Here is a 230,686-nt window from a genome sequence, read left to right as displayed (position 1 = left end):
GTTCCTCCCGAATCAATTACAAGATATTCCATGGATTCCCCTCCACATTCGACAGCTTACGGAGCAGATAAGCAGGGGTACAGCTCCATGCATGGCAATAACTGTTTACTGCTGACGAGCCATAAGGGGATTCCTGAGGGTTGTCCGGATTATACAATTCCCAAAATGTATCCGCTCCCTGTTCAAGCATATCTCCCCAATAATATTTCATGTAATCCATCGCCTTTTCTTTCTCTCCGCAGAGGATTAAAGCCTCTACAAAATGATGATTCATGTAGGGAGTTACCATTCCCATCTCTGGTTGCAGCTCCACAATACGATCCATCAGCATTTTTGCTTCTTTTCCTGTTTTTACACCAGCAAGAACCATCCACACCTGGCTTGCATAAGAAATCTGACGGTTCTCTCCGCTGACAAATACCCCTTGTTTCCCATCCCAAAAATAAGTAAGGGCTGCACTGACACACCGTTTCCGTTCTTCCTCCAGTTCCACCACAAGAGATACCTGATTTAAGATCCCGGCCAGATAAATTGCGTCATTCAGTGCATATATATAGATTGCCTGCGCACTGGCCTGCTTATTCAGTCCTTCTTTCCAGTCAACAAAGCACCAGTTATTGTCCCCCTCCTGAATCACGTTTCTCTTATCAAAACGCATTCTGGATAATTCCACCTGACGGTATGCGGACGGCCAGAGTTCTTCTAACGTATCTTTATCCCTGGTAGCCTCATAATAGTCTTTTAAGGCGGAAAGGAAAAACAGAGAATAATCAAACAGGAACGTATCATCCACCAGATACTCCGGCTCTGTAAAAAGGCAGGCTCCTATCGCCCCGTCGTCTCTCGTTAGTCCGGCAAATAAATACATGCACCGTTTTACCAGGTCATAATTTTTAAATGTCGCATAATTTGCCAGAGCCTGAAGCCTTAAATCTCCCAGCCAAAGTCTCCGGTCACGCTTGGGTCCATCCTCAAATACGGATTGCATACAATTCTGAAGCGTCCTCAGACTGACTCTGTCCATTCGCTGTAGAACCGGTTCTGCTTCAGAAATGGGCTCTACCACTTCCATATCTACCGCCGAAACCGCCCTGCAGACTGCCTCTTCCACCACGACCTGAAACTTTAAAGAAGTATCAACTGCATAAATCTCTATATAACGGAATGCATATCTCCTTGGCAAATGCAGACAAGCTGGCAGCACGTCCAAATGAATGTACTCTTCCTGAATCCAGCTGCTGCTGATCCAGCCATCATATTCCTCCGAATTCTCCCTTATTTCTTTTGATACCTCACCAAATTTAAACCTCAGATAAGCCGGTGCATCCTGAGGACTTCCTACGGACTTCAATTGAAAGCTGACATACCCTACCTGGTGATCACCAAAATCAAGAACGATTGATTCTCCTTTCTTTAAGGCAATGTGCCCCATATCACCAATGTCCGCCCGTGGGACTGCTTTCCCGGTTTCATCAATAGACACAATTTTTACCGGTTTCACCTGCTTTTCCATCAACTTTGGTTCTAGTTTTTTTGCCTTTTCCACAAATCTATCGTTGGTGATTCTCTTCATATCTAAATCAATACTGATTGCTGCCATAATAATCCCTTTCTGTTCACTTTCCTGCTTTTCTTGCTTCTAATTCTTTGTTGATCTCCGGTAGCTTCTTATCCAGATCATAGAATAAAAACGTTACGATTGTTAATACATTTGTTGCGATTGGAATCCAGATATACATTGCGCTGATTGCATGTAACGCAGAAGCCTGCTGCACCGGAGCATTGGCTACATAGCCGCTTGCGGCCAGCATTGCAGCTGCAACAGAGCTTGCCACTGCCATTCCCACCTTACCGATAAAGCCATTTACAGCAGATAAGGTTCCTGAGATATTGACCCCGGACTTCCATTCCCCATAATCAACAGGATCCGGCTGAATGGCAAAATGCATACTTCCCTTTAACCCATAGCCAAGAGCTCCAATTACCACTCCAACGAGTACAAGAGGAACGAAACTGCCGCCGATAAAGATGATGATCAGCCCGGCTCCGTGTAATACAGACCCTGCAATCATTAGATTTCTCTTTGTGGTCAGTCGTGATAAAAATGGAACACAAAGATTTGTCACTACGGGAATCAAAGTTGTGATCGTCGCCGCAACACTGGAAAGCTCCTTATTGTTCAAATTATAGGTAAAATAGAAAATGATTGCTCCCGCCTGTATTACATATCCGCCGAAAAACCAGATAATGTTTGCCGCAAACAGCAGCCACGGTTTATTATGAATTAGACAGTTTAAACTCGCTTTTATACTCACTTTCTCTTCATTGATCCGCACCCTTTCTTTTGTATTAAAAAAGCAGAAAAAGAATACCAGACAGCCTAATGCGCCGAAAATCATCATTACGATACGAAATCCTACCGCTTCATTTCCTCCTCCCAATTGGTCCACCAATTTAAGGGCAAATGCGGACACAACGGTTGAACCTATGTATGAAAAAAAGACACGGCTGGTCGCCAAGTTGGTTCTTTCCCTGGAATCTGCTGTCAAAGCCGGCAAGATAGATGCCATGGGAATATTCACTACCGTATAGGCCAAAGACAGCAGCATGTAGGTGACATAAGCATAAATCAACATTCCTTTTTGGGATATATCGGGTACACTGAATGCCAAAACCGCAGTAATCGCAAACGGAATGGCGCCTGCGAATATCCAGGGTCTTGACTTTCCCCACTTCGTGTTTGTTCTGTCAATCAGAAATCCCACAGCCAAATCTGTAAAACCGTCAAAAACTTTTGTCACTAAAAACATTACGCTTACCGCTGCGGCATTTAAATGCATGACATCTGTGTAAAAATACAGCAGGTATAAAGAAATGACCTGCCAAATCAAATTGCATGCAAAGTCGGAGGAACCGTATCCGATCCGCTGGCGCCATAGACTTTTTTTCATATCTTTTTCTATTGTATTCATTATATAAAACCCCTCTCCTTTATCTGATACAGACATCATATCATTCCGAATTTCTTTTTCCTATTGACTATTTTAAGAGATTGACTTGATATTTTTAAAGATGGTATAATCCTGATAATGAAAAAAGATACCGGGGGATTTTTATGAAAATAGATAAAGACAGATTTAACAACTTTATACATTCTTATACGAAAGATGAGCTTTTTTACCGCAGCCTTTACAACGCGGAACGCGAACATCCGGAAACTTTCTCTCAATATGTTGATACCCTGGACCGTAATTTTATTGAGCAGCATCAGCTCTACGTACCAAGTCTTCATGACTCATGGTTTCCCTATATATCTGAAAATGAATTCTTCCAAACATACTCTCAGAACATTTACATTGCAAAACACAACCGTTATTCACCAGAATATCTCCACAAGCATGAATTTTACGAGTTTTTTTACGTCTATTCAGGCACCTGCATAAATACGATTCAGGGCAAAAAACAGACCTGCCGGGCTGGTGATCTGTGTATCATTCCGCCGGAAACCAAACACAGCATTGCTGTATTTGATGACAGTGTTATCATCAATGTCATGATTAAATCCAGCACCTTTCATGGAACCTTTTTTGAGCTGTTCACAAATAACAATGCGCTGTCCCATTTTTTCTCTCATACCTTATATGAAAAAACGGAAAACAACTATCTGCTGTTTCATACACAGTCAGACACTGTAATCCGTTCTCTTATTGAAGATATTTATATTGAATATTACGGTCATAAAAAATACTCGGATTCTCTGCTTGACAGTTATCTTATGACCTTTTGGGTCATACTCCTGCGGCATCATGAAAACCATCTGGAGAGTTTCCTTAACACGACTCACCAAAACCTGGCATTACCGGATATCTTAAATTATTTCCAGGCGAACTTTATGGATATCACTCTTTCCTCTGCCGCTGAACATTTTGGATTTTCCGTCCCTCATTTCAGTAAACTTGTTAAGGATCATACAGGAAAGACCTTTGTCCAGATCATCCGGAATATCCGGTTGGAGAAAGCATGCCGTGCCCTTAAAACAACGAATTTAAGCATTTCCTCTATCTGTGAAATCATCGGTTATTTAAATCCGGAACATTTTAACCGTATTTTCAAAGAAACCTTTCATATGACTCCAAGTGAATACCGAAAAAAGCATACAAACCTTTAGTTCTTATTGGAATCCCTGGGAAAATGGAATACTTACGGTAAAACAGCTTCCCTCTTCCTTTGAACTTTCTGCTGTTACCGTCCCTCCATGAGCTTCAACAATGGATTTTACGATGGCCAGACCAATGCCTGCGCCGCCGGTTCTCCGGTCTCTGGATTTATCTGACCGGTAAAAGCGTTCAAAGATAAGGGGCAGTTCTCTTTCCGGAATCCCGATTCCGTTATCCGTCACTTTTATGATGCCGTATTTGGAAGTCTCAGAAACCAGAACTTTTATGCTTCCCCCTTCCGGTGTGTATTTAACTGCGTTGGAAAGCAGGTTTGCAAGGACCTGACTGATCCGGTCCTTATCCGCTTCCACAAACACCGGTTTCCCTTCCATCTGAAAGGACTGGTTTTTCTTTTTGATCTCCCCGTTCATCGTTTCTGATACGACCTTAACAAGGCTGAACAGATCGATCCGGGATTTCTTTAATGTCAGATTTTCACTTTCCATCCTTGCAAGCTGCTCTAAGTCTGCAACCAGCGTTCCCAACCGCTTCACCTCTTCAAAGCAGCTGTAAAGTCGCTCTGGCGTCGGGTCCCATAATCCTTCCATCATGGCTTCCAGATGGGAGCTCAGTGAGGTAAGGGGGGTCCGCAGTTCATGAGCCACATCTGCCGTCAGCCGTCTTCTTAAGTTTTCCTGTTTGCCCAGAGCATCGGAAAGCTGGTTGATGGCAGCCGCAAGGTCGTCAAGCTCTTTGATTCTGGTTCCCGGTTCAAACCGAATGTTATAATTGCCTTCTGAAATCTGTTTGGCAATGTAAGCGGTCTTCGTAACCGGACGGGATATTCTTCGGGCAAGAAGGCATCCCACTGCCACAGAGCAAATGCCGGAGAGAACTCCAATGAAAATAAGGACCTTATTCATGACATTGATAAAATCAAAATCCGCCTCATTCATAAAGAACGGGCCGTAGTATTTGATGGATACGCTTCCTGTCTTTTTTCCATTCTGGGTAAGCTCATAGGTATTATCCACAAAACCGCCCTTTGACCCTCTCTCTTCCATGCGGACTGAGATTTCATCCATAATCTGCCCGCAAAGGCTCATGTCATGGTTTTCTGCATCCCAGACCATATTTCCGCCGATGTCATAAAGTTTTATGATATAGCCGTCGTATAAGGCATTCATACCGATGGCGTGAACGTAATCAAGCTTCCAGTTTCGTTTGAGACTATCATACTGGTGGCTTAATTCTTCCACCACGTTTTCTCTTCTCTCGATTCCAAGCTGGGTCATGTACTTTTCAAATTCCCGGTTAATAAACCAGTTGGAAAGAATGCCAATGAGAAATACAGTCAGTAACAGCACCAGAAAAATGGATAAGGACAGCTGTTTTTTTAAACTATTCATTCCGGTCACCCTCCGAATTTGTATCCAATTCCTGGAACCGTAAGGATGTATACCGGAGATTTCGGATCGTCCTCCAGCTTTTTCCTTATATTCTTGATATGGCTGTCAATGGCTCTGTCATATCCGGCAAACCCTTTATCAAGCGCTGCCTCAATCAATTCCTCTCTGGTAAATACTTTTCCCGGATATTTAATGAAGGCAGACAGAATATCCCGCTCCCTTTTAGTCAGCGTTACCACCTCACCTTTTTTCCGCACCTCATGTTTTTCAAAATCCACCACCAGATCTCCGTCTCTAAAGGAATTACGTCTGGTCAGCGGCACCAGATCCCTTTCTGTCCGGCGGAGCACCGCCTCAATGCGGGCAGACAGTTCTTTTAATCCAAAAGGCTTGATGACATAATCATCGGCTCCCAGTCCAAATCCCTCCACCACATCATTTTCTTCCACCTTGGCCGTTAGCATAATCACCGGAACACGGGATTTTTTGCGGATGGCAGTACACACCTCTTCTCCGGAAAGGTCCGGGAGCATAAGATCCAAAAGTACAAGAGAAATATTTTCTGTATCAAACAGTTCCAAAGCCTTTTTACCGTTTTCAGCGGGCAGCGGGCGGTAGCCTTTGCTCTCCAAGAGACGGCAGACTACCTCCAGTATCTTGGGTTCGTCATCAACGATCAGTACATTCTTTAAATTCTTTCCCATCCACACACCTCGATTTCATCAAAATAAACAGGAAAAGGGAACTGCTGTAAGCAGTTCCCGGCTTCTTTATTCCACTACGTCGTAGCCCTGATCTTCAATTTCAAATTTTAATTTATCCACAGGAGCTTTCTCCGGGTCATGATCAACAGCTACGGTCCCTGCTGCAAGATCCACAGACACTCCGGACACTCCTTCTACCGCTCCTACTGCATTAGTAATTGCTTTGACGCAATGTTCACAGGACATACCTTCCACTTTAATAATTGTCTTTGACATTTGTATTACCTCCATTATAATCGTTTATTTTAAATCAAACGGTTTTAGAAATTTGTATACCTCTAAATTTTTTCCGTTTTCTTCTACAGGAACAGCTGCATATACCCAGCCCTCCACTTTGTCAGGATCGACTCCCGCCGCCAGCAGGGGGTCCGGATTCAGAACGAAGACGATGTCTTTATCCTGATTTTCATTGGAGACTGTATTGGTTTCCATATTTTTTGCCCATTCAAACAGGTTGCCATCCCCCAGCTTTACGCCGTAATGGTCCATGGCAGTATGGTAATTGATAGCACTGCGGTAGTGCTTCACGATCTGCCGGTAAGCCAGAAGAGGGGCAGACTCCCCTTTATCAGTCCGTTGGTCCTTTCCGAACCTGGTTCCAACCGTAATCTTTCCATCATGAAATGCATAATGATCCGGCAGCTTTTCTGAATCAAGCCCTGCCTTTACAAAAGGAGCTGCATCAAATTCCAGCATGACATCATAAAGAGGGCTTTTGCTGTAATCTTCACTCCAGATAAACCGGACTTCTCCGTCTGGTGCACGCAAAGACCAGCCTGCATTGGCTTCATCCTTCGTCACCTGGCCGGGAAGCGCATTTAGAACAGCTTCAAAGGATTTTACAGAATCCTTTCCAACTACGTCAAGGTCTCCGCCTGCTGTCTTTATGGCTGCTGCTGCGATTGCCGCCACTACGATTACGGCTCCGCCAATCGCTGCAATTAATTTTCCATTCTTATTCATGCGGGTTTACCTCTTTCCTGTCACTGGTTTGAATCTCTTTAGCCGCAGCGCATTGGTCAGTACGGATACAGAGCTTAAGCTCATGGCTGCCGCTGCGAAAATCGGATTTAATAACGGGCCGTTAAAGAGCAGATGCAAAAGGCCTGCTGCAATGGGGATTCCAATTACATTGTAACCGAAGGCCCAGAAAAGATTCTGTTTGATGTTTCTGATGGTCTGCTTACTTAAATGAATGGCTGTCGGCACATCCATCAAATCAGACCGCATAAGAACAATATCTGCCGATTCCATGGCAACGTCTGTTCCTGAGCCGATGGCGATTCCGATATCCGCCTGAGCCAGGGCAGGTGCGTCATTGATACCGTCTCCTACCATAGCAACTTTTTTTCCTTCGCTCTGCAGCTTCTTTACCTCACTGGATTTATCCTGTGGAAGCACTTCTGAGAGAACCCGGTCAATGCCTACCTGTTTTGCAATGGCTGCTGCGGTTTTCTTATTATCCCCTGTGATCATAGCCACTTCCAGCCCCATCTTATGAAGGCTTTCAATGGCCGCACGGCTGGATTCCTTCACGACATCGGCAACTGCCACGATCCCTGCCAGCTGTCCGTTTAAAGCCACATACATGGGTGTCTTTCCTTCTTCCGCCAAACGGTCAGAGCTTTCTTCCATTCCAGCTAAGGAAATGTTTCTCTCCTCCATCAGCTTCCGGTTTCCGGCAAGAACATCTTCTCCATTGATTCTGGCTTCAATGCCAAGTCCCGTTAAAGACTTAAACTGCCCGGCAGGAAGAATTTCAAGCCCTGCTTCTCCTGCCCCGCGGACAATGGCCTGACCCAGAGGGTGCTCGGAGCCTTTTTCTGCAGAAGCAGTAAGCTGCAGCAGATGTTCTTTGGAGATTCCATCGGCCGCCAGCACATCGGTCACCGTTGGCTTTCCTTCGGTAATGGTACCGGTTTTATCAAATACAATGGTCGTGATCTTATGGGCCGTTTCAAGCGCTTCTCCTCCTTTAATGAGGATTCCATTCTCCGCGCCCTTTCCGGTTCCCACCATGATTGCGGTAGGGGTTGCAAGCCCTAGTGCACATGGGCAGGCAATCACCAGTACGGAAATAAATATGGTAAGAGCAAACTTCAGATCCCCACCGGTTCCAAAGTACCAGGCAATCCCGGATAGCAGTGCAATGGTACAGACCACCGGAACGAAGTATCCGGAAACAATATCCGCCATCTGGGCGATGGGGGCCTTGGACCCCTGAGCGTCCTCTACCAGCTTGATGATCTGAGCCAGCGCGGTGTCGCTGCCTATCTTTTCTGCTTTGAACTGCAAAGCTCCCGTGGTATTTAAGGAAGCCGCGTATACCGGATCTCCTTCTTTTTTATCCACCGGCATACTCTCACCGGTAAGCATGGATTCGTCAATGGCTGTATGACCGCTTATGACCGTACCATCCACCGGAATCTTCTCACCTGGCTTTACTAAAATTATATCTCCGATTTCCACTTCGTCAATAGGAATCTCTTTTTCAACGCCATCCACCAGTATGGTAGCTGTCTTTGGTGCCAGACCCATAAGCTTTTTAATCGCTTCGCTGGTCCTTCCCTTGGAAACCGCTTCTAAGGATTTTCCAAGTAAAATAAGGGTAATGATAACACCCGCTGTCTCAAAATACAGGGATTCCACCGCCATAAAGTGTCCGGCCGCAATCTGGAAGGTATTATAAATACTGTAAAGAACTGCTGCCGTAGTTCCCACGGCAATGAGGGAATCCATATTAGGGCTTCTCTGAATCAGGGCCTTAAATCCAATGGTATAGAATTTATATCCCACTCCGATAACCGGTACTACTAAAAACAGCTCTGCCAGTGCGTAGATCAAAGGAAACTGCATGGGATCGATTCCTGCCGGAAACGGCAGGCGAACGATCTTTATCATAGGCACCATGGCTATATAAAGAAGAGGAATGGAAAATACAGCAGAAACAATGAACTTCGTCCATAAAGTCTTTATCTCCCGCTGCTTTCTTGCACGGTCCTCATCTGCTGCATCCGCCTTATTCACTTCCAAAGCCTGATAACCGGCTTTTTCAATAGCTCCCCGGATTGCGGAAAGCCTTACGGTCTGGGGGGCGTAAGTAACCATTGCTTTTTCTGTGGCGAAATTCACCGAAGTTTCTTCTACGCCTTCCAGCTTTCCAATGGCTTTTTCCACCCTTCTTGCACAAGCAGCGCAGGTCATGCCCCCAATTGGAATGGTCACACGGGCATTGGGCGATTTTTCTGCAACTTCATAGCCGATTTTTGTTACTGCCGCTTTAATGGCGGAAAGATCCAGATTTTCATCGTCATATTCAACAAACAGCTTTTCACTTGCCAGATTCACCGTAGCCTGATTGATTCCGGATAGCTTTCGCACAGTCTTTTCAATTCGCTGCGCACAGGCAGCACATGTCATGCCCCTTATATTTAACATTTCACTTGTCATCTTAATCCACCTCACCTTTTTTAATATCTGTCTTGAAGTTTCCTTTTACTCATGATATTATTATGACAGTTATTGCGATATTTGCAAGTATGTACTTTATTGTAATATAGTATCCAAAAAGATACTAAGGGAGGTTTTTATTTATGGATTGCAATTGCACTGGTTATCATTGCCCGGTTGACACCACTTTAAATATGATCGGCGGAAAATATAAAGCACTTATCTTATGGCACTTAATCGATAATACATTACGGTTTGGAGAACTGCGCAAGCTTATTCCTCAAGCCACCCCTAAAATGATGACCCAGCAGCTTCGGGAACTGGAAGAGGATCATCTGATCACAAGGACCGTATACCCTGTGGTTCCTCCAAAGGTAGAGTATTCTCTATCCGAATTAGGAGCGAGCATTCGTCCGATTCTGGAAGCAATGTATGCCTGGGGCACAGACTATCTGGCTCAGAACGGAATGAAAGCAAGCTGCTCGATGAAGTTTCCTATTTAAAATTTTTCCCATGTATATGGCACACAAAAAGAGTCTGCTTTGTTCCTGGGAAAGGATTTTTTTATCACTTATCTGTAATGGTTCTGTTCTGCAAAGCATGTTTGACAACCGCATCATACAGCTTGCTTAATTGTTCACTAATTACAGGTTCATTCACATTTTCTGTTTCTGAAAGTAACTCCGACCACCATGTAATAATAATTTGCTGCAATTCTACTACTATCTGCTCACCGCGATCCGTTAAATAAACTTGATTTACTCTATTATCAATTGGCGACGATTGTCTCCTGACATATTTTTCTTCAATTAATCTTTGTAGATCACGTCCAACCAAGCTTGGATCCAGCACCATAAGAGCGGCTATTTTTTTTTGCGATAAGCCTGGATTATCATGAAGAAACAGCAAGATATCTCCTTCCGTTGCCCGAAGACCAAGATATTGGAATTTTTGATTAATTTCAATTTTCGATTGTCGATAAATTCCAGCAATATATTTACTCAAATAAAGAACCATAAACTTTCCTCCTCTAAAATCCACAACTATTTATCAATAACTCTTGACAAGCTCATCAGGCTGTGGAATGCTTCTGACCCTTCTCACAAAATTTATCTGCCTTTTTATTTAATCCCAAACGTATGATTCCCCATATTGATTACTCCACACCTGATTATTGTAAATCATAACAGTAACAATGTCTATTTCTTACTTCATTTTTGGATAATTTTATTTTAAACTGCACCACCCCGGCATATCTTTCATAATCATTCAAAATTCCGAAAGATTATATAATTGACATGTCTAGTGAAAAGGAATATAATAGCACACATCAGCAATTAATAGACAAGTCTATTATATTAATTATAAAAAGGGATGGTAATATGACACTTAGCAGTCTTGCAAGTCAAATTGTTTTAATGTTTTTATTAATGTTGGTAGGTTTTTCCGTAAACAAACTTAATTTTATGCATGAACAAACCTCGAATGACCTTACAAATATTTTACTTTTAATCATTGGACCTTGTTTAATTATTAAGGCTTTTGAACAACCGTTTTCTCTCAATCGCTTTCATGAATTTTTGTTTGTCGGAATTGGCGTTATTGTTACTTATATTATCCAAATTGTAATTTCACACTTTCTATTTAAATTTTCATCAGATGTTAATTTGCGTAAAATTGCTGAATACAGCAGCGTTTACCCGAATGTCGGTTTTCTTGGAATTCCATTGGCAGGCTCATTATTTGGGTCTGACGGTATTTTTTTTGCTGTCGTTTCATTAGCAGTATTTAATATTTTTAACTGGTCTCATGGTGTTGCTCTTTTCCGGGAAAAACAGGAAAAACAAAATCATCTGGCGACTTTAAAACAAATACTTATTAATCCTAATATTATTGCAATTATTATAGGACTTATTATTTTTATTTTTTCCTTCCATTTGCCGGGAATACTTGATCAGGCAATTACTTACATAGGAAATGCGAATACACCACTTTCAATGATTATTGTGGGAAATAGTTTGGCTAAGCTTCATTTTAACCGAAAGGCAATTAATCTGCCTATTATCAGCTGTTTAATATTACGCAACCTTATATTTCCAGTAATCTCCTTTTTCCTACTTTCATTTATTGGCATACGTGGAACCGCACTTTCAGTAAGTCTGCTGTTAGCCGCATGTCCGATAGCCAGTTTAGGAGTTCTATTTACCTTACAGGCACATCGCGATGCCAGTCCTGCAATTAGTTTAATGAGTTTATCTACAGTATTAAGTTTAATCACCATTCCAATTGTTTTTACCATATGCGGCTTATAAACTTGTTTCTATACTGAATGTTGGGGTGTGCTTGAAAAGCACACTTCCAACATTCTTTTTTTTTGTAATAAAATACATCTATAAGAAGCCTCCCAAATTTATTATCCCGAAAAAAGTTAAATGTTGACGGAGGTGACTCCTTATAGATGTATTTAATAATAGCAAGGCTTTACCAGGTTACCTGGGTCTCAGATGCTGATTCTGATACGTTATAAGAAACTTAAGGATAAGAAAACAGACCTGTGACTTAATGCTCCGCGACAGCCATATCCTGCGGCTGGCCCATATGATAAAAGAATGGGGTGGGATTCAAAGAATCCCACCCCAACTGCTGACAAAGAGCCAGTTAAACTATTTCCCAGACACAAGTTCCGTTTTCCATAAAGGAAATCAGGGCTTCCAATGAATGATCAACCATATCCTTCACCGCCTGGTCCGTATAAAAGGAAGCATGCGGTGTAACTAAAACATTAGGAAAGGCCCTTAAAATAGATAAAGAGTGATTATTCAGTATATCTAAGCGATGATCAGTTTGGAAAATTTTTCTTTCACCTTCAAGTACATCCAGACCAGCTGCCCCTATTTTCCCAGATTCAATTCCGGCAATCAGCGCATCTGTATCAATCAGCTCTCCCCTGGAACAGTTAATCAGACAAACACCGTCTTTCATTTTGTCAATTGCTTCAGCATTAATCATATGATAATTATTTTCAAATAATGGTACATGAATGGTAATAACATCACTATTTGCCAATAATTCTTCCAGTGAAACATAGCTGAGAATATCCTGCAAATTTTCATTATGATATACATCATAAGCAATAATTTTACATTTAAAGCCGGTAAGATCGCGGGCAACTGCTGCTCCGATCTTTCCTGTACCAATTATTCCTACTGTCAAATTTTTTAATTCTCTGCCTTGTAATCCATTAAGAGTATAATCCTGAACGTCATTCCGATTGATAATCTGCTTTACTTTACGCAAACTCATTAACATCAGCATCACAGTAAAATCAGCAACACTGTTTACAGAGTATGAAACATTGGCAAGCCGTATACCGCAATTTTTAAGAGCCGTGCGGTCTATAAGATTATACCCTGCACTCCGGACACTCAAATATTTAATTCCTGACTGACCCAACTTTTCAATCACTTCCTGCGGCACTGCATTACTTCCTGGTACCGAAACAGCCATAGATCCGGCCGCTGCTTCAACTGTATGCTGATCAAGCGCTTCCTTAATACAATTGACAACTATTTTTGTTCCCTTTGCATAATTCTGAAAATAGGGGAGTTCATCTGTACGAACTCCAAAAGCTGTTATTTTCCCCAAAATAATCACTCCTTCTTTTAAATAAATAAAGGTAACAGTAAACTGATAAGAACGACTACCAATGCCCCACCAATTCGATTTGAAATAATAGCGAAAGGCATCAATTCCATTCTTTCCGAAGTTGTCAATGTTGAAATAGCTCCGCTGCCTCCCACAGTTCCCATATTGGCGCCAATTCCAATCATGGCATCAATGGGGTAAAAGTTAAAGAATTTACTGCTGATCAATGATCCGATAACCGATCCTAACACGCCCAATAAAATAATAAGAAAGTTACTGATGGTAAAGTAAGAAACAAGCTGCTTAAGATCCAAAGAAGCAATCCCGACTCCGGTAATAAGCGTAAACAAAAAGTTACCAATTACAAATTGCTGCCAATAATCACTGCATCTGCAGACATCTTCATTAAAGAAACCGGAAACTTTCACCAGAATGACCAAAATTGCAGCCCATGCGATAAAATTCAGTTGAGGAACAAATTTCTGCAAAATATTTCCAACAATAAGAAAAATCAATGAAACAGCAAAACCGATTCCTAACTTTTTCAAATTCTTGTCCATTGGATGAACTTCTTTTTCAACCTTTTTTACCTGCTTCTCGGACCCTTTCATCAATATACCATAGCCGGTCAATTCCGGGTGTTTTTTACCATAACGATTTAATAGTCCAGAAAATATAATACAGATTAAGTTTGAAATATTCATAAATACAATGAATTTTCCGGCATACTCGCCCACTTGCTGATGAAAGATGCCGCTAAAAATGGTCGGAACCACGACTAATGCTCCCGATGAGCCTCCGGTATAGTTGGGTAGTCCAACATTAAAAAGTCCCTCTAAAATTGTCTTTCCTGTAATTAAAGTTCCGAGATACATAAAGACAACTGCAAAAAATAAAGAAATGAGAATGCAAGGCAGCAGACGTACCGTTACAGAAATCAGCATTTCTCTATCCATGCTTAAAATGGAGCCAACAACAATTGCGGCAATAAAAACATTTACCGCACCAGAGGACATAATACCTGCAATACTTTCAGCCAGGAAATTCGGAACAAGATGAAAATATACCAGCGCCGAACCTCCAAATAACGGGAGTAAAACAGCTCCTCCCATATAGCTTCCAAAAATCGGAATACTACCACCGATAAAAGCAAACAAGCCTCCGAAAAGGAACAAAAACAGCATACCGCCAACAACATCGTGATTTAATGTACCCGTATATGTAGCGAGTAATAAAATCAGAAACATTGGGCAGAAATACTTAAATGGCAACCCACAAATTTTAATTTTTTCCATTGGTCCTCACCTCAATCTTCTTATGATTCTAATTCTCTTGGATCTGAAATCACACCATTCAGCGCAGAAGCAGCTGCAACAGCCGGAGAACCCAGATAAATCAGTGATTTCTTTGTTCCCATTCTACCAATGAAATTACGATTTGCGGTGCTTAAAATAGCTTCGTCATCAGCTAATAATCCATAAGGCATACCACAGCAAAGAGCACATGCAGGATGAGAAATCACACCACCTGCTTCAATAAATGTTTGAATATAGCCGGCTTTAATGGACTCTTTGAACACTTTATTTGTTGCTGGGACAACAATGAATTTAAGATAAGGTGCAACCTTTTTCCCCTTCAAAATCTCTGCAGCAATTTTCATATCTTCTAAGCTTCCATTTGTACAGGAACCCAAATAAACCTCATGGATTTTTTTACCGACCACTTCCTTGATGGAATGAACATTATCAACTCCCTGAGGACATGATAAACTTGGTTCCAGCTCCCCTAAATCATAGATCAGGGTTCTTTCATATTCGGCATCGTCATCAGGCTGAATCCAGCTGATGTCTTCAAGCTTCATGTCATAATAATCTGCAGTTTGTTCATCAGCAATAAATAAAGCACATTTTGCTCCAGCTTCCAGTCCCATGTTGGCAACCGTAAAGCGGGCAGACATACTCAATTCTTTTACACCTTCACCAACAAATTCAATGGATTTATACTGAGCGCCATCAGAACGAATATCACCAAGAATTGTTTCAATCAGATCTTTGGCATAAACGCCTTTTTTGAACTTTCCTTTTAATATTACTTTAATTGCGGACGGAACTTTAAACCACAGCTCCCCAGTAGTCAATGCCGCAGCCATTTCAGTTGTACCAATTCCTGTACAAAAACAGCCGGCTCCACCGTAAGTTGTAGTATGGCTATCTGTAGCGGTTACAACGGTTCCTGGTTTGGCATAACGGTATTCATGCATTAATGTATGACAAATTCCTTCACCAATATGTAATTTGGAAATGCCAAACTTCTCGCCCAGTTCAATTCCCGCACGGTAATGATAAGAATCATTATCAGGAACAGCCGTTGGCATACAGTGATCAAACATAATGGTCACCTTTTCCGGATCATCTAATTCTTCTGTTTCCATCTCTTTAAGCGCATCCAGTAAATAGGGTGTATAGATGTCATGTATCATGAACATATCAGGTTTCGCAATTACAATATCACCTACATTCACATGGCCGCTTTTAGAATTTTTCATTAAGATTTTTTCTACCATTGTGTATCCCATGATTATTTCACTCCTCTGTTTTTCTTTGCATGATTTCCCTTTTTAACGCTTTCCACAAGACCGCCATCTTCTACAATTTTAAATAAATTTTCCGGTATGGTCTTTATTGGAAATTCTTTGCCATTAAAACGAACACACTTATTCAATTCAACTTCCAGAGTATCGCCATCCTGACATACATCTTGAATTCCATCGCATTCAATTAAAATAAGACCTTTATTAAAGCCATTCCGAAAAAAAATACGGGCAAAAGATTTAGCAATTACAATTTTCACCCCATTGACGCCAATTACAGCAGGAGCCTGTTCACGGGAAGAACCGCAACCGAAATTTTTACCTCCCACAATAATATCTCCAGGCTTTGATTCAGCAGCAAATTCAGGCCGCAGCAATTCAAAAGCATACTTACCCATTTCTTCTAATGTTGGTATTGTTCCTCTTCTGCCGGGAATGATGGTATCGGTATCAATATCATCTCCCATCTTCCATATTCTTCCTTTATATATTTTGTCCATAATCATTCTCCTCTATTCTAAATTTGCTGAAACTGACTGTTTACGCAAAGCTGCCGCAACCACACTGGCGACTGAGCCAATATAAACCAACGCATCTTCAGAGCCAAGACAACCGGAAAAATTATAACTGCCTGTCGTCAGTACCTTTTCTTTTGGACCTGCAACTCCTGCGCCTTGTAACACGATATTGTGATCACCAGGTGCCAAAATCTGAGCGCCAAAATCAATAAAGGTTTCTATCAGGCCTTCTTTAAGCGCCTGCAAATAGACGTTACTGGAAACCGGACAAACATTTAAACGAAAACCTAAATCAAGATGTTTTCCCTTCATTAAATCTGCTGCAACACGTAAATCTTCTATATATCCGCCAGTATAACCACCAATAAAACCAGCATCAAATTCCTGATCCTTTAATACTGAAAGTCTCTCAAAAGTAAATTCTCCTTTCAGATTGGCTTCTTTACTGACTGGTAATGCTACTGATGCACTGACTGTATCTAATTGAAAAGCAATTGTTTGGTCATAATTATCTTTTTCCTGAGCACTTTCGTTGACCAATGCCGTTACTGCACCTGTACGGGTCGCCATGCTGCACAAAACTACTCTTGCATGTTTTGATAAGTTCTTTAGGCCTTCCCCTGTAAATTCAATTACTTTACCAACCAGTTTATCTGCATCAACGGTACCTAATAAAGTAATCCATAAATCAATTGCTGAGGAGCCTTCGGCCAGTTTTCCTTTTAAATCAATCTGCACGGTCTCAGGAATGGTAAAGGAATAAGTATCTTCTGTAAATAACTTTGCCAGTGTTTTTACGTCCACCTGAAGACCCAAAGCTCCTGCTGCACCGTAGATAGAATTGTGCGCCGAGCAAGATAAAACGATATTTCCGGGTTTCACAAAAGTATCCATCATTACCGCATAGGCAGCACCTTTTGCCTGAATAAACGGAACCTCGTATTTTTTTGAAAAATCAACCAGCTTTTCAAAAATAGCAGAACTATCCGAATTTCCAGCCGGAACATCATGGTCAATTACAATGACACCCTTCCCATGATTCTTTAATTTTTCGGTATGAATATCTTCCACCACTTCAAAGCCGGATCCATCAGTAATCACAAGATAATCCGGTTTTACTGCTATGGTCTCACCAGTCTTTCCACCAAGTAATTCTTCTATCATTGTCATTCCAATCACTCCTATTCTTTAAATAATTTCATTATTTCTTCTTCAACTAAGGTACCCATTTCCTTTGTACCGACTAAATTTGCCCCGTCTGTGTAAATATCTTTTGTTACGTATTTTGCCTGCAAGACCTGTTGAACCGCTTTTTCAATTATCTGTGCTTCTTTTTCCAATTTAAACGTATGCCGAAACATCAATGCAACGGATAAAATCAGGCCCAGAGGATCGGCAATGTTTTTCCCAATAATTTCATAATTCGTATTATGCAACTGATTTGGCTCATACATTCCTTTCCCGTTTGAGCAGATTGTGCAAGACGGCAGCGTTTCAATCGCTCCAACAATTCCGGCAAGTTCATCTGAAATAATATCACCAAATAAATTAGGCGCAACGATAACATCATAATCAGACGCATGCGCAAGCACATCCAGAGCACAATTATCAATAAATTTATGCTCTAAAGTCAAATCAGGATAGTTTTTTGCTTCTTCACTCATTACAGTCCGCCATAAGACGGAACTGATCAGACCATTTGCCTTATCCAGACTCGTTACCTTGCCTCTTCGCTTTTGAGCTGTTTCAAATGCCCAGCGTGCTGTCTCACGAACAATCTTTTCATTGTAATATTCTTTATCAAAGGCTTCTCGTCCAAAAGCTCCATCGCCCTGATATTTTTCGGAAGGCAATGATCCGCCTGTCACATCACGAATCACTACAATATCCAATCCCTTGGCTAATCCCTGTTCTTTCAAGGGTGAAAGAACCTTCAGTTCCTCCTGGATAAAAACAGGTCTGATATTGACACTCAAACCCAGTTCTCCTCTCAGTCTGAACAGGACTCTTTCCGGCCTTTTTTCAATTGGTGCACTTTTCCATTTTGATCCGCCAATATTACCAAGTAAAATAGCATCGCTTTCTTTACAAATCTGAAAATTATCCTCGGTTAAAGGTTCTCCAAAACGTTCAATGGACACTCCCCCTGCACAACAGGGCAGTAAGGTGAAACTGTGACCAAATAACTGTTCAACTTTTTTCAGAACTTTGATCGCTTCTGCAGTAATTTCCGGTCCTATACCATCTCCCGAAATTACCGCAATTTTTTTCTTCAAAATCAACCACTTCCTTCATCAAATGAGTATTTTTAAGTTTAGTACAACGCTGTACCAATGCAGCTAGATTGTAAATCTAAAAAAGTAGAATGTCAATAATATTCTATTTTTTATTTTTAAACATAACGAAAAAGTTACCCTGATTTTGGTGACCGGTAAAATAATCTACACCAAAAAGCTGGTTGTATGGTATCATAGAGATGCAACTTCTTTCAGACGGAGGGTTGAATCAATCATCGCAATCATGCGGGTTCAGACGCTTTACAAACGGCTGAATCAGAATAAATTATGAAAGGGGAAATTCTATGGTTACATTAAAGGATGTAGCTGCTTTAGCCAATGTATCTTTATCAACAGTTTCTATTATTGTTAATGGAAAAGCGAAAGAACGAAATATATCGTTGGCTACACAAGAAAGAGTTAACCATGCGATCATGCAGCTTGGATATCAGCCGAATGCTGCCGCCAGAAGACTCCGTTATTCTTTAGAAAACAGACCAAGGATTTTATTGTTCTGGCCTTTTGATATTCGTACAAGTATGATTTATTCTTTACTGACAGGTATCAATCAACAATTGGAAAAAATCCAATTTGATTGTGAATTAGTTATTCAAACATACAAAAATGATCATATTGAGCAAAGTTCAAAAGATTTATTAACGAATACTTACAATGGCATTCTTGTGGGCGGTGCCACAACTACAGACATCGAATTCCTGGAAAATCTGAATACGCAGATTCCAATTGTATTAATTAACCGAAATTCAAAAAAATTATCAACTGTTTGTGTCGAAGCGGTTGAAATTGCGAAAGAGGCCGTTTCTCTGCTGCTTCATGAAAATGTTAAGCAAGTCACTATTGTCAGTTCAAAAAGCCACTTTTCTGCTTCTAATCAAAGAACAAAAGAATTTGTCCGCCAATGTAAGGCAGAAAAGATACGCATTTTGCCGGAGAATTTATTAACAGCCCCTAATAGCTACGAAGGGGGTATGGCAGTTGCAGAAGAATATATAAAACTGGAAAATAAAGCAGATACCATCTTTTGTGAATCTGATGTTATTGCTTTAGGTATGATCTATTATTTTAATTTAAAAGGAATCCAGGTTCCTAAGGAGGTTCGGCTGATCTCAATCGGAACCTTAGATGCAGAACAAACACAGTACTGTACTCCATCCATTACTGTCATTAGTGTTCCTTCTGAAAAAATAGCTGGTGCTGCAATTGATATCCTTTCTGAAAAGATATGCTCAAAAAATTCATTGCAGGCAATCCAGAAAATTGTTACACCCGAAATATATATCCGTTCTTCCTTTCCAGTGAAAAGCAACTAGAGAGCAGGGAAAGCGTTCACTTTCACGGCTGAAAGCATATTGACATCAGCCGGTATACAAAGGTATACTATTCCATATAAGAATACGAGGTAACTATCATGATCCTATGCATTGGCTCCGCTCCGTGTAAGGCCTGAAACGGACGAAACTACACGGAGCAGCAAAAGATTCGTCCGCTGGGCTTTGCACATCTTAAATCAATTAAATATGTATTTAAGGAGCAAAGTCATGTTAAAAAACTTAATAAAGACCATCCGAGAACTTCGTTTTTTTCTCATATTATGGATCACACAGTCCTTTTCTTCTCTTGGAAGTGCCGCCACTAATTTTGCACTGGTGATCTGGACCTATGAACAACAGGGATCTGCAGTCACTACTGCTTTATTAGCCATCTGTTCCTACGCGCCCTATGTCCTTTTCAGCGTTTTTGCCGGGACATTAATCGACCGTATAAACAAGAAGGCTGCTATGCTGGTCAGTGACAGTTTTGCCGCGCTTTGCACGATTTGCGTGCTTATCTTATTAACTGCCGGCAGATTAGAGATATGGCATTTATACATCATCAATGCCTTAAACGGGCTTATGAATACAGTACAGCGGCCGGCATCAGAGGTGGCCATCAGCCTGTTGACGCCCCAGAAATACTATCAAAGAGTGAGTGGACTTCGGTACTTTTCCAATTCTTTAAATACCGTTCTTACCCCTGTATTAGCTTCCATCCTTTTGTCTCTGGCCGGTTTAAGAATTGTAATTTTATTCGATCTGTTCTCATTTTTTACGGCATTTTGTGTATTGTTATGTTTTATAAAAATACCAGAAGTAAAACCATCAGAAGGAAGTGAGAATGAGACTATTTTTCAGTCCTCCAAAAGAGGTTTACAGTATCTGAAAGATAATCGGGGAATCCTGGATTTGATCCTTTTTTTGGCTGTCATTAATTTTACTGCTTCCATTTATAATGCCGCATTACCGGCCATGCTGCTATCGCGAATCGAAGGAGGCCGTCTGGCACTTGGCATGGTTAATACAGTTACAGGAATTGCAACCCTTTTTGGAAGCATTCTGGTGACTCTTCTCCCGGAACCAAAGAGCCGGGTAAGGATGATCTGCAACTGCCTTCTCTTTTCCATGAGTGCCGAAAACTTTATTCTTGCTTTTGGCAGGAGTATACCGGTATGGTGTCTGGGGGCTGCTCTTGGCTGGATATTTATTCCGGTTATGGGAGCCAATATGGAAGCTCTCTTACGTTTAACAATACCGGTAAACATACAGGGCCGGGTCTATTCTGTCAGAAATACTCTTCAGTTTTTCACCATCCCCCTTGGCTATTTGTGCGGCGGCCTTTTGGTGGACCGGATTTTTGAACCGTTTATGAAATTTCAGAAGCAGGGAAGTCTGCTGGCCGGCCTTTTCGGGTCGGGAAAAGGGTCGGGGGCTGCATTGCTTTTCTTTGTGATTGGAGTTTTTGGAATCTTATCCTGCCTGCCGTTTCGAATGGATCGTCATATTTGGGCTTTGGAAGAAGGAGATCAGCATTCCTGATTTCCATGTAAAAAGATCAGGTATCCCATATTTACGGGACCTGATCTTTTGGTTCATTTATACATCTCTGATTCTATTTTATCTTTAATTATCTTATTGTTCCACCACCCCGAAATCATCCACATAAACATATGCTGGACCTGACGCTTTGTAAGCATATACCGTGGCACTGGTGCCTTCAGTTCCCGTAGTAAAAGGAACACTTACCATGGTCCATTCTTCACGGTCAGATGTTACGGATACCTCCTCTCCTCCAAAACCACTCACACCAATTTTAATCTGCTCTCCCGGGTCTGCCTTGACCCAGGCAGTACATGTATAGCCGATATCAGGACTCAGGCCTGTAATTACCTGCCTGATACCATCTTCTCCGGTTCCCAGTCTGACACTCTTGGAACAGCTTCTTGATACGGATACGCTTGCAGCAGTACCAGAATGTGTTGGCACCCAGGGGGAAATTACTCCTTTTTCAAAATCAGACTGCCTTACCTTATTCATATACGGTACACTTATTTCCTCAAAAAGGGGATCCGGAGGAGAAGTAAAATTATGCCCTGGAATCCAGTCGGTACCACCGTACTCATACGCACCCATATCCGGTGCCGAACCTACATAGCCACTGGTGATTCCAGATAGTTCAACTCCTGCATTAACAGCCGGAGAACCGGCCTGCAGCCTGAAATTATTTTCTGCTGGATTCACAAACAGGGGATCTACACCTGAAATAATGTTATTTCCTTCTATCGAAGTACCAGGAAGAGAAAAGGCTGTGGTAAAAATATTATTAAAAATTCTGTCCCCATACATATCTGACCGAAAAGCATTTCCCCAATATCCAATAGTTCCGTTACTGAAGGTGGTATTATTATAAATCAGATTAAAATTACTGGGCGTATTTAATCTGATCCCGGTATAATTCCCCCATATCACATTGTGATGTACAATATAGCCCTTGCTTCCATTATCCAGGTAGACGCCGGTACCGGAATAATTCTTTGCCAGATTATCATGGATGTAATTGTGATGAATGACCGTCCCCTGTCCATCCCAGGCAAATTCATAAAGGATTCCGCAGTCTTTTGTCAGCTTTCCTGCATGGTAAAGGTCATTATACTGTATCCGGCTATTTTGAGCTGGCATAAAGATTAAATGACGTCCAGCGTTATATACCGTATTATGACTGATCAGATGGTCTGCTCCCAGCAGATAGATTGCCGGAATGTCCGCCCCAGAATAATCGGCCTCATGGATCAGATTATTAATCACCTTATTCCCGGTTCCCTGTATACTGACCAGATTGCCGGAACTGTAGGTCAAAGTACTGTTTCTAAGCTCATTATTGGTTCCTGACATAAAAATCCCAGTGCTGTATTGTTTGGTAACATCTGAATCATGACTGATATATTCCGCAGTCATTTCAGAAACCTTGCAGAAATTGGAACCGGACATTTTTATGCTGGAGGCAAAGATATTAATTCCGGTAATATTTATGTAAGAACGGGAACTTAAATCAAATGCATACATCCGCTTCTTTGCTTCTACTGTCACTGTATTGGGATTCACACTACCGGGAGCCCATAAATAGAGCCTGCCTGCACCGCTGTCATAATGCCATTCCCCTGCACGGTCAAGCTCCCTTAAGTCACCGGTGATATAATAGCTGTTACCGGCTGATGCTGCAATTCCAATCGGATCAAAGGTTATGGCTCCGGGATTTGAGCCGGTAATAGTACTTTTAAAAGATTTATAGCCTGTTCCTGATACACACCAGACGGACTTGCCGACCCAGTATCCCGGTGCCTGAGTCAGATTCCCGTCTTTTATGGTTGTTGCGGAGCCGGAATCAACGGTTGCAAATGTTGCATTCATGGGGTCAAGTACTTCTGAATTGGGCCATCTTGCTTCCAATTGCATTTGCTTATTTACAAATATCTGATTTTTTGTTCCAAGGGAATCTTCCATAGCTGCATAATAGATGGACCCGGAGTCTTTTACCCAGTCAGTCACCGGATCGGCACCGGATACTGTTACGGTCTCTCCGGTATAAGCCTGAAAGCTTATTGGATTAGCAGAAGTTCCTGATGTATTAAGTGTTACCGTTTCCCGGTATGTACCACCCCGTATGATACACGTATCTCCGGCTGTCATGATATCTGCTGCCTTTTGAATGGTTCTCCATGGATTCGACAGCGTCCCTTTTCCGGTAATGTCATTACCTGTTACAGAAACATAATACACGGCAGCTGCCTTTACCGTTTTTACATCTGCATATAAAACCAATAAATTAATCAACATAATTACAACCAGTAACACACTTACGTTTCGATTTTTCACACGTTTCTCCCTATCATAATACCTTTTTTAGACTGGATTTTTTTTGGGGATTCCAGCACGGTTACTTTATCGGCATGTTTCCGGTTATAATTTAATATTTTATTACCGAATAAGGTTAATTTATCACTTTTTTAACATTTTTTTGTATCACCAATCGCCGCTTACAAAGATACTGGTTTTCCTGTGGCATGACTGCTGCGCCTGTTCCATTGTCTTCTTCGTAATCACAATTTTCCGTATATTGCTAAAAAAAGATCCAGCCATACACTTTCTTAAACGCCATAAAAGACAGGAAAATACGCCTTGACACAGGCTTATAGAGCCACGAATCAAGGCGTATTTCTTTCAATCATTTATAGTAAGACTATTTTGAAAATCTTGTTCAGCCCTTTCTATTTACATCTGGCATACCTTGTGAGGATTTAAAATATTCTTTGGATCAAATGCCCGTTTGATGCCTCTCATGATCTCAACGGTGGCAGGGTCTAAGGATTCCATTAAGTAGGATTTTTTTGCATATCCGATCCCGTGTTCTCCCGATACCTGTCCGTTTAATTCTCTTGCTTTTCCATAGATCTTATCCATGGCCGCTTTCATTTTTTCCTCCCATTCTTTTTCGTTTAAATCATCTTTCAGAATGTATGCATGCAGATTGCCGTCTCCTGCATGGCCAAAGCTTTTAATTCTGATGTCCACTTCTTTATGAAGTCCGTGGATATACTCCACCATCTCATTGACAGAGCTTCTTGGAACAACCACATCAACCTCATCCATATAGGTTGTGGAACCTTTGATCGCCTCTAAGAATGCTCCCCTGGCCTTCCAGATGGATTCTTCTCTCTCGCTGGTATCTGAAATCAAAATATCTACCGCACCCTGCTCCAGACAGATACGGGCTACGCTTTCATAATCCCGTTCTATCTCTTCTGTAGAATTTCCATCAAATTTAAGCAGCAGATAGGCGTCTGCACTGTTGTCAGGAAACTTTTTCCCCAGGTATTTTTCCGCATCAATAATGACTTCCCTTTGCATGAATTCAATGGCAGTTGGTATTGCTCTTGATTTGATGATCAGGGGAACCGTGCCAATGGCCTTTTCCAAGGTCGGAAAGGGAACCAAAAGGCTGATGGCTTTTTTCGGCAGCGGCAGTATCTTTAAAGTGGCTTTTGTAATAATGCCAAGTGTACCTTCCGAACCTATCATCAGGTCCTTCATGGCATAACCCGTACTGTTCTTTACTACCTTACCGCCAAACTCCACCACTTTGCCGTCAGGCAGAACCACTTCCAGACCTCTTACATAGTCTCTGGTAACGCCATACTTTACTGCACGCATTCCCCCGGCATTGGTGCTGATATTGCCTCCGATGGTGGCAGACTTCTCTCCCGGATCCGGAGGATAGAATAATCCCCGTTCCTCTACGTAAGCTGCCAGCTCCATCAACAGCACTCCAGGTTCAACGGTTATGGTCAGATTATCCTCATCAAGCTCCAGGAAACGGTTCATCAAGCTGGTATCCAGCAGAATCCCGTGTTCCATGGCTACGGACGCTCCCACAAGACCGGTTCCGGCTCCTCTTGGAGTTACCGGTATGTTTTTTTCATATGCATATTTCATAATGCCGGAAACTTCTTCCGTGGAAATCGCTTTTACCACCACATCCGGATAACTGGCTGTGTCGCTCAATTCATCATGGCTGTATTCTTCGTTGATTTCAGTTCCATATAAAATCCGTTCTTTCTCCTTAATTACGCTCTGTATGTATTTGATATCCTCTGTGTCAAGTCTTTTATATCCCATATTAACTCCTGTCTGCGTGCCTTCGCCCACTCATTCATCTAATTCCACTCCATTTGCAACAAATATTCAAGAGATATTTATGTCTCTTAAGCACTTACCGGCTTTCCTTGCCTGATCTGGCTGATCAGACCGGGAATGATATCATACAAATCCCCCACCAGACAATAATGGGCAGTTTTGAATATGGGCGCAGATTCATCCTTATTAATGGCAATAATCTGGTCAGAATGGTCCATGCCTGCCGTGAACTGGACAGACCCGGATACGCCGCAGGTAATGATAAGCTTTGGTCTAACGGTCCTGCCGCTTAATCCTACCTGGCATCTGGCATCCAGCCAGCCAGCTTCCACCAGGGGTCTGGTGCAGGCAAGCTGTCCTCCTAATAAATCGGCAAGTTCTTTTAACATAGCCATATCTTCCTCTTTCTTCACACCTCTTCCTGCTACCACTAAAACCTCTGCTCCTTCGATAGACTGTTCCTTTTCCTTGGGAATGATATCAAGTACAGATACCTGGCTCTTTAATCTCTCCAGGCCGAGCTTACAGGAGACAACCTCCCCATGAATTTTTTCTGATCTTTCCGGTGCATCCATGACCTTATAGCGGACGGTTGCCATCTGCGGTCTGTGATTGGGGGTTAGTATCTGAGCCATAATATTTCCGCCGAATGCGGGCCTGATCTGTACCAGATCGGTATTTTCATTGATATCCAGAATGGTACAGTCTGCAGTCAGTCCGGTCTTTAATCTGGCTGCCAGTCTGGGCGCCAGCTGTCTGCCCACAGGAGTGGCTCCAATTAAAATTGCAGAGGGCTTTAGTTTCTGGACAAAATCCTCAAAGGCATTGGTATAGGGTTCCATCTTAAAACGGTCCAGCTCCGGTGCATCATAGGAGAATACCTTATCCACGGGATAGTGGAGAAGCTCCTCACACCGGGACTTAATATTATGGCCCATCATGACCGCGTAGACGGGATGATGAATCTTTTCTGCCAGCTCTCTTGCCTTTCCAAGGAGTTCAAAGGTGACCGGATGGATCACCCCGTCGATATGGTCCACATACACGGCAATTCCTTTCCACTGGCTCTTATCTATGGATTGAACCGCTTCTTCTATGTACTCTACCGCTCCCTTTGGCCCCTTTTTCACGCACAGCTTGCACATTCTGCAGGCTGCATTGATTTGCAGAAGATTGTCCTTTTCCTCCAAGGCCCCAAACGGACATATTCCGATGAGCTCTTTGATATTGCCTACTTTTTCCTGATTGATGACCAATTTCCCCATTTTTTCTACCTCCTCAGGCGAATTTTAATTCTTTCAGTTTATGATACAGCTGGTCGGTCAGCTCTTTTCCATCTCCGCTCCAGGTCTCCCTCCGGGTATTGGACTGAGGAGGAAATATCTTTTGTACCTGAGTTGGGGAACCATTTAAACCGTAATGCTTTTCCTCCCGGTCTTCCATATCTTCCAGAGAAAGGACTTTGATTTCCCGGTCTTTTGTCTCCTGTTTTTTTATGTAAGAAGGGAGTCTGGGAACAAAAATATCTTTATCTACCGCCAGCAGACAGGGATATTTAATTTCTGCAACTTCAAGGTCATGAGTCATATCCATTTCAACAACAAGGGAATGGGCTTTCATTTCTATGATCTTAGATACGTTGGACAGACTGGGAAGTTTCAGCCATTCAGCGACTTCCGGTCCTACCTGGGCAGTATCGCCATCCGTTGTCTGCTTCCCGCAGAGAATCAAATCGAATTCTCCTGACTTTTTAATTCCCTGAGAAATCGTATAGCTGGTTGCAAGGACATCGGCACCTCCGAACTTCCGGTCAGATATTAGAACTCCATGGTCTGCGCCCATGGCAAAAGCTTCCCGGATGACTCCTGCTGCCTGGCCGGGACCCATGGTCAAAGCTGTAATGGTTCCTCCGCATTTCTCTCTGATTCGCAGTGCTGTTTCAAGAGCAAACAAATCATATGGATTCATCTTGGATTCCACACCATTCCTCTTTAATACTCCTGTGACCGGATCCACTTCTACCTTATTGCTGTCCGGCACCTGCTTCAAGCATACTAAAATATTCATGTGATGACTCCCTTTCTTTCCTGTTCAGGATAACGGTATGAATGTCATACCTGTTTGTTTTATGAAACTTTCTTCATAATTGGTAGTACCACTTTAAGCAAAATAATTGCTGCAAAATCCAGTTTCACAGCTTTTTTTACCATTGGGATAAAATGGTAGTACCACTTTTGACTCCATTATAATCCTGCTTATCTCATAAGTCAATAAATGTCTTTTTTTTAACAGCACCTTTGTATGTTTTTACTCATTTTGTATGCTTAATCATTCGTTATCTCTTTACTTCTCAGCTTTTCATCAATAATATCAAAATGTTTGTTAATGGCCTCATATGCCAGTTTCTTATCTCTGGCCATTAAACTTTTAATCATCTCGTTGTGCGCCTCCATCAAGCCTTTTCTGCTGTCTTCCTGACTTAAGATCTCCCGTCTTAAATCAACGATAAACCGGTCAAGAACCTCAGAAAGCGCTTGAAGAATACTGACGATCAACGTATTTTTCGATGCCAGAGCTATGGTATAATGCAGCTTTTTATCCAGAATCACATTATGTTCTTCCGTTTCCTTTTCCAGCTGGGACAGCATACGGTTCAGAGAATGAATCTCTTCGTCACTGATATTGTCAATGGCCAGCAGCAATGCTTCCAGCTCCAAAGCCCTTCGCAGCTGGCTGATCTGGTTATAGTCAATCTGGTTAAGCAGAAACAGCATGGAAAGTGATTCTTCCAGGCTGCTCTCAAATTTCCCAGTCAGGAAATTACCGGCTCCATGCTGGCTTTCAATGATTCCCATATTATCCAGGGTACGGATCGCTTCTCTTACGGAATTCCGGCTGATGCCCAGTATCTCTGATAATTCCCGTTCTGCCGGAAGCTTTCCGCCTATGCTTAATTCCCCATGGCTGATCTGCATTTTAATATAATTTATGACTTTCATATAAGACTTTTCCTGATTTCCAGACTCTTCCATGATTCCCTCCACATGTTTGATGGTCAATGAAATCATTGACTTATGGCTTTTTGGTATCCATATAAAATTTAACAAAACCTTCTATTGTAAAATCATGAAGCTGAGAGGTATCATCATCAATCAGATGAAAAAAACACCCGGGAATCTCTCCCTTATTCAAGTTTTTACGGATACAGGGATCACATCCCAAATCATGATTGCATGGATTTAATTGGCAGGTAGTTTCGGTGCAGGTACAAAAATGTTTTTGATTCGTCATAGCTTTTATTTTCCTCCAATGCTGCCCGGCAGCTTATGTAAGTATGGTTCTGTAACGGATATTATAACAGGCTTATGAAGTTAAGTAAATCAGGGAATGATTGTTCCAGATATTTCCTTTGCTTTTCCGAACATTAGTTCGTATAATGAATTAAGGAGGTGCGTCAATGATGGAAACATGCGGACTTGATCCGGAATTAAACAAATGCCAATACTTTATTAAAGAAAAAAAAGGCTGCAGCCTCAGCAGTCCGGGGTGTGGATTTTTTGAATTATCAGAAAAGAAAGAAAAACCGTTAAACATAAGAGAACCAAAATGGTTTGAAAAGTATTATAAATAAACCGGCATTTTGCTGCAAACCGGAAGATCATAAATATAACGGGCGGGGTAATACTCAAATCCCCGCCTGAAAATTATCTGTTTAATTTTATAACATAATAATATCTTGTGGTATGTTTCTCCCGGGGATTTAATAATTCTTAATCTCTTTATAGTTTTTTTCATCGGCTTGCAATAGCACAAAATTTATGATCTCCGGCGGCAGGAACACAGAGCATCATAGCGCCCCCGCTCATATCCTGTTCTGTAAATCTGCCTGAAAAGATACCAGATCAGATTATTCAAATCATCGTAGTTACTATTCTGCAAAAGACTTTCCAGATTCCTGTATTCTTCCATATTATTATACTCTTCTACATTATTATATTCTTCTGCCTCATTGTACTCTTCTGCATTATTGTATCCTTCATAATCATTATATGAATCGTAACTGTCATATGGATCATAGCTGTCATATGGATCAGTACCATTGTATTCTTCTTCATAGTTTTCATATTCATAACAAGAAGAACCCCAGTTATATTCATCCATTTTCCACACCTCCCTTATATTTATAACTTATTATATGGGGCATAAAGACAAGATGTGATTTTCATGAAGGGGCTGTCATTTTATGTGTCACGGCAGGTTTTTCATCAGGTTTCTTTCCTGTAATGGAAAGGGAAAAAGAAAATACTGAAGCCTGATTTTGAATGGCAGAAACACTCTTTGGTTTCAAGTTTGATTTCAACAGAAAAGGAACTGTTCTAAAGAATGATCACATCTTAAAAACAGTTCCTCCGGTCCTATTTAATAAGCCGTTTTCCAATTTGCAAATATCTGCCTGGACTCTTTAAAGAAATCTGATGGAATGGTAATGGATTCGTCTGTCACCGTCTTATCTTCGTCAAAAATGGGCCATGGATTGCATCCGCCTGATTCCACTTCTACCAAATCCATGGAAAAACGGTTGCCGCAGTTTTGACATACCAGCTGGTCCCCTTCCTGCTTATAAAACCCTCTTCCTGATCCATAACAGATCTGGCAGGTGTTAAAAGCCGTACGGATGGTTCCATCGGGAGCTTTTACTGCAAGCACCTCCATCTGAGTCCCGTCCACGCTTACCGGATAAAACTTTGCTTTTTCACTGATTTCGCTGACCGGAATCACCAGATCTCCGTCTGCATTCTGTGCCTGGCTGACCGGACCGCCGGATTTGGAATCTGCCTTTTCCTTTGGGGAACAGGCCGTAAGCGCTGCCGCTGCAAACATCATGATTAATGCTGTCCGAAGGAAAGCCCCAGTTGTTTTCTTTATTTTCCAATTCATTTTAAAATCCTCCTGATTATAGACCTTACTTTTCACTTTTTGACTTATCCCGCATAAAAAACATGGCTGCCCCAATAAAAAGAACCGGGAGAATACAATGCCAGTGGCTTAATAAAAGTTCCATCAATCAAACTCCTTTCCTGCCGGTTGCCCTGTGTCTTACGGTTACTGACAGCAGGAACCGCCCCCTCCCTGAAATGTAGCATCAGGCCATATCATGGTTTTAAAGTTTTTTATTTCTTCCTTGATTGCATTGATATCCATGGTTTTCATATCATCTACAATCTTTATATAGCCGTAAAAGGCGTTGTCACCTGTGGAAAAATCAAAACTTCCGGCGGGTGTAAAATACAGCAGATTCTCTCCTTTTTCAAGCGGAACCTGTGTTGCAAAATCCGGTACGAGCAAGTTGGTTCCATAATTGTTTTCGGTGGTGCTGTCAATGATATTCCATTCCACATCCACTCCGGATTTCACGACAGCCGCCGCAGGCAAAAATCCATTATCCGTAAGTTCCATGGTGATTTTCTGGATAGGATTCCCATACTCATCCACAGACTCCTCTGCAATGGCAATCTCATCAACAGGTATGGAATAACCGGCAGGTACCGGTTTGTCTGCCGGATCTTTTAAGATACCATCAGAACCGGAATCCGAAGCCTCTCCCTCAATGGGTTCGTCAGTGATGGAAATCGTTCCGCGAATCATTCCCATCCAGCAGGTATAAGACACCTTTCCCGTTTTCTCCGGGTTAAATTCGATGATATTTTCTCCCGTCTGAAAGGTGTGCTCAATGCCAAAATCACGAACAATCATACGGTTGTTGCAGCCGTTAATACTTCCCTGGGGCGCATCGATGATCCATTTGACCGGAATCCCGGCCTGTACTTTGATGTTGGGGTATCTTCCCGGTGACAGGGTGCTCCTTATTACCTGTACGCCATCCTCAATCTTCCAGTCCGCCGTATTGGCCTGCTTCTCCCCACTGCCTGTGCTTCCGTAAGAAACCAGGTTTGGAACAGAAACACCGGAAAGACTAAGTCCCTGAGATACCATGGACATGCCAAGAACCACTACTAAAACCGCTCCTGCCGTCATGATCCTTCCGGCAAACTTCTTTCCAAGAACCGTGGACAGCGCACCAAGGCCAAACATGAGGGGGACTGTACCAAGACTGAATATAAACATGGAAAGTGCTCCGGAAAACGGATTGCCGGTTGACAACGCATAGATCTGCATGGCCTGCAAGGGACCGCAGGGCATAAAACCGTTTAACAGTCCCACGATGAACGGACTGCTGCTTTTTGACTTTTCTTTATGGACTCTTCTGGCAATAAACGCCGGCATTCTTGGATTCAGCCTGCGAAGCCAGGGAAAGATTCCAAGCATGTTGATTCCCATAATGACCATAAAAAAACCGGCAGCAAGCTTAAGTACTCCCTGAAGCGAGGTGGAAAAGGTAAAGGCAGAACCCAGGGCTCCTACGAAAAACCCTACCGCGGTATAGGACACAACCCGTCCCAGGTTATATAGGAACGTCGGTCTTAAAGAAGAAAAACGTCCTCCTTTTAAGGTCTCTTCCCGGTTTACCGGAATACACTGGGATAAATTGATTCCTCCGCACATTGCCACACAATGAACCGAGGTGATCAGTCCAATGACAAAGAGCATCCCATAGCTCATGGATTCATCAGCCAGCTGCCCGGGAGAGAGCAGATTCAAAAGTCCGGTCTGCTGGATCAGCATATACAAAGCCACAATGATAAGCAGTATGCCTGTCACACGGCTTCCATCCATTCCCTGTTTCTCCTGATCCGTAAGGACCTTATAATCCAGGTGTTCAATAATTCCGGCAATGCTCTGATAAGAAATAATATCCGTATCATAGGTTACGCTGGAGGTTCCTTCGTTATAGCTTACTTCTGCGCTTACAATGCCAGCCGTATTCCGCAGTTTTTTTTCAATTTTATTCTGGCAGCTGATACACGTCATGCCGCCGATACGCAATACCTTGGTTTTCACCGTAGATCCCATCACGCATCCTCCTTTACTGTTTCTGTAGAGAACAATAGCAGAACCATTTGTAGAAGTTGTGTAGATGAGAATTTTTTACCGGTTGATTTGTGAATTTTCAGTGTCCCAGTTTATCATTTGAAATAAAAAAAGACTGCCTGGAACGCAGCCTTCTTTTCAAGGAATATTTAATTAACAGGTATTTATCGTTCCAGCCGGATAAGTGCTTTCAGCAGTTCCTCACAGATCTGTTCCACACTCTTATGATCGGTTTCTATCATCACATCCGCAGCCTTCCGGTAAAGCTCTGCACGCTTTTCCATCAGCTCTTTGATGAATGCCACGTTCATATTGCCATTTAAAATAGGGCGTTCATCACTGCCCTTTACCCGTTCCAGGACGGTCTCCGGAGAAGCCGTTAAAAGGACGATGCAGCTGGTCTTCTTTAGGTTTGCAACATTCTCCTCACGAACTACCGCTCCGCCCCCACAGGAAATAATGGTCTGACGGAGGCTTTGGAGTTTAATAATTGCCTTGCTTTCACAGTCTCTGAAATACTCTTCCCCAAACTGGGCAAAGATGTCCTTAATGGGCATGTTCTGATCCTTGACAATCACAGAATCCACATCCACTTCATCCATGGCCAGTTTATGCTTTAAGTACCTGGATACCGTGCTTTTTCCCGCACCCATAAAGCCAATTAAGGCAATATTAAAATCAAAAAGGTTCCTGCTCTTCACCCGTTTTCCAGCCATCTCGATCTGTTGAAACACGCTTTGAAGCTCTTCCCCGTAAGGGTTATCACCAATGGCTGAAACCAGCTTTTTAAACCCCACCTTATCCTGTTCCGGCTGAAGGACCGGCAGATCAAAGGCTTTTATATTCTCTGTAAGTTCTTCCACATAACCAAAACGCTTCTTTAAAAGTTTCAAAATCTCCTGGTCACAAAGCTCCAGATCTTTATTTATCTCACTTCTTTCTCTCATGTTGTTTCTCCGTCTATGTATTTGCCTGTATTTTTATTTTTCACAAACTCCAGATAATCGTTGCCCCATTCACCAAGCGCTGTGATCACGGACTCAAATTTCTTACCGATCTCACTTAAAGAATACTCCACCTTTGGAGGAATCTGAGAATACTCACGTCTGATAATCAGGCCTTCCTCCTCCAGTGTCTTTAACTGCCTGGATAAGGTTGTATGGGTAATATCCTCAGGCATCTTACGCTGTAATTCGTTAAACCTTACGGGCCCTTCCTGTAACAGGTACAGCAGATAAATGGACCATTTACCGGAGAGAACCTTTTGAGAGGTAACATAAGGACATATACCAAACAAATCTCTTTTTGCCATATCAGTATCCTCCTTGATACCAGGTATCATAAAATATCGTAGTTTACAAATAGTATCTATGCTATATAATAATCTCATGGGCATTATAACATAAAAAAAAGAGAGGAGCAACAATAATGAAAGAAGTTCTGGATTACTTAAAAGCATGCGGTACGTTTTATTTAGCAACCAACGAAGGGGACCAGCCACGGGTACGTCCTTTTGGTGCAGTCTGCGAATTTGAAGGAAAACTTTATATCACTACCAATAACAAAAAGAATGTGTTCGCTCAGATGAAGAAAAATCCTAAAGTGGAAATCTCCGCAATGAACAAAGGCACCTGGATCCGGCTGGAGGCAGAAGCGGTACATGATGACCGCAGAGAAGCCCGTGAAGCCATGATGGAAGATAACAAAGCCGTTCTCAGCAAAATGTATTCTGTTGATGATGGAATCTTCGAGGTCCTCTACCTTAAGAATGCGACAGCAACGATCTGCTCGTTTACCGGTGAACCAAAAGTCATCAAGTTTTAATTCTCTGACTGGCAGAAGCCAAAGATTCCTTTCTGTCAGTTAAAAACATATGAAAAAACGGCCGGAGCATATTTACTCACGGCCGAAAGTTTACCATATCTCTGGTTCTTATTCTGATAACAGACGTTTTTCTCCTGTAATTTCCTGAATGGCTTTAATGTCCTGCGTCACCTCTAACACGCCAAGATACTCTCCCGCTTCGCTTCTTACGGCAAAATATCGGATCAAAATATATTTTCCAGGCATCTTGATCCAGAAATCCTCATGGTCTTTCACACCATTTTTAAAATCTTCCACAATCTTTTCGACAACATGAACGCTTGCCGGCGGATGACAATTCGATACATTTCTACCAAGAATGGTTCTGGTCCTTTTAAATGCCCGTTCTTTTCCTTCGGAAAAATATTTCACCACATCATCCTTATTTACAAAGGTGATATCAAAGGGAAGGGTATTGAGCATAGCAGTCAGTTCTTCTGCACTCCATTCTCCCGATGGAACGGTGATCATTCCTTCCTGGTTCTTCTTCTCAGACAGTACCGGTTCTTCCCTTTTTTCCGAAAGGTCCGGATTCCAGAGGGGAACATGGTCGATCATAAATCCGATCTCCCGGCTTTCCTCTGCAATGGTTTTCCATTCTTCCTGGGTAAGCTGTTCCAAAAGCATGGGGATCATGATATTTTCTTCTTTGAAGATCATTTCCCCGATCTTATCCAGCACTTCTTCTGTCTTCTCTACCAGAAGTTCATTCTTCTCTGCCCGTTCAAGAAGCATGGCCCTTACTTCTTTTACCTGGTCTCTGATCTCATCATCCACTCCCCACATGACCTTTGGAGGGGCTGTAATTCCGTATTTCTCCATATAGGGAAACAGCAGATTCTCTTTTTTCTGGTAATGAATGGCTAAATCCTTTAACTTGTCCATTCCCTCCATAAGTTTTTTAAATTCTTCCTGATCATCTAGCTTTGTCAATGACAGGAAGGGGCGGATCTCTCGATCTATAATATGGGAGATTTTTTTATTCTCTCTGACCAGGACATTCACCGGATGCCCGGGAATCAGAGATGGGTCTGCGGGCTGATGGATCTCCTCGATAGAGCCTTTAAATACAGCAGCATGGACATCGCAGAGCTTTTGTACCTCTTCCACCGGAAGGCCGTCTGCAATCAGTGCTGATTCTGCTGCAGAGATTTCAGAAGCGGAAACGCCCTGAAATGCTTCCTCAAACTGAGCCTTTACTTCCTCTACCGTTTTTCCTTCGTGAAGCTTTTTAATGATCTCTTTTATGGTCTTTTGTCTCATTTCACGATTGTTAATAAATTCGCTCATATAATTCCTCCTTTTTTGCATATTCCTGCAGCAAACCAACCCTTTTCCGGCAAAAACGCCTCTTTCTGCTTGCATTGTTCATTCAGAAAGAGGCGCTGGTGTCTTATTCTACTGTAATTACTGCAACAGGACAGCCATCCTGTGCTTCCACTGCTGATTCCTCGGCAGAAGCTGGTACCTCATCTACATATGCTTCCGCCGGTCCGTCATCTCCCATACGGAAAACTTCCGGACAAGTGGAGGCACACAATCCGCATTCAATACATCCATCTCTATCTACCGTTGCTTTCATATCAATAACTCCTTTCTCATGTTCGGGGACAAAGAATCGTCTTACATTCCCGTGACCCAGTATCCTTTTTTATTGTCGGTAATTTATTGACAATTTATCCATATATTTTTAATTAAGCGTTCATAAAATAAGCAATATCATCTTCTACGGTTCCAATGCCTGCAATACCGAAGGTATCTACAAGGACTTTTGCCACATTCGGAGATAAAAATCCTGGCAGCGTAGGTCCTAAGTGGATGTTCTTCACACCTAAGTAAAGAAGTGCAAGAAGTACGATGACCGCCTTCTGCTCATACCATGCGATGTTGTAAGCGATGGGAAGTTTATTGATATCGTCAAGACCAAATACTTCCTTTAACTTTAAAGCAATAACTGCCAGGGAATAGGAATCGTTGCACTGTCCGGCATCAAGGACTCTTGGGATTCCGCCGATATCACCAAGCTCCAGCTTGTTGTATCTGTACTTTGCACAGCCGGCAGTTAATATAATGGTATCCTTTGGGATCTGCTTTGCAAATTCTGTATAATAATTTCTGGAATTCATTCTGCCGTCACAGCCAGCCATTACAAAGAACTTTTTAATGGCACCGGATTTCACTCCTTCCACCACTTTGTCAGCCAGTGCGATTACCTGATTATGGGCAAAACCGCCTACAATGCTGCCTGTCTCAATTTCCTCCGGAGCCGGAAGTTTCTTTGCAAGCTCAATGATGGCGGAAAAGTCTTTCTTACCATTTTCATCTGCAGAAATATGGGGACAATCCGGAAATCCTGCCGCACCGGTAGTAAAGATTCTGTCTGCCACCTCAGGAGTCTTTGGAGGAACGATACAGTTTGTGGTAAAGAGGATCGGTCCGTGGAAGGATTCAAACTCTCCCACCTGCATCCACCAGGAGTTTCCATAGTTTCCTACAAAATGGCTGTATTTCTTAAACGCCGGATAATAGTGCGCAGGAAGCATTTCGCCGTGAGTATAAACATCCACACCGGTTCCTTTCGTCTGCTCCAAAAGCTGCTCCATATCCGCAAGATCATGGCCGGAAATTAAAATCGCTGGATTCTTTCTGACTCCGATATTAACCGAGGTGATCTCCGGATTGCCGTAACGGGATGTATTGGCTTCATCGAGAAGTGCCATGGCAGTTACGCCCAGTTCTCCTGTCTTTAAAGTCAAAGCCACAAGATCATCTGCAGTTAAATGGTCATCAAGAGTAGATGCCAATCCTTCATATATGAAAGAATAGATGGAAGTATCTTCTTTTCCAAGGTTTAAAGCATGCTCCGTATATGCAGCCATTCCCTTGATTCCGTAGATAATAAGCTCTCTTAAGGAACGGACATCTTCATTATCCGTGGAAAGAACTCCTACCATGGATGCCTTCTGCAGCATGGAACTTCTGGAATCCACTGTAAATACTGCTGCATCCTCCACGCCCTCATAACCGGTTTTCTTTGCAAGCTCATCTCTGATAACAAGCATTTTCCGGATCTGCTTTTCGATGGCATCTGCATCAAAATTCGCATTAGTGATGGTAATAAACAAACTTGTCAATACTTCATGATTCACTTCTTCAATTTCTGCCGCATTTACTTTTGTCTTTACCACAATTTCGGAAATCCCCTTTGTTATGTAAACAAGGAGATCCTGAAGTTTTGCAACTTCTTCATTCTTGCCGCAAACTCCCTTGACCGTACAGCCTGTGTTCTTTGCTGTCTCCTGACACTGATAACAAAACATGCTCATATTCTATTCCTCCTGTAAAAAATGGTTTTTACTTCTTTTTTTAGAATATCATGGAAGAAGCCAGAAGTATGTTGTTATAACAACGTGATCCAGGAAACAGCCGTCTCCAGCTATGATTTTTCTGCTACCTCCTTCATCCCTGCTTCCAGCCTGTTGACACAGTCTGAGAAAGAGATATACTCAGGGCAAATATCATCACACCGACCGCATCCCACACACATATGGTACCCGGCCCGTTTTTTAAAAGTCAAAAACTTATGAAGCACCCGAACTCTCATACGGTCCCCATTCTTCCGGCTGCCTTTGCCTCCGGTAGCCTGTGTATCCCCTTCCACCATACAGGAGGACCAGATCCTTCTTCGTTCCCCCGCCTTGTCATTATCACTGTATTTAATATCCTGCATGGTAAAACAGGTACAGGTGGGACATACAAAATTGCAGCTTCCGCAGCCAATGCAGCGGCTGTCATACTCTCTCCACAGGCTGCTGCCTGAAATTCTCTGGTCAATTCCTTCCGGAATCTTTACTCTCACAGAAGTTTCCGTTACATAGGCGGGAACTACCTCTTTTTCTTTTACACAAAGCCTGCAAAGAAGGCCATCCCAGGCTTCATTTTTACAATCCACCCGATAAACATCTCCTGCAGAATCTACGCTTAAATCATAATCCTTACAGACATTGGTGCCTGTGTCCACGCAGAAGCCATTGGAACACGGTTCTTCACAGCCCATAAGAACGAACTTCACCCGATTTCTGATCTTTCGGTAAAAAGAATCTGCAGGACCGTTATGCAGAAACATCTCATCCAGCCGCTTTACTCCATGCAGGTCGCAGCTCCTTAAAAAGATCATTGCTCCCTTCTTCGGCCCAGCTGCTTCTTTTACGGAATCCTCAGTATAGTAAGATAAAACTTCCGAAATGGGCACCAGCACTTCCTTAAAGGAAAATTCAGACTTCTGATCGAACACAATCTCATCAACTTCCGTCACTTCACCGTACCGGATACAATCCGTATCAGAGAACCTTCCTCCGTTTATGAAACGTCTGGGACCATAGATGGCATAATCCTTTGCCCATTCCTCCATGGCCTCGTTTAACCCCCTGCCAGTCAGCTCATAACCCATTTTTCCACCTCTTTCTTTTGGTAAGACAACATACCGCACCAGTATACTAAAAAAAGCAATTCTCTAATGTTGCAGCCGCAACATAAAGAATTGCTTTTTTCCTGATTCTATTTGGAAAATGGTTTTAAGATTTTAAACGTATTCTTATCAAAATCAATCAGCCCCTCTGACTTCATCAGATTCAGTTCTCTGGTCAGGGCACTCCGGTCCGCACACAGGTATTCAGACAATTCCACCCTTCCCATGGTAATGGTAAAGTACCTGCTGTTATTCCTCTGCGCCTCAATGGTCAAAAAGCAGATGATCTTTTCCCGAAGGGTCTTTTTCGTAATAATCTCCAGCTTTTCCATGAGCTTCACACTTTTATCTGCAATTAATGTCACCATGTTCTCGATCAGTCTGTGATGGAACAAGCAGGAATTGCTGCAGGAGTGCATCACACGTTCAAAAGGCAGATACAGTATCTTTGCGTCTTTTCCGGCTACAAAGGTTACCGTTGCCGCCATGGTATTGCCGCAAGCAAACAGTTCGCCAAACAGGGCCTTTTCTTCCATGAGCGCAAGAAGAGTTTTATTGCCCCATAAATCTTCCTTTATCATCTTTACGGAACCTTTCAGGATTACACCCACACACTTTACGGTTTCCTCCGATAAAACGATAATTTCGCCTTTTTTATAGGTTTTGATATAACTCCCCAGGCATTGGAACACGGAGAGCAGATCTTCACTGCTGATTCCTGCAAACAGAGGGATTTGACTGTATTCCTTCCAATGGTCTTTTATTAAATCATTCATATCTCATATCCCTCTTTTTACGAATCTATCTCTGGTTTAAGTATTCCTGTCCCAGAACATCAGCGGTAATCAGGGCATCGTATAACTGCTTTGGAGTCACATCACCGATCATGTTATGGATACTTTCGCCTTCGGCGCATGCATTCTCAGCTGCGATCCGGACTCTTTCTTTATCTGTAACACCGATTTCCTTTAAGGTCACCGGCAGTCCCACACTGGCGCAGAATTCCAGCACCTGATAGAATTCTTCCTTTGGTGCATCCTCGAGCACCAGCTGGGCAATGGTGCCAAAAGCTACTACAGAACCATGCATGGTATCTTCACACTCTTTCAGAGAAGTAAATCCATTGTAAACGGAATGGGAAACAGCAAGTCCGCCGTTATCGGCTCCAACACCGCTCAAATATGTATTGGCCTCAATGATGGCTTCCAGTGCAGGCGTCACCACTTTGTTCTCACAGGCTTTCAATGCCTTGTATCCGTCCTCCAGCAAAGTCTCATAGCACAATCTGCATAATGCCATGGCAGATTTTGTTATTCCGCCGTTTTCAAGGCTTGGTGCCTTGGCTTTTTCACAGGCCCTGGCTTCAAAGTAAGTACCAAGGGCATCTCCCATGCCTGCCACCAGGAATTTTACCGGTGCATTGGCAATAATATCTGAATCCACAATCACTGCATCCGGATTCTTCGGATAGAATATATAATTAGAAAAGCTTCCGTCATTGTTATAAATAACGGATAATCCGGTACAAGGCGCATCGGTCGCAACAACCGTAGGAATCACAACAACCGGAAGGTTCTCATAATGAGCCGTTGCCTTTGCTGTATCAATGGCGGAACCGCCGCCAACTGCAGCCACACAGTCAATGCCGTGTTCCTTTACCATTGCCCGCATTCGTTCCACTTCACCGATGGAACTGATTCCGCCGAAGATTTCAAAGCGGAGGATAGCATCTGACCCTTCAAAGCTTTTTTCAATTTTTTCATGACAGCTTTTATAACCGCTGTTGCTGCAGATAAACAAAAAAGATTTCCCCAGATTTTTTATTTCTTCATAGACGTGAAGCAGTGCCCCCTGACCCTGAACATATTTAAGCGGTGTTCTCATTAGTTTTAACATAACAGACTCCTCTCTCCATTTGATAAATTTTTTCTATTTCCTAAGACAAATATACTCTTTCCTTATAGAAATGTCAATAATTTAACAAAGTATAAAATCCGGTACAAATGCACCCGGACCCACCACCGGATCCCGGACGGAGAGAGACGGTTATTCTGACTTTATGCCCTGGCCTTTCCGGTCATATGATCTATTTTGATTTTATAGACTTTTGTTTTATCGGCAGCATTTTGAATATATAGCCTTCCCTTTTCCAGAAATTCAGGGGAGTATTTTAACAGTATTTCCATAAGGATTTCTTCTTTTTCTTCTCCGTCTGTTTCTAAAGCTTCCCCGAATGCCACAACGCTTTCATAGTTAGTGGTGAACTTGTCCGGCAGCACGCAGGTCTGCCCCACCACACAAAAAGACACCCTGGGATTTTCCCGAAGGTTCTCCAGTTTATGGCCTTCCGTTGCGCAATGAAAATAAATGGCTCCTTTTGTATATACATAGCTTAAAGGCACTCCATAAGGCTGTCCGCCTGCATCTGCAGTTGATAAAACGCCGTAAGCCTGGTCCTTCAGCACTTTGATCATCTTTTCTTCTTCCATTATTCTGTCTTTTCTTCTGATTTCCCGAATCATATTCTCTCTCCTGTTCTTTATTATCCGTGGTTTCTGTTTTGCTTATATTTTTTCCATCATACACGTTAAGAAGTAAATTATCAACCAGAGATTGCTTTTTAAATTAAAACATATTAATATTAATCTATACATCTATTGTCGAAGGAGGTACCATGACTCTTGATATTGTCACACTGTCAATTGCACTTTTCTTTATCAGCTCCATTCAGGCAATCGTTATGCTGTTCCTATTCCGGATCATTCAAAATTATCCTGGCATGTATTATCTGCTGGCCAGTTGTTTATTTTCTGCACTCAGCGGACTGATTTTTGCGGTTTGCACTTCCCTGATGTACAAAGATCTGGCAATCCTGGGTTCCAACATTTTTTCCTTTCTGGCTGTGACTGCACTGAATATAGGATTTACAAAATTTCTCGGCCTGCAGATGAAAAAAAGAAAACTATTTATACTGATTGTACTTTTACTTACCGGATTATCTGCATTCTCTCTGGAACATGACAATATCAGCTGCCGGATCATCCTATATTCAGTGCTGATTGCCACACTTTCCTTTCTGAATACTGATATATTATTCCATCATAAGGTCGATTCGGTCCGTCCGGCCACCCGCATGGTGGCTTTTATTCATATGCTCTTTGGCCTGTTTTTTGCCCTACGCGCTCTGTTTACTCTTTTCTGCCAAACAACTGCCTTAATGATTCCCATCCTGTTTCAGCTTATGGCATTTTTTATATCCATTGCCGGAATCCTTATATGGTCCTGCTGCTTTATCATCATGGCAGTGCAAAGAGAACGCTCTGAAAAGGAACAGGCCAATGAAAGGTTCCGCCAGATCTTTGAAACCATACCGGATACTGTGTTCATATCCAGCATGGAAACCGGAGAAATCCTGGAAGTCAATGAAAAATATACGGAAGAAACCGGCTATACCAGAGAAGAGACCATCGGCAAAACTCCTTTAGAATTAAAGCTTTGGAGTAATACCAAAGAACGGGAGCGGTTCGTTGACTTAATCCGGAAACAGGGATTTTGTAAAAATACAGAAATCCGCGTCGTTGCAAAAAACGGCAGAAAGATCTCTGCCCTTATTTCCTCCAGCCTTATGAAAATGAACCATAATACCTATATTATCAGCGTTATACGCAATATTTCCCATAACAAAGAGCTGGCTAAAAAGTTAAATACCAGTGAAGAGACCTTTAAGGCCATCATGGAACAAAGTCCGGTTTCTTTTATGCTGACCGATATCAACGGCAATATTGAATACGTCAACCAGAAATTCTTAGAGCTCACCGGCTACAGGGAAGAGGAGGTCATCGGGCAAAATCCAAGAATATTAAAATCAGGATTCCAGACCAAAAGATTCTATCAGACACTTTGGGCAACCATTACTTCCGGGAGACAATGGACCGGAGACATCCGTAACAAAAAGAAGAACGGCGAAATCATGTGGGAGCACATCTGCCTTACCCCCATACTTGATGAAGATGGTTCCATTATGAGGTTTCTTGCCGTTCAGGAGGATATTTCCCGCCGGAAGCTCATGGAGGATGAATTGAGAATTCAGGCCAGAACGGACATGCTGACCGGAGTGATGAACCGGAGATACTTCATGGAGAATGCAGAAAAAAGGCTTTTAAAAACCAGAACAGACCACGAGATTGCAGCATTTTTAATGATCGATATTGACCGGTTTAAGGATATCAATGACTCTTTCGGCCACAATATGGGAGACAAGGCCATTCGAATCGTAGCTTCCCAATGCCAGAAGATGCTTAAAAAGGGAGATTTGTTCGGACGAATCGGCGGTGAAGAATTCGGAGCCCTGATCTTTAGCAGCGATCAGGAGGATTATTATCAGATTGCCGACACCATCCGCTATGGTGTGGAAATCATTGACTTTCTCTATGAACAGGAGGAGAAAATCCCCTTGCGGATCAGCATCGGCCTGACGGTTTACCGGCCGGGCGAGGATACTTTGGAGACATTGATGCACCGGGCGGACGTTGCCCTTTACCAGGCAAAAAAAGATGGCCGTAACCGGGTTGTCCTGATCTAAACAGCCACAGCCGCAGACTGACATTTCAAGCTGCCAGTCTGCGGCTGTTTCTTATTTCAGGACTTCTCCGTTGGTTTCGATTACACGCTTATACCATTCAAAGGATTTTTTCCTGCTGCGTTTTAACGTTCCATTGCCTGCATCATCCTTATCCACGTAGATGAAGCCATACCGCTTACTCATTTCACCGGTAGAAGCACTTACCAGGTCAATGCAGCCCCAGGGCGTATAACCTAATAAATCCACACCGTCTACATCCACAGCGTACATCATTGCTTTTATATGTTCTTTTAGATATTCGATACGGTAATCATCGGAAACACTACCGTCTTCTGCCACCCGGTCAATAGCTCCCAGACCGTTTTCCACAATAAACAGCGGTTTCTGGTATCTGTCATAAAGGGTGTTCATTGTGATACGAAGCCCGAGAGGATCGATCTGCCAGCCCCATTCCGACGCCTTTAAATATGGGTTCTTTATGGTTGGCATGGCATTTCCGGCCGTAGACTTACGAAGTAAGTCTTTATCTGTACTGGCGCACCGGGATGAATAATAGCTGAAAGAAATAAAATCCACCGTATGTTCTTTTAATACTGTGTAATCTTCCTCTTCTGTCTCAAGAACAATGCCTTCCCGTTCAAACATCTTTTTGGCATAAGCCGGATATTCCCCTCTCGCCTGAACATCGATAAAGAAATAATTTTCCCGGTCTTTATTTAAAGCCTCAAAAACATCTTCCGGTTTGCAGCTGTAAGGATAATAATTTCCGGCTGCAAGCATACAGCCAATTTTAAAATCCGGATTGATCTGATGGGCCAGCCTGGTTGCCTTTGCGGAAGCCACCAGCTCATTATGGGCTGCCTGGTATTTTACCTGGATCTTATTTTCCCCTTCCTGAAACCGGATCCCTGCTCCCATAAACGGAAGATGGAGAAGCATGTTGATTTCATTAAAGGTGAGCCAGTATTTTACCTTATCTTTAAAGCGGCGGAAAATGGCATCACAATATTTCAAATAACAGTCGATCAGCCTGCGGTTCTTCCATGAGCCGTACTTCTCCACCAATGCCAGAGGAACGTCAAAGTGGCAGATGGTGATGACTGGTTCTATGTTATATTTTAACAGCTCGTCAATGAAGTCTTCATAGAACTTTAACCCTTCTTCATTGGGGGTCTCTTCTTCTCCGGTTGGGAAGATTCTGGACCAGGAAAAAGAGAAACGGTAACACTTAAAGCCCATCTCCGCAAAAAGAGCAATATCTTCCTTATAGCGATGATACATGTCGATGGCTTCTCTGGAAGGATAATAGGAATCCTCCGGAAGCTGGCGGTAATCCATATCTCCAAGCATCACCGGGAAACGGTTTTCCCCCCACGGAATCACATCTACACTGCCCATTCCCCGGTTTCCTTCTTTGAATCCGCCTTCACACTGGTTGGCAGCCGTAGCCCCTCCCCATAAAAAATCTTTTCTCATGTTATCATTCCTTTCTTTCATAATTATAGGTATTTTTACCGCTCCCTGCAGTCACAGAACCCATTCTCCTTATTTATCTCACACCGATCAGCTGAAAAACAGCTCTTTTACTTCCTGTACCGGCATCTCCTGGCCGGTGTAGAGTTTAAATGCTGCTGCTCCCTGCCATAAAAGCATTCCCTGTCCATTAATACAGATACAGCCAGCTTCCTTTGATTCTTTTAACATCCGGGTTTCCTTTGGATTGTACACTGCATCCACAACCACTAATCCCGGATGGTACATGGCGGTATCCTTGACTACGGTTTCACCCTCCATCGGCTTCATGCCTACGATGGTGGCATTGGCAAAAATATCACTGTCATCCATTTCTCTTTTCATAGTTTCAAGGTCTGCAATATCATAGACATTGACCACGCAATCCGGCTTTTCCTGTTTGATCTTTTCTGCGGTTTCTACGGTTCTTTCAAAGAACCCATCCTTTATGTTGAAAATCGATATTTCTCTTGCTCCTTCCAGCGCACACTGCACCTGGATTGCCGTAGCAGCCCCGCCTCCGCCGCAGACGGTTATTTTTTTTCCTGCAATTAAAACCCCATGGTCTTTCAGACTGTCTACAAATCCCTGTCCGTCCGTAATATGTCCGATCAGTTTTCCGTCTTCATTTACAATGGTATTCACGGCTCCGATGATCCGGGCTGCAGGGGATAATTCATCCATGTATCTGGCTGCTTCGGTCTTGCATGGCATGGTTACGTTGCAGCCTCTCATTCTCAATGTCTTTATGGCTTCAACCGCCTTTTCCACTTCATCTACTTTGATGTCAAAAGCAAGATATGCATAATCAAGCCCCAATTTTTCAAAACTGTAATTATACATCGCTGGTGAGCCAGAATGTCCTACCGGTGAGCCGATGAGTCCCATGAGTCCTGTTTTCCCTGTAATTCTTCTTTCCATCGCTTTTTCTCCTCTTTCATCAGATGTTATCTGCCGCTTCGTGGGCTTTTTTCTTTACTTCGTCACGGATAACATACACTTCTTTTGACGGCTTGTCAACAATTTCTCCTTACAGACCGGCTGGGTTTCCAGGATTCTGAGGATTTTAATTGAAGCATCCGGTTTATAATAAGAAGAAAAAAACAGAGGTGAACCATTATGACTTATATCATCATTGCTCTTCGGATCATTTCCGCTATGGCATTGCTCCTGATTTTAACTTTAAAAACCGGCAGGCGTAAGATCGGGGAACTTCCGGTCTATGATTTTCTATCCATCATCGTTCTTGGAAGCGTTATCGGTGCGGATATTGCAGACACAAAACTTCCACACCTCCCTACCTTGTATTCCGTTGTCCTTATCGTAGGCCTGCAATACCTGGTCAGCTGCATTCTGATCAATAATAAAAAAATTGCGAAAAAAATCACCTTTGGCCCAACAGTCGTCATAAAAAACGGCCAGTTCTTAAAAGATAATATGGAACGTCTGAAATATTCCACAGAAAATGTCCGTATGGCATTGCGGGAAAAGGATATCTTCGATTTAAACGAAGTGGAGTATGCGATTGTAGAAGGAAGCGGAAATATAAGCATCTTAAAGAAATCCCGGTACCTTCCTCTGACTCCCTCGGATATGAATGCAAATCCCCAGGAAAAAAGCCTGTTTGCGCCGCTCATCATCGATGGAATTGTCCATGAGGACAATTTAAAAGCCCTGAACCATGACAGGAACTGGCTCACCGCACAGTTAAAAAAATCCGGAATCTCCAGCGCCAGCGAAGTGTTCTACGCCGAATGCGACAAAAGCGGAAACATGTACGTCTCAAAAAAGATTCCGGCTCAGAAGGCGGACAGTGACCCTGCCTTATAAAACAACTTTTGCCACCGCCTGATGTCAGACTGTTCAGCTTTTTTAAAATATGTTATGATAACATAAAATAAGCGGAAAGAGGCGAGTCTTATCAATCATGGAAAAATAATCAAAAGCATAAAAATCGCTTTGGCTGCCGTACTGGCAATCACCATCGCCGCAGAACTTGACCTGAAATTTTCTGCCACTGCCGGAATCATAACCGTATTAAGCATTCAAAACACCAAACGGGAAACTTTGAAAAGTGCTGTAAACCGGACCTTTGCCTTTCTCGGTGCCCTTCTCTTATCGGCAGCAGTGTTTTACTTTTCAGGCTTTACCCTTTTCGGCTTTGCCCTGTACCTGCTTTTATTTGCTCTTTTGTGCTTATACGCAGGCTGGGGAGAAGCCATTGCCATGGATTCTGTTCTAATCACCCACTTTCTCACCGAGAAATCCATGTCTCTTTCTCTCATCGGAAATGAGATCGCCCTGTTTCTGATCGGAACCACGGTAGGCGTTATCGTCAATATGCATCTTCGGAAACGGGGAGATGAATTTCAAAAGCTGGCCGATGAAGTGGATGTAAAAATAAAAGAAACCATGAACCATTTGTCGCAGCTTTTACTGGCGGAAGATAAACACAGGCTTGACATGGACAATTTCCATCAGCTGAAAGAAAGCATTGAACGGGCCAGAACCTGTGCCTTTAACAATTATAACAATGCAATCTGGAAAAAGGACACCTATGAAATCGATTACATCCAGATGCGCCAGGAGCAAACCATTGTTCTCCAGGAAATCGGCGAGAACATCAAAAGCATCACCCGCCTGCCAAAACAGGCACATCAGGTAGCTGAATTACTGAAGAATATTGAACAGAATTACCACAGGAGCAATCCTGCAGAAGAGCTTTTAAAAGAGCTGGAAACCTTGCTCTCTGATTTCAAAAGCCATGAACTGCCTTTCAGCCGGGAAGAATTTGAAGCAAGAGCCATTCTCTTTTACATCTTGAAACAGTTAAAACGGCTGCTGATGCTCAAACGTGCCTTTGCCCTTTCACACAGGGAATGAGCTTGTGAAACCCTGTATCAGAATCATACTAAAAAATGCCTCCGTTTTAAATACCATGGGCCTATTTGGTGACAAACCGGACGCAACAGGCATTTGTACCACAAAAAAAACAGGGTGTTTCATCCCTGTTTTTTCTGTATGGTAAGCCTTGCCAAAGACTCCACAATATACACCGCCGGTATCTGAGAGGTGATATCTACCTTCATCCTCTCAACGGCTTTTAATTCTCTTTGAATGTAATAAGAAATATTGTAATCTGAGATTTTTGCCAGTGTGCTGTTTTTGCTGTTGGTAATGGATATTACCGTACTGCTGCTCTCCTTTAAATTGAAAGAATTCTCAATGAGAACATCGGTCTCCCCTTCTACGGACAGAATGATAATGACACACTCTTCGGGAAATTCCAGATTGATTGGAAACATGGGGGTATTGATGCCAGTAGAAAATATACCCATATCGCAGAAGTAACGGCTGGCATACTCTGCGATGATACCGGAATTTCCGGTTCCCAGAAATATGATCTGCTTTTTCTCAGCAATCACATCTGCAATGGCCTGAAGCTGCTTTTGGAAGTTTTCTGTTTCCACCCGCTGAAAAAAATCCAGGACTGAACTATGGTCAAACGGTTTGTCTCTTACGGTTTTCTTTTCCTTTTCCAGTTTAAAACGGACTTTAAATTCGGAAAAACCGGTGCACTTCACCTTCCTGCAAAACCGCGAGATGGTAGTGGTAGAAACATGAGCTTCCCTGGCAACCTCACGTATGGTCATATAAGGAATCTTTTCACTGTTTTTCAATATATAATTATACACTTCATAATCCAGTTCGCCAAACTGGTCCAAAACCTGATTGGAAAATAGAGCCATATTTGTTCCCCTTATCTTAGGTGTTATACTGTTTTCTTTATTGTATCACGAAAGCCATGAAGAAGTCTATGCAACAAAAATGCCCTTTTTTGAAGGATCAGGCAAAGCCAAAATACCTCATAATTCCCAAATAGATCCCATAAGCAAACTGATACTGGTCGTTTCTTAATTTTTCTGCATCGGAGTAATTGCTTAGATAACCCAGTTCTACCAGATTGGCGGGCATGTTTGCATTTCTTAACACATACAGAGACGGGTTTTCTCTGATTCCGTTATTTCTTGTACCGACCATTTGTGTAATTCCAGTCATAATCTGTTCTGCCAGCCATTGGGCCTGCGTGTAATACTGGTAGATGTATACCTCTGTGCCATTGATCGCAGGGTTTGGATTTATATTGCAATGGATGCTGATAAAATAATCTGCCGGCCAGTTATTGGCAAGGGCCACCCTTTGAGCCAGGCTGGTCGTATTATTGGTTCCCAGGATTGTGTCAGGTTCCGGCCTTGATACGCGGGCTTCAAACCTTGGATCACTGTTCAGCAGATTCTGCAGATACAGCCCGACCTGAAAATTAATCTCTGATTCATTAAGACCGTTGGCTTCCGCACCGCTGTTAAAGTACCCGCTTGGATTATGACCCTGATCAATAAATATTTTAATAGCCATGTAAGCATTTCCTTTCCTACTCAACTATAATAAATATATTCCTTTTCACAGACAAATGATACATGATTTCGTGAATTTATCTGTTTTTATCACAACGGATTCTCATTTCTTAATAATTCTTAATTCCCTCTAAACCACGTTGCCATTCTTCCCGTAAGTGCTATAATCTTTCATATTCCAAGCACCAAAAGGAGGCAGAAAGACTATGGAGGCAGCACAGCAGATATTAATCGTTGATGACGATACGGATATCCGGGAAGTCCTGCGCATTCATCTGGAAAATAAAGGCTATTCCGTATGGGAAGCAGAAAACGGCAAAGAGGCAGTGTCTGCAGTTTTAAATAATGCGAATATTGATTTGATCATACTGGATATTATGATGCCAGGCTTATCAGGGATCGATGCCTGCAGACAGATCCGGGAGACCTCCTCTGCCCCCATACTGTTTCTCACTGCCAAATCAAAAGAAAGCGACAAAACGGAGGCCTACGAAAATGGCGGTGACGATTATCTGGTAAAGCCGTTTTCCCAGTCCGAACTTCTTATGAAGGTTCATTCTCTTTTGAGAAGATATGTGGTCTACAAAGGGAAAACAGATTCCGGAACCGGCAATAACGAAATCCGGCTGCAGGATATTATCATCAATACTCAAACCCATACGGTCCGCCGGGAAAACCAGAAAATCGATCTTACAGACACCGAATTCCAGGTGCTCATGTATCTGGTGAAGAATAAGGGAACCGCCAAAGACGCACAGGCCATTTATGAAGGTGTATGGAATGATAAATTTCTTCCCTCCTCCACCAATACCATTATGGTCCACATATTAAAGCTGAGAAAAAAACTGGAGCTGGACTTTAACAACCCGGTCATCATACGTACCATCTGGGGAAAGGGCTATCAAATCGATGAAATTTAACAGCAGCACCTCTCTTCGGTATAAACAGATCTATGTTTTGATTCTCGGCGTTTTGGTCAGCTTTTTGATGTATTTCATCACCCAGGCTTTTGGAAATTATCTGGTTTCCCAGAATCATCTGAATGAAGAGGTATCCCGGAAACGGTTGGAGGGATACCAGAATTCCATAGAAAATTACGTCAAAAAAAATAAGCTTTCCGTCAAAGACGTCAGAGCAATTTCCAAATGGGTAAAGAATCACAAATACACCTATCTGACCATTTACAGCGGGAATGAGATTCTGTATGAATCAGGATTTTGGAATGATGCTTATTCCACCTATGAATCAACGGGCACTTTTTTAGAAAGCAGCCAGCAGGCCACACGGAATATCGCATTTACCGATGGCATTTATTCCGTATCTATCATTGATTCTTCTGAGATCAAATGGTATGATCTGGTATTTTATATTTCCCTTGGAATCTTTTTTCTGTTTTTATTCGGGATTCTTATTGTTTATAACCACCAAATCATCGCCCGGATCATGCTCTTATCCAAAGAGGTTTCCCTTATTGAACAGGGGAATTTAGAGCAGCCCATCTATCACAAGGGAACGGATGAAATTGCTCTTTTGGCCATCAACGCAGACAATATGCGCAATTCCATCATTACACGGTATAAAAGCGAGAAGGAGGCATGGGAAGCAAACAGCGAACTGATCACTTCCATGTCTCACGACATCCGGACACCTTTGACTTCTCTCATCGGATATTTGGAGATTCTGGAATCCAAAGGCTACCATTCCGAAGAGCAGCTTATCCGCTACATCAAAAGCTGTAAAGAGAAATCCATTCAACTAAAGGATTTATCCGATAAACTGTTCCAGTATTTTCTTGTCTTCGGAAAAGAAACCATCTTAATGAAGGAGGAGACCTTTGATGCCAGAATTCTTCTGGAACAGTTAATCAGTGAGCACGTATTCGGATTGAGCAGCCAGGGGTTTGACGTAAGAACCGGATTTATGGAACAGTCCTGCCAGATCACCGCTGATATCCAGTACTTAAAGCGGCTGTTCGACAATCTGTTTTCCAATGTCCGCAAATATGCCGCTGTCACCGGCCCGGTTCTGGTCCAAGGGGATTGTGACGGCAGTCATCTGATCATCAGCATAAGCAATGATATCCGGAAAGACCGCACCTTTATGGAAAGCACCGGAATCGGCCTTAAGACCTGCAGGAAAATAACGGAACAGATGAACGGAACCTTTGAAACCAGAAAAAACCAGACCCGGTTCGAGGCAATCGCCTCCTTTCCGATCATCCGCCCAGAAAGGATATAAGAACAAATGAAAAATGTTTTAGAATACCTGGAACGCTCTGCCATGGCCTGTCCAGAGAAACCGGCGGTCATAGATGCAGAAAAATCCATGTCCTACAAAGAACTTCTCCACCATGCAAAATCCATCGGCAGCTTTTTATTAAGACAGGAAGCTCCGGGCAGTCCTGTGGCTGTTTTCATGGATAAAAGCGTGGAAGCACTGACTGCATTTATGGGAATCGTATATGCCGGCTGTTTCTACATTTCCATTCGTACAGACCTTCCTCCATTCCGCATTCAAAAGATTTTGGAAACCTCCGGTGCAGGCTGCGTCATACGTTTAAAAAGGGACGATTCCATACTGAAAGAGGCCGGATATCAGGGAAGGTGCTTTGATTACCATGACATGATAAAACAGGAGATTTCAGAAGACCGGCTTCTTGGCATCCGGGAAAGTTCTTTGGATACGGACCCTCTTTACTGCAACTTTACTTCCGGTTCCACCGGAATACCAAAAGGAGTTCTTATAAGCCACCGGTCGGTCATTGACTTTATGGAATATTTTCCAGGGCTGTTCCACATTACGGGGGAAGATGTGATTGGAAACCAGGCTCCCTTTGATTTTGATGTGTCTGTAAAGGATATATATTCCACACTTTGTACAGGAGCTACCATGGTCATCCTTCCAAAGAAGCTGTTTTCCATGCCCGCAAGGCTTTTGGATACCCTTTGCGAGCATAAGGTAACGACTCTTATCTGGGCCGTATCCGCCCTCTGCCTGGTCTCCCAGTTAAAGGGATTCACCTATAAGGTTCCTTCCCTTGTGAAAAAAGTGCTGTTCAGCGGAGAAGCCATGCCGGTAAAGCAGTTAAACATCTGGAGAAAATACTTACCCAATGCCCGCTATGTAAACCTATACGGTCCTACGGAGATCACCTGCAACTGCACCTACTATGAGATCGACCGGGAGTTTGCAGATCATGAGAAAATTCCCATTGGAAAACCATTTCCCAATGAAAAGGTCTTTCTTCTCGATGAGAATGACAACCTGGTCACAAAAAGCGGAATCACGGGAGAAATCTGTGTGGCCGGAACTGCTCTGGCACTTGGGTATTACCGCAATCCTGAGCAGACAAAGAAGGTGTTTGTCCAGAACCCCGGAAACCCTTACTATCCGGAGCTGATTTACCGGACCGGGGATCTTGCCTTTTATAATGAAACCCATGAGCTTTGCTTTGCAGGGCGGAAAGACTTTCAGATCAAACACATGGGGCACCGGATCGAGCTGGAGGAAATAGAGCTGGTCTTAAACAGCTATTCTCTTATTGAGCGCGCATGCTGTGTTTTTGATGCGCAAAAAAGCAGGATCACGGCATTTTATGTGGGCCCCATGGAAGGAAAGGAGATTTCCGTAAAAATGCGGGAAACCCTTCCGGTCTACATGATCCCTTCTGTTTTTCGTTCCCTGCCTGAGCTTCCCATCACTGCCAACGGAAAGGTTGACAGAAAAAAATTACTGGAGATGTGTAAATGAAAGAGACCTTCCATCATGCAGCCATTGCATTTGCTGCACGCAATTACCAAACCCCATTTTATGTTTTTGACACGGACATTCTTGCCGGACAGATCAAAAAAATCAGAAGCGTATTAGGAAATGATGTAGAGCTTTGCTATGCCATGAAAGCCAACCCTTTTCTGATAAAAAGCCTGGAAGAACTTGTTGATTCCTTTGAAGTCTGCTCCCCCGGTGAATTCATCATCTGTGAGCAGGCAAACATTCCCATGAAGAAAATCGTTATGTCCGGTGTACATAAAAATCCCGGCGACGTGGAACGCGCCGTAAAAGAGTACGGGAACAATATTCTCTATACCGTTGAGTCCCTCTCCCACTGGCAGACCTTAATGGCTCTCGCTGAAAAATACCGGTTTCCGGTGCGTGTCCTCCTCCGCCTGACAAGCGGCAACCAGTTCGGTATGGATGAAAGCCTGATTCGGACAATCATTGATAACGGCCCTTATGAGTCCATTACCATAGAAGGAATCCAGTACTTTTCCGGAACCCAGAAAAAATCAGCTTCCAGGCTTTCCAAGGAACTTTCCATGCTGGATGCCCTTTGCAGAGACTTAGAAGACCAATACGGTTTTACCGTTTCAAAAATCGAGTACGGACCTGGCCTTCCCGTCTGCTATTTTGAAGATGAGCAAGATGAAGAAGATCACATGCTGGAAAGTCTTTCCAAAGCCATTAAGGAATTGACCTTCAAAGGAAAAATAACCCTGGAGATGGGACGCCTGATTGCCGCCTCCTGCGGCTCTTATGTAACACGGGTCGTAGACATGAAAACAAACAAAGACCAGAATTACTGCATCGTTGACGGCGGCATCCACCAGTTGAATTATTACGGACAAATGCTTGCCATGAAAAGACCTTTCATTGTCCATCTCGGGAAAAAGGGCGGGGAACGAAAGGAATGGACTGTTTGCGGTTCCCTTTGCACGGTAAATGACGTGCTTTTAAAGCAGTATCCATTCTATCATCTGGCGTATGGGGATGCCCTTGTTTTTCAAAAGACAGGCGCTTATTCGGTCACAGAGGGCATGTCCCTGTTCTTAAGCCGGGATTTGCCTCTTGTCCTGCTCTATTCGGAGAAACAGCAGTTTTGCAGGGCAAGACCATCTCTGCCCACAGATCAACTAAATTATGTACAGCCATAAAGGAGAAAAAACATGAAACAATTATTGGAAATATTAAACGCAATCAACCCTGGCATTGACTATGAAACAGAAAAAAGGCTTATTGACGACGGACTTTTGGATTCCTTTTCCATTCTCTCTCTCATACCGGAACTAGAGGATGCCTTTGATATCGAGATCACTCCGGCCGATATGGTGCCTGAAAATTTCAATTCTGCAACTGCACTATGGAGCATGATCAACCGGCTGCAAGAGGGATAAACGATGACTTACACCTCACTTCTCTACCTGTTTGTCTTTTTGCCCGGGGTGCTGGCGGCTTACCACCTTGCCCCCCGGCACCACCGTCCAAAAGTTTTGTTGGCTGCAAGCTATCTGTTCTTTCTCTCTTTAAGCGGGAAACTGCTGGTATACCTGCTTTTTTCCACCCTTTCCCTCCATCATATGGGACTGTGGCTTGGCTGTCTAAACGCAGAGGTGGAGTCAAAGCTTCTTACCGCAGAAGACAAAAAGGCCGTAAAAACCCTTTATGGAGCCAAACGCCGCAAGATCCTCTGGTTTGGGATCGGACTGCAGCTTGGTATTTTACTGGTGCTGAAATACTCTGACTTTTTTATCTCTAACATCAACCGGGCAATGAACCTTCTAACCTTTCAGGACCTTCTTCCTTCTGTAAGGTTCGCCCTTCCCATTGGAATCTCCTTTTATACCCTGCAGGCTGTTTCCTATCTGGTTGATGTTTATTATGAGAAAATAAAACCAGATGACAATCTTTTGCGGCTGGCTCTTTATCTTGCATTTTTCCCCTCCCTCATGGAAGGCCCTGTATGCCGTTATAATCAGACTGCAAATTCCCTATATGAGGGAGCTTCTTTAAGCTATAAAAATCTCACCTTTGGCATGCAGAGAATCCTCTGGGGACTGTTTAAAAAGCTGGTGATTGCAGACCGGCTCAATCTTCTTGTGGAAACCATTTTTAACAATCCCGGCAATTACAGCGGGATCACAGTGATCATAGGAGCCGTTTTATATACCTTTCAGCTTTACGCCGATTTTTCAGGCTGCATCGACATGACCATCGGTACCGGAGAACTGTTTGGCATCACCATTCCGGAAAATTTCCGTCAGCCCTTCTTTTCAAAAACTGCGTCCGAATTCTGGAGACGCTGGCACATCACACTTGGTACCTGGCTAAAGGATTATATCTTTTATCCCATTTCTTTAACGAAAGTTGTAAAGAAGCTGGGCAAGAAATACCGGAGCAAATTTGGAAAACATGTGGGGCAGATTCTGGCTTCCTCTCCCGCCTTGTTTGGCGTATGGCTGGCAAATGGCTTCTGGCACGGCACTGGATGGAATTATATCTTTTTTGGCATGTATTATTTTGTCCTCATTCTAATTGGAAATTTACTGGAGCCTGTCATAAAAAAGACAACAGACGCCCTCAAAATCAACCAAAACAGCATTCCATACCGTGTGCTGCAAAGCGGAAAACTTCTTATCATAGTGTTTACCGGAGAATTGTTTTTTAAAGCAAAGGACCTTACGACGGGAGTTCATATGTTTTTTTCCATCTTCACCGGATTTCACTGGTCCGTACTGACGGATGGTTCTCTGCTTCAATTAGGATTGTCCATTCCGGATTATTTTGCCCTTTTCCTTGGGTTTGCGGCTGTTGTTACTGTTGGTGTGATCCATGAGCGGGGCATCTTAATACGCGAGAAAATCGCCGGCTGGAATATGCCTGCCAGGTTTGGTTTTCTTTATGCCGCCATTTTTCTTGTTCTGATCTTTGGGGCATACGGAGACGGATATTTACCGGCAAAACTGATCTATGCCGGATTTTAAGAGGTGATGAAATGAATATCAACCATAGAACCAGAGCACTGCTTTTTTTAACCGGGCTTTTACTCTTGCTGTTCCTGGTATCCTGTCTCATGCTTCCTTATAACAGCATAGAGGATGGCCTGTACAAAAAAGCAAACGGTATTTTAAAGGAACCGGATCATACCATTGATTACATCGTGATCGGAGACAGTGAAGCCAGCGCAAGCATCTCTCCCATGGAAATCTGGAATGATTACGGCTATGCAGGGTATAACTGCGGCGTTCCTGCACAACGGCTTCAGGACACATACTATCTTCTGGAACGCCTGCTGAAAAAACAGTCTCCAAAGGTCATTTTGCTGGAGACCAACGCTTTTTACCGGAATTTTAAATACGTCAATGCACTGGAGAATACAGTGGATGAGACAGCAAAGGAACTGTTTCCTGTCTACAAATACCACAACAACTGGAAATACTTTCATTTATACATGCTGAACAATCTCCATAAAAAGTCTGATCAGGCACCTGTGACCGTATACAAAGGCTTTCCGTACAATACTGCTGTAAAGCCTTATAAAGGCGGCCCTTATGCCAAAGAGACCGACCAGGTATTCCCAATCGGCGGCCAGCCCATGGAGTACATGGATAAGATTGTGGAGCTGTGCAGGGAACAGGGGATTGAACTGATTTTGTATTCTTCTCCTTCCCCCAAATGCTGGACTTACAAAAAACATAATGCAGCACTCGCCTTTGCAAAAGAAAAACAGCTTACCTATATAGATTTTAACTTAATGACAGGGGAACTTGGCATCGACTGGACAAAGGATACCAGAGACGAAGGGGACCACTTGAACTACTATGGCGGGAAAAAGGTATCTGATTATATGGGCGCTTATTTATCAAAAAAAAGCGGTCTGACAGACCACCGGACGGAAACAGACTATTCTGCCTGGAACGAAGAACTGAAGTCCTATAAGGCATTGACAAAGATACACTAACAACGTATAATGATATCAATAACTGTAATTATTATAGTTACATTTATATTTGACCGTTGGAATGTTTATATAGAGAGGAGTTTTTCCTATGAAAATTGAAGTATGGTTTGATTTTGTATGCCCCTTCTGCTATCTCGGGGAACGAAAGCTGGAACTGGCACTGAAAGAATTTGAACACCGTGATGACGTGGAACTTGTCTTTAAAAGTTTTGAACTTCAGATGGCATCCGAATCTGCAAAAGATAAAGATATTAACCAGATCCTATCCGATAAATACCACATCAGCTATGCCCAGGCAAAGGCGAATAATGATAGCATTGCAGAAGCCGCCCGTCAAGTGGGTCTGGATTTCCGGTTTGATTTATTTAAGGTGAGAAATACAGGTCTTGCCCATGAGATGGTTCATTATGCTGAAAAGTACGGCAAGAGCCATGCACTTGTCAGACGGATTTTTAAGGGAGTTTTTACGGAAGGGATTGATCTTTCTGAGGAAGAGGCTTTCCTAAAGCTGGCGGAAGAAACCGGACTGGATTTAAAGAATTTTAAGGAGCTGCAAAGCAGCGGAGCCTTAAAAGAACAGGTTCAAAGGGATGAGGAGGCGGCGGCGAAGCTTGGAATCAACAGCATTCCTCACTTTATCATAAATGGGAACTATGTGGTCTCCGGCGCTCAAAGCCCGGAATACTTTTTAGAAACGTTAAACAAGGCCTATCATCAATAGAGCACCTTTCTTACCGGGAATCATGTGTACCGGACCGACAGAAGTCTTATCTTTTGCCGGTCCGGTTTTCAGCATCCTACCTTTCAGCCAATCCTGCTTTTCGGCAAGAGCCATGCAGAGCAAAGAGCAAAAACAAGCATCAGAACTGCAAATGCCAGATAGGGTACATTGATCCCCCATAAATCAAAGAGCATTCCTCCCAAAACCGGGCCTATGATATGGCCGAGACTTGAACCAAAGCTGTACTTTCCATAATAATCACCGATCAGTCCTTCATCCATGCCTTCAACAAACATGGCGTCCAAAGAATAATTCAGGGCTGAGACGGACATTACATAAACCGTCCACAGAACCTGAAATGCAGACAGCTCGTGAAATACAATAATTGCCACCGCCATAGCAGCCGCAAGAATGGAACCGAGCACAATTACTTTTCGGTATCCAAAGTTGTCGCCGATACGCCCCAGATGGGGTCCCAGTAGTGAAGAGGCTATCATTGGCAGAAAAAATACAGTTGCAAGCTCCATCATATCCAGATCAAAGGACGCTTTTAAAAACGGGATTAACAGGACTTTAATCATGCTGGGAAACAGACAGAGAAACAGATTAAAAATCCATATTCTTTGTTTTTCTTTTGTAAAAGCAACGGGTTGCGGACGGTAAGAGGGCTTTTTTACGGCAGGCCCCACCTTCCAGATACAATAAAATAATCCCAAGACCGCCGCCCCGGCAGAACACAAAAAGAATAACTTCCAGCCACTCAAAAGATCATGATTCATAAATACCAGAAATGCTGCACCAACACCGATCATGCCGCCAAAATTCCGGTTGCTGTCAAACCTTCCCATGCCTTGCGCAAAGTGGTCATTGCCGTCCAGGATAAGTCCAACAGCAGATATGCTTAATAATATACCTGCTGCTCCCTGTATGAAACGAGCCGCCATTAGCTGAGGCATGGTCACTGCTCCGGCTAAGACCAGATAGGCCGTTCCATAGGCAGACAGTGACAAAAGTAGAAGCATCCGGCGGCTGAACCGGTCAGACATGGAACCGATTATCAGTCTCATGATCAGTCCGGACAGTGCATATACAGAAAAAAGCAGTGTCATTTCAAATGTGGTGAAATTCAATTGTTCTGTATATAAAGGCAGCAGACCTTCAAAAATAATGCAGGGCAGAGAAACTAAAATGACCGGAGCTGCGATTTGTTTATACCTCATAAGGCACCTCTTTCTACTTTTATAAAAAGCCACGTAATCTTTTTAATCAAAAGACACAAATATGGAAATATTATACATCTGCGCGTACTCCGGTGCAAGTTATTAATCCTTTTGTTTGTAATAAGTAAGAAAATCTGACAGCTTTTCACATGCTGCCTTTAACTGATTCAGTTCCGGGAGATATACCACACGGAAATGATCCGGTTTTTCCCAGTGGAAGCCGCCGCCATGAGTCAAAAGGATCTTTTTATCCTTTAAAAAGTCCAGAACAAACTTTTCATCATCACGAATGTTGAACCTTTCCGTATCGATTTTGGGAAACATATAAAACGCAGCTTTCGGCTTCACTACCGAAATTCCCGGTATTTCATTCAATGCCTGGTATATGTATTCCCGCTGCTCGTAGATTCTGCCTCCCGGCACCAGAAGCTGTTTTGTCTCCTCTCCCATTTCCAGCGCCATACTTATGACCGATTGAGCCGGAACATTGGAGCAGAGTCTCATGGAGGACAGTAAATTGATTCCTTCCACATACCCCTTTGCAAAGGATTTATCCCCGCACAGGCTCATCCAGCCGCACCGGTATCCGGCAATCAGATGGGATTTGGAAAGTCCGTTAAAAGTAACCGTTAAAAGATCTGGGGCCAAAGATGCAATGGAAACATGCTCAAGACCATCAAGAACCAGTCTGTCATATATTTCATCAGCAAAAATAATAAGTCCATATTCCCTGGCAAGTTCAACAATTTCTTTCAGAATTTCTTTTGGATATAAGGCTCCTGTGGGATTGTTGGGATTGATCACAACGATTCCTTTGGTGCGTTCTGTGATCTTGCGCTTCATATCCTGGATATCCGGATACCACTGTGCCTGTTCGTCACATACATAATGTACGGCGGTTCCTCCTGCAAGCGTGACCGAAGCGGTCCATAAAGGATAATCAGGGGAAGGAACCAGTATCTCGTCTCCATGGTTTAAAAGGCCCTGCATGGATAATGTGATCAGCTCACTGACCCCGTTTCCTGTATATACATCGTCAGCGGTAACTTGTTCAATTCCTTTCTTTTTGTTGTATTCCACAATGGCTTTTCTTGCGGATAAAAGTCCTTTGGAATCGGAATATCCTTCCGTGGTTGACAGGTTATCATTCATGATCCGAAGCAGTTGTTCTGGCGCACAAAAACCAAAGGGAGCCGGATTTCCGATATTTAATTTCAAGATGTCGATTCCCTGGTCAATCATACGGTTGGCTTCATCCATGACCGGTCCCCTGATGTCGTAGCACACATGATCTAACTTTGCTGATTTTTCAAAATTTCTCATAATTTTATCCTTCTTTCTCAAAAATTAAATGTGTGAAAATACAAAAAGGCCCTAAGCGTCGAAACGCTTAGGGCGAATATACAATCCGTGTTACCACCTAAATTCAGAGAAATCTCTGCACTCTCTACGGTACTGACATACCGTGTCCCTGTAACGTGGGAATACGTTGAAGCCTACTAAATCATCTTCCGGTCCGGAAGAATCTTCGTTCGGTCCAAAGCTCCGAGACTGCTTCGATATCTTGGAATAAAGATTTTCACCAACCATCTTTTCTCTGAAATTCCGCGTATATGTACTATTTCTCTTCATTGCCTTTTCACTATTTCCGCAATCATAGCACAGGCATTTGGAAATGTCAATGCTGATTTTTATACGATCCTGCTTAATGCTCCCGTAACAGAATCAATTACCAGACCGTAAACTTTTACCTCTTCCGGTACCAGGGGATGATTGCGTATCAGCTCCACTGATTTGCGAATGGATAAATCCAGGTCAAAAAAGCCTCCCAGCCAGGAATCAAAGTCAATCCCGTAATACTTCATCAAGTCTATATTTTTCTGGGTGACTCCCCGGGCCTTCATCTTCTGAATCATGCTGTGACTGTCTGTACATCTGGCTCCGCAGTCAGTATGTCCAATAACAAGAATTTCCTCCACGCCCAATTCATAAATCCCGATCAGGAGACTGCGCATGACGCTGCCAAAGGGATGAGAGATCACTCCCCCTGCATTTTTTATAATCTTTGCATCCCCATTCTTCATGCCCAAAGCTGCCGGAAGCAATTCGGTCAGCCTGGTATCCATACAGGATACAATGGCCGTTTTTTTATTGGGATATTTGTTAGTAATATAATTTTCATAGCCTTTATTTTTTACAAATTCCTGATTAAACTGCAGTATCTCTTCTAACATATTCAATTATCTCCTGTTTATATGGACTCAGACGTCCGGTATACCCTCCATATGACACCTGTGTTAGGAAAAAAAGCAGACGGGTCTCCATCAATGTTATACCCCATATCCACAATATACATTGCCCCATCTGGCCCGAAGAGCAGATGCGTGAGTCTTTCAAATCCGCCTCCTCTGGAGATTGAGGAGGGAAAACCGTTTTTATTGATTGCAAACGTGCTGATCGTCCTTGATCTCATATCAATTTTTGAGACTCTGTGGCCTGCTCCTGTATAGGAAAAGCCCGTTCCCATTCCACCATCAATGGTGCTCCCGAATTCCGTTACATACACATCCCCATAAGGGCCAAATTGCTCATTATAATTAAATTCAAACCCTTTCAGTGTGGAATTGGGCGGAAATCTCACATATGGCCTTGGCGGTACATTTGGCTGATTTTTAAAGATCAAAGTAGGCTGCACACCTCCCGAAGGAGTAAAACGGGGAGAATCCACAGCCTCTCCACCTGAAAAATCCGGCCAACCATACCACAGGTCCGGTGTTATATAATAAAAATCGTCTCCGGCATTTTCTATGGGCCTGCTCCCCACCGGATTATATCCGTTGTTCACTGCATAGAGCCGGCCGCTGATGTCGAATTTCAGAAAAGCGGGATCACGGAACCCCCATGCCACCTGTTCCAGATTCGACCCATCCAGATCGGCTCTTAGAATGCTCCCGGAAGACTTGATATATTTCTTTCTGATTTCAAATTCAATATTTGGAATCCCATAGGGAGAAAAGGCACCGGTATATGCCGGATCATCGGTCACTGCTTCTGTCAAAATATTATCCGTCCTGAAATTCTGTCCGTGAAGCATCACATAATCTCCGGTATAATCGCATAACAATGGAGAAATCGTGACCCACTTATTATCATTTCCCACAACTCCGCTGTTGGTAACGGTACCCTGTCCAAAGTACAGTTTATTATCCGGGGAAAAAGCAACCGGACTATTTACATGGTCCCCATTGCTTGGAAGACCCATGATGATATTCTGTCTTGTACCATCTTTAAATATTCTGGTAACAAATCCTCTGTGTGATACGTAGAGTACCCCATTGAAATAGTTGATTCCTGATATGGGAATGACAAAATCCTCCGCAATGGTTTCAAACTGCCCGTCAACCATTTTAAGAATACGGGGATTTCCTGTTGCCAGTCCGGAATCAGCAATAAAAATATTTCCGTCTTCATCAAAAATCATGCTGGAAGGTGCATTCAAATTGCTTAAAAAGACTTCGATTCCATAACCTCTGACAATATAAATATCAGATGGGTCCAAAAACCTTTCCAAAATAATTTCATCATCATTACAAGAATGAATCCGGTTTTCATTTCTGCCTTGAACCATTCGCTTCACCTGGAAATATTTTATTACATTATATTCTGATCTCTATGATTTATACAAACTTAAAATAATATCAGGTATTCTCCATACCCTTCCTTTTCCATATCCTCCTTTGCAATAAATCTTAAAGAGGCGCTGTTGATACAGTAGCGGAGTCCGCCCATTTCTAAGGGCCCGTCTTCAAATACATGGCCTAAGTGGGAATCTCCATGACTGCTTCTCACTTCGGTTCTGCTTCTTCCCAGACTATGATCGGCAGCTTCTTTTAAAACCTCTTTGCTGATTGGCTTTGAAAAGCTGGGCCAGCCGCAGCCGGAATCAAATTTATCATAAGACATAAAAAGCGGTTCTCCGGTGGTAATATCCACATAGATACCTTCACGGAATTCATTGTAATACTGATTTTTAAATGGAGGCTCTGTTGCACTGTTCTGAGTCACTTCAAACTGCTCTCCCGTCAGACTCTTCTTTAACTCTTCCACTGACTTTTTTGCATATTTTTGGCTTAAATCCACGGCTTTTTTTGCCTTTTCAAATTTATCAGCCCCAATATGGCAGTAGCCGCCCGGGTTCTTATCCAGATATTTCTGATGATATTCTTCTGCTTTATAATAATTTCTTAAAGGAACTCTTTCAATTGCGATTGTTTCCTTATACTGCTTCTGAAGCTTTTCAATGGATTCCTCGATGACCGGTGCATCCTGATCTTTTGTATAATAAATGCCTGTCCGGTACTGGGAGCCCACATCACCGCCCTGGCGGTTTACGCTTACGGGATTGATTACGTCATAATATAATTCCAGAATATAGGGCAGACCTATGACTTCATCGTCATATTCCACTTTGACGGTCTCCGCATGACCGGTATTATGATTGCACACTTCCTCATAAGTTGGATTTTCAGTATTTCCGTTGGCATAGCCAACCTCCGTTGACACAATTCCCGGTATATTCTGCAGATACTTTTCTGTTCCCCAGAAACATCCGCCTGCCAGATAAATTTCTTTTTTCATAGAAACCACCTCTCTATCGATTATTGTTTTCTTATTATGCTTCCACAGGAGACTTTATAAACCGTATCTATATGCTCCCTATGTCGATGATATCAGATGAAAGGGTTGAAAACAAGCAGAATCTTCCTGTTTGATTTCTTGAATACTTATGATTTTACAGGCATAAGATTCAATAATTGAGTAATATCAGGAGCAATATGCATGATAACAACAGAAATGTACGTCCAATGGTCCTTGCAGTATCATCTGTTCTGGCTTCGCATCCTGAAAGAGCACGCCATATTTATCGAGGCAACCATGCCTCCTCCCGGCAAATCCCTGGCTCTTGCCGCAGATGCCTACAAGCAAAATTATGACCTGTTTTTAATTACGGCAATCGGTCTGGCAAACGGAGTGATTCCTAACGAAGTTCTTCAGTCGGGACAGTATTATACCCAATTTACAGAAGTGGCGGAGCAAATAGCCCAACAATACACCGGCATCAACATCAACACCGAGATAACCATATCGGAATATGACATTGAACCCCTTTCTGCTCCTTTTAACGTGACAAGCAATATGGAGCAGGAAATCTCCCTGTTAAATCAGAACATCTTATCTCTGACCGGCTCCTTTGTACAGTTTCAGTCACAGCTTTTAAATAACCGTTCCTCCTGCGGCATCTTTACTTTGATGTATACCGGAGATATCCTTCACATTCTCCTTGAAGCAAAGAGATATCAGATGATACTCTCCGCTCTGGAAGATAAGGACGAGGAGGCAATCGAAAATTACAAAACCTTCTGGACTCACAATATGGCCGATCATGCCAAGGTCATGCGTGGACAGTTTGACCCTACGGAAACTGCATATTTTAACAGAGCAAACATGTTTTCCAATTTATTTGACACTCTATACGGGGAAGAGATGGATCCCGCCACCTACCCCTCTGATGCAACACTGTTAAAAAGTACCAGCGACATCCGTGATTTTAAAGCGGATACCACCGAGGCCATCATCCAATGTGACGTCCAGTCCATCATGCTGCCTCTTTATACGGATCATCTCTTGCGGGAGGCAAATCATTTTATTTTCCTGATGCAGTAAATAATGAAAAATGAAAATGCACAGCAAAAAGACGTGAACTCCAATTCACGTCTTTTTGCTGTGCATTCTCTATGGATTTTCCGTGACAGCGGCAAAATATTTTGCAGCGATTTTTTCAGCTGTTCTCGTTGCCAGTGCCTGGCTGGTAAGGGTTGGATTGGGACCTCCCAGTGCATTGCACAATACGCTGTTATCTGCAATATACAGCCGTTTGACCTGCTTTGCTTCACACTCCGTATCCGTCACGTAACCGATTCGCATGGTACTCATTATATGGCCCATCACATCCGGGGGCCAATTGGCGCGGGAAACTGTCTTTGCTCCTGCACTTCTTAGGAGCTCACAGGCAAGACTGGCCAGCTGATCCCGTCTTGCAGCATCTTCTTCACTCAGTTCATAGGAAATGACCGGAATATATCCGTTCTCATCTCTTTGTACCGGATCCAGAGTCACGCTGTTACTCTGATGAACATCGTCATCCCCGAAAATAATGATACTTAGTGTTCTGGGGTATTCTCTCATAAATTCCTTTAAAAGTTCTCCTGCGACCATTCCCTCTCTATCCCAGGGAGCATCATTGCTGTTCTGATTCTCAAAGTAATAGCCCTTCTGGCTGATTCCGTAAATCATGGTAGCATTGATTCCCGGACTGGTTCCAAAGACCTCAAAAGCACCAAGGCCGGGATAATCAAACCTGGAGGCTGCATTCTGCCCCATATAAGGCTTTATGTCTGACAGACCAAGAACGTTCATTAATTGCTCTTCTTCAAAGATACCGGAAACACAGTCAGGCATATGGTTCGTAAGTCCCCTTCCTACCCAGCCATTATCAGGCAGACCGGAATTGAGCCACAGTCTGGGGCTTTCAATGGAACCGGCAGACATAACAATAACTTTTGCCTTAAATTCACTGATATCACCTGTCCATGTATTTCTTGCAGTAACACTTTGGGCATACAATCCCTGTTCGCTGTCCTCACCGGTATTGACTTTGATAACAAAGGAATTCGGCATGATTTCCACATTCCCTGTCTGAAGTGCAAGCGGTATGTAGCTGACCAGTGTAGACCGTTTGGCTACGGTATCCACACTTGGTCCTATGCAGCACCCGTTAATACAGTGCCCTCTTAATGTACAGCCTACAGACTGATTGTTCTGTATGTCAAAATCCGGATTGTTAAGCATGGGGTTGACCTGCAAAATAGCATTGGGCTGGGGCCTGTAACCAGGTTCTGTGATATCCTTTGATTCTATGCGGTTCCACCCCATCTTCCTGGCTCCGTAATAAAATAAATCCTCTTTGGCAGTACCTGTCGCCTCATGGACCGGAAGGGTTCTTTCTACTTTTTCATAATACGGAATCATTTCTTCATAGGAAATCGGCCAATCCCTGTTAAATACTTCCGGGTATGCACGGGGGGAATTTGCAAAATACAGAAGCGTAGTTCCTCCCACTCCGGCGCTTTCCCAGGCAAAGCCTCCTTTTGGTACGATTCTGGGCCAAGGACTGTTATCCCGGTTTGCCATTCCCCACCGGAATTTGCCGGAGATCGTATCGTTCATATCATTTTCCAGATCGGTAAAGGTAGCTTTCAGCAGGTTAATATCAAGATCCGTTACATTTTTGCTGCTTCTTGCTCCGGCTTCTTCATTGGGCCTTGGCCATTTGGTGTTGCCGTACCAGGGTCCGGCTTCAAGGACAAGCACCTTGATTCCTTTTTCCCCGAGTTCCTTGGCAATCACCGGGCCTCCGCCTCCGGCGCCTATTACAATTACATCTGCATCATATCCGTTACTCATGCGTTCCTCCAATTCATGGTTTGTTCTTTTTATGTGTAGACATAAGACCTTGCCACCCGATAGCCCAAAGAAGGTCCGGGATACCCTATCTGCTCCCAGCTTCCCGGAAAGTATTCAAGCACCCGCTGATTGGGAGGCAGATCTCTGGTAGTCCCATATCCCCACCATTCGGAATAATACCCCATATAGGTCAGCTGGTTCATCGCCGGGAAAACAGAGGCGATTTCATTGAGTCCTGCATGTTCCTGAATCGGAAAAAAATTCATTCTATCCGGCCCGGATAACATAGACAGGGCTGCAAAACGCTCATCCGGAGTCAGCCTTAAAAAATATTTTCCATCGGCGGAAGCATCTTCATTTCTCTCATCCCCGTTTCCGTACAGAAACTGTCTTGCTGCTGCATTTAACAATTCTGCGGCAGCATAGGTCATGGGAGGGGATAAACTGTCAAGGGACATTATAAGATAATCCTCCGTATCGAAATCCAGTGCTCCATAATACTGGATGGCTCCGTACATTTCTGCCAGGTCCTCAGACCTTGGGATCATGGTATCTACAAATGCTTTGAAGGTATCCGTTACATATCCGTTTTCATCAGCTTCCAATGTGCTCATGTCTAAAACACGATTTGTCCTGTCCAATCAACCACCTGCTTTTATTTCTTCTATATTTCATATTATCCTATGACAGAACCCCTCCTTCTAGTACCGCCATATATGAATAATTATAGACATTCGCTTTTTTTCCGGACTTTTCGGAAATAAAAAACCGGCAGCAAGAATACCAGACCGTCAGAGATCCGCTTCTTGCTACCAGTTTTTATTCGTGATATAATGCTGTTATTAAAAATAAGGGGGTAATCCTATGAATTTTACCTATAATCCAAATCAGATCGCATACTATCATTCTGATCATAATCTTTTGGCCGAGGTGACTTTCCCGGACGTAGATGAGAACACCGTCAACATTGACCATACCTTTGTGGATAATTCTTTAAGAGGACAGGGAGTCGCCGGTAAACTTATGGAAGCCTTAGCCATTCATCTGCGTTCCGAAAAGAAAAAAGCTGTTCTTACCTGTTCATACGCCATCAGCTGGTTTGAAAAGCATCCGGAATATCAGGATATTATCGTAGAGCCGTTGCAAAATAAGTAAGCGATCACTTATGGAGCAATGGCTCCTTAAGCTTTATAAACAGTACCATTTGATCCAATTGGCAGCTAAAGCACGCAGTTCCTCACATCTTTCACCCATTCCTTGGGGTAACACACAAGTAGTTCTTCATGTAATAAGTCATGTTCCATAATATGTGGATTTGAAAAATGCTTCAGATATCTTTTTTTATATTTATCTCCCATTTTAGCGGCAAAAAAGCAATGTATGCTGGTATCCTTCACTTCCATATGATTTCTAAGCACTGTTATAAGATCAGAATAATACTGATTTTTCATGCTTCTTTTGCTGACAAAGGACATGTCAACGCCACCGATTCCCATCATACGGAGTCCATGTTTTACATATTCTTCCCCACATCGTTTCACCATTCTATTTCTGATAAAACCAGGTATTTTTCCTGAATGCAGCATTTTATAAAAAAGGGGTACGATGAGCATCGTTTGTAATTTTGCTTTTCCTATGGAAACCTCATCTAAATCCGAACTTCCAATAATCCCATGGTTCATATGTATCTTTTCCCGCTGTAAAAGTAATCCTACAAAAGAACCGCCTAAGGAGCAGCCGTATACGGCATGGATCGCTCCCTGAAACTGTTTATTGATATATGACTCTATTTTCTCTGTTTCCCTTTGCATATCTAAAAACTCTGATTCTTCAGTATCATCAAAGCCGTCATAGGATGCACAGACAACATAAAAATCCTTTTTCAATAGATCAATGACATGTGAAAAATTGTTTTTCCAATGGCAGCAGGTTCCAGGTATAAGCATGATTACAGGATTTTCTTTTTGCCCAAATTCATAGAATTTCATTGTTTCCCTCCTCGCATAGCTATCTACGTGTTGTCTGATATAACATCTATTAGTTACTTAACTTTCCCAGCAAATATTTTAAATAAATTTTGAATATTTTTATTCAAGCGTTTTCATCAGCTATGCTGGCGAAAAAGTCAAGTTAGCATTAATTAACTGTGTATTTAAAAAAAAGTGATATCTGACAATCTTTATTATAGCACTCTTTTTTCTGAAATCAACAACCAATTTACCTGCTGAATTTTCTTTATTTTGTACTGAACTATATCTATAAATTACACACTGTGTCTTTTCTATTTCCCCATTACACCGGCCTGTCAATTGGATAAGAATTCTGGTTGAAAGCCTTGTATGAAAAGAAACAAAAAAACAAAAACCGGGTAGAACTCCCATTGTAAGGATTTCTACCCGGTTTTTGACTGTGAAAGGGAAGTTACCGCTTTAATAATTATTTCATTTCTTCAACAGCCGTCTTACCTGCAATTCGTCCAAAAGTAAAGATATCCGTCAAAGCATTGCCGCCAAGACGGTTGCCTGCATGAATGCCTCCAGTAACTTCACCTGCGGCATAAAGGTGCTTAATTGGCTGGTCATTGCTGTCCAATACACGGGCTTTTGTGTCTATCTTAAGCCCGCCCATGGTATGATGAACGGCCGGCTTTCTTGGAGTTGCATAAAACGGTGCTTTTTCCACTTTTAAGCTGAATGTATCCTTATGGAATTCCGGGTCAAAGCCTGCATCTACATAGGAATTATATTTGTCAATCGTATCCTTAAGGATCTCCGGCTTCATACCGATTTTTACTGCAAGTTCTTCGATGGTATCGGCTTTGAAAAGTGTACCGGCTTCTACCTGACGGTCGATTTTTTCCTGACTTGTGTTCGCTGCTGTTTTCTTTATCTCATCATCAGCGATCAGGTAGAATAATCCGCCCTGATCAATCGCTGCTTTCGTTAATACATCCCGTCCCGAGAATTCATTAATAAACCGTTTTCCTTCTTTATTAACAATTACAAAGTTTTCCGGCGGAACCTGCAGCCCGCTGAACAGCTCACCCGTTTCCGGATCGGCTACAGGCATCATCTGAGTGAATCCCATTCCAGTAAGTGCCGCTCCTGCCGATTTCCCAAGCAATATTCCATCACCAGTCATCGCGTAGGAATTGGTGGTTCTTATATCGTCATCAATATGGCTCCAGTAGGTGTTATATTCCTTTAACATCTTTGTATTTGCACCAAAACCACCGCTTGCAAGCACAACCGCTTTTGCACGGACGGTTATCTTCTGACCATTGACACCGGTTGCTATTACGCCTTTTATTTCCCCATGTTCCATTAAGAATTCCTTTACAGGGCTGTCCGTAATAATCTTCCCGGAGTGTTCCTCTACATATTTGGAAAGAGACAGGATAAATGCAGAGCCATAGCTTTTTACCGGCTTATGGCCACGGCGCCAAAGGGCCCCAACCGGAGCAAATACAATACTTTTATCAAACTCAACCCCTATCTCCTCCAGCCATTTTACACTCTCTAAGGCTCTGTCTGTCAGAATCTTTACCAGATCGTACTGTCCGTATATGGTGTTGCCGTTAAGGTCTGTTCTCTTCCCGCCAAAATATGTCTGCATTCTGTGAAGAAGGGGAGAGTCAAATAAATGGCCCTTTTGTGTTCCGAATTTTTCCTGGTAAGCCGCGAATTCTTTTTTCAGCGCCCGGAAATCCTCCAGATATTCGGAATGGATCTGGCTTTCATCAGTATCCAGCAATGACTCTATGGTATGTCTTTCTCCCGGATTTTCATCAAACTGGCGCTGCCACTCCGGGTCTGCCGCATTGACAGGACCGCCGGAACGTATGGTATTCCCTCCCACTGCCGGATATTTTTCAAGTACAATGGCGCTGAAACCACGCTGCAGAGCAGTAGCTGCAGCACTTAGTCCGGCACCGCCTCCGCCTACAACAACTACATCACAGGAATATTCTTCGTCATCTCTGACCAGACTGCTGGCAGGCTTTGGACGCCTCTTAAGAATATCAGGGTTGACTCCGGCAAGCTTTACGGCTTTTGCCACACCGTCGATAACCGCATTACTGGTCTCAGAGGCACCAGAGAGCGCATCCACATTCAGAGTCTGTCCTTCAATGATTTTATCTGGTATTCTCACAAAAACCACATCGGCAATTCCTTCTGTCTCACCTTTTGTATCCACATCTATACGTTCGATCCGGGTCTCACTAAAGGAAACCTTCATGGGAAGACTTCCGCTGTGACCAATTGCATTCACCTCATAGACACCTGGTTTAAAGGTAAATTCCTCTTCTTCGTTGAGCTGGTTTGCAATTTTGGCAAAACGCAGAAAGCGCAGAAAACAGATCTCAAGAAAATCTACGGTCCCTTCATTTTTAAGATTGCCGTCCTCATCAAATGCCTTATCTGCGTTGCCAAGGAGAAACTCGTATCCTGGCATGACATTGGCCTCTACCCCTGGTGCATCAAGGATTTGACGAAGATGCAGCTGTGCACGGGAGGAACCCTGAGTCCCAAGTGAAACACCAACGATCATTACCGGTTTGCCTTTAAGGGGATGGAGATCAAAGCTCAGCCACTCGATCAGGCTTTTAAGGGATGAGGGGATGGAATGATTATATTCAGGAGTCGCCATAATAACACCATCACTTGCATTGATCTTATCATTGAACCTCTGGATCACTTCACTGAAGGACTGATTGTCTGACTGGTTAAACATGGGAACATCTGTAATTTCAAGTATTTCTATTTCTGCCTTTGACTCAAAGTATTTTTTCATAAACTGAAGGAGTTTACGGTTATATGATTTTTTTGCATTCGTTCCAACAATTGCTATGAATTTCATTGCTGTTAATCCTCCTGTTCCTGCCAAGTGAATTTTTTTCCTTTTTTATTTAACGCTTTATGTTCCAGAAGTTTTGATGTAATATCCGTAAATAAAACAAACTCCCTGAAAATTTCTTCAAGCTCTGATACCTTGTCCGGGTAAATAAGATTGCCTGACCCATCAAATGCTGCCTGTGATTTTCCTAAAAGGAACTCACTGCTGGGCATGATTCTGGCAGCAAGCTCAGGGGAATCCAGGATTTGCTTTAGATGTGCCTGTGCCCTGGAAGAACCAAGGGTACCGTGAGAAGCCCCAACGATTAGAACAGGTTTATCGGTCAATGCCTGGCTGGTGTAACTAATCCATTCAAGAGCACTCTTTAAAACCGCTGGGATGGCATGGTCATACTCCGGGGTTGCTATAATGACCCCATCGGCTTTTAAAATTTTATCAGATAGCTCTGCTACCTTTTCAGGGACATGAGAATCCTCTGGCTCCATAAAAGCAGGTAAATCCTTGATTTCATATAATTCAATCTCCGCCTGACCGGAAAAATGCTTCTTCATAAATTGAAGCAGCATGCGATTTGTCGACACCTCTGAATTTGTGCCTGCGATTGCTAAATATTTCATAGTAATCCCCTTCCTGTAATTTAAGCTTTCACAAATGTAACATCGTGCTTGATATAATTTTAACACACCCTGCACATGATAGCTAATAGTTATTTATTGAAGTTTGATAACAGATTTGTTATAATGAAACACAAATCCGAAAAAGTTAATTGTTTAACAAAGAAAGGTTGAAAATGTCAAAACTTTACTCTCAGGATATTTTATATTATATTGATGCCATTTTAAAATACAGCAATTATGGGAAAGCTGCCAAGTCCCTTTATATCTCCCAGCCATATCTGACACAGGTGATCAAAAGGGTGGAAAATCAGCTGAATTGTGAACTGATCACCCGCAGCAAGCTGCCATACCGGTTGACCGAACAGGGAAAGATCTACTACCAGTATTTAACCTCACTGGAAAACAACTACGCAAAGCTTCTTAAGGAACTGGCAGATGTATCGGATATCGGCAGCAAGGTCATAAAAATCGGAGTGCTTCCCAGCCTCGGAACCTACCTTTTACCTCTTTTTTTACCAAAATTTATGGAGATGCATATAAACAGCCGGATCGAGTTATCAGAGGCTTTGCCAGAAAAGAATGAGAAGCTCATCCAAAACAATGAACTGGATTTTTGGATCGGTCAGAATTCAAGAAATATTTCTCCAAACTTAAACTCGGTCAGCTGGGGCAGGCACAGATACCGGGCAATTATCCCCCGCAGCTGTGATCTGTATCAAAAGGATGAGGCAATTCTTCCAGAAGGAACCATAGATATAAGTAAACTCTTATGTCAAAAGCTGATACTGACTTCTAAAGGTTCTGCTATAAGAAAACAGATCGACCAGCTGTTAAGCATTTATAAGATAGAACCCAGGATTGTAATGGAAAGCAACGAGATACATACGGTGCTTCAGCTTTCCATGTGTAATATGGGAGTGACCTTTATCCCGGAAAGCATTTACGTAAAAGAATGCCCGTCTGACTACAATATATACCCAATTCCCTTTGATGAGCTGAATCTGGATTATTTTATCGCTTACCAGAAGGAACGAACCTTAAGCAGTATGGAACACGACCTGATCGACTGCTTTCTTATTCAGGGGCAGAACCACTCAAATATAGGAGACGGAAATGGCTGAATGTACAAAGATTATATATCTCATGGGAACAAAAATCTCTCTTTATATCAAGGGAGAAGATGCTGAAAAACTGGCAGAAGAAGCTGAGGATATGCTGATTCATTATGAAGATGTCTTCAGCGCCAACAGTGACACTTCCCAGCTTGCAATTCTGAAAAAATCCGCCGGAGTAAGTCCCCAAAAGGTGGACGGGGAGCTTTATGAGCTGATAAAAACAGGAAAAAAGCATAGTCTGTGTAAGGATTCTTTTTTAAATATCGCAATAGGTCCCCTCATCAAGCTATGGAAAATCGGCTTTACGGGAGCACACGTACCGGAAAAAGAATCCATCGAAAAGGTGCTGGAACTTTTAAAACCTGAAAATATACATCTGGACGATGAAAGAAAAACCGTCTATTTAATAAAAAAGGGAATGGAGATAGACCTTGGAGCCATCGCCAAGGGATATTTTGCTGATAAGGTTATGGAATTCTTTAAAAAGCACGGAGCGGTCTCAGCGATGGTAGATATGGGAGGCAATGTTCTTGTTTTCGGAGATTCTCCCTCTGGAAGCGGCAGCTGGACCGTAGGAATACAAAATCCGTTTCTGCCAAGAGGTAACGCGGCAGTACTCGTCAAAATAAGAGATCAATCCGTTGTCACGTCAGGAATATACGAAAGAAGACTTGAAAAGGAAGGCTGTAAATACCACCACATCTTTGACAGCAAAACAGGCTACCCCATGGAAAGCAACGTCGCTTCTTTGACTATAATTGCCGACAGGTCGCTGGACTGCGACATCTATACCACCAAATTGTTCGGCCTTGATGCTGCTTCCATTATCCATCAAGTGGACGAAATGAAGGAAATGGGTGCTGTTGTAATAACTATAGATGGCAAGCTGGCCTGTACGGCGAATCTCAAAGAAAAAATCACCCTTTATCCCCAGCCTAGAACTTCTTGATGTTTCCAAACGGTTCCTATTCCCGCAAAATCCACCTCTGTCTCCTTTGTTTTTTATTATTTTTAATGCCGTATCACATCCCACAGGTATATTCAACCAGGTATTGTGCAAATTGATAATAGCAAATCTAAACAAAGGAGACAGAATATGAACTACGAAAAACTATTTACCCCCTTTAAAATCGGAAAAATGGAAGTAAAAAACCGGATTGTCATGTCACCTATGGGTCTTAACGCAGGCCACATGGATGGGACTATTGACAAAGCAGAGATCGACTACTGGGAGGAACGGGCAAAAGGCGGCACCGGTATGATCATCACAGGCTGTCTGTTTCTTACCAGGGAACTGGCTCAGGGCTCCTTAGAGGGATATTTAGACCAGACCTATGTGATTCCTCCTCTTACCACCTTATGCGAATCCGTACAGCGGTACGGTACTAAAATCTGCGCCCAGATCAGCTGCGGCACTGGTAAAAATGCATTTGCCAACATGTTCGGAGATCCTCCGGTTTCCGCTTCTGCCATTCCTTCCATGTTTAATCCTGACATTATCTGCCATGCGCTGACCATCGATGAGATCAAACAGATCATGAAAGAATTTGCTTTCTCTGCCAAATTATTAAAGGATGCCGGTTTTGATGCAATTGAAGTGCACGCCCACGCAGGATACCTTGTGGATCAGTTTATGTCAGCGGTATGGAACAAGCGGGACGATGAATACGGCGGAACACTGGAAAAACGTATGCGTTTTCCGGTTGAAATCGTAGAAGCCATCCGGGGGGCTGTCGGCCCGGATATGCCAATTTTGTTCCGTATCGCCTGTAAGCATCATTTCAAAGGCGGACGCACCATAGAAGAAACCATGCCAATGTTAAAGATTCTGGAAGAGGCCGGAGTGGATGCCCTTGATGTTGACAGTGGAAGCTATGAAAATATTGATTACATCTTCCCTCCTGCATACCTTGGCGATGCCTGCATGCAGGACGTCTGTGAGGACGCAAGAAAAGCAGTTTCCATTCCGATTTTAAACTCCGGCAATCATACTCCGGAAACGGCTGTAAGGCTTTTGGAATCCGGGAATGCTGACTTTATCATGATGGGACGCCCCCTCATCGCTGAACCCCATATGGCAAATAAGCTTATGGCCGGCAAACGGGAGGAGATCCGTCCATGTATCCGGTGCAATGAAGACTGCATCGGCAGAATATTGACCAGACTGACAAAGATCAGCTGCTCTGTCAATCCGGCGGTTGGCTTTGAGGACCGTTTTTTCATAAAAAAAACTGCAGACCCTCAGAATGTCGTTGTCATCGGCGGAGGCCCCGGAGGTATGGAAGCAGCCAGAACAGCCTCTTGCATGGGACATAAGGTGACTCTGTTTGAAAAAGACAGCGAACTGGGCGGACAGCTGAAAAGCGCGGCTACACCACCTTTTAAGAGTCAGCTGCGTCAGCTTGTTGTCTGGTATAAGCATCAGATGGAGCTTCTAAATGTTACGGTTCACTTAAACACGGAACTTACCGTGGATTCCCCGGAATTAAAAAATGCGGACCGTATTATTGTTGCAACCGGAGCCGTTCCCGTAACTCCAAAGATACCCGGAATTGAAAATACCATTGACATTCTGACCGCACACACCGACCCGCAGAAACTAAAGGGCGGGAAAATCATATTCTGCGGCGGCGGACTTTCCGCATGCGACAGTGCTCTTGAAACAGCAATGAACGGAAAGAAAGTGGCTATCATCGAGATGCTTGATGAAGTGGCCGTCAATGACCATTTTATTAATAAGGCTTCCCTGATTCCAATGCTTTTGCAAAACGGTGTGGAACTCTATACCGGTCATAAAGTTCTAAAAATCCAGGCGGATGGAGTGATAACCCTGAAAAAAGACGGTACGGAAGAATTTATTCCCGGAGACACCATTGTATCTGCTTTTGGTATGGCACCCAACAACGCTTTTGCAAAAGCCGTTGATGCCAAATATCATTTAAAAACACGTATCATCGGTGACAGTTTAAAAGTCGGAAAGGTGGGCGGTGCCGTTCGCCAGGGTATGTATGCAGCGTTATCCATGGAATAGGAACCGCTTGAAATCATAAGAAATTTTTGACTTTGTAAAACCAAAAACCTGGTATAGATTCAGACTATATCAGGTTATATGTTATTCGTATTTTTTTACCTCCTCCCACTCTGCTATAATAGAAAGCATAAATATCTGGCGATTGCTTTATCGAGCGGAGTATTTAAGGAAGATCAGGGAGGATATATTGTTATGGAGCTTCAAGTAATCATCAGTTTTTTCGTGTATTCCATGATCAGCGCTTTCACGCCGGGTCCCGGAAACCTTCTTGCTTTAAACACCATGGTACGTTTTGGCTGGAAAAAGGGGAAAAATCTTTTATTCGGTATCTTTACCGGCTATTATGCCGTACAGTTTCTCTGTTCCCTGTTGGTATATGGAATGGAAAGTTTATTAAATCCGGTGATGCTTATTATGAAATATATGGGTGCTGCCTATATTCTATGGCTGGCCATTCATATACTCATCAGCAAGCCAGACTTAAACGGAACCAGCAGAAGGCCCTCTTTCTGGACCGGCTTCATTCTGCAGTTTGTCAATGTAAAAATCTATTTATTCGGCATTACTGCACTTACCGGTTATGTGCTGCCTTATCACTCCTTTTACGGCACATTGCTGTTCTTTGAACTTATCATTGCCACATTGGGTACAGCCGCCACTTTGACCTGGGCGATCTTAGGCGGAGCATTTCAAAAAGCATATATCAGGCATTACCGGGTGGTCAATGTCATACTGGCTCTGGCTCTGCTTGAATGCGCAGCCAGCATGCTGTTTTAAAATACAAACTGCACCAAAACCATATATACAACCGTTCCTGCTGCAATGGAAAGAAGCATCTGTTTCTTCCAGAAATGAAGTACTGCTACAGTAATCACTCCGATCAGTTCCGGAATTCCCCGGCTTCCGGTAAAGATGCTGACATCCTTCAGGCTATAGACCACAAGCAGTCCGAGTACCGCCGCAGGAAGGACCTTTCCCAAATACTGTATATACTTTGGTGCAGGCCTATCCCCGGGAAACAGGATGAACGGAAGAAACCTGGTGATCATTGTCCCCAATACCACCGCTGCAATCGTCAGAATCTGTTGACCGACGCTCATTGTCATCTGTTTTTCTCCTTTCTTTCAACGGTCTCCTAAACAAAGAGAGACTGAAAAGAATCAATGCCATGGAAGGAATGATAAAATTACTTCCGCCAAATAAGATCAGGCATAACACGGAAATTCCTAAACCAGTCAAAGAACTGTAATGCGTCGTTTCTTTCAACCACTGTTCCAGAAAAATCACTACAAAAAGCGCTGTCATAACAAATTCCAGTCCTTCTGTGTTAAACTGAATCAAACCTCCAAATATGCCTCCAAGGGCAGCCCCTGCCACCCAGTAGCAGTGGTTTAAGAACGTGACAAAAAACAGGAACCAGCCTTTATCCACATCCTCCGGGATATGGGCTGTATAGTTTATGGAAAAAGATTCATCACACATACCGAAGATAAGATAAAACCTTTTAAAGCCAGGAACTCTGTACTTTTCCAGCATGGAGATACCATAAAATAAGTGACGCGCATTGATCATAAGTGTCAGCAGCAGCGCTTTCAAAGGATCAAAGGGAGCAAGCAGCAATCCCACTGCCACGAATTCCACAGAACCTGCAAAGATGGTCAGCCCCATGAGCATGGGATACAGAAAGCTGAACCCGGAAGCATTCATATAGATCCCATAAGCCATTCCCAAAAATAAGAAACCGGCAAAAATTGGAATGGTGTTTGGAAAGGCAGCTTTAAAAGCCTTTTTTATCGTCTGTTTTTTCGTCTCCAATTTTACATTGTTCCTTTCTTATAAATCTGCTTAATCCTGATAACAGAACCTGCATTGTCCATTTTATCATTGAAAATGCATACAATCAATGCTATAATTGTATGCATTATAATTTTACCGGAGGTGGGCCATGCCTGTAAATTCATTTATTGATTATCCTATGTCCTGGAAACCGGACAGACTGTCCATCAAACGTCCGGTTTATCAATCGCTTGCCCACCTTCTGGAACATGATATTGTGACCGGCTTACTGGCTCCGGGCACAAAACTTCCGCCCCAGCGGGAGCTTGCCGATTACCTGGATGTGAACTTTACTACAGTCACACGTGCATACAAAATCTGTGAGCTGAAAGGCTTCATCTATGGAGTGACCGGAAGCGGCACCTTTGTCTCAACTCATGCTGCAGGCTCCATTACCATCTCCCTGGATAATGCTCCCGGCGAATCCATTGAACTGGGATTTGTATCCTCCTTTGAGCAATGCAACCAGATGATAACAGCCACCGCAAAAAAAGTGACAGAAAAGCCTTATCTGGAACAGTTTTTCACTTACGACGATCCCACGGGACTGCCTCATCAGAAAATGGCGGGACTTAATTGGATGCAGTCTTTTGGCATTCAGTCGGCACCGGAAAATATGGCCATTGCATCCGGAACCCAGAATGCCCTGGCCATTACCATGTTTGCCTTATTCCAGCCGGGAAACCGGATAGCTGTTGATCGCTATACCTTTTCCAATTTTATCGAACTGGCAAAAACATTCCATATTCAGCTGATCCCCATTGCGGGTGATGACAGCGGAATGCTGCCGGACGAACTGGAAAGCCAGTGCCGCCTTACCGGAATCCAGGGAATCTTTTTAATGCCCTCCTGTGCCAATCCAACTACTGTCATGATATCGGAAAAGCGTAAACAGGAGCTGGCTGCTGTAATCAGAAAATACAATCTCATTTTGATCGAAGACGATATTCATGCATTCTTAACTGCCGGAATCATAAAGGATTATGATGGTTCCATGTACCGGTTGCTGCCGGACCAGACCGTCTATATCTGCGGTACCACCAAATCTCTTTGCTCTGGACTTCGGGTTGCTTATATGGTTTTTGCTCCTGAATTCCGGGAACAGATCCGGAAAGCCATTTTCAATATCAACGTAAAGACATCCTCTCTGGACAGTGAAATCATCACCGAGCTCATTCTCTCCGGTAAGGCAAATGAGATGGTTGCCGTAAAAAAGGATCTGGCCCAACAGGCCAATGAGCTGTATCACAGTTATTTTCCAGAGGTATCCAAAGCAGGTCACCCGTTCAGCTTTTACCGCTGGCACCCCATATCCGGAAACGTAAGCGCACAGGAACTGGTCAACGGGCTTCAAAGCAAAGGGGTACGGGTGTATCATTCAAACCGTTTTTTGGTAGGCTCCGGCACCCGGGAACAATTTCTTCGCGTGGCCCTTGCCTCTGCACGCTCTTTTCAGGAACTGGAAAAGGGTCTGGGCATTCTAAAACAGTATTTCAGCCAATAAAGCCTTCCAAAGGCCATATGCTCTGGAAGGCTTTTTCCGGTTATTTATTTTATCCCTGACAGGTCAACTTTCTTTATTCTCATCTGCATGTCTCAATTGCAGATCTTAAAATCTCCAGTCCTCTCTCAATCTGGGCATCTGAGACTACCAGCGGACATAGAAAGCGGATCACATTGGATGAAGCACCTGCGCTTTCGACAAGAAGTCCGTGCTGCGCACAATAGGTAACAATATCCGATACCAATGGTCCATTGGGCTTTTTGCTTTCCTGATCTTCCACAAACTCAATGCCCATCATGCAGCCAATGCCTCTCACATCTCCTACTTCCTTTAATTCCTCCTTCCACAGCAGAAATTCCCTGCGGCACCTTTCGGCTATTTCCAGAGAACGGGAACACAGATCCTCTCTTTCTATGATCTCAATGACCTTAAGGGCTGATGCGCAGGCAAGGGCATTTCCGCCAAAGGTACCTCCGAGGATGCCGCTTTTTACACCATCAAAAATTTCTTTTGATGCGGTGACAGCGCTTAACGGGATGCCTCCTGCGATAGACTTGGCACTTACCAGAATATCGGGAGCACAGCCTGCCTCTTTCCAGTAATCCGACACAAACATTCTTCCGGACCGGGCAAAGCCAGTCTGCACCTCATCGGCTACCAGCAGGATTCCATGTAGATCACAAACCTTTCTGATGGCTTTCACCCATTCCATAGGAGCCGGAATGAACCCTCCTTCTCCCTGAACGGGCTCCACCACAACAGCCGCCACATATTCTGCGGGAGAGGCTTCCTCAAAGACCTTGTTAAGCCTTTCCATGTAATAATCCATGGCTTCATCTTCACTGTATCCTTCGGGCTTTCTATAGAGATAGGGGAATTCTGCCCGGTAGATGCCATCCGGAAAAGGGCCCAGGCCAGAAGCATAGGATTTCTTTGCCGTCATGGCTGCCGTCAGAAGAGTTCTGCCGTGAAAGGCACCGGAAAACACAATAATGTTTGGCCTTCCGGTAAAGGATCTTGCCGCTTTTACCGCATTTTCAATGGCCTCTGCGCCGGAATTGGCAAACATGGTCTTTTTCTCTTCCGATTTTAAGGGAACGATCTGATTCATTTTTTCTGCCAGCTTTATATAGCCTTCGTGAGTCACAATGTTCATCATGGCATGAAAATATTTTTCCGATTGTTCTTTCACCGCTTCAATCAGTTCCGGATGGCTGTATCCGATGTTCAGCACGCCTACGCCTCCGACCCAGTCCAGAAACCGGTTGCCATCCACGTCTTCTATCATTGCCCCTTCTCCTCTGCGGATCACGCATGGATACACGGATTTGATGGCGCCCGGCATGGCCTCCTCTCTTCTTTTTAATATGGCACTGGCCTTTGGTCCCGGCAATGGGGTAATTATTTCAGGTAATGAATCCTTTAGCATCATTTCCTCCATTTCTGCGCTGTTTTGACGCTTATTTATTTTTTATGTTCTGAACCTGTTAAATGGCTTTCCGGTAAATTTCCGTTATTTCCCCGGGTTCAAACACAACGGGGTGGTTTTTCATACTTGCGGCAGATACCTTCCTGCAGTTATCTGTCAGCCAGTCCAGATCCGTTTCCTTGATTCCCATATCCCCAAGAGTTTCTGTTAATCCAAGGGCTGCTGTCAAATCCCGGATTCTATCTGTAAAGTCCAGTTCATTCGTTCCTCCAAGAAGTCTGGAAAGTGTGGAAAATTTATAGGGTGCTCCTTTGACAGAAGCCTCATAGACATAAGGGGCCAGGGCAGCAAGGCCTCTGCCGTGAACTGCATTTTTCAAACCGCTGACGGGATGCTCCATTCCATGAAGGGCTGTGACCCCCGCCGTATTGATGACCATTCCCCCCAGAGTACTTGCCAGGCACAGCTTCTCCCAGCTATCCAGATCCTTCCGGTCCTCATACAGCTTCTCTAGGCTTTCCGCAGCAAGTCTTACGCCCTCTAAGGCCATAATATCTGTCAAAGGCTGGGATATGGAAGAAATATAGCCGTCTATATTATGACATAATGCGTCAAATCCTACAGAGGCAAGAATCGTTTGGGGCATGGTCGTCATCAGCAGGGGATCAATGATGGAACAGGCGGGAACAATGGCGCTGCAGCGGAGAGATTTTTTATCCATAGTTTCAGGATTTGTCATAACCGCAAATCCATTTCCTTCGCTACCTGTCCCGCAGGTGGTCGGAACTGCCAGGACAGGCAAAGCGCGGTCACTGGTCTTCTTTCCATAAATATAATCATTGATATCTCCCCCATTAAGGGTCTGAAAAGCAATTGCTTTTCCTGCGTCAATACTGCTTCCGCCTCCTAAAGCAATGACATGGTCGCAGCCCTCTGCGGCAGCTGTTTTGGCTCCCTCATAAACCGTGGTCGTAAGAGGATTGGATTCCACCTTATCAAAAAGAACACCGGTAACACCATTCTCTTTTAGCAACTCCATTGTCTTTGCAAGCAAACCGGATTCCTTGGTACTTCTTCCTCCCGTTACCACAAGCGCCCGCTTTCCAATCAATGCCGCCTTTTCACCGATCAGCTCTGATTTGCCTCTGCCAAATATCAGATTTACCGGCAGGTAATATTGAAATTCCATAATAAACCTTCTTTCCTGTTTCCTCATAAATCTTCTGTTTTACTTAACTCTCATAGCCGCTGGCCGTTATTTGACGTTGGTGGTTTTCCCTTCTTCCACTCCGACAAAATAATCCTCGGTCAATCCGTAATCCTTTAATATGTTCATCAGCGTACCGTCTTCTTTCATTTCGTTTAAGCACTTGTTCACTTCGTTTAAGAATTCCTTGTCTTCAAACCGCAGGGCGGCGCCAATCTGTCCGCTTGCCTCTGCTTCGTATGGGGAAAGAAGCTTTAAGTTAAGGGAACTGTCGGAAGATAAGGTATAGCCAGCCACGATTCCATCCGTTACAACCGCCTCCACCTTTCCGGTATCGACTGCGGTCATCAGTGTGGCCTGATTGTCGTAAGCCTCCAGGCTTCCGATCCTGCCTTCCTCAAGCCATTTTTGCGCGGTCTCATAGAAGGTGGTCCCCGGCTGTGCCCCTACCTTTTTCCCTTTTAAATCTTCTTTGCTTTTTATCTGGGAGTCTTTTGGAATTACGACTGCTTCCCCCTCCTGATACCATTTATCTGTAAATGCAGCTACCTGCAGTCTCTCATCCTTTACATACATGGCATCGGCAACCATATCGATATTCTTATTGTTCAGTTCCACCAAAAGATTGGAAAAATCAATGACCTTCATCTGAATATCCTTGATCCCCAAACGCTTGCATATTTCTTTTAAGATCTCAATATCCACACCTTTTAATTCTCCGGTTTCCACATCGGTGTAGGAAAACGGTGCGTCATTGGAAGATCCAATGAGGATATACCCTTTTTCCTTTATCTTTGTAAGCATTTCTGATTCTCCTGATACTGCCGCAGAGTTTTCCGCTTTGGTGGCGCCGGCTTTTTTCAGCCCGCATCCGGTCACCGCAGATAACACCAGGAACGACATGAGGATATATGCCATCCCCCTTTTCCGATTTACTTTTTTCATAAGCTCATTCCTTTCTATACAATGTTTGAATCGTTTCCAGTTTTCAGGCACTTTGATCGCTATGGGGTCCTTTTCAGCCTGCGTTCCACCACTGCGCTAAGCTGGGAAAGGGGAATGCTGAGCATCAGATACACAAGTGCCAGAATGGTATATGCCTCAACCGTTAAAAATGTCTGGGACGCGTAGGTCTTGGTCCGAAGCAGAAGCTCCTGTACGGATATCATGGCCAGCAAAGACGTATCCTTTATCAGCATGACCAGATAATTGCCGAATACAGGTACGGAGTTTCTCAGAGCCGGAGGGATGATAAAGTGAAACAAGACCTTTCGTTCACTGAATCCCAGAGCCAGGCCTGCTTCCCGCTGACCGGGGTCTACGGCCAATATGGCTGACCGGATGACTTCTGACATGTAGCAGCCGTAATTAACCGCAAATCCGATGATTCCGCAGGTTGATGCTTTTAACTGCATGTTGGCTTCATACCCCAAAGCGGTCAGGATTCCGTTGATCACGGCAGGCACCACATAATAAATATAAAACAGCTGAACAAGCAGAGGGGTTCCCCGGACCAGTTCTATAATGATGGCCAGGAAACGGCTGAGCACCTTATTCTTTGACAGCCTTCCAATTGCGATCAGCAATGCCGCAATCAGTGCAAACGCAAAGCCTGCAAGAGTAATATACAAGACGATTCCGATGCCTCCCAACAAACTGGGTCCCAATGTACCAAATGCTTTTCTGAAATTTAATTCCAAGATATCACCTCCTTATAACACTCTGGACAGGAATGCTTTCGTTCTTTCATTCTGGGGTCTCGTAAAGATGTCACCGGGCGCTCCCTCTTCCACCACATAACCGCCATCCATAAAGATCACCCGGTCCGCCACATCTTTAGCAAATCCCATCTCATGGGTCACTACGATCATGGTCATTCCTTCTCCTGCAAGCTGTTTCATTACTTCTAACACATCTCCCACCAGCTCCGGGTCCAGGGCTGAAGTCGGTTCATCAAATAACAGGATCTCCGGATTCATGGCCAGTGCTCTTGCAATAGCCACCCGTTGCTGCTGCCCACCGGAAAGGGCTGAGGGGTAGGTCTCTGCCTTGTGCTCAAGCCCCACCTTACGAAGAAGTTCCATTGCCTGTTCCTTCGCCTCTTTGACCGGTATACGGTTTAACTTCACCGGGGCATACATCACATTTTCCAAAGCGGTTTTTAAAGGGAACAAATGAAACCGCTGAAACACCATTCCAACCTGCTTCCGGTAATCCGTCACTTTTTTTCCAAGCTGGATAATATTTTCTCCAAGATAGAGGATCTCACCGTCTGTAGGCTTCTCCAGCAGATTGATACAGCGTAAAAATGTGCTTTTTCCCGAACCGGAAGGACCGATGATCACCACCACCTCTCCCTTTTTTACGGTCAGGTTTACATCCCGCAGCACTTCTAAATCCTCAAAGCATTTGGACAGATTATTTATTTGCAGCATCTTCCATATCCTCCTTTCACTCCGCCTTTCCTTAAGTTTCTCCAATAAAAAAGAGCAATGTCTTTTTTAAAAAGCTCCATTGCCCGGGGGGATCTGATATTTATTTGTTTGCTTTACTAAGAGACCAGATGTGGGAATTTCTTCCGGATGATATCCGTGAGTATCTCACAGGTTCCTTCCACGCCTAAAAGACTGGAGTCCACCATCACATGTTTGTAGTCCTTATCCGACATAAGATAGCCGCAATAATGTCTGTGGTAGGATTCTCTTGCCTTATCCACCGATGCGATCATCTTTTTAGCTTCATCCGGCCTCATATTCAGTCTTTCAATACAATTGGACAGCCTTGCTTCGTAAGGTGCATAGATAAAGATATTGATGATGTTTTTATGATCTCTTAAAATATGGTCCGCACATCTGCCAACAATGATGCAGGACTCCCGTTCTGCCAGATCAACAATTATTTTCCTCTGAACGGCAAAGATGGAATCCTGAATGGCGGTAGTTCCCATTCCCAGAGGATAATTCATATTGAAAAATGCCGACTTTGCGCTTTCCTCCACATCACTGACAGCAGATACCGGAAGATTCAAGTCCTTGGAAGCCATCTCCACAATATCCCGGTCGTAGTATTCGACACCCAGCCGCTCGCTGACCAGCCGGGCAATGGGTCTGCCAAGACTTCCGAATTGTCTTGTAATGGTAACAACGAATTTTTCCTTCAAACAGAACACCTCTTTCCTCGGATCTATCATTTATTTTGCTAATTATACTCCCTCCTCCTCCTGGCTGCAATGTCCGCTGACTCCAATTTTTTATTCAGTTATTGTACTTTGAGTACAAATCATGATATACTCAACCTAATTCTTACGGAGGTATGTATATGAGGACACAGATATCCGATCTCTTTCACACGACAAAAGATAAATACAGTCTTACGCTTCACACGGAAGACAACGGCCTGACCAATTCTGTCTCCTGGGTCTACCTGGCAGAAGATTTTCAGAATATGCCTTTTTTAAAAGGCGGGGAACTGGTCATCACCACAGGACTGTTTACCAGAAGCGGTATTACTCTTTCTGAATTTATCTGCGCTCTGGTGACCCGCAGCTGCAGCGGAATCATCATCAATGTAGGACAATACATTGAGCCGGAAGACTTATCTGGAGAAATTATGGAATTTTGCAAAAACAGCAGCTTCCCTTTAATTACCATGCCATGGAAAATCCATCTGGTGGACATTATGCAGGACTACTGCCGTATTTTACTGCAAAGCACCCAAAGCATGGACGTGTTGACGGCTGCCTTTCAGGGAGCCATCTTTCAGACTCCTCTTTATGAAAATACCCTTCTCACCTTAAATCAGAACGGTTTCTCCACAGAGGACCAATACCAGATTATCATTCTGCAAAACCTGCAAAATACCACAAGAGTGACATTCTCTCTCAATCACCGTCAGTTGAAATACCATATTTTCGAGCATGACCACCAGCAGATATTGATTTACCACTCCTCCCAGATCTCCACCCATGACATACTGGACATACTTTTATTCTGTGACAGTATCACTCTTGGTATCAGCAATCACTTCCATTCCCTGAAAGAATTCAGTCTGTGTTATAAACGTGCCAGATTCGCCCTTGCAGCAGCAACCTTCTGGAACATACCTTTCATGAATTTTGATGAGATGGGAATCTTCCAGATTCTTTTTTCCTCCTCTGACCCTGAAATGCTGAAAAACATCTATCAAAAGAATCTGGGAAAACTGGAAGACTTTGATGCCGCCCACGATACGGACTACATGGATACCTTACGGACCTATCTGCTTTCCGACTGCAATCTGCTGGAAACAGCCGATAAAATGCACACCCACCGGAATACCGTAATCTATCGGTTGAAAAAGATCAAAGACATTCTGGATACGGAATTGAACAACTCTAAAATCAAATTTGATCTTTTGATGGCTTTTTACATACGGGAGTATTTTCTGATATAGAAACGATTTAAAACAATGATTTTTTAAAGGAGGTAAACACTGTGACCCCAAAAAAACAAAAACAGGAATCCAAAAGCATGCTATATCTTCTTATATTATTTATAATACCCATTGGCGCTGCAGGCGGCTACTACATCGGACAATACACCGAACGGTTTATGGATGGCAAAAAATCAATGTCTGACATCCTGTTCTCTGTCATTGGCATGTTCCTTATGATCTATATTTCCCTTTTCCTGCAAATTATTGTTCATGAAGGCGGTCATTGGTTATTTGGACTTATGACCGGTTACCGTTTTTCCTCTTTCCGTATAGGCAGCTTTATGTGGATAAAGCAGGAGGGCTCCATCCAGTTCCGGAGGTTTTCACTGACAGGAACCGGAGGGCAATGCCTGATGGCACCTCCTGAGATGAAAGATGGAAGATTTCCTTATGTTCTCTATAATATGGGAGGTTCCATTGCAAACTTTTTTGTTTCTTTACTATTTGTATGGATCTCATATTTCACCAAAGGGACGGGGATTGTGTCCTCTTTCTTTTTTATCGCTGCTATAACAGGGTTTGTTTCTTCACTTATCAATGCCGTTCCACTAAAGCTTGATATGATAAGCAATGACGGCTATAACGCTTTATCCCTTGGCAAAGACCCTGAAAGTCTGCGTTCCTTCTGGATTCAGTTAAAATTTGCTGATCTTAGCTTAAAGGGGGTACCAGTCAAAGAGATGCCCCGGGAATGGTTTGTAATACCGTCACCGGAAGCCATGAAAAACAGTATGACAGCTTTTTTAAGTACCATTGCATGCAGCAGACTGATGGAGGAAAAAAGATTTCACGAGGCGGCTGAGACCATACGCGGACTGCTTTTGATGGATACCGCAATCATCGGACTGCATCGCAGACTGATGACAACCGACTTCATTTACTGTGAATTGGTTGGCGGAAAGAAGACGGAGGCCCTCATGGAACTGTCAGACCGAAAACAGAAAAAATTTATGAAGGTCATGAAAAACTATCCTTCCGTACAGCGGACAGAATATGCCTGGGCCTTGCTTTTTGATAAGGATGAACAAAAAGCACGGAAGATCCGGCAGGCCTTTGAAAAAAAGATAATCCGTTATCCGTATCCGGGCGAAGCCGCCACAGAAAGGGAACTGATGGAATATGCAGAGCGCAGAAGCCGGGAGACAGCAACGTTGTAATCTTTATAAAAAACGCATACAATTACTGTAATAAATCTCAAAAAAATCAAAGGAGAATGGATATGAACTTATTTGAACGAACACACATTGGAAATATGGAAGTTAAAAATCACTTTATACGTTCTGCCACCTATGAAGGCAAAGCAACCGAAGATGGTTATCCCACAGATGTGGTCAAGTCCATCTACCGGGAATTAGCAAAAGGCGGTGTTGGCACGATTATCACCAGTTATACTTACATTACAGACTACGAGCAGCCTGCAAAATACCAGCTGGGAATCTACAATGACAGCTTTATTGAGGCCTACCGGGATTTAGCAGAGACTGTCCATGCTTATAACGCAAAGATCGTAATGCAGATCGTACACGGCTCTTCCTTAAGCCAGGGATATGAGGAAAAGGCTAAAATCCTTGGTCCCTCTCCGGTAAAAAATCCGGTTTCCGGCATAACCCCAAAGGAAATGACAAAGGAGGATATCCAGACGGTCATTCAAGCCTTCGCCAATGCTGCCGGACGGGTGAAAGCTGCCGGTTTTGATGGGGTACAGATCCATTGTGCCCATGGCTATTTATTGTCACAGTTTATTTCCCCCTTATTCAACCACCGGACCGACGAATATGGGGGTTCTGTGCCAAACCGTTTCCGCATCGTTTTGGAAGTTTATGAGGCCATTCGCAGAAAGGTCGGAAAAGACTATCCAATCTGGATCAAAATCAATTCTTCCGATGAAACGCCACAGGGACTGACCGTAGAAGAATTTCTGGAAATGGGATGCCTCCTTGCAAAGGCAGGCATTGATGCCATTGAAATCAGCGGCAATCAATGGATCAAATACAAAGCCAATGAACGGCTTTATTATAAAACAGCCGCAATCAAGCTATCAAAACTGGTTGATACGCCAGTGATACTAACCGGCGGCATCCGTACCCTCTCCGATATGAAACAGGTCTGTGAATCCAGCAAAGTCAATTTATTTGGGTTTTCCAGACCATTGCTGAAAGATCCGGCCTTTATTCAAACCCTGGCGGAAACGGATAACCGATTCCTGCCGTAAAAAGGATTACTTTTCCGGTTCCTTTTTCGGCATCAGGTTCTTTAAGGTTTCTTTTGCCTCTTTTGAAAGTGAATCCATCAGATAATTGCGGTTCCCCGGCTGTTTTCCTTCAAAATCCTCCAGCTGCTTCTTCCCTGCCGCTTCCATCTCCTCTTTCAAATCTCTGGCAGACAGAAGGCCGCATCCGGCTCCTCTTACGATGATCTGCTGCAGTCCGTCTGAGGTGGCTACTGTTATACGGTAATTGCTTTTGTTTGCCTGTGCAAATTTTTCAATATACTGGTCTGCAGTCTGGGCTTCCTTTGTATAGACCACCCGAATGTTATGATACTTAATCACTTCTTCCGGATGCTCTTTCAAACGGTAGGCATCAAAAACAACAATGACCGTTCCTCCTCTTATGCCCTGATAATTGCTCAGCTGGTCCATGAGTGAAAGCCTGGCACTGTCTAAATTCTGCTCTGCCAGCGCCTTTAGTTCCGGCCAGGCAAAGATGATATTGTAGCCATCAACAAGGAGATACTCCTCCCTTGTTTCTCTGGGTGGGGTGGACTTCCTGTAATAAGCAGGGTCCATATCTCCAGCCCTATGGGATCTTGTTATGCCGGATTTCTTCCCGCGATTGGCAGAATAAGTGCCTTCAATGATCCGTTCAATCTCTTCCAGGCTCATGAGAGGCTCCTCCTGACGAACAGACCTGTTTTTCGCAATTCCTTCTTCCCCGGCAGTATCCTGTTTCTTTAAAAAACTTTCCACATGCATATGATCCTTCACCTGATCCCACGGAACCAGATATCCGGTTCCATGGGCACAGAAAACCGATCCTGTGGGATTTTCTGTATCCCGCTCCGAATCATAGCCGATGGCTGCAATCACTTCATCTGCATTATGGCATGGCTCATAACCTTTCAAGGTCAAATGAAGCCTTCCAAGCCCTTTTGAATAAGCCGCCACCTCTTTCTGGTAATTTCTTACCGTGGCGACCGGAGCACTTCCCGTAAGTTCAGCCATCTCTCCGTCAGAATGAGACAATTCACAGATTCCCCCCATCCGTTCCATATCCGTCATCGCCCGCCCTACCATAGATTTTGGAAGTGTCAGTGTAAAGGAATGCCACGGTTCCAGCAGGATAGATTCTGCCTGTTTTAATCCCTGGCGGACTGCCCGGTAGGTCGCCTCCCGGAAATCTCCTCCCTCGGTATGTTTCGTATGCGCCCGCCCCGACACCAGAGTAATTTTCATATCTGTGATCGCGGAACCGGTCAAAACTCCACGGAATGTCTTTTCCTCAAGATGGGTCAGAACCAGCCGCTGCCAGTTCTTGGCCAGAACATCCTCACTGCATTTGCTTGAAAATACCAGTCCGCTTCCAGGTTCCCCGGGTTCTAAAAGAAGATGGACCTCTGCATAATGGCGAAGGGGTTCAAAATGCCCCACGCCTTCCACCGTATTTTTAATGGTTTCTTTATATACAATCCTTCCCTCGTCAAAGGCAATATCCACTCCAAACCGGCTTTTGATTATGCTGGTCAGAATTTCCATCTGAATCTCTCCCATGATCTGCACCTGAATCTCCTGCAGTTCCTCATTCCAGACCACATGAAGCTCCGGATTCTCCTCCTCCAGAAGGCGGAACTTAGGAAGCATCTGTCTGGAATCATAGCCTGCCGGCAGCTGGATCCGGTAAAACAGCACCGGTTCTAACAGCGGCTCCTGATGAAACGTCTCAAAGCCCAGTCCCTCCCCAGGCCTTGACTCACTTAAGCCGGTTACCGCACAGACAGTTCCTGCATCTGCGTTCGGGACCGTCTCATACCGGTTCCCGGAATATATGCGGATCTGGCTGACCTTTTCCTCCCATGTGCTGCCGGAAAGGGTTGTCCGTACTGACAGCGAACCTCCTGTCACCTTTAAATGAGTCAGACGGTTGCCCTGATCATCTCTCGTGACCTTAAAGATCCTGGCCCCCCATACTTGAGGATATTCCGGCAAAAGTACATAATCCTTTAACCCGGCAAGAAAGAAACCGATTCCCTGGTTCTTCAATGCAGAACCAAAATAACAGGGAAATACCTTGCGCTCCATGATGGCATCCCGGATCATGTCATCTTCTATTTTCCCCTGTTCCAGATAAGTCTCCATCATGTCTTCCCTGCACATGGACAGTTCTTCATAAAAATACTCTGCATCTTCTCCGGAAAAATCCACACAGCTGTCACTGAGCTGTTTTTTCAGTTCCTGGAGCAGTTTCTCCTTCCGGGTCCCCGGCTGATCCATTTTATTGACAAACACAAATACAGGTATCTTGTACATGGACAGCAGCCGCCATAACGTATGGGTATGTCCCTGGACACCATCCGCTCCGTTTATGACCAGAATGGCATAGTCCAGAACCCGCAGGGTCCGTTCCATCTCCGCACCGAAATCCACATGTCCCGGTGTATCCAAAAGCGTGACCGTCATATCTCCCAGAGGAAATACTGCCTGCTTGGAAAAGATGGTGATTCCACGTTCCTTTTCCAGTTCGTAGGTATCCAGATACGTATCTTTTTTATCCACACGTCCAGGCTTTCCGATTTTACCGCTATGATAAAGAATGCTTTCTGACAGGGTTGTCTTTCCCGCATCCACGTGAGCTAAAATTCCAATGGTCAATGGTTTCATATTGTTTCAATCCTTTTGTCGTTCGTTAATGTATGCTTCTGTATCTATGATACCAATAAATCAGATATTTGTACATGACTTAAAAAGTGTGTCCTATTTTCAGACCGCGGATTATTTAAAAAACCAGATACACAGATACTTCCGGACATATATAAAACTTGATAAAAATATGCATTTTCTATTATTAATATTGTGCACTTATATAATCCATGTAAAAATTATACAAATATATGCAAATTTTGGCACTTAACATGTATAATTTTTGCACTTGAGTTGAAATACGCCTGGACAGGGTATATGCTAAAAGTATCTGTAAACGCACCGCAGAAAGGGGTGATTCCATTGGTTCCTTTGTCACTGTTCGGGTAGGATACTAATAATTCTTATGGAGGGGTAGCAAATATCATGAAAAAATGGAGAACAATATCTAAAAAACTTTTTGTATTTTCACTGTTGTTTATTCTGGTATCCGGTACATTTTCCCTGCCTGCATTTGCAGAGAGTATAACACTGACAGAAAGCGGGGGCTGGTCTGAAAGTGCTTATATTAAATGGAAGCCCGTTGACAATGCCGTTTCTTACAATGTTTATGTCAAGCCTGCAAGTGCAGGAGATTCATCTTATACACAAATTGATGATATGCTGATAAGAGAATACCCATCATATTGGAGAGCAGATGCTGTAGGTCTTACGGCCGGACAATATATCATGAAAGTGGAAGCCATCCTGTCCAACGGCTCAAAGGAAAGTGCTGCATCCGACGCTCTTTTTGTAAGTGCCCACGACAGAACCGGTTTTGCTTTTTCAAGCGATTCCACCTTTGGCTCCGGCTCCGGCGCTTATGAGGAAAACGGAACCTTAAAGGATGGGGCACAGGTTATTTACATAACCCCTGACACAGCAAAAACTGTAACTTTAGACGTTATCGTAAACAAATCCGGAAAATTGCAGACAGCTACCGGAATCGGGGAAATACTTTCGTTACGTCAAAAAGGTTACGACGAAACTCCGCTTGCTATCCGTTTTATCGGACAAACCTCAAAAAATGATATGTCCGGACAGCTAAACAGCAACGGATATCTTCAGGTAAAAGGAAAATCTTCCTATGCGGAAATGAATATGACATTAGAAGGCATTGGGGAAGATGCTACTGCTTATGGCTGGGGCATCCTGGTCAGAAATTGCGGAAATGTTGAAATCCGTAACTTAGGCATCATGCTGTTTCCTGACGACGGCATCTCACTTGACACCAATAACTGCAACGTCTGGATACATAACAATGATATCTTTTACGGAACAGCAGGGTCCGATGCCGATCAGGCAAAAGGGGACGGTTCCGCTGATATTAAAAAATCATCCACTTATGTAACATTCTCCTATAACCACTTCTGGGATTCCGGAAAAAGTTCCCTTTGCGGTCTGAGTGAAACGAAAGATTTTTTTGTTACTTACCATCACAACTGGTTTGATCATTCAGATTCCCGTCATCCGCGTATCAGACTGGGTTCCATACATATCTACAATAACTACTATGACGGCAATGCAAAATACGGAGTCGGTATTACGAGCGGAGGGTCGGCATTTGTAGAATCAAATTATTTCAGAAGCTGCAAATATCCGATGATGAGTTCTTTACAGGGAACGGATGCTTTGGGCAAGGGCACGTTCTCAGGAGAAGACGGTGGAATCATCAAGGCATTTGATAATAAAATTGAAAATGCAGCAAGCCTGATCTATGCAAATTCAGATAATGGAACAACCGATGGCGATCCAACTTCTTTTGACGCATATTTAGCTTCTAAAAGAAACGAAACCGTACCCGGTTCTTATAAGACATTATCAGGTAATACGGTTTATAATAACTTTGATACGTTAAAAGATATCGGCGTCAGCGCATCAGACGTTGATGATGTGGACGCAGTTGTTCAGGTGGTTACCTCTCGTTCCGGACGTATGAACAAGGGGGACTTCACATGGGAATTTGATAACTCTGTTGATGATACTTCCTATAGTGTAAACAGTGCACTGATGGCTAAAATTAAAAGCTATAAATCAGAGCTTGTATCCATTGGCAGTTCTAATACTCTGACAAAGGATCTCTCCATCCGGGAGTAATACTTCCCCAGGTATGAAAGGGTCAGGCATCCGCACAGCACTGGTTTAAAAGTAAAAATGTCTGCCGGTTCAAGATTGAACCGGCAGACATTTTTAAACATATTCAAATGAAACATCAGTGAAATGCTTTTAAAATATAATCCACATCTTCCTTAATTCCGTCTTCATCATCAGCCACTTCCCTGCTGTACTCCACCACGATATCCGCCTCAGGCGTAAACCTTCTGTAGTCAGAAATAAATTTATCAAAATCCAGGGTCCCATCCATAATCCGATTGTGGTCATCATGAATACCGTCATTATTATGGATATGATAAGCCTTAATCTGGTCTTTTAACGCCTCCATGGTATCACTGAGATTCCAGCCGTTTGCATGTGCGTGTCCGATATCAATGAGCACTCTGTATTTTTCATTTTTACACAAAGCAATAAACTCTTCCTGGTTAAAAAGCATATTTCCCCGGTCCATCACCCCTGCATTTTCCACATAAACTGGGATTTGGGCTTCTCCAAACAGTTCTTCTATTTCCCGGTAGTTCTCACAGGAATTTCTGATCATTTCTTCCCTGTGCTCTTTTTTTACCTTGCAGTTGTTGTGATGGAATACCATATATTTGCTGTTCAGCTTTTTGGAATATTCCAGTGTCTTTCGGACATAATCCATAGTTCTCACATACTCCTCGCTTCCTTTGAAAGCACTGTGTTCCGCGCGGTAATAAGGCCCATGAAAGCTTGAAGGGATGGTTTCCAGTACCTTCATACAATTTATCAATTCATCTTCATATCCTGCATCCTGGAATAACGGAAACACCTCAACACCAATTCTCCCCTTAAACTCCAAAAGATACTTCAGCACCCTCTTAAGCATCCCCTTGTCATACATATTGGTACTTAATAAAATATCCATCATCTGCTTCCTTTCTCAGAATCCTTGCCAATGAGCTCAGCAGAAAAATCCAACTTCTCATTGAGTTTTTTAATCTCCTCCGGATATCCTAGTGATTTTTCACTCTTTCCGTCAAAGAAATGCAGTTTATTGAAATCAATGGCAATAGAAACGCTCTCACCGGGACGGGGCACATGATCACTGCAGATCGCAATCAGCTCGTCTTCGCCACCATCCACATCGATATATACACCGTACCGGTTGCCATAGTCTTCCACATAGATAACCGTTCCTTTCAGAGAACGGTCATTACTTTCTCCATTTAAAACCACATGCTCCGGACGGATTCCAATGCGGTATTCTCCTGATGGATTCCTGTCAGCAATTTTACTCCACATATCAGGAAGCTTTACCGTCTGACTTCCTATGACCAGCATCCCCTTTTCATACTCTGCCTTAATAATATTCATAGAAGGAGAACCGATAAATCTGGCACAAAATATACTTGCAGGCATATGATAAACACGGCTTGGAGTATCCAGCATCTCCATGTTTCCCTCATACATAATAGCGATCCGGTTTCCCACTGTCATGGCCTCAATCTGGTCATGTGTCACATAAACCATGGTAGGCTGATACAGCTCATGAATCTTAACAAGCTCTTTTCTGGCCCTGAGGCGGAGCTGTGCATCCAGGTTAGAAAGAGGCTCATCAAGCAGAAAATACTCCGCCCGCTTTACAACGGCTCTGGCAAGAGCCACTCTCTGCCTCTGTCCGCCGGAAAGATCCTTTGGCTTTCTGTCTTCAAGGCCTTTCAGCTCCAGTATTTCCAAAACCTCCTGAAGCCTTTTCCTGATTTCAGCAGGATCCATCTTATGAGCCTTAAGGCCGTAAATAATATTTTCTTTTACAGTCATGTGAGGGTAAAGCGCGTAGTTCTGGAAAACCATGGCCACTTCCCTCTCTCCGCTGGGGATATCATTGATTACCTTGCCATGCATATAGATCCTGCCTGACGTAATATCTTCCAGACCGGCTATCATCCGCAGGGTGGTAGATTTTCCACAGCCTGACGGCCCAAGCAGGATCAGCCTTTCCCCTTCTTTTATTTCCATATTCAAATTTTTCACAATTACATTTTTCCCGTAGGATTTCATTACATTTTCAAATACTATATTTTTCATTCTTGTGCTTATCCTCCTGAAATATCTCCATTACCCTTTCACACCGGATGCTGCAAAGGTGTTTATAATGAAACGCTGGAAAATGATGTACAAAATCAAAGGGATGATCATGGTTATTACCGATACTGCCATGGCAATGGTAAATTCCGTGCCGCCTTCTGAACTGATATACATCTGGAGCGCCAGAGAAAGGGTATAATTTTCCTTTGATTTAAGAATCAATACCGGCCATACATATTCGTTCCATGAATTGATGAAGAATATGATTCCCGTTGTCAGAATCGACGGGCGGACCAAAGGCAGTATAATGTCCTTCATGATTTTAAAGTTCCCTACGTTTTCCATTCTGGCAGCTTCCACCAGAGCCTTTGGAATTCCCCTCATGGCCTGGCGAAGCAGGAAGATACCAAGTACATCAGCAAATTGAGGAAGCGCCACCCCCCAGATACAGTCTCTAAGGCCCATTCTGGAAACCATAAGGTAGTTGGGAATCATGGTGACTGTAAAAGGGATAAACATGGTGCTCAACATAATAAAGTAAAGAACTGTTTTCCCCCTGAAATCAAAATACACAAAGGAGTAAGCAGCAAATAAACTTGTTACGGTCTTAAAAATGGTTACACTTGACGCAATCAAAAATGTATTCATTGTTATTTTGGCAAAGGGCAGCTTCTGAAAAACGTGTACATAATTTTCAAGAGTCGGATTGGCGGGAATGATTTCAAATATAGTGTTAAATGCATCCTGCAGTGTTTTAAATGAGTTTGAAACAGCAAATAAAATGGGAATCAGCAATACAAACACCACGGCCAGTAAAAGCGTATGCCACCCAACCTGCATTTTTTTAATTTTCATAATATACTCCCTTCTCTACGAACTTAAATTCCAGAAACAGAAGTATGACAAACAGAACCATGGTCATAACAGAAACCGCAGAAGAGGTTCCTGTTTTAAAAAGTGTAAACGCCTCATGATAGGATGCATAAATAAGGTTTGAACTGGCGTAATTTGGTCCGCCCTGTGTGATGACCTTAATCGGCGTGAATACATATTGAAGCCCCTGTACAATGGTTGTTATAAAAACATAAATACCTGTAGCCGAGCTCATAGGAATGACAATGTCGGCAAAAATCTTCCATGTGGGAACATTATCCAGACGGGCCGCCTCAATCACCTCTGTGGAAACACCGGAAACGCCGGCCAGAATGTTTATAAAGTTATAGCCAAAGGTTTTCCATGAGGTGACGATACATAAAACTGCGATGACCCATCCCTCTGTCTTGGACCAGAAGGGCATGGTAATACCGAATCTGCCCAGTATCATTGCCACCGGCCCGGAAATCGGATTCAAGATCCATATGTAAAGAATAGAGCCTACAACAAGTGAGATGACACTGGGCAGGAAAAATACCGCTTTATAAAAACCTTTGCCCTTTTTAATCACTGCGGAAAGAATAAAGGAAAGAATATAAGGCATAACAAAGTTAAGGACAAGAAGTACAGCAATATAAACAAGGGTATTCCCCATAATTTTCCATGTATTTGGATCTCTTAATAGTACTGCATAGTTCGCAAAACCAACAAATTTCTTTACAGGCTTTACCATATTCCAATCAAAAAAGCTAAGATATAAGGTATAAAAAAGTGGATAAAACATAAAAACTGCAAAGACCACAAGGGAAGGAATAAGAAATAAATATCCCAAAATGGTTTGTTTTTTAGCTTCCCGGTTCAATGTCTTGACCTCCTAAATAATAATACAGGTACTTCCGAACCATGACGAAAGTACCTGCTGTCAGTTCCAATCAATTTTACTGTAAAAGCTGGTTAATGGCATCCTGAGTCGTTGTCATGCCCTCTTTTGCGGAAACCTGGCCGCCGAAAATCTGGTCCCTCATATCAAGAAGCATCTGCTCCGCCTGCATACCTGCATCTCCAGGAAATGCTGTCCAGGATACGACACCGTTCATCTGGTCCACGGCTGCTTTCATCAGTTCATTTTCTGCAAGGAAATCTTTCAGACCGTTTTCTGCATCCGCTACGTCTTTTCTGGGCGGAACATAGCCTGTACCAATGGTCCACGCAGCCATAGACTCGACGCTGTATAAGTATTTTTGAAATTCCCATGCTGCCGCCTTCTGCTCATCTCCCTGTGCCGTAATCGCAAGGAAGCATCCGCCTGCCGGAACCCTTCGCTCTTTGCTGCCCCAAGTCGGAGACTTCACGGTTGCCACATCAAACTGTGCGCCCTTTTGAACAGCTGCACGTCTTGCAATGGTTGTGTAAAGCATTCCGCAGTTGCCGTCGATAAAGCTCTGAACCCCTTCTTCCCATGACAGGTGAAGGCCTGCGTCATCATTAATCAAATCTGCCATCATCTGCATAGCCTCTACTCCTTCTTCGGAAGCAAAGGAAGCCTGTGTTTTACCGTCAGCTGTTTTTGTGAGCATGGAAGCACCATTGGATTCGATCATCCCCTGCTGTGCCCAGAAGTCTGCTGGCTCCTGCATATAAAAACCGTATTTTCCTGTCTTTTCCTTAATGGCTCTTGCAAACTCGTCAACCTCTTCCCATGTCTGAGGACCATTTTCTGAAAGGCCCGCTTCTCTGAGAATATCTTTGTTTATGTAAAGAACTGGTGTGCTGAGAGAATAAGGAATGCCAACCTGTTCCCCGCTGCTGTTTACAGCAAGTTCAAGAATATTGGGAAGAAAGTTGTCCTGAAGAAAGGTTTTATCCTCAGGGGAAAACTGGTCTATAATATTCTGAGGTGACGTATATTCAAAGTTCGATGAAAAATAATCCAGAAACGCCCATCCAATCTGAACAACTGCAGGACTGTTTCCTGTAGCCACCTCAGCCTGAAGATTCTGCATAAGGCCCTTATACATATCCGGATTGTATTTTGCCACTACTTCAATATGGTCATTGGTTTCGTTGAATTTATTAACAAGCTCCTCTACGGCAAGTCCCCCCTGAGTCTCTGCGTTGCAATGCCAGTATTCAATGACAGTTTTTCCTTTTGCTGCCGTGGAAGCTTCTGCTCCGCCGGTTGTTGAAGTAGATGCTGTTTGTGTGGCTGAAGAACCGCAGCCTGCAAGGGTAAACATAGTTCCTGCAAGAACAGCAGCCATTACGCTCTTGAATCTCTTTTTCATCATTGATCTTTCTCCTCGAAAATTTAATCGTAATAAATTACTTACGGATAACATAATAAACTAAATTCAGCAGATAATATATCATATTTCCGTAAATTATTTGTAAAATCAATATGATATCCTTAAAAAAACAGCCCAATTTCCTAAAATTTCCAAAAATCACAAAGGAATTTGGCAAAAAAATAAGTGCCAGGACAAATGTCCTGACACAAATCACATTCTCAATTACTATTTCACAAGATGTTCTTCCAGATTATCATACTGGGAACTTAAAACAATGATATCAATCCGCCTGTTTTGCGACCTTCCTTCCTCAGTATTATTATCACCCACAGGCTTATACTCTCCATAGCCTACAGCCATAAGTTTATCCGGAGGAAAATTACACTCATCTACAAAATACATGACCACATTGACCGCTCTTGCAGTAGATAATTCCCAGTTGGAAGAATAGGAACTCCGGCTGATGGGGACGTTATCCGTGTGTCCTTCGATCCTTATGTAATTATCTGTGGTATTAAGAACTTTTGCCACTTCACTTAAGGTATCCGCATGCTTATTAATCTTTGCACTTCCCGAATCAAAAAGTACGGCATTATTCAGCCGGATCACCAGGCCACGCATATCAATCATGGTTGATACGGACTGGTCCATATTGCCATCGTGGAGTTTTGTATCTATTTCGGTTTTTAACGTTTCCAGCTTTCTAAGCTCGTATTCACCGAAAAAGCTTTCCAGCTCACTTTGTGTTTCAATATTCAAGGGGCCGCCGGAACCGCCGGAAGAAGCTGCGGCATTATAGCTTTTATCCATCATGGTTTTGGAGAACTCTTCGGACATCTGCTGTGCTTTTTTAGCATCAATCTTACTGACGGCAAAAAGTACAATGAAAACCGCCAACAGCAGGGTCATCAAATCCGAATAGGGCAGAAGCCATGCTTCTCCGGCTTCCTCTTCCTGATGTGCGTGCTTTCTTTTTTTAGACATACATGTTCACCTTAATCCTTTTTGTCTTGTTCAATGATTTTCTTCTGCTTGGATTTAGGAAGAGAGGCAATTAATTTTTCCTTAAGTATAAAGGGGGAATCACCATTCTGCATGGATAAAACACCAATTATAATCATCTCTTTTGCCATTACTTCCTGCTGGCTCTTTACTTTCAGCTTCTTTGCGAAAGGATTCCATAATACATAACCGGTAAAGATACCGAGGATTGTAGCAATAAACGCTGCGGAAATCGCTTCCGCCATCTGATCCGTGTCATTAATATGGGACATGGCAGCAATCAGACCGAATACCGCACCCAAAACGCCCAGGGTCGGAGCATAGGCACCTGCAGAGGAAAAGATGCTTGCATTGATTTCATGCCGCTTTTCCATGGCAGCAATCTCCGTTTCCAGGATTTCTTCAATCAAATCAGCTCCGGTACCGTCAACAAGCAAACGAACACCCTTTTTTAAAAAAGGATCTTTAAGCTCTTCTACTTTGGCTTCCAGGGATAAAAGTCCTTCCGAACGTGCCTGCTTTGCCAAATTATAAATCAAATCAATCATCTCAGCTTCTGTAGGTTCTTTAGGTTTTGTAAAAAGAATCTTAAACAAAGATCCAATAGCTTTCATGTTCTTACCAGGGAATGAATTTAATATGGTGGCAACGGTTCCCACAATAATAACAAAAAAGGCTGCCGGATTTATAAGGACAGAAAAATCAATGTGCTTAAAAATCATGGCGCCAATTACAGCGACAAAGCCGACTATAACGCCTAGGATGGTAGTTAGTTCCATAGTTTCTCCTTTGTGTTTTCAGGTTAGTAGTTATGCATAAGGCTGAACTCGGTACTGTCAGAGATTTTTCGCAAATTCACTTTAACGATCTGGTTGCCAAAACATTATCATTCCATAGGGACAAAAACAATCACACACCAACGTAAGAACTGACTGGCCACCGGGAAGATTTCACTTTCTCTTATGACTCCATCTCTTATAGATCAAGTCTCAATCAGCTAATTCTTTTTATTATTCCCGGCCAGTTTCATACCCTCATATCCCCCGTGAACCCTACTGTGCCTCATCCTCACCTGGGGCAGTTCTTAAATTTAGAGAAATCAAGGGATTCACTTAAGCTTTGGTATAATAAGTATCACCTCACCAAATGTAGTAATTTTATTCCTTTGATCATGTGCAGATATATGTAACTCTCTCCGGAACACTCGTCTTCTCAGCACCAGTCCGCCAGAAGCTCCCACCACATGGGTGTGTACGTAATCATTTTAATTATTTGATTAATTCGTCATATAGTTAGATAACGTTTCAAGACATGATAGTATAGCTTCCCTTGTCAGGTTTCGAGTGGCAGCTTTATTCTACCAAACAGCTATTAACCATGTCTATCTTTATTGAATCGAATTTGCGAAATTAATTATATGCGATCCTGAACTCAGCAATACCAATGTGCTTAACAGTTATAGTATAATATATTTGTTCGTACTGTTGTGTTAAATAGTTGTTAAATGTTGTCGGTTTTTAACCTTTTCTGTCGAGTTCTTCTTTTTTACGTGTCCTTCTTTATTTTCCGCTGCCATTGCAGCCTTAATTTTGCCGGGTTGCCGGGCTGCTTAAAAATAAAATCGTCTTCTTTGAGGAAACGGTAAGCCCGCAGGTTTCAGCAGGAACCTGCGGGCTTACCGTTTCTTAAATAGAATTTGCATCTAATCTAAATAAAATCATTCAATCATAAGGTTCTCTACCCCGACATTTTTTAAGATAAGAATTGGTTTGCAGCGGAATGTCTTGCAGCTGCTTTCAGACAGTCTTACCTTTAATACGTAGCAGCCTTCATAGGGAACTTCAAATTCAAAGCAGCCGTAACTGTTAATCCGTACACAAAACAGCAGAGTATCAACACCGTTAAACCGGTTGTATAATTTTACATCCCACTCGTGATTATTATAGCAGCGGCATCCGCAGATACAGCCTCTGAGGAAACATGGCTCCACCAGACAGCACTCACAGACCGGGCAGGCTTCCGGTTCCGGGCAGACCGGACAGGTTGGACATGTAGGGCAGACCGGACATTCCGGACAGGGCTTTGGCTCCGGACATGCGGGACAGGCAGGGCATGTGGGACATGGCTCTGGCGTCGGACATGTGGGACATGTGGGGCACGGCTCCGGCGTCGGGCATGTGGGGCACGTGGGGCATGGCTCTGGCGTCGGGCATGTGGGGCACGTGGGGCATGGCTCTGGCGTCGGACATGTGGGACATGTGGGGCACGTGGGACACGGCTCCGGCGTCGGACATGTGGGACATGTGGGGCATGGCTCCGGCGTCGGACACGTAGGACATGGCTCTGGCGTCGGGCATGTGGGACATGTAGGACATGGCTCTGGGGCCGGACATTGGACAGGTTCCGGGCACGCAGGACACGGTTCCGGCGTCGGACAGGGAGCGGGCTGCGGATATACAGGGGCTGGCTGCTCCTCAGGGGACGGAACCACAGGAGCTGGCTCTACAGGGGCCGGTTCTACAGTCTGGCACATTACACTTCCGGCAAAAGGAAAATAGTGAAACTCAAAGCCGCTGGCCGCATTAACCGCAAAGGCACCTAAAGCAGCAGTGCCGCTCACATGGCCGCCGGTTGGATGTGCGTGGAACATGGCTTGGGGTGCCAGAATACTTCCCCAGAAATCGGAAGACTTTTCCATATAAATATTGGTTGCATCCTCAAATACATACAGAGTCTGACTGGCTTTGTCTCTTTCTCCATACAAACCATATTGCAAATGAGCATTCGCTCCTGTTCTCAGCCTTACGATAACAGTACTTCCTTGTGGTACCTCCGCACGAATGCCTTTATTTATCAATCCGTTTGGTCTTACATCAATAAGGAATACATTCTGTACAGGATCATTCCCCCTTAAAATCCATTCGTAATTATTATCCACTACACTTCCATTTGGTGTCAGCGCTTCGATACAGTTTTTAAAGTATTGGATACTTTGCCTTGCATTATTAAAAAATTCCGGTATGTTCGCTTCTATCCTGCTTGCAGGTATATATCTGGGTACATCGTAACTGGGAACCACAAAATGATCGCCTTTATCCGTTGGTGTCCAGTATTGACTTCCCCCATTGGCTTGGTACAGATATTTTAGTTCCTGCAGTTGATCCGCTGTACCATCTTTTCCTATTAAGTAGGTGCTTCCCTTGGCTACCCGAAATCCCCCGCCTCCAACCACGTGTCCGACCACAACCAGAGGGCCGTTGGTTGATACATTTCCCCCTACCAAAAAACGAACCATATCAGGGGAGTAACCGATGTCTCTATAGCCGCTGTCTCTGGCAAAGCCAACACTCATGCCTCTGGGGGTATAAAAGCTTCCGCCAATTGCAACCGGGCCTTCCACATCAATGATGTTATTGGCATCGTTGAATACAATAAGATTGAATCCGGAGGCAGAACCAAAGGGCTGCCCATCAATATTGTACCAGTTTATATCATCATAAGGTAATCCAGCACTTGCTACTGCTCCATTACTATAACTGATATTATCCATACAAACTCCTGTAAACCGCTTGAATTACAACGTAATTTCATTCTCAATTCAGTTTATTCGGATAAAAATAGTTCTGTGCAGGTTTCTATGCAAATGGACGGAACTTTATGATTACTTTTTTCGTTTGGTTATTGCTTATTCTTATGTAATCCTTTGCTGCAAGGCGATGAAAGGGATCTGTCCCTGACGATTACAGAAACTCCATCAGGGATGACAGTGATTCTCCCATCTGCCTTTAAAAGATAATGATCTGCCATGGAAATCGCCTCTTCTACCGTGTCTGCATAATCCATCTGCATGTTAAGGACCATTTCTCTGGGTGCCTGTGTCACCATGATTACCTTATGTTGTAAAAGAATCCTGCAAAGAATCTGCGCTTCCCACTGATCGGGTACGGTTTTATCCCGTGGTGTGTCAAGAAACCGTTTCATAATCAGGTTCTTATCTTCTCCCCCTGCAAAGGTATCATAAAGGGACTGCCCTCCATGGCCGTCGCTGCAGCTCGATACCATAATAATGACACCTCCCGGATTGCAGGTTGCCTCTGCTGCTGTCATGCCTTTCACTGACTGGTAAATATTCTGATCCAGGGGATATCCGCCGTTGGTGGAGATCACGATATCGGCCGGAATGGCATCCACTCCGGAAAGCTGGTCCACAAACCGGCAGCCTTCCTTATGGGCTTCATTAAAATGCCCGGCATAAGCCTTTATGACTTTCTTATTTTCGTCAAGCACCACATTGACGATAAACGCCAGTTTTGCCTTTTCCGCAGCATAGATCATATCCTTTTGTATCGGATTTCCTTCCAGGATACCGGTTCTTGCATAAGGACTGTCAATAAATTCGGAACAGTGATTGGCCATGACCGTCACTCCGCTTGATACGCCCGGCAGCACACTTTTTCTTCCGCCGGAAAATCCGGCAAAAAAGTGAGGTTCGATAAAGCCTTCCGAAATAAGAAGATCCGCCTCTGCAGCCACCCGGTTGATCAAAAGCTTTCCTCCAGAGGGCAGAGTGTCAATAAAAACCATATCCTCTTCCTTCTGGCTTTCATGGATCACGAAGCGGATATCCGGCCGGTCAACGATTTCCCAGCCGAATTTATCAATCAATTCTTCCCTGGTGGTGGACCTGTGAAAGCCTGTGGCAATAAGGATTGTCAGCTTTGCCTGTGGATTTCCTTCTTTGATTTCCTCAATGATTGCCGGTGCGATCACCCGGCTTGGAACCGGTCTGGTATGGTCGCTTGCAATCATAACAATATTGTTCTTTCCCTTCACCAGTTCTTTAAGCCTTGGGGATTGAATGGGATGCTCCATGGCCTTTTTGACCAGTTCCTCCTCCTCTCCATCTGCCTGATAGCTGTTGGCGCCTGACATAAGAAGCCCGTTTAACCGGGTGTCAGGAATGTTTACACTGATTTTTTCCCTTCCAAAGGGAAGTTTTACAACTGCCATTTTTATTTCCTCCTTCTTTGACGATCCTTTTGCCACTCTTAGTCAAGACATTTGGTATTTTATAACAACTAAGAAAGCTTTTAATTGCTTCCTATATTTTACCACAGAAAAAGGGACCTGCCTATATGCTGACAGATCCCTTGAGTTTATGCTGTTTGGCATAGCAGGGTGTTTATAAAAAGACTGCCCTGCAAACAAATGCCGCCATATCCGGCGGCATAAAAAGTTTAATATTATAAATCCAGTGCCTTTGTCATGAGATTCTCAAAGGCTTCCTTAAATCTTTTGTCTGCAGTACTCTCACTTTTAATGGTGCGGCCTGTCAGAACTTTTTAGCCTTCACAGAGAATTTGTTATAATTCCGTTTCTCTTTCAGAGTTCCGTCTGCAGTCATTCGAAACTTTTTTTCCGGTGATGAAGTACCCCCTCTTTTTTGAGATGCCCCTGATTTCTGTGAATTGGACCGGGTTGTATTTTTCGGCCCTTCTCTTCTCGGCTGAACCACCTTTATGGTGGGGAAGTTATTCATTAATGGATAGGGATGATCCTTTCTTTCTGTCAATCTCTTGCCAATTAGCCGTTCGATGTCATCAAGCTGTCCCTTTTCATCAAAATCACAGAAGGAGATTGCAGTTCCTTCAAGTCCTGCCCTTCCTGTACGTCCGATCCGGTGTACATAAGTCTCCGGTGTATCCGGCAGATCATAATTAAATACATGAGTCAGCTCATCGATATCGATTCCCCTTGCTGCAATGTCCGTTGCTATCAATATCCGCAATGTTTTATTCTTAAAATTATTTAAAGCATTCTGGCGGGCTCCCTGTGATTTATCCCCATGGATTGCCTGGGCCGTTATATTACTTTTTGATAATTGCTTAATGAGCCGGTCCGCCCCGTGCTTGGTGCGTGTAAACACCAGAGCTGACTCTATATTCTTATCTTTCAGGATGTGCAAGAGCAATTCCTTTTTATTGCCTTTATCTACAAAATACAGATACTGCTTTATAGTATCCACGGTTGATGATACTGGTGTGATTTCTATTTTAGCAGGATTCTTTAAAATCGTACTTGAAAGCCTGGCAATGTCCGGCGGCATGGTAGCGGAAAAAAGCAGAGTCTGCTTTTTTAAAGGTGTTTTGGCAATGATCCGTTTCACATCATGGATAAATCCCATATCCAGCATACGGTCCGCTTCGTCCAGAATAAATATTTTGATATGTTCTATATGAATGATCTTCTGATCGATTAAGGCCAGCAATCTTCCAGGTGTTGCCACAAGGATATCTACCTTTTGCTTTAATTTTTCCTCCTGGGGCTTTTGAGAGACTCCTCCAAAGACGACGCAGCAATTTAAATCAGTGAATTTCCCATAAGCATTAAAGCTTTCATAAATCTGCAAAGCAAGCTCCCTGGTCGGCGTTACGATCAATGCTCTTATGGTTTGCTTTGACTGAGAAGTCACTTTTTCTTCGCTGAGAAGCTGAATCGTGGGTATGGCAAATGCAGCTGTTTTTCCGGTCCCTGTCTGCGCACAGCCAAGCAAATCCCTGCCGCTTAATATCACAGGGATTGCCTCTTCCTGTATGGGAGTAGGAATATCGTAGTTTTCCTTCTCCAATGCCTTTATGATATCAGGCATAATATTTAATTCTTTAAATTGCATAAATTCTCCTTTTAATCTCCATGAATTAAATTTATCTCTATCTGACCCCTGACCCGGACCTTCTGTTACCACGGATAAATTTCGGCAGCACATGTTATATGTGCTGATTCTGTCATTCGGTTTCCTGTAAAACACAGCCGGGACCTGGCGAAAGCCCTATGGTCTGCGCTTCATTTTGCAAAGCCTTACATTCACCTACAAAAGTATAGCACAGCTAAGGGTAGTTTGAAAAGGTTAGATTATTCCTTTAAGCTGTCTTTGCTGTCGAAAAGCATAACTATAACCTTCATCAAATATATGATATAATTAAGCGGATAAAATCTTTCCAAGTATCAGAGGATCGGATTATTCACCGTTTTATACAGCTCCTATAAAAAACAAATCACGTTAAGGAGGCCTTTGGAATGTCACAGATCACAAAGCGGGCTCTGGAAAACTCGCTTAAAAATCTTTTATTACAGAAACCACTACATAAGATCACCATTGCAGACATTGCGAATGACTGCGGTATCAGTCGAATGACCTTTTATTATCATTTCAAAGATATTTATGATTTAATCGAATGGATTTGCAATGAGGAAACGGCAAGAGCTATTCAGGGAAATAAAACGTATGAAACCTGGCAGCAAGGGTTTTTACAGACATTTCAAATGGTTCTTGATAATAAACCATTTATTTTAAATGTTTACCGTTCGATCAGAAAAGAAATTATCGAAGACTATTTTTATACAATCACCTTTGACTTGCTGATGGGTGTTGTGGAGGAAAAAGCGGTTGGCATGTCTGTTACGGAATCAGACAAAAAGTTCATCGCAAACTTTTATTCCTTTGCTTTTGTGGGCTTACTTCTGGATTGGATCAAAAGGGACATGCGGGATGACCCGAAAGTAATCATTGATCAGGTCAGCACCTTGATTCACGGAGATATATCAAGAGCCTTAACCCAGTATCAGCATAACGGTTTTAATCAAATCACTAAAAATGATTAAAAACTATACAATATTGCCTGCATGATGGGATTCTTAACAAAACAGCCTTATTGATGATTGTATTAATCTCAATAAATACTATACTTGTGATGTTGAGACAATCTAATGATCATGGAGGTAATTGGAATGTATTATTCAAAAGGAAATTATGAATCACTGGCCCGTCCAGAGAAACCCAAAGGGGTCGAAAGCAAATCAGCGTATCTCATTGGTTCAGGTCTTGCCTCGCTTGCTGCTGCGGCTTTTCTTGTTCGTGACGGACAGATGGAGGGGAAGAGAATCCATATTTTAGAAAAGGATTCTATTGCCGGCGGTGCCTGCGATGGTTACAGATATGACGACGTTGGATTTGTAATTCGCGGCGGACGTGAAGTCGATAACCGATATGAGTGCTTATGGGACTTATTCCATTCCGTTCCGTCACTGGAAAAGGAAGGCGCCAGTGTACTCGACGAGTTCTATTGGCTCAATAAGCATGACCCGAACAGTTCTCTTATGCGTGCTACCGTCAACCGCGGCGAAGATGCCCACACGGACGGCAAGTTTGCCTTATCAGACAAAGGCATGCAGGAGATCATGAGACTGTTCTTTACCCCAGACGAAGCCCTGTATAACCGGCGTATTTCTGAATTCTTCAGCGACGAGGTTTTAAACTCGAATTTCTGGCTGTACTGGCGCACCATGTTCGCTTTTGAAAACTGGCACAGCGCACTGGAAATGAAATTATATATCAAACGATTCATTCATCATATTGGTGGTATGCCTGATTTCACAGCCGTTCGGTTCACAAAGTATAACCAGTATGAATCCATGATTCTGCCGTTAGTCAAATATCTGGAAGCCCATGACGTACAGTTCCATTTCGGCACAAAGGTAGATAATATATTGTTCGATATCCAGAAAGATAAAAAAACTGCAACTTGCATTGAAGTTACCCAAAACAATTCGAAAGAGCATATTGATCTGACGGAAAATGATCTGGTATTTATCACCAACGGCGGTTGTGTTGAAAATGCCTCCATCGGCAGCCAGGATTCCCCTGCAGCTTTCAATTATGAAATCAAGCAGGGCGGAGGCTGGGATATGTGGCGCAAAATCGCGGCTCAGGATCCGTCCTTCGGCCACCCGGATAAATTCTGCTATGATGCAGAGCAAAGCAACTGGATGTCTGCAACTGTAACGACGCTTGATAACAAAATTCCTCCATACATCCAGAAGATCTGCAAACGTGATCCATTTAGCGGCAAGGTGGTCACCGGAGGCATTGTAACTGCTAAGGATTCCAACTGGCTGCTCAGCTGGACCTTTAACCGTCAGCCTCACTTCCGTAATCAGCCCAAGGATCAGCTGGTCGGCTGGATATACGGCTTATTTACTGATAAACCAGGCAATTATATCAAAAAACCCATGCGTGAATGCACGGGCAGGGAAATCTGTATGGAGTGGCTGTATCACATTGGCGTTCCGGAAAATGAAATTGAGGATATGGCCAGCAACAGTGCGAATACAGTCCCTTGCATGATGCCTTATATTACCGCATTCTTTATGCCAAGGGAAGCGGGTGACCGTCCTGACGTTATTCCAGAAGGCAGTGTAAACTTTGCTTTCCTTGGACAATTTGCTGAGACAACACGTGATACGATTTTTACAATCGAATACTCTGTCCGTACTGCTATGGAGAGTGTATATACACTTTTGGATATTGACCGGGGCGTACCTGAAGTCTGGGGAAGCACGTATGATATTCGGGATCTGCTTCATGCCACATCAAAACTGGGAGACGGGAAAAGAATTACAGATTTAGAACTGGACCCCAAAATAAAAGCCGTATTGAATGAAGCTATGAAGAAACTTGCGGGTACTGATATAGAAAAGCTGCTTAAAGAATATCACTTGATTTAGGAATATGGCAACTGCAGAACCAGAACAGTCAAACAATGGGATGCCGCAAAAATATGCGGCATCCCTCTTTTTTATACAATAGCACCGCCGCCATCTACAATTATGAACTGGCCCTGAACATAACTGGAACTATCGCTGGAAAGATAAAGAACCGTACCATTTAATTCCCCTCTTCTTCCCGGACGCCCTGACGGGTTCATCGTATTATAATTATTCAGAAATTTGTCTGACTTAAATAAAGTTTCACTGGTCATCTCACTTTCAAAAAGAGCCGGTCCGATGGCATTTACAGTGATGCCATACTTTGCATAGGAAGCTGCCATACCTCTTGTCAGACCAACCACTGCAGCTTTGGAGGAATTATAGGAATGTCTGATAAATGCATCAAACTTATCTGCGACCACCGCGTTTACGGAGGCGATATTGACGATTTTACCGTAACCTCTTTCCTTCATCTGCGGAAGTACATACTTGCTTGCCAAAAAGATTCCCTTTACATTCGTATCAAAGGCTTTATCCCAATCCTCCACAGACATGCTGTCTACCCCGCCGCCAACAGCAACTCCTGCATTATTTAACAGAATATCAATGTGGCCGAAGGTATTAAGTACGGTTTTCATTGCTGTTTTTACACTTTCTTCCTTTGTAACATCACATGCAGCTGCAATTACATTCCTGCCTGTTTTCTCAATTTCTGCTTTTACTTTGTTCAACTTTTCAATACGTCTTGCCAGCAATGCAACATCCGCTCCTGCTTTTGCATAGGCCAGTGCCGCATCAGCACCAAGTCCTGAACTTGCTCCTGTTACTACCGCTGTTTTTCCGGTTAAATCAAAATAATTTTCCATATCTATATGCTTCCTTTCTTTTTATCAATCAAGACTACATATACTATTCCCAAAAATCCAGTTAAATACGGCCGGTTTCCATAAATGCGGTCCGGTCATAGCGTCCGGTCAGCAAATATGGAAGGATATCATCGGCTTCTATTTTTTCTACAAAATTAAGTTTATGTACCAACAGACTGTTCTTTGAATAAGCACCGCCGATTACGGTATGAACAGGAAGTTCTGCCCATGGGTCATCAATACTTGAATTCAAATTGAGAGAAACCATTCCCGGCTCCCATGACTGATAATTATATTCGCATTGATTCATAAGCAATGCACCGTTCAGGAAATGAGAAATACCGCTTTCATCCGGCATCCGGTCAAAGTGGTAATAGAACCCGCCTCCAAATGTCCGCTTTCCTGCTTCCGGGAACTGATAGAGCGCCCCGGTCAGAGGACTATTATACTCCCCTAATTTCATGGTTGCCTCTACAAGCTGGGTTCCTCTTCTCGTTACTCCTGCGGTTACCGTGTCACCATTTCTTCTGATGACAAATTCTCCTCCCAGTTTCTTTGGAATACTTCCATTCTCACGGCCGCACTGTACCGCCATTTCAGCGCCTGAGCCTCCAAGAACCAGACCCAGGGGATATAAGCCAGGTGTTTTACCGTAGACTGCATAAATCCCCAAAATAGCTTCGTAGTAGTCGTCGGCAAACGTTGGATTATTCACATGGCAGACGGATAAGGTGACTACCGGCATGGAAAATGGCTTTAACGGCGGCGGTAGTATCTGCGCAATTGCTGCCGGGTCCGTCAGATAGCTGATATAGAGTCCCTCCTGGTGATCCATTCGGGATATTCTGCCGAAGTTCTGCATATCATCTTTGGAAACCCGAAAGCTGGGAACTTTTTGCTTTTCCCTGAATAATTCACATCCAGCTTCATAACCAGTACGTACCGCTGGTGCAATCGCTCCGTCCTTTATGGCACTTCCTATTACTCTTATCACCGCACCCTTTGCTTCTAACTCTGAAACCAGGGACTGATCCGGTCTGAACCCAAGTGAAAGCACGACTGCATCGGCAGTCACCGTTACCTCTTTATGATCTTCCAGTCTCTCCAGTACAATTTCATTTTTTCTTATCTCTTTTAAGGAATGTCCCAGCATATAAACGGCACCTGATTCAGCAAGTCTCCCACAGACATCAGCCACATTGGTATGGTTTGCATTAGGAGCAGGCTTATCAAGCATATCAATAATTGTAACCTGATTTCCCTTCTCAAAAAGATATTCTGCTGTTTCAAGGCCTGTAAGCCCTGCACCGGCCACAGCTACCTTTTTTCCTTTTAATTCGGAATCCCCTGACAGCACAGATTCTACCGTAAATACATTATCCCCCAGTATTCCGGAGATTTTTTCAGGAATAACAGACACAGAGCCGGTGGCCAGAATGACTGCATCCGGTTTATATCCCATGATCATATCTGCGGTTGCTTCCGTATTTAATTTTACCTCTACTCCAAGGCGCTCAAATTCTGCGCTGTAGTAATCGGCGACCCACTGCATCCGTTCCTTTAACGGCGGTTTCCTGGCCAGATTGACGGTTCCTCCAAGTTCCCTTTGACGGTCCAGCAACGTCACCTTGACTCCGCGAAGGGCAAGGGTCTGTGCCGCACACATTCCGGCAGGCCCGCCTCCAACAACGATTGCAGTATGTCCTTTGGTATCGTGAACCAGATTCCCATATTTCCGTTCTCTTGCATACCTGGGATTTAAGGCACATTCGGCAGGCAAACCGGCAGCATTATTTTCATTCAGACTTTCAAAGCAGCGCAGACAGGAGATGCATTTGCGAAGCTCCTTTTCTCTCCCTTCCAGTACTTTTTTCCCCCACTCTTCCTCGGCAATCCAGGTACGTCCCATGGAAATAAAATCTACCACCCCTTCTTCCAGGAACCGTTCCGCTACGGCAGGTTCCCGAAAGACCGATACACCGATTACAGGGATTTTAACATGACTTTTTACTGCCAAAAGCATGTCATGCCTCCAGCCCTGCGGGAAAGAAACAGGCTCTACACAGGTCATGCCTGTTTCATATAAGCCACAGCTGACATCTATAAAATCAATTCCTGCCTGTTCTAAGGCCATGGCAATTTTTACACCATCCTGGATATGGATATACGCTTCTGTCACACCTGTTTTATCCAGGAATTCTTCTACGCTTAACCGGACACCGACCGGGAAATCCGGGCCGCATTCTTTCCGTATTCCATGGATGATTTCAACAATCATTCTTAGACGGTTCTCAAAACTTCCGCCGTATTCGTCTTCTCTTTTATTTGTATAGGGAGATAAAAACTGATGCAGCAGATATCCATGTGCTGCGTGTAATTCCACACCGTCACACCCTGCCTTCTGAACTCTGGCGGCACCCTCAATAAACTGCATGATTAACTGCTTTATTTCATCTTTAGTCAGCCCACGTGTCTCCTGCTTTACCAATTTACAGGGAATGGGAGACGGTGCAACGACCGGCTGCCCTCCAATGAGCGCGGATACCGTTTCACGTCCCGGATGATGCAGCTGTATCAATATTCTGCTGCCATGTTTATGTACTGCCTGGGCAAGCTCCGACAGCGGTCCGATATGCCTGTCTTTTGTGACTGATAACTGTCTCAGAAGCCCTGCCCCATGCGTATCATTGATACGGGTAATCTCTGGTATGATGATTCCTGCGCCGCCTGCCGCTCTTGCTTCATAAAAAGCGATCATATCTTCAGACGGTGTTCCATCTAAGTTGGCAAGCCCGCACCCCATGGGAGCCATGACCAAACGATTCTTTACTTTTACCGTTCCAATTCTTCCCGTTTCAAATAACCTGTTATACATTTTCCCCTCCTGCTCTATTTTTATAATACAACAAGAATATGATACCATCCGCAATTTAACAATGTGTATCATAAATGATAAAAATTTGACAATTTGTTCATGGTGCACTATAGTGAAACTATATTTGAAACAGATCATTTCTAAAACGGAGGGAGCTATGAAATTTAGAAAGTTTATAGAAAAAATCTCAGAAGAATATTCCGTTCATATCCTGTCACTGGGAGAAGATTTGGAAATAAAGGATGTTGCTTTGATTGATAACAGGCATGATCCCATGGTCAAAAATACCCTTTACTTTGGTTATGATAAACAACTGGATAACGCAGCATCGATTCCAGTCCAATGCATCCTTGCACATACGGATTTTAAAGCATCTCCTCTTCCGGCTGCTGGAGCTAATATGGCTTTGGTTCCAGAAAGTTCTCTATTTCCCCTATTTAACGATGCCAAAAATTTGATTGAAGCAAGTTTCAGAGGAATTTTTGAGGAGCTTACTGCTATCGCGGATAAAACCCGCAGCATCGAAGCCGTCATTGATGCCGCTTCTGTAAGACTTGGAAATTCTTTGCTTTTCTGTGATATGAATTTCAAAATCATTTCCAGCGCTTCATCCGTCCCCATTCTCGATCCTCTTTGGCTGGAAAATACCAGGAAGGGATACTGCTGTTACGATTTTATTAATGAAGTAAAAGAATTAAAATCCATACGCAGCGCCTCACAGACCACAGCTGCCATAGAAGTTACCTGCAGCAAATCCCCGTTCCGCAAGTTAAGCAGTAAAGTCTTTCATAATCAGACCCAGATTGGATTTTTGTTGATGATTGAAGGAGAGAACCACTTTCTTCCTTCCCATTTTGAAATGTTAAGTACCATAAGCCATGTGATCAGCTACACCATTTCCTACTATAAATTGGACTTATTTGAAAAAAACAGCGTTTACCATGAAGTATTATATGACATGCTGATCGGAACGCCATCAAAGGAAACTATGCCAAGGCTGGCAGCGCTTCAATTTCCTTCCATGATGCGGGTTTTGTTCCTTCGCTCTTTAAAATATCCCGGACAATCCTACTTAAAAAACTTTGTATGCAAGGATTTAAAAAAGCAGATTCCCGGTACCCATATCACTTATCATAATAACGGAATTGTTGCGGTCATCCCACAAGAAGAAGATACAAAAGCAGAATTGAGATTACTTGAAATGTTAAAAGGCTTTTCTAAAAAGGAATACATACAAATGGGAATCAGTAACGCCTTTTCCTGTATGGAATCCTTCGTAACTCACTATGAACAGGCATATGCAGCCTTAGAGTCGGGCAATAAGATAGACCCGGAAGAATTGGCTTACCTCTTTAAAGATTATCAGATTTTTAATTTATTTTCAGAAGTAAAGAAACCGGAAAAATTAGAGTGGTTCTGCCATCCTTCTCTGGCAGTCCTCAACCGTTATGACCAGGAAAACGGTTCCCAGCTGTATAAGACCTTATATGTCTACATAGAGATGGGCGGTAACATCAAAGCAGCTTCTGAAAGCCTGTATATCCACAGGAACTCTCTTGTCTACCGTTTAAACCGGATCACGGACTTATGCAAGGTGGATCTTACAGACGTTCATACCCGTTTTCTGCTTCGGCTTTCTTTTTTCATTGACCGGTATAATGGACGGATCCTTTAGCAGCTAAGTGTTATCCAACGGAGTATGGATCAGTTCCATACTCCGTACTTTGAAATATCTATGCTTCCGTCTTCAGATACTTCTACTCCTTCGGAAATAAGAAGTTCTCTTTGAACAGCTGCATGGCTTTTATCGGTTATGGATATTTTACCTTTTGAGTTAATGATCCGATGCCACGGGAGGTTGTACTTTTCAGACATTGAATGAAGGATCCTGGCGACCTGCCTGGCACCTCTGGGATTTCCTGCAAGCCTGGCGACCTGTCCATAGCTCATAACTCTGCCATATGGGATTCCCTGAATGATGATAAGTATTTCCTCAGTAAACTGTGTCACAATAGTAATTCTCCTTGTTTAATATAAATGATACCAGCTCCGGCGGTACAGATTAAAGAAAAGGATGAATTTATTTTAACAAATGCTGCTTTTTTCTCTCAATAAAACCTTATGCTAATTTAAATTTTGAAACCAGTGCATTCAATGCTTCTGCCTGTGCGGAAAGTTCCTCGCTGGAAGCGGAGCTTTCTTCTGCAGTGGCAGCATTGGTCTGTATGACACCGGAGATCTGATTGATTCCCAAGTTGATTTGTTCAATGGAACTGGCCTGTGCTTCTGAAGCAGACGAGATCTTTTTTATCAGTGTATTTACTGATTCCGCTCTGACCGCTATTTGATTTAAGAATTTTTCTGTTTCAATTACCATGTCATTCCCGTTATTGATGGCAGTAAGAGTATTCTGTATAAGTACCGTCGTATCCTTTGCTGCTTTGGCACTTTTGCTTGCCAGATTTCTTACTTCATCAGCAACAACCGCAAATCCTTTGCCGGCTTCCCCTGCTCTGGCGGCCTCTACTGCCGCATTAAGAGAAAGGATATTGGTCTGGAATGCAATGTCTTCGATGGTCTTAATGATTTTTTCGATTTCACTGGAAGTATCTTCAATCCCACTCATGGCTTCTACCAATTTTTTCATTTGCGCGTCGCCATGCTCTATTTCCAGTGTTGTTTCATCCATATTTGTACTTGCCTGTATGGCATTATCCGCATTCTGTTTGATCTTATCAGACACTTCGCTGATGGAAGCCGCAAGTTCTTCCGCAGAGCTTGCCTGTTCGGTAGCCCCCTGAGACAGTGCCTGTGCTCCGGAAGTCATCTGTTCTGAGCTTGCAGCTACCTGTTGGGAAGCAATGCTGATATCTGAAAGAGTTCCATTAAGTGAAGATATGATCTCCTCCAATGACTTTTTAATGGGTGCAAAATCATTCTGATAATCCGTATCTACCGTTACAGTCATATTACCGTTTGAAATCTCGCTGGTCACGTATGCAATATTCTGTATGTAATTTTTGAATTCAGCAACCATTGTACGCATGCTTTCCGCCAGTCTTCCAAATTCATCTTTCGAGGTATAGCTTACTTCCACATCAAGAACACCGGTGGAAAGCTTTCTCATCGCACCTTCGATTTCCTGTACCGGTTTTGTAATACTTCTAATATTATAAAGGTTCAGCAGGGCGACACAGAAAAGAATCATGATGGTAAAAACGAGAATAGCCACATACGCTTTAATCTCCGATTGCCCTGCATTATTATAAAACTGGTCTGCAACCTCTTTTGCCGAAACATTAATGGCATCAGAAAGATCCCTTGACGATTGGGCAGAGGCCATATAATCGGAAAAGTACAATTTTATGGCCTCATCCTTTTTTCCGCTTTTGTACAGACCAAGCATTTTCTGGTTCAATGCCTGTCCTTCGGAACCGTTTTTAACCAATTGATTGATATTATCCTTATTCGCTTGCTGCGTTAAATGCTCTTTTAAATATGCAATGTTTTTATCTATGTTCTCAGCGTTTGCAGTAAATTCCTTTTCAAATTCTGCTGCTTTGCCTGCATCATTCGTTGTAATCATCATGAGCATATATTTTTCCAGGGAGTTCAGGGATTGGTTCAATTCCTCCGTTTGGGAAACCACCTGATAAGGCCCCGAATAGAAACCTTTAAAATAACCGGAGACAGTTCCCATTCCTAATGTAATTACAAAAGCAAGGAGAATTACAAACAATAATACTATCATGGCAAAGCTGGCAGACATCTTTTTTGCAATAGAAAAATCTTTCATTTTATACCTTGTATGATAATTAGGAAGTTAATTATCACACGTTCCTTTCTTTTTAATATCGTGGTTATAATACATTCAGATACTGTGGACTTTTGATTTTTTCCTGTAGCTTTGACTACTCAACTGGAGTGTATTGCCGCTACCTTTATCTGAATTGTTTATATGCTGGATGTACCGGAGCACTTTGTTCCAATGAGTACTTATTTCAATCAAGTCTACGATGATAATCGCTGGTGGATATCACGGTATCAGATCTTACGAAAGGGAGGTACAACCTCATGATTTACGTTGGTATTGATATTGCCAAACTTAACCATTTCGCCGCTGCCGTTTCTTCGGAGGGCGAGATACTCATTGAGCCGTTCAAATTCACTAATGACGCTGATGGCTTCCAACTGCTGATTTCCAAAATCGAATCATTCGATAAGGACAGCACCATCATCGGTCTTGAGTCCACGGCACACTACGGTGACAACCTTGTTCGATACCTTGTTGCCAATCTTTACAAAGTGTGTGTTCTCAACCCTATTAAGACGTCTCAGATGCGAAAGAACAACATTCGCAAAACTAAGACAGATAAGGTCGACACTTACGTTATTGCTAAAACTCTAATGATGCAGGATTCCTTACGGTTCGTCAGCTTCTATGATCTTGATCTGATGGACTTAAAAGCTCTTGGACGCTTTCGCCAGAAAACGATAAAACAGCGAACCCGCCTTAAAATCCAACTGACAACCTATGTTGATCAGGTCTTCCCGGAATTGCAATACTTCTTTAAATCCGGTCTGCATCAGAATGCTGTCTATGCCCTTCTTAATGAAGCACCTTCTCCTAACAAGATTGCTTCCATGCATATGACTCATCTGGCAAATCTGCTCAAAGTGAAGTCTCATGGTCACTTTACAAAGGAGCAGGCCAAAGAATTAAGAGTTCTGGCACAGAAGTCTGTCGGTGCAAACGACAGCGCTATATCTATTCAGATAACCCAGACCATTCAACAAATCGAGTTACTGGATAGCCAATTAAATAAGATTGAAGCAGAGATGACGGACATCATGAATTTCAATGAATCAGTCATCATGACCATTCCTGGTATCGGATACATAAATGGCGGAATGATTCTTGGTGAAATAGGTGATATTCACCGTTTCTTAAGTCCTAACAAGCTGCTTGCTTTTGCTGGTTTAGATCCGTCCGTATATCAGTCTGGAAACTTTCAGGCTAAACGAACTCGTATGTCCAAACGTGGCTCTCGTGTACTGCGATATGCCTTAGTAAATGCAGCTTGGAACGTTGTAAGAAACAACGACACCTTCAAGGCTTATTATGATGCCAAGAGGGCAGAAGGCCGAACTCACTATAATGCCCTTGGGCACTGTTCCGGCAAGTTAGTCAGAATCATCTGGAAGATGCTCACTGACGAAGTTGAATTTAACCTCGAATAAGAGGTCTGTATACCAATATCGATAGATTTTGAAAAAGCACCCTCAGGGAGCTCTATTAAAGTTACCCTATTTTACCATCGATACGAAATAGAATTTTTTGCTAATTTATGATTGACTTTTCATAGCTGGTCTCCATTTTGGGTTCAATACTTTCATTTGAACTTTCCGAAATCAATACCACTTTTATCTGAAATCACAGTATCATATCATTTCAAAAACTCAAGTGCAAAGCAAAGTCACTTTTTTATTATTTCGACATAAAATGACAATTAATAATGCATTTATTTTAATTTCATCAAAAGATGTGAATATCCATGGAAGTTTCCTGTTTCCTCACCAGATCTATTATATCATCGCATATCTTCTGCAGGCTTTGGGCCTGATTTCCTAAGATCCGCACCACCACATCGGAAGCGGCTGTAAGTGTGACTCCTCCGCTTACATCTTCCTGCTTGCCGATCAGTCTTCGGATCTTATCCACAGAATGTTCTGCCCCCATCTGAAAGAGCAGCAGATTGGCAAGGTGGGAATATCCTTCAAAAAACCCCACCTCCTCCATGAAGTCCCGGTCCGGATAGAACCTGCAGTTTTCACGGTATACCAGGCAGCCGCTCCGGCGCGCCTCCACAAGGGAATGGTAATACCGGTAACGAAACCGCTCTCCTGCTGCTGCCCGTCCGCAGGATAATATTTCCTGATAAGCCAAACGGCTGGTGGAATCCTCTAATACGATTTGTGTACGGCTGTCAAATGCCGACTGTTTGAAAGGGATGACCGGAAGAGGCCGGTAAAGAAGGAGAGAATCCTTTCCCACGTGCAGGCATGTATCTCTCCTTGCACTGCCTGTAATCATCTTATGGATCTTTTCATAGGACTGGGAAACCACCTCCAGCTTCGTCCCCTGTCCGGTTTCTATCTGTATTTCCTGTGTATCCCCCTCAAGGATTCCGGCGGAGGCTGTAAGGGGCATCACCTGGAGGGTTCCGTCAGGCTTTGTAAAGGGGGCCATGACCTTAAACGGAGCCGTAAAAGACAGTTCTTTTAAATAGATCCTTCCCATATGCTCTCCGGCTGTTATGCAAAGAGAGGACAGCTTTTCAAATGCATTTGCACCGGTTCTTCCTGCCATCATGCAGCTCAGCCCCCTTCTTCCAGCAGCACACTCTGCTTAATCCATGCAATCACCCTGTCTGTGCCGTCAGCCCCGCGTATATTGGTGAACACAAACGGCTTGTTTCCTCTCATCTTTTTTGAATCCCGCTCCATGACAGCCAAATCTGCGCCTACCATGGGAGCCAGGTCAATCTTATTAATGACCAGAAGATCTGAGCGGGTAATACCGGGTCCGCCCTTTCGGGGGATTTTGTCTCCCTCCGCCACATCAATGACAAAAATCGTGGCATCCGCAAGCTCCGGACTGAATGTAGCCGATAAATTATCCCCTCCGCTTTCAATAAAAATAATCTGGATATCCGGGAAGCGTTCTGCCATCTCATCCACAGCTTCAAGATTCATGGAAGCGTCCTCCCGTATGGCAGTATGGGGACAGCCTCCGGTTTCAATGCCAATAATTCTCTCCCTTGGCATAATGCTGTTTTTGCATAAGAACTCGGCATCCTCCTTCGTATAGATATCATTGGTTATGACGCCAATGCTATACTGTGAGGCCATTTTTCTGGTCAGCAGCTCTATTAATGCAGTTTTGCCGGACCCTACCGGCCCGGCCACACCTATTTTCACATATGACATAAATCTCACTCCTCTTTTTCACTGCGGCCTAGGACATATAAAGCCGCGAATACAGTTCTTCATGCTGCATGCACCGTATTTCAAATCCCGGCGTTTCCGCACCAAGCTCTTCATTCCCCATATGTTCCAGCCGCTCCATTACCTGGTCAAACAAGGTCTGGCAGCCAAACAGCAGCTTCTGTCCATCCATCTGACTTAACGGAATTGTTTTTACACAGTTTGTGACCATGGCGGAAGCCTGGGCATACAGATAATGCTTCAAGGCGGCCGGACAGCTGATTCCCGATGCTGCGCAAAATACTCCATAAGCTACTGTATGGCTTTTGGCCCCCGGCAGTCTGATGTATTTCTGAAAGACTTCCGTTTCATGCAAAACGGGAAGAGCTGTAACCGTTTTTATAAAGCGGGACCCCAGCTTCTCCCCTGCCTGGCGGATTTCCATGGCTGTTCTGGTACATCTGACCAGTTCCTCCAGCTTAAGGATTTCGTCCAGATCGTCATTCACAGAATGCTCCCATGCCATGCGGATGGTAAGAAGCTCATTCTGGCACATGCTGTAAAGCAGCATCTGACGGAGATAGACAGCTGCTGACTGGCTGCTGTCTATGATACCTTTCTGAATATAGGTCTCCAGACCGAAAGAATGGGAATAGCTTCCAATTGGAAAAAGCGCGTCATTGATCTGCATAAGCAGATAATCTTTTGCCTGTCCGGTCATAGGTTCCTCTTCCTTTCACAATTTTTTTCCTGTCTACAGCGGTTGTTCCGACCCTTAATGGGTATGACTGCTGACTGCGGCTGATATAGCTTTATCAAAATCCATCTTCCGTACCGCCTTTTCAGCCCTTACCCCGTGAAGCTTCTGCATGAGCTGCAGGGCCGGTTCATTGTATGGGGTGATAAACTGAAGGGTATTTTCCCCGTACAGGAGAGCCGCGTGTCTATTCCCTATTTCATAGCATACTTTATAAGCCATTTCCGGATGCTGCACATCAATGTCTATAACTATGACCTCGCTTGGTGAGATGGTTACAACAATCACTTCCGCCTCATCCTTCCACAAGATGTCCCCTTCCCTCAATCCCCTTGTAAGAATCTCTGTTCCAAGGCGGATACCGATTGGCTTGCCGTTCCGGGTGTTTTTCTGGTGAATGCGCTTGTAAGCCTCATACCATTCGATCTCAACGTAATCTACCTGTTGGTTCCCGTATCCCTCTTCCTTTAAATTGCCCTTTACGGATTCACATAATATCATAAATGCCTCCTCTCAAAGTCTGTCAAAACAGCGAATAAAACTGTGCTAACGGCAGCTTCCCGGCCGGCCTTGACGTAAGCGGCTGTCCGTCTGCTTTTACTTCATAGGTTTCGGGATCTACCGTAATCTCAGGTGTGGCATCATTATAAACCAGGTCTTTCTTTGAAATATTCCTTGTATTACGGACTGGCAGAACCATTTTCTCCAATCCCAGCTTTTCCTTTATGTGGCCGTCAGCTGCGGCCCCGGATACAAAGGTGATGCATGTCTGATACCTTGCTTTCCCATGTGCGCCAAACATATGCCGGTATGCCACAGGCTCTGTCGTCGGAATGGATGCATTGGCATCTCCCATCCTTGCCCCGGCAATCAGCCCTCCCTTAATAATAAGGTCTGGCTTCACTCCAAAAAATGCCGGATTCCAGACCACCAGATCCGCCAGCTTTCCTGTTTCCACAGAGCCTGCATATTCCGAAATCCCATGAGTGATTGCCGGATTGATGGTATATTTTGCAATGTAACGTTTGATCCGGAAATTATCATCATCTTCCGTATCTTCTTTCAGAGGTCCCCGTTCTTCTTTCATTTTATGTGCGGTCTGCCAGGTTCTGGTTATCACCTCTCCTACCCGGCCCATGGCCTGGGAATCAGAGCTCATCATGCTGAACACTCCCATATCATGCAGGACATCTTCCGCAGCAATTGTTTCCGGCCTTATTCTGGAATCCGCAAATGCAACATCCTCTGGGATGTTCTTATCCAGATGATGGCAGACCATCAGCATATCCAGGTGTTCATCCAGGGTATTGACTGTAAAAGGCATGGTAGGATTGGTTGAGGAGGGAAGGACGTTCAAAGCAGACGCGGCACGGATAATATCCGGCGCATGACCGCCTCCTGCTCCTTCCGTATGATAGGTATGAATGGTCCTTCCCCCTATGGCAGCCAAAGTATCCTCCACACATCCCCCTTCATTTAAAGTATCTGTGTGAATTGCAACCTGCACGTCAAATTCTTCTGCCACATTCAGACAGTGGTCAATGACCGCCGGTGTGGCCCCCCAGTCCTCATGTATTTTCAGCCCTATGGCGCCTGCTTTAATCTGTTCTGCCAATGCTTCTTCATCGGAACAGTTTCCTTTTCCAAGGAAGCCCAGATTCATGGGATATTCTTCGGCTGCCTCCAGCATTCTTGCAAGATTCCATGGTCCGGGCGTACAGGTCGTGGCATTGGTCCCGTCCGCAGGTCCGGTGCCGCCCCCGATCATTGTCGTAATGCCTGAAAACAGGGCACAGTCAATCTGCTGGGGACAGATAAAATGTATATGGGTATCGATGCCTCCGGCTGTTACAATCATCCCTTCTGCTGCAAGGGCTTCCGTTGAGGCACCAACCGTCATGCCTTCTGTGACCCCATCCATGATATCTGGATTCCCGGCTTTTCCTATGCCGGAGATCTTTCCATCCTTTATGCCAATGTCTGCCTTGTATATTCCGGTATAATCAATGATCAAAGCATTGGTAATCACCAGGTCCAGGGCTCCGCCTGCACTGGTGGTCTTTACGGACTGGCCCATGCCGTCACGGATGGTCTTGCCTCCCCCAAATTTGATTTCGTCTCCGTATACGGTATAATCCTGTTCCACCCGTGCAACCAGACAGGTATCGGCAAGGCGTACCCTGTCCCCTGTTGTCGGGCCGTACATCATACTATACTGCCTTCCGCTGATATGATAGCTCATCCGCTAACCTCCTTTTGTCTCTAAACCATCCCTTTTTTTGCTGCCCGCTCCATGGCCCTGTCCCGTGCCTCCAAAACTGCCGGCCCTTTTGTCAGGTCATTGCAGCCATAAACTGTTTTACTTCCTCCCAGTTCAACCAGACCCACCTCTTTTTCCTCTCCCGGTTCAAAGCGGACTGAGGTTCCTGAGGGGATATCCAGACGATAACCAAAGGTGGTTTCCCTGTCAAATTTCAGCAGCCTGTTCACTTCAAAAAAATGATAATGGGAACCTACCTGAATCGGCCGGTCCCCGGTATTGGCAACCTTTACCAGTTTCGTTTCTTTCTCCTGATTTAATAGGATATCCCTGTTAAGGGGCAGTATTTCCCCTGGTTTCATACCTTTTCCCTCCTGTCATTCCACCGGGATGGGCCGGGCTGTATCGGGTTATGAACCGTGACCAGCTTTGTCCCATCCGGAAAGGTAGCCTCTACCTGAACCGCTTCCAGCACATGCTCCACCCCTTCCATCACATCTTCCTCTGTCAGAAGGTGACGGCCCGCCTCCATCAATTGGACAACGGTCTTTCCATCCCTTGCCAGCTCCATAAGCTGGGAGCTTAGATAAGCAACCGCTTCCGGATAATTCAGCTTCAGGCCCCGGCTGCGCCTCTCCGCTGCCAGCACTCCGGCCATATGGAGCAATAGTTTCTCCTGTTCCTTTGGCGTCAGTTTCATGAGTAAACCTCCCTTTTTAAAGTGACATGGTAGCCTGTAAACGTTTCTGATCCAAATGCTCCGGCTCACCATCCATAATAATCCTTCCATTTTCCATCACATAGCAGTAATCCGCTATGTTCAGTACGAATTCCAGATACTGCTCCACAATCAGCACTGCCATCCGGGATTTCAGTCCTGTTATGACTCGGCCGATCTCCTGAATGACAGAGGGCTGGATTCCTTCCGTAGGCTCATCAAGAACCAGTATCCGGGGGCCGGCTACGATTGCCCTGGCTATGGCCAGCTGCTGCTGCTGCCCTCCGGATAAATCTCCTCCCTTTCTGTGAAGGAATTCCCTCAGTATGGGAAACGTTTCAAAAACAAAGTCCGGAATGGTTCCTTTTCCTTTCCCCGCTTCAAGTCCCAGCAGGATATTTTCCTCTACCGTAAGCTGAGGGAAAATATCCCGTCCCTGGGGCACATAGCCAATGCCCCGTTTTGCCCGTTCATATACCGGGAGCTTCTGCAGCTCCTGTCCCTCCAAAAAGATCTTCCCCTGGGGAGTTTTTACCAGTCCCATGACCGCCTTAAGCGTGGTGGACTTCCCGGCCCCATTGCGCCCTACCAGACAGGTGACACGTCCCATGGGGACTTCCATATCCACATGGCGCAGGACCATCCCCTCCCCATACGTGGCATACAATCCTTCCAGTTTAAACATGGTCTTGCCTCCTTTCAGCCTCTTCCAAGATATACATCAATGACCTGCTGATTCTTCTGTACGGTCTCCATGGTTCCTTCATCAAGAATTTCCCCCTCATGAAATACGGTTACGGTATCGGATACTTCCCTGGCAAACTGCATATCATGCTCCACCACAATGATCGAGCATTCCTTTTTAATATCCTGAAGCATCCGGGCGGTCTTTTCTGTCTCCCTGCGTCCCATACCGGCGACCGGTTCATCCAAAAGCATAAGCTTCGGCCTTGCCGCCATCAGCATTCCGATTTCCAGCCACTGTTTTTCTCCATGAGAAAGGCTTGACGGATACTTGAACCGTTTATCTGCAAGACCGGTGAACTCCAGAACATAATTCATGTAATCCAGTTTTTCCCTGGACAGCTTTAAAAACGTAGTGCTGTAAATGGAGTGCCTTCTGGCAACAGCAAGTTCCATATTTTCTTCAATGGTGATCCCGCCAAACACACTTGGAGCCTGGAACTTTCTTCCGATTCCCAAATCTGCAATTGCATATTCCCTCATTTTGGTCACATCCCGGTCCCCGTCCCCGCCATGGAAGATGATTCTGCCGTCGGAAACCTTGTTCTTGCCGCAAATAGCATCAAGGATTGTAGTTTTTCCGGCACCATTGGGACCAATAAAAAAACGGATCTCATTCTTTCCTACTGAGGTCGTTACCCTCTTGACCGCTTTAAAATTGCCAAACCGTATGCTGATATCCTCGATATCCAAAACAGGAGAAACCGCCATATGATCCTTTTTTGCCTTTTGTTCCATAATAAAAACCTCCATTCTTATTATTTATTCCCGGGAGCCGCTTCTCTAGAACTCTCTTCCAGGAAAGCAGAAGTCTCCTCTATATGGGGTTTTTGTCTGCTACGGATTTTTCCGGGAATCTCTTTTAAGGAAATGAATCCGCCGGGCAGCCACAGGATCACGGCTACGAACAGGACACCGATAAAGTAAGACCACAGCTCGGGGAAATTTTCACTGGCCGCTGTCTTTAGACTGTTTACTGCCAAAGCCCCCAAAACAGGCCCTGCCAAAGTTCCCTTTCCGCCAATAGCCACCCATATAATCATTTCAACCGAGGGAACGATACCTACTTCTGCAGGCGATATGATTCCCACCTGGCCTGCATAAAGTGCTCCTGCGATTCCCGCCATTGCGGCAGACAACCCGTAGACAAACACCTTATACCGGGCGGTGTTATACCCCACAAATCCTGCCCGGTTCTCCCCATCCCTGATTGCTATCAGCACCTTTCCGACCCGTCTGCCGGTAATAAAACGGCAGACTCCAAAAAGAAGCATCAGCATGAGAAGCGTAGCATAGTACATCAGGATTTTTGTAACAGGGGCATGAATGTCCTGCCCGAAAATAGTTTTAAAGTCCGTAAGCCCGTTTGAGCCTCCGGTATATGCCTGACTTCCAATAAGCATTGTCCCCATGATCATTGCCATGGCCTGAGAGAGAATCGAAAAATAAACGCCGCGGATTTTATTGGTAAAGGTCAGATATCCGACGGCAACGGCTAACAGCAGCGGTGCCAGCACAGCCATGAGTATGGCAAAAAACGGATTTGCAAAAGGCACCCACACGGCGGGAAGACTGTTTAACCCGCTCCAGGACATAAAGTCCGGTAAAACGCCTCCGGAGGCTTCCAGCTTTAAGTACATTGCCATGCAATAGGCCCCCAGTCCGAAGTAGACACCATGGCCCAGGCTCAATATGCCGGTGTACCCCCATATCATATCCAGACCAAGAGCGATGATTGCAAAACACATATATTTCCCAAAAAGGCTGACGCGGAACATAGGCATATAAAATGGCAGGGCTGCCAGCAAAAGGAATAGGAAAATTGCCAAACCTGTGGTGCCTTTTATTCGTTTTAATACTTTCATACCATCACATCCTCTCCATGGATTAATCCTCAAGCGCCCGGCTGCGTATTGCAAAAATACCTTTTGGCCTCAATTGCAGCAGCAGGATCACACACAGGAATATAAGGACCTTGCCGATGGACGCTGTGGTAAAAAATTCAAATGCGGTTCCACCCAATCCGATGAAAACAGCTCCAAAAACCGAGCCTATCAGGCTTCCCGCTCCCCCTACCACAACGGTCATAAAGGTATCAACAATATAATTGGTTCCCAGTGTGGGACCTATGGCTCCGATCCACGTGAGCGCACAGCCGGCAAGGCCGGCCAGCCCGGAGCCGATTGCAAAAGTTACCGAATCGATCCGTCCGGTATTGATTCCCAATGCTGCAGCCATATCCCGGTTCTGCATGACGGCCCGGATATTACGCCCCTGCCGGGTCCGGTACATCAGCCAGTAAACACAAGCCAGACAAAGAACCGCAATCATGAGAATAAAAAGCCGTTTGTAGGGAAGGGACAGCATCCCATGTATTTTCAAGCTTTTTTCCAGAAAAGACGGTCCTTTGATACCGACATTGGGAGAACCGAAGATGCTTCTTGCCGCCTGCTGAAGAATCAGACTGATTCCCCAGGTAACAAGAAGACTGTCTGCCGCCCTTCCATATAGTCTGCGAATCACCAGGCGTTCTAAAATCAAGCCCAGAACTGCCGCCGTCACAAAGGATAACAGGATGGCCGCAAGGCAATAAAAGTCAAATACTCCGGCCGGTAAGTATGCCTGGAACAGTTTCTGGACCACATAGGCCGTATAGGCTCCAACCATGATAAATTCTCCATGTGCCATATTGATGACTCCCATCAGGCCAAAGGTTACCGCAAGCCCCAGTGCCGCCATCAGCAGGATGGAACTGACACTGATTCCGTTAAACAACTGCATCAGAAATAATTCCATTTCACAAATCTCCCTTCCGACAGGAACTGTCGGGAGGCAAAACGCCTCTATGAGCGCTGCCTCCCAGCCATTCCCCCTTGCTGTTACTGAGTGTTTGATAATCCATTAGCCCATTCATATCCTTTCAGATATGGATCTGGTTTTACCGGCTCGGGAGTGCTCCACACTTCATCAATCAGACCTTCCTTATTAACCATACCGATTCGTACCGGTTTATACATATGCTGGTTCTCTCCGTCAATGGTTATAGTGCCTTCGGGAGCCTTGAATTCAATCCCTGCAGCTGCCTTTCGTACCTGATCCACATCCGTTGATCCTGCTTTCTCCACGGCTGCTGCCCACAGATAAACTGCATTATATCCTGCTTCAATGGGATCATCCGTTACCCGGTCCTCACCATATTCGGCCTTGTAAGCCTCCACAAATTTTTTATTTTCCGGGGTGTCTGTCTTCTGATAGTAATTCCATGCCACCAGATGCCCTTCTAAATAAGAAGCTCCAATTCCTGCCGCCTCTTCTTCTGCTATGGATACGGATAGGGTCTGGATCTGCTCCGGAGTAAGCCCCGCATCCTTAAACTGCTTAAAGAATGCTACGTTGGAATCTCCGTTTAAAGTATTAAATACAAAATCCGGCTGCGCCTGCTGAATCTTGCTGATGATCGTTGTGTAATCCGTATGGCCCATGGGTGTGTATTCCTCTCCGACCACTTCCATTCCAAGGGCTTCCGCCTGTTTTTTTACAATGGAATTGGCCGTGCGCGGAAATACATAATCAGAACCTAAAAGAAATACTTTTTTTCCGTAATTCTCATTCATATACTCAATGGCCGGTACGATCTGCTGGTTTGGAGCCGCCCCCACATAGAAGATATTGGGAGAAGACTCCATTCCCTCGTACTGGACCGGATACCAGAGAAGACCATTGTTGCTTTCAAAGGTAGGAAGAACCGCCTTCCGGCTTGCAGAAGTCCAGCAGCCAAATACAGTTGCCGCTTTGTCATTTAAAAGCAGCTTTTCCGCCTTCTCCTTAAATGTGGCATTGTCAGATGCCCCGTCTTCCACAACTGGAACCAGCTGCCTGCCCAGTACACCTCCGGCTGCATTGATTTCTTTTATGGCTAACAGTTCCGCATCTCTCACCGAGGTTTCACTGATTGCCATGGTACCGCTCAGTGAATGCAGAATTCCGACCTTTATGGTATCCTCTCCACTCTCCTGGACCGGGGCCGACCCTTCTGTTTTCTCCTCTCCCTTCGTGCTGCTTCCTGCAACAGCCTTCATGGCACCGCCGCTGCATCCTGCCAGGGTAATTGCCATGAACACCGGCAACATAATTGCTCCTAATGTACGCTTTCTCATAATATTGTCCTCCTTCAGACTGATGTGTTGTACAAACAAAAAAGACAAAGCTGCCATTTCCGGGGAAACAGCGACAGCTTTGTCTTTTCGTTCTTCTCATATTTGAATATGTAACATCATAATCCATAAGGGAAGAAAAAAAAACCGCAGAAAACCGTTTTTATACCATATAATTCCGTTTTTTACCACTGCCCCGATAGCCGGTAGGCGTGATTCCGGTATAGCTTTTAAACAATCCGGTAAAATAATCCACCGTGGAATACCCTAATTCCACGCTTATTTCATATACCTTTTTATTGGTTCCTGTCAGCATGGATTTGGCCTGTTCCATCTTAAGCCGGGTACAGTATTCCGATATGGGAATTCCTACAGCATTCCGGAATCTCTTTCCCATATAATCCTTACTCAATTCCAGCTGTTCTGTCAGATAATCCTGAATATGAGGCCTGGAAAGGTTCTGCTTTAAAATGGCTGCTATGTTCCGCACGATTTTGTCCGGCTCCTTTATACCGTAACTTCTTATCATACGGGTGTACTCATGCAGTATCCTGCATACGTCTTCGGATAAGTCCTTTCCAATAAAGATATCGACCGGCTCCATGATTTCCAGCCACGGTGCCTGTTCTGTCATTTTTGTCCAGATTCCTTTTAAAACCGAACCCACTTCCTGCCGGACCATTAACTGATTATCCGGATATTTTTCCCGTATCCGTCTTAAAAGCCGGTCCGTAAGTATTTCTTCGGACTCTTCTTCTGATATGAGAGCTTCGTAAAATTCTTCCTGCATCCCGTTTCCGCTCAGAAACTGGCCGGCCAGTCTGAAAGCCTCTTCAAGCTTTTCTTCGCTGTAGGGCTTCTCAATGTATTCCACAGCACCAAGCCTTATTCCCTCCCTGGCATAGGCAAAATCACTGTAGGTACTTGCCAGAATGATCAGGGTCTGATACCCCTGCTCCCGTATTCTGCGGCATAATTCCAATCCATCCATAACAGGCATACGGATATCGGTAATAATCAGGTCATAATGGAATGCCGCCAGTTTATCCAGGGCTTCCTTCCCATTGGCTGCGGTTCCTGCAATTCTGTATTCCCCCTGTCTCCAGAGCTTATATCGGGATACCAGAAAAAGGATATCCTCGTCGTCTTCAACAAATAATATCTGATACATAGCCATCGCCCTTTCCTTCTCCATCCAAAAGTATTAGTACCTCCTGGTAATCATACCGCGCCAGGGCCCGCCAAAGAGCCGTCGCTTTTTCTTCACCAAGATACTGGAAAAAAGCAGACTGATTGGCTTTCCATTGTTCTATGGCTCCAAATTCTCCCATGGCTACCATATTCCTCCACGCTTTTAGCCGTTTGGCTGCAGTTTCCCCAGACACCGGTTCCCTTTTGCCTATCAGACATTTTTCTACTTTTTCTCCTTCCTGTGCCTGCCATGCATCAAACCTTCTTTTTATTTCCAGTGCTTTTTCTGTGATTTCTTCTGTCTTTCCGTCCTTTAAGCGTTCCTCCAGACCCACACACAGCTCCTTGATATCACTTACTCCTGCGGTTGCTGAGGCTCCCTTTAAGAGATGGAGCAGTTCCTTCATTGCTTCATACTGTCCTGCTTTTCCCAGTCCCACCAGCTTTTCAAAATCTCCGGCATGCTCTCTGCAGAAGATATGAAGCAATTCCTCACGCCATTCATATTGGCCCCCCTCTGCTGCATCTTCTGTTTTTATAAAGCGGCTGATTTCTTCCTTCAACGCTTTTAGGGCTACCGGCTTTACCAATATTGCATCCATACCAGCATGATCCACCTGATCCTGTACATTCCTGTCTCCATCCGCAGTCAATGCGATGATTGGAATATGCAGGTTTTCCGGTTCTTCTCGTTCCATGGACCGGATTCTCTCTGCGGTTTTATATCCGTCCATTTCAGGCATCCGCAAATCCATGAGGATTAAATCAAAGGATCCGGTTTTAAATAATTCCAGAGCTTCTTTTCCATTTGATGCCACCTCTACAGAAAGTCCCAGAGAAGTAAGAAGCATTTTCTGCATATATTGATTCACCTGATTGTCCTCTGCCAAAAGCACACGCCGCCCTGTCATAACAGGAACAACCGGGAACTCCTTTTCCTCTGGTCCAACCGTATGCTGGGGAAGTTCAGCCGTAAAGGTACTTCCCAGCCCCTGCCGGCTGCTGACCCGGACCGTTCCCCCCATCAGCCTGGACAGACTCTGGCATATAGACAGTCCCAGTCCGATTCCCCCATAGCGGCCGTCTGCCGCGGCACCGGCCTGTTCAAAGGGCTTGAAAATACGTTCCAGATCCTGTTCTCCAATTCCAGGCCCTGTATCCTTTACCATCAGAATCAGGGTTCCCTCTCCTTCTTTTAAGGGATGGTTTATAAAGCGCAAGTTCACCATAACCTGGCCTGTTTTTGTAAACTTCAATGCATTGGAAACAAGGTTTGCAGCAATCTGCCGGATTTTCACTTCGTCACCATAAAGGGCGGCAGGCATGTCTTTTTCCACAAGGATATGAAATTCCAGATTTTGGGATGAAGCCAGTTGAGAAAAAACAGCGTCCAGATAATGCACCATATTTTGAGGATTCCATTTCACAAAGGAAAGCGTATGCTGTTTCTTCTCCAAACGGGTATAGTCTAAAATATGGTTCACCATTTCCGTGAGATGTTCCGATGCATATTGCATACATGATATGTACTCCTTCTGCAAAGGATCAAGCTCCGTCTGCTCCAAAAGCGTTTCATAGCCAATCACGGAATTCAGCGGCGTCCGCAGTTCATGGCTTACCGTTGCCAGGAACTCATCTTTTGCTTTCAATGCCTGAGACATGGCCTGCCCCAGCATGGTTACTTCCAGAATTCCGGAAGGCTTCATCTCCTTATTCCCATCTTCCAGACAGCTGTGATAATAGAGAACCGGCCTGATCATCAGATAATAGTAGGACAGAATCATTACCAGAAACAATAGCACCGCCGCTGCCTGAAGGACCCACTGCATGGTCAGTGCAGCCGCCAGCCTGCCCTCTTCCTCTTTCAGCTGCCCATCCAGTTCTTCCTCTGTCTGCATTAAGAACTGACTGATATATTGTCCGATTACTTCCTTTTCACCGAGATACTGGTTTCCAAACAGAAGTTCCACCGCAGCCATGTGCCGTTCTTCTGGATTCATGGATTTTTCCACAATGTTTAATACGTAGTCCCTCATTTCTTCCGGCATTTCTCCTTCTTCCAGTCCGAAGGAATCTGCGGCAAGACGCATGGCCCTGGTTTCCAGATAGATCAACAGATCCGAATAATTCTTTGCGGAGGTCAAAAGTCCCATCTTCCGTTTTGGCAGCTCCAGTTTTTCCAGTTCCATGACCGCCGACTCCCTGCGTCTTCCGGTATATACTTCATCCCAGTAATTCTCAAGATAACGCGGTTCTCCGGTTATTACGTAATTTCGGGCCTGATCAGAAAGATATCCTGCCGCTTCATCCAGATTGTCGGAAAGCTTTCCGCATAAAATCCGTCTGTCCTGGACCTTTTGCCGGGCAACCGTTGCCTGAAAAAGATTCCAGGTGCTGGCTGCCATAAGAAGCACCATAAAAAGAACCGATGGAATCCATATACCATTGAGTTTTTTTGAACTGAATCTGTATGCTTTCAATTTTCTCCTTTCTTTTTCTTGAATTATTGTATGCCGTATAGTAGAATAGTCCCCAAAATACGGATGATTTGAAACACCGGTAAAAGGAGGTCTCCCATATGGGACAGCCGGCTGTCATACTGATTGTAGATGATTCGCCAGAACAGATCTATGCTGCTGGAACAATTTTAACAACCCATGGTTACCGCGTATTGGTGGCTTCCAGCGGGAAGGCGGCCCTTTCTGTCCTGGAGAAAGAACTCCCTGATCTGATTCTTTTAGATATTCATATGAAGGACATGGATGGCTTTTCCCTTTGCAGCCGCCTTCGCCAGAACATCACCTACCAGGACACTGCCATCATATTTATGACCGTTGCACAGGACCGGGAAAGCCTGGAAAAAGGATTTCAACTGGGCGCCCAGGATTATATCATCAAGCCCTGCCATGAATCGGAGCTGCTGGCACGTATCGGCACTCATGTGCGCATTGTATCCCAGTCAAGGGAGCTAAAGGCCGCGTACAGAGAGCTGGACCAGTTCTGTCACAGTGTATCCCATGACTTAAAATCTCCTCTGCAGGTCATAAAACAGCTTACTCTGCTTCTCAAGGAGGAACTGACCTCATTAAGCCTCCCCCTCCCCGAAGACATTATGCCGGTGTTAGGAAGGCTGGAACGTAAATGCGAATCGACAGAAACCATGGTCAGCCGTCTTCTGGAATTTTCCCAAATGACCTCCTTAGACTGCTGTCCGGAATCGGTAAATGGGGCGGTTCTTATCCGGAGTATTTTTGATGAACTGTCCGCCCTGGAACCGGAACGCCGTATCACTCTGCAATTAAGCCCTCAGCCGTTTCCGCCATTATGGGGAGATCCCACCCTTTTGACCTTGCTGTTTCAAAATATTCTGGGAAATGCAATCAAGTTCACCCGTATCCGCAAAGAAGCACAGATCTGCGTCACTGCCCGGCCCCTGGAGGAGGGACTTATTCTTACCATTCAGGATAATGGAATCGGCTTTGATATGGCCTTGGCGGATAAACTGTTCCATGTTTTTGAGCGGCTTCACAGGGCTGGTGAATATGAAGGCAGCGGCGTTGGCCTGGCTATCGTCAAACGCATTATGGAACGTCACGGCGGGACCGTGTCCATTGAGTCCCAACCTGGAAACGGAACCACGGTCTCTCTCTGCTTCCTGCCCGCCCCCGGTAACACAAAAAACAGGACACTCCCTGACAAAATTCGCCATTGAATGTCCTGCTTCTGATGATTAATATAACAGATAATTTATGAAGTTTCAATCTCCACGCTGTATGAGTTTCCTCAGTTTTATGTACAGATGCCTGGTTTTGTTCAATGCATTTTAAATAAACCGCAGGATTAAAGGGTAAGCCCTGAATTAAATTTCCATGCTTACCAGCCATCTTTTATCTGGAAATCAGTTTTATTTCGCCTTCTGTTAAATGATTTTTAGAAACAGCACTTAACACTCCATCTATCAGCTTATTTAAACCAGTATTGATAGTTAATTGACTAAGCATTTCTGAATTTCCATTTGTTAAAATCACCTGCTTGCAAGGCCTAAGACTTTTAATGCGTTCATTACATCAGGATACAACTTTAGATAATAAGTATTCAAAATTTCTTCTAATTCTTTCTCACCGTACTGTAATTCAAGGGATTCCAGAGCATAGCAAAGTGCATCTTTCCCATTAATGCACGTAACTAGGAATATTCCAGTTGCTTTTGTCTCCACACCTAACTAATTTCTATTCCTTTTCCCTGGAATACTTCCTCACATTTTTCTGTAACAGAAAAGACATCAAACAACGTACCATATGCGTCAAATACAATGCTTTCAATCATCTCAATCCACTCCATTCTATCTTAATAATACTACGAATAACGATATATGTAACAAGATACGGTTCCCGGCGTTCCGACCTGCAGGGGCGTCTCGTCAGCCATTACGAATGGCCGTGTAAGGAGTTTTCGCTGGAGGCACCGAAGAGGCGCTTTGTTAAGTAAATATGCATATCTGTTCTTTCGTTATTTCTTCCTGTTTTTTCGATACCACGAGAAACCAAAATATCCAATCAAACCAAACACAATGCAAAAAGCTGCATAAATTAAACCTTCCATCTCTTTTCCTCTCCTATCTAATCTTTTTCATTACATCTACTTTATTCAATCGAAAACTTGACAACAGAGCCAGCACTACAACGATACAAAATATGCCGATTCCTGTTATTATCATATATTCTTCATTGATATTTTTCAAGTTATTCATAATCAGATAAACTAAGATTGCATCTGCAATAGCAATAATATATCCACCTGTCTTTAAATCAGAAACGTGAAATGCAACATAAGATCCTAACAGCCCAAGTGTCAAAATTCCAGCACTAATCACAAAATACATTGCAATGATCCATTTCAAAGAAAACCCCGCATCAAGAAATGTGATATGAAATAATAGCTTTAACAAAAGATTATCCAAAACAGTAATTGCAAACAGCGAGACAAGTCCCAGTATCTCAATAAATAAAGTTTTTGCAAAAAGAGCCTTTCGAATATCAACGGAAGTAGAAATCAGAGTTTCCATGGTACGGTGATGCTTCTCTCCTCCTACCAAATCCAGTGACAGGTTATTTGGAATTAAAAACACACTAAACACCATAAATCCCAGACATAAAAGTGCTTTGTTATTCGTAACTGGAAACATATTATATTTGGGTAATATAATTATAAAACAATTTAAGATAATAATCCACAGATACCAACGAATCATTGCATTTCTGACAAGGAAATTGCTCCATTCCTTTTTTATCACTACATAAATTTCCTTCATTTCGATCACCTTTTTACACCTTATAAAAATTGCTTAATGTATATTTGTTTTTGTATATATTCCTTCTACGTTGAAGTGCGAATCCTATTACACCTTCTATGATAACGTACAGCATACTTATTATAAAAAAGGCACTTAATGGTACATCCATGCAGGAGATTACAATCAGACATGGAATTCCATACAAAAATGAAAGCAGTGTGGCATCCATGGCACATGCCTTGCTATCTTTTGATTGCAACGACAATAGAGAGAGCCGAATGGACAGATTCCAGATATTTAATAAAGGGAATAGATATATCCCTGTCAGATTACGAAGGCTTAGGATATTCGACAGAGGAACATGCCGAAAAAAGAAATCCATAAAAAAAGAAAGAGTATAAGTAACATATAAGAGACCACCAAATATAAAAAAACAAAAGAACGATTTTCCTCTTTCAATCTGTTCAAACGAAAGGGGAAGGGTCAAGAGAGTCTCAAAGGTCTGATTCTCTTTTTCTGTAATGAATAGTTTTGGCGTAATCTGGGCAGCAGTTATAATAAGAATAAAAATTGATAAGATTAACCTGGTATTCCCACCCATAATAAAAAATGCACACGTCCCCGCGATGCTCATAAGAAGTAAGTATACAACCTGGCTTGAATTAGAAAACAGCATTTGAAACTGCATTTTTAAGACTCTATTCATTCTCTGCCTCCTCGGTCTCCAGATATAATTTATTTAAATCAAATTGTTCCTTTGATACGCCGCATATGGATATCTTATGATACACCAGCTCCCTGATAATCTCTGAAATAACTTGTTTATCCGTCTCAGGGGTAATAAGTTGATGGTCATTTAAGGTATATGTGAGGTGATGCTGATCCATAATCGTCTTTACGGATTCAGTCTCAATATCTCCCAGGAGTTCGATATTTGTCTTTAAATAGGAATCTAGTGACAAAGATTGTTCAACTACGTTTTTTCCTTTTTTCATAATAACAATTTTATCGCAAATCTTCTTTACTTCTTCCAGATTATGAGTCGTAATCAGAAAGGTTGTATTGTATTTCTCCTTCCTCTCTTTTATAATGTCATGTAATGTAAGAATACTGACCGGGTCCAAGGAATTTACTGGTTCGTCCATTAAAACAATCTTTGGATTGTGAAGAATGGTTCTGATAATTGCAACCTTCTTCTTCATTCCCATGGAAAAATTTTTGATAATCTGATGTTTTGTTTCAAGAATATCAAACCGTTTTAACAAAATATCAATTTGCTCTTCATATTCTTTCTTGGAACATCCATATATCTCAGCAAAGAACTTTAAATTATCATATACTGTTAAGGATTCATAGAGTCCCGTGTCTTCACACAACACGCCACAGACTTTTCGGATTCGCTCGCCCGATAAGAACGGATTTTCTCCAAACACACTCACTTCCCCATTCTCAATGTCAACGAGTCCAAGAATAATGCGCAAAAGAGTAGTCTTTCCTGCTCCATTATGACCTAAAAACGCAGTAACTTCTCCTTCTTGTATGATAAAGTTCACCCCGTTTAGTACTGATTTGGGTCCAAAGCTTTTGTATACATTGGTGACACGGATTGTATGCTGGTTGTTTTTTTCTTCCGTAACCAAAGGAGTTGTATCTCTCATTCGTTACCTCCTTTTTAATATAACATTTGATTTGCCAGACTGAAGCCTTTTTTTATATCATTGGCCGTTAAATATGCCGTTCTGATTGCAGAATCATTCATTTTTAATTTACTAAAATCATCAACAATTAAGTTCACTCCCAGTTCTTCCAACTGATTCCGCAGCTCTGTTCCTGGATAAGGTGTATTGATCGAAAATACCATATTTGCATGAAATTTCTGTTTTAAATCTACCGCTTTTCTAATTGTTTCTTTGATTGTATCCATTGTATCCATATGGTGTCCAATCATAAACGAGATGTTCATTTTCAGTCCGGCTTCATATGCCATTTGAGCTGCATGATAAACCTGCTCATATGTGATATTTTTCTTTATGGATTTCAAAACGGAATCATTGCCGCTTTCCATTCCAAATTGAACCATATTGCATCCAGCATCTTTCATTGTTTTTAGCAGATAATTATCTGACTTTACAACATCTACTCTGGATTCACAGCCCCACACAAATGTAACATCAAGTTCTCTGCTTAATTCATTTAATAATTTGCAAAATTCTAAGGTCCTTGCTGGCTTTAACGTAAATGTATCATCAATAATGAAAAAGTCTTTCAGGCCAAATGTAAGGTATACTTCTCTTATCTCATTGACAACGCTCTGAGATGACCTCATAACGACCTTGTCGCCCCAAAAAGCATGGGCAGAACAAAAAATGCATCGCCCGGGACATCCTCTTGCCGTTGATATTGTAAATGGATAACTGTAACGATTAAGATCCAATACCTCTCTGGCTGGATAGGGCAATTGGTCAAGATCAGAGATTCTCTCAAAATCATTCATTATAATTTTTCCATCTACCTGATAGACCAGATTATTTACTTTATTAATTGAACCTTTATGTAAAATCAAGTGATTACATAAAGAAATATAGGAAAATTCCCCTTCTCCCCTTATAATATAATCATAATAGTTTGTTTGAAGCATTTCCTTATATGCAAAAGAAGCACAATATCCACCAGCAACAATTACTGCTTCTGGTACGATCTTTCTGATATGACTGGCAACTGAATTTTGAATTTTCCAAGATTCCACATAGGTTGATATCCCTACGATTTTAGGGGCCATTAACTTTAAATAATCAAGAAAATTTTCCCTATCAAACATTTCCACAGAAAAATCTATAAAGCTCACATGAAATCCTGCGGCCTCCAAGCTTGAAATAATATACAACATTCCCAAAGGAGGCATGGAGGTTAATTTGGAATGCTCCTTTCTTGTCTTTAAGACACGGTCCATCGGAACATTAATAAGTAACACGTCCGTATTGGGTACTATTTTCATCTTCTCGATCACCTACAATTTCGCATAATAATTTTCTACGGTTTCAATCATATGTTCACAATCTGGAATTGTATCACTTAATGCTTTACCATTTTGTCTGTTTTTTAATTTACACCCTCCCAGGCATAAACACCAGGATTCACATAAATCACACGACTTTGCTTTAAGCGTTTGACCAAACATATTCTCTCTTTTATTATAATAATCCTCTATGCTCTCAAAATAAAACTCATTTTTACGGGAAAGATGACAAGGATAGATATGTCCCTGAAAATCAATACTAATCTCTTCAATTCCTATGCCGCAATGTCTTTTATGCTTATGGGGATAAACCGACTTTAAACATAACTCATTTTCTGTAAGGATATAAAATCTCTGGTTTTCAGCTTTAATTCTATTATTTTTCCAGGAATTAATAAAATTATTTTTTTGATAAAGATTTTCAAGCATCTTTTCATATTCCGCAGTCTGAGAAACGCCTGAATCATCAATAAAGATTCCATTTACGCCATATTCATTCATATCCTGCTGAAGCAAGGAGCATTCCTCTAAATTCCTCGGTTGTAATGTAAAATGAATAAAAAATGACATACCATCGGAGAGACACTGTTTGCATTTCATAGCAATTTTTTTAAGATCCCTCTCTTTTTCATAGGAATCTATTTGCAGTGCTACCCCATCTATATATTCTTTTAATTGCTTTCGTATACTTTGTTCCAAACAGCTTTCCTTGCAAAAGAGAAATATTTTTGCAAATGTCTTGTTCCCAATGTATGCCAGAATTTTCAGAACCTCCTCATCGGGATATCTGTCATCTAAATTTATAAAAAATCGAATCATCTTCTCATGTTCATGTATTTCGACTGAGTCTATCATATGACAAATCTGACTAAATGTTAGGACTGAATTAGCCAGATCCAGATAGACCCGATTCAGACTTTGCTGCCTGTATTCAATTTCTTCCCGATCTCCCACTTTCTGAATTACGCCTTTTTGCTTCATATTATCTATAAAGTGAACGGTATAATTTTCAATCAACTCTTCCTTGATGTCATATTGTTCCTTCATAAACCGAATAATATCTTTGACATTATGTTTCCCATCCATCAAGGAGAGAATTGTATAAGCGGTCTCATTTAATGATAAGATGGAAAATTCCACTTTGGAAATAAGTATATATCTATATTTATGCCTCTTTACCAAAAAGTATTTTAAATTAAAAAGATAATAATTGTCCTCCACCATATTATACCACCTTATTTTATTAATTTTTGACCTTTTGCAAGATAATTTCTTAATTCGTTTGTAGTAAGATTTTTTGTCGAGATAATAGGATTATTTAACACATATTTAGACCAGTCTTTTGTCTTTACACTGATCCCAAGTTCCTTCATTCTTTCATACTGTTCGGTTCCTGGAAAAGGCGTATTTACACTGCAAACCACTCTGGCTCCATATTTATCACTAAAATATTGCGCATAAGAAAGTGTCTTCTCAATTGTTTCGTTGGTATCAAATGCATGACCAATAATATACGAGGTTTGAATATGCATCCCTATTTTACAAGCACATTTTACTGCATTTTCAATTTGTTCAATGGTGACGTGTTTTCTTAGTTTTTTCAGAATCTCATTATCCGCACTCTCAAATCCAAATTGAATCTTATGGCATCCTGCCCGGTATAATCTCTCAATAAAAGATTCGTCAATTACATCTGCTCTGGACTCACACCCCCATATAAAATTAATACCTGTTTCTTTAAGCATTTCACAAAAATCCAAGCACCTTTTTTTTGATGCGGTAAATGTGTCATCTGTAATATAAAATATAGTAACTCCGTACTTATGGTAAATATCCATTACTTCTTCAAATATGCTTTTCGCACTTCTCATGATAACCTGTTTTCCCCAAAAAGCCCGGGAGGAACAAAAGATACAATTTCCTGGGCAGCCTCTTGAAGTTGATATGGTATATGGCATTATATATTTATCCAGTTCTAAAAAATCACGATTTGGAAATGGCAAATCATCCAGATTTTGAATTCGGCATGAATCCTTATTAACAACTATATTTCCTCCTGAATCTCTATAACTAATTCCATCGATATCTATCGTTTGTCCCCATTTATTATCCCTGATAACAAAATCAGCCAATTCTTTAAAAATATATTCTCCTTCTCCTCTTTGTACAACATCTGTAAGGGATTGTAATAGAATATCTTCATAGCAAAAGGAAGCGAATGCTCCACCTGCACTTATGACTGCATCAGGTAATACTCTTTTTACAATCTTACATAGAACTTTTTGCGTACTCCAAGACTCATTATATGTACTTAGCCCAACGATCTTTGGCTGTCCTTCCGATAACATTAGTTCAAATTCAGTGCTGGATATATGAGTTACTGCAAAATCCAGTACTTTTACTTTGTAGTTATATTTTTCTAAGTAAGATGCTATATAAAGCAATCCCAAGGGAGGCATTGAATTAGAATCTTTAATTTTATCTTTATACCAGGAACCCGTAGGTAAATTAATTAATAAGATATCAATTGCATTCATACATTTGCCCCTTCCTTAAAACATAATATCAAAACTATCAATCTCATCCCGCACAGATGCCAAATCAAAGTCCGACAATTTATTTATAATTTCTTCCATCTGCCTCTCTGATAAAACATGTTGCAATTCCTCTTTCAGTTCTGAAATTTCTTTTTCACTATCAATTGTTTTCCACACCAAAGAATATAACTTATTTAAAATGACCGTGTTTCCATATTTATTTGTTATTTGAATACAGCCGTCATCCTCTTCAAACCAACTGGCACATTCTAAAATCACAAATCCTTTCATATCCTCACCCTGCTCCTCATACATGTTTCCATCTGCTATATGTTGATTCTAACTTTACACTCAAATAGAGTTTATTGCTCAAACAGGCAATCAGAACTAAACGGTAACTGCCTGTTTGAGCAACCAAATGCAAAAAATGACACAAATATAAGTTTAAGCTACTCTTTTCAATTAGCCTGGAATTGCTGGTCCAGGAATTGAATCAATAACCGCTCCAACTACTGCACCAGAAACGCCACTGGCAACAGAGCCAACGATTACCTCAGACATTTTACCACCTACGACTGTGTCTTCTCTCATTTCACCAGCACCAATCATATTGCACTCTGGGACTTCATAAATTCCATTCTTCTCCATATGTTTCCTCCTTTCTTGACATATTTATGTCACCATTTGCATTTTTTCCTCAACAATTTCCTTTGACTGGAGGCACTGCTTTTCATATAACTGGCAATATAATTTGTGACTGGAAAGCAGTTCTTCATGCGTACCAATTTCCTCAAGACGTCCATGATTCAGTACATAGATGCAATTGGCATCTTGTATGGTGGAGAGTCTATGAGATATCACGATGAGTGTTATTCCCATTTTTTTGAGATTACTATGTATATCTAGTTCATTGGTACTGTCTAATGAACTTGTTGATTCATCTAATATTAATATCTGCGGTTTTCTAAGAACCGACCGTGCAATGCTTAACTTTTGAATTTGTCCACCAGATAAATTTTTATTTTCATTCGAAATCATAGTATCCAGTTTCATAGGCATTTGTTCAATTTCATCCCATAAATTAACCATTTTCAGTGCCTCAATTAAAGCATCGTTGCTTATATCATTGTTACATAGTGTCAGATTTTCTCTGATGGTTTTATTAAAAACAACCGACTGCTGAGGAACAATTCCAAATAAATCCGCGAAATTATCCTCCATAATATCCTCAATTTTATATTCTCCATTAATCAAAATCTTTCCAGAGGTACATGGATACAACTTGGCTATCAATTTAACAATGGTAGATTTTCCTGATCCAGACATACCTACAATTGCTATTTTTTCACCTCGCTTTACGATTAGCCTTATGTTACTTAATACATCTTTTTGATTGGAATTATATTGAAAGCTCACATCATCAAAGGTTAGTTGATTGAAATTGTCTATCTGGAATTTCCCCTTTTTTAATTCTTTTTCATTAAGTAAATCATTAATATAATAAAGCTGTCCCCTTAATGTATGTATTTGAACACTCGTATTGGCAAGACTCATAACGTATTTTACATATAATTCCATAATGATATAGAAGGTAAAAAGGCTTCCAATTGAAACGTTTTTTTGAAACTTACCAAATATCATAATAAAGATTATCATTAATGGAATAAACATCTCAAATAGCCCTATAATCATAGAAAAATCTGACAACCCTTTTTGATTATGTATATACCCCTTCTTAAATTTTTCGTTGACTTGCTTATAAATACGAAAAAAGTGATCTTCCAGATTCATACATTTGATCTGATACATCTGACTTATGATCTCTGTCTGCACCCTGTTTAAACCTTGATTGTTACTGACCAATCTCCGATTGCGTTCCAGTAGGGAAGTATTTTGTAAAAATACAAAAATATATAGTATGATAAAAACAATCGTCATCATAACAAATAAAAAAATGTTTTTTATGATACAAATATAGACATAAATAGCACTAATGGACGTAATCGAAATAATTAATGATATTAATATTCCTGATACTTGCTTTTGCACCTCGAATAAAGTATTTAATCGATAAAGAATATCTCCTGTGCTTCGGCTGTCAAAAAATCCATAGCTTACCCGGAATAAATGCCTCATGGTATGCAAGGAAAATTTTTCAACAATTACGCCTTGTAATTCCACTAATTTATTATTCCGCAATTTCGTAAATACCAGATAAAAAACGGAAACCACAAATATATTTATTATAATTACTTTTTTTTGTTTATTAATCGACCCATTTATCAGGAAGTCAATCATGCTTTGTAATATCTGTGGAATGATTATATTCATTACATTGACTAAAATTGAAGCAATTACTGCTATCAGGAATATAACTTCAATACCTTTTAACATACGTATGATATAATAATAGATATGAGCTTTATCTTTTTCTTTTGCAAACTCATCTGTCTTTTTGATATATATCATATATTTTTCATCATAACCATTTATTTCACTCAGACTTATTTTTACACGTCCTGCCGCCGGATCACAGATGTAGCAATCCTGGTTTTTTATTTTTTCTATTACAACAAAATGATGATCCCAATAGAGAATACAGGGAATTCTCCCTCTTATTTCACTCTTTTTAATATCTCCGCAGGGGCTTGTTAATGGTTTAAACTTAATCATACGGAAGATATCGCAGATATTCTTTACAGACATTCCATCTCTTCCCACCTGAAATAATGACCGATAAAAATTGATATCCTTTCTATAGCCGTAATAAGATGCAAGCATGGCTGCAGCACATAATCCACATTCATTCTGCTTCGTCTGCATTATAATATCTATTTTCATATCGTTTAACCACTCCCCCCTTTCCATGCTTACTATATGCGATTATCAATATGAAATCATTGTAACAAAGCGAATCATCTTTTATTAACCTTCTTTAATAAGATAACAAAAAAATATTCTATGTTACGGAAGATGTAGAAATTCCGATACTGTTTGTCATATTTCATATATATAAAGATTTCAATGAGGCGAATAAAGTTATCTTTGAATATATCGAATTCTGATATAACAGAAAAAGGATTCATAGTTTCCTTGGATACAGAACACCTCAACAGATCGAGGACGAAGCGATTCAATCAGCTTAAAAAAGTTCAACTTTTTGTGTCTAAGGTATTGATTCAGATCCAACATTACCAAAATCTCCAACGGCAATATCGAACTATCGTCAAAAATTTAGGTGCTTGCAAAACAGAGGAATTAAGTTTTTTCAACCTAATTCCTCTGTTATTGATTAAACAATATAATTCATCAGCACTTACAGTAATTTCAGGGCACCTACCCGCATTGCCTCAAAGTCATCAATGGTCAGGCAGCTTTCTAACAAATAAATGCCTTCCATAATATCGCTTCTGTGTGTTCCCTGCCAAATATTTCAACCGCAAATCCGTTATTGCATTCTTACCAAAAATAAAACTAAACCGTCAAACAACTACCATAAAGAAATCTGCTTTTGCTTATTTTAATGTTCTGATAATAACTCCAAGCTTATCAACATTAGCCTCTGCCCGCCCGAAAAATCCTGCAATATAAGTTCCTGATGGAGCGGTTAGCGTGAGTGCTGTTCCGCTTTTTTTCCCATTTTTCAAGATCCGCCCCTTATTTGTTGTCAGCTCCAGATAAAATATCCTGTCTGCTCCCTTATACTCATCTTTATAAATAACCGCCTTATTTATATACTCACCGCTTTCTAAGTCCAATGTCTTCTGGGTTCCGCCAGTTCCGCCATTGGTGAGCACGGTGCCGTCATCGTAGGTCATTGATATTGCATCCACACGGTTATCTCCCCTTATAGCAACAGAAACAGGTCTGTGAGATATTGGTGATGTACTTCTTAAGAAATTGAAAGCTATTCCGCCTGGTCCTCCCCATAAATCACTATAAACGATACGGTTATCCCTGGTATAAGTAAAATTAGCACTAATCGCATAATGATCTGAAAGCTGATTTCCCTCTGAATCGGTAAAATATTTATTTTCAACCTTATAAGAAGTAGGATTTAACGTAATACCAGCACCGCTCCGGTAAAAAATCTTATCCACAACTTCATTGTCGGCACTCGTCTCCCCGGACCTGCCAAGCAATGCTTCTTTTCCCATTTCCGGATAATTACCATTTCTGATTTTTTCTACCCAGACATCTTTCATTTCCAACCGGTCAACAAACAGGGCTTTTAAGTTATCCTCCGTCCGGGTATACCGGCAATTCGTATCTCCAAATACAATCACTGCATGCCCCTTGGAATATTGCTCAATATATGTAGCAAGCTGATTTAAATTACTGCGTCTTGCAGCCTCTGATTTTGGATCCGTATCCGCATCCGCATGAAGATTATAAACATCTACATAAACTCCATCTGCTATTTTAACCTGATTGTACATGAATCCCTTTGGTGTCAGCTCATCACTGCCGCTATCCAAAAAACCATAACGGTCTTTCCATGTTTCCCGGTCTGTATCTTCAAAAGGAAATTTCGACAGGAAATTCATCCCATCACCAATTCCAGCCCCTCCGGAAGTGGGGGTCCTGTATGCATGAGTATCATTTGCATAGAGCGAAGCGTGGTAATTGAAATCTTCCTGTACATTTACTAAATCGTAGGCATGGAGCTTGGCTCCAATCTGAGGAATATAATTCTTAGGATCTCCACTACTTGAAAACATAGCTGGCAGCCCTCCGATATTGTAGGAAAGAATACTGAAAGAACCTGTGGAATCGCTTCCAGTACTTGCAAAAGTGGAAATGGATTGCTGCTCCGCCCCTAATACTGTGGCAGACATTGCAAATACCATTGTAAGGGAAAGAATGAATGATATCGTTTTTTTCATGTAAAAACCTCCTGATTGTTTTAATAAACTTTTTCAATTTTATGTAGTTAGCAGTTCATTGAAGTATTTAATACTGGATATTTAATTGATGAAAACATTATTAAAATGAAGCAGCTTTGACAGCCTTTTTATTCCATCTCTGCTGACAGGTAATTTAATACCGTTGATCAACTGCAAATGCTGAGCCGTACACGCACATACAAAAGAACTGTTCACGATACAGCCTTTATCTACATAGATAAAGGTTTTTTCGTCTAATTTTTCATAAACATGCATCAGACTCATGCGATAAGTTACACATCCATTGTGCGCAGTAAATATATTCACATTTTTACCATCTCGGTTTATATACAAAATATCATTAAAATATATTTTATCATATCTTTTTTTCGTTACCAGTTCAAGCGTTTTGTTTTTCTTACCGGCAACACTATGATGCAAAATTTCAAGTATTGTCTCCAATTCCTTTATTATATTTTTCTTGGACATATACTTGAATATTTTATATTTTAAGAACCAGTCAATACATTCTAAATCATCAATTAAAACTATGATCTTTGTATGAGGGTACTGCTTGATCAGCTTCGATATAAATCCGCATAACTCTTCTTTGGTATTATCCGAAATATCGATGATAAAACCATCGCAATACTCTTCGTCTATCAGAAACAGGGCACTCTTAATATCCTCCCAGACATTTAGTTCCAATGGGGAATATTTATATTTGATGATGGTATGTATGACTTTATTGACTGAACTTTTAAAATGAATGTCTTTTGTATAAAACCCAATATTCATCCTATTCACCTCCGTAGGTTATAGGTTATACTGTTTTATCCTCATTATTTTCACCATGTAAAAATTCCTTATCTTATTGTAATTTTCTCGTTTTATCTTATATGAGTAATAGGCCTGGATTGCACAATATATATTTTTCCTTTTACAATTCCCCATTCGATATCCTGCGGACAACCAAACCTACCTTCAATCTTTTTGCATACTTTAACTAATCTCAAAACATTTAGATAATTTAAGGAATATGTTTGTCTAAATTTCCCGCTGTTAAATACCTTTTTTATGCCACTTTCAGAATTAATAAACCGGTATTCCTTTCCCCCCTTTTTTCTGTATATAATTCTTTTTTTATTCGTATCATAGACATAAGTATCCGGTGAAACAGTACCTGAAGCAACTGCCTCGCCCAGGCCGTATGCCGAATTAACAAGCATTTCCTCCTTTTGGCCATTTATGGGATTGCAGGTGAAAACAACGCCTGCTGCATCAGGACTGATCATCTTCTGAATGAGAACTGCCATCTGAATATGATTATTTTGAAAATTATTTTTCCTTCTGTAATCAATTGCTCTCGGAGACCATAGGGATGCCCAGCATTTTTTTACATGTTGAAACACATTAAAATCCCCTGAGATATTTAAAAAAGTATCCTGCTGTCCTGCGAAACTTGCCTCTTTTCGGTCTTCCATATTTGCTGAGGACCTGACTGCAACACTTTCTTTTTTTCCCAGCGCCCTGTATTGCTTAATAATTTCTATTTTTAAATTAATAGGTATGTTTCCATGCAAAAAACGTTCCAAGATGCATTTGCTGCACTCTTCCAGGGACATCCTTCCATTTGAATTTTCACTTAAATAGTGTTGGATCGATTCATTGATTCCGTTTTCTTTTATAAAGTCTTCATACCCACGGTAAGTAATGCAAAATCCCATTGGAATATTAACCTTTAACGAGTATAATTCTCCCAGATTTGCAGCCTTGCCCCCAACATCTATATTGTCACGAATAGTTATATCTTTTAAGTTTTTCACATACATACGCCATAAATCTCCTCATCAGCCTGAACAAAATTAATCTGGGATGCATTTAATGGTGATTGCACTATATACTGTTTTCTTAGAAATACTATAAACAATAAACTCCGTTTCCTTGTTATCTCTGCAGGTTTCAATTCCCTTTTTTATATCAAAAACAGTCTGAGAACCAGAAGAGAGAGGGAATACATTCATCTGCTTATTCGATTCTTTTAAGTAGATCCCATGACTTCTGTTCTCTTCCTTCTCCACATCAACATTCAACCGGCTCCAGATACTTTCGTTTTCATATAGAATCCCTCTCTGTATATCTGTTATTTCCGCTATAGCCCCATATCCAGACTGTGAATCCAGTAATAATGCGGCTCCGCATTCGCCAAAATCTTTAACATCAGCCTGATGGTAATTTCTTTGTACCGCCATTCCAAATTCACCTCTACAGGAATCACTGCTGACAACTAATACACGGTTTTCCCGGTTTTCCATGATCAGCTCATATCCATCTATCACTGCATCGCATGATGAGTTGATTCCTGTTGATACCGTATAATTGGTACCTTTCAACTGCAATGCAATTGCTATAACGGCAGATTGCATATTTGAAAGTATTTTAGTGATAAACACAGGCGATACCAGTCCTGTATCATGATATCTGGCGACTTCATCCGTTATTGTATTCGTTGCCCCAAAGCAGGTCGCTGATAAAACAGAAATATCTTCACCGTGTCCAAAAAAATCCGGGTTTGATTTATGTATCTTTTTAGAGATCGCTAAAGATATTTGTGAATACCGGTCAAGCTTTCTTTTTTCCCTGGGAAGCAGGTACAACTCTGTATCTATGTACCCGCTGACTTCCTCCGGATAAAGGCAGACGATATCTTTAATAAATATACGATTCAAACAGTTTCTCCTTCCCACTTCTTTAAGAGCAACGATGCATTCTGTCCTCCAAAGGCAAATGTGTTATTCATTACAACCTTTAACTTCGTTTTTCGATTCTCAGACAGCAATAAAATGTTATTGTTTTTTATGGGATCTTTTAAATTCACAGTTCCTGGAATCAAGTCATTTTTAATTGCCAGACAAGAAAATATTGTTTCAACTCCCCCGCAGGCACCCAGTAAATGTCCGGTCATCCCTTTGGTAGAGCTTGCATAGACCGGATGATTAAAAATCAGCTCCATTGCATGGTATTCCGATTCATCATTTAACTTCGTTCCGGTCCCATGGCAATTGATATAATCGACGTCTGTGGATTTAATACCTGCATCCTCCAGTGCCCGTTTCATGGACAAGGCGGCTCCCTGTCCTTTCGTGTCAGGCGCAACTATGTGAAAGGCATCGCAGCTGGCCCCATAGCCGATAATTTCTGTACAGGCCTTTAAATGACTTATGTCAATACAGTCCTCTCGCTGCAAGACTAAGGCCCCTGATCCTTCACTTAGAATAAAACCATTATGATGGACATCAAACGGCCTCATCGCTTCATCACTGCTAAGTACTCCTAAAGCAGAAAAGCTGGCCAGACCCAGGTCTGAAAGCACGGAATCGATACCGATTACGTAAGCGCAGTCAATCTGATTGTTTTTAATGAGCCGGTAGGCTTTCCCTATTGCGTTTGAAGCAGAGGAACAGGCGCTGTTTATCACTATGACAATGGAATTTACACCATATTTTTCAGCCAGTTCATGAGCAAGAACTTCAGGCAGTACTTCGTCTAATTGCAGCCTGCCATGCCGGTCATTTGTATTTTGAGACATGTATTCGCTGTTTCCTATGCTGCTGCCTATAATAAGTGCACATCTTCCCTGATTTTCCTCTGGGACGATTCCGGAATCCTGGATTGCCTGAACCAAAGCATCTTCCGCTAATTTACTGTATTTTCTCCGCTCAGAACTGCACGATACCCTTCCGACATAGAATTCTTCCACTCTTTTGCCTTTTCCTTTCAACAACTGATAGGGCACAAAATGGTTTTTTCTTTGTATCAGGCTGTTCCAGTTCTCATCAACGCTATCACCAAGAGGTGATATCATACCCATTCCTGTTATAAAGACACGATTACTCATTCAAATATGATCCTTTCCTTAAGGATAGATGATAATTCACTGCATACACAAACAATATAAGATTCAAATATCTCCGTTGTTATAAAATAGGCTGACTCTGTTTTGCTGTATACTTTTTGCAGATTAAAGTCTATATATATTTCATTCGGCTCTATTCCTACCCAGCCTGTGCCCAGCCATTTAACAAAACATTCCTTAATGGACCATATTTTACTAAACAGCGGCAGTGACATCTCTGCTTCACCAGTTACATATTCAATAAAATCTCTGCTCTTTCCTTTATAGCGCTGGATATCGATTCCAATCCTCTCTTTTCCTACACCGATTACCACCCATTCCCCGGAATGAGATATATTAAGGAAAAGGTCTGCCTGTGCAATGACAGCCTGTCCCTTCCTATTATAAATCACAACTCCTCTGGTATCGATGGATTGAACCATACGCTGGACTGACTGATAAGAATACCTGCTTTTATGAAGTAGAAACAGTTTTATCATAATGGATTACTCCAGTTTCACCATCTAATATTATCTGGTCTCCATTTTTAAGGATTGCAGTCGCATTCTCTACATTAACGATGGCTGGTATATTGTATTCTCTGGCTATAATAGCAGCATGTGACAAAATTCCTCCCAGTTCAGTAATCAGCCCTCCTGCAACGGAAAACAGAGGAGTCCAACTGATATCAAGGGATTTAATTACAATAATATCTCCCTTTTTTATGTCCCCGGCATAATCATGACTGATTACTTTAACCTTTCCTTCTGCCCGTCCATAGCAGGCTGGTATTCCCCGAAGTATTTGTTTTACAGGTTTTTCCGTTGCCGGTTCCTCACAATTTAACAAAAACTGGGAATAAATCTTTTTTCTAACCGTAACATTTGCTTTTATTTTCTCGAACTCTGAGGGATCCCTGACCAGCCGGCCTAATTCCTCATAATTCATAAAATATATGTCATCCTGCTCCATCTGGGGTATGATGCCACATAACTTTAAATTCAATATTCTTATGATTCTTTTGATCTCTGCTATAATAAAATATAAATAATGTTTATTATTCTCTCTCAGCATGGTAAAGGTTCTGGCCTGCCGGATTAATTTCCCAAATTTTTTATCCTCCACATTTATTTTTTCCTGTTCCCTTAATCTGCCTGCTTCTTTATTCTCACATCGTTCAATGACCATATTTAATAGCATACGCGGATTTTCCGCCCAGTAAGGTTCTTTTATTTCCAGTTCATTCTTTCCCCGGTGGCCGTAGTTGGCAATCAGATGATCCTGAATAAATTGACAGACCTGTGGGAAGCCTGAATCCAGCAATGACTGCTCCCAGTTTTCATTTTTCAGACATTGCAATATCTGCTGTTTCTGTTCCAATGGCTCAATCATATGTTTCAGCTGTTCCATGTGCTTGCTGATTTCTGCCATCTCAATCCCTTCTATATCATTTACCAGCTTTAATAAAATTGAATTATCATACCCATTTTTCTTCAGTTTCCATTGGAGCATTGCCATCTTTGAAAATGCAGCGGTTGTGGCATCGGTATGTAGATGCATGTTTGCTTTTCCATAGATAATTTTTTCATTAAATAAATGAAAAAGCTCATTTATATTCATGGATTGATAATCCAATTCAGCCCATTTTTTATGATAACGCCAAAACTCCCTCCACTTTAACCGGGATTCTTCTTCCAGCTTTCCGTTATTTTTTTCCGCTTTTATACTGCCGGGTAAATGAAACAAAAACTTTATCCAATGAATTCTTCCTTTTTGCTGCTTCGCTCTATACGCCGTTTCTCCGCCTACAATCTCATCCATAGAAAAGAGTCCTATTTTTTTCATATACAGATTTACTAAGCCGATATTGTAATAAAGCTTTCTATTATTCAGCATAATAAAGCACTTTTCTTTTACCTCCGATGAAAATGAATAATACCGGAAAGCATTTCTTAACAATTCATTCATGGTTTCTCCCCACAGCGACCAGCTTAGCGGTGTCATGATATCGGGAAACGCTTCCGCTACATTTCCCCTCGTCCAGACATCATAGGAAGACTTTTTCCCGGGATAGCTTTTATTTCCTGTGTATATCTCATTTTTATTTTTGTTATTGTATTTCATATTCTTTTCCTCCGGGGCTGAATTTTCAAACCAAAGATGCTCCGCCGTCTACAATAATCGTCTGACCTCTAATCATTTCAGACTTTGAACCACATAGAAATAACACTAAATCGGCAATGTCTTCCGGCAAAACCATACGTCCTGCTGGAACTTTTTTTTTAAATTCTTCCATTACCAGCTTTTTATCCTGAAAATAATTTAAAGAATCTGTTTCGACCAGACCTCCTGAAACCGCATTGACGTTAATTCCATAGCCGGATAATTCACATGCCATATATTTTGTAAGATTCTCTATGTACGCTTTTGTCCCTCCTATGAGAGAATATCCAGGAATAAACCTCTGGCTTCCGGTACTGGTAATATTCACGATTGCCTTATGCCTTTCAGCCCCTTCTTTCATTAAAGGAACCGCATATTTGCTGCATAAAAATGTCCCTCTTGCATTTACCTCAAATGTGAAATCCCAGTCTCTCTTCCTGATATCAGTAATATTTTTATGTACTCCTGATGCTGCATTGTTGATCAATACATCCAAATATCCCGATTCTTCCTGGATTTTATGAAACATCTGTTTTATTTCTTCTTCATTGGAAATATCAGAACAGACCAGCTTTGCTTTAAAATTCCGTTTTAAGAAATCCATATAAGTGTTTTTTGCCAGTTCTTCATTCATGCAGTAATGAACATACACCGTGTAACCTTCTGACAGGAATTTTTCAGCAATCACTTTCCCGATTCCTCTGGAGCTTCCCGTAACAAGCGCTATTTTTTCCATTCGATCAACACGCCCCCATACATCCATTTTGAAGCTTCCCCTCCAATTATGGCTATTTTGTCTCCGTATGCCAGTTCTCCGTTTTTATCAATCTCATATAGAACATGAAACAGCGATGCCGTTGCACTATTTCCCACCTTATTCACGTTATATCTGATTTTTTCAACCGGAAACCCGCTGGATCTTAATGCCTCTATATCATTAAGCAGTAAGGAAGGGTTGGCCTGGGGGAAAATAATCCACTTTAAATCCTGTATGGAAAGGCCGGTACCTTCTGCCAGCTCTTCCATGGCACTCTTTGATAACGCGCTGCCATGTTTTTTGATCAGTTTGGGCCTTTGGCTCCATTTATGGCGGTTCTCAGCAAAATCTATCTGGTCTCCCGGGTATACAGCCCCGCCCATATCTAAAAAGATTCCTTTTTCAATCCCACTTCCCACACTTTCTGAAAAACTATATAAAATCCCTTCTTCTTCAGACTCCTGAATCACAATGGCACTGGCACTGTCTGAAAACATGGCCATATTTAGCTGATCTGCCATTCCCTCTATTTCTTTATTCTTCCAATCCCGAAGCCAATAGGTGCTCATCAGATTGCCTGCGGCTATTACTACCGTTCTGGCTTTTTTGCATTTAATATAGCAATTTGCAATATCAATTGCCTGAAGCGCCCCAACACATCCGCAATGAATCTCCAGGGCGTTACACTTTTTGATTTCCAACAGTTCCTGTACCAGCGTAGCCGTTGTGGGCAGGGTATAATCCGGTACTGTTGATGTCGTGATCAGTAAATCAATCTCCTCCTTTTGAATCTGTGAATCAGCAATTGCTTCTTCTATGGCCTTTGCCATCATTTCGCTTTGCGTCTCATTCAGAGTCCGTCTTTCAGGATCAGAGGCCCAAAACCGGTTCTCCACCCCTAATTCTTTTAAGAGCCAGGGGTCAATTTCATACCTTTCAGCTAATAGTTCATTTGATATGGCCGCACCTGGAAAATAAGAACCTATTCCTGAGATTTTTGAATTCATCGTTCATTCCTCCTTATCACAATAATTGATACTTCTCCTCCAAAACCAGCAGATATTTTCATAAATACCTGAGATTTGCTTTGACTGGCTTTCTTTCTGATAAGAGCTTCGGCAATTTCTACAGCAGCTGCTGCACCCAGCAGATTTCCAAACTGATTCTTTAAATTGATCTGCGGGATGTCGTGAAAGATATCTTGAATAGCCTTTTCCTCGATTACATGATAATTTTTATAGGTCAGACCATCCACGTGGATCAATGAAACATTATCAACGTCTTCCTGTGCTGATTCCAGGCTTTTATATATTCCCATTTTCAGAATCCGTATATTTTCCGTTTCTTCCTTATCAAGATTTAAAAAGACTTCTCCATGACCAATAATCTCACCATATATTTTTGCTTTTCTTGAAACAGCATGGTCATAATCTTCCACAATAAAGGTGCCTGCTCCCTCTCCTAATACCTCACTGTTTTTCCTCCCATCCGGATAATCTGTTTTAAATCCATATTGCTTAAAATTATACGCTTCTTCCTCATCCATGTGGGAATCGAATCCACCGGCCAGACACCAGATACAGTCGCCCCTTAAAATTGTATGATACGCAGCAGCGATTGCCTGAGAGCCTGCTGCCCCATTTGTGATAAATAAGGAATTACTACCTCTTATGCCAAACTCCTCTGCGGCATAATGCAGACACGCATTGGGCAGAGACTTGATGACAAATAAAGGGGACATGTTTTCCGCTACGGCTTCTGCAAACTCCTTATGTCTGATTTCTCCATCATAAATACTCTTTAAAACGTTTAAAAGCTCAGTTCTTGAGGAGGATTCCTTTGTCGTACCAAGAAATATCCCTCTTTTTTCGTTTGCTGTATCCATTTCCAGAATCCCGGAATCAGCAACAGCATCAACGGCAGAACGGCAAAAGATTTTTTCTCCTCTTGATAATAACTTTTTTATTTTTCTGTTCTTAAAGGCTTTTTCTTTTTTATTGTCAGCAACCGGCAATTGTAAGCTTACTCCCAGACCTGTGATTGCAATTCTTTTTCCCATGCAGTTTTCTCCTTTTCCACAACAACCTTAACCTCTTTTAGCTTAGCAGCTATCATTTCATCATGATAGATATTTGCTTCAAATACGTAACAATCATCCGCTTTACTGATCAAACATACTTCCGTAAAAATTGCATCCCCAGGTTGCAGGGCTTTATATACTTTCAGCTTTCTGACTCCCTTAAAAAAACATGTCTTTTCTTTCTCATTTTTTCTTATATATAAATCAATGCTCTGTTTGACATTTTCTAATAAGAGCACAGCCGGAAGTACGGGAAAAAAAGGAAAATGTATTTCATATACAGGTTCAGCAATTGAAAGTAATTTTATGGTCTTTATGCCGGAATCGCTGACTTCACAAATTTTATCAACCATACGAAAGCTCATTTGCCACTCCTCCTGAAAATAACGCTGGCATTGGATCCCCCAAATCAAAGTGAATTGGACATAACATAATCAATGGTTCTTTTTAATGGCTTGGGAATATGGAACAAGGTACATTTTCCGTCTATGTCCTCAAGATTCAAGGTTGGAGGCAGACACTGATCCTTCAGTGCCATAATTGAAAAAATAGCTTCTATCGCGCCAGCTCCTGAAATCAAATGACCGGTGGATGCCTTTGTGGAGCTTATGGGGATACTCATGACATCTTCGCCAAATACTTTTATTACAGCCGCTGCTTCTGAGGAATCATTATCACGTGTCGATGTTCCATGAGCATTGATATACCCAATCTGATTTTTGTTAATTCCAGCTTCATCCATGGCGATTTTCATGGCTTGAGCAAGATTTTCACCATCGGGAGGCGTATCGAGAATGCTGTAACCGGAAATGGCATTTCCAAAGCCAACAATTTCAGCATATATTTTAGCCTTTCTGGCCAGCGCATGTTTCTTTTCTTCAAGAACCAGCATGCCTGCCCCTTCCCCCAGAACAAACCCGCTTCTGTCCTTATTAAAAGGTCTGCTTCCCTTTGTTGGATTTTCATTATATTCGCTTGTTACAGCTCCCAGCATGCAAAATCCCATCAAATCTATTTCCGTTATCATGGCATCGCAGCCTCCTGCAAGCACCACCGTATTTTCTCCTGCTTTAATGCTTTCATAAGCCATACCAATTGCCTGGGTGCCTGATGCACAGGCTGTAGTAATAGAGCAGCAGCCGCCAGACAGATTACATTCCTTTGCAATTGTTTCTGCGGCAGCGGAATATCTGCTTTTATCAAACTGGCTGTCACTGTTTAAGTTTTTTAAAGTCAATTCTTTTAAATTCCGGGCTTTGAATTCTTCGGAAAAATCATCAAGCCCGGTTCTTGTCCCTGAATTGCCAAGAAAAACAGCCATCTCATCAAGAATACCTGCTTCATTTACCACCTCCGCATCCTTCAGTGCTTCCTTTGATGCAGCTAATCCAAAATATGTGCCCCTGCTATAGGGCAAATCGCTTCGATACCCATCATCTTTTACCTGCCCTGCGATTTTACAGGAGAATCCCTCTGTATCAAATAATGTTATCCGCTTTATCCCGGACTCTTCCTTTAACAAGTTCTTCCAGGATTGCTCCACATTATTACCAATCGGCGTAATCATACCCATTCCCGTCACTACTACTTTTCTATCTTCTTTTGTTATCATAGTTTCGCCTTTCTAAAAAAGGGATGTTATATTCCAACATCCCCTCTTTTTTGAGTCAAGTACTTTATATACCTCCGGGTCATTTCCGGATCCTCTAAGCCGGATGTATCAACCAGCTTTAAAATAGCATTCTTTAACGTTGCACATAATTTGTCTTTTTTATAGACTTCTCCGCGAATGGTTGCATACTCCACATTATGATCCTCAATGGTAACATTAATTTTAAGCTGTTCCCCAGGAGAAGCATGTTCGTATATCTGGTATCCCTCTGCCGTTACAATGGTAGGCCTCAATTTCTGATCGGAGGATAGTACAATCAGCCATGCGGCACACTGGAACATACTTTCCAGAAAAAGGGTTTCATCCATGTGATGACTGTCATCTATAAATTCCGGATTCCCATACGTTACATTCTTTATTGCCGAAGCTTCTCCCCACTCTGTAAATGATATTAACTTATCTATCAAATGAAAACGCATGTTACACTTCTCCAGCCGGGGTTTCGTTAAAGATTTTCATGATATATTTAATATCAATCAACCTTAATACTTCTTTTGACGTTATATTTTCTGCCTGAATATTCTCATCGCCTATTGCCGCCTTGATTTTTTCTATTCCTGCAGCGGTGATATATCCTGTCTCGTCTATAAATTCATCTTCCGTTAAGCCGCCCCTTACATCTTTCTGGATGACCTGCATGGTCACTTTCTTACCCGTCTGCCTGCTCAGCTTAAACAAAATATCCAGCAAATCCAATGACTCTGCATCCAAATCAACAACCGGTCTTGTTTTTTCACTGATTTCCTCTTTCTCAACATCAAGTACCTCTGCAACCGTCTCCTGTACCATATCAAATAATTTCTTGTTCTCCATGATTTATCCACCTTTCTTTTTTTAGCTGACTGGGAGTGTTCTTCCAAGACCACCGCCAACCAGAATATTTTCACCAGTAATATAGCTTGCTTTCTCAGAAATCAAAAATCCCATCAAATCAGCAACATTTTCTGCAGAGCCGAATTCCTTGCAGGGAATTAACTTTTTAACACTTTTCCCAATCTGTTTTTGAGCACCTTTCGACATCTGGGTATCAATCATACCTGGACTGATACAATTGACCCGGATTCCAAAACGGGCCACTTCGGAAGCAAGAGACTGTGTAAATCCGATGATGCCGCTTTTTGAAGCACAATAATCTTCCATTCCGGGAATGCCAAAGGTACCTAAGATAGAAGATACATTAATTATGACTCCGCTATACTGCTCCACCATAATTGGAACCACAGCTCTGCAGGAATAAAAAATACTGAATAGATTCGTTTCCAAAACATTTCTCCATTCATCAATGCTTTTGTTTACAAAAAGGCTCTCTCCTGAAATACCTGCACAGTTAATTAAAACATCAACTTTTCCACACTCCCTATTTGCCCTGTCTATTAAAGACTCCACCTCTTCAGGATTACGGACATTGCAAGAGGAACCATGGAGATAACCGGGAAATGCCTGTTCTAATTCACTGGCAGTTTCCTTATTTTTCAGAAATGTAAAATAGGTATGATAGTTTTCTCCTGCAAGCCGCTTACAAATTTCACTGCCTATAGCACCTGAACCCCCAATTACAACTGCTGCCTTATTCATAATTCACCTCTTTCCTATGATTGCTCTTGTTTGTTGAATATTTGATGCAATAAGGCCTTATCTTCCTCATCTTCATAGGAATATACATGCCCCTTATTCAGGCTTCTTTTCATCATGCCTTTTAAAATACTCTTAGGTCCTATATCTATGTAAATATCAACGCCCTCCCCTTCCAGATATTTTATGGTTTCATGCCACCGGACAGCGGAAACCATCTGTCTTGACAGCAGACTATAGATATCTTCTCCATAGGGAAGACTGCTGACATTTGAAATCACCTTACATTTGGGGACTAAAAAATTTTTCTTTGATAATAAAGATGAGAACTCACAGGATGCCATGTTCATATAACTGCTGTGAAATGCAGCGCCAACATTCAATCTGGTTGCTAATATACCATTGGATTCAAATGTTTTTTCTATTATATTTAATGTATCTGTGTCTCCTGACAATACGATTTGATTTGCTGAATTGTAATTAGATATACAGACTTTGGAATTATGTTGTTCCATAAATTCTTTACATATAAGCTTCACTTTTTCATTGCCTGCCTTTACCGCAAGCATTCCGCCCTGGGATTTTTCTGCCTCTATCTGCATAAGTCTTCCTCTTTCAAGTACTAATTCTAAGGATTCTTCAAAAGCTAATGCCCCTGATGCTGTAAGCGCAGTAAATTCGCCAAGGCTGTGGCCAGCCATATAATCAGGCCTGATAGTAAATTCATTCAAAAATGCAAGATAGTTTATGTAACTAACGACAAATATGACTATCTGTGCATGATCGGTTCTCGTCAGATATTCCAAATCGCTTTCGCAGCTCAACTTGTAAAGATCCAATGCAAAGCGATCCTTGATATCCTGATAAATCTCTTTTACCCAATCATACGTTTCATAAAGTGCTTTTCCCATTCCAACATATTGAGCACCCTGTCCCGGAAACAGCATTGCAAACTTCATAATTGATTCCCCCCCTTTTCTCACGAAAAGTATCCACTTTGGAACACTTTATATCCCGCTTTTTTGTTTGTCATATTTATTAATCTATTATGGATTAAAACATAAAAATGAACAATTTTAAAAAAATGTCCACTTTCTGTCGTTTTTTGTCCACTTTAATTATATACAAATATTATTTATTTTTAAGTATATCAAGTCATTAATATATTTTTATCATTATTAATAGTTTTAGTTGACAAATATTTTTTATTTTGATACAATTTATAAAACCGACCAGCGGTCTTTTTTGGAGGTGACAAAGATGTCAAGAATAGACAAGGCAAGTATCACAAAGCAGAAGATCACAACAACAGCCACCGCTCTGTTTTTCCAAAACGGATTTGAAAACACGACCATGATGGATATCATGAAATCCACTGGATTATCTAAGGGCGCTCTGTACCATCACTTTAACAGCAAGCAGGAAATTATGGAATATATCATAGCCCAGAGAAAAGAGCTCATAAATAATTTGTTTGAGGGTCTGGCTGAGAACAGAGATTTGAATTCCGTTGAAAAAATCGATCTGCTTGTAAGAGAACTACTAAAGGATGATACTCTATTTAATTTAACCCAGAATCATTGGGCAGAAAAGGTTCCTTATGCTTTGCTGGATACATTAAGAAATTCCGTCAATGTTTTAAGTAAGTATGTAGAAGAAATAATCCGTCAGGGAAATGCTTCTATGGAATTTAACTGCAAACATCCCAAAGAAATTGCAGAAATCTTTATGCTTCTATTTGATGTCTGGCTGGACCCCATCATTGTCAACAGTACCTATCATGAAGTATATAACCGAATCCAGTTTATTGTGACTATGCTGCAAAAATTCGAGACACCTCTCATTAGTGAAACCAGTGAGAAAATAATCAAAGAAAGGTTAAAAGAATATTATGAACAGTAAAAAGAAAATTCTAATGGTCAATCTGCCCTTTTCCGGGCATACCAATCCCACCCTTGGACTTGCAAAGGTCATCATTGACTTAGGGCATGAAGTTACTTATATCCAGTCCCCGGACTGGAAGACAAGGGTGGAAGAAACAGGAGCTCATTTTATCCCATACGATGATTATCCGGAAACCTTATCTCCCTCTAAAAAAGAGCTGAAAAGCTGGGGCGCTGCTTATCAAACCGTAAAACGAGTCGGCCGTGATTATGACTGTCTCATCTATGAAATGCTGTTTTTACCAGGGAAATCCCTTGCTGATGAACTGGGAATCCCCGCATTCCGTCTGTTTTCAACCTTCTCCTTAAATGAGCATATTCTGAACTATTTTGGTCAGACCGGGGGCTGGTATATGACCTGTATATTCCGGTATCCCTTATTATGCAGTCTGCTTTCTAAGTCACTTCAAAAGAAGTTTCATTTGCGTTATAACAGCATTGCAAAAGAAATGGAATACAATGCCCCGCCTTTAAACTTTACCTACACCATAAAAGAGTTTCAAATTTTTCCGGAAGAATTCGATCCGGCCCATTATAAATACATAGGAGCTGCAATCAGCGACAGGCCAATCGATCCCTCCTTCCAGTTTCCGAAATTGCGCTCCCCGTTAATCTATATCTCTCTAGGCACACTTTTAAATAATTCCACATCATTTTTCAAAAAATGCATTCAGGCCTTTAAAGGGAAACCGGTAACTGTCATTCTCTCAATTGGTACGAATGTAAAGGCAGAAAAGCTGGGTCTGATTCCTGATAACATATTCATCTATCCCTTTGTACCCCAGTTAGAAGTTCTGAAACAAACAAGCGTATTTATCACTCATGGCGGAATGAACAGTGTCAATGAGTCCATTTATTTTGGAGTCCCCATGCTTGCAATACCAGTGGGTAACGACCAGCCCGCAGTAGCCAAACAAATAGAGGCCCTGCATATGGGTAAAACTCTGTCAAAAAAACATCTGACTCCTGAAATCTTAGCAGATCATGCAATGAGCATCTTGCAGGATGATTCTTATAAAAAAAGCATACAGATCTATCAGAAATGTATGCTGAATTCCGGCGGTAATACTCAGATTGCAGAAGAAATCCTGGAATATTTAAATTGATATTTTGTGAGTATGCTTATTTTGCTGGCAGAAACAACCGCAAGAAGCGTTATATGCGTCTGATTTGTCAGCATGCGTATTAATTTTTCACTTTCTTCTTTTATGTTTTAACATAGCCAGATTGTAAGGCATACCACAAAATCACAAAGTACTGCTAAGTTCCCACATGCAAAAATATATAAGCCAAGGGCTACCCAAAAGGTAAGCCCTATTGCTGTTTTTCCGGGTCTTTTACCAGTTCCATACCGGACATCTCAACCATCGCATTTATCTAAATTAATGCAATCCTCCCGATTTCCGTGATACCGGTTTTTATTGCTTTTATAGATTAAATCCCCATATTCACCTTTATTTTTTATATATAAATAAAATCGTATCAGTTCCAAAATTATAAATACAATATCTTTATTTATTATATTTGAAATTCCATAAGTTTCTCCATATCCATGCAATTTCACCTGCTAAATCATGGGAAGTTTTCATGGTGTCCAGCTTACATTCCCATATTCTATATAAAATTTATTACCACTTTATTTACAGTAATCTTATATCTTCTCTTTATTTCCAATAAAACCTGCAGTAATGTCTCAAAGTTTCTACTCTCCAGAATACGATTCACAGCTTTCGTTGACAGCAAAACTTTTGATGTAATTTCATAAAATTTCTGGACTTTACTCTGGGTGGAATCAATAATTGCAACTCATACAACCAACTGCACTTCTTTTTTTGACCAGAGAATGGGGTCCTTAAGAATACCAACACTAATTATACTTTTATCGGCCATAGCTTTATGCGGATGTGGTATTGCCACCATATTCCCGTAATCTGTGCTCCCCAGTAGTTTTCTTTCCAAAACGGATTCATAAAAGCCCACCGGCAGGGGATATATCTGAGAAATCTTTTTGCACATATCTTTAAGAACCTCTTTTATTTTCTTTTCCTTTGTATTTGTAAAAAAATTCTTTTTTATAAAGTTCCAAAAGGAAACTCCGATCTCCGCTTTCCAAGGTTTTCTTCACAAATATAATATCCCCTTACTCCAGAAAATCATGGACTTCAATGATTGGCACAGATTTATGGGTCAGAATGGAAACTGTAGAAAAAATATAATCAATATGAATTAAGTCAAACGTTTCCAATTCATAAACATTACAGATAAAAATGTCATTCAGATAATCTACAAACTCTCTTTTAAGCTGAAATAAAAGCATTTGAGAACTGGCTTTTCCACTGCTGCAAACCAAAAGAATACTCTTCTTTTCTATCATTGGCTCCTTTTCTTCCAGAGCAAGAGCAAACAAACCTGCCAGAAAACCGATCTATTTTTCAGGAATTTCTTTTCCGTAATGCGCTTTTAATTCTGTGCAGCAATTGTATAGGATAAATAATACCTTTTACAAATATTTTCCAACAACGGATTCTCCAGAAATATCCCATATTTCATACGGATATCCAAAGGCATCATATGCTGTATCAAAAGCATACGCAAGTTGAAATTATCTCTTAATACAATATGGAAAGTTTTATATATCCTCATAAGCATAGCCGTAACCAGATTGTGGATTTTTTCAAAATTATGAAATCAGGTTCTTCCTTCATATCTGTACGAAACATACTCTTTCCTGCAATATAGAGAGTTAAATATAGAGTATTCTCCTGAGATACAGGTACTTTCATTTTGGGGTTGCTATAAATCCACTGCATCAAAGGCTTAAGGTTCGACCTGCTTATTTTAACTGGACCTCTGCTTTCTTACTAGCATCCTTTATTCTCTTGTACAGTCACATAATAATTTGGATCGGCTACAATTAACTAGACAGAAATTTTAAGGGCATATATGATAGTACTAATAAGGAAAGGATGATGCCCTATGTCTAAAAACAAAGAACCGAGACCACGCCGTTCATTTACACCTGAATTAAAACAGCAAATCGTCGATCTCTATCGAGGTGGTAAAAGAAAATGCGATATTATAAGAGAATATGATATTGCAAGTTCGCTCCTAGATAAATGGATTACCCAGGCTGATAACAGTGGTTCCTTTAAGGAAAAAGATAACCGTTCTACAGAAGAAACCGAGTTGCTTAGGCTTCGCAAGGAAAACCAGCAGCTTAAGATGGAGAACGATATTTTACACCAAGGGTGGGCAGCGCCAAGCAAGCAGCGCTGATCTTAGGACGAAAGTAAATGTGATCAAGGCAAATGCTCACAAATACTCTGTGTCAGCAATGTGTAGAGTCCTAAAAATTCCAAGAAGCACCTATTACTACGAAGCAAAAGCAAAGCAAGACGAATCTGAACTGACAGCAAACATAATTGATATATTTAAGGCGAGCCGCAATAATTACGGGACGCAAAAAATAAAATCTGATTTAAAGGATAGAAATCTGATTGTTTCCCGACGCCGCATCGGAAGGATTATGAAGCAGGAAGGGCTTGTTTCAAGTTATACGACTGCTCAGTTCCGTCCACAAAAAGATACCTGCAACGAATCAGAAATTGAAAATATCGTTGACCGTCAGTTCAATAAACAACCATATAGAAATATTGTTGTAAGTGACCTGACATATGTTAGAGTCGGTATGCGCTGGAACTATATATGTGTGCTTGTTGACCTCTTTAATAGAGAAATAATTGGTTACAGTGCCGGTCGCAACAAAACAGCAGACCTTGTAAAACAAGCGTTCCAGTCCGTAAAAGGGAATCTGAAAGATATCCAGATATTTCATACGGATCGGGGTAACGAATTCAAGAATCAAACGATTGATGAAACTCTAAAAGCATTTGAAATTCAGCGCTCTCTCAGCCATAAAGGGTGTCCTTATGATAATGCAGTTGCAGAAGCAACATTTAAAATAATTAAAACAGAGTTTGTCAGGAATCAGACCTTTAGCAGCTTATATCATCTTCAGATTGAATTAGCTGATTATGTAAACTGGTTCAATAACCACAGGATTCATTCTTCACTGGGATATCTGACACCGGTGAAGTATAGAATGATTACCCTTAAAAAAGTTGTCTAGAAAACTGTTGACAATACAACCCTTGACAAGAAATTTCCTTTGTGCTATTTGTATTATAACAGCCACCGGTATGGCTGCCCCCAAACGGTATGCCGGAGAAGTTCAGCCTTGCAGCAGATGTTGCAGGGCTTTTCTTTTACTAAACCTCAGAATGTTTATTTGTTTTCAACAATTCTTGTAGCTTTTGTTTCTCGAACAGAAGTATACAATTTATAAATCATTTTGAATATTTATACAAATATGCTCCAGTTATTACAAATGCCGGAATCATAAAAGCAAAGCCCAAAACTCTATATGTCATAGCACACAAAAATAGCAATAACCCCATTATAATCATGTATGCAAAAAGATACTTAAAAGACCGTATATTTACTTTATTATCCCCTATTTCAGGTACCTCAATTTCTTCTATCTCAATTTTGTATTTTAGTACCTCAGACTGTTGATTTTCTTCTGTTTGATCCTCTAATTTTTTTATATTTTCTTGCTTTAAAAGCTCAATTTGGGGCTTTGTTTCATTCAATAGTATATTAATAAATTTAGTATATTCCTCATGATTCATAAGTAACTTTCCTTGTTCGGATATAACTTTATTCCTTAGGAGTAACGACAAAATTCTACATGAATCTTCTCTCGGTATTTTAAAGAATAAAAACTTTTCCACAGTGTCGATATTTATTTTTCCCACCCCTGTATCATAAACAATATCCATAAGCTGCCTTATGTATGGATTAATTTCATTTTCAACAATTATCCCTTCTTTAAATGGCTTATATGGCCCATATCTTTGCTCATATAAGAAGCCAAGTTCATCATATTCTCTTTTGCTCATCTCATTGAAATCAATCAACCTTATCTCCCCCAGTATCATTCCAATATAAATTATAGCGTTTTATATTAGATATCTATTGGTAATATATTTTTTTTCTTTATTAATGTCAATAGATATTTCCACAAATTTGAATCTTATTATATCTAAAAAGAGCCGGCTACAGCCTGCCCTTGAATCTTAATATTATATTCAATATTATCGCTTAGACGCCTCCACCCTGGCATTAATAAAAGAGTTTACATGTTCGCACAATCGCTCATAACTTCTTAGCAGTTCACAGACTGATTTATATACTAATTCTGTAGATATTCCGTCACTATTTCCACTTACATACATACCAGGTCCGACTTTAGTGACTTCCATCCCATAGTAAGACGATGATTTATTGTGAACAAAATTATTTCGTATAGCTAAAATTTGGTGGAACGATTCTGATTTTTCAACACGTTGATATTCAAAGGCGAGATCTTTAATCTCTTCAATATTTTTCATCTCATTAATTATTTTTCTTCGAGTTAGATTACGTTTCTCCCCAGATAATCTTTTCAGATCATATAAGTCATTGAACATTTCTAAATGTTTATCAAAATAAGAAATTGAATAAAGCGCTACATCTTCTGCAAATGTATCAAAATAAATTTTATGTGCACCTTCAGGGGATTGAAATTTATTTATATCAATTGTATCAAATGGATTTTGGCAATATTGATAATACATTAATAAAAAATGTGTCCATAAATGGCTTCTAAAACTATTAACGTGATAGCACCATACACTATATTGTTCTAAAAAAGTATCGAAAAAACGCAAATAATTATCCTCTACTTGCATTAAAATAAGTTTATTAATATCACAAATTTCCAGTGCTTCATCTCGCTTTAAGCGGTCCGGAAAACCCATAAAATCAAATAAATTAAGACGATTAGTATCCTCATTACTCATGCTATCCTCCCATTATTTCTTTGTCTTTTCCTTTGGAAATACTTATATACTTCTACGTTTATCTTTTTCTCATTGGATTCAAAGAGAATGCATAATAAAATTTCAGCGACATCTTTTTCTTTCTAGAAGGGTTTCCCCCGGAAGTATCCCGCATGTGCTAATAACAAACTAATTCTCAACATTTTCAAAAGCTACCTCTGTATGATCATACTCGAATTCATGTTGGGGTTGAACATTACATTGAAGAATCCATTTATCATCGGTTTGTCTTACAAACTTTAGCTTTCCACCTGCTTTTTCACCGCATCTAGGACACTTCTTTGGATAGACAGCATATATATATCCTTTACGTTCAATTAAAGCAGTCTCATTTAAATTGAATGACTTTTTAGATTTTATTTGGTCTAACATATTATATTTATAACGAACTAAGTTAAATAAAAACAGTAAAATCAAAAATATAACTATTTTCCACTCACCTTTAAAATTAAAATTAAGAATACCAGCCACACCTGTAATTATGGCTAAAACTTCAGCAGTTACAGTAATCCATTCCCTTTTAAAAAATTGATCAGTTTTTTTTATCCTAACAGCCTTGCACAATTTTTCATAAGATATATCATTGTTAGAGCTTTTATCCTCTATATAAACTGTGCAATTTTCATTAGCGATTGCATTTCCATTGTTATTCCCGGCAAAGAAATTTCCATTTTTCATTTGTATTTTCCTTTCGATTCTTTACTTTATTTTACAACATTAAAGCGTAAAAAGAAACTTAAAATGTATAACTTTTAATAATCAGCTCCTTATATCTCCTGCTCTTATCTTTATTCACCAAATTATCCATTCTGTCAACTTCAATGAACGGATATCCTTTGTATAATTCCCGTATCTGCTGGCAATCGTTATAAGATAAAACGAATTTCCCCTTTATACTGCCCAGGCATTTCCGAAGCCGTTCATGGTCCTCTGGGTTGAACCGGTCAGGATAATACTTCTCTGCATCATAATATGGAGGGTCCAGATAAAATAACGCATCTGGCCTGTCATATGTTTTTATCAGCCGCTCGAAATCCTGGTTCTCAATTACCACTTTATTGAGTCGACAAGAAACTTCTTTCAAATAATTTACCGCTTTCTGTATGTCTCGAGAGCGAACACCAAACGACCTGCAGTCCGCTCCGAAACTTTCCCTAATCAGGCAGAAGAACCGGGCGGCCCGTTGTATATCAGTCATTCCTCTGATATTCCTGTTTAATTCATCAAAGAACTGCTCCCGGGACATAAGCAGCCATTCCAATTCTTTCTGTAGCGGTTCCGGGTGATATTTAACCACCCGGTATAGATTATTTAATTCCCCGTTTACATCGTTAAATACTTCCAATGGGGCATGTTTATCTTTTGAAAACAATATCCAACCAGCTCCACCAAATACCTCAATATAACGGCTATATAAGTTCTGATCTGGTAATTGTTCCAATATCTGCTTTCGTAATAACTTCTTTCCACCGATCCAACTAATAAAACTATTCATGTAATAAAGCCTCCTTTATATTTTGGAGCATATCACAAGAAATTAATGTAATTCTATGAAATTATTTTTTCTGTACAATTGTTTACTAATTCAACGTCACATAGTATAATTAAACGTAAATTAACTGTGCATTTATCAAGAGACTAAAGAAAAGGGGTAAAATACATAATTATGAATGATTTGACCGTAATTAAAGAAGACTTAGAAATTTCAATTAGTGATTTTAATGCTCCATTTACACAATACTTAACAAATCTTGGATTACCTGTTGAAGGCGTCCTCTCTCCAATTGAAGAAAGAAAGACTGTAATTAACTCTATAGAAAGTGAAATCAGGAAAATACCTGAGGAAAACCGACATATTGCAGTATACTTAACACGTTTCCTATCTTCCGTTGCCGCCGGACTTTTTGATGGCGCAGTAACATATTTATGGAATGAAACAATAAAAAGTCTTCACCAAATGATTATATCCTTTGATTTAGACTACTTTTATAAAGTTTGTGAGCAATTAAATACTCGATATAGAAACCTTAAAACCGAAGAAGAAATATCAGTGATTAGTGATTTTGATTTATTAACTGCCAGCAATAGAATGGGATTAATCAGTGATCATGTCTTTGAAGTATTTAAATTTATTAATTATATGCGAAACCATTCTAGCGCTGCGCACCCAAACGAAAATGAAATTAGTGCTTTTGATTTACTCAGCTGGCTTAATAACTGTATTAAATATGCAATAAACGCAACTCCTAATGAAGATGCTGTTAAATTAAAACAATTATTATATAACATTCGAACAAACGAAATTCCTGAATCAGATTTGCATTACATGGGAGAAAATATAAAAAACTTACCAATTGTAATGATTGAAGATTTGCTTTCTACACTATTTGGAATGTATACAGACCCACAAATATCACAAATAATATTAAACAACATCAGATCTATAGCTAAATATGTTTGGGATCTAAGTAGCGAAGCAAAAAAACATGCTATTGGAGATAAATTTGGATATTTTAGAAAAAGTGGAGATATTTCTCGAAAGGATAAAGCTAATAATTTTTTAACATTGGTCAATGGACTTGCATACAAAGATGAAGATAGTATATCACAAGAATTACGTGAAACACTTGCAAATTTGCTTAGCACACATAATAGCATGAATAATTTTTATAATGAAGCTCCTTGGGCCCGACAATTGGATAACATGTTACCTTCTTCAGGAGTTATTCCGTCATCTGTTGTTTTTGAATGGGTTAAAACCATTTCAATCTGTTATGCTGGAAATGGCCTAGGATATAGAGAGGGCGTAGACGAAGCTGCAGTTGAATATTACAAAAAATTTATTAAAAATTATGATAATAAATCTATAGCTGCTCTATTAAATTTAATGGATGACCCAAATCTTTTGATGGATATTGATATGCTTAAACCTACTAGAAGATTTAAAATCATGTGCAAGGCATTGTCAGAACATTGCCAGAACGAATTTTTACGAAATGCTTTAGATTATATAGTAAACAGTCATGAGCCTTTAAGCAAAATCCACAAAACTACGACATATAAGACACTGTTAGAAAAAGTAAACTTACAATTTTAATAAAATTTAGCAAGCTCCACATTACTGATCTTATATTTAGCATGTGGAGCTTCCTTTTTATGATAGACATTATTTATTTTCTTCAATCTTATAAAGCATTACCCTATGTATATTAAAAACCTGCCTGACACTGTATCCCATCTTATCAGCTATGACTTCTCAGCGATATCCTCTTATGTACCGATATTTTAGCAACCGCTTACCCTGCTCATATTCCAAGGATTCGATTTTATCATACAATTCTGAGCAGATTTTAACTTTCTGATATCGGTAATAAATAATCTTTTCTTTTAAATCATTCAGGACAGAAACATATTTTTTATCTTGGCCATGGATATTCATTTCCTTTTGTATCATCTGAATTTCTTCCCCAGCTTCAGCAATGGCCGCATTGATCACAACCAAATTCTTTAACTGATTTTTTGTCTTATTATCTATCATGCTGAACACCTCTCTCTTACGCTTCTTAATGTATTAGGTGTTGATTGAGCATAATATATAGCGGTTACTGACGGAGTGGAACGTCTCAAAATTTCCTGAATGGTGCCGAGGTCTACTCCCTTATTTTTAAGGTTCATGCCCAGCGTTTTGCGGAGTTTATGAGGATATACTCGGCACTTTAACTTTGCCCGATTGCCAATGGTTTTTAAAATACTCCGAATTCCAGACGTTGACATCTTCTCATGAGGTGCTTTGCATTGAGGGAACATAAACGGACTTTCATCTCTTCTGGTATCAAGATACTACCGGTAATAATATCGTGCTTCATCATCTAAGAATATAGGCTCATACCTGTCATTCTTTTCTCCCTGGATCATAATATCCCCGGTATTCCAGTCTATCTGGTCAAGGGTGATTTCAACCAACTCTCCTACTCTGGCCCCAGTGCTTCGCAACACTTCTATTAAGGCACGTTCTCTTGGAGTCTTACAGGCATCCCTCATCTTGGCCATCTCTTCTGGCTTGAAATAATCAATCGGCTTCCTGATCGCCTTTAACGGGTCCGTTGCTTCCACAGGATTATCGCCAATCAATTTTTCTTTTCTCATCCAAGTGAAGAACGCTGACAGGAAACGCCTTTCATTATTCACGGTCACTGCCTGATTCTTCTTGCCGCCGACATTCAAATTTCTCTTCTCATACCAGGATAAATAATAGCTGATATCGGATTCCTCTATTCTATCCAACGGCTTATTAATCAAGGTAATCAGGCGCTTAATGGCACTAAGGTACGCTTCCTTTGTATTGTTCTTTATTTTCTTCTTAACGATGAAAAGCTGAATTATGTATTTATTTTTCTGGTCCGTATCATTCTGGTACTCTGCCGGAAGGGTTGTTATCTCTTCCATATTGACATTAACAAATTCCTTCACAATTACCTGATAAAGAATATCCAAAACTTCTTTTGCCACATGGTCAGCCATGGCAACAATAATATTGTTGATAACCTGTGCTTTTACAGTTTGTCCATTCATAATATGTAATCTCCTTTTCCATAAATTTCAGTTGCTTAAGGAGACAATTTGACTTATAATATCCTTAAGCGTGAAGCGGTAGAAGAACTTTGGTCGGGGACTCTGCCGCTTGTTTATTGTTCAAAATCGAATATATGTTCTTTTGTAGCTATTTTTTTACCGGGGTTTATGCCCCAGCTTATATCAATTAGTAATTCTAACTATGTTTTATGATTTTATCATATAAATTATATAACCTCGGTTGGCAGTGGCTCGCCAAGGAACCTATGCCATTGGTCTTTTTAATGTTTCTAGGATTAACTCTGAATAATCTATGAAAGTCATCTTCGTCTCCAACATAGACTGATTTATCATAATTCAGAAAAATCGGATTATCTCTAAACTGATCACCAGTAATGTCTATAATAGTATGATTAAGAGCCAGTAGCCACGCATGAGATTGAGGACCTTCAGACGAACTATGGGAATACATACCCCATACATAAAATGTTGTAATACCGTTTTCCAATAAAAATTGAGCTAATAACTCACTGGTATCACCGCAGCACCCACATGGAAATTTATAAAATGAAAAGTCTTTATCAAATTCCCCTGCATCTCTAGCTTTATCAATTGCGCTTCGGAATTGTCTTGCCATTCGTTTTATATCTTTCATCATATCTCCCAATTAATTTTATATTTTGACTATAATATAATACCATGTGCAGATTTGTCTTTCCAGTTCCATAAAGAGAATATTGTTTTATAACTGTTTCTCCTAAGATTCTATTATATCTGAAAAATCAGAAAGATTTATCTGCCCTACTGATTCCCAGGTTTCATACAGTATTTCAAAGATAGTCCAACGGCACATCCATGCCATTCCTGGATTCTGGTCATTGTCAGCTGTAATTTGGTTTCCCATGGCAGGTATTATCTCTGTGAAAACTGCCAATCATTAAGTTTTAAATCATCTTCTTTTATAAACATTTTCGAAAGGTGGTAAGCGCTACATAAAATAGCGTATTGCTTTTCCTGATTTTTCATCTCAATAAAAAATTAGACATTACCATTATCCAAGCTACAGGATCGCTTCATTGCTTCTGACCATGGCATCAGTTCTTCTAAGATACTATCGGGCTCATTTTTGTAGTCCAGCATCTTGGTCATTACTGTTTCCAGGTAGAGACGGATGTTCAATCCATTTGCCTTTGCTGTTTCTACGAGGGTATACACAACAGCACTTGCTCTGGCACCTTTTACCGTGTCATGAAATAGGAAGTTTTTTCTTCCTATTTCATATGATTTTACTGCTCGTTCCGCTGCGTTATTACTTATGGAGCAGCTTCCATCCTGAAGATAGTTCTCCATGTAAGGGCGTTGTTTTTTGGCATAGGTAATAGCCTTGGCAAGCTTTGATCCGCCAAGGGCATTCATCCCATTGATCCATTTCCAGAATGCGTCAAGTACCGGCCGTTCCTGCTCAAGACGCTGTTTCTGGCGTTCTTCTGGCTGCAAATCTTTCAGAGTCTTTTCAATCTGAAAGAGCTGTTCACAGTAAGCATACCCGATGTATGCCGGTGAGGCTTTTGCACTTGCTCCCTTTGTCTTAGGGATCGCTTCAAACATATATCTTCGAAGATGTGCCCAGCAGCCGCACCTGATGATATCAGTCAGCCGGTTGTATCCGCTGAATCCATCCGTATGAACGAAGCCATGGAAGTCCGCAAGGAACTTTGCTGCATGATAACCGCCTCTTGATGGCTGATATTCATAGATCACAATCCGGTGTTCCTCAAAAGCACCGCTGGTATACAGCCATATATAAGACTTTGATTCTGGAGGCTTATCGTCTTCATGAAGTACCTGACAGGTAGTTTCATCTGCATGTATGACGGATTGCTTAAGAAGATACTCATGAAGCTTGTTATAAACAGGTTCAAGATATTCCGCCGCACAGGTATTGAACCAGCTGGCCATCGTACCCCGGTTCATCTTGACACCAAGCTGTTCCCAATCTTTTTCCTGACGATAGAATGGCTGACAGTTGATACACTTCTGATACATGATAAAAGCAACCGCAGAAGCGGAGGCTCTGCTATGACTGATTAATGGCGTTGGAACCGGAGCCTTCTCGATCGTTGCTTCCCCATCATCACGACATACCGGACAGGCATAGCTGTGTTGTACATACTGAACACGCTCGACTTTGGCTTGCGTAATTCGGATCTCTTCACGAACCACCTTGGAACCGATATCCTCCATTTTAGTCTTACAGTAAGGACAGTTAAGGGCAGCACCTTCCAGTTCAAGATCGATCGTTGTGATTGGAACATACCTGACTAGCTCTTCATGGGTGGCACGGGATTTCTTCTTCTCGTGAGAGGCTACGCTGATTGTTTCAGGTACCTGGACTGGTTTGTCAATTCCAAGCGGATCAAACAGACTAAGCTGTCCATCAATACCTGGAACATTCGCTGATTTCTCACTGGAAATACCGAAAATCTTCCGCTTTAATTCATTTATTGTTTCCGTGAGGTTCGCAATGGTCTGATTCAGTTGTTCCATCTGACGATCTTTCGATTCAAGCTGTTTGAGCAGATGATTGATGAGTTCATTCGTATTAAGATCTTCCGCTTTCCCAGATGTTTCCATGACCATGCACCTCCTAAAATGATGTAATAATTATACTACAAAACGAGTTATAATACCAGCAAATAGGCCAGCTTGCATTCATTTCATCAGATACCTAGAAGGGCTTTTTTATAGTTGATTTGATTGCCTTTGGCTGGCTGATGGACAGGCCTTCCATAAGCCAGCGGAATTCCTGTCTTGTAAGGTTCTGGACATCACAAGAATTACGTGGCCACTGGAAACGGCCGGCATCTAATCGTTTGTAAAGAAGTACAAAACCATCTTTATCAAAGTGCAGTGCCTTCAGCCTGTCACATCTTTTTCAACAGAAGAGAAACAGCGAATTGCTGTAAGGATCCAACTCGAAGGAATCCCGGACAATCGCCATGAGACCATCAATGCTGCGCCTCATATCCGTGTAGCCACAGACCAGGTAAATCTTGGCCACGCCGGAGAGATCACCTAACACAGCTGCTGCAACGCAGAAAGCGTTGCTCTGATCATGGCGGCATCTGCACCATGACTGATTGCCATAACGATACCATGAAATTCAAGACGGATTGCGATGGAATCCGGCGGATTGTTAGGAGTGACTATTTTTGTTTCAGACAATTCATTGTAGTGAACTGGTACAACTTCCTGCTTCGCTACAACCTTTGGAACTGATGCCGGTACAGCAGATGCCTTCCTACGCAGTCTTTTGATGTTGTAATAAAAAGAGCTGGTAGATATGCCATTCTGATGACACCATGCATAATCAGATAAGCCGCTAACGCGGCATTTCTGGATGCAGTCCAGCCAGTATTGATCTTTTTGAGCTTTTGTCATTGATTAAATCCTCCAAAAAATAGTTGGAGTAAAATGATGCAAAAGTTTGAAATTAATAGCAGTGAAATGCTACAACTTTTGCCGTTCAAGATTAGAACTTAGAGTAATTTACTCCAACTATCCTAATCTTACGGCAAGAAAGAGCAAATGACACTACGGTAGATTATGTAGCGGTTACGAAAGGTGCAGACACGCGTCTTCTAGCCAGAATCTCCGACCTCCTTTCATTTTTACAATAAAAAACCAACTACCGAATATTGATAGCTGGTTGTAGAATTATCTTTTGGTATTTAAAAATCCATTAGCATTTCGACCTTTTCTTTGGAAGTTAATTCGATTCTCTCATCTAAATGATTTATATATTCCAATGTTTTCTCAGCGAGCCTTATTAAGCTTATAGTGCTTAAATGCACCCGATGTGCACTTGGCATAGTCCAATGCTGTGCCCATCTTTAATGATTAAGGAACACCCTTGTATACTCTTTTTCTTGGTTTATCATATTTGCTCCTATATGTATCAATAAATTAGCAAATAAATTTTGTTTAGAAAATGTCTATTATTCTTATTTGCTCTTTAACAATTCTAGAAAGTGCGTATATGCAAGACCATAATCATCTATCATACTGTTAAAAATATCATCTACTAAATATCCCGACGGAACCTTTTTCTTTTTTTCAATTCCTAAAAATCCCTTTTCACCTGTTCCGATTTTTTTGTATTTAGGTTGCTTTACATTTGGAAAATGGTTAGTTATTACACTTCCATATCCTGAAGAAGAGTTAACCGTATCATCAGATGAATTTGAATACATATTGAAATCTCCGGTTACATCTATGCCATATTTATTATTCAGATATACCATTGTTAAATCATGTGCTATTTGTTCCCTACTTATCATCGTAGTTCTCCTCAAAATTCTAACTTTTATAGGTCAAGTATACAGCAATTTCTACCAACTATCAATATTCAATTATCAAAGAACAATAAATCTTTAATTTTTAAATCTACAGAACATCAGGCAAATCTAAGCTGTTCCTAGCTGTCATCAATCTTCATACTTCCTTTTCCATGCATACCCACCAGCATGATGCCTCTCACCTCTAATAACTTTCTCAATATTAGTACTGTAAAGATTATTACTTCTTGCCGCCTCGGCCATAGAAGAATAAGTATCCTCTACTTCACCAGTCACCCGATTTATCTTTGAAACTGGAATCTTTTTACGACCGGAATTCCCAGTAATACGGTTTAAACCTGTTTTATAGGCGTGTATTTGATTTTCTCCATTAGTTACCCACTCAAGATTTCTAACATCATTATTTCTTTTATCTCCATCTATATGATTAACCTGCGGTTTATTCTCTAGATTAGGAATAAATGCGACCGCCACAAGTCTATGTACTTTCGCCGTTGCCTTCTTATCTTGTAAGCTCATTCGAACACGTAAGGATCCTTTTTTATCTAATTGTGGTTTCAATATATGACCTGTTATCTTATTCCTGACAATACCATTATTACTTACCTGATACTGCTCGCCGTAAATGTAAGTATCTTTCCATATTTCTACATTTACCATTTCTACAAAGAAGCCCGGTATACCCTTGCCCCGGCCGGAGGATGGCTCCTTTCTTTATTTTTGTTTTTCTGCTCTCCAAATTCGTTCAAGCTCTTCCAGAGTTACATGAATCAGACCAGCTAGTTAAAGTCAAGTCCTAAATGATAAAAAATAGAACTTTATGCATTTGTTTTTAGAACCTAAAAATGAGTAACTTTAATAAACGTAAATCCTTTGGATTTTCGCTTCATTAATAGTTATAGATTGTGCAGGATGAATGTTTATGCGACCTGCAAAGCAGGTCTTTGATATTTCCTGCAGTGTTCTTCGGGAGAACATAATGTAAATTCTTTTTCATCACGAAGAACAGCAAAGATGATATTGCACACTTTGTGCATAACTGCTCCGAGAGCAACCATTTTTGGCTTTTGCCCAGATTTCTTCTCGTAGTATTCACGAAGATATGGGGTTATGCCTTCACCATTGCGTTTAGTGCGAATGGATGCTAGTGCTACAGCAAAAATAGCACGACGGGCAATTCTGGAACCTCGTTTGCTCATATGTAACTGAGTCCCAACAAATTTACCAGATTCATTTACTTCTGGATCAAGTCCGAAGTAAGCGAATAGCTGCTTTGGATTACGGAATGCGGCAAAGTCACCGATTTCGCACATGATGGTTGCAGCAGTCAGAAAACCAACGCCTTTGATTGTGTTAATCAGTTTGATTTGTTGAACAAATTTTTCGCTTTTATGAAAAGTTACCAACTGCTTGATTCGCTACATAATGGAATCCAGAGCGCAATCAAGCTTTTCGATGAGGTCCAGTGTCAGAGAAATGTTAAAATAAATACTATCAATCTGACAGCCAAAAGTTTTTGACGATGTTGCTGCAGCACAGAGCGTTTCATAACGTTCTGCGGCTTTGGAGAACCCTTTTCTGGAAGCTTTGGAGATCTTTTCAATCATGGTCTTTTTGTGACCACGTAGTATTTTATCTGGTGTACCATACTGGCGAAGAATCATGGTAGATATCTTACCTGTAATATCACTAAAAATATCCAGATACTGCGGAAATACGGTATGTAGATCGCCTTTGAGTTTGTTGATATGAGCGGCTCGTTCATCCGTCAGATCATAATACTTACGAGTAAGGCTTCGAATCTCAAGAATCAGTTTTGCTGGGAATTGAGAAACAGGAATATCAGCAGATAATCCTAACTTTGCAATACCCTTAGAATCAACTTTATCATTTTTTACTTTTCGTATATTCCCATTCTTTGAAGAATGTGTAATAATAGGATTGATTATGGAGGCGTTAAAACCACAATCAATCAGATAGCAGAAGAGTGGGAAATGATAGATTCCAGTGGATTCCAGAAAGGTGCGACTTTCTAAGGAATACAGCTCTTCTGCTTTTTTGATGAAAGAAACCGCCTTTTGCAGGGAAACCGGATTGTTATGTGTAATCTTGAAAGGTTTTTGGATTACCGCTCCGTCAGGTGCAAGGATGGTCATGAAGCTGAAAGCAGATCCAACATCAATGCCGACGGAAATATAGTTTTTGTTGTACATTGTAAACTCCTTCTGATAGGGTTCCATAAAAACAATGAATACACTACCTGGCACGTAATACAGGTATGGCTTAATCGCTCCCAACCAGCCTAAAACATAAATTTTCATTGATGGAATGACTGTCTAAAGTTACGGGTATTGCTGGATAAAGGCCAGCTCCCTAGGAGGTTAACGTCGTTTTTTCTATCTAATGGAAGATAATACCTTATGTAACAGACAAAGTCTAGGAGTGAATAATCATACAGAAAAGAATGTAACTTATACACGTATCTATGGTTGGAATGATTTTCGGAGGAGAATCCTCTTACCAACCTTGATATAAATTTAATAATGATGTAGAAGACCCCTATTGGTCTATGACTACACATCATACCAGGAGGATATTTTTATGACAAGACAAAGAAAACTTTCACCGGAACGAAAAGAATTCATAAATGGGCTCTTACAGCATTATCAGCCCAAAACAGCACAGGACATCCAGGAGATGCTAAGAGATCTGCTTGGTGATACCTTGCAAGGTATGTTAGAAGCGGAATTGGATACTGAACTTGGATACTCTAAGTATGACTATTCGGCAAAAGAAACGGACAACAGCCGAAACGGCTATAGCAAGAAAAACGTTATCTCTTCTATGGGAGAAATCTCTCTGGACATTCCGAGAGACAGAAAAGGTGATTTTGAGCCACAGATTGTAAAAAAGAATCAAACAGATATTTCTAATATCGAGGATCAAGTACTTTCCATGTATGCGAAAGGAATGTCCACGAGAGATATCTCAACTCATCTGCACAGTGTTTATGGGGTAGATGCCTCTGCTGAAATGATATCTAAGATGACAGACCGCATTCTGTCCCTGGCAAAAGAGTGGCAAAACCGTCCACTTGATAGAAAATATGCGGTTGTATTCATGGATGCTATCCACTATTATGTATGGCAGGATAATGCAACTGTCAAAAAAGCAGTCTATATTTCTATCGGAATTCGCTTAAACGGCTCATAGGAAGTTCTTGGTATGTGGGTTGGAGGAAATGAAAGTACAAAATACTGGCTTGGAGTTTTGACAGAAATTAAAAACCGGGGAGTAGAGGATATCTTGATTGTTTCTGTGGATGGCCTTACTGGATTTGGTGATGCCATTCATGCAGTATACCCGCAAGCAGAAATTCAAAGATGTATAGTCCATCTAATTTGCTATTCCACTAAATTCATTTCGTATAAAGATATGAAACCCTTTATGGCAGACTTAAAAGAAGTATATCAGGCATCAACAGAGGAAATGGCACTTCAGAAATTAGACAGCTTAGAAGAAAAGTGGGGGAATAAATATCCTTATTCCATTGCATCTTGGAGAAACAACTGGCTACAGATATCCACGTATTTCAAGTATCCCCCAGAAATACGCCGCATTATCTATACTACAAACTCGATAGAAAATTTCAATCGTCAGCTGAGAAAGGTAACAAAATCAAAAACAATATTTCCAACGGACGATGCCTTATTCAAGATGTTGTATCTGGCAATGATGGATATCACGAAAAAGTGGGAAGAAAAACCATGGAACTGGGGTCAGATACTGGAGCAACTGTGTATTTACTTTGAAGACCGGATTACCCAACAGGATCTGGATTAACCGGAATGACAAAGAACAGGCTGCCAAAAGTTCTTGACAGCCTGTTCTCCATGTGCAACAATACAGTCACAAAATCTAAAATTCATTTAACAGATATTTTTTCATTAATCCAATGGGTTTACACAAAATAAATTACACTCTCTACTGCAGCCGTGTAATCCATAACGAATTGCAACTTGCATTCGACTACCATTCCCTACGGCATACCCACGCCACAATGTTAGTTGAAAACGGAGCCGATATAAAAGATGTACAAGCTCGCCTAGGTCACTCCAATATAAGCACTACCCTGCAGACTTATACCCACGCAACTGATACAATGGCTTCCAGAAGCGTAGATATATTTGAAAAGGCGGCTTCTATTTGACAACATCTCAAAAAAGGGTTATCAAATGGTTGTCACCGCCTACCGTTGTCAGTATTAAAAACCGCTTAAATCCTTATTTTACACGGGTTAGTAAGCAAACAGTTTCAACATGTGTTGATGCTGTAATATGGATTCCTGAAAGACGCACTTTGTCCTTGGCGTAAACAATAGATTGACTATTACTTATAGAAAAACGATACCGTTCTGAATCATATATAACAAACTATCTCTCAACAAAGGTACTTACAGTTTCCTTAGCTCATCACTGAACTCTTCGAAATCTTCGTAGCTAATTGCGCTCATTGCAGTTACTGCCACCAATGCTTTATTTCTGCGATTCCAACATCCCATACTCTAGCGTTTCCAGTGACTATTATTTTCAAATCTTTTAATTTTGCATTATAAAACGTTTTCACTTTAAACGTATTTTTACCTTCATCTTTATCACTGAATAAAAACAGCTCTTCCCCGTTGACCATAATCGTAACTGAGCCTTTATATTCTACCCCGTCAGGAATACCAATATTGGCATAGATCCACGGATTTTCCTTGCCTACATTAAATAGATACTCTTTACTTTTCTCATCCCTACTGCTATATAAATTTAACGTAGGATCTATTTTTTCACCTTGCACCGTGAAAGACGAAATTTTTTCGCTTACTGGTGCATCTGCACTTATTTCGTTTATTGCTTGAATAGGTCCTATTGTTTCATTTACATGTACACCATAATCAATTGCTTCAGAAACAGTCATAATCCCAAGAAATAATATAAGAATAGTTGCTGCTAAAGTAGTAAACTTTTTAAAGGTAATCCCTGTGGTAAACGCTACCTTATAGGCAACAAATCCTATGATTGCACCCAATGTATTCGATATAATATCCATCACATCAAACGTACCCAGGAAAGTTAAAGACTGAAGCACTTCTAAAAAGGTAATCACTAATATAAATAACGGGATAAACTTTTTAAAACAGATTCGATACAGCAATGGAATTATAATACCAAATGGAATAAAAGCAGCAATGTTTCCAAAATCGAATAACCATGACATCGTCAGTTTTGGAAACCTTAGTGGAACCCTATCCGGGACAAATATAAATGTATAAATATTATAATCAATTTTATCGCCTGTCCTATTAAACCCTAAGAACATGAAGTACAAAACTAAGACTGTATATATTATCATTCCTGCAAGAATAAATCTGCGAAATTTAGTGTTGATAGCCTGCGAATTAGGCGATAACATTTTATTGGCATTTAGTATTTCTTTTTGTTCGCCTTTCATCCTTAGAGCCTCCATTCAAAATATATCATATTTTTTTGCCTCTTCAATATATAATATCTGTCATAGTTCATTCTAAAATTTATATATTTTACGCCCTAACACTTTTTCTTTAAGAGATTAGCACTAATAATTTAAAACCATAACTATTGCAAAGCTTAGCACTTTCCTCCAAATCTGTTAGTTCAATTAAAATTGGTATGCTAAATTCAATGTTCAATACGCCCTCCTTATTTTCGACACAATTTGACAATTGTTTCTGTATGCCCCGTATTCGGAAACAAATCCACCCCCCAACCTTTCCTCGCCTCATACCCCATCTTCCTAAAATACTCCAGATCCCTGGCAAGGGTTTCAGGTCCGCAGGAAACATAGACAACCTTCTCAGGTTTGAGTTTCGCCACTGATTCAATAAATTCCTCTGTGCTTCCACTTCTCGGCGGATCCATGAATACCACATCAACGTGTTCTCCATTTTCCGCCATATTCACCATGAATTTTCCCGCATCATTGCAGAAAAATCTGGCATTTTTAACTTTATTTATCTTTGCATTTTCCACGGCATCGCGAACAGCATCCCGATTCAGTTCTACTCCGATCACTTCTTTTGCAAAACTGCTGGCAACAATTCCAATGGTACCAATTCCGCAATAAGCATCAATCACCCGCTCATTTCCTGTAAGCCCCGCTGCTTCAATGGCCTTTTTATATAGAACTTCCGTTTGAACCGGATTTATCTGATAAAACGATTTGGAAGATATTCGGAAACGGTACCCGCATAAGACATCTTCAATAAACCCTTTTCCATACAGTACATGCTCTTTATCTCCCAAAATCATGCTGGTGTCCCGGTTATTGACATTCTGAATTACTGTAGTGATTTCCGGATGCTTTTCTCTTAATGCTTTAACAAAATTGTTCTTTGAAGGAAATACCGGTGATGCTGTCACAAGAACAACCATGATTTCCCCGGTAGCAAACCCACGTCGGACCAGTACATGGCGAAGCAATCCATATCCAGTGTCTTCATTATAGGTGCGAATCTTAAAAGATTTTAGCATACCTCTTATGGTACCGATAATTTCATCTGACTTCTGATCTTCGATCATACATTTTTCTACCGGAACAACACGATGGGAATTAGCTTCATAAACACCAGATATGGGATTTCCCTTTTCAAAATCAAACACAGCATGTACCTTATTTCGATAATAATAAGGATTTTTCATTCCAATGATTGGTTCTATATGGCAATAAGGCTTCAGCAGATCAGCCAACTGTTTCTGTTTCTGCTCAAGCTGCTTCTCATATGGCATATCCAAAAGCTGACAGCCTCCACACTTTTGGAAAACCGGGCAAATACTATTTTTTCTCTCATATCCTCCTTTCCCATATGATCTATCTTTGTTTTTGTAATCCTTTTTCTGTTCTTTACCGCCATATTTACTGGAATCCCTAAAATTATCTTTATTGCCTTCCGTAACCTTTTCTTTAGAGTTTGCCTTACTCCTATCTCCCTGTTCCCTCCATTTTTTTTCTAAATTCTTACCTTTATTCCTATCTCCACCTTTTTCCCATTTATTCTCTACACTCTTACCTCTACCCTTGTCCCCGCTCTTTGCCCATTTCTTTTCTTCTCCCCTGTCACTATCTTTGAACGCGCTCTTTTCCCAGCTCTTTTCTACACTCTTTTTTCTATTTCCGTCGCCTCTTTCTCCCCGTTTGTTTTCAAAATCCTTTCCCCTGCTCTTGTCTCCACTCTTCTCCGTACTCTTACCACTATTCCTGTCTCCGTTCTTCACCCGCTTTATTTTTTCCCCTTTTTCCATTACGTCCTTACGAAACCGTTCCTTTTTCAGTCTGTTATCTATCATAAATACTTTCCACCTTTTCTCTTTCCTTTTTACACAAAATAAAATCCCGGTTTTTCAGCAAAATCAGGTTTCTTCCTGATCTTACGCCGGGCATTGGTCTGTTCCTGTATATATGACTATTATAATACATTCTTCCCTATAAAACCATCAAAATCCGCCTGTCTGCGAAAAAAGGTTGCATTTTTTCTATGCTCAGATATAATAAATTCTAAAAGACGAAAGGATGTGTGGCATCATGGCGGATCTTTGCGATCCATTTTATCTGGACACGACTCTTTATGACGGACGCCCTTCTGATTTAAAGGGGAGGCTGGAAAAAGAAATACGGACCTATGATCTGTTGGACAAGCTGGGAATTCCTTATCAGCGGCTGGATCATTCTGCCCTTCCTACGATTGAAGCCTGCCGGGAAGTGGATATTCTCTTAGAAACCGATGTTTGCAAAAATCTTTTTCTCTGCAATGCACAAAAAACAGATTTCTACCTGCTCCTGCTTCCCGGTAATAAAAAATTCCGTACCGCCGCCCTTTCCAAACAGATCGGGTCTTCCAGGCTTTCCTTTGCTGCTCCCGAGTTCATGGAACAGTTTTTGGACATTACCCCTGGCTCTGTATCTGTTATGGGCCTTATGAATGATAAAGACCACCGGGTCCGTTTACTGATCGACCGGGAGGTACTGTCCCAGGAATATTTCGCCTGTCATCCCTGTATAAATACTTCAAGTCTGAAGTTTAAAACCTCAGACCTGGTGGATAAATTATTGCCAGCCGTTGACCATAGATTTACCTTGGTTGATTTGCCCTGTGAGCAGGTAAAGTAATTTCTCTTAAAATTCCAATAGAAACTAAAAATACAAAATAAGCAAAGCAAGTCAGCGTTTTTCTTTCTGTCTTGGTTTGCTTATTACTAATTTCATATCTTTATTCTTCAAGTCATAATCCATACATTATTATGAAAAAATGCAATCCGGTTCTTACCGGCATCCTTTGCACGGTACATGGCTCTGTCTGCTTGGAAGAATAGGTCCTGATAGGCCTCTCTTTTCTTCCCCGTACAGGTTACAATGCCAATACTGACCGATAAACGCCCTTTTCTCTCCGGCACAAGCAGCTCTACCTGCTTCAAAAGCTCTTTTGCGCGCTGATGAACACGGCCGCCGGAAGTAAACACCACAAATTCATCGCCCCCTGCCCTTCCGGTCAGATCGGGTTCGGGAAATACCTGACAGAGTACTGCACCGATCTGTTCCAAAATACGGTCTCCTGCCAGATGTCCCAAACTGTCATTGATTTCCTTAAAATTGTCGATGTCTATCATGCACATCCAGCCTTTACGTCCACCTTTTAGTCGTTCCTCTACCCGGTATTCAAATGCAGTTTTATTATATACCCCAGTCAGCCCATCCTTGACGGATCGAAGCAGAAGCTGCTGTTCTCTTAATTTTAAGCCACTGATATCATGAAGTTTCCCGATAAGACTTATGGGGATATTTGCTTTCTCTTCCCATTTTGCACAAAGCTTGCAGCTGCACCACTGGTATGGCTCTCCCGCCTTTCCAAGACATATCTCAAAAGACTGAATTTCTCCAGCCTTGGGAGCATTACTCCTGTGTTTTTCCAAAAAATGTTCAAATGCCACCAAATCCAGCTGATCTTTTGCATTGGAAGACAGTTGCATTTGTCCATTCAGACAGGAATATTCAAATAACACTGTATCCGCAAAAAGACTTATATTTCTATATAGCTGATCCGACTCACTGTAATGGACAGATTGAGACACATCTGCGGTGCTCCGCCCATTTATTTCCTTTCCTGAACTTCCAATCATGATACGTCCCCCTGTATCTGTCAGAATACCTCGTTATGCATCTTTTTCACTCATATACCCTACATGATAACGCTTTTTAAACGTATATGCAACTTGTTTTTCTGTCATTATTACGCATATAATACGTAATGTTTATATAAAATATCCTTTATGATAAACCAAGAGGTGAGAATGTTGGATGAACAGTTTGTCAGGAATCGAATTACAGAGCTTCGCCTGAAAAAAGATATTTCCGAATATCAGATGAGCCTGGATTTAGGAAAAAATAAAAGCTATATTCAGGGTATCTCTTCCGGACGGTCAATGCCTTCTATGAAACAGTTTTTTGAAATCTGCGATTATCTTGAAATTACTCCCATAGAATTTTTTAATACGGAAAAAAAAGAACAGCCTCTTCTAAGAGAGGCCAATGCTTTGCTGAAAGACTTGACCACGGAAGACATAGAAGCAGTATTTCCCATACTGCTTCTGCTTAGAAAAAAGGCGAACGATCAAAAGGGTGCCGAACCATAAACACTATGGTCCGGCACCCTTTTGATTGTTATCCTATAAAAAAAGTTTATCCCAGACGATCCCCATTGGAAAAGATTCACACTCTATGCCCTAAAAGTATAGCTGTTAAAGCGACTGTGCTCCGGCACAAAAGTCCAAAAAAAGATTTCTTCATTATATGGCTCTTGTATTTTCTTTCAGCCACAAGGCTTCATCTCCTGAAAAATATGGAGATAACTTTTCATAAACTTCCTTGTGATAATTATTCAAAAGTTTTATGTCTTCATCGGTCATAATGGATTTGTCAAGAGCCTCCAAATCAATAGGAACCATTGTCAGAAATTCAAATTCCATAAACTGTCCATATTCATTCTCTTCCGATTTTTTGCAAACAATCAGATTTTCAGTTCTGACACCATGACTGCCTTCGATGTAAACACCCGGTTCATCCGAAGTAATCATGCCTTCTTCTAAAATACAGCTGTCCTGACGCTCGGGAACCATACGCCACCGGATTCCATTGGGACGTTCATGGACATTTAACAAATATCCCACGCCATGGCCGGTTCCATGATCAAAATTAATTCCGCGGCTCCAGAATGGTTCTCTTGCCACATAATCCAGGGTCAGACCACGGCAGCCATACAAAAACTTCACTGCCCCCAGACGAAGCATACTCATAACTGTCAGGGTGAAATGCTCCCGTTCCTCATCAGTCAGCGGGCCTACTGCGATGGTTCTGGTCACATCTGTGGTTCCTTCATAATACTGACCGCCGGAATCCACCAGATACAGACCTTTCGGTTCCAATGCAGTATCATTTTCAGCGGTCGCTTTGTAGTGGCACATGGCCGCATTAGGTCCATAAGCGGAAATCGTATCAAAGCTTACCCCCAGGTTTCCTTCCTGCTCAGAACGCAGATGATCCAGATGCTCCTGCGCGCTGACTTCTGTTATAACTTCTTTTCCCACATGATGTTTCAGCCAGTAAATAAATTTCACCATGGCAATTCCGTCTTTTATGTGGGCCTTCTTCATATTTTCCACTTCTACCGGATTCTTTACGGCTTTGGCAAGTGCGGTTGGATTCATCTTATCAATGATCCGGTTGGTACTGTCAATTCCTTTTACAACCGCATAATTGGCTTTGGCTGTTTCTATAAGAACCTTCTGATCGTTTAAAAGGGCAACCGACTTATAAATGTCATTATAAGGACATACAGTAACCCCAAGATCTTTTAGATAGGTTTTTACTTCTTCGTTTAATACCTGTTCATTAATATATAAATGGAAGCTGTCCAGAGTGATCAGTGCATAAGAGAGAACCACCGGATTGCATTCCACGTCATTGCCTCTGATATTCAAAAGCCAGGCGATATCGTCCAGTGTGGTAAGAACATGGACTGTAGCTTTTTCTTTTTTCATTTTATTTCGCAGCTCTTTGATTTTATCAGAAGAAGACTTTCCTGCAAAGTTTTCTTTTAAAATCCAAACCGGCTGTGCGGAAAGATCGGGGCGATTCTTCCAGATCTCTGCCACAAGATCTTTATCATAAGCAAGCGTTACATTTTTATCTCCCAGTAATTCTTCTAATTCCTTTCCGGTCTGGCCGTTCACCACACGACCGTCAAAGCCGAGACAACCGCCCTCTGGAAGAACTTCATCTAAGTATTCTTCAATCGTTGGTACTCCCGGCTGCCCCATCTTGCGCAGGGTAATACCTGTTCCGTCAAGCTGCTTTGCCGCCTGAACAAAATAACGGCCGTCTGTCCAGAGTCCCGCTTCCTCCTTTGTAATCACAGCCGTACCCGCAGAACCGGTAAAACCGGTAATAAATTCCCTGCATTTAAAATAATCACCTACATATTCAGACTCATGAAAATCTGAAGTCGGAATCATGTATGCATCCATATGATACTCAGCCATTAACTGTCTGAGTTGTTCCAATCTTTCTTTAATCATTCTGTTATCTCCTTTGGTCTTCATTGATTGCATAGCAGCACCTTCCGCCAGGTTTACCGGATCAGTCCCAAATGCAGGCAGGCTTTTTTTATGCCGTCCTGATCGATGGGGTCGGTCACATAATCCGCAGCTTTTTTCAGTTCTTCCATTGCATTTCCCATGGCAATCCCTTTTCCTGCCGCTTTTATGATATCGTAGTCATTCATGCTGTCTCCAAATGCATAGGTTTCGGATAATGGTATCTTAAAATACTCACACAGTCTTAACAGACCTACTGCCTTAGATGCTTTCCGTTCCACTACATCTGCACCCTTTTTATCGGCAAACATATGGACATGGATATCCGGGAACTCCTCTTCCATGGCTTTGGCACCGGCTTCATCGCCCATATAAGCCATGGTCCTCACTTCCAGGTCCAGAAGTTTGTAAGGATCATCAAAGCGTCTGCCGCATTCGCCCCAAAGTTCAATATCATGAGCTCTTACATTTTCCGGGTGAATATAGTAATCCCAATCTCCCACAGTCGTTCCCACACTATATGGGGTGTTTTCAGCATATTTTAAAATCTGTTTTAATAGATTTTTATCAAAGGTGTGTTCATAAATGATCTTATCTCCCACGGTCACCTTTGTCCCATTGAGATGAATGATGGCATCAGGTCTTACCTGATCACGAATAGCTGTACTGAAAAGGGAATCCATATCTCTGCCCGTAGCTATTACTATGGTATAATTTTCCCGCAGCCGTTCGATGGTCTCCATGGCACTGGACGGAATTTTCCAGTCTTTATGGTCAAGCAACGTCATGTCTACATCAAAGCTTACGATTGGCTTCATCTATTTTCACCTTTTTTCTAATTTAAATTTATCATGTCTTTACCATCATAGCTTAATTTTGAAAATTTTTCAAGAAATATACTTTACCAATCCAAAACTTTCTGCTATAATGTCATAGTGTCAGCAAGACGGAGTATGGCGTAGCTTGGTAGCGCGCTCGGCTGGGGGCCGAGAGGTCGCAGGTTCAAATCCTGTTACTCCGATTGATAACAGACCGGATTAATGCTGGAGGAACGTATAATAACACGTTTTTTCAGTATTTTTTTATTCTATTTCAAAAGCAGAATGTTCTTGCCTTTTTCTGCTTTTTCAGTTACAATTCATATATGGAGATATAGCTCAGCTGGGAGAGCATCTGCTTGACGTGTAGAAGGTCGCAGGTTCGAATCCTGTTGTCTCCATCTTTTAAAGACCCTGGTATATACAAGGATTCCCTGTATATGCCGGGGTTTTTTGTTTTATTTTGTCCTCATTGCTGTCTGCCTGGCATAAAAGCAATCACATACCGTAATAATTTGGAGATTTATGTCATATTTTCAGACACTAACAAACAATCCACAATTATTTCCACATTATTGTGGATAACTGTCAATTTAAGTATCAACCATGTGACCTGGATGACCGCCTTTTGAAATTTATTTTTTCGTAATTGCTACAATAACAGCCACGATTGCTGCTAACACAATAAAAAGTATACATAATAGTGTAAAAGACATTATTTATCTCCTTTGCTTTTCATTTAATCTTCCTTCTGCTGGTTTTAAAAGATTAACCTTGCAGCTTCATCACTACCCGTTTTACTAAATCAAAAACCCTTATTTTTTGCAATACATGAACCTGCTTCATAATAAAAAACCACTTTTAAAGCACAAAAGTTTTTCATAGCACTTTTCTCAGTAAAAGACATATTTATTATTCCTTTAACAACAGCCTTTGCTGCACCACATATATTAATATAAAATAATATTCAAGGGGAATAATCACATGCCTGGTATTGACGACTTTGATATTCCAGAAAATACTCCCACCTTCCCATATGATTATGGACCAAATCCATTGCTGATTGATCTTCAAAAAGCAGCACAGCAAAATGATAATTACCGTTCTGTTCTATGGACAGGTACCCAGCTGCAGGTGACACTAATGAACATTCCTGTTAATGAACTTATTGGTATGGAGGTGCATCCTGACCACGACCAACTCATACGTATCGAGGAGGGAGTTGGATTAATCCAACTGGGTGAACACAAATTCTCGTTGTATGATCAATATCTTGCTTTTCCCAATTACGTCATCTTTGTACCAGCCGGCACATGGCATAATATTGTTAATATTGGCAATCAGCCTCTGAAAATCTCTTCCACCTATGCGCCGCTCAATTATCCATGGGGCATGACTCAGAAAACAAAAACATCTGAACCAGTCTTACAGGATAATCTTTAAAATTTTTTCATGTCCGATATCAAAAAACGCAAATTACTGTAAATGTGAAAATTTGCGTTTTTTGTTTTTGTACTTTTTTCGGTGTATTCCATTGCTCTTTCAGTTTCAAATCCCTCCCTTTATAATAGAACCGTTCGGGATTATACAGTTACATGCAGCTACCTTACCTGCAATTAAATATGAAAGAAACCATCAAGAAATAGTAAGCAGGATGAGGGTACTCAGGCGAAAATTTAAACATGCTTATTTACTAGCTTCATTATTGTCTGTATTTCCGCTCCCATGAACCTCTTCACCTCTTTGTTTTATAAAGTGGTTATCTTTCATCTTTAAGTTTTTTTTTAAATTTAACCGTATCTAATTTATGGCTGAGCAACTATATTTTTTACAGTAGACTTTCCTCACCGTTTTTGGTATATTATGGCTAGGGCGAACACTCTTTTTTATCATTAATAAAAGCCCAAAAGATGAACAGATTATATAAATTCTATTATTTTAACATTCCCCCGTGGCCGGTTTTAAAAAAAGGAGTTGATCAGTATGGCAAAACTTAATGATTTGACCAAAGACATAACCACAAAAGTAATCAATCAAAATATGGAATACGTGATAGAAAAAGTGAGTTCTGTGGTATCCGAAAGTTCTTACAAACACATGGAAATCAATCAGGATACTGCAGCATTGATCGGTTGTGTTACAGCCGCTTCTGTCAGTGTTTCCGTTGAGCTGGCTACTATAGCAACGATTTCCATTCTTTCCGAACTTGGTCTTTTAGATATTGAAGAAAAACCTTCTTTACATATTGTATCTTCTGAAAAAGAATAATTATGTTTATAATAACGAAGCATTTTCCCCTGCATTCCGGACAGGATTCAGCTTGTTCACACAAACAAGCATTTGACATATACTATTATTACAAAACAACTTATCAAGCAGGGAAGATTGATATTCTGACCGCGCAAAACCGCCGCAAAACTGCCTTACTAAAGATAAACAACTCATTCTATGCGCGTTTCCTTCTATCAATCTTCCTGATAAGTGGTTTTGTATACTGCCCGGTCATAAGTATGAAACGATAAGTGGGTGAAAGCCAACGCATCCTGGCTTCCACCCACTTGTTTATTCAGTCTGATCTTCTCTTGGTGTTTGGTCCCATCCCCTCCCTGCGGGAATTATGGCTTTGATTCTGATTGACCGTATCACCTGTTTCCTTCACGCTGTTATGCAATACTTCATGGTCTTTTTTCTCATATTGATTTTCCAATCGGTTTTTTTCCATTTTTATCACCTCACCCATAGTATGCCAGCCATAGAAAGTTTTTATGTGAAAATAGATTTAGAATGCATAATCCATTTTCGGATGCGCACTATAAATATGAGGTGATGACCATGTCCTATATAGCTCCTGCCGTTCAGGCAAAATTTGAAACTCTCTCCATCGATTTAAAAAATGAGATCCTGGGGCGGAATGTTCAGATTAACACCATATACGATTTGATTCAGGTACTGGAACAGATCGTAAACGAAGGGAAATGATTTTCCCGGAAACAGGCCGAACGATCACCGTTCGGCCTGTTAAAATTTGTTATTAAATTTACCGCCAAAAACTGGAAAGAGAATTGCACTGCCTGGAATTAACGGTATAGGTTGTCTTACCATTGAAACAGCTGCTTTTGGAATTGTTATTTCCTTTGACGCAGCTGCTCTTGTAGCCATTGCAGTTCAACAGGTTATTAAGGTTTCCAGACTGTCTAAAGCAGTTTGATGTATAACCGTTTGAATATGATCTGGAACAGGTTGCTGCCTGTGCTGTCATAGGAACACCTGCAACGGTAAGTGCGGTCGCTGCCGCTAAAAGAAGTACTGGGAACTTTTTCATGGGAATATCCTCCTTATTTGTTACATAATAATTACATTTCTGTTACAAACTTATATTAGCATACAGAAAATGGAATTACATTAGGAGAAAAATGGCAATTACCCTATCTTTTCCAGTTGATATTCGTCAAGTCCAAGTTTTAAAGCTCCCATGATACCCTGATTGTCATTGAGACTGGGAAGAACGATATATTGTTCCATATGATCCAGTTCAGCCGTATCAATATATCCGGCCAGCTGCCGCTTTACCTCTTCTCTTATAAGAGGGAGCAAATGCTCCTGATGCATCACGCCGCCGCCCAGAACGATTCTTTGAGGGGACAGAATCATAATATAATCCACCAGGGCCTGGGCAATGTAATAAGCTTCCAATTCCCAGACCTCTCTGCGGTCTGCCAGTTCAAATCCCTTCTTTCCCCAGCGGGCTTCGATGGCAGGACCTGCTGCAAGCCCTTCCAGACAGGTTTTATGATACGGGCAGGTTCCCTCAAACGCATCTTTTGGATGTCTTGCCAGAAGAAGATGGCCTCCTTCCGGATGAAGCATACCGTGAAGGAGCTTTCCGTTTGTTATAACTCCTGCCCCCACACCGGTGCCAATGGTAATATACATACTGTTTTCAAGCCCTTTGGTAATCCCCCAGGTAGCCTCTCCAAGTGCGGAGCCATTAACATCCGTATCGAATCCTACCGGTATACGCAGTGCCTCTTTCAAAACACCTGTAATATTATAGTTTTTCCACGCAAGCTTTGGAGTGGTGGTAATGAAGCCGTAAGTCTTTGAACTTCTATTCAAATCAATGGGACCAAAGCAACCAATTCCAAGTGCTTCGATCTCCTTATCTGCAAAATAAGAAATCAGTTTTGGCATGGTAAGCTCCGGTGTTTCCGTTGGTATGGAAACCCGGTCGAATATTTCTCCGTGTTCATTGCCGATGGCGCACACCATCTTCGTTCCGCCTGCTTCTAACGCCCCAAGTCTCATATCTTTCCTCCTGCCTTATTCCGGATTAGAACAAATGATTGACATCGTTCCTTCAAATCTGCACTCTCCGCTCTCTGACGGAACGATAAAATGCTGCCCTGCTTCCAGGGGAATCCCATTAACGGAACCCTTTCCGCTTATCACACTCACATTGGTGAAATACTTGTTAAATTCCACAGAAAAAACACCATCGATATCATACTTGTCCACTGTATAATAGTTACAGGTCACAAAATGAGTATGCACCGCACCCGGAACCTTTTCCGTAACCGGCCGGCTCTCATTGGGCTCAAATGGCGCCTTAATGGTATCAATGCTCTGCTCTACATGAAGCTGCCTTGGCTTTCCATCAGATAAACGGTCATAATCATATACACGGTAAGTGATATCACTGCTCTGCTGGGTTTCTAAAATCATGGTTCCGCCCTTAATGGCATGAACACAGCCCGGATCAATCTGAAAGAAATCTCCTTTTTTAATGGGGACGGTACGAATAAATTCTTCCCATCTGCGTTCCCTTATCATAGATTCCATTTCTTTCTTATTCTTTGCGTGATGCCCGATCACGATCTCCGTATCCGGTTCGCAGTCCAGAATATACCAGCATTCTGTTTTACCAAGGGAGCCATTCTCATGAGTTCCGGCATAAGCGTCATCCGGATGGACCTGAATGCTCAAATCATTTTTCGCATCAATAATCTTAATCAAAAGCGGAAACTGATCACCCGGATAATGTCCAAAAAGCTCCGGATTTTCTTTCCACAGGCTGCTTAGCAGTTTTCCGTCGTATTTCCCCCCTGCAATGCGGCATTCTCCGTTCTTATGTGCGCTGATTGCCCAGCACTCTCCCGTTGTATCCCCTGGTATCTCATAGCCAAATACATCCCGCAGTCTGGTGCCTCCCCAGATGGCCTCTTTAAATACAGGCTCTAAAAACAAAAATTCCATCCGCTTCCTCCTTATGTGATAATTTTCTCTCTGCCCCTATTTTACCCGAATATTCACAAAAGGAAAAGAAGTTTTTCTCCATTATTTATTCTGAATCTTTTCCATAAACTTCAATCTGAGTCAGAGCAGGAAAAGGGGAAGGATCGTCTGCTTTTATCAGATCACTTAATTTTACCCAGGTAATATTCCTACGCTTTATAGAGAATACATGTGGCTTTACACTTTTAGTCATAGTGACTACTTCAGATGTACCATCTGAAAATGAAAACGTTGCTTTTACCCACCAGTTGTCATGAGGAAAATCGGAACGAGTATAAAGTACCAGCTGGTCAAAGTCCACAGGGCGGCCAAATTCAAGCGTCAGCTCTGCATCATCCTGCTGGTTGATTCCCCATGACTCATAAGGCCAATTCCCATGGGATTCGCTTGCCAGAACACCGTCAATGGCATTGCGGGCTGCAAATACTGCTTCTCCTCTTGTTTCAACATTGGCAAAGGCATGGGGATAGCAGCCCGGGTCTCCATGCTGATCCATAACATTCTTTGCAAGATTCCGATAAGCAGCCGTCTCATGTTCCGATGCAGTCCGAATAGTCAGATAATGTTTATCTCCAATAAATGCTTTGGGATTATAAGAAACTTTTTTCTCGCCAAATGGAATGGGATAAATCACTTCCTGTCTGGTGACATAGACCAAAGCTTCATCCATACAGTCATCGATTCGTACTACATAATGCATGTGTGTCTTATCAGTTCCAACAACGATAATATCTCCCTCTTCATATTCCCCTTCAAATACAAGGATTGCCTGATTTTCTCCTGATGCCAGGGCTTTCTCTTTTCCATCTTTTCCTTTTACAGCTATTGATACCGCAGCCATTAGATATCCTCCTGCTCTTCCTGTTCAAAATAGTCTTTGTATTCTACTTCAATCTGATACTTCATTCTCTTCATGCTATAATACAGATGTTCTCTGAGAGACTGTTCCAGTCCTGCAATGTCCTTTTTCTCCAAAAGTTCAAACAGCTCCGTGTGTTCTCTTATGATTCTGGTAAAATCTGTTTCAGTTACAAAATCAAGCATACGGAATCTTGTATAATGTAACTGTTGGGCCTGTAACATATCCCAAAGCTTCCTTTTTCCGGTAGCCCGAAACCAAATGGCATGCATCTCAGCATCTATACGGTAGAACTGTTCCGGTTCAAATCCCTTTTCCTGTATCAGAGCCTGCTGCTTGCGTATCAGATAACGCACTTCTTCGATCCACATAGGCGTCACAATATCCAAAAAGTCTCTCATGACCATGGTTTCAACAGCAACCCGCATATAGATCATCTGCTTGATATTATCCAGATTCAGCAGAGTCACCTGGGTACCGGAATATGGCACTGAAATGACAAATCCCTGTTCCTGCAGACTTCTTAGAGCATCCCTGACCGGAGTGCGGGATACGCCGAAACGCTCACATATCTCATTTTCGCTTATCATCTGTCCAGGCTTTAATTCCAGGTCCAAAATCTCCTGTTTCAGAGTCTCAAACACCAGCTCGCCACGGTTTTTATAGGTTTTGGTTTTTCCTTCCATGGAACACTCTCCGTCTTCTATATTATAAACATTTCCTGTGAAATTAAAAAATACGCCATGAAGTCCGCCAGGCGGCAGACATCATGGCCATAGTTTTCTCATGAAATCCCACTGCGAAAGTCTTATTTCATGTTAATATCTGACAAATTACTGCGGCTGTTTGCCAATGTAGGCTAAGATGCCGCCGTCAACGTACAGAATGTGTCCATTTACAAAGTTAGAAGCGTCGGAAGAAAGGAATACTGCCGGGCCTGCCAGATCCTCAGCCTCTCCCCAGCGTCCTGCAGGAGTCTTAGCGATGATGAACTGGTCAAATGGATGTCTGGAGCCGTCTGCCTGAAGCTCACGAAGCGGAGCTGTCTGAGGAGTTGCAATGTAGCCAGGTCCAATACCGTTACACTGAATGTTAAATTCACCATATTCAGATGCAATGTTCTTGGTCAGCATCTTAAGTCCGCCCTTTGCTGCTGCATAAGCAGATACAGTCTCACGGCCAAGCTCAGACATCATGGAGCAGATGTTAATGATCTTTCCGTGACCCTTTTTGATCATTGAAGGGATAACTGCTTTTGCTACGATAAATGGTGCATTCAAATCAACATCAATCACCTGTCTGAAATCTGCTGCTGACATTTCGATCATAGGTACACGTTTGATAATACCAGCGTTGTTTACCAGAATGTCAACCACACCAACTTCTTTTTCAATCTGAGCTACCATGGCATTCACAGCGTCTTCATTGGTAACATCACATACATATCCATGAGCGGTGATTCCCTCTTCTTTATAAGAAGCGATCCCCTTATCTACTAATTCCTGTTTGATATCATTAAAAACGATGGTAGCACCTACTGCTGCAAGAGATTTTGCAATGGCAAATCCAATACCATAGGAAGCGCCTGTTACTAAGGCAACCTTTCCTTCAAGGGAAAACTGGCTTGTTAAGTAGTCCTTATTCATAATTCCATTCTCCTTTACCTGTGTTTTTTGGTCAGTTATCTCGTCATCACTGTGTTTTAATTTGTATTCAAATATTAATATTTGTATACAAACTTAATGACTTGTATATATGCTAACATATCATATATACTTTTTCAATATACATTTTTACCAAACAATGGCTTTTTTATTTAGCTAATATTTTTTTATGTAAAACATCATAAGAACGAATCCAGCTTGGGGAATTCTCCGCCTGCAAAAGCTCGCCTCAGTGACATGAAATCCACCGCCGCAGTGTGATCCTACCGGAGGGCTTTTTATTATACAGGGGAGTTCGTAGAACTTTCATGTATAATAAAAAACCTGATCTCCATAAAGGAAACCAGGTCTTCATATTTGGATTGGTTGTTACCTGCAGTTACAGTTGGATTCAGAATCGCCCATGACGGAACCTTTATAGCCTCTTCCACATCCGGTAGCAGACCAGAAACCATCACGGAAACCGGTCTCATAACCATCCTTGAAACCAGCTGCATAGCCCTGACGATAACACATACTCATGTTGCCGCTGCCTGTGGTTGCATCGCTGACTTCACTTTTGCATTTATTTGTGTTGCTGCTTTTTATGCAGCTGGTGTTACAGCTGTTATTGTTATTGCTGCATCCGCAATTATTCCAATTATTACAACTCATTGATATATGCTCCTCAATTATCAAGCTTGTAATATATCTTATGCTTTTATACCTGACATGTGAGCCTTAGAACTGTTTTTTGTCTCTTTTTTCCATCAATCTTCCATTGATTAAAACCTTTTGAAATTAAACCTGATATATCTTTACACGGTCTCTGTTATGTAATTCCTGCTGAAAATAGCCGCTTTCTTCATTGACCTCCAGCATGACCTGTCTTGTAAGGTTTTTAAAGTCCAGACCTGAATATTCCAGCATATCCATAAGATAATAAGGCTGATTGTCTGGCTTCGGCGGAAGAACCAGCGGAATATCATTAAGAAAAACAGTGATCTCTCCTCTGACTTCCTGTACTTTTTTCACTTCCTCCTGCGGTACTCCCGAAGCTATATTCATAGACCCCATCTCCGCAGGAGCCAAACGGATCCCTGATACGGGAGTATGAGCAACGTTCACACTGCCTGTCACACTACGGCCATCGTTCCGATCCTCTGAAAAAGTTTTTTCTTCTTTCTCAACAGTATCTGCTTCTTTAACGAATTCTTCTATTTCTATCCGATCCCCGGATTTTAAAACAACATCTGTTTTTACCGGTTCTCCGTTCACAGTCACCTTCTTGTTTGAATCAAGGGATGTTACATCGGACAACTTGGCAGAAGCAGTCTTTCCGTGTCTTGCCGGAATGAATACGATCCAGTCTTCTGCATTTACCGGGTCAGATAACTGTGCTTCTTCTCCATTGAGCTTTAATACAGACGGCTCTGCCTTTTCACCATAAAAAACGGTTCTTTTGCCGTTGACGCTCACCACCAGATTCTGCCCGGAACGGCCGATCATATCCTGATAATTATAGCCGTTCATCATAAGCACATCCATTACCGTAAAGCTTCCATTGCGGAATATCTTAGCCGGCCGGTCATTTAAGGTAATCCGGTAGCTGTCATTGACAATGTTAAAGCCTGCGGAAATGACAATTCCAAGAGGCGTTGCATATTCCGGATTTTCAAGATCGTATTCCTCTGAATAGGCATTGATCTTAAAATTATTGCCTGCGATCGCCACTCTTTTGGGATCAATCTTTAAATGCTCCACAATCCCCTCTTTTAATCCGGCCAATCGGCTTCCGCCTCCCGCTAAAAATACAGCGGACGGCATTCCTCCGTTGATCTCCATGATCTTTGCAGAAATTTCTTCACAAAGCCGTGAGGATGCTTCCTTAATACTTTCAAAAATGGATTCTCTCGTTATGGTCTGTTCAAATCCCAGAATATCGGTAAAATGCAGTTCTTCCGCTTCATCAATCTCTGCCTTTATCTTTTCTGCCGTATCAAAATCTACCAGATACTCTTTCATGATCGACTCGGTAATCTCATCTCCGGCAAGGATGGCCATCGTGTATCCGGTCACACTTCCATCCCGGCACACAGCGATATCTGAGGTTCCTGCACCGATATCCACCATGGCAAGATTTAACAGACGGATATTTTGAGGGATTGCAGCATTGATAGCAGCAATCGGCTCCAGGGTGAGGCTGGCAACTTCAAGGTTAATCTTGTGCATGGCGGAATAGAGACTTTCAACTACTTCTGTAGGGAGGAAGGTCGCTATAATGTCCGCTTTCAGTACCCGTCCATGATGGTCCACCAGATTGGATATCATATAATTATCCAGATAATACCTGCTTACCGTATATCCTACCAGATAAAACTGCCGGTCAGAATCTTTTCCTTCCCGGCTCATAAATATTTTTTCAGCTTCACTGATTGCCCCGGCTTCCAGTCTGCTGACAGATTCTGCATCAATTTTCTGTGCTCTGGAAAGCTCCATCTCAAAGGTAACACTTTCCGTCCGCAGCGCTCTTCCTGCCGCTGCCACGCACACTTTATTAAGCCTGCATCCCAGCTTCTTTTCAAGTCTTTCCTTTACCTGACCTGCAATCCTGGCCACCTGGTCAATATCCTCGATCTGGCCGTCAATCATCGCCCGTTTTGTATGCTCGGCCCTCTCTATGGCAACGATATGAATTCTTTCCCCATCCGGCATTCCCACCATACCGATGATGCTGCGGGTCCCGATATCCAGTGCGAAAATAGCCTGATCCGGAAGTGTGTCTGTCAAAATGCTATTTCTGTTATCCATAAATAATGCCCCATTCTCTTGTCTATTTGTCTTTTATTTTACTAGTATAAACAGGCTCCGTCAATCGAATAAAGGAAACTTTTGTGGAAAAAGCGGGTTATTTAGAGAATAAAAACAGGCCGCAGTATGAAATTGCACTGCAGCCTGCTGTTATTAACATGGTTTTCTGATATCAAAACTGGGATTGAATGCATAGAAATTCTTGCTGTCCAGGTTATCCTGGGTGATTCGTAATGCTTCTCCGAATCTCTGGAAATGAACGACTTCGCGTTCTCTTAAATAACGGATCGGATCACAAATCTCCGGATCGGTTATTACACGCAAAATATTATCGTAAGTGGTCCGCGCTTTCTGCTCTGCTGCCATATCTTCAACCAGATCGGTAATCGGGTCCCCTTTGGATTGAAATTGATTGGCATTGAAAGGAACTCCTCCGGCTGACTGGGGCCAGATTCCAGTCGTATGGTCAATGTAATATGGTCCGAATCCTGATTCCACTACCTGTTCCGGAGTCAGGTTTCTGGTCAACTGGTGAACAATGGCGGCTACGATTTCAAGATGAGCTAATTCGTGGGAACTTAAAAGATATCTGTAATATTAAGGCAGGCCCGGAATACCGGATACCTGCCTTTTCTATTTACTAATTTGCCAGCCCCGGCCACTGTAGCGCACCATCATCATCAGGAGTGAGCATCACCGGCTCCGTAACCATCTTGCCATCTTTATCAACTGCATAAATCTTTCCGGAATTTTCTACAAGCTGCGACTTGCACATAGCACCGTCTGGTCCCAGATAATACCAGTCACCATTATATTTGTACCAGGTGTTTGTGACCATCATGCCGGCACCGTCAAACCAGTACCACTTACCGTCAGGATCCTGGTGCCATTTGTTCTGTACACATAACCCGGTATCTCCATTGTAAAATCTCCAGCCGCCGTCCTCTTTTTTCCAGCCGGATTTCTTTTCTGCAGGAGTTACCAGCGCAGCCTTAAAAGCCCCCCAGGTATGCTGCGTGTGATTATAGACATAAGGATTCGGACAAATCTTCCCCGTTACATCATAATGCCGGATCACATGATCAGCAGGTACGTTGTATTTTGTCATCAGCACCTTGGTCAGTTCAATGGCTGACTGTACAGTTTCGTCCTCAAAGTACCAGTCCTTGGAATCCGATGCCTGGCTTCCCTTATTCCGCACGCATAGTTCAATACCTAAGCTGTTACTATTCCTGCATTCAGGATGTACATATTTCTTTGCTCCGCAATGCCAGGCAATGTTCTTATCCTCAACGGACTGCCAGATTTCACCTGCGAAGCCCACATAATAGTGTGCGCTGGCACCGACATACTGTGAAGCATAATATTTACAGTTTGCTTCTGCCCCGCCTAATGCTCCGACGTAATGAATGACTATATATTTGATTCGTTCGATGTCACCTGCGGTAAAGTTATATGGTGTAAGTAATTTATTGATCTGCATAATTTCCTCCAATCTAAAAAAGAGCCTTTAAGCTCTGTCTACAATGCTTCTATAAATCTCTTAACTTCTTGGTATATTTTTTTATATGGCAGCTCCTCTTTCATCAATGTGACAAGGTGCAGCTCTATCACGGTTTCCAGAGATTTCAACCGCAATAAGGTTTCCTGATCGGCTTTATCTCTGCCACCGCTTGGAATCTCTAAGCGTTTATTTATAAGATTCGTGTACAGGACATAATAGCGGTCAGCATTCTGGCTTCCCTGCTTCCGGGCATACTCCACAAATAGCTTAATCTGATCTGTTTCCATCTTCCGGACCTTCTTTGTTTCCTGACGTGTGCCAAGCCATTTGTTGTCTGTTTCGGAAGCTATGTAATATCCATTCTTCTTAATCGACTGGATAACTTCATATGTCCAATCGTTAAAATCATCTGCGACCTTCTGCCTTGATCTACGGCAAACTTCATAAATGCCGCGTTCTTCATACATATAAACTTTTGAAGAATTCTTGTTATTTTTTAACGGGGGCTCAAAGTGAGCACCCGTTACTTCAATGCTCCATTTATTAAACCTGTCCGGATATTTATTGTGTATATTCTTAATTGCATTAGACGGATCAGCGTATTTTAAGGCATATCCGATCTGCGTCCTGCTCATAAAGATATCGCCAGATTCATTTACATAAAAATCACATTTAGTCCCTAAAAAATCTCCCTGTTTAACAAGCGTTAGTTTCATAGTATTACCTTTCCTTTCAATAGAAAAAGGCCCAGGAATCACCCAGGCCCGTGAGTTGCGATATCGCAACAGGTTATTTTTTCATCGACTGTGTACCAAAGTAAAACCCTACGATGATCGTAAAGATGGTAAGGAACTGATCCCCGCCAATCTCCCCCGAACAGGTTAGGGCAATAAAGCCGCCTGTCAGGGATAATGTCATGATAGATTTTACATCGATCAGTTTTGCAATTTTCTCTTTCATGCCTTCTCCTCTCTTACTTCCGCTTTCTTTTTTAGAACATCAATAGCTTTTACCAGGACGGAAGGGAGCCGTACCCCCATAAGTCCTGCGTTCTCCACGATGGAAATAAGCTCGTTAGCCAGGAAACCAATGATCACAGCATCCCTTATGTAATTGGTGCCGATAACTAAGTCTAACCGGTAAGCTATCAAAACAAAGAAAAGCGTCATTCCCTTGCGGCACAGTCCTTTAAAGCCGGCTTTGGATTCCAGAGCTCCTGTTTCGGTTTTGGTACTTTTCTTAAAGACTCCGGCAACTGCCAATCCTGAAAAGAAATCTATTCCCATAAAAAGGACCAGGGTACCAATTCCTGTATCCCAGCCCCCAAATAAAGATGCTATAAAACTGCCGGCCACACCCGCAGCCGTGCATAATGTATTTTTCATTCTCATTTTCCTCACTCTTTCTCATATTCTTTTCCCGTGATCTCCCGGTACTCTTCCACCGTGATCCATTTACCTACTGCATTCCATACCCAAATTAAGGGCCATAAATCCGCAATGTAAAAGTTCTTTACCTTTTCAAAATTCTTACTCATGATCCACCTCCGTTTCTACTCCTGACAACATCTGTAAATAAGCGATTTGGGCGTTCAGAGCCTGTACCTGTCTTTGGGAGTCTTCATATTGTTTCTGGATTAACATAAGAGTTTTATAATCTACAAAAGGGTAGCAAGAATATCCTTGTAGAAGCCTCTCGCCATTTTCATCTAACTTGTACAATAATTCCCCCGTCTTTTCATCTCTTGCATTACTTCCGTCTTCGTTGAAAAGAAATTCATATAGAGGTTCATATTTATACCCTTGAATACATGCCTCGCATAAATTTCCGAACATTTCTTCTCTTGTTTGCCCAACCTCAAACATGTGCCAGTAATTTTCCAGTTCTGCATCCAAGGCAATGATTTCATAATTCTCATTTACATATATTCTCATAACAACCTCCTACGATGTCCATATTCTATATATATACAAAGCTAAGTTCCCGCAGCCAATGGATATATACCTAATTGCTTGTATTGCTGCCACATTTAGCGATAAAACGGTTTGGCTACCTATATTCGTTTGATCTAGTCTGGCGCTATAAGACCCCCCTATAGAAGTTTGTATTTCTATAATTAGCCTGCCTGTGTTGTTTGGGTGAGCACATAATACATTAACATAATTAATGCCAGTCAAGTCTAATTGCTTAACTAATCTTTGATAAGAACTGGCTGTTCCACTAAGATAGATCATCCCGCTTTCAAAGCGGATACCAACAGCCCCTGGATTTGATCCTGTATAAGTCTGAAAATTACCAACATTGTTTCCGTAAGAATATAAATCCTGCGCTACAGGAACATACCCCTCCCATGTACCAATAATGCCGCCTATATCAACGCCTCTTTTAATGTTTTCTGGACGATAATTAGGAATGTCCTGCTGGATCCAATTAACTCCATTCAGATAGTGACCGTTTCTAACCTTTAAATTTATCGTGCCCGCCCAATTCGACATCCCCTGCGACCATGCACGATCAGTACCAGCTACCTCTGCATTCTGCCAGGGAATTACTCCATCTACCTTAGAGCCATTCACCCAGGCACTCCGTCCGCTTAGAATAGAACCGGAATCTGCGTTCCCTGGTGTCTGACTTGCCAGACTGTTTGCTGTTACTTTTCCTGCGCCGTTATGATATCCGGCTGGTATAGAGTAGCTTACGCCTGCATTAAGCGCCTGGTTTACCGCTCCTCTGTTTGGCATGGTTCCTGTACGCTTTATTTTTGCATCTTTATTGTAATAGGTCTTTTTTTCCAGAACCTGACTGTCCGCTGCATCTCCGGTAAGTTCTAATGTACCTTCCGCAACCTCGTCACCCGAATCAGAAGTAATTGCGCTAAAGCCCTTTAATACCTCTGCTTTTGAGGCTGTACACTCATCAGATCCGGTTCCTGATCCGCCACCTCCTGCAATGATTACTTTACCCATTTGCACTCACTCCTCTTAAATATACACTAAAGTCCTCGGTTGGTTTTTTCTCTCCACAATAAAATGTTACATATCCATCTTCAGTTTCCCCATCAGTTATCATTCCAGCCATTTTTCTTTTAAGTTTCACCGCTGCAGCATCAAGGCTTTTCGGGGTACAGGGGCTAATTATTGGATTGTCCGTTTCTTTTATTCCTGGCACTGCAACCCTTTGACTGTAAGGCACTATATCACTCCAGCCAGATTCCGGAAGATTGACCTCAATGGGTTTTTCATGCTGTTCCTGAATCGCTTTATTATAAAATGTGTTATTAAAAAGTTGTTCTATTTCAACTGCCATTTCTTGACCATCCGCCAGCGTATCTCTATCCCACTTTCTAATATCCGTGGTGTATTCAGGTGGATTCTTTACATTACAAAATGCCATAACAAAACCTCCTTAAAATATTTCATCCATATCATAAATTTGCGGAATATCCGCATCCTTGCCTTTACGCATAAATGTCCGATACGCAATCATGTCTCCATCCGAATCAAACAACCCCATTTCTGAGATTTCATTTCCGGTCAACTCCCCTTTATCCAAAGTTGCTGTATATCGGCAAGTTGTTTCTTCTTCATTTACATATGAATGGGATTCTATAGGCTTTTTCATTAGTTCATTGTAAAGCCCAATTTCATTTCCAGTTGTTGCTTTTGGCTGTCCATTTTCATCTACTCCACCATCGCCCCAAGCCATATGGGTAATAACCGGGAGCGATATATCTCCTGCATGAGCTTTACAAAACTTTTTCCTGCCTGTTACCGTTATAACTCCATTTGTTGTATCCGCCATTTTTTTCTTCCTCTCTTATAAAATTGATAAACCGCCATTTAATCTACGGTTGCCATTCAGTGTCCAGTCACCATCTACTACATTTCTGTTCATGACTTGCAGACCCGATGTAATCTGTTTTTCAACTCCGGTAATGATTGTCAAACACTCTGCTGTATGAACTTCTTCTTTTACCTTTATTCCAGACTTTAATCCGTTCACAGAAGATATACCTTGTGCTTTGATTCCCGTAGAAATGCGTAATTTATCTGACTGCTGAATCGGTTCTGAAATCTCTGTCTGTATCCTTATTCCAACTGGATAGAAGTCTAGAAGTTCTTCTGCGTTGTATCCGTTAAGCCTTTGTTTCCTGTCAAGTATCCACGTATTATCCAAAAACAAATACGGCAGATTATAACGGGGATAAAAAGCCATACGGAAATGTATTACACTCTTTTTGGAAACCGGAACTCCATAATCACCTTGATATCTACCATAAAAATCTAAAATCATATGAGCCGGAACCAAATTCCTTACCTCTGCGATTATGTCATGCAAAACAGTCAGTGTTTGTTCTTTAATATTTAGCCCTAATACATAAACTGCAAAACGGGAAGTGTCTATGGAGTAATTTTCTTCACCTACCCATAAAGAAAGTAATCTTTTTAAATATTCCATAGAATATGGAACTTTTCTGTTCAATCTGGAAAACACCATTTTTCTACGTTCTTCTAGGTCAGTACTCCCACTTGATAAGCCAAGCCGTTTTTCATAAAGCGAAATAGTGTTCTCATCTGCTGTCTGAATGAAACAGTTATTCCTGACAGTTCTTAGGCTGTTTTCCACGTCCTCCAGTTCTATTTCTTCCGTTTCCAACAGCCTGTTAAACTCTATAATATCTTTAAACCATTCCGGAAGCATCATCTTTAAGTCAACCGCCATTTATAATCACCGTCCCCATAATTGGCACTTGCTGCACGGTAGAATTTTCTATGCATACCACATCAGATGCGGATCCGTTAATGGTCACATCTGTAACATTGACGATTTCCGGGATCGTGAGGATTGCATAAATAATTCTGGACACATATACCGTTACTGAATATTTAATCTTTTGACTTTTGAGCATAGCTCCCCAAGACTGGCGGACGGAATCCAGATACTCTTCGATTTTTTCTTCAATCTGGCCTTTATAGACCGTTTCTCCGTTTTGTATTCCGGAAAGGAACTGAACGGTAAGAGTAAAATCAAGTTTCAGTTCTTCACCGGTTCCTATTGTGACGGCAGCTCCGATTGGGGCCAGCCCGTACCCATTTGGCGAGGGTTCTGTTCCATCATCTTCTGGGGGACATATTTCATTTTGTACCCGGTCAATTATTGTGCTTCCTGCAGGTTTATAATTACCATCAAGGATGCTGCACAACACGGTCCCGCCGCCCTGCCAGGTCGGATAAATCTGTACCGCCCCCACACCCTCAATGGCAAGAATCGCATTTCGGTATGAAGCAATGTTTCCGCCAAATGTGGCAACATCAAACGTAGCAAAGTACCGTTCCCGCAGAGAAGCGTCCGTTTCTTCTTCCATTCCTCCGGAAAGAAGTTCTGTAAGCTGTGCCGAGGTGAGCCCCGTCACATAGTCAACAGCGACTAACTGACCGGAATAATTATTTCCAATCTCTCCCGCAGTCTCACATTCCATCTTGTAGCCATATCCAGCGTCCGTATGGTCAATGAATTCCAGTACCTTATATGTAAGATATCCACTGCCTGTAAGAGCTGAGAAACGGGAACCGATAGGGACCTGAATATTAAAGAAGCCTTTTTTTACTGCCCTGGTAGCTGCTTTCCGTTCAAGGCCCCGTTCCGCAACCAGCATATTGAGCCAAGATCCTCCGGCAGTCTCAGCGTAGGCATTTTTCTGAACGGAATCCAGGTCCAGATACAAACCTTCCAGATACCAGCTTTCAGGACCCAGGGCGGTCTGGATCATGGATCCTTCTCTTTTATCTATTGTATCTGGTACCCTGTTTAGCTGAGCTGCAAGTATATTCGCATAAGTTTTATTACTAAAATCTATCAAATTTCCACCTCCCCAGGAACTGTGCCATACACGGTCTTAATTTCAAAAGTACATTTCAACGTCCCCAGCTCCGTGGCGTCAAACACAAAATTACCCACTGAAAGAAAACGCTTATCAACAGAAAAAGCCTCTTGAATACGCCTTTTTAACATACTGGCCACGTATTCCGGAGGCTTTCCAATTATTTTTTTTAATTCTCTTCCAAAATTAGAAGTATAAATCTGATTCTGGTACCTTTCAGTATTCAGTATGATTTCCGCAGCCTGTTTCATTGCTTCCAGGCCACCTCCTACCCTTTTAATGGTGCCAGTACTTTTATCCACCAGATAGGTTTCCGAAGGATACTCCTTACTCTCATTTTCATAAATAGCTGAACTTGCTGAATCTGGTAATGTTGCCATCGTATCACCTACACTTTCGACATTGCGATATAATTTTGACCTGCATTGGCTTTTAATACCAACACCTTATCTCCTGGCTTTATACCAGGATTGATAATAACTGTTTCACCTTGCACCGTTACAGCACGGTACTGTAAATTATCTGTCAGAATCGCCACCGGCTCCGTTACGATCAACTGTGTGGCCTGGATTTTCAGTGTCAGAGGAGATACCGACTCTACGGTAGCATAGCCAGTATCCAATAGATCCATAGCTTTTACAGTATCATTAATAATAGACTTAAGTCTTTCTATCAGTTCCATTTATCCTCCTTAACCATTTATGAGCTTTGCCTCGACGCTCATTGTGTGCTCCCCGTCTGAAAAGGTATGCTTTACCTTATCAAGAAGCAGATAATACCCTGCGGAAAGTTCTGGAACGTCTTTAATCTTAAACATTGCCATAGCACCCGCTTTAAGCCCTGGCACACCTCCCACGCCATCAACCGATATTGTCTTAAGCACCCGGTCATAGTAAGCCATCATGATATTTCCTTGCTGGTTTATCTGCGCCTCATTCAGATTCTCGTCTACCTTTTCGTACTTTTGCAGGAGGCCCCACTTTTTGATCGTGGCGGTGTCATTAAATATATAGGTATCCCCTTGTCCTGTTTTTTTATTAGGACGGACAAGTTTCACCTGATTATAAGTATCCGAGTCAATATCCGATTTATAAGAATAATCCGTTATGATACTGCCATTACCAATAAGGATATCGGACATCATATTCTTAGCTTCTGTCAAAGAAAGTTTGCCAAAATCATCATAGAATACAAAGGTTTTTCCGGTATTGTACTGAGTCACTTGTAAACCGTATTCGATAATATCCAGGCATTCTGTGTTCTCTTTGGTCAGAGTAGGAATGACATATCCGGTATCTTCCAGGTTCCCTGTCTGTAGCTGCATATCGGTGGCAATCTGTTGGATCATCTCCCCCAAACGCTTTCCTACAAAGCTATAACTGGCTTTTGCTTTTAAATACCGAAGCTGATCGTAAGCAGTCACAGAAACAACTCCCCACCGATCCTGCTCAATAACAAAAACAAATCCCAGGAATATTTCTTTTCCGTCAACATAAAACTGAACCTTTGCGCCCTCTGTAAGATTGATGGGTTTTTCCTGCAGATAGGTAAATGTCAGCTTTCCTGCGCTGCCGTTCCTGTTTGTGGTGTAAGTGACCTTCTGGGTAACAGGGGCGTAATCATACATCGTATTCGATTCAGCATTGAATATTAAAAGTTTATAACTCATCCAGTCACCTGCAGCTGATCTGCTTTAATCCATCCGCGGCTCCCACCTATCAATATCGGATAGGGACGGGAAGCATCCGGAATAATCCTGGAAACCGTTGTTGTCAAGTTGTTTGCTGTGCCGGTGGGCTTATCTCCATAACTGCTGCTGAAATATTTACCGTTTGCAATGACCGTAGCCCCTACACGCAATTCAGGGGCTGCCGATAAGGGCCTTGGCTGTTCCTCTACCTGGGTAGTCCCGCTTGTGGCCGCCTCTGGCTGCGGAAGTACAACCTTGATCGGAGCATAGCTGCGGTATTCTTTGAATTTAATTTTATAATACACGTCTCCAGCTTCTCCACCTTTTTCGGTTGTCTCAAAACTATCTATCAAAGCGCTGATATTGGTATCGTACATTCGGCTGCCTCTGGCATTGTACCGGCTTATTACAAGATCACATATTTCCTTATTGTCCCTTGCATCCAAGATTGCTTCAACATAATCCCCCGGCTCTGACCAATCGTGTCCATAAATAAGAGGATCATCACTATCCCCAGGGAAGTAAGATTCCCAGGACACTTCCATCAAAGAAGGCGAACTGGGAACCACGATTTCTCCCGTATCTAAAATATTGTAGGTCTTATGATCGGAAGGATATGATATAGTGTATTCTTTTGGATTGACTGGAAATTCTATAGTATTTCCGCCCATATCTGCAAAGAATTTGTATTTGTTTCGCATAAAACCTCCTATCCTGCAACAACATTGCTGCTTGAAGCCTGCTGCGTACCCAGGACATTACTTAGAGCAGTAAGCATGGCATCTAAATCGGAACCACCTCCGCCCGTAACATTCTGGTTTACTGAAAGATTAGTCTGTGGTACTGTAAGATTTACCAGTGCTACATACTGCCGTTCCGACAAATCTCTAAGGAGCTTAATATTTTCATCCGCAATATTCACATCATCTTCTATTTTGCCTACCTTACCAACTTTACCGACGTTGCCAATATCTCCCATACCGGCACCAAAAGAACCACCAAGCCCACCCAATTTACCAGTAATGGAGTCGAGGCTGAAATTCATATTGTCCATTTTCTTGCCAAGAGAGGATCCTAATTCGCCACCCTCACCAGCGGTTGCACCGGTATCTAATTTGGTCATGCGCTTAATTGTCACAGCCTGTTCACCAAAGGCATCATCTACCCAGCCACTTAACTTATTTCTAAAACCAGACACAGCCCCCGACATATTGGTCTTAAGCACTGCATCTATGGCATTGGCAACCGTTTCAATTTCGCCCAGTATGGTATCAAATAATCCATGGAGGAGGTGTGCAATAGCAGAGGCGGGATCATTAAATACATTGGCAAAAAACTCTGCAAATACTGCGATCAAATTCCATAAATCAGCCACAGAATTGTAACCTACGGCATAAATAAAACCAAACACCGTACCTACTACTTGGCCCATCTGTTCAAATGAAACTCCAGCCTGCGTAAGTCCTAGAATTAATGCACCGATTAAAACGGCAATTAAGACAAATGGCCACGCAGCACTTATCCAACCGGCTGCGGTTTGAAGGCCAGAGGCCAACCCTACAGCCCCTGCTACAGCCAATGCTACTCCTATACCTATCAAAAAAGGATAAATATAGTCCCAGTTTTCAATTACAAAATTTGCTCCTGAAGCCAGCAGGTCAATGGCAAAGGACGCTACGTCTGCCAGTATTTCTATAGCTCCGATTATTCCCTCAATTGCTTTTTGTCCGGTATCGCTGCTTAGGAACTCATTCATTTTTCCTAAAACATCGTCCAAAGCATGAACTCCAGCATTTTTCATCATGTTCCAGGCATCAGCCCAGGTCATTGGAATGCTATCAAATTGCTCATTAATCTTGTCAGTTGCACTTAGCATGGCATTTTTTACAATATCGGAAGTAATTAAACCATCGGCAGCCATGTCCCTGATTTTGCCGATTGGTACGTCTAAATAATCAGCAATGGTTTGTATTACATTTGGGGCTGCTTCAAAAACTGCATTCAATTCCTCGCCACGTAAGACTCCTGATCCTAATGCCTGCGTGAGCTGCAAAGATGCCGAAGCAATTTCCTGCTGGCTGGCACCCGCAATTTTGAATTGCTTATTGAGGTTTTCAGCAAAAGCCAGAACTTCATCACTTCCTGAAAATGCGTCACTGGCCCTTTGCCCCAACTTAGCAACCACATCCGCCGTATCAAGATAGCTGGTTCTTGATCTTTGAGCTGACAGATAAATCTTTTCCTGAAGCTGCTCTGTCTGTTGCAGGCTGTTGTTTATAGCCTCGTTTCCCTGCGTTTCCTGCGCGGCTGCTCCGGAACTTACGTCTTTTGCCTGGAACCCTTTATTCATTAAATTTAACCGGGCAGTTGTTTGAGTCATTTCATCAGATAGTCCAAACAGTTCTTTTCCGATGGTAAAGCCGGCAGCAACGGCAACAAGGCTTTTCACGGTCGACAATAATTTATTTGCAGATCCATCAGCCTGCTTGATCTTATTATTGTGCCTGTCCTGTTGATTGGTTACTTTCACAGAGGAGGCTAATATCTTTTTTAAGGTCTCATTGATTTCATTCATTCCCTGAACAGCTACATAACGGGAATTATCACCCATTTCCCTGATTGTTGCATTGAGATGATCCATTTGCGCAGCAGACTGGGCACCGGCTTGCCGCATGTTTGAAATAATTGCGCCTGCAGCTCCTCCGATGGACCGACGCATAGTCATTTCCGTATTTGTAACAGATTGATCAATCCGCTGCATTTGGCTGACTGCAGAATTCCCAAGATCAAGGAACTTGGAAAAAGATGCACTAAACTGATCACTAAGTATAAAATCTTCTCTTATCTCTCCCATAGTTCCTCCTTTACTTCTTGGGCCTGCTGTTTATTTCTTTTATAGCCATCTGATACAATAATATCTTTTCGTTATCCGAAAGATCCGCAACCTCGCCGGGGAAGCGACCGTGATTGACAAACATATAGTAAGCCAACATCGTGTCCATATCTTCCCCGTTTAGGAGTTTTTTGCATCTTCCATTATCTCCTTAGGATCTCTCATGCCATTTAACTCCAAAATAGCTTCGGACAGACGGTTATACTCTCCCACGCTCAACATCTGAGATGGTACATCTAAAGGATCCTCGGTTCCGTAGTACTTACAGATCTCCTGATCATTAAAATCAGGCTCCTGAACACAGGCAAGGACCAGCCTCTTGGTATACAGGATATTATCCAGACTCTCCACCTGGTTCCCCTTTACGGTTGATATCTTCCGGCTCATGCGTGCCAGCTTTTCATTTTCTTTCTGATTTATGGCTTTAATTACAAAAGGGACCGTTTTCCCATCTTCACCTTTGAAACGGTCTGAAACAATAACTTCTTTCGTAACTCCCGTCACCGGGGGCTGTAAAAATGCTTTTAATGCGCTCATAGATTCCTCCTACTCTCCCAGCTGCGCCGGGGCTCCAAATGCGTTCAATATTTCTATATTAGTAAAACTAAACGAAACATCCATGCTCAGGTAATCTGCACTATCATCCAGTATAGCAATTGGGAGTTTGCTCAGTTTGACATTATAAAGTGCCACTGTCTGAGTCCCCACCGTTGTTCCCTGGTCGTCGTTTGTAATCTGAATCGTAAAATAGGGCAGTTTTCCGGTCTTTAAATACGTTTTAAGCATATTTAAGAATTCTGGTGTCCCGTAATAAATTGTAAAACTGCCAGTTAGGGTTACACCCTTGGTTTTCTTCTGTACCAGATTAGTTCCCACTACATTAAAATCTGCTTCCTGAAACTCGGCATCGGCCTGCATCTTTTTTAGGCCGAACATTTCCACGTTACGGCCATCAATCACCGCAAAGGCCCGACCCGCTTTACCGTTCAGTGCGTCACTCTCTAATAAAAATGACATATACTACCTCCTGTTAGTCTGTAAGGGTTGCTGTAATGTAAATCTTTTCAACAGCTGCCACCGGCTGGATCGCAAGTGTAATTACAACGGAATTGATTGCCTCTCCAGCTTCTACAACCACATCATCTGCTACAAAATTCTGAATGCCCCCATTTGCCTGGATTCCATTCAAATACCCGACGATCCAGGCCTTGAGCAAATCCCGGCCAGCAGCGTTATTCTGAATCTTACCTATGTAATTCTGAGAAAAGTTCTTGTAAACATCGTTTGCAATGGTATCCAGGGTTCGTATTACCTGATTTAAACTAAATGCTTCGCCTTTATCTGGCGTGTAAGCAGTAAGGGTATTAATATCTGAAACCACCTTTACGCTGCCAAACTCCTCGAAAAATACGATTTGCCCTTTACTCAGCGCCTCGTCAATCTCCGATGCCGTCAAGCGTGGAGAGACATTTACTGCGTCCGGATACTGTGCATATACCAGGGACTCATTATAATTTGCTCCTGCTTCAGCTCCTCCAACCCACCAAGTTGCCCTCTGCGCTGTCATGATGGTTCCATCTGACAGTTCTACTCCGTTCCTTACAGATATAACTGCGTCAGAATTACTTTCAACGCCTGCCATAACAGCCTGGCACTTCTTACCCAGGTTATCCCGCATTCGTTTGATAAAAGCCACATAAGCGGCCTGAACGGTGCTGTCTGCTCCGTCATAGATCAGGACATTAAAGGCGTAAGGCTCCAAAGCTGTAAGGAATGCGGAATATGCTGCACTGCTTATCATTCCATCATTTCCGCCAGACAGGGAAGTTCCCGCGCTGGCTGATAAATTTCCAGTTCCTGAGAACGCTACCCAATCATTTGCCTGCAGATCTGCAACGGTCTTTCCATTCTGGGTGTGCTTCACTGCTCCATCAACAACGGTCTGCACTGTAAAACTACCCTCATCGTCCGGATCTGCGATAACAGTAATAGAAATATCATTTCCTCTTACTCCGTTATGCTTAGCTGTGATTGTAAGCGGGTCAATGTTTGCGGTGGCCTTTGCTGCTCCTGTAGCAACCGGACGATACAGCATAACTGTTACAGGCCCCTTTGTGTGTCCGGAGCCTTTAAAAATCTCCCGCAAAAACAGGGCCTTGTCACTGGTGGAGTCATATCCAATAGATGGAGTGAAATCATCACCTACTTGAATGGTCATGATCTTACCCTCTGGTCCCCAGGACAACGGCTCACAGATTGCAACTACGCCCCGATCTCCCACGCTGACGGTCTGCGCCATGCTTGACTTTACATTAATGTAAACACCGGGCTGTTTCTTATTTTGACTGGTCCATGTTCCTCCGGCCATTTACGCTCCCTCCTTTTTATTAAAAAACTGATTCAATATTTTCTTTGCCTCGTCGATGGTGTACTCCGAATCAGGAAGCAACACCCTGGCAAAATCCTGCTGATAGTCTACAAACCCTTTGCTCTTAAGCAGGGATTCTGTTTTATACTTCATTGGCTCTTTTTTAGCTGCCATACTGATTGATACCTCCTTTATAGGATTCCATGGACTCAATTGACGGCGTATCATCCAGGTAGGATACGGTAGCTTTAATGGTAAACTGGTAATGCAGCTCCCCATCGTCAATCTTCCATTCACGGTCAAAAGTCCGTAACTTTCCATTTCCATATGAAATGAATTCCAGGGCAAAGTCCAGCTGATCAGCAACGGCCACCAGCTGATCATGTGCATCCGGATCGTTTTTTTCAACCAGATACACCACGTCAATCCCGATGTTCCGCATATAACGGCGGCCCATCCGATTCTCAGTTTCTGTTGGCATGAAGAATATAAAAAAGCAAGGGATATCCGTCCCCTGCTGATTTGGATTGCTATATACTGAAATATCCGGATAACTTTCTTTTAAAGCCCCGCCTATGGAGTCCAATAACTGCGTAAGCGCAAATATCATTTAAAATTCTCCTTCACCCTCTTATCAAGTTCCAGCCTCACAACATTCTTATATCTCCCTATGCCTGCCTGTTTCATGTACTTTCCTTGCACGTAGGGTGTCTTTGTCCCTACCATAATGCCGCCAAGTCTGGGATCTACTTTTTCAAGCATCCCTCCATTTACCACCAAACCGGGAACAAAATGCTTATCCATACGATGTCCGTCATTCACATAAGAAGCGTACAGCATATTATTGGCAAGAGTAGTCCGGACATTTCCTCCAGATACCACCGGCTTTGTAATGCTGTCCAGTTCCCATGCCTGTGCCAGGTCTCCGGTTCGTGTACCGGTTCCGGATATGGCGGATCCATTTGGTGGAGTCAATTCCGTAGCCCGTTCAACTGCTGCAATCGTGGCACCTTCCATTACTTCCACCATAATTTGGGGTACGTTCTGCCCCTGTTTGCGTAGTTGCTCCAGACGCTTCCTGGTTGCCTGTCCAAAGGTAGACATATATATGCCCCTCCCCTACTTGATTACCTCGTCCATCAACAGGACGGCTTCCTGATGCTCCAATCCGGAAAGCACTCCACCAACAGGATCATAATATAGCTGCGGAAGTCCTGCAAAGTACCGCTCCGGTTCTCTATCGTTCCCCAGGCGCCCGCCCCTTACAATCATGAGCATATCCCCCGCTTTTAGATCCACCGACACATCACAGGCTATTTTATCCGTAGCAGCAGCCGTGGCGGCCGTCTCCTTCCAAGAAGGACCGTTTCTTTTGGTACTGTAAACCCTGCAAGGGACATCCTTGTATACTTCTTCTCGTTTCTTTTTATCAATATTTCCAACCTTATAAGGGACATTTCTGGAAATACTCATGGAATCAGTGTACCAGTTTTCAAAAACAGGATTATCAAATAACATACATACCTCCCATTCCGATCATACGGGCCATGGTCACAAGCTGCTGGCCGTACTGAGTAGCATTCCAGGAGCCCCACTTGGCGCTTGCTTCCGTAATGGCTTCATTATCATAGCTGATTGTCGTATCACCCATGGTAGCCTCTTTTACAAGTCCAGTCTGCTGGCCGGTTGCGGCAGCTCTGGCCGGAGTAGCGGATCCATCGGAATAAGTCTTTAAATACAGGGCGGAAAAATGAGCCACATAAAGTCCGGCTGCGTATCTCCAAATATCTCCGTACCGGCTGGGTAAAATACTCGCATTTGCATTATTAATAAACACCTGCAGCATAGGATCAGGAACCAGACTTATGATCTGGTTCTCCTTTTCTCCATCCTGATTGACCTGTTTTTTAGTAAATTGCGGAAAATCAATCAGGAACATATCCTTTGTGTAGGTCCCCAGCTCCCCAGGCTTCGGCATGTTGGCCGCTGCGGATATTAAACCATGAAACTGTTCATACATAACATGGCCTCCTTATTCTTCCCGCCTGTCAACAGCGCTGGCCTTTTCTCCCGCTTCCTGATCTGCCTGCTCCAATGCTTTATCCTTCCTGGCTTTAGGAGTGGCGATGGACCCGTCTTTAATGGCTGCAAGTACTAACCAGTGTTTAGCCACCCACGCCGGAATTTCTCCGATATAATCACGAGGAATAAGAAATTTCTTCTCTCCCTCGCAGATTTCAAAATTCTTTTTACTGTTTATAAACATGATCGCCCTCCTTAAATTCCGTCAACATAGCGCATAATATTTTCATAAAACATCTGCACCTCTGAAATGTTAGCCAGGTATGCGGTATCATAGCAAAGGTTGGTTGCATTTGGCTGAGTCATGGCCCGGTTAAGTGGTGCCAGTTCGTCCATAGCAATAAAGCGTTCTGCGTTGATGTAGACTACCATTCGGTCAGTACCGCCCGCCCCTGCGCCTTTGCACCATGAGGCTCCGCCGATAAAAAGATCTGTTCCGTTTTTCTTGGAAACATTGTTTTCCAGCAGGAAGGTTAGAATCGTCTTTTCTGCCAACTCGGAAACTCTGGTTGTTGCAAGGTAGTTAAATTGCTCATAAGGCATTAGAATATGATTTGGAATGGCACTCCTGTCATATTCAGCGTTCTCCCATACTGCAAGAATCGCACTGTTAATATCCTGCAGGATCTGATCCGGGGTCTTACTCTTAAATGCTGTCGAGCTGCCGGTACCCGTGGAGGCTGCATTTGTTGTGGTTACGTTTGGATTATTGATAAGTCCAGTGGATCCGTACTTTTTGATACCGACATAAGCATTGGCATCCATGTGCTTATCATAAGCCATTCTGACCCCATCTCTTAAAATGCTTTCATAACTTCGTCCGGTCATGTTGCCGCGCTGCATATCCACAAACATGATGCGCATACCTACAGAGAAGATATGGGTCTTAAAAAGCTCTTTATCAAAATTTGCCTGCACCATTGGTATTCCATTGGCACCACCGGCATGAACGGGGCCGTCCTCACTGCCACCCGCAATTCCGTATTCCACATTCATAGCTGACACATATTCCGCCCAGCCACCGCCTACACGGACAGGAAGGTCACGCCCGTATGTAAAGCTGGTAAGTGGCTGCCGAATGGTATTATCTCTCTTTTCCAGCTCTGATTGTAAGAAAGCCCCTCCGTTTGCGATAGCGGCATCATCCATGACCTGAAATCTCTGTGGAGCCGCAGCTCCCGTTGATGGAGCTGTCACAACACCCGCATCAAATGTTCCCATATTCTGATATTTCATTAAACTGTCCTCCTTATGCTCTGTTGCAGGATAAAATCCTGATTTCTGCTATGCCATTGGCGTCCTTTTCTCCATGCCATTCGCAATTCGTCAGTGCCACGGTTTTTCCGGCGTCCTCTGCAGCTTCAAAGCCGCCAACTACACCAGTAGGAAAATTTGCATTTTCTTCTATTCGAACGTACACTTTCCCTCCTAATTTGGGGCTGCCTACGTTGCAAAGCACATTAATGCAGCCGCGCTTAAAAGTGCTGGTTGCCTCACCGGGTTCGTACTGTCCCGTTGACTGGGACAGATAAGACGTTGCAGTCTTAAACTCCCTGGAAGCCACCCCTACAAAGTCTGCGGCGGTATTGCTGGCCCCAAAAGCCACCACATTGCTATTGTTATCATAGACCAGAGGTGTTCCAAACTTTACGGCAGAATCACCGCCAAGTGGGTGAGTGTCGATAATCATATCCGGCTGTCTGGAATAATCTCCGGCATATCCGTGTGTCATGTTTTTTCCAATAACCTGTCCTCTCATTATTTCTTACCTCCATTTTTGTGTGGGTTCATAGCATCATAAGCAGACTGGCAAGCGTCCAGATCAATGCCTGGCTGTTTGTCCGCCAGTCTGGCTGCATTCTTCTGTGTAGCCGCTGCGATCCTTGCAATATCGCTCACAGTGCTGCCATCTGACAAGCAGGCAATCAGGGAATCCGTAACAGCCTTTTTGTCTGCTGAATCTTTGATTCCTGCGATTACCGGGCGAAGCTGCTTAATCACTTCTGCCATAATAGCTTTGTCCGCTGTTTGGGTAGCCTTGTCAAGTTCCTCGGCAGGAACCACCTTTGCTTCTGCGCCAGGAGCTGCCGGTTCCTCTTTTTTTCCGGTCAGGGATTCGATCAGACCGTCCAGCGGGTCCTGATCAGCTTCTGGTTCTTTCTTAGCAGACAAAAGATCCATTAGCTTATCCAATTTTGCATCCAGACTGGAAAAATCCTTTGCCTCTTCCTCTGCAGGAGGTGTTACTGGTTCCGTTTTCTTTGGTTCTTCTCCCAATGCCTCCGCTGCGTCATCCGCCATGGCTTCCAATTCTTCTGGTGAAGCGTCCTTTACTGCTTTTGCGAATAACTTAAAAAATAGACTGTTCTTTTTCATGCTACCTTTCCTTTCTGGCCGTTTAGCCTCTACATTCTTTTTTGAATCCAAAATCGCAACATTCTTTCCAGCCCGGCCCTGCGTTACCACGGCCACATGGTTTCCCCGGATTTCATGCTGCGAATAGGTTCCATCTCCATTATCTGACCAGACGCATTCATAACCGCAGCTGATCTCTCTCTTTCCCTCCTGCACCTCTCGGATCAGGGTCTCATCCTGAATGTGCAAATCGGCTACCATGTGACCTTCCCACTCCCCCACCCCTTTTCTTACATTCTGAGCGTGTCCCTTTGCATAAAGACTGTATGTTTCTGGAGTCAGCAGATCAGGCGGGTGTTCGTTGGTTACGGGTTTTCCCTCGAAGCTGGACAACGCCGCTTCGGAAAACACTTCTTCAGGAGAGCGCAGCACCTTAACCATCTTGGCTGAGCTGCCCTCCGGGTTTATTTCGCTTTCCAGATAGTCCATACTCCCAGTCCGGGCAATAGGGACGTTTCGACAAATTAAAAAGCCCTCGCCAGTTTCTATCTGGTTCGGACTTATGGTATATCCATAATATGCAAGCATTCCGTTTCCTTTCTGTTGCGATGTCGCAACGATTTAGGGTACAAAAATACCACCAGTCATTTTTCTGACCGATGGTATCTATAATTTTGCTATAATTTTTTCTGCTTCTTTCTGGCTGATTTCCTCCACAAGTTCCATGATGCTTGTATTCCCAGTCTTATATGGTGATTTAACCGGCTCTGATTCATCAAATCCCATGATTCTATCCATTAAGACATTATCATTATCCACAACCCAGCCTTTGCCCGGCTTATACAAATATGGGACATAATCCTCTTCCTTCCCCAACAGCTCCAAATCATTGATGCGATAATATGTCACACTCATTTATTTTTCACCTCTTCGATATTTGCTGGTATCTCCATGCCTCGTGATTGCTCCATCATCTTTTTTCTAAGTGCAATAGCTTCCGGAGAAGAAGCACTTAACAGTCTCCACGCCTCATAATCCTTGTGCATTCGATCCTTCACTCTATAACTTTCAGGCGTATGGAATTGTACTTCAAAATCCTGATACCCTTTTCCCTTAGGATCTTTTATTCTGAATGTACAATTAATGCCGTTATAAGGGTTCCCTTTATTATGCCAGAAATTCTTTACCTTTACAAGTTCATATCCTTTTCCCTGCAATGCTCCCGTAATACTCTTATATGAATCTACAAGGGTTAAAGGATTGTCCTGGTAGGTATAGCGTATCACGTCATTCGTGGAGGAAATTGTATCCGTTATTCTTTGTGGATCAAGGCTGTGTTTACTTTCCGTCCCCACTTTTCGCAGGAAAGAATCCTTTGCTTTTAGCCGATATTCCAGGCCTGACATAGGTACTCCAGTATCCTTGGAAATCTGCACCAGATCAGCAGTAATGGCCGGCTCTTTAAGTATGATCTTGTTGTAAGCATTGGTCTTACGGTAAAGCGCCTGCGCACTCTTCCAGCCCTCACCATCATTATACTTTAATTCCCGGAATTTTTCAAAGTTTTTCGGTACATCATTTCCGAGTATGGCTTGGTATCGTTCATGCTGCTTATAATCACTAAGCAACCTTTGACGGTTCCGAATCTTCTCCTTGTAGGCTGCAATCTGCTTCTTGCTTCTGGGGTCTACTGTGACAGGATTCTTTTCAAAACTAGAAAAATCTTTATCTTTCTGGATCTGAGACTCGCTCTTACCGATGGTAGTATACTTGACCAGAGCATGAAGACAGTTCGGGTGGATATTCAAGTATGTATTGCTCAAGTCGTTACTGCCATTAGGATCAATTTTACCAAAAGCGGAAGCCAACGGAGGATAATCCGGGTTTGTTCCTGATCTGCTATAAACCCGCCCTTCCAACGGTGCGCATATCGGACAGGTGCTCCCGATCTTAACGATACGGTATAGATCGTGGTCTGGATCTGCTGTTAATATGGCAGATACTTCGGCCTGTCTGGCCGTTGCCCTGGTAGCCATGTTGCAGTAATCTTGCAAGCCCCAATTGCGCCCGGCCTTATCTGTAAAGGCTGTTATTTCTGCAGATTGCAATTCCTTCGCCATGCTGACTGCGGCTTTGCCTGAACCATACCCTGCGGCTCTTGCTTCGGCTACTGACTTTAAGGCTGCTTCTCTTATCTTGTCAGCTTCTCGCCTGCCGACTTGAAATGTTTCTTCGATGTTCTTCTGAGTAGTGACAGAAGCCTCCACAATGTCACCCAGAAGATTGTTTGAAAGTTGCTGGACAATTCCAAGCTGGGAAGCACTAAGTCCGGCAGCATTCCTGTATCCATTGGCTGCCGCTTCTGACTTATAAAAGATCTTCTCAATCATGATTGGAACATAGTTCCAGCTTTCATCCACCATCTCCTGCAGGATTTTCTGGATACGGTTCAAAGCGGCCACTTCCGCATAATCAACATAATCCTGATTGCGCTTCCGGTTGATTTCTGCGATCAATCGCTGTTCTGTTTTCAGGAAAAGCATTCGGAGATAAGTGGTTTCGTCTTTGCTTTCAGGCGGCCTGATCATTTGCGGCATTACTCATCCTCCTCAAATGTCTGTGGAAGCGTAAGCCCGGCCAACGGGTCCGTCATAGCTTTGTAGTCAGAATAGGTCTTTCCTTTGGCAGCCTTGATGGCTTCATCGGAAATGGTGCTGTACATACCTGTTTCATCGGCCAGAGTCTTTAACTCCTTTTGAGCTGTGGCAGCGTCAATCAGATCACTTTGATATACAGTCACAACCGCTTGTGACTTCTTTTCCACGATATCTGCAATCTCGCTGGAATCAGGTGTCTGTAATGGTGGAAAGTCAATGTCCAGATCATCAGGAACCGCACCCCAGGTTGACAGTAACATAACTGGAAGGATTTTTTCAAGCAACGGCCGGAACTGGTTTTCTCGCAGACCGTCGATGTAATCGTAATAGTTGTTCATATCACTTTCGCCCGTGGAGTTCATACCAGCCGGTGAACGTCCGAACAGCTTTGTCACCGGCGTTCTGGCAGCTCCTGCAACATCCATCATCACTCTGTCGTAGACATCAGCCAATCCGGTAAAGGTGTACTGCGTGTTGTGCATGACATCACCTTTATTTATGAGGCGGGTTCCGAAGTTGCTTTCCAGTACACTCTGGGCCTGCATTATCTGCCAAAATCGTTGCTGTGCCTGAGCATTATTTACAGCAAGCATTTGATCAAGAGAATCTGTTTCCATGTAGTTTACGTTTGCCCGGAAGGTCAATGCTGCTATGTTAGAGGAAACATTGTCTCTCTTGACAACATCACTGTATATGGCTTCAATTTCTGACTCTCCCCAGTACTGCTCTGCAATCCTCTCGTTATAGGGAAGCTCCCTTCCTGTAAATCGTATGACTCGGCTGTGATGCACCCTGGACACCAGTACTCCGCTTTCTTCGTCTCGAATTGTGTAATAAGCCGGAAGACCAAAGTCAGGATCAGACGGATCTGTGACGATCCCCATTTCCGGATATATACCGCTCCACCGGTCAAGGATTTGCAATCCCAGGAATGTTCCAGGGAGAATCAAACCATAGTCCAGAGGCTTTGACAGATCATCTTGCCCCTTTACCATGATGATTGCAGCAGCTCCTCCATAAAGCCTGCCCCAGTACATTCCTTCAAGGATTGACTTTCTTAAGTGTGTCTTTCTTTCAAGGCGTTGCAGGGCGTCGATCCGTTCCGGTGCCACGTTACTCTTTACTGTGTACCACTTACGAATCATGTCCTCCGGAATCGTCGATATGATATTCTGAACGATCCAGTTATCCCGGTAAAGGCTTGTAAGCAGCTGGTAGTTCTGCGTCATTCGGGTAAGCGGGTACTGCGTCGCCTGTAACAGATCCTGCGTTCCATAGCCCAGCCTTGCGATCGGGTTTGAAAAGGCATCGTTTACTTGTGCTTTATTATCTGCCCTTATCTGCGGGCGGTTTCGTTTCGGTCTTGCCATTATTGAACATTCCTCCTCCATTTTGGTAACTTCGTCATGCAGAAATAGCGCAAGGCATCAGGTCCGTGATCCAGCTGCTTGACTGGCTTTTCGTCCCCGTGCTGTGCTGCCTTATCGTCCCACACATAGGACCGTAATTCCGTAATCAATCCTGCGCAACGTTCGTGTATCTTTATCTTTCCTGATTGAAACAGAGCTGCAACCACACGGATTCCGTCAAGGACTTCGTTGTCTGCAGGCTTTACGATATATCCCCGGCTCTTCAGCTCGGCAATGAAGCTGGCTGCCGATGGATCCGAAACAATGTCGCATTGCAAATCCGGATTATCACCCATAAAGGCAGCCATATCATCACCGTACTGGCTGTCGGTCTTCTGGCCTTCTTTTTCCACTCGACTATCCCACCGATACTCCCGATCTACCCAGATAGTGTCACCATCGTCATAGATGTCCAGGAATACGCAAGGGTTTGTCGTTCCGTAATCGAGGGAAATTGTACGGGTAGAGAGATATTCCAGTCCCTTGGGCCGTGTTTCATCATTGTAGATATTGGCCGACTTAGTAAACATGGTATAAATAAGACCTTCGGCAACCGCCCATAAACCCTTGATATAGCGCAAAAAAAAGACACCGGCGTACATGCTGCGGTATCTCTTCTTAATTGCATCGTCCAAAGAAAGATTGTCATCCATGGTGAAATGCAGGTACAGAATATTTCTAACTTCCTTTCCTGCGGCCTTTAACTCTTCGGCTTTCTTTCTGCCAAGATATCCTACACATTTATTAATCCAACCAATCTTGAACCAGTGCATAGGGCCTGCGGGGTTGCAGTTAAACCAGAATTTTGAACCTGTGACCGAACAACGTCCAGTTGCCTGATTAACAAAGGATTCCGGCATCAAGGCGACTTCATCAAAAAAGGCCCCAGCTGCCGTAATACCCTGTACGAGCTTCTGGGATCCTTCATCTTTTCCTCCAAATATGTAAAAATAGTTAGTGACTTTTCCTCTTGTCACCTCCAACATATTGGTTATTCCACCGGATATATGATGATCGTATTGATAACCTCGGCTACTTAACATTGATTTTAAATCAGTGAGTACGTTACGCTGGAAGGAACTGATTGTCAATCCCGCCATGATGAATTTTTTTCCGTTAAAGGAACTCATGGCCCACATGACATAAGACAGCGACATGGAAACCGTCTTTCCTGAACGAATCGCACCATCAGCAATTATGCCCTCCATATCCTTAACAGGAGAATCCTTCGTCCACCAATTTAAAATCATTCTCTGTTTGCGTGAAAAGGGTTGAAACTTAAATATCTGTCTCCTCATTTTCCCGCTCATCTTCTTCCCAATCCTCCCAATCTGTACCGGCTGATCCGTTTAATGCGTCAAGGAAGCCATCGTCCTCCGCCTCTTCCTCTTCGTCAACTCCCATCTTAGCTTTAGACGCTGCCATTCGTAGGTTCTGCTCCTCCTGGTCCATATCTGTCTTTTCAGACTGTCCGGAGTATTTAGCAATTGCTTCATAGGCTTTTACGTTTCCCTTGGCAGCTTCTTTGATCATGGCAGCATTGATAAGAGATTCCAGTGTGCTATCAAGGCCTAGGGCTTCCAAAAATGGAGACCATTCAGGGCTATCTATTTCAGCTGTAAGCAGGGCATTCAGTGTCTTGCGGAAGTCAGCCTTTTTTCGCCTGGCTTTACCAGAGGCTTTTCCACCAGCCGAAGCAATTCTTCTCTGTTCGCTCACTGTTCGTTTACTAAAAGGCACTAAGTTTTCATTGTTTGCCAATCACCTCACCTTCCAATCTGGCTAATTTTTATAATAAAAAAGAGACACCGGGTGGGTGCCTCTATCTTATGTTATTTAATAATTGTCATGTTTGTTATATTATTAGAGCATTCTGTCCCGTAAATATTTGAAAAGTCGGTATTTAAGTTAGTATTTAAATTTCCTGTATTAATTTTACTCCTGGGTTGCTCCATACCATCTGTTACTATTCCACATCTACTGTACAACGACTGAATTTCTTGTATACTTACAGTTTGCATATTTTTAGCCCCCTATCTTTTAAAATAATTATATCACGCTATCCGACATTTGCAAGGCTATTTTGCTTGGTTAGCAATCAAAATTTTTCCATTTTGATTTTCGATTATTTTTAAAGCTGTTGATCCATCTAATGTTATCATGTACGCATGGTGCACGCTAAGCACTAAATCCTGTAATTGCGCATCTGATTCTAATTCATGTATTTTCAAACCTATTTCTTTGCAAAATTTTATATTTAAATGCCTTCCGTGATTTTTAGAATTATCATGTTCGTTTAAACTATTAACTATTCTTCGAATAGTCACAATATCTTTTGGGTCATTTTTATCGAACATACAACTCCCAAGCCACTCCTCTACCAACTTGCCAGACAATTCTATTGCATCTAAAGCGGTTTTCATGAATGCCGCCGGATACTGTTGCAATTTTATCATCCAATACTGAGCATTTTTAGGATCCTTTAGTAAGTCTTCTTTTGCTTCTTCAAACTCCGATTTAATATTATATGCAGGAATACCATTAAATTGCGGATCGATAGGACCTAAACTTGACTGTTTCCCCATTATTATTTCTTTTGCGGAACAAGCAATCATTGTACCTGCTGACATTGCTAATTGAGGAATTATTGCTCTCACATCACTATTAAACTTGATCCTAATATAATTAACAATTGCCTCTGAAGCGGCTGGATCTCCTCCTGGAGTGTGTAATATTAGATCCAAACCTTTAGAGCAATCCATGCCTTGTATTGAATTCATAAATCCAGCCATGTCCGAGTCATTTATATCCACGTTGTTTGCCCCTCTTTTACTTAACCAACCTGAATAATAACAAATTGTATTTCTCCCTGTGTAATCACTTAGCTTTTTCAAATAGCTACGCCTAACATAATCAAATTGAGGCGGTGTTTCTTTAATTTCGTTTAATATATCGTTCCAACCAGCCAAAATTAGTCCCCCTTTTTTTCTTTTCCTTTATCATACACCAAATTTTACCAAAAGAAAACACCTATCGACTTAAAATCGACAGGCGTTTTCAAAAAGGAGAAAATCATTAATTTAAGGGGGCTTCCAAATTTATCTAATTTTGGATAATATTAATATACCATATTGACACGTCCCCGGTTTACCCCTCTTTTCAAAATTATTTTTTCTGACTCAGCAACCAGTAAAACTTCTTGCGCCGATCATAATACATTTTCTTTCCGCATGGAATATTCATAATCATATCCAGATACCTATATGATAAATCTTCCGTCACTGCTTTAAGTAAATACTGATAAATATCCGGATCAGCCTCCAAGGCCGTCTGCTCTATCAGCCGGCAATTCTTCTCCAGCATAGCCCTCCTGATTGCTAATTGCTGGGTAGCGTCCCCTGGATTGTGGCTGGTAGGCATATCCGTGATTTCCATAGAGCCTACTGTATCTGTTTTATATTTCAGTTCGTCCTTCCACTCGCCATACTGCAAGCACCAGTAATACAACTCCCAGAAACGGTTCTTACTGATCCCGTACTTGCTATGGTTTAACGGCCTTACATTTCCCACTCTGTCACCTCCCTGCTGTCAAAATTTGTTTTCTTACTCTATCCCAATCCTCGGCCCATTTCAGCTTTGCCGCAGTCCTCGCATTTGCCAGCCCCGCGTCAACAAAGGTATACTGGTCTTTGTATGTCAGACCGTCCCCTGCGTAGTTGGCAATTAATGTCCTGGCAGTCCCCAGTTTCTCTGCAAGCTCTACCGCAGATCCGGAATCTATTGGCACGCCATTCTTGTAAAGGGCGTATATCCTTTTAGGTTTCATCCCTGCACCTTCTTTCTCTCTGGCGGCTTCCTCAGACTCCGATCCGGACACAAACCTGTATAAGAGTAAGCTGGCATCCGTGCTGAAAAAGAGTTAGCCGGCGATGCCTTTAGTATGCTGTCCTGCTTTGCTGCTCTTGTAATATCTTCTTTGCTCAATCTATCACTCCTTTGGAAAATTTCAGTTTACCGGGCCAGCTTACAAAACTTAGGTATTACCTTGTAGGCCGTTTCCCATGCCAGGACAGATATATCTTTATAACTTTCTGCTCTGGCAACCTGTTCCCATACTGCCCTCTCAATGTCATTCATTGATTCAAAGGCTCTATCAATATTGTTCTGCCTTACGGCTGTAAGCTGCCGTTTCTGCCATCTTTTAAGCTGCTGATCTAATTCAATTTGTTCCTGCATTGTATAAGCCATATCCACCTCACAATTTCAGTTTAAATCATCAAGGTTCCAATTTTGAAATATTATTGCCTGAAGCTCACCAGATAATATTTTCAGCCTTTCCCATGTGGATCTATTATTTTCCCTTACACGCTTATCAGAAAATTTTTTATTCTCTGCTGCTAATAAATTTTGTAAATTAAGTATCTTAGCATACTCTTCTTCCGAAAGGGTTTGTGGCTGCACCGATAAATCGAAAAATCCAACATGTGGCTTGTAGTTAGAAATAACACTTTTAATCTCTGCCTTTTTCATTGAGCCTCCTCATGAAAATCCTAATTTTGCGGCATAACATATTCTGGATTTTTAAAGTTCCAACCAGCGATAGTCATTTTTGAAAATACTTCCGTTGTTCGCAGCACGTCTCCATACTTACCGCATTCTACACGTTCATTTGGCTTATTATCGGGAGTACAGTATATTGTGCACCCCTGCATTTCAATGCTGTAGCCTGTTACAACACTGCCGTCTTGTTTTATGATTTTCATTCGCACCTCCCAAACCGTTCCATCAGGTGACCTTTCCAGTCAACGCTTACCTCCTGGCTTTTAGCCTGCTTGGTGTATGTATTTAAGATATCGCACACATACTTATCCATCTGACACCCAGCACAAATATCCTCCAGATCCTCCTTGCGCTCCGTCTCCCAAGGGAACCGGCACAGGTGATCACATAAATATTCCATCATGGGGGTGACGATCTTCTCCATATTGTTTTGATCTGACATCTTAGGCTCCTCTCTATGATTTTTGCTTTACCCCATTTGGTAAATCTTTCCAAAACAAGTACGATAATTTTCTGCTATAATGCAGTTGTATATCTTAGGCTTCAGGGAATTATATTTCCTGTGGCTTAGGTATAGCTTTTTCATACTCATACCAGCGGGGAGAATATCCTCGCTGGCCCCCCGAAATTCTTTTTATCACTGCCTTCCTCTCGCCTGTTACCATGAAGGAAAAGGCTTTTTCGGCCCCGCCCCCTCCTGTTTTTTATCTCCGTACTTCAATTCTACCGCCTTGACGTTCCCATCATCATCTGTATGTACCTTTAAATCAATCAGTTCTAATTCCTGCAAACTCTCCTGCAATGATTGTGTATAAAATTTATTTAATTTCATGATTTATTCCCCTTTCCCTTATTGAAATCTCCATAGCTTCCGGAAACGAACATGACTAAATGTAAAATCAATCCGGTGCAGAATTCCTTCCCTTTAGTTCGATATAATTCTTCTGCCATCTCACTGCGTGTCATTTTCTCTAAATTCATTCCTTACAACTCCCCTTCCTGGCACGCACTCAAAATGTATGTGCAGCTTGCTTCGTCTCTTGGTTTCTATGTACACATGATCTCCCTGAATCTCTTTCCCACAGACATAACAGATATGTGCTTCCTGTTGGGGGGGGGTATTGGACTTCCTTTTAGCTGGCATCTGCAGACCTCCCATTTTTCTCTTCTTCCAGTTGGGTAAATGTTGCAAGCATAATCCGTCCGCAGATAGGAGCCCCATCATATTTTTTCATAATCTGAGCAAAGTCAGCCGTGGCAGACTCCCAGACTCCTGGCCCCATGGGCTTTCCGTGATACTTCTGATAAAATAAATAAGCATCACAGAAAACACCTTTCACCATTGCCGCAGCTTCTTCACTTCGCACACTCACAACAAACACCCTGCCTTTCTATAATGAGCCCGTCGCCTTTTCCACTGATTTTCACAAAATTGGATATCATCCACGTAGTCATAGCAAATAGCATCTTCTTTTCCGGTGAACATTCTGGCAATACGCCCCACGCTCTGAGTGACAACGGCATAATCCTTTTTAGGAAGAGTCATATACAATCGGTCAAGCCTGGGAATATCAAGCCCTTCCTTTGCAAGACTGAAAGTAGCAAACAGATAATGCTTCTTTCCATTTCTCATATCCTCAATCGCCTGTTCCCGCTTTTCCCTGGCCCTCTTGCTGGTCATGCTGCCATCAATCATGACGCTGCCCTTTTTAAGTTCCTCCGGCAGCATACTTCGTAAGACCTGCAAGTGCTCCAAACGATCAGAAAGAATCAGGTTGAAATGTTCTCCATTGCTTTTTAAGTCCTTAACAATGGATTCATTTCTTGGACCGCTTCCTGTCAGATATGGGATTAGTTTTGAAAAAACCAAGGTCCCATCCGTGTCCAGGCATTCCCGATTTATCTTTACTCCCGTTTCCCGTTGACGGATCCGCACCTGCATGGTTTTATCAGCCACTGCTTCTTCCGGAACCCTATAAGCAATTTCTCCGATCACAGCAAAGGTGCTTTGTATTAATCCGTCTGATCGGTGGACGGTTGCAGACAACCCGTACTTATATCGTGCTGCCAGACTGTTCATGACTTTATAAAACATCGTCACCTTTGAAGGAGTACCGGCCAGACGATGACACTCATCAACAATAATTACGTCCCAGGAATACCGGTATTTGTCCAAATCCAGCTTACAGAGTGTCTGTACCGTGGCAAAGGTTATATGACTGCCGATATGTACCTTTCCCGCTGTTATCTTTCCCAGTGTCTTTTTATCAAAATACTGCGCTGCCCTCTCAAAAGACTGAGTAAGAAGGTCCTGGGTGTGCGTGATCCATAATGTCCGTCTTGACAACTTTGCTGCAAGAGCAATTCCCATTTGAGTCTTTCCGGATCCGCAGGGGCTTTGTAAAATTCCGCAGCTCTGATGGCTCATTTCTTCCACTGCCGGCTCCTGATAGCTATACAGGGGAATTGTTCCATCAAAGGATAAGAGGCCATTATCTGCCAGATCTTGAGTGACGGGAGTGTCTGCCGGTTTAAATTCCTTCACCTTTTTTCCGACTCCTACCGGTACGATCAGCTCGCTTCCTTCAATCCGGTAAAGCCATAAGTGCTTTGGTACATTTCCGGTCCATAGCCCACGCCTGGAACGATTCGCATATTCTGGGTTGGGAAGTACCAGATTCTCACTGCACCAGTCAAACAAGGCTTTAGGGGCATCTGTTATCCGGATCTCACTGCCAATTACGATCTGCACTTTTATCACCTACGCTTTCCAAAAGATTTCCCAGCCAAATATCAAGGTTACTGCCGTATCTTTCGCAGACAGCCTCGTCAATCTGTTTGATTCCTTTGCTTTGTAGGTGCCGGATCAGGTCGTAATCAATCAGGTAAATCTTTTGATTACTGAACCGTAAAGCAAACTTCCCTTTTTCATTCCCAGTCAGTTCAAATAGATGCATGGCATTATACTGATTCTCTTCCATTCTGCTAAGAAGAAAATAATCCTTTTTACAGTCTTTGCAGTCAAAGAGATATGTAATTCCATTCCGGGAGGCTACCACATCACAGGGCTGTCCGTTTTTGTTATCCTGAAACATATGGACCCAGAACCCACGGGCCGCCATCAGCTCTGCAAACTTTCTTTCAAAATCCGCCCCGGCTTTCTTATTACTTACCATAAGAAAGCCGCCTCCTTTTCAAGTTCCAGGCTTAAACGCCGAACCATCTTTAAATCATCTTTAATTCGTTGCCTGTTAGGCCTTTGAAGATTCCAACACTTTGTCTGATCACTCGACTCCAACATTTCTCTGTAGTTTTCTATTTTTTCAAATTCCCCTTTTGCATCCTGTAAGAGGAACTCAATTGCATTGATTTTATTCAAATTACCACCTTTTCCTTTCTGGTCTAACCTTTTTCAGGACCAAGCTAACCGACTTTTGGTCCGAAAACGGCATTCAAACCCTTATTTTTACGTGGGGTCTAACCGTCTAACCTAAAATCCGGTTGCATAACTGTATATATTTAGAGTAAAATTTGTTCTTATCAATTTTCCCTCGCGCTACGAGACCTATTAAACAGGTTAGACTAGTTAGACAGGTTAGACTGTATATATAAAAGCCTTGTTTTATGCGGTTTCCTACTGTCTAACTATGAATTAGGCCAAGGTTAGACAGGTTAGCCCTTAATTAAACGGCAAAGTCTCTTGTCCATCATCAATATTCATAAATCCATCCGAGTCTGTATTGTCATCATCTTGGGGAAGATTGAATTTTATATAGCTGGACTTAATTCCATAAACTTTTGTGCTATGAATGAACTTTCCCTGAGAATTTCTAACTAAGTATCCTTTTTCAGACCACTTTTTACTGACTGCAGTATAATCAAATCCATTTTGGTTCAGGTAATCAAGTAAGACATCCCGGTTAATAATCATGACTTCACCGTCAATCTTTCCCCATACTTCACCTTTGTTTGGTGAATTTTCAGCCTTTGGATCTTCAAATCGAACTGGATTCTTGGCCGCCCAGTTAAGCACTGACTGGTACGCTCTTTCAGCTACATCCACATCCATAGCACTCTGCAAATATCCTTTTACCATAGAAACTGTCAAAGGCTGTTCTTCTGGAAAGAATAATTTCACAGCCAATTCATCGGCAAGGAGTAGGCACGCCATAGCCATTGCCTGCTTATCCGTCGTGTCAAGCTGGCACAAATCTTCAAAGTACTTCCTGTACCTCTCAGTAAGTTCCACCGGCTCAATTCCCTGTATGTACTCCACTAACCTGCGGCCAGCAAATCCATAATGCTCCTGTACTACGCTGCTGACATAGTGGCCATCATCTACTAGAGGACCATCAATCGCTACTTCAATGACACGGTTTTTGGATCCACCGCCTGAATTGGCCTTTGTGATTGGTTCCTCTCCGGTAAATATAAAACTGTTTTTCCAGGTCTTTGTGTCTTCCACGCCGCCATACGCCTTTGCCCGGCCACGGTCAACTCCCTCTGTGATCTGGTATATCAACTGATCAAAATTTCCCTGCCATTTATCCTTAATGGTCTGAAGTTCGTCCCCGGCAAAAGGAATGGAGCATAAGAAGGCAGCGTTGCGCATAATGGCATTCTTAGTCATATTCATGGTTTTAACAAGGCCGCCCATTTTAGGATTTCCCCATATACTCATAGCAACCATCAGCCCCACTGTTTTGCAGGTTCCTGTTGTTCCCCATATATGAAGGACAAAGGGAAGTACCTTAAGTGGCTCCAGGAGCACAGAAGCAAAGCTCACAGCCATCATCATGCGCAAAGGTGTGTTCTTCCTCAAACTGGCACATAAATTTCTCCAGGTGTCGTAACTGCCATTTTCCCTTACGTTTCGGAAAATTGCTTCATAATCCATATCTCCCTCATAGCGGATATCCTCTGCGTAGGGAGTAAAAAAGGATCCTACCCACCCAAGACGATTGATGGATTTTTTTGGATTAAGCGTCAGGGGATTGAGCCCTACACAATCCGATATGTACCGGACCAGATTCTTTGCATTATCCGATGTGACTTCTATTCCGTACTGGCTAAGAGCGTCCACGATCTTATTGGTATTTGCACAGACGCTACGATCCACGGTAATACTCTGCCAGGATGCTGACTTAAAATAGGCCAGGGTGATCCTCTCTTCTGCTGTATCCACGTTTTTCAGGATCTCTATAGGCAAGATGGGGTGACTGCAGGCATGAGCCGGCACCGGCATGGCGTTCTT

Annotated in this window: 229 protein-coding genes, 2 tRNA genes, 6 pseudogenes and 1 other annotated feature (2 of these 238 cut by a window edge); of the genes and pseudogenes, 49 read left to right on the top strand and 188 right to left on the bottom strand. The window is 42.2% G+C overall.

From position 1 onward, the window contains the following. The 3 genes in view from ACLTWA_RS11260 to ACLTWA_RS11250 are tightly spaced (at most 16 nt apart) and all read right to left on the bottom strand, a layout consistent with a single transcriptional unit that may run on beyond the window. A protein-coding gene (locus ACLTWA_RS11260; RefSeq protein ID WP_412327796.1) for an ROK family protein crosses the window boundary here: on the bottom strand, positions 1–32 show its beginning. Its footprint begins 892 nt before the window's first position; the window shows 32 of its 924 coding nt (coding positions 1–32); its start codon is at positions 30–32; its stop codon lies off the left edge, out of view. Beyond that, positions 17–1,600, bottom strand: a complete 1,584-nt coding sequence (locus ACLTWA_RS11255; protein ID WP_412327794.1) for a cellobiose phosphorylase — start codon at positions 1,598–1,600, stop codon at positions 17–19. Before ACLTWA_RS11255 ends, ACLTWA_RS11260 begins: the two co-directional genes overlap by 16 nt. Positions 1,601–1,616: 16 nt before the next feature. After that, positions 1,617–2,972, bottom strand: a complete 1,356-nt coding sequence (locus tag ACLTWA_RS11250; RefSeq protein ID WP_412327793.1) for a glycoside-pentoside-hexuronide (GPH):cation symporter — start codon at positions 2,970–2,972, stop codon at positions 1,617–1,619. 143 nt (positions 2,973–3,115) lie between these two features. Here ACLTWA_RS11250 and ACLTWA_RS11245 point away from each other — a divergent pair, with 143 nt between their 5' ends. Continuing rightward, on the top strand, positions 3,116–4,168 hold the full coding sequence (locus ACLTWA_RS11245) for an AraC family transcriptional regulator (RefSeq protein WP_412327791.1): 1,053 nt from the start codon (positions 3,116–3,118) through the stop codon (positions 4,166–4,168). A 3-nt stretch (positions 4,169–4,171) separates the two neighbouring features. Here the strand turns inward: ACLTWA_RS11245 and ACLTWA_RS11240 are convergent, their stop codons facing one another. The 5 genes from ACLTWA_RS11240 to ACLTWA_RS11220 all read right to left on the bottom strand — a co-directional run bounded on the left by ACLTWA_RS11240 (position 4,172) and on the right by ACLTWA_RS11220 (position 9,780). Then, positions 4,172–5,566 carry an ATP-binding protein gene (locus ACLTWA_RS11240; protein WP_412327789.1) on the bottom strand — a complete coding sequence of 465 codons (1,395 nt, stop codon included), beginning with the start codon at positions 5,564–5,566 and terminating at the stop codon, positions 4,172–4,174. A 5-nt stretch (positions 5,567–5,571) separates the two neighbouring features. Continuing rightward, positions 5,572–6,270: a response regulator transcription factor gene (locus tag ACLTWA_RS11235; RefSeq protein WP_412327788.1), complete on the bottom strand. Its 699-nt coding sequence runs from the start codon at positions 6,268–6,270 to the stop codon at positions 5,572–5,574. Positions 6,271–6,336: 66 nt separating this feature from the next. Further along, positions 6,337–6,546: a copper chaperone CopZ gene (gene copZ / locus ACLTWA_RS11230; protein ID WP_412327787.1), complete on the bottom strand. Its 210-nt coding sequence runs from the start codon at positions 6,544–6,546 to the stop codon at positions 6,337–6,339. 24 nt (positions 6,547–6,570) lie between these two features. Beyond that, positions 6,571–7,293, bottom strand: coding sequence for a hypothetical protein (locus ACLTWA_RS11225; protein ID WP_412327786.1), 723 nt, complete (start codon positions 7,291–7,293; stop codon positions 6,571–6,573). 6 nt (positions 7,294–7,299) lie between these two features. Continuing rightward, positions 7,300–9,780, bottom strand: coding sequence for a heavy metal translocating P-type ATPase (locus ACLTWA_RS11220; protein WP_412327785.1), 2,481 nt, complete (start codon positions 9,778–9,780; stop codon positions 7,300–7,302). A gap of 143 nt (positions 9,781–9,923) precedes the next feature. On the opposite strand from ACLTWA_RS11220, the gene ACLTWA_RS11215 reads away from it, so the two are divergent. Then, on the top strand, positions 9,924–10,283 hold the full coding sequence (locus ACLTWA_RS11215; protein ID WP_412327784.1) for a winged helix-turn-helix transcriptional regulator: 360 nt from the start codon (positions 9,924–9,926) through the stop codon (positions 10,281–10,283). A gap of 64 nt (positions 10,284–10,347) precedes the next feature. Here the strand turns inward: ACLTWA_RS11215 and ACLTWA_RS11210 are convergent, their stop codons facing one another. Then, positions 10,348–10,797, bottom strand: coding sequence for a MarR family winged helix-turn-helix transcriptional regulator (locus ACLTWA_RS11210; RefSeq protein ID WP_412327783.1), 450 nt, complete (start codon positions 10,795–10,797; stop codon positions 10,348–10,350). 365 nt (positions 10,798–11,162) lie between these two features. Between ACLTWA_RS11210 and ACLTWA_RS11205 the strand changes: the two genes are divergently transcribed. After that, entirely contained in the window at positions 11,163–12,092 is a 930-nt protein-coding gene (locus tag ACLTWA_RS11205) for an AEC family transporter (protein WP_412327782.1), read from the top strand. Positions 12,093–12,438: 346 nt separating this feature from the next. On the opposite strand, the gene ACLTWA_RS11200 is transcribed toward ACLTWA_RS11205, so the two are convergent. The 6 genes from ACLTWA_RS11200 to leuB are packed head-to-tail and all read right to left on the bottom strand — an operon-like array spanning position 12,439 to position 18,809. Further along, entirely contained in the window at positions 12,439–13,425 is a 987-nt protein-coding gene (locus tag ACLTWA_RS11200) for a D-isomer specific 2-hydroxyacid dehydrogenase family protein (protein WP_412327781.1), read from the bottom strand. 17 nt (positions 13,426–13,442) lie between these two features. Continuing rightward, positions 13,443–14,720: a 2-hydroxycarboxylate transporter family protein gene (locus ACLTWA_RS11195; protein ID WP_412327780.1), complete on the bottom strand. Its 1,278-nt coding sequence runs from the start codon at positions 14,718–14,720 to the stop codon at positions 13,443–13,445. Positions 14,721–14,740: 20 nt separating this feature from the next. Then, on the bottom strand, positions 14,741–16,000 hold the full coding sequence (locus tag ACLTWA_RS11190; RefSeq protein ID WP_412327779.1) for a 3-isopropylmalate dehydratase large subunit: 1,260 nt from the start codon (positions 15,998–16,000) through the stop codon (positions 14,741–14,743). A gap of 2 nt (positions 16,001–16,002) precedes the next feature. Further along, positions 16,003–16,515 carry a 3-isopropylmalate dehydratase gene (locus ACLTWA_RS11185; RefSeq protein ID WP_412327778.1) on the bottom strand — a complete coding sequence of 171 codons (513 nt, stop codon included), beginning with the start codon at positions 16,513–16,515 and terminating at the stop codon, positions 16,003–16,005. Between the two features lie 12 nt (positions 16,516–16,527). Beyond that, on the bottom strand, positions 16,528–17,703 hold the full coding sequence (locus ACLTWA_RS11180; protein WP_412327777.1) for an aconitase family protein: 1,176 nt from the start codon (positions 17,701–17,703) through the stop codon (positions 16,528–16,530). 11 nt (positions 17,704–17,714) lie between these two features. Further along, entirely contained in the window at positions 17,715–18,809 is a 1,095-nt protein-coding gene (leuB, locus tag ACLTWA_RS11175; RefSeq protein ID WP_412327776.1) for a 3-isopropylmalate dehydrogenase, read from the bottom strand. A gap of 305 nt (positions 18,810–19,114) precedes the next feature. Between leuB and ACLTWA_RS11170 the strand changes: the two genes are divergently transcribed. Next, complete coding sequence (locus ACLTWA_RS11170) at positions 19,115–20,140, top strand: LacI family DNA-binding transcriptional regulator (RefSeq protein ID WP_412327775.1); 1,026 nt, start codon at positions 19,115–19,117, stop codon at positions 20,138–20,140. Positions 20,141–20,368: 228 nt separating this feature from the next. Next, positions 20,369–21,682 (top strand): MFS transporter, encoded by a 1,314-nt coding sequence (locus tag ACLTWA_RS11165; protein ID WP_412327774.1) that lies wholly within the window; start codon positions 20,369–20,371, stop codon positions 21,680–21,682. A gap of 93 nt (positions 21,683–21,775) precedes the next feature. Here the strand turns inward: ACLTWA_RS11165 and ACLTWA_RS11160 are convergent, their stop codons facing one another. The 6 genes from ACLTWA_RS11160 to ACLTWA_RS11135 form a co-directional block, all read right to left on the bottom strand. Next, entirely contained in the window at positions 21,776–24,016 is a 2,241-nt protein-coding gene (locus ACLTWA_RS11160) for a right-handed parallel beta-helix repeat-containing protein (protein WP_412327773.1), read from the bottom strand. Positions 24,017–24,412: 396 nt separating this feature from the next. Further along, on the bottom strand, positions 24,413–25,816 hold the full coding sequence (locus ACLTWA_RS11155; RefSeq protein ID WP_412327772.1) for an FAD-binding oxidoreductase: 1,404 nt from the start codon (positions 25,814–25,816) through the stop codon (positions 24,413–24,415). Positions 25,817–25,902: 86 nt separating this feature from the next. Further along, a complete protein-coding gene (locus ACLTWA_RS11150) occupies positions 25,903–27,099 on the bottom strand; it encodes an electron transfer flavoprotein subunit alpha (RefSeq protein ID WP_412327771.1) in 1,197 nt (398 codons plus the stop codon). Between the two features lie 13 nt (positions 27,100–27,112). Further along, on the bottom strand, positions 27,113–27,901 hold the full coding sequence (locus ACLTWA_RS11145) for an electron transfer flavoprotein subunit beta/FixA family protein (RefSeq protein WP_412327770.1): 789 nt from the start codon (positions 27,899–27,901) through the stop codon (positions 27,113–27,115). A 257-nt stretch (positions 27,902–28,158) separates the two neighbouring features. Continuing rightward, complete coding sequence (locus tag ACLTWA_RS11140; RefSeq protein WP_412327769.1) at positions 28,159–28,866, bottom strand: FadR/GntR family transcriptional regulator; 708 nt, start codon at positions 28,864–28,866, stop codon at positions 28,159–28,161. 40 nt (positions 28,867–28,906) lie between these two features. Continuing rightward, positions 28,907–29,125 (bottom strand): DUF6485 family protein, encoded by a 219-nt coding sequence (locus ACLTWA_RS11135; RefSeq protein ID WP_412327768.1) that lies wholly within the window; start codon positions 29,123–29,125, stop codon positions 28,907–28,909. Positions 29,126–29,291: 166 nt separating this feature from the next. Between ACLTWA_RS11135 and ACLTWA_RS11130 the strand changes: the two genes are divergently transcribed. Then, positions 29,292–29,465 carry a hypothetical protein gene (locus tag ACLTWA_RS11130; protein WP_412327767.1) on the top strand — a complete coding sequence of 58 codons (174 nt, stop codon included), beginning with the start codon at positions 29,292–29,294 and terminating at the stop codon, positions 29,463–29,465. Positions 29,466–29,650: 185 nt separating this feature from the next. Here ACLTWA_RS11130 and ACLTWA_RS11125 read toward each other — a convergent pair whose 3' ends face one another. From ACLTWA_RS11125 to ACLTWA_RS11105, 5 genes are all read right to left on the bottom strand, one after another. Beyond that, entirely contained in the window at positions 29,651–29,995 is a 345-nt protein-coding gene (locus ACLTWA_RS11125) for a hypothetical protein (protein ID WP_412327766.1), read from the bottom strand. Between the two features lie 258 nt (positions 29,996–30,253). Further along, positions 30,254–30,772 carry a DUF2318 domain-containing protein gene (locus tag ACLTWA_RS11120; protein WP_412327765.1) on the bottom strand — a complete coding sequence of 173 codons (519 nt, stop codon included), beginning with the start codon at positions 30,770–30,772 and terminating at the stop codon, positions 30,254–30,256. A gap of 165 nt (positions 30,773–30,937) precedes the next feature. Then, a complete protein-coding gene (locus ACLTWA_RS11115; protein WP_412327764.1) occupies positions 30,938–32,806 on the bottom strand; it encodes a sulfite exporter TauE/SafE family protein in 1,869 nt (622 codons plus the stop codon). 182 nt (positions 32,807–32,988) lie between these two features. After that, a complete protein-coding gene (locus ACLTWA_RS11110) occupies positions 32,989–33,771 on the bottom strand; it encodes a shikimate kinase (RefSeq protein WP_412327763.1) in 783 nt (260 codons plus the stop codon). After that, positions 33,768–34,136, bottom strand: coding sequence for a winged helix-turn-helix transcriptional regulator (locus tag ACLTWA_RS11105; protein ID WP_412327762.1), 369 nt, complete (start codon positions 34,134–34,136; stop codon positions 33,768–33,770). The genes ACLTWA_RS11110 and ACLTWA_RS11105 overlap by 4 nt, the downstream gene beginning before the upstream one ends. 116 nt (positions 34,137–34,252) lie before the next feature. Here ACLTWA_RS11105 and ACLTWA_RS11100 point away from each other — a divergent pair, with 116 nt between their 5' ends. Then, entirely contained in the window at positions 34,253–34,648 is a 396-nt protein-coding gene (locus tag ACLTWA_RS11100) for a pyridoxamine 5'-phosphate oxidase family protein (RefSeq protein WP_412327761.1), read from the top strand. Between the two features lie 108 nt (positions 34,649–34,756). Here the strand turns inward: ACLTWA_RS11100 and ACLTWA_RS11095 are convergent, their stop codons facing one another. The 7 genes from ACLTWA_RS11095 to ACLTWA_RS11065 all read right to left on the bottom strand — a co-directional run bounded on the left by ACLTWA_RS11095 (position 34,757) and on the right by ACLTWA_RS11065 (position 41,677). Further along, positions 34,757–35,977: a DUF438 domain-containing protein gene (locus ACLTWA_RS11095; protein WP_412327760.1), complete on the bottom strand. Its 1,221-nt coding sequence runs from the start codon at positions 35,975–35,977 to the stop codon at positions 34,757–34,759. Positions 35,978–36,080: 103 nt separating this feature from the next. Continuing rightward, positions 36,081–36,269, bottom strand: coding sequence for a ferredoxin (locus tag ACLTWA_RS11090; protein WP_394522639.1), 189 nt, complete (start codon positions 36,267–36,269; stop codon positions 36,081–36,083). A 112-nt stretch (positions 36,270–36,381) separates the two neighbouring features. After that, positions 36,382–38,013 carry a hydroxylamine reductase gene (hcp, locus tag ACLTWA_RS11085; protein ID WP_412327759.1) on the bottom strand — a complete coding sequence of 544 codons (1,632 nt, stop codon included), beginning with the start codon at positions 38,011–38,013 and terminating at the stop codon, positions 36,382–36,384. Between the two features lie 110 nt (positions 38,014–38,123). Next, the gene (gene asrA / locus ACLTWA_RS11080) at positions 38,124–39,137 is read right to left on the bottom strand and encodes an anaerobic sulfite reductase subunit AsrA (protein ID WP_412327758.1); all 1,014 of its coding nucleotides are present in this window, start codon (positions 39,135–39,137) and stop codon (positions 38,124–38,126) included. A gap of 107 nt (positions 39,138–39,244) precedes the next feature. Beyond that, positions 39,245–39,931, bottom strand: coding sequence for a Crp/Fnr family transcriptional regulator (locus ACLTWA_RS11075; protein WP_412327757.1), 687 nt, complete (start codon positions 39,929–39,931; stop codon positions 39,245–39,247). 25 nt (positions 39,932–39,956) lie between these two features. Beyond that, complete coding sequence (locus tag ACLTWA_RS11070) at positions 39,957–41,051, bottom strand: glycerol dehydrogenase (protein WP_412327756.1); 1,095 nt, start codon at positions 41,049–41,051, stop codon at positions 39,957–39,959. A 161-nt stretch (positions 41,052–41,212) separates the two neighbouring features. Further along, on the bottom strand, positions 41,213–41,677 hold the full coding sequence (locus ACLTWA_RS11065; RefSeq protein ID WP_412327755.1) for a pyridoxamine 5'-phosphate oxidase family protein: 465 nt from the start codon (positions 41,675–41,677) through the stop codon (positions 41,213–41,215). A gap of 152 nt (positions 41,678–41,829) precedes the next feature. On the opposite strand from ACLTWA_RS11065, the gene ACLTWA_RS11060 reads away from it, so the two are divergent. After that, the gene (locus tag ACLTWA_RS11060) at positions 41,830–43,737 is read left to right on the top strand and encodes a diguanylate cyclase (protein ID WP_412327754.1); all 1,908 of its coding nucleotides are present in this window, start codon (positions 41,830–41,832) and stop codon (positions 43,735–43,737) included. 51 nt (positions 43,738–43,788) lie between these two features. Here ACLTWA_RS11060 and ACLTWA_RS11055 read toward each other — a convergent pair whose 3' ends face one another. Next, positions 43,789–45,213: a 6-phospho-beta-glucosidase gene (locus tag ACLTWA_RS11055; RefSeq protein WP_412327753.1), complete on the bottom strand. Its 1,425-nt coding sequence runs from the start codon at positions 45,211–45,213 to the stop codon at positions 43,789–43,791. Positions 45,214–45,300: 87 nt separating this feature from the next. Further along, complete coding sequence (aroE, locus tag ACLTWA_RS11050) at positions 45,301–46,170, bottom strand: shikimate dehydrogenase (RefSeq protein WP_412327752.1); 870 nt, start codon at positions 46,168–46,170, stop codon at positions 45,301–45,303. Positions 46,171–46,368: 198 nt separating this feature from the next. Here aroE and ACLTWA_RS11045 point away from each other — a divergent pair, with 198 nt between their 5' ends. After that, positions 46,369–47,079, top strand: a complete 711-nt coding sequence (locus tag ACLTWA_RS11045) for a DUF421 domain-containing protein (protein ID WP_412327751.1) — start codon at positions 46,369–46,371, stop codon at positions 47,077–47,079. A gap of 90 nt (positions 47,080–47,169) precedes the next feature. Continuing rightward, entirely contained in the window at positions 47,170–48,132 is a 963-nt protein-coding gene (locus ACLTWA_RS11040; protein WP_412328124.1) for an aromatic acid exporter family protein, read from the top strand. Between the two features lie 119 nt (positions 48,133–48,251). Here the strand turns inward: ACLTWA_RS11040 and ACLTWA_RS11035 are convergent, their stop codons facing one another. Further along, entirely contained in the window at positions 48,252–48,998 is a 747-nt protein-coding gene (locus tag ACLTWA_RS11035; protein WP_412327750.1) for a MurR/RpiR family transcriptional regulator, read from the bottom strand. Positions 48,999–49,095: 97 nt separating this feature from the next. Next, positions 49,096–49,665, bottom strand: coding sequence for an N-acetylmuramoyl-L-alanine amidase family protein (locus ACLTWA_RS11030; protein ID WP_412327749.1), 570 nt, complete (start codon positions 49,663–49,665; stop codon positions 49,096–49,098). Positions 49,666–49,870: 205 nt separating this feature from the next. On the opposite strand from ACLTWA_RS11030, the gene ACLTWA_RS11025 reads away from it, so the two are divergent. The 8 genes from ACLTWA_RS11025 to ACLTWA_RS10990 all read left to right on the top strand — a co-directional run bounded on the left by ACLTWA_RS11025 (position 49,871) and on the right by ACLTWA_RS10990 (position 58,120). Next, positions 49,871–50,584 (top strand): response regulator transcription factor, encoded by a 714-nt coding sequence (locus ACLTWA_RS11025; protein ID WP_412327748.1) that lies wholly within the window; start codon positions 49,871–49,873, stop codon positions 50,582–50,584. Beyond that, positions 50,574–51,902: a histidine kinase dimerization/phospho-acceptor domain-containing protein gene (locus ACLTWA_RS11020; RefSeq protein WP_412327747.1), complete on the top strand. Its 1,329-nt coding sequence runs from the start codon at positions 50,574–50,576 to the stop codon at positions 51,900–51,902. Before ACLTWA_RS11025 ends, ACLTWA_RS11020 begins: the two co-directional genes overlap by 11 nt. 6 nt (positions 51,903–51,908) lie before the next feature. Next, positions 51,909–53,414, top strand: coding sequence for an amino acid adenylation domain-containing protein (locus ACLTWA_RS11015; RefSeq protein ID WP_412327746.1), 1,506 nt, complete (start codon positions 51,909–51,911; stop codon positions 53,412–53,414). Next, positions 53,411–54,595 carry an alanine racemase gene (locus ACLTWA_RS11010; protein ID WP_412327745.1) on the top strand — a complete coding sequence of 395 codons (1,185 nt, stop codon included), beginning with the start codon at positions 53,411–53,413 and terminating at the stop codon, positions 54,593–54,595. The genes ACLTWA_RS11015 and ACLTWA_RS11010 overlap by 4 nt, the downstream gene beginning before the upstream one ends. A gap of 12 nt (positions 54,596–54,607) precedes the next feature. Continuing rightward, a complete protein-coding gene (locus ACLTWA_RS11005) occupies positions 54,608–54,835 on the top strand; it encodes an acyl carrier protein (RefSeq protein WP_412327744.1) in 228 nt (75 codons plus the stop codon). 3 nt (positions 54,836–54,838) lie between these two features. Continuing rightward, positions 54,839–56,422, top strand: coding sequence for an MBOAT family O-acyltransferase (locus tag ACLTWA_RS11000; protein ID WP_412327743.1), 1,584 nt, complete (start codon positions 54,839–54,841; stop codon positions 56,420–56,422). An 11-nt stretch (positions 56,423–56,433) separates the two neighbouring features. Further along, a complete protein-coding gene (locus ACLTWA_RS10995) occupies positions 56,434–57,399 on the top strand; it encodes a hypothetical protein (protein ID WP_412327742.1) in 966 nt (321 codons plus the stop codon). Between the two features lie 88 nt (positions 57,400–57,487). Next, a complete protein-coding gene (locus tag ACLTWA_RS10990) occupies positions 57,488–58,120 on the top strand; it encodes a DsbA family oxidoreductase (RefSeq protein WP_412327741.1) in 633 nt (210 codons plus the stop codon). A gap of 83 nt (positions 58,121–58,203) precedes the next feature. Here ACLTWA_RS10990 and ACLTWA_RS10985 read toward each other — a convergent pair whose 3' ends face one another. The 5 genes from ACLTWA_RS10985 to msrB form a co-directional block, all read right to left on the bottom strand. After that, entirely contained in the window at positions 58,204–59,340 is a 1,137-nt protein-coding gene (locus ACLTWA_RS10985) for an MFS transporter (protein ID WP_412327740.1), read from the bottom strand. 102 nt (positions 59,341–59,442) lie between these two features. Beyond that, entirely contained in the window at positions 59,443–60,663 is a 1,221-nt protein-coding gene (locus ACLTWA_RS10980; protein WP_412327739.1) for an aminotransferase class I/II-fold pyridoxal phosphate-dependent enzyme, read from the bottom strand. Positions 60,664–60,728: 65 nt separating this feature from the next. After that, positions 60,729–60,981: a binding site (T-box leader), on the bottom strand. A 50-nt stretch (positions 60,982–61,031) separates the two neighbouring features. After that, a complete protein-coding gene (locus ACLTWA_RS10975) occupies positions 61,032–61,574 on the bottom strand; it encodes a beta-class carbonic anhydrase (RefSeq protein ID WP_412327738.1) in 543 nt (180 codons plus the stop codon). A gap of 17 nt (positions 61,575–61,591) precedes the next feature. Further along, entirely contained in the window at positions 61,592–62,968 is a 1,377-nt protein-coding gene (locus tag ACLTWA_RS10970; protein ID WP_412327737.1) for a PQQ-dependent sugar dehydrogenase, read from the bottom strand. Between the two features lie 59 nt (positions 62,969–63,027). Next, the gene (msrB, locus tag ACLTWA_RS10965) at positions 63,028–63,978 is read right to left on the bottom strand and encodes a peptide-methionine (R)-S-oxide reductase MsrB (protein WP_412327736.1); all 951 of its coding nucleotides are present in this window, start codon (positions 63,976–63,978) and stop codon (positions 63,028–63,030) included. 201 nt (positions 63,979–64,179) lie between these two features. Between msrB and ACLTWA_RS10960 the strand changes: the two genes are divergently transcribed. Continuing rightward, positions 64,180–65,064, top strand: coding sequence for a DUF2935 domain-containing protein (locus ACLTWA_RS10960; protein ID WP_412327735.1), 885 nt, complete (start codon positions 64,180–64,182; stop codon positions 65,062–65,064). 69 nt (positions 65,065–65,133) lie between these two features. Here ACLTWA_RS10960 and ACLTWA_RS10955 read toward each other — a convergent pair whose 3' ends face one another. Both ACLTWA_RS10955 and ACLTWA_RS10950 read right to left on the bottom strand, forming a co-directional pair. Then, positions 65,134–66,864 carry a GMC family oxidoreductase N-terminal domain-containing protein gene (locus tag ACLTWA_RS10955; protein WP_412327734.1) on the bottom strand — a complete coding sequence of 577 codons (1,731 nt, stop codon included), beginning with the start codon at positions 66,862–66,864 and terminating at the stop codon, positions 65,134–65,136. Between the two features lie 29 nt (positions 66,865–66,893). Continuing rightward, a complete protein-coding gene (locus ACLTWA_RS10950) occupies positions 66,894–67,505 on the bottom strand; it encodes a hypothetical protein (RefSeq protein WP_412327733.1) in 612 nt (203 codons plus the stop codon). A gap of 223 nt (positions 67,506–67,728) precedes the next feature. On the opposite strand from ACLTWA_RS10950, the gene ACLTWA_RS10945 reads away from it, so the two are divergent. Continuing rightward, on the top strand, positions 67,729–68,019 hold the full coding sequence (locus ACLTWA_RS10945; RefSeq protein ID WP_412327732.1) for a GNAT family N-acetyltransferase: 291 nt from the start codon (positions 67,729–67,731) through the stop codon (positions 68,017–68,019). Positions 68,020–68,084: 65 nt separating this feature from the next. On the opposite strand, the gene ACLTWA_RS10940 is transcribed toward ACLTWA_RS10945, so the two are convergent. The 3 genes from ACLTWA_RS10940 to ACLTWA_RS10930 all read right to left on the bottom strand — a co-directional run bounded on the left by ACLTWA_RS10940 (position 68,085) and on the right by ACLTWA_RS10930 (position 72,338). Continuing rightward, positions 68,085–68,852 (bottom strand): alpha/beta hydrolase, encoded by a 768-nt coding sequence (locus ACLTWA_RS10940; RefSeq protein ID WP_412327731.1) that lies wholly within the window; start codon positions 68,850–68,852, stop codon positions 68,085–68,087. A gap of 448 nt (positions 68,853–69,300) precedes the next feature. Beyond that, on the bottom strand, positions 69,301–71,724 hold the full coding sequence (locus ACLTWA_RS10935; RefSeq protein WP_412327730.1) for a flavocytochrome c: 2,424 nt from the start codon (positions 71,722–71,724) through the stop codon (positions 69,301–69,303). A 5-nt stretch (positions 71,725–71,729) separates the two neighbouring features. Next, the gene (locus ACLTWA_RS10930; protein WP_412327729.1) at positions 71,730–72,338 is read right to left on the bottom strand and encodes an NADPH-dependent FMN reductase; all 609 of its coding nucleotides are present in this window, start codon (positions 72,336–72,338) and stop codon (positions 71,730–71,732) included. A 173-nt stretch (positions 72,339–72,511) separates the two neighbouring features. Between ACLTWA_RS10930 and ACLTWA_RS10925 the strand changes: the two genes are divergently transcribed. The 4 genes from ACLTWA_RS10925 (at position 72,512) to ACLTWA_RS10910 (ending at position 77,261) form a co-directional block, all read left to right on the top strand. Then, positions 72,512–73,459 (top strand): LysR family transcriptional regulator, encoded by a 948-nt coding sequence (locus ACLTWA_RS10925; RefSeq protein WP_412327728.1) that lies wholly within the window; start codon positions 72,512–72,514, stop codon positions 73,457–73,459. Then, positions 73,452–74,402, top strand: a complete 951-nt coding sequence (locus ACLTWA_RS10920; RefSeq protein WP_412327727.1) for an FAD:protein FMN transferase — start codon at positions 73,452–73,454, stop codon at positions 74,400–74,402. Before ACLTWA_RS10925 ends, ACLTWA_RS10920 begins: the two co-directional genes overlap by 8 nt. A gap of 147 nt (positions 74,403–74,549) precedes the next feature. Continuing rightward, the gene (locus ACLTWA_RS10915; RefSeq protein ID WP_412327726.1) at positions 74,550–76,484 is read left to right on the top strand and encodes an FAD-dependent oxidoreductase; all 1,935 of its coding nucleotides are present in this window, start codon (positions 74,550–74,552) and stop codon (positions 76,482–76,484) included. A 192-nt stretch (positions 76,485–76,676) separates the two neighbouring features. After that, the gene (locus ACLTWA_RS10910; RefSeq protein ID WP_412327725.1) at positions 76,677–77,261 is read left to right on the top strand and encodes a LysE family transporter; all 585 of its coding nucleotides are present in this window, start codon (positions 76,677–76,679) and stop codon (positions 77,259–77,261) included. On the opposite strand, the gene ACLTWA_RS10905 is transcribed toward ACLTWA_RS10910, so the two are convergent. Both ACLTWA_RS10905 and azlC read right to left on the bottom strand, forming a co-directional pair. Continuing rightward, entirely contained in the window at positions 77,258–77,584 is a 327-nt protein-coding gene (locus ACLTWA_RS10905; RefSeq protein WP_412328123.1) for a branched-chain amino acid transporter permease, read from the bottom strand. The two genes, ACLTWA_RS10910 and ACLTWA_RS10905, sit on opposite strands and share 4 nt — an antisense overlap. Continuing rightward, the gene (gene azlC, locus ACLTWA_RS10900; RefSeq protein ID WP_412327724.1) at positions 77,490–78,299 is read right to left on the bottom strand and encodes an azaleucine resistance protein AzlC; all 810 of its coding nucleotides are present in this window, start codon (positions 78,297–78,299) and stop codon (positions 77,490–77,492) included. The genes ACLTWA_RS10905 and azlC overlap by 95 nt, the downstream gene beginning before the upstream one ends. A gap of 130 nt (positions 78,300–78,429) precedes the next feature. On the opposite strand from azlC, the gene ACLTWA_RS10895 reads away from it, so the two are divergent. Further along, a complete protein-coding gene (locus tag ACLTWA_RS10895) occupies positions 78,430–79,824 on the top strand; it encodes a PLP-dependent aminotransferase family protein (RefSeq protein WP_412327723.1) in 1,395 nt (464 codons plus the stop codon). 79 nt (positions 79,825–79,903) lie between these two features. Here ACLTWA_RS10895 and ACLTWA_RS10890 read toward each other — a convergent pair whose 3' ends face one another. The 6 genes from ACLTWA_RS10890 to ACLTWA_RS10865 all read right to left on the bottom strand — a co-directional run bounded on the left by ACLTWA_RS10890 (position 79,904) and on the right by ACLTWA_RS10865 (position 85,620). Continuing rightward, a complete protein-coding gene (locus ACLTWA_RS10890; RefSeq protein ID WP_412327722.1) occupies positions 79,904–81,253 on the bottom strand; it encodes an aspartate aminotransferase family protein in 1,350 nt (449 codons plus the stop codon). Positions 81,254–81,311: 58 nt separating this feature from the next. Beyond that, positions 81,312–82,442, bottom strand: a complete 1,131-nt coding sequence (locus ACLTWA_RS10885; RefSeq protein WP_412327721.1) for an iron-containing alcohol dehydrogenase — start codon at positions 82,440–82,442, stop codon at positions 81,312–81,314. Between the two features lie 66 nt (positions 82,443–82,508). Further along, positions 82,509–83,405, bottom strand: a complete 897-nt coding sequence (locus ACLTWA_RS10880; protein WP_412327720.1) for a substrate-binding periplasmic protein — start codon at positions 83,403–83,405, stop codon at positions 82,509–82,511. Between the two features lie 59 nt (positions 83,406–83,464). Further along, positions 83,465–84,160 carry an amino acid ABC transporter permease gene (locus ACLTWA_RS10875; protein WP_412327719.1) on the bottom strand — a complete coding sequence of 232 codons (696 nt, stop codon included), beginning with the start codon at positions 84,158–84,160 and terminating at the stop codon, positions 83,465–83,467. Positions 84,161–84,172: 12 nt separating this feature from the next. After that, entirely contained in the window at positions 84,173–84,895 is a 723-nt protein-coding gene (locus ACLTWA_RS10870) for an amino acid ABC transporter ATP-binding protein (protein ID WP_412327718.1), read from the bottom strand. 116 nt (positions 84,896–85,011) lie between these two features. After that, the gene (locus ACLTWA_RS10865) at positions 85,012–85,620 is read right to left on the bottom strand and encodes an AAA family ATPase (protein WP_412327717.1); all 609 of its coding nucleotides are present in this window, start codon (positions 85,618–85,620) and stop codon (positions 85,012–85,014) included. A gap of 158 nt (positions 85,621–85,778) precedes the next feature. Here ACLTWA_RS10865 and ACLTWA_RS10860 point away from each other — a divergent pair, with 158 nt between their 5' ends. From ACLTWA_RS10860 to ACLTWA_RS10850, 3 genes are all read left to right on the top strand, one after another. Next, complete coding sequence (locus ACLTWA_RS10860) at positions 85,779–86,891, top strand: PucR family transcriptional regulator (RefSeq protein ID WP_412327716.1); 1,113 nt, start codon at positions 85,779–85,781, stop codon at positions 86,889–86,891. A 41-nt stretch (positions 86,892–86,932) separates the two neighbouring features. Further along, positions 86,933–88,090 (top strand): M50 family metallopeptidase, encoded by a 1,158-nt coding sequence (locus ACLTWA_RS10855; protein WP_412327715.1) that lies wholly within the window; start codon positions 86,933–86,935, stop codon positions 88,088–88,090. Positions 88,091–88,152: 62 nt separating this feature from the next. Then, on the top strand, positions 88,153–89,145 hold the full coding sequence (locus ACLTWA_RS10850) for an NADH:flavin oxidoreductase (RefSeq protein WP_412327714.1): 993 nt from the start codon (positions 88,153–88,155) through the stop codon (positions 89,143–89,145). A 6-nt stretch (positions 89,146–89,151) separates the two neighbouring features. Here ACLTWA_RS10850 and ACLTWA_RS10845 read toward each other — a convergent pair whose 3' ends face one another. Next, a complete protein-coding gene (locus tag ACLTWA_RS10845; RefSeq protein WP_412327713.1) occupies positions 89,152–91,809 on the bottom strand; it encodes an NYN domain-containing protein in 2,658 nt (885 codons plus the stop codon). Between the two features lie 405 nt (positions 91,810–92,214). Between ACLTWA_RS10845 and ACLTWA_RS10840 the strand changes: the two genes are divergently transcribed. Then, complete coding sequence (locus ACLTWA_RS10840; RefSeq protein ID WP_412327712.1) at positions 92,215–93,924, top strand: polysaccharide lyase family 1 protein; 1,710 nt, start codon at positions 92,215–92,217, stop codon at positions 93,922–93,924. A gap of 115 nt (positions 93,925–94,039) precedes the next feature. On the opposite strand, the gene ACLTWA_RS10835 is transcribed toward ACLTWA_RS10840, so the two are convergent. The 10 genes from ACLTWA_RS10835 to ACLTWA_RS10790 form a co-directional block, all read right to left on the bottom strand. Then, complete coding sequence (locus tag ACLTWA_RS10835) at positions 94,040–94,831, bottom strand: sugar phosphate isomerase/epimerase family protein (RefSeq protein WP_412327711.1); 792 nt, start codon at positions 94,829–94,831, stop codon at positions 94,040–94,042. Next, a complete protein-coding gene (locus ACLTWA_RS10830; RefSeq protein WP_412327710.1) occupies positions 94,831–95,994 on the bottom strand; it encodes an ABC transporter ATP-binding protein in 1,164 nt (387 codons plus the stop codon). Before ACLTWA_RS10830 ends, ACLTWA_RS10835 begins: the two co-directional genes overlap by 1 nt. Positions 95,995–96,024: 30 nt before the next feature. Further along, positions 96,025–96,849 (bottom strand): carbohydrate ABC transporter permease, encoded by an 825-nt coding sequence (locus tag ACLTWA_RS10825; RefSeq protein WP_412327709.1) that lies wholly within the window; start codon positions 96,847–96,849, stop codon positions 96,025–96,027. After that, positions 96,839–97,729, bottom strand: a complete 891-nt coding sequence (locus ACLTWA_RS10820; protein WP_412327708.1) for a carbohydrate ABC transporter permease — start codon at positions 97,727–97,729, stop codon at positions 96,839–96,841. The genes ACLTWA_RS10825 and ACLTWA_RS10820 overlap by 11 nt, the downstream gene beginning before the upstream one ends. A gap of 76 nt (positions 97,730–97,805) precedes the next feature. Then, positions 97,806–99,152, bottom strand: a complete 1,347-nt coding sequence (locus tag ACLTWA_RS10815) for an ABC transporter substrate-binding protein (protein WP_412328122.1) — start codon at positions 99,150–99,152, stop codon at positions 97,806–97,808. Positions 99,153–99,380: 228 nt separating this feature from the next. Continuing rightward, the gene (locus ACLTWA_RS10810) at positions 99,381–100,139 is read right to left on the bottom strand and encodes a flagellar motor protein MotB (RefSeq protein ID WP_412327707.1); all 759 of its coding nucleotides are present in this window, start codon (positions 100,137–100,139) and stop codon (positions 99,381–99,383) included. Positions 100,140–100,150: 11 nt separating this feature from the next. Continuing rightward, on the bottom strand, positions 100,151–100,936 hold the full coding sequence (motA, locus tag ACLTWA_RS10805; protein WP_412327706.1) for a flagellar motor stator protein MotA: 786 nt from the start codon (positions 100,934–100,936) through the stop codon (positions 100,151–100,153). 938 nt (positions 100,937–101,874) lie between these two features. Next, positions 101,875–103,707 (bottom strand): collagen-binding domain-containing protein, encoded by a 1,833-nt coding sequence (locus ACLTWA_RS10800; protein WP_412327705.1) that lies wholly within the window; start codon positions 103,705–103,707, stop codon positions 101,875–101,877. A gap of 128 nt (positions 103,708–103,835) precedes the next feature. Next, on the bottom strand, positions 103,836–105,167 hold the full coding sequence (larA, locus tag ACLTWA_RS10795; RefSeq protein WP_412327704.1) for a nickel-dependent lactate racemase: 1,332 nt from the start codon (positions 105,165–105,167) through the stop codon (positions 103,836–103,838). Between the two features lie 322 nt (positions 105,168–105,489). Next, the gene (locus ACLTWA_RS10790) at positions 105,490–106,830 is read right to left on the bottom strand and encodes a DEAD/DEAH box helicase (RefSeq protein WP_412327703.1); all 1,341 of its coding nucleotides are present in this window, start codon (positions 106,828–106,830) and stop codon (positions 105,490–105,492) included. Between the two features lie 404 nt (positions 106,831–107,234). On the opposite strand from ACLTWA_RS10790, the gene ACLTWA_RS10785 reads away from it, so the two are divergent. Both ACLTWA_RS10785 and ACLTWA_RS10780 read left to right on the top strand, forming a co-directional pair. Continuing rightward, positions 107,235–107,819 (top strand): TetR/AcrR family transcriptional regulator, encoded by a 585-nt coding sequence (locus tag ACLTWA_RS10785; RefSeq protein ID WP_412327702.1) that lies wholly within the window; start codon positions 107,235–107,237, stop codon positions 107,817–107,819. 126 nt (positions 107,820–107,945) lie between these two features. Next, positions 107,946–109,721, top strand: a complete 1,776-nt coding sequence (locus tag ACLTWA_RS10780; RefSeq protein ID WP_412327701.1) for an oleate hydratase — start codon at positions 107,946–107,948, stop codon at positions 109,719–109,721. 71 nt (positions 109,722–109,792) lie between these two features. Here the strand turns inward: ACLTWA_RS10780 and ACLTWA_RS10775 are convergent, their stop codons facing one another. Both ACLTWA_RS10775 and ACLTWA_RS10770 read right to left on the bottom strand, forming a co-directional pair. Further along, complete coding sequence (locus ACLTWA_RS10775; RefSeq protein ID WP_412327700.1) at positions 109,793–110,569, bottom strand: SDR family NAD(P)-dependent oxidoreductase; 777 nt, start codon at positions 110,567–110,569, stop codon at positions 109,793–109,795. Positions 110,570–110,630: 61 nt separating this feature from the next. Then, positions 110,631–113,444 carry an acetoacetate decarboxylase family protein gene (locus tag ACLTWA_RS10770; protein ID WP_412327699.1) on the bottom strand — a complete coding sequence of 938 codons (2,814 nt, stop codon included), beginning with the start codon at positions 113,442–113,444 and terminating at the stop codon, positions 110,631–110,633. Between the two features lie 157 nt (positions 113,445–113,601). On the opposite strand from ACLTWA_RS10770, the gene ACLTWA_RS10765 reads away from it, so the two are divergent. After that, a complete protein-coding gene (locus ACLTWA_RS10765; RefSeq protein WP_412327698.1) occupies positions 113,602–115,119 on the top strand; it encodes a PucR family transcriptional regulator in 1,518 nt (505 codons plus the stop codon). A gap of 29 nt (positions 115,120–115,148) precedes the next feature. Here the strand turns inward: ACLTWA_RS10765 and ACLTWA_RS10760 are convergent, their stop codons facing one another. Next, positions 115,149–115,454 carry an MGMT family protein gene (locus ACLTWA_RS10760; protein WP_412327697.1) on the bottom strand — a complete coding sequence of 102 codons (306 nt, stop codon included), beginning with the start codon at positions 115,452–115,454 and terminating at the stop codon, positions 115,149–115,151. A gap of 109 nt (positions 115,455–115,563) precedes the next feature. Next, a complete protein-coding gene (locus tag ACLTWA_RS10755; RefSeq protein ID WP_412327696.1) occupies positions 115,564–117,240 on the bottom strand; it encodes a methyl-accepting chemotaxis protein in 1,677 nt (558 codons plus the stop codon). A gap of 278 nt (positions 117,241–117,518) precedes the next feature. Between ACLTWA_RS10755 and ACLTWA_RS10750 the strand changes: the two genes are divergently transcribed. Then, positions 117,519–118,685, top strand: a complete 1,167-nt coding sequence (locus ACLTWA_RS10750) for an IS110 family transposase (protein WP_412327493.1) — start codon at positions 117,519–117,521, stop codon at positions 118,683–118,685. Positions 118,686–118,980: 295 nt separating this feature from the next. Here the strand turns inward: ACLTWA_RS10750 and ACLTWA_RS10745 are convergent, their stop codons facing one another. The 14 genes from ACLTWA_RS10745 to ACLTWA_RS10680 all read right to left on the bottom strand — a co-directional run bounded on the left by ACLTWA_RS10745 (position 118,981) and on the right by ACLTWA_RS10680 (position 132,735). Beyond that, positions 118,981–119,817: an urease accessory protein UreD gene (locus ACLTWA_RS10745; RefSeq protein ID WP_412327695.1), complete on the bottom strand. Its 837-nt coding sequence runs from the start codon at positions 119,815–119,817 to the stop codon at positions 118,981–118,983. A gap of 5 nt (positions 119,818–119,822) precedes the next feature. Further along, positions 119,823–120,434, bottom strand: coding sequence for an urease accessory protein UreG (gene ureG, locus ACLTWA_RS10740; protein ID WP_412327694.1), 612 nt, complete (start codon positions 120,432–120,434; stop codon positions 119,823–119,825). 28 nt (positions 120,435–120,462) lie between these two features. Beyond that, on the bottom strand, positions 120,463–121,152 hold the full coding sequence (locus ACLTWA_RS10735) for an urease accessory protein UreF (protein WP_412327693.1): 690 nt from the start codon (positions 121,150–121,152) through the stop codon (positions 120,463–120,465). A gap of 54 nt (positions 121,153–121,206) precedes the next feature. Next, on the bottom strand, positions 121,207–121,689 hold the full coding sequence (locus ACLTWA_RS10730) for an urease accessory protein UreE (protein ID WP_412327692.1): 483 nt from the start codon (positions 121,687–121,689) through the stop codon (positions 121,207–121,209). Positions 121,690–121,711: 22 nt separating this feature from the next. Then, positions 121,712–123,430 (bottom strand): urease subunit alpha, encoded by a 1,719-nt coding sequence (gene ureC, locus ACLTWA_RS10725; RefSeq protein WP_412327691.1) that lies wholly within the window; start codon positions 123,428–123,430, stop codon positions 121,712–121,714. Between the two features lie 20 nt (positions 123,431–123,450). Continuing rightward, positions 123,451–123,810 carry an urease subunit beta gene (gene ureB, locus ACLTWA_RS10720; RefSeq protein WP_412327690.1) on the bottom strand — a complete coding sequence of 120 codons (360 nt, stop codon included), beginning with the start codon at positions 123,808–123,810 and terminating at the stop codon, positions 123,451–123,453. Then, positions 123,807–124,148, bottom strand: a complete 342-nt coding sequence (gene ureA, locus ACLTWA_RS10715) for an urease subunit gamma (protein ID WP_412327689.1) — start codon at positions 124,146–124,148, stop codon at positions 123,807–123,809. The genes ureB and ureA overlap by 4 nt, the downstream gene beginning before the upstream one ends. 16 nt (positions 124,149–124,164) lie before the next feature. Continuing rightward, complete coding sequence (gene urtE / locus ACLTWA_RS10710) at positions 124,165–124,851, bottom strand: urea ABC transporter ATP-binding subunit UrtE (protein ID WP_412327688.1); 687 nt, start codon at positions 124,849–124,851, stop codon at positions 124,165–124,167. 14 nt (positions 124,852–124,865) lie between these two features. Continuing rightward, the gene (urtD, locus tag ACLTWA_RS10705) at positions 124,866–125,648 is read right to left on the bottom strand and encodes an urea ABC transporter ATP-binding protein UrtD (RefSeq protein ID WP_412327687.1); all 783 of its coding nucleotides are present in this window, start codon (positions 125,646–125,648) and stop codon (positions 124,866–124,868) included. Positions 125,649–125,668: 20 nt separating this feature from the next. Then, positions 125,669–126,775 carry an urea ABC transporter permease subunit UrtC gene (urtC, locus tag ACLTWA_RS10700; protein WP_412327686.1) on the bottom strand — a complete coding sequence of 369 codons (1,107 nt, stop codon included), beginning with the start codon at positions 126,773–126,775 and terminating at the stop codon, positions 125,669–125,671. Between the two features lie 22 nt (positions 126,776–126,797). Further along, positions 126,798–127,706: an urea ABC transporter permease subunit UrtB gene (gene urtB / locus ACLTWA_RS10695; protein WP_412327685.1), complete on the bottom strand. Its 909-nt coding sequence runs from the start codon at positions 127,704–127,706 to the stop codon at positions 126,798–126,800. 83 nt (positions 127,707–127,789) lie between these two features. Next, a complete protein-coding gene (urtA, locus tag ACLTWA_RS10690; RefSeq protein WP_412327684.1) occupies positions 127,790–129,067 on the bottom strand; it encodes an urea ABC transporter substrate-binding protein in 1,278 nt (425 codons plus the stop codon). A 160-nt stretch (positions 129,068–129,227) separates the two neighbouring features. After that, positions 129,228–130,241, bottom strand: coding sequence for a response regulator transcription factor (locus tag ACLTWA_RS10685; RefSeq protein ID WP_412327683.1), 1,014 nt, complete (start codon positions 130,239–130,241; stop codon positions 129,228–129,230). Continuing rightward, positions 130,213–132,735 (bottom strand): ATP-binding protein, encoded by a 2,523-nt coding sequence (locus ACLTWA_RS10680; RefSeq protein WP_412327682.1) that lies wholly within the window; start codon positions 132,733–132,735, stop codon positions 130,213–130,215. The genes ACLTWA_RS10685 and ACLTWA_RS10680 overlap by 29 nt, the downstream gene beginning before the upstream one ends. A 98-nt stretch (positions 132,736–132,833) precedes the next feature. On the opposite strand from ACLTWA_RS10680, the gene ACLTWA_RS10675 reads away from it, so the two are divergent. Next, positions 132,834–133,967, top strand: a complete 1,134-nt coding sequence (locus ACLTWA_RS10675; protein ID WP_412327681.1) for a sensor histidine kinase — start codon at positions 132,834–132,836, stop codon at positions 133,965–133,967. Between the two features lie 312 nt (positions 133,968–134,279). Here the strand turns inward: ACLTWA_RS10675 and ACLTWA_RS10670 are convergent, their stop codons facing one another. Together ACLTWA_RS10670 and ACLTWA_RS10665 are read right to left on the bottom strand one after the other, a co-directional pair. After that, entirely contained in the window at positions 134,280–134,471 is a 192-nt protein-coding gene (locus tag ACLTWA_RS10670; protein WP_412327680.1) for a hypothetical protein, read from the bottom strand. 399 nt (positions 134,472–134,870) lie between these two features. Then, positions 134,871–135,566, bottom strand: a complete 696-nt coding sequence (locus tag ACLTWA_RS10665; RefSeq protein ID WP_412327679.1) for a hypothetical protein — start codon at positions 135,564–135,566, stop codon at positions 134,871–134,873. A 171-nt stretch (positions 135,567–135,737) separates the two neighbouring features. Here ACLTWA_RS10665 and ACLTWA_RS10660 point away from each other — a divergent pair, with 171 nt between their 5' ends. Continuing rightward, entirely contained in the window at positions 135,738–135,932 is a 195-nt protein-coding gene (locus ACLTWA_RS10660; RefSeq protein ID WP_412327678.1) for a hypothetical protein, read from the top strand. Positions 135,933–136,246: 314 nt separating this feature from the next. On the opposite strand, the gene ACLTWA_RS10655 is transcribed toward ACLTWA_RS10660, so the two are convergent. The 7 genes from ACLTWA_RS10655 to ACLTWA_RS10625 form a co-directional block, all read right to left on the bottom strand. Next, positions 136,247–137,206: an ABC transporter ATP-binding protein gene (locus tag ACLTWA_RS10655; protein WP_412327677.1), complete on the bottom strand. Its 960-nt coding sequence runs from the start codon at positions 137,204–137,206 to the stop codon at positions 136,247–136,249. A 14-nt stretch (positions 137,207–137,220) separates the two neighbouring features. Beyond that, positions 137,221–138,543 (bottom strand): B12-binding domain-containing radical SAM protein, encoded by a 1,323-nt coding sequence (locus ACLTWA_RS10650; RefSeq protein ID WP_412327676.1) that lies wholly within the window; start codon positions 138,541–138,543, stop codon positions 137,221–137,223. 12 nt (positions 138,544–138,555) lie between these two features. Continuing rightward, entirely contained in the window at positions 138,556–139,788 is a 1,233-nt protein-coding gene (locus tag ACLTWA_RS10645) for a PqqD family peptide modification chaperone (RefSeq protein WP_412327675.1), read from the bottom strand. 11 nt (positions 139,789–139,799) lie between these two features. Further along, the gene (locus ACLTWA_RS10640; RefSeq protein ID WP_412327674.1) at positions 139,800–141,101 is read right to left on the bottom strand and encodes a B12-binding domain-containing radical SAM protein; all 1,302 of its coding nucleotides are present in this window, start codon (positions 141,099–141,101) and stop codon (positions 139,800–139,802) included. A gap of 15 nt (positions 141,102–141,116) precedes the next feature. Further along, entirely contained in the window at positions 141,117–141,392 is a 276-nt protein-coding gene (locus ACLTWA_RS10635) for a hypothetical protein (RefSeq protein ID WP_412327673.1), read from the bottom strand. Between the two features lie 171 nt (positions 141,393–141,563). Further along, positions 141,564–141,749, bottom strand: a complete 186-nt coding sequence (locus tag ACLTWA_RS10630) for a hypothetical protein (RefSeq protein ID WP_412327672.1) — start codon at positions 141,747–141,749, stop codon at positions 141,564–141,566. Between the two features lie 24 nt (positions 141,750–141,773). Next, positions 141,774–143,942, bottom strand: coding sequence for a peptidase domain-containing ABC transporter (locus ACLTWA_RS10625; protein WP_412327671.1), 2,169 nt, complete (start codon positions 143,940–143,942; stop codon positions 141,774–141,776). Positions 143,943–144,112: 170 nt separating this feature from the next. On the opposite strand from ACLTWA_RS10625, the pseudogene ACLTWA_RS10620 reads away from it, so the two are divergent. After that, positions 144,113–144,247: pseudogene (locus ACLTWA_RS10620) on the top strand (IS3 family transposase); the annotation flags it as partial. A gap of 369 nt (positions 144,248–144,616) precedes the next feature. Here ACLTWA_RS10620 and ACLTWA_RS10615 read toward each other — a convergent pair. The 16 genes from ACLTWA_RS10615 to ACLTWA_RS10540 form a co-directional block, all read right to left on the bottom strand. Further along, positions 144,617–145,987: a jacalin-like lectin gene (locus ACLTWA_RS10615; RefSeq protein WP_412327670.1), complete on the bottom strand. Its 1,371-nt coding sequence runs from the start codon at positions 145,985–145,987 to the stop codon at positions 144,617–144,619. 81 nt (positions 145,988–146,068) lie between these two features. Beyond that, a complete protein-coding gene (locus tag ACLTWA_RS10610; RefSeq protein ID WP_412327669.1) occupies positions 146,069–146,785 on the bottom strand; it encodes a LytTR family transcriptional regulator DNA-binding domain-containing protein in 717 nt (238 codons plus the stop codon). A 92-nt stretch (positions 146,786–146,877) separates the two neighbouring features. Further along, positions 146,878–147,819, bottom strand: a complete 942-nt coding sequence (locus ACLTWA_RS10605; protein ID WP_412327668.1) for a PEP/pyruvate-binding domain-containing protein — start codon at positions 147,817–147,819, stop codon at positions 146,878–146,880. Positions 147,820–147,852: 33 nt separating this feature from the next. After that, positions 147,853–148,716 (bottom strand): beta-ketoacyl synthase N-terminal-like domain-containing protein, encoded by an 864-nt coding sequence (locus tag ACLTWA_RS10600; protein WP_412327667.1) that lies wholly within the window; start codon positions 148,714–148,716, stop codon positions 147,853–147,855. Continuing rightward, positions 148,713–149,885, bottom strand: coding sequence for a beta-ketoacyl-[acyl-carrier-protein] synthase family protein (locus tag ACLTWA_RS10595; RefSeq protein WP_412327666.1), 1,173 nt, complete (start codon positions 149,883–149,885; stop codon positions 148,713–148,715). The genes ACLTWA_RS10600 and ACLTWA_RS10595 overlap by 4 nt, the downstream gene beginning before the upstream one ends. After that, complete coding sequence (locus tag ACLTWA_RS10590; RefSeq protein WP_412327665.1) at positions 149,882–150,382, bottom strand: 4'-phosphopantetheinyl transferase family protein; 501 nt, start codon at positions 150,380–150,382, stop codon at positions 149,882–149,884. Before ACLTWA_RS10590 ends, ACLTWA_RS10595 begins: the two co-directional genes overlap by 4 nt. Next, positions 150,357–152,006: a PEP-utilizing enzyme gene (locus ACLTWA_RS10585; protein ID WP_412327664.1), complete on the bottom strand. Its 1,650-nt coding sequence runs from the start codon at positions 152,004–152,006 to the stop codon at positions 150,357–150,359. Before ACLTWA_RS10585 ends, ACLTWA_RS10590 begins: the two co-directional genes overlap by 26 nt. Positions 152,007–152,031: 25 nt before the next feature. Beyond that, complete coding sequence (locus tag ACLTWA_RS10580) at positions 152,032–152,781, bottom strand: SDR family oxidoreductase (RefSeq protein WP_412327663.1); 750 nt, start codon at positions 152,779–152,781, stop codon at positions 152,032–152,034. Beyond that, positions 152,769–153,809 (bottom strand): 3-oxoacyl-ACP synthase III family protein, encoded by a 1,041-nt coding sequence (locus ACLTWA_RS10575; RefSeq protein WP_412327662.1) that lies wholly within the window; start codon positions 153,807–153,809, stop codon positions 152,769–152,771. Before ACLTWA_RS10575 ends, ACLTWA_RS10580 begins: the two co-directional genes overlap by 13 nt. Beyond that, positions 153,806–154,861: a beta-ketoacyl synthase N-terminal-like domain-containing protein gene (locus ACLTWA_RS10570; protein WP_412327661.1), complete on the bottom strand. Its 1,056-nt coding sequence runs from the start codon at positions 154,859–154,861 to the stop codon at positions 153,806–153,808. Before ACLTWA_RS10570 ends, ACLTWA_RS10575 begins: the two co-directional genes overlap by 4 nt. Beyond that, positions 154,825–155,235, bottom strand: coding sequence for a hypothetical protein (locus ACLTWA_RS10565; protein ID WP_412327660.1), 411 nt, complete (start codon positions 155,233–155,235; stop codon positions 154,825–154,827). The genes ACLTWA_RS10570 and ACLTWA_RS10565 overlap by 37 nt, the downstream gene beginning before the upstream one ends. 56 nt (positions 155,236–155,291) lie before the next feature. Beyond that, complete coding sequence (locus tag ACLTWA_RS10560; RefSeq protein ID WP_412327659.1) at positions 155,292–156,494, bottom strand: beta-ketoacyl-[acyl-carrier-protein] synthase family protein; 1,203 nt, start codon at positions 156,492–156,494, stop codon at positions 155,292–155,294. A 26-nt stretch (positions 156,495–156,520) separates the two neighbouring features. Further along, on the bottom strand, positions 156,521–156,973 hold the full coding sequence (locus tag ACLTWA_RS10555) for a hypothetical protein (protein WP_412327658.1): 453 nt from the start codon (positions 156,971–156,973) through the stop codon (positions 156,521–156,523). Between the two features lies 1 nt (position 156,974). Continuing rightward, positions 156,975–157,367, bottom strand: a complete 393-nt coding sequence (locus ACLTWA_RS10550) for an acyl carrier protein (RefSeq protein ID WP_412327657.1) — start codon at positions 157,365–157,367, stop codon at positions 156,975–156,977. Positions 157,368–157,388: 21 nt separating this feature from the next. Then, on the bottom strand, positions 157,389–158,129 hold the full coding sequence (gene fabG, locus ACLTWA_RS10545) for a 3-oxoacyl-ACP reductase FabG (protein ID WP_412327656.1): 741 nt from the start codon (positions 158,127–158,129) through the stop codon (positions 157,389–157,391). Between the two features lie 14 nt (positions 158,130–158,143). Further along, positions 158,144–159,085, bottom strand: coding sequence for an ACP S-malonyltransferase (locus tag ACLTWA_RS10540; protein WP_412327655.1), 942 nt, complete (start codon positions 159,083–159,085; stop codon positions 158,144–158,146). Between the two features lie 301 nt (positions 159,086–159,386). Between ACLTWA_RS10540 and ACLTWA_RS10535 the strand changes: the two genes are divergently transcribed. Continuing rightward, a complete protein-coding gene (locus tag ACLTWA_RS10535; protein WP_412327654.1) occupies positions 159,387–160,028 on the top strand; it encodes a TetR/AcrR family transcriptional regulator in 642 nt (213 codons plus the stop codon). After that, on the top strand, positions 160,018–161,175 hold the full coding sequence (locus ACLTWA_RS10530) for a macrolide family glycosyltransferase (protein WP_412327653.1): 1,158 nt from the start codon (positions 160,018–160,020) through the stop codon (positions 161,173–161,175). The genes ACLTWA_RS10535 and ACLTWA_RS10530 overlap by 11 nt, the downstream gene beginning before the upstream one ends. Positions 161,176–161,875: 700 nt before the next feature. On the opposite strand, the gene ACLTWA_RS10525 is transcribed toward ACLTWA_RS10530, so the two are convergent. The 3 genes from ACLTWA_RS10525 to ACLTWA_RS10515 all read right to left on the bottom strand — a co-directional run bounded on the left by ACLTWA_RS10525 (position 161,876) and on the right by ACLTWA_RS10515 (position 162,712). Beyond that, the gene (locus tag ACLTWA_RS10525) at positions 161,876–162,145 is read right to left on the bottom strand and encodes a PTS sugar transporter subunit IIA (RefSeq protein ID WP_412328120.1); all 270 of its coding nucleotides are present in this window, start codon (positions 162,143–162,145) and stop codon (positions 161,876–161,878) included. Positions 162,146–162,209: 64 nt separating this feature from the next. After that, positions 162,210–162,443: a hypothetical protein gene (locus ACLTWA_RS10520; RefSeq protein WP_412327652.1), complete on the bottom strand. Its 234-nt coding sequence runs from the start codon at positions 162,441–162,443 to the stop codon at positions 162,210–162,212. Positions 162,444–162,529: 86 nt separating this feature from the next. Next, positions 162,530–162,712 carry a PRD domain-containing protein gene (locus tag ACLTWA_RS10515; RefSeq protein WP_412327651.1) on the bottom strand — a complete coding sequence of 61 codons (183 nt, stop codon included), beginning with the start codon at positions 162,710–162,712 and terminating at the stop codon, positions 162,530–162,532. Between the two features lie 333 nt (positions 162,713–163,045). Here ACLTWA_RS10515 and ACLTWA_RS10510 point away from each other — a divergent pair. Next, a pseudogene (locus ACLTWA_RS10510) lies at positions 163,046–164,198 on the top strand (IS3 family transposase). 217 nt (positions 164,199–164,415) lie between these two features. Here the strand turns inward: ACLTWA_RS10510 and ACLTWA_RS10505 are convergent. The 4 genes from ACLTWA_RS10505 to ACLTWA_RS10490 form a co-directional block, all read right to left on the bottom strand. Continuing rightward, complete coding sequence (locus tag ACLTWA_RS10505) at positions 164,416–165,048, bottom strand: hypothetical protein (protein ID WP_412327650.1); 633 nt, start codon at positions 165,046–165,048, stop codon at positions 164,416–164,418. 177 nt (positions 165,049–165,225) lie between these two features. Further along, entirely contained in the window at positions 165,226–165,972 is a 747-nt protein-coding gene (locus ACLTWA_RS10500) for a Cthe_2314 family HEPN domain-containing protein (protein WP_412327649.1), read from the bottom strand. A gap of 168 nt (positions 165,973–166,140) precedes the next feature. Then, on the bottom strand, positions 166,141–166,689 hold the full coding sequence (locus ACLTWA_RS10495; RefSeq protein WP_412327648.1) for a hypothetical protein: 549 nt from the start codon (positions 166,687–166,689) through the stop codon (positions 166,141–166,143). 58 nt (positions 166,690–166,747) lie between these two features. Further along, positions 166,748–167,506, bottom strand: a complete 759-nt coding sequence (locus ACLTWA_RS10490) for a DNA adenine methylase (RefSeq protein ID WP_412327647.1) — start codon at positions 167,504–167,506, stop codon at positions 166,748–166,750. Between the two features lie 171 nt (positions 167,507–167,677). Here ACLTWA_RS10490 and ACLTWA_RS10485 point away from each other — a divergent pair, with 171 nt between their 5' ends. Next, positions 167,678–169,108: a hypothetical protein gene (locus ACLTWA_RS10485; RefSeq protein ID WP_412327646.1), complete on the top strand. Its 1,431-nt coding sequence runs from the start codon at positions 167,678–167,680 to the stop codon at positions 169,106–169,108. 159 nt (positions 169,109–169,267) lie between these two features. Here ACLTWA_RS10485 and ACLTWA_RS10480 read toward each other — a convergent pair whose 3' ends face one another. The 10 genes and pseudogenes from ACLTWA_RS10480 to ACLTWA_RS10435 all read right to left on the bottom strand — a co-directional run bounded on the left by ACLTWA_RS10480 (position 169,268) and on the right by ACLTWA_RS10435 (position 177,154). Then, positions 169,268–169,549, bottom strand: coding sequence for a hypothetical protein (locus tag ACLTWA_RS10480; protein WP_412327645.1), 282 nt, complete (start codon positions 169,547–169,549; stop codon positions 169,268–169,270). After that, a pseudogene (locus ACLTWA_RS10475) lies at positions 169,546–170,457 on the bottom strand (tyrosine-type recombinase/integrase). The gene ACLTWA_RS10480 and the pseudogene ACLTWA_RS10475 overlap by 4 nt, the downstream one beginning before the upstream one ends. A gap of 322 nt (positions 170,458–170,779) precedes the next feature. Beyond that, positions 170,780–171,238, bottom strand: coding sequence for a hypothetical protein (locus ACLTWA_RS10470; protein ID WP_412327644.1), 459 nt, complete (start codon positions 171,236–171,238; stop codon positions 170,780–170,782). A gap of 383 nt (positions 171,239–171,621) precedes the next feature. Continuing rightward, the gene (tnpC, locus tag ACLTWA_RS10465) at positions 171,622–173,217 is read right to left on the bottom strand and encodes an IS66 family transposase (RefSeq protein ID WP_412327643.1); all 1,596 of its coding nucleotides are present in this window, start codon (positions 173,215–173,217) and stop codon (positions 171,622–171,624) included. Between the two features lie 94 nt (positions 173,218–173,311). Then, a pseudogene (gene tnpB, locus ACLTWA_RS10460) lies at positions 173,312–173,644 on the bottom strand (IS66 family insertion sequence element accessory protein TnpB). Positions 173,645–173,658: 14 nt separating this feature from the next. After that, complete coding sequence (gene tnpA, locus ACLTWA_RS10455; RefSeq protein ID WP_412327642.1) at positions 173,659–174,024, bottom strand: IS66 family insertion sequence element accessory protein TnpA; 366 nt, start codon at positions 174,022–174,024, stop codon at positions 173,659–173,661. 563 nt (positions 174,025–174,587) lie between these two features. Continuing rightward, complete coding sequence (locus ACLTWA_RS10450) at positions 174,588–174,923, bottom strand: hypothetical protein (protein ID WP_412327641.1); 336 nt, start codon at positions 174,921–174,923, stop codon at positions 174,588–174,590. Between the two features lie 147 nt (positions 174,924–175,070). Beyond that, on the bottom strand, positions 175,071–175,601 hold the full coding sequence (locus ACLTWA_RS10445; RefSeq protein WP_412327640.1) for an HNH endonuclease: 531 nt from the start codon (positions 175,599–175,601) through the stop codon (positions 175,071–175,073). Positions 175,602–175,861: 260 nt separating this feature from the next. Then, the gene (locus tag ACLTWA_RS10440; RefSeq protein ID WP_412327639.1) at positions 175,862–176,347 is read right to left on the bottom strand and encodes a transposase; all 486 of its coding nucleotides are present in this window, start codon (positions 176,345–176,347) and stop codon (positions 175,862–175,864) included. Between the two features lie 12 nt (positions 176,348–176,359). Next, positions 176,360–177,154 carry an IS110 family transposase gene (locus ACLTWA_RS10435; RefSeq protein WP_412327638.1) on the bottom strand — a complete coding sequence of 265 codons (795 nt, stop codon included), beginning with the start codon at positions 177,152–177,154 and terminating at the stop codon, positions 176,360–176,362. Between the two features lie 388 nt (positions 177,155–177,542). Between ACLTWA_RS10435 and ACLTWA_RS10430 the strand changes: the two are divergent. Together ACLTWA_RS10430 and ACLTWA_RS10425 are read left to right on the top strand one after the other, a co-directional pair. Further along, positions 177,543–178,784, top strand: a pseudogene (locus tag ACLTWA_RS10430) (IS256 family transposase). 112 nt (positions 178,785–178,896) lie between these two features. Beyond that, entirely contained in the window at positions 178,897–179,151 is a 255-nt protein-coding gene (locus ACLTWA_RS10425; RefSeq protein ID WP_412327637.1) for a tyrosine-type recombinase/integrase, read from the top strand. 308 nt (positions 179,152–179,459) lie between these two features. On the opposite strand, the gene ACLTWA_RS10420 is transcribed toward ACLTWA_RS10425, so the two are convergent. Together ACLTWA_RS10420 and rlmD are read right to left on the bottom strand one after the other, a co-directional pair. After that, on the bottom strand, positions 179,460–180,440 hold the full coding sequence (locus ACLTWA_RS10420; protein ID WP_412327636.1) for a VanZ family protein: 981 nt from the start codon (positions 180,438–180,440) through the stop codon (positions 179,460–179,462). Positions 180,441–180,667: 227 nt separating this feature from the next. After that, positions 180,668–182,311, bottom strand: a complete 1,644-nt coding sequence (gene rlmD / locus ACLTWA_RS10415; RefSeq protein WP_412327635.1) for a 23S rRNA (uracil(1939)-C(5))-methyltransferase RlmD — start codon at positions 182,309–182,311, stop codon at positions 180,668–180,670. A gap of 235 nt (positions 182,312–182,546) precedes the next feature. Between rlmD and ACLTWA_RS10410 the strand changes: the two genes are divergently transcribed. After that, complete coding sequence (locus ACLTWA_RS10410) at positions 182,547–183,131, top strand: prolyl-tRNA synthetase associated domain-containing protein (protein ID WP_412327634.1); 585 nt, start codon at positions 182,547–182,549, stop codon at positions 183,129–183,131. A gap of 107 nt (positions 183,132–183,238) precedes the next feature. Here ACLTWA_RS10410 and ACLTWA_RS10405 read toward each other — a convergent pair whose 3' ends face one another. Continuing rightward, positions 183,239–184,138 (bottom strand): GGDEF domain-containing protein, encoded by a 900-nt coding sequence (locus tag ACLTWA_RS10405; RefSeq protein WP_412327633.1) that lies wholly within the window; start codon positions 184,136–184,138, stop codon positions 183,239–183,241. Between the two features lie 174 nt (positions 184,139–184,312). Here ACLTWA_RS10405 and ACLTWA_RS10400 point away from each other — a divergent pair, with 174 nt between their 5' ends. Beyond that, on the top strand, positions 184,313–184,651 hold the full coding sequence (locus tag ACLTWA_RS10400; RefSeq protein WP_412328119.1) for a helix-turn-helix transcriptional regulator: 339 nt from the start codon (positions 184,313–184,315) through the stop codon (positions 184,649–184,651). Between the two features lie 153 nt (positions 184,652–184,804). On the opposite strand, the gene ACLTWA_RS10395 is transcribed toward ACLTWA_RS10400, so the two are convergent. Together ACLTWA_RS10395 and ACLTWA_RS10390 are read right to left on the bottom strand one after the other, a co-directional pair. Then, positions 184,805–186,592 (bottom strand): aminopeptidase P family protein, encoded by a 1,788-nt coding sequence (locus ACLTWA_RS10395; RefSeq protein WP_412327632.1) that lies wholly within the window; start codon positions 186,590–186,592, stop codon positions 184,805–184,807. A gap of 53 nt (positions 186,593–186,645) precedes the next feature. Further along, positions 186,646–187,428, bottom strand: coding sequence for a Cof-type HAD-IIB family hydrolase (locus tag ACLTWA_RS10390; RefSeq protein ID WP_412327631.1), 783 nt, complete (start codon positions 187,426–187,428; stop codon positions 186,646–186,648). A 129-nt stretch (positions 187,429–187,557) separates the two neighbouring features. Here ACLTWA_RS10390 and ACLTWA_RS10385 point away from each other — a divergent pair. The 4 genes from ACLTWA_RS10385 (at position 187,558) to ACLTWA_RS10370 (ending at position 189,696) form a co-directional block, all read left to right on the top strand. Further along, positions 187,558–187,631, top strand: a tRNA-Pro gene (locus tag ACLTWA_RS10385). A 125-nt stretch (positions 187,632–187,756) separates the two neighbouring features. Next, positions 187,757–187,829 (top strand) — tRNA-Val (locus ACLTWA_RS10380). 583 nt (positions 187,830–188,412) lie between these two features. Continuing rightward, on the top strand, positions 188,413–188,871 hold the full coding sequence (locus tag ACLTWA_RS10375; protein ID WP_412327630.1) for a cupin domain-containing protein: 459 nt from the start codon (positions 188,413–188,415) through the stop codon (positions 188,869–188,871). A 540-nt stretch (positions 188,872–189,411) separates the two neighbouring features. After that, entirely contained in the window at positions 189,412–189,696 is a 285-nt protein-coding gene (locus tag ACLTWA_RS10370; RefSeq protein WP_412327629.1) for a hypothetical protein, read from the top strand. Between the two features lie 298 nt (positions 189,697–189,994). On the opposite strand, the gene ACLTWA_RS10365 is transcribed toward ACLTWA_RS10370, so the two are convergent. Then, positions 189,995–190,150, bottom strand: a complete 156-nt coding sequence (locus tag ACLTWA_RS10365) for a hypothetical protein (protein WP_412327628.1) — start codon at positions 190,148–190,150, stop codon at positions 189,995–189,997. A 110-nt stretch (positions 190,151–190,260) separates the two neighbouring features. Here ACLTWA_RS10365 and ACLTWA_RS10360 point away from each other — a divergent pair, with 110 nt between their 5' ends. Beyond that, complete coding sequence (locus ACLTWA_RS10360; protein WP_412327627.1) at positions 190,261–190,407, top strand: hypothetical protein; 147 nt, start codon at positions 190,261–190,263, stop codon at positions 190,405–190,407. Positions 190,408–190,465: 58 nt separating this feature from the next. On the opposite strand, the gene ACLTWA_RS10355 is transcribed toward ACLTWA_RS10360, so the two are convergent. The 56 genes and pseudogenes from ACLTWA_RS10355 to ACLTWA_RS10080 all read right to left on the bottom strand — a co-directional run. Continuing rightward, on the bottom strand, positions 190,466–190,750 hold the full coding sequence (locus ACLTWA_RS10355; RefSeq protein WP_412327626.1) for a hypothetical protein: 285 nt from the start codon (positions 190,748–190,750) through the stop codon (positions 190,466–190,468). A 98-nt stretch (positions 190,751–190,848) separates the two neighbouring features. Further along, positions 190,849–191,733: an ROK family protein gene (locus ACLTWA_RS10350; protein WP_412327625.1), complete on the bottom strand. Its 885-nt coding sequence runs from the start codon at positions 191,731–191,733 to the stop codon at positions 190,849–190,851. A 15-nt stretch (positions 191,734–191,748) separates the two neighbouring features. Beyond that, positions 191,749–192,681, bottom strand: a complete 933-nt coding sequence (locus ACLTWA_RS10345) for a type I phosphomannose isomerase catalytic subunit (RefSeq protein WP_412327624.1) — start codon at positions 192,679–192,681, stop codon at positions 191,749–191,751. Between the two features lie 85 nt (positions 192,682–192,766). Then, on the bottom strand, positions 192,767–193,561 hold the full coding sequence (locus ACLTWA_RS10340) for a carbohydrate-binding protein (protein WP_412327623.1): 795 nt from the start codon (positions 193,559–193,561) through the stop codon (positions 192,767–192,769). Continuing rightward, positions 193,561–194,265: a GntR family transcriptional regulator gene (locus tag ACLTWA_RS10335; protein WP_412327622.1), complete on the bottom strand. Its 705-nt coding sequence runs from the start codon at positions 194,263–194,265 to the stop codon at positions 193,561–193,563. The genes ACLTWA_RS10340 and ACLTWA_RS10335 overlap by 1 nt, the downstream gene beginning before the upstream one ends. Before the next feature lie 147 nt (positions 194,266–194,412). After that, positions 194,413–195,225, bottom strand: a complete 813-nt coding sequence (locus ACLTWA_RS10330) for a gluconate 5-dehydrogenase (protein ID WP_412327621.1) — start codon at positions 195,223–195,225, stop codon at positions 194,413–194,415. 387 nt (positions 195,226–195,612) lie between these two features. Continuing rightward, a complete protein-coding gene (locus ACLTWA_RS10325; protein WP_412327620.1) occupies positions 195,613–195,897 on the bottom strand; it encodes a hypothetical protein in 285 nt (94 codons plus the stop codon). A 126-nt stretch (positions 195,898–196,023) separates the two neighbouring features. Further along, on the bottom strand, positions 196,024–198,033 hold the full coding sequence (gene pilM, locus ACLTWA_RS10320) for a pilus assembly protein PilM (RefSeq protein WP_412327619.1): 2,010 nt from the start codon (positions 198,031–198,033) through the stop codon (positions 196,024–196,026). Positions 198,034–198,186: 153 nt separating this feature from the next. Beyond that, positions 198,187–198,615: pseudogene (locus ACLTWA_RS10315) on the bottom strand (manganese catalase family protein); the annotation flags it as partial. 58 nt (positions 198,616–198,673) lie between these two features. Then, the gene (locus ACLTWA_RS10310) at positions 198,674–199,516 is read right to left on the bottom strand and encodes an N-acetylmuramoyl-L-alanine amidase (RefSeq protein WP_412327618.1); all 843 of its coding nucleotides are present in this window, start codon (positions 199,514–199,516) and stop codon (positions 198,674–198,676) included. A 38-nt stretch (positions 199,517–199,554) separates the two neighbouring features. Then, positions 199,555–200,253, bottom strand: coding sequence for a BRO family protein (locus ACLTWA_RS10305; RefSeq protein WP_412327617.1), 699 nt, complete (start codon positions 200,251–200,253; stop codon positions 199,555–199,557). A gap of 73 nt (positions 200,254–200,326) precedes the next feature. Beyond that, positions 200,327–200,497, bottom strand: a complete 171-nt coding sequence (locus ACLTWA_RS10300) for a hypothetical protein (RefSeq protein ID WP_412327616.1) — start codon at positions 200,495–200,497, stop codon at positions 200,327–200,329. Further along, entirely contained in the window at positions 200,494–200,922 is a 429-nt protein-coding gene (locus tag ACLTWA_RS10295; protein WP_412327615.1) for a holin family protein, read from the bottom strand. Before ACLTWA_RS10295 ends, ACLTWA_RS10300 begins: the two co-directional genes overlap by 4 nt. 11 nt (positions 200,923–200,933) lie before the next feature. Then, entirely contained in the window at positions 200,934–201,074 is a 141-nt protein-coding gene (locus tag ACLTWA_RS10290; protein WP_412327614.1) for an XkdX family protein, read from the bottom strand. Continuing rightward, positions 201,067–201,471: a hypothetical protein gene (locus ACLTWA_RS10285; RefSeq protein ID WP_412327613.1), complete on the bottom strand. Its 405-nt coding sequence runs from the start codon at positions 201,469–201,471 to the stop codon at positions 201,067–201,069. Before ACLTWA_RS10285 ends, ACLTWA_RS10290 begins: the two co-directional genes overlap by 8 nt. A 9-nt stretch (positions 201,472–201,480) precedes the next feature. Beyond that, the gene (locus ACLTWA_RS10280; RefSeq protein WP_412327612.1) at positions 201,481–202,503 is read right to left on the bottom strand and encodes a hypothetical protein; all 1,023 of its coding nucleotides are present in this window, start codon (positions 202,501–202,503) and stop codon (positions 201,481–201,483) included. Next, entirely contained in the window at positions 202,496–202,930 is a 435-nt protein-coding gene (locus ACLTWA_RS10275; protein ID WP_412327611.1) for a hypothetical protein, read from the bottom strand. Before ACLTWA_RS10275 ends, ACLTWA_RS10280 begins: the two co-directional genes overlap by 8 nt. A gap of 12 nt (positions 202,931–202,942) precedes the next feature. Continuing rightward, positions 202,943–203,338 carry a phage tail protein gene (locus tag ACLTWA_RS10270; RefSeq protein ID WP_412327610.1) on the bottom strand — a complete coding sequence of 132 codons (396 nt, stop codon included), beginning with the start codon at positions 203,336–203,338 and terminating at the stop codon, positions 202,943–202,945. A 15-nt stretch (positions 203,339–203,353) separates the two neighbouring features. Continuing rightward, positions 203,354–204,241 carry a putative phage tail protein gene (locus ACLTWA_RS10265; RefSeq protein ID WP_412327609.1) on the bottom strand — a complete coding sequence of 296 codons (888 nt, stop codon included), beginning with the start codon at positions 204,239–204,241 and terminating at the stop codon, positions 203,354–203,356. A gap of 7 nt (positions 204,242–204,248) precedes the next feature. Next, entirely contained in the window at positions 204,249–205,397 is a 1,149-nt protein-coding gene (locus tag ACLTWA_RS10260) for a baseplate J/gp47 family protein (RefSeq protein ID WP_412327608.1), read from the bottom strand. Continuing rightward, positions 205,394–205,798: a DUF2634 domain-containing protein gene (locus tag ACLTWA_RS10255; RefSeq protein ID WP_412327607.1), complete on the bottom strand. Its 405-nt coding sequence runs from the start codon at positions 205,796–205,798 to the stop codon at positions 205,394–205,396. The genes ACLTWA_RS10260 and ACLTWA_RS10255 overlap by 4 nt, the downstream gene beginning before the upstream one ends. Positions 205,799–205,806: 8 nt before the next feature. Next, the gene (locus tag ACLTWA_RS10250; RefSeq protein ID WP_412327606.1) at positions 205,807–206,100 is read right to left on the bottom strand and encodes a DUF2577 family protein; all 294 of its coding nucleotides are present in this window, start codon (positions 206,098–206,100) and stop codon (positions 205,807–205,809) included. 9 nt (positions 206,101–206,109) lie between these two features. Beyond that, positions 206,110–207,087, bottom strand: coding sequence for a hypothetical protein (locus ACLTWA_RS10245; protein ID WP_412327605.1), 978 nt, complete (start codon positions 207,085–207,087; stop codon positions 206,110–206,112). Continuing rightward, positions 207,084–207,809, bottom strand: coding sequence for a hypothetical protein (locus ACLTWA_RS10240; RefSeq protein WP_412327604.1), 726 nt, complete (start codon positions 207,807–207,809; stop codon positions 207,084–207,086). Before ACLTWA_RS10240 ends, ACLTWA_RS10245 begins: the two co-directional genes overlap by 4 nt. A gap of 8 nt (positions 207,810–207,817) precedes the next feature. After that, the gene (locus tag ACLTWA_RS10235; protein WP_412327603.1) at positions 207,818–209,962 is read right to left on the bottom strand and encodes a tape measure protein; all 2,145 of its coding nucleotides are present in this window, start codon (positions 209,960–209,962) and stop codon (positions 207,818–207,820) included. Positions 209,963–210,121: 159 nt separating this feature from the next. Then, the gene (locus tag ACLTWA_RS10230; protein WP_412327602.1) at positions 210,122–210,538 is read right to left on the bottom strand and encodes a phage tail assembly chaperone; all 417 of its coding nucleotides are present in this window, start codon (positions 210,536–210,538) and stop codon (positions 210,122–210,124) included. A 9-nt stretch (positions 210,539–210,547) separates the two neighbouring features. Further along, complete coding sequence (locus ACLTWA_RS10225) at positions 210,548–211,018, bottom strand: phage tail tube protein (RefSeq protein ID WP_412327601.1); 471 nt, start codon at positions 211,016–211,018, stop codon at positions 210,548–210,550. A gap of 13 nt (positions 211,019–211,031) precedes the next feature. Further along, positions 211,032–212,369 carry a phage tail sheath family protein gene (locus tag ACLTWA_RS10220; protein ID WP_412327600.1) on the bottom strand — a complete coding sequence of 446 codons (1,338 nt, stop codon included), beginning with the start codon at positions 212,367–212,369 and terminating at the stop codon, positions 211,032–211,034. Further along, on the bottom strand, positions 212,370–212,543 hold the full coding sequence (locus ACLTWA_RS10215) for a hypothetical protein (RefSeq protein ID WP_412327599.1): 174 nt from the start codon (positions 212,541–212,543) through the stop codon (positions 212,370–212,372). Continuing rightward, the gene (locus ACLTWA_RS10210) at positions 212,533–212,979 is read right to left on the bottom strand and encodes a DUF6838 family protein (RefSeq protein WP_412327598.1); all 447 of its coding nucleotides are present in this window, start codon (positions 212,977–212,979) and stop codon (positions 212,533–212,535) included. The genes ACLTWA_RS10215 and ACLTWA_RS10210 overlap by 11 nt, the downstream gene beginning before the upstream one ends. Next, positions 212,976–213,473, bottom strand: a complete 498-nt coding sequence (locus tag ACLTWA_RS10205; RefSeq protein WP_412327597.1) for an HK97 gp10 family phage protein — start codon at positions 213,471–213,473, stop codon at positions 212,976–212,978. Before ACLTWA_RS10205 ends, ACLTWA_RS10210 begins: the two co-directional genes overlap by 4 nt. 15 nt (positions 213,474–213,488) lie before the next feature. Next, positions 213,489–213,887, bottom strand: a complete 399-nt coding sequence (locus ACLTWA_RS10200) for a hypothetical protein (RefSeq protein ID WP_412327596.1) — start codon at positions 213,885–213,887, stop codon at positions 213,489–213,491. Further along, entirely contained in the window at positions 213,877–214,389 is a 513-nt protein-coding gene (locus ACLTWA_RS10195) for a DUF4054 domain-containing protein (protein ID WP_412327595.1), read from the bottom strand. The genes ACLTWA_RS10200 and ACLTWA_RS10195 overlap by 11 nt, the downstream gene beginning before the upstream one ends. Before the next feature lie 12 nt (positions 214,390–214,401). Next, positions 214,402–214,635 carry a hypothetical protein gene (locus ACLTWA_RS10190; RefSeq protein ID WP_412327594.1) on the bottom strand — a complete coding sequence of 78 codons (234 nt, stop codon included), beginning with the start codon at positions 214,633–214,635 and terminating at the stop codon, positions 214,402–214,404. Between the two features lie 11 nt (positions 214,636–214,646). Continuing rightward, entirely contained in the window at positions 214,647–215,687 is a 1,041-nt protein-coding gene (locus ACLTWA_RS10185; protein WP_412327593.1) for a DUF2184 domain-containing protein, read from the bottom strand. Between the two features lie 13 nt (positions 215,688–215,700). Beyond that, complete coding sequence (locus ACLTWA_RS10180; RefSeq protein ID WP_412327592.1) at positions 215,701–216,210, bottom strand: hypothetical protein; 510 nt, start codon at positions 216,208–216,210, stop codon at positions 215,701–215,703. Then, positions 216,210–217,394 carry a DUF2213 domain-containing protein gene (locus ACLTWA_RS10175; RefSeq protein ID WP_412327591.1) on the bottom strand — a complete coding sequence of 395 codons (1,185 nt, stop codon included), beginning with the start codon at positions 217,392–217,394 and terminating at the stop codon, positions 216,210–216,212. Before ACLTWA_RS10175 ends, ACLTWA_RS10180 begins: the two co-directional genes overlap by 1 nt. A gap of 78 nt (positions 217,395–217,472) precedes the next feature. Then, the gene (locus ACLTWA_RS10170; protein WP_412327590.1) at positions 217,473–217,721 is read right to left on the bottom strand and encodes a hypothetical protein; all 249 of its coding nucleotides are present in this window, start codon (positions 217,719–217,721) and stop codon (positions 217,473–217,475) included. Beyond that, complete coding sequence (locus ACLTWA_RS10165) at positions 217,718–219,403, bottom strand: phage minor capsid protein (RefSeq protein WP_412327589.1); 1,686 nt, start codon at positions 219,401–219,403, stop codon at positions 217,718–217,720. Before ACLTWA_RS10165 ends, ACLTWA_RS10170 begins: the two co-directional genes overlap by 4 nt. Beyond that, entirely contained in the window at positions 219,403–220,833 is a 1,431-nt protein-coding gene (locus ACLTWA_RS10160; RefSeq protein WP_412327588.1) for a DUF1073 domain-containing protein, read from the bottom strand. The genes ACLTWA_RS10165 and ACLTWA_RS10160 overlap by 1 nt, the downstream gene beginning before the upstream one ends. Then, positions 220,833–222,182, bottom strand: coding sequence for a PBSX family phage terminase large subunit (locus ACLTWA_RS10155; protein WP_412327587.1), 1,350 nt, complete (start codon positions 222,180–222,182; stop codon positions 220,833–220,835). Before ACLTWA_RS10155 ends, ACLTWA_RS10160 begins: the two co-directional genes overlap by 1 nt. Continuing rightward, positions 222,151–222,633: a hypothetical protein gene (locus ACLTWA_RS10150; protein WP_412327586.1), complete on the bottom strand. Its 483-nt coding sequence runs from the start codon at positions 222,631–222,633 to the stop codon at positions 222,151–222,153. The genes ACLTWA_RS10155 and ACLTWA_RS10150 overlap by 32 nt, the downstream gene beginning before the upstream one ends. A 317-nt stretch (positions 222,634–222,950) precedes the next feature. After that, the gene (locus ACLTWA_RS10145) at positions 222,951–223,841 is read right to left on the bottom strand and encodes an SDH family Clp fold serine proteinase (protein WP_412327585.1); all 891 of its coding nucleotides are present in this window, start codon (positions 223,839–223,841) and stop codon (positions 222,951–222,953) included. A 196-nt stretch (positions 223,842–224,037) separates the two neighbouring features. Next, entirely contained in the window at positions 224,038–224,442 is a 405-nt protein-coding gene (locus ACLTWA_RS10140) for a hypothetical protein (RefSeq protein WP_412327584.1), read from the bottom strand. 4 nt (positions 224,443–224,446) lie between these two features. Then, positions 224,447–224,698: a hypothetical protein gene (locus tag ACLTWA_RS10135; RefSeq protein ID WP_412327583.1), complete on the bottom strand. Its 252-nt coding sequence runs from the start codon at positions 224,696–224,698 to the stop codon at positions 224,447–224,449. A gap of 185 nt (positions 224,699–224,883) precedes the next feature. After that, positions 224,884–225,120, bottom strand: a complete 237-nt coding sequence (locus ACLTWA_RS10130; RefSeq protein WP_412327582.1) for a hypothetical protein — start codon at positions 225,118–225,120, stop codon at positions 224,884–224,886. A gap of 15 nt (positions 225,121–225,135) precedes the next feature. Beyond that, complete coding sequence (locus ACLTWA_RS10125) at positions 225,136–225,402, bottom strand: hypothetical protein (protein WP_412327581.1); 267 nt, start codon at positions 225,400–225,402, stop codon at positions 225,136–225,138. A gap of 20 nt (positions 225,403–225,422) precedes the next feature. After that, complete coding sequence (locus ACLTWA_RS10120; RefSeq protein ID WP_412327580.1) at positions 225,423–225,635, bottom strand: hypothetical protein; 213 nt, start codon at positions 225,633–225,635, stop codon at positions 225,423–225,425. Then, entirely contained in the window at positions 225,632–225,874 is a 243-nt protein-coding gene (locus ACLTWA_RS10115; protein WP_412327579.1) for a hypothetical protein, read from the bottom strand. The genes ACLTWA_RS10120 and ACLTWA_RS10115 overlap by 4 nt, the downstream gene beginning before the upstream one ends. A gap of 216 nt (positions 225,875–226,090) precedes the next feature. Further along, positions 226,091–226,264: a hypothetical protein gene (locus tag ACLTWA_RS10110; RefSeq protein WP_412327578.1), complete on the bottom strand. Its 174-nt coding sequence runs from the start codon at positions 226,262–226,264 to the stop codon at positions 226,091–226,093. Beyond that, positions 226,261–226,413 carry a hypothetical protein gene (locus ACLTWA_RS10105; protein ID WP_412327577.1) on the bottom strand — a complete coding sequence of 51 codons (153 nt, stop codon included), beginning with the start codon at positions 226,411–226,413 and terminating at the stop codon, positions 226,261–226,263. Before ACLTWA_RS10105 ends, ACLTWA_RS10110 begins: the two co-directional genes overlap by 4 nt. Positions 226,414–226,565: 152 nt before the next feature. After that, on the bottom strand, positions 226,566–226,805 hold the full coding sequence (locus ACLTWA_RS10100) for a hypothetical protein (protein ID WP_412327576.1): 240 nt from the start codon (positions 226,803–226,805) through the stop codon (positions 226,566–226,568). Then, positions 226,802–228,184: a DEAD/DEAH box helicase gene (locus ACLTWA_RS10095; protein WP_412327575.1), complete on the bottom strand. Its 1,383-nt coding sequence runs from the start codon at positions 228,182–228,184 to the stop codon at positions 226,802–226,804. The genes ACLTWA_RS10100 and ACLTWA_RS10095 overlap by 4 nt, the downstream gene beginning before the upstream one ends. Beyond that, on the bottom strand, positions 228,162–228,608 hold the full coding sequence (locus ACLTWA_RS10090; RefSeq protein ID WP_412327574.1) for a Holliday junction resolvase RecU: 447 nt from the start codon (positions 228,606–228,608) through the stop codon (positions 228,162–228,164). Before ACLTWA_RS10090 ends, ACLTWA_RS10095 begins: the two co-directional genes overlap by 23 nt. Continuing rightward, entirely contained in the window at positions 228,602–228,811 is a 210-nt protein-coding gene (locus ACLTWA_RS10085) for a hypothetical protein (protein ID WP_412327573.1), read from the bottom strand. The genes ACLTWA_RS10090 and ACLTWA_RS10085 overlap by 7 nt, the downstream gene beginning before the upstream one ends. A 300-nt stretch (positions 228,812–229,111) precedes the next feature. After that, positions 229,112–230,686: the 3' portion of a DUF927 domain-containing protein gene (locus tag ACLTWA_RS10080; RefSeq protein ID WP_412327572.1), read on the bottom strand. It continues 321 nt past the right edge of the window; the window shows 1,575 of its 1,896 coding nt (coding positions 322–1,896); the start codon falls outside the window, past its right edge; its stop codon occupies positions 229,112–229,114.

The organism is Lacrimispora sp. (assembly GCF_046972725.1).
Taxonomy (GTDB): Bacteria; Bacillota; Clostridia; order Lachnospirales; family Lachnospiraceae; genus Lacrimispora.
The sequence above is the reverse complement of the archived record's forward strand: the minus strand, read 5'-3'. Positions and strand labels throughout refer to the sequence as shown.

Bases quoted from the DNA above. Each gene is read 5' to 3' on its own strand.
- ACLTWA_RS10215 (WP_412327599.1), bottom strand. From the start codon at position 212,543: ATGGCAGCTAAAAAAGAGCCAATGAAGTATAAAACAGAATCCCTGCTT.
- ACLTWA_RS10375 (WP_412327630.1), top strand. From the start codon at position 188,413: ATGCCTGGTATTGACGACTTTGATATTCCAGAAAATACTCCCACCTTC.
- ACLTWA_RS10905 (WP_412328123.1), bottom strand. From the start codon at position 77,584: ATGAGCGTCGGTCAACAGATTCTGACGATTGCAGCGGTGGTATTGGGG.
- ACLTWA_RS11130 (WP_412327767.1), top strand. From the start codon at position 29,292: ATGATGGAAACATGCGGACTTGATCCGGAATTAAACAAATGCCAATAC.
- ACLTWA_RS11115 (WP_412327764.1), bottom strand. From the start codon at position 32,806: ATGGGATCTACGGTGAAAACCAAGGTATTGCGTATCGGCGGCATGACG.
- ACLTWA_RS11020 (WP_412327747.1), top strand. From the start codon at position 50,574: ATGAAATTTAACAGCAGCACCTCTCTTCGGTATAAACAGATCTATGTT.
- ACLTWA_RS10675 (WP_412327681.1), top strand. From the start codon at position 132,834: ATGGGACAGCCGGCTGTCATACTGATTGTAGATGATTCGCCAGAACAG.
- ACLTWA_RS10365 (WP_412327628.1), bottom strand. From the start codon at position 190,150: ATGGAAAAAAACCGATTGGAAAATCAATATGAGAAAAAAGACCATGAA.
- ureC (WP_412327691.1), bottom strand. From the start codon at position 123,430: ATGAGCTATCATATCAGCGGAAGGCAGTATAGTATGATGTACGGCCCG.
- ACLTWA_RS11110 (WP_412327763.1), bottom strand. From the start codon at position 33,771: ATGAGAGAAAGAAGTGAGATAAATAAAGATCTGGAGCTTTGTGACCAG.
- ACLTWA_RS10480 (WP_412327645.1), bottom strand. From the start codon at position 169,549: ATGATAGATAATAAGACAAAAAATCAGTTAAAGAATTTGGTTGTGATC.
- ACLTWA_RS10825 (WP_412327709.1), bottom strand. From the start codon at position 96,849: ATGAAAATTAAAAAAATGCAGGTTGGGTGGCATACGCTTTTACTGGCC.
- ACLTWA_RS10230 (WP_412327602.1), bottom strand. From the start codon at position 210,538: ATGAGCGCATTAAAAGCATTTTTACAGCCCCCGGTGACGGGAGTTACG.
- ACLTWA_RS10355 (WP_412327626.1), bottom strand. From the start codon at position 190,750: ATGAAAAAGTTCCCAGTACTTCTTTTAGCGGCAGCGACCGCACTTACC.
- ACLTWA_RS11070 (WP_412327756.1), bottom strand. From the start codon at position 41,051: ATGTTAAAACTAATGAGAACACCGCTTAAATATGTTCAGGGTCAGGGG.
- ACLTWA_RS11150 (WP_412327771.1), bottom strand. From the start codon at position 27,099: ATGGGGAAATTGGTCATCAATCAGGAAAAAGTAGGCAATATCAAAGAG.
- ACLTWA_RS11015 (WP_412327746.1), top strand. From the start codon at position 51,909: ATGAAAAATGTTTTAGAATACCTGGAACGCTCTGCCATGGCCTGTCCA.
- ACLTWA_RS10735 (WP_412327693.1), bottom strand. From the start codon at position 121,152: ATGACCGGACAGGCAAAAGATTATCTGCTTATGCAGATCAATGACGCG.
- ACLTWA_RS10410 (WP_412327634.1), top strand. From the start codon at position 182,547: ATGGCGGATCTTTGCGATCCATTTTATCTGGACACGACTCTTTATGAC.
- ACLTWA_RS10305 (WP_412327617.1), bottom strand. From the start codon at position 200,253: ATGAAACTAACGCTTGTTAAACAGGGAGATTTTTTAGGGACTAAATGT.
- urtA (WP_412327684.1), bottom strand. From the start codon at position 129,067: ATGAGAAAGCGTACATTAGGAGCAATTATGTTGCCGGTGTTCATGGCA.
- ACLTWA_RS10655 (WP_412327677.1), bottom strand. From the start codon at position 137,206: ATGAGAGATACAACTCCTTTGGTTACGGAAGAAAAAAACAACCAGCAT.
- ACLTWA_RS10920 (WP_412327727.1), top strand. From the start codon at position 73,452: ATGGCTGAATGTACAAAGATTATATATCTCATGGGAACAAAAATCTCT.
- ACLTWA_RS10830 (WP_412327710.1), bottom strand. From the start codon at position 95,994: ATGAAAAATATAGTATTTGAAAATGTAATGAAATCCTACGGGAAAAAT.
- fabG (WP_412327656.1), bottom strand. From the start codon at position 158,129: ATGAATAAGGCAGCAGTTGTAATTGGGGGTTCAGGTGCTATAGGCAGT.
- ACLTWA_RS11030 (WP_412327749.1), bottom strand. From the start codon at position 49,665: ATGGCTATTAAAATATTTATTGATCAGGGTCATAATCCAAGCGGGTAC.
- ACLTWA_RS10575 (WP_412327662.1), bottom strand. From the start codon at position 153,809: ATGAATTCAAAAATCTCAGGAATAGGTTCTTATTTTCCAGGTGCGGCC.
- ACLTWA_RS11140 (WP_412327769.1), bottom strand. From the start codon at position 28,866: ATGGAAGAGTCTGGAAATCAGGAAAAGTCTTATATGAAAGTCATAAAT.
- ACLTWA_RS10425 (WP_412327637.1), top strand. From the start codon at position 178,897: ATGGGTTTACACAAAATAAATTACACTCTCTACTGCAGCCGTGTAATC.
- ureG (WP_412327694.1), bottom strand. From the start codon at position 120,434: ATGTCATATGTGAAAATAGGTGTGGCCGGGCCGGTAGGGTCCGGCAAA.
- ACLTWA_RS11210 (WP_412327783.1), bottom strand. From the start codon at position 10,797: ATGGTTCTTTATTTGAGTAAATATATTGCTGGAATTTATCGACAATCG.
- ACLTWA_RS10940 (WP_412327731.1), bottom strand. From the start codon at position 68,852: ATGAAATTCTATGAATTTGGGCAAAAAGAAAATCCTGTAATCATGCTT.
- hcp (WP_412327759.1), bottom strand. From the start codon at position 38,013: ATGAGCATGTTTTGTTATCAGTGTCAGGAGACAGCAAAGAACACAGGC.
- ACLTWA_RS10245 (WP_412327605.1), bottom strand. From the start codon at position 207,087: ATGAGTTATAAACTTTTAATATTCAATGCTGAATCGAATACGATGTAT.
- ACLTWA_RS11235 (WP_412327788.1), bottom strand. From the start codon at position 6,270: ATGGGAAAGAATTTAAAGAATGTACTGATCGTTGATGACGAACCCAAG.
- ACLTWA_RS10190 (WP_412327594.1), bottom strand. From the start codon at position 214,635: ATGTTTATAAACAGTAAAAAGAATTTTGAAATCTGCGAGGGAGAGAAG.
- ACLTWA_RS10445 (WP_412327640.1), bottom strand. From the start codon at position 175,601: ATGGTAAATGTAGAAATATGGAAAGATACTTACATTTACGGCGAGCAG.
- ACLTWA_RS11250 (WP_412327793.1), bottom strand. From the start codon at position 2,972: ATGAATACAATAGAAAAAGATATGAAAAAAAGTCTATGGCGCCAGCGG.
- ACLTWA_RS11195 (WP_412327780.1), bottom strand. From the start codon at position 14,720: ATGGAAAAAATTAAAATTTGTGGGTTGCCATTTAAGTATTTCTGCCCA.
- ACLTWA_RS10115 (WP_412327579.1), bottom strand. From the start codon at position 225,874: ATGTCAGATCAAAACAATATGGAGAAGATCGTCACCCCCATGATGGAA.
- ACLTWA_RS10985 (WP_412327740.1), bottom strand. From the start codon at position 59,340: ATGAGGTATAAACAAATCGCAGCTCCGGTCATTTTAGTTTCTCTGCCC.
- ACLTWA_RS10990 (WP_412327741.1), top strand. From the start codon at position 57,488: ATGAAAATTGAAGTATGGTTTGATTTTGTATGCCCCTTCTGCTATCTC.
- ACLTWA_RS10650 (WP_412327676.1), bottom strand. From the start codon at position 138,543: ATGAAAATAGTACCCAATACGGACGTGTTACTTATTAATGTTCCGATG.
- ACLTWA_RS11220 (WP_412327785.1), bottom strand. From the start codon at position 9,780: ATGACAAGTGAAATGTTAAATATAAGGGGCATGACATGTGCTGCCTGT.
- ACLTWA_RS10235 (WP_412327603.1), bottom strand. From the start codon at position 209,962: ATGGGAGAGATAAGAGAAGATTTTATACTTAGTGATCAGTTTAGTGCA.
- ACLTWA_RS11095 (WP_412327760.1), bottom strand. From the start codon at position 35,977: ATGAGCGAATTTATTAACAATCGTGAAATGAGACAAAAGACCATAAAA.
- ACLTWA_RS11165 (WP_412327774.1), top strand. From the start codon at position 20,369: ATGTTAAAAAACTTAATAAAGACCATCCGAGAACTTCGTTTTTTTCTC.
- ACLTWA_RS10270 (WP_412327610.1), bottom strand. From the start codon at position 203,338: ATGGCGGATACAACAAATGGAGTTATAACGGTAACAGGCAGGAAAAAG.
- ACLTWA_RS10450 (WP_412327641.1), bottom strand. From the start codon at position 174,923: ATGATAAGTAGGGAACAAATAGCACATGATTTAACAATGGTATATCTG.
- ACLTWA_RS10420 (WP_412327636.1), bottom strand. From the start codon at position 180,440: ATGAAAGGCGAACAAAAAGAAATACTAAATGCCAATAAAATGTTATCG.
- ACLTWA_RS10285 (WP_412327613.1), bottom strand. From the start codon at position 201,471: ATGAGAATATATGTAAATGAGAATTATGAAATCATTGCCTTGGATGCA.
- ACLTWA_RS10225 (WP_412327601.1), bottom strand. From the start codon at position 211,018: ATGTCATTTTTATTAGAGAGTGACGCACTGAACGGTAAAGCGGGTCGG.
- tnpA (WP_412327642.1), bottom strand. From the start codon at position 174,024: ATGACAAAAGCTCAAAAAGATCAATACTGGCTGGACTGCATCCAGAAA.
- ACLTWA_RS11000 (WP_412327743.1), top strand. From the start codon at position 54,839: ATGACTTACACCTCACTTCTCTACCTGTTTGTCTTTTTGCCCGGGGTG.
- ACLTWA_RS10870 (WP_412327718.1), bottom strand. From the start codon at position 84,895: ATGCTGCAAATAAATAATCTGTCCAAATGCTTTGAGGATTTAGAAGTG.
- pilM (WP_412327619.1), bottom strand. From the start codon at position 198,033: ATGGATAACAGAAATAGCATTTTGACAGACACACTTCCGGATCAGGCT.
- ACLTWA_RS11155 (WP_412327772.1), bottom strand. From the start codon at position 25,816: ATGGGATATAAAAGACTTGACACAGAGGATATCAAATACATACAGAGC.
- ACLTWA_RS10255 (WP_412327607.1), bottom strand. From the start codon at position 205,798: ATGGCAACATTACCAGATTCAGCAAGTTCAGCTATTTATGAAAATGAG.
- ACLTWA_RS10340 (WP_412327623.1), bottom strand. From the start codon at position 193,561: ATGGCTGCGGTATCAATAGCTGTAAAAGGAAAAGATGGAAAAGAGAAA.
- ACLTWA_RS10660 (WP_412327678.1), top strand. From the start codon at position 135,738: ATGGAATTCCATACAAAAATGAAAGCAGTGTGGCATCCATGGCACATG.
- ACLTWA_RS10390 (WP_412327631.1), bottom strand. From the start codon at position 187,428: ATGAAGCCAATCGTAAGCTTTGATGTAGACATGACGTTGCTTGACCAT.
- ACLTWA_RS10555 (WP_412327658.1), bottom strand. From the start codon at position 156,973: ATGCGTTTTCATTTGATAGATAAGTTAATATCATTTACAGAGTGGGGA.
- ACLTWA_RS10765 (WP_412327698.1), top strand. From the start codon at position 113,602: ATGAAATTTAGAAAGTTTATAGAAAAAATCTCAGAAGAATATTCCGTT.
- asrA (WP_412327758.1), bottom strand. From the start codon at position 39,137: ATGGGTTATGAGCTGACTGGCAGGGGGTTAAACGAGGCCATGGAGGAA.
- ACLTWA_RS10180 (WP_412327592.1), bottom strand. From the start codon at position 216,210: ATGAGAGGACAGGTTATTGGAAAAAACATGACACACGGATATGCCGGA.
- ACLTWA_RS10165 (WP_412327589.1), bottom strand. From the start codon at position 219,403: ATGCCGCAAATGATCAGGCCGCCTGAAAGCAAAGACGAAACCACTTAT.
- ACLTWA_RS10775 (WP_412327700.1), bottom strand. From the start codon at position 110,569: ATGGAAAATTATTTTGATTTAACCGGAAAAACAGCGGTAGTAACAGGA.
- ACLTWA_RS10495 (WP_412327648.1), bottom strand. From the start codon at position 166,689: ATGAAAAATGGAAATTTCTTTGCCGGGAATAACAATGGAAATGCAATC.
- ACLTWA_RS11190 (WP_412327779.1), bottom strand. From the start codon at position 16,000: ATGGGATACACAATGGTAGAAAAAATCTTAATGAAAAATTCTAAAAGC.
- ACLTWA_RS10645 (WP_412327675.1), bottom strand. From the start codon at position 139,788: ATGGTGGAGGACAATTATTATCTTTTTAATTTAAAATACTTTTTGGTA.
- ACLTWA_RS10585 (WP_412327664.1), bottom strand. From the start codon at position 152,006: ATGAAATACAATAACAAAAATAAAAATGAGATATACACAGGAAATAAA.
- ACLTWA_RS10910 (WP_412327725.1), top strand. From the start codon at position 76,677: ATGGAGCTTCAAGTAATCATCAGTTTTTTCGTGTATTCCATGATCAGC.
- ACLTWA_RS10345 (WP_412327624.1), bottom strand. From the start codon at position 192,681: ATGGAATTTTTGTTTTTAGAGCCTGTATTTAAAGAGGCCATCTGGGGA.
- ACLTWA_RS10895 (WP_412327723.1), top strand. From the start codon at position 78,430: ATGCCTGTAAATTCATTTATTGATTATCCTATGTCCTGGAAACCGGAC.
- ACLTWA_RS11125 (WP_412327766.1), bottom strand. From the start codon at position 29,995: ATGGATGAATATAACTGGGGTTCTTCTTGTTATGAATATGAAAACTAT.
- ACLTWA_RS10485 (WP_412327646.1), top strand. From the start codon at position 167,678: ATGAATGATTTGACCGTAATTAAAGAAGACTTAGAAATTTCAATTAGT.
- ACLTWA_RS10580 (WP_412327663.1), bottom strand. From the start codon at position 152,781: ATGGAAAAAATAGCGCTTGTTACGGGAAGCTCCAGAGGAATCGGGAAA.
- ACLTWA_RS10170 (WP_412327590.1), bottom strand. From the start codon at position 217,721: ATGAGTGTGACATATTATCGCATCAATGATTTGGAGCTGTTGGGGAAG.
- ACLTWA_RS11180 (WP_412327777.1), bottom strand. From the start codon at position 17,703: ATGACAATGATAGAAGAATTACTTGGTGGAAAGACTGGTGAGACCATA.
- ACLTWA_RS10490 (WP_412327647.1), bottom strand. From the start codon at position 167,506: ATGAATAGTTTTATTAGTTGGATCGGTGGAAAGAAGTTATTACGAAAG.
- ACLTWA_RS11225 (WP_412327786.1), bottom strand. From the start codon at position 7,293: ATGAATAAGAATGGAAAATTAATTGCAGCGATTGGCGGAGCCGTAATC.
- ACLTWA_RS10570 (WP_412327661.1), bottom strand. From the start codon at position 154,861: ATGGGAAAAAGAATTGCAATCACAGGTCTGGGAGTAAGCTTACAATTG.
- ACLTWA_RS10780 (WP_412327701.1), top strand. From the start codon at position 107,946: ATGTATTATTCAAAAGGAAATTATGAATCACTGGCCCGTCCAGAGAAA.
- ACLTWA_RS11245 (WP_412327791.1), top strand. From the start codon at position 3,116: ATGAAAATAGATAAAGACAGATTTAACAACTTTATACATTCTTATACG.
- tnpC (WP_412327643.1), bottom strand. From the start codon at position 173,217: ATGGAAACATCTGGGAAAGCGGAAGATCTTAATACGAATGAACTCATC.
- ACLTWA_RS10160 (WP_412327588.1), bottom strand. From the start codon at position 220,833: ATGGCAAGACCGAAACGAAACCGCCCGCAGATAAGGGCAGATAATAAA.
- ACLTWA_RS10435 (WP_412327638.1), bottom strand. From the start codon at position 177,154: ATGTACAACAAAAACTATATTTCCGTCGGCATTGATGTTGGATCTGCT.
- ACLTWA_RS10955 (WP_412327734.1), bottom strand. From the start codon at position 66,864: ATGAGTAACGGATATGATGCAGATGTAATTGTAATAGGCGCCGGAGGC.
- motA (WP_412327706.1), bottom strand. From the start codon at position 100,936: ATGGAACTAACTACCATCCTAGGCGTTATAGTCGGCTTTGTCGCTGTA.
- ACLTWA_RS11170 (WP_412327775.1), top strand. From the start codon at position 19,115: ATGGTTACATTAAAGGATGTAGCTGCTTTAGCCAATGTATCTTTATCA.
- ACLTWA_RS10915 (WP_412327726.1), top strand. From the start codon at position 74,550: ATGAACTACGAAAAACTATTTACCCCCTTTAAAATCGGAAAAATGGAA.
- ACLTWA_RS11145 (WP_412327770.1), bottom strand. From the start codon at position 27,901: ATGAATATTTTAGTATGCTTGAAGCAGGTGCCGGACAGCAATAAGGTA.
- ACLTWA_RS10360 (WP_412327627.1), top strand. From the start codon at position 190,261: ATGTCCTATATAGCTCCTGCCGTTCAGGCAAAATTTGAAACTCTCTCC.
- ACLTWA_RS10960 (WP_412327735.1), top strand. From the start codon at position 64,180: ATGATAACAACAGAAATGTACGTCCAATGGTCCTTGCAGTATCATCTG.
- ACLTWA_RS10590 (WP_412327665.1), bottom strand. From the start codon at position 150,382: ATGATAAAACTGTTTCTACTTCATAAAAGCAGGTATTCTTATCAGTCA.
- ACLTWA_RS10540 (WP_412327655.1), bottom strand. From the start codon at position 159,085: ATGAAGTTTGCAATGCTGTTTCCGGGACAGGGTGCTCAATATGTTGGA.
- ACLTWA_RS10310 (WP_412327618.1), bottom strand. From the start codon at position 199,516: ATGCAGATCAATAAATTACTTACACCATATAACTTTACCGCAGGTGAC.
- ACLTWA_RS11035 (WP_412327750.1), bottom strand. From the start codon at position 48,998: ATGGCTCTATTTTCCAATCAGGTTTTGGACCAGTTTGGCGAACTGGAT.
- ACLTWA_RS10325 (WP_412327620.1), bottom strand. From the start codon at position 195,897: ATGAGTTGTAATAATTGGAATAATTGCGGATGCAGCAATAACAATAAC.
- ACLTWA_RS10595 (WP_412327666.1), bottom strand. From the start codon at position 149,885: ATGAGTAATCGTGTCTTTATAACAGGAATGGGTATGATATCACCTCTT.
- ACLTWA_RS10815 (WP_412328122.1), bottom strand. From the start codon at position 99,152: ATGAAAAAGAGATTCAAGAGCGTAATGGCTGCTGTTCTTGCAGGAACT.
- ACLTWA_RS10640 (WP_412327674.1), bottom strand. From the start codon at position 141,101: ATGAATGCAATTGATATCTTATTAATTAATTTACCTACGGGTTCCTGG.
- ACLTWA_RS10500 (WP_412327649.1), bottom strand. From the start codon at position 165,972: ATGAGTAATGAGGATACTAATCGTCTTAATTTATTTGATTTTATGGGT.
- ACLTWA_RS10770 (WP_412327699.1), bottom strand. From the start codon at position 113,444: ATGTATAACAGGTTATTTGAAACGGGAAGAATTGGAACGGTAAAAGTA.
- ACLTWA_RS10975 (WP_412327738.1), bottom strand. From the start codon at position 61,574: ATGTTAGAAGAGATACTGCAGTTTAATCAGGAATTTGTAAAAAATAAA.
- ACLTWA_RS11205 (WP_412327782.1), top strand. From the start codon at position 11,163: ATGACACTTAGCAGTCTTGCAAGTCAAATTGTTTTAATGTTTTTATTA.
- ACLTWA_RS10745 (WP_412327695.1), bottom strand. From the start codon at position 119,817: ATGATGGCAGGAAGAACCGGTGCAAATGCATTTGAAAAGCTGTCCTCT.
- ACLTWA_RS10205 (WP_412327597.1), bottom strand. From the start codon at position 213,473: ATGTCTACCTTTGGACAGGCAACCAGGAAGCGTCTGGAGCAACTACGC.
- ACLTWA_RS10195 (WP_412327595.1), bottom strand. From the start codon at position 214,389: ATGTATGAACAGTTTCATGGTTTAATATCCGCAGCGGCCAACATGCCG.
- ACLTWA_RS10395 (WP_412327632.1), bottom strand. From the start codon at position 186,592: ATGATTAAAGAAAGATTGGAACAACTCAGACAGTTAATGGCTGAGTAT.
- ACLTWA_RS11215 (WP_412327784.1), top strand. From the start codon at position 9,924: ATGGATTGCAATTGCACTGGTTATCATTGCCCGGTTGACACCACTTTA.
- ACLTWA_RS11090 (WP_394522639.1), bottom strand. From the start codon at position 36,269: ATGAAAGCAACGGTAGATAGAGATGGATGTATTGAATGCGGATTGTGT.
- ACLTWA_RS10930 (WP_412327729.1), bottom strand. From the start codon at position 72,338: ATGAAATATTTAGCAATCGCAGGCACAAATTCAGAGGTGTCGACAAAT.
- ACLTWA_RS10970 (WP_412327737.1), bottom strand. From the start codon at position 62,968: ATGGTTCAAGGCAGAAATGAAAACCGGATTCATTCTTGTAATGATGAT.
- copZ (WP_412327787.1), bottom strand. From the start codon at position 6,546: ATGTCAAAGACAATTATTAAAGTGGAAGGTATGTCCTGTGAACATTGC.
- ACLTWA_RS10615 (WP_412327670.1), bottom strand. From the start codon at position 145,987: ATGAAAAAAACGATATCATTCATTCTTTCCCTTACAATGGTATTTGCA.
- ACLTWA_RS10335 (WP_412327622.1), bottom strand. From the start codon at position 194,265: ATGGAAGGAAAAACCAAAACCTATAAAAACCGTGGCGAGCTGGTGTTT.
- ACLTWA_RS10530 (WP_412327653.1), top strand. From the start codon at position 160,018: ATGAACAGTAAAAAGAAAATTCTAATGGTCAATCTGCCCTTTTCCGGG.
- urtE (WP_412327688.1), bottom strand. From the start codon at position 124,851: ATGTTTAAACTGGAAGGATTGTATGCCACGTATGGGGAGGGGATGGTC.
- ACLTWA_RS10810 (WP_412327707.1), bottom strand. From the start codon at position 100,139: ATGTCTAAAAAAAGAAAGCACGCACATCAGGAAGAGGAAGCCGGAGAA.
- ACLTWA_RS10295 (WP_412327615.1), bottom strand. From the start codon at position 200,922: ATGAAAAATACATTATGCACGGCTGCGGGTGTGGCCGGCAGTTTTATA.
- ACLTWA_RS10835 (WP_412327711.1), bottom strand. From the start codon at position 94,831: ATGGATATTTTATTAAGTACCAATATGTATGACAAGGGGATGCTTAAG.
- ACLTWA_RS10130 (WP_412327582.1), bottom strand. From the start codon at position 225,120: ATGGCTTATACAATGCAGGAACAAATTGAATTAGATCAGCAGCTTAAA.
- ACLTWA_RS10370 (WP_412327629.1), top strand. From the start codon at position 189,412: ATGGCAAAACTTAATGATTTGACCAAAGACATAACCACAAAAGTAATC.
- ACLTWA_RS10560 (WP_412327659.1), bottom strand. From the start codon at position 156,494: ATGATAACAAAAGAAGATAGAAAAGTAGTAGTGACGGGAATGGGTATG.
- ACLTWA_RS10200 (WP_412327596.1), bottom strand. From the start codon at position 213,887: ATGTTATTTGATAATCCTGTTTTTGAAAACTGGTACACTGATTCCATG.
- ACLTWA_RS10755 (WP_412327696.1), bottom strand. From the start codon at position 117,240: ATGAAAGATTTTTCTATTGCAAAAAAGATGTCTGCCAGCTTTGCCATG.
- urtD (WP_412327687.1), bottom strand. From the start codon at position 125,648: ATGGAACAAAAGGCAAAAAAGGATCATATGGCGGTTTCTCCTGTTTTG.
- ACLTWA_RS10330 (WP_412327621.1), bottom strand. From the start codon at position 195,225: ATGAATAAGGACTACTTAACAAGCCAGTTTTCCCTTGAAGGAAAGGTT.
- larA (WP_412327704.1), bottom strand. From the start codon at position 105,167: ATGGCAGTTGTAAAACTTCCCTTTGGAAGGGAAAAAATCAGTGTAAAC.
- ACLTWA_RS10630 (WP_412327672.1), bottom strand. From the start codon at position 141,749: ATGGAGAAGAATGGAATTTATGAAGTCCCAGAGTGCAATATGATTGGT.
- ACLTWA_RS11025 (WP_412327748.1), top strand. From the start codon at position 49,871: ATGGAGGCAGCACAGCAGATATTAATCGTTGATGACGATACGGATATC.
- ACLTWA_RS10535 (WP_412327654.1), top strand. From the start codon at position 159,387: ATGTCAAGAATAGACAAGGCAAGTATCACAAAGCAGAAGATCACAACA.
- ACLTWA_RS10885 (WP_412327721.1), bottom strand. From the start codon at position 82,442: ATGGAATTTCAATATTACCTGCCGGTAAATCTGATATTTGGCAGAGGC.
- ACLTWA_RS10470 (WP_412327644.1), bottom strand. From the start codon at position 171,238: ATGAAAGATATAAAACGAATGGCAAGACAATTCCGAAGCGCAATTGAT.
- msrB (WP_412327736.1), bottom strand. From the start codon at position 63,978: ATGAAAAAAGAAATTTATCTGGCAGGCGGATGTTTCTGGGGAACAGAA.
- ACLTWA_RS11075 (WP_412327757.1), bottom strand. From the start codon at position 39,931: ATGAATGATTTAATAAAAGACCATTGGAAGGAATACAGTCAAATCCCT.
- ACLTWA_RS10665 (WP_412327679.1), bottom strand. From the start codon at position 135,566: ATGAAGGAAATTTATGTAGTGATAAAAAAGGAATGGAGCAATTTCCTT.
- ACLTWA_RS11135 (WP_412327768.1), bottom strand. From the start codon at position 29,125: ATGACGAATCAAAAACATTTTTGTACCTGCACCGAAACTACCTGCCAA.
- ACLTWA_RS10635 (WP_412327673.1), bottom strand. From the start codon at position 141,392: ATGAAAGGATTTGTGATTTTAGAATGTGCCAGTTGGTTTGAAGAGGAT.
- ACLTWA_RS11005 (WP_412327744.1), top strand. From the start codon at position 54,608: ATGAAACAATTATTGGAAATATTAAACGCAATCAACCCTGGCATTGAC.
- ACLTWA_RS10980 (WP_412327739.1), bottom strand. From the start codon at position 60,663: ATGAGAAATTTTGAAAAATCAGCAAAGTTAGATCATGTGTGCTACGAC.
- ACLTWA_RS10125 (WP_412327581.1), bottom strand. From the start codon at position 225,402: ATGAAAAAGGCAGAGATTAAAAGTGTTATTTCTAACTACAAGCCACAT.
- ACLTWA_RS11060 (WP_412327754.1), top strand. From the start codon at position 41,830: ATGACTCTTGATATTGTCACACTGTCAATTGCACTTTTCTTTATCAGC.
- ACLTWA_RS10565 (WP_412327660.1), bottom strand. From the start codon at position 155,235: ATGGTTGATAAAATTTGTGAAGTCAGCGATTCCGGCATAAAGACCATA.
- ACLTWA_RS11065 (WP_412327755.1), bottom strand. From the start codon at position 41,677: ATGATTCGGGAAATCAGAAGAAAAGACAGAATAATGGAAGAAGAAAAG.
- ACLTWA_RS11100 (WP_412327761.1), top strand. From the start codon at position 34,253: ATGAAAGAAGTTCTGGATTACTTAAAAGCATGCGGTACGTTTTATTTA.
- ACLTWA_RS10350 (WP_412327625.1), bottom strand. From the start codon at position 191,733: ATGAGACTTGGGGCGTTAGAAGCAGGCGGAACGAAGATGGTGTGCGCC.
- ACLTWA_RS11055 (WP_412327753.1), bottom strand. From the start codon at position 45,213: ATGAGAAAAGATTTTTTATGGGGAGGGGCTACGGCTGCCAACCAGTGT.
- ACLTWA_RS10105 (WP_412327577.1), bottom strand. From the start codon at position 226,413: ATGAATTTAGAGAAAATGACACGCAGTGAGATGGCAGAAGAATTATAT.
- ACLTWA_RS10110 (WP_412327578.1), bottom strand. From the start codon at position 226,264: ATGAAATTAAATAAATTTTATACACAATCATTGCAGGAGAGTTTGCAG.
- ACLTWA_RS10995 (WP_412327742.1), top strand. From the start codon at position 56,434: ATGAATATCAACCATAGAACCAGAGCACTGCTTTTTTTAACCGGGCTT.
- ACLTWA_RS10685 (WP_412327683.1), bottom strand. From the start codon at position 130,241: ATGGCTATGTATCAGATATTATTTGTTGAAGACGACGAGGATATCCTT.
- ACLTWA_RS11255 (WP_412327794.1), bottom strand. From the start codon at position 1,600: ATGGCAGCAATCAGTATTGATTTAGATATGAAGAGAATCACCAACGAT.
- ACLTWA_RS11045 (WP_412327751.1), top strand. From the start codon at position 46,369: ATGACTTATATCATCATTGCTCTTCGGATCATTTCCGCTATGGCATTG.
- ACLTWA_RS10405 (WP_412327633.1), bottom strand. From the start codon at position 184,138: ATGATTGGAAGTTCAGGAAAGGAAATAAATGGGCGGAGCACCGCAGAT.
- ACLTWA_RS10185 (WP_412327593.1), bottom strand. From the start codon at position 215,687: ATGAAATATCAGAATATGGGAACATTTGATGCGGGTGTTGTGACAGCT.
- ACLTWA_RS10120 (WP_412327580.1), bottom strand. From the start codon at position 225,635: ATGAAAATCATAAAACAAGACGGCAGTGTTGTAACAGGCTACAGCATT.
- rlmD (WP_412327635.1), bottom strand. From the start codon at position 182,311: ATGATAGATAACAGACTGAAAAAGGAACGGTTTCGTAAGGACGTAATG.
- ACLTWA_RS10925 (WP_412327728.1), top strand. From the start codon at position 72,512: ATGTCAAAACTTTACTCTCAGGATATTTTATATTATATTGATGCCATT.
- urtC (WP_412327686.1), bottom strand. From the start codon at position 126,775: ATGAAAGTATTAAAACGAATAAAAGGCACCACAGGTTTGGCAATTTTC.
- ACLTWA_RS10880 (WP_412327720.1), bottom strand. From the start codon at position 83,405: ATGAAAAAAGTAAATCGGAAAAGGGGGATGGCATATATCCTCATGTCG.
- ACLTWA_RS10890 (WP_412327722.1), bottom strand. From the start codon at position 81,253: ATGCTAAAGGATTCATTACCTGAAATAATTACCCCATTGCCGGGACCA.
- ureA (WP_412327689.1), bottom strand. From the start codon at position 124,148: ATGAAACTGACGCCAAAGGAACAGGAGAAACTATTGCTCCATATGGCC.
- ureB (WP_412327690.1), bottom strand. From the start codon at position 123,810: ATGAAACCAGGGGAAATACTGCCCCTTAACAGGGATATCCTATTAAAT.
- ACLTWA_RS10935 (WP_412327730.1), bottom strand. From the start codon at position 71,724: ATGAAATTCATAGCAATTGTTGGAACGAATGCAAAAAAATCATATAAC.
- ACLTWA_RS10850 (WP_412327714.1), top strand. From the start codon at position 88,153: ATGAACTTATTTGAACGAACACACATTGGAAATATGGAAGTTAAAAAT.
- ACLTWA_RS10220 (WP_412327600.1), bottom strand. From the start codon at position 212,369: ATGGCCGGAGGAACATGGACCAGTCAAAATAAGAAACAGCCCGGTGTT.
- ACLTWA_RS10240 (WP_412327604.1), bottom strand. From the start codon at position 207,809: ATGCGAAACAAATACAAATTCTTTGCAGATATGGGCGGAAATACTATA.
- ACLTWA_RS10210 (WP_412327598.1), bottom strand. From the start codon at position 212,979: ATGATATTTGCGCTTACGCAGTTATTGGACTCCATAGGCGGGGCTTTA.
- ACLTWA_RS10605 (WP_412327668.1), bottom strand. From the start codon at position 147,819: ATGTATGTGAAAAACTTAAAAGATATAACTATTCGTGACAATATAGAT.
- ACLTWA_RS10610 (WP_412327669.1), bottom strand. From the start codon at position 146,785: ATGAATATTGGGTTTTATACAAAAGACATTCATTTTAAAAGTTCAGTC.
- ACLTWA_RS10275 (WP_412327611.1), bottom strand. From the start codon at position 202,930: ATGGCATTTTGTAATGTAAAGAATCCACCTGAATACACCACGGATATT.
- ACLTWA_RS10785 (WP_412327702.1), top strand. From the start codon at position 107,235: ATGTCACAGATCACAAAGCGGGCTCTGGAAAACTCGCTTAAAAATCTT.
- ACLTWA_RS10790 (WP_412327703.1), bottom strand. From the start codon at position 106,830: ATGCAATTTAAAGAATTAAATATTATGCCTGATATCATAAAGGCATTG.
- ACLTWA_RS10280 (WP_412327612.1), bottom strand. From the start codon at position 202,503: ATGGGTAAAGTAATCATTGCAGGAGGTGGCGGATCAGGAACCGGATCT.
- ACLTWA_RS10550 (WP_412327657.1), bottom strand. From the start codon at position 157,367: ATGGAGAACAAGAAATTATTTGATATGGTACAGGAGACGGTTGCAGAG.
- ACLTWA_RS11105 (WP_412327762.1), bottom strand. From the start codon at position 34,136: ATGGCAAAAAGAGATTTGTTTGGTATATGTCCTTATGTTACCTCTCAA.
- ACLTWA_RS10945 (WP_412327732.1), top strand. From the start codon at position 67,729: ATGAATTTTACCTATAATCCAAATCAGATCGCATACTATCATTCTGAT.
- ACLTWA_RS10845 (WP_412327713.1), bottom strand. From the start codon at position 91,809: ATGAAACCATTGACCATTGGAATTTTAGCTCACGTGGATGCGGGAAAG.
- ACLTWA_RS11010 (WP_412327745.1), top strand. From the start codon at position 53,411: ATGAAAGAGACCTTCCATCATGCAGCCATTGCATTTGCTGCACGCAAT.
- ACLTWA_RS10515 (WP_412327651.1), bottom strand. From the start codon at position 162,712: ATGAGGATATATAAAACTTTCCATATTGTATTAAGAGATAATTTCAAC.
- ACLTWA_RS10750 (WP_412327493.1), top strand. From the start codon at position 117,519: ATGATTTACGTTGGTATTGATATTGCCAAACTTAACCATTTCGCCGCT.
- ACLTWA_RS10730 (WP_412327692.1), bottom strand. From the start codon at position 121,689: ATGATATTATGTGAATCCGTAAAGGGCAATTTAAAGGAAGAGGGATAC.
- ACLTWA_RS10155 (WP_412327587.1), bottom strand. From the start codon at position 222,182: ATGAGCGGGAAAATGAGGAGACAGATATTTAAGTTTCAACCCTTTTCA.
- ACLTWA_RS10265 (WP_412327609.1), bottom strand. From the start codon at position 204,241: ATGATGCTTCCGGAATGGTTTAAAGATATTATAGAGTTTAACAGGCTG.
- ACLTWA_RS10520 (WP_412327652.1), bottom strand. From the start codon at position 162,443: ATGATAGAAAAGAAGAGTATTCTTTTGGTTTGCAGCAGTGGAAAAGCC.
- ACLTWA_RS11240 (WP_412327789.1), bottom strand. From the start codon at position 5,566: ATGAATAGTTTAAAAAAACAGCTGTCCTTATCCATTTTTCTGGTGCTG.
- ACLTWA_RS10625 (WP_412327671.1), bottom strand. From the start codon at position 143,942: ATGAAAATAGATATTATAATGCAGACGAAGCAGAATGAATGTGGATTA.
- ACLTWA_RS10290 (WP_412327614.1), bottom strand. From the start codon at position 201,074: ATGAGTAAGAATTTTGAAAAGGTAAAGAACTTTTACATTGCGGATTTA.
- ACLTWA_RS10090 (WP_412327574.1), bottom strand. From the start codon at position 228,608: ATGGTAAGTAATAAGAAAGCCGGGGCGGATTTTGAAAGAAAGTTTGCA.
- ACLTWA_RS10300 (WP_412327616.1), bottom strand. From the start codon at position 200,497: ATGAAAGAGAAAATTGCAAAACTGATCGATGTAAAATCTATCATGACA.
- ACLTWA_RS10135 (WP_412327583.1), bottom strand. From the start codon at position 224,698: ATGAAACCTAAAAGGATATACGCCCTTTACAAGAATGGCGTGCCAATA.
- ACLTWA_RS10840 (WP_412327712.1), top strand. From the start codon at position 92,215: ATGAAAAAATGGAGAACAATATCTAAAAAACTTTTTGTATTTTCACTG.
- ACLTWA_RS11120 (WP_412327765.1), bottom strand. From the start codon at position 30,772: ATGAATTGGAAAATAAAGAAAACAACTGGGGCTTTCCTTCGGACAGCA.
- ACLTWA_RS10800 (WP_412327705.1), bottom strand. From the start codon at position 103,707: ATGGATAATATCAGTTATAGTAATGGAGCAGTAGCAAGTGCTGGATTA.
- ACLTWA_RS10250 (WP_412327606.1), bottom strand. From the start codon at position 206,100: ATGGAACTGATAGAAAGACTTAAGTCTATTATTAATGATACTGTAAAA.
- ACLTWA_RS11185 (WP_412327778.1), bottom strand. From the start codon at position 16,515: ATGGACAAAATATATAAAGGAAGAATATGGAAGATGGGAGATGATATT.
- ACLTWA_RS10175 (WP_412327591.1), bottom strand. From the start codon at position 217,394: ATGCTTGCATATTATGGATATACCATAAGTCCGAACCAGATAGAAACT.
- ACLTWA_RS10860 (WP_412327716.1), top strand. From the start codon at position 85,779: ATGAGGACACAGATATCCGATCTCTTTCACACGACAAAAGATAAATAC.
- urtB (WP_412327685.1), bottom strand. From the start codon at position 127,706: ATGGAATTATTTCTGATGCAGTTGTTTAACGGAATCAGTGTCAGTTCC.
- aroE (WP_412327752.1), bottom strand. From the start codon at position 46,170: ATGGAAAGAAGAATTACAGGGAAAACAGGACTCATGGGACTCATCGGC.